The following is a 209,407-nucleotide window of genomic DNA, read 5'->3' as shown; positions in this document are numbered from 1 at the left end:
GGTCCCATTCCGAACCCGGAAGCTAAGCCTGACAGCGCCGATGGTACTGCAACCGAAGGGTTGTGGGAGAGTAGGACACCGCCGGACTAACATTAAAAGAAGGACAAGGGTCCAGGATCTGGTCGAGAACCTCGAGTTCTCCCAGGACCTGGACCCTTTCCTCATACCCGGACCCCACCACACCCGTGATCAGATGGCGAACACGCGTGATTGACCGGAGAACACGCGTGATCAGACGGAGAACACGATGATCTCCAGCCCATCACGCGAGTTCTCCGGCCGATCACACGAGATACCGGGGTTGGTCAGGGAGTGAGGGCCGGGAGGGTTGTGCCGAGGGGGCCGCGGACGACGGCGGAGGCCATGGAGTCGTAGGGCGTCTCGGAGCCGTTGCAGATCACCACCGCGGCGCCAGTCCGCGAAGCGACACTCACCAGTGAGGCGGCCGGCTGCACGCTCAGCGAGGACCCGGCCACCAGCAGGAGATCGCTCTCGGAGACGGCGGCGCGCGCGGCTCGGAGCAGGTTCTGGTCCAGGTGCTGGCCGAACGAGATCGTGGCGGACTTCAGGATGCCACCGCACACCAGACAGGGCGGATCGGTCTCGCCCGCTCGCACACGTTCGAGCGTCGAGCGCATGTCCCGGAGGTCGTCACAGGACAGGCAGACGGACTCGAACATCGTCCCGTGCAGTTCCAGCACCCGCTCCGGTGCGGAGCCCGCCTTCTGGTGCAGCCGATCGATGTTCTGGGTGACGATATGCGTCAGGGTTCCGGCCTCCTCCAGCCGCACCAGAGCGCGATGCGCGGCATTCGGCTCGGCGTGCCAGCCCGGGTGGACCAGCCGCGCCTGCCAGGTGCGCTCGCGGACCTCTCTGCTGCCCTGATACGCCTGGAGGTTCGACATCTTCTCCGCGGCCGGATCGCGGGTCCACAGGCCCTGTGGGCCGCGGAAGTCGGGGATTCCCGAGTCCGTGGAGATCCCGGCGCCGGTGAGTGCGACGACCCGGCCGGCGCCGGCCACGAGTGAGCGGGCCCTGCTCAGCTCGGCATCGGGGTCGGTGGTGGTCACCGGCCCATCATGCCCTTATTTGACGGCGCTGCCCGCCTGCCAGTCCGCCCACGACTTCGACCAGTCGCCGTAGAGGTCCCAGACCGGCAGCTGCGGGCCACCGGAGTTGGTCACCTCGACGACGTCACCGAGGCCCATGTTCTGGTAGAACCACTGGGCGTTGGCGGCGTTGAGGTTGATGCAGCCGTGCGAAACGTTCGAGCTGCCCTGCGCGCCGACGCTGTTCGGGTTCTCGTGGACGAACTCGCCGTCATTGGAGATCCGCAGCGACCACTTCTCGTTCGACTTGTAATACCCCGGCTGGCCCTGGCAGACGCCGTAAGTGCACGAGTCCATCACGTAATTCTCGTGTTTGTCCGAAATGACGTGCGCGCCCAAATGTGTCGGCGTCGCGTCCTTGCCCATGGAAATGGGCATCGATTTCGCCAGCTGGCCGTTGTGGAAGATCTGCATCTGCTCGGTGTTGCCGTCGGCCTTGGCGACCCAGGAATCGTGCACCTTGTAGGTCTCGGTGCGGTCGGTCGCGCCGTAGACGCCATTGCCGAAATCGACGCCGTAGATCATCGCGGACACTTTCAGCGTCGTCCCCGGCTGCCAGTAGACCTTGGGCCGGTAATGGACGTTCTTGTCGTCGATCCAGTACCAGGAGCCCTCCTGTTTCGGCGTGGACTCCACCGACAGCTTCTTCTCCACCTCGGCCTTGTTCTTCACGGGCTGGCCGAAAGCGAACACGATCGGCTGTCCGACGCCGACGCCACCCGAGGTGACCGCGGCGGGTGCCGGGATGAGGTTCGGGTTCGCCTGCTGCTTCGGGCTCAGTGTGGAGACCCTGGTCTGCTGCTCGACCGGTTTTCCGTTGGTGCCTTGGGCGTGTGCCACGATCTTGTAGGTGCTGCCGTAGCCGAGCGGTTCGGTGGTCTTCCAGCTGAGCCCGTCGCCCGCCAGTTCCCCCTTCACCTGCTTGCCCTTGTCGGCATTGGTGACGGTGACGTCGGTCAGTTTGCCGTGCTCGGCCTTGACGACCACCGGCGTCGCCGGATTGACGTCCGTACCGCCCGCCGGCTCGATGGTCACCGAAACCGCGCTTTCGTCCGATTCGGCACTGGTGCCCGTCGAATTCGTGGTGCCCGTTTCGCCCGAAGACGAGCACGCGGAGATCAACAACACCGAGGCGAGTATTCCGGCCGTCGAAAGTAATGTCTTCTTGGGAAACATATGGGTCTCTCTTGAATGTATTCAGTACGTCGCTCGGTCAGCGGAAAGTTCTCTTTCAAAACTACGCGACGAAGAAGACGTGATCGATGCCGGATGGTTCTATCGAGTGGCGCTTGTCACGCCACGACGAGACCGGGTGCCCCATAAAGACCAGGGCCATCGACGCTTAATTCACCCAAATAGGTCTTCGCGGCTTCATAGGCCTCGGCGGTCAATGTGGTGGTGTGGCTGAAGTCCAGCGGACTGACGCGCACCGGTTTCGGCCCCGGCACGTACACCACGGGGACCTCGGCGGCGGCGATCGGCGCCTCCAGCACGGCCTGGTTCCGCATGCTGATCATCGCGGTGAACATCATCACCTCGGCGAAGGTCTGCGGGGTGCCGGGCATCTTCCCGGGGAAGGCGCAGTCGAGGACCACGAGTGACTTCGCGCCCATCGCGAGCGCTTGGCGCATCGGCACGTTCGCGACGAGGCCGCCGTCGTAGAGCATGCGGCCTTCGAACGACACCGGCGGATAGATCCCCGGGATCGCGCAGCTGGCGAGCAGCGGCGCCAGGACGGGGCCGGATCGGATCAGCAGCGGCTCGGCGGTGTCGACGTCCGTCGCGATCACGCCCAGCGGCAGCGCGAGATCCTCGAACCGGACGCCCTCGCCGATGTGCTCGTCGACGATCGCGGCCAATCCGGTGTTGGGGAAGAGGTTGGTCTTGCTGTGCCGCAGGGTCCGTACCTGACTGAGCACGCCGCCGGGGAAAGCCTCGTGCCGCGTCATCCGCGACCAGATCCGCCGCAGCCGGTCGCCCGACTCGTCCCCGAGCGCGAGGACGGCGGCGTTCAGCGAGCCCACCGAGGTGCCGACGACGAGGTCGGGAGCGACGCCGGCCTCCGAGAGCGCCTGGAGCATCCCGACCTGCATGGCACCCAGGCTCCCGCCGCCACCGAGGACGAAACCGATGGGCTGGGGCAGGTTCAGGGCGCTCATGCCCGGAATCTAGTCGCCCGCGCCGACCTTCGCCGGAGTGGCTTCTTCGGCTGTGACGCCGAGCGCCTTCTTTTTCTTGTAGCGAAGCAGGAAGAACACGGCGACGCCGACGAGTACGGCGACGATGATCAGGCCGCCGGTGTTGAGCGCGCCTTCGACCTTCTTCGCGGCTTCACCGAGGGCGGCGCCGATGCCGATGTGGATGGCCGACCAGCACGCCGCCCCGGCCGCGGCCGCGGGCAGGAACTTGCGGAACGGCAGACCCGAGGTTCCGGACGCCGCCGGGGTCAGCGTGCGGATCACCGGGAGGAACCGCGCGAAGAACACCGCCCACGCGCCGCGCCGTTCGAGCACGCCGGTCGCCTTGTCCCAGGCGTCGAGGCCGTATTTGCGGATCAGCTTGGTCTCACGCAGACGCGGCCCGAACCGCTTGCCGATCGCGTAGCCGAGCGAATCGCCGAGTGCGGCGCAGACCGTCACGATCGCCCACAAGGTCAGGAAGCGGGAGACGGACGTCGCTGTCGTGGCCGCGATCAGCAGCCCTGATTCGCCGGGCGCGATGAAGCCGAGCCCGATGGTGCATTCGGCGAACACCAGTCCGCCGGTCGCCGCGACCAGTCCCGGTTCGGGAAGTCCCTGCAGCCAGTTGAGAAGATCCGTTACCAACGCCACCAGGTCACTTTACTGATTCGTGACCTGGTGGGTGGCGATGTCGCGGATAGGTGACCGGGGTCACCGCGCCAGCAGCGAGCTGGCTTCCTGAGCGGCTGGTCCTTCGGCGGCGAGGTGCGCCAGGTTCTCCGACAGCGCTTCGCCGCGATGGGCCTTGGTCTGGGCGAACAAACGTCCGGCACGGTACGACGACCGCACCAGCGGCCCGGCCATGACACCGGCGAAGCCCATCGCTTCGGCGGCGTTGGAGTGCTCGACGAACTCCTCCGGCTTGACCCAGCGGTCCACCGGATGATGCCTGGGCGACGGACGCAGGTACTGGGTGATCGTGAGGATCTCGCAGCCCGCGTCGACCAGGTCCTGCATCGCGGGCGCGACCTCGTCGGGGGTCTCGCCCATGCCGAGGATCAGGTTCGACTTCGTCACCAGACCAGCCTCACGGGCCTTCGTGATGACTTCCAGCGATCGCGCGTACCGAAAGCCCGGGCGGATCCGCTTGAAGATGCGGGGCACCGTCTCGACGTTGTGCGCCAGCACCTCCGGCCGCGACCCGAACACCTCGGCCAGCTGCTCCGGATCCGCGTTGAAGTCCGGGATCAGCAGCTCAACACCCGTGCCGGGGTTCAGCGCGTGAATCTGACGCACCGTCTCCGCGTACAGCCACGCGCCACCGTCTTCGAGGTCGTCACGGGCGACACCGGTGACCGTCGAGTAGCGCAAACCCATGGCCTGCACCGACTCCGCCACCTTGCGCGGCTCAGTCCGATCCAGGGCAGCGGGCTTGCCCGTGTCGATCTGACAGAAGTCACAGCGCCGGGTGCATTGATCGCCACCGATCAGGAAGGTGGCCTCACGGTCTTCCCAGCACTCGTAGATGTTGGGACAGCCCGCTTCCTCGCAGACGGTGTGGAGGCCTTCGCGGCGCACCAGACCTTTCAGCTCGGTGAACTCCGGGCCCATCCGCGCGCGCGTCTTGATCCACGACGGCTTCTTCTCGATGGGAGTCTGGGAATTCCGGACCTCGAGCCGCAACAGCTTGCGGCCATCTGGGGCAGCACTCACACCGCCACCCTACGCCCGGCCCGGCAGTGGTCGCCGCTCACGCGGGGTCGGGGGTGACGCCCGTCAACTTGGTGGTCACGTCCCACAACGCGGCGCCGAGGGATTCGCTCCGGGCGGCGGGAAGAGGCCGCACCTTGACCGGGTTGCCACGCAAGCCACCGAGACCGCGCGGGCCGATGTAGTCGCCGCCGGTCACCTCGGGCGCGGTCGCCGCGTACAGCTGGGGGAGCGTGCCCATCCGGGCGTTCTGCGCGATGAGGACCTCGCCGATCCGGTTGCCCGCGCCGACGAGCGCGCGTACCACGGGGTTGCGGTAGGAACGGGCCATCCCCGAACCGAGGCCGGTCCAGGTGTAGCCGGGGTGGGCCGCCACGCTGACGACGCCTTCGCCCGCGGCACGCAGCCTGCGGTCGAGTTCGAGCGCGAACACCTGGTTCGACAGCTTGGACTGACCGTAGGCCGAACCCGGGTTGTACATGCGGCGTTCGAAGTTCGGGTCCGCGACGTCGATGCGCGCGCCGGTCGCCGCGATGCTCGACACGGTCACCACCCTGGCGCCGGAACCGTTGCGCAGCGACGGCATCAGCAACCAGGTCAGCACGGCGTGCCCGAGATGATTCGTGCCGAACTGGGTCTCGAAGCCGTCCTTGGTGTGGCCACGCGGGGTCGCCATCACGCCGGCGTTGTTGATCAGGAGATCGAGCTTGTTCTCCGACAGTTCCTCGACCCTCTTGACGGCTTCGCGCACCGACGCGAGGTCGGCGAGGTCCAGCCGGACGAGTTCCGGCGCGGCTCCGGTCGCGGCCGCGCGGACCTGCTCCAGTGCCTTGGCGCCGCGTTCCGGCGACCGGCAGCCGAGCAGCACGCGGGCCCCCTTCTCCGCGAGCACCTCGGCCGTTCGCAGGCCGAGTCCGGAGTTCGCCCCCGTGACGAACACGGTCCGGCCGGTCTGATCCGGGATGTCGGCCTCGGTCCAGCGCGTGTGAGCAGCCATGTCGGTCACCTAACTACATCGGCGGGGCCGCCGCCACGGGGGTCACGCGCTGGGCGCGAGCAACCGGAGCAGGTGGCCCATGGGGCTGCGGCGGCGGGCGGGCTTGGCCTGACGGCCGTGCCGGAGCAGGGTGGCGAACGCGCTGCCGACCTTGGTGATCTCCGCGGTCGGCTCGTTCCCGTCGGCCAGCCCCGCGGTGAGCGCGAGGGTGCGCAGTTCGGCTTCGTGCGACGGGAGCAGCGCGGGGCACCGCTCGAGCGCCGCGTCGAGAACCGCGCGGAGGGTTTCGTGCTCGGCCGTGGCACGGTTCCAGGCACGAGTGACGGCGTCGACCCTGTCGAGCGCGAGGTCGTGATCGGCGTAGTCGGGGTCGGCCATTTCGGCGCGAAGGTGTCCGCTGAACACCTGATTCCACTTGTACTGAAGCGCGACCAGAAGCTCGGCTTCGGTCGCGAAGTATTTGGTGGCCCCTGGGATTTCGTCGAGCGAAAGCGGGTCGGACGGGTGGTGACCCGCCTGGCGCAGTGCGGCTTCGAGGATGTCGCGCCGCTGGTAGAAGTCGTTCCAGCTCATGATGAAGGCTCCCCTCCGTGACCCGGTTCATACCGCAGGTTTGCGGCATACTCCCGGTACGGACCTGACAGCAGCCAACATACCATGGGTATGGAGCGGTACCGGCGGCGTAAAGTTGTGAAGGTGGCGACAATGAGGTCAAGGCGGCTGGACTATTCCGAGTCCACCCGATCGGCACTCGTCGAGAGTGCCGTGGAGCTGTTCACCAAACGCGGATACGCGGGCACGTCTCTCGACGAGATCGCCAAACGGGCCCGGGTGACGAAGGGTGCGCTCTACCACCATTTCAGCGGGAAGCAGGCGCTGTTCGAGGCCGCCTTCGACACGGTCGAGAGCCAGGTCTTCGACAGGCTCGAGAAGATCATGCACGGCCCGGAATCGCCTTGGGAACGAGCACTCGCCGGGCTGCGCGGGTTCCTGCAGAGCTGCCTCGACCCGGCGTATCAGCGCATCGCGATCCACGAGGCGCCGGTGGTGATGGGCTGGGAACGCTGGCGAGAGGCCGAGGAGAGGTGCAGTTTCGGCCTGGTCCGCACCGGGATCCAGTCGCTCATCGAGGTCGGCGAGGTCGACGACGTCCCGGTGGACGTCACGGCGCGGCTCCTCTTCGGCGCGCTGTCGAGCGCGGCCATCGAGATCGCTTCTTCGCCGGAGCCGAAGAAGGTCAGCGCCCAGGTCGAGGAGGTCCTGGTGCGGCTGCTCGTCGGGTTCCGCCGCGTTCCGCCCGCTGAGCACGGGAAAGCGAGCTGACGGCACCGTCGCTAGGGTGGCGTTCGTGGACCTCAGGATCTTTACCGAGCCCCAGCAGGGGGCCAGTTACGACGACCTGCTCCGAGTGGCCAAGGCCACCGAGGACGCGGGCTACGACGCCTTCTTCCGCAGCGATCACTACCTCAAGATGGGTTCGGCCTCGGGTCTGCCGGGGCCGACCGACGCGTGGATCACCCTCGCGGGTCTCGCCCGTGAGACCAGCCGTGTGCGACTGGGCACCCTGGTCACCGCCGCGACCTTCCGGCACCCGTCGGTGCTGGCGATCTCGGTCGCCCAGGTGGACCAGATGTCCGGCGGCCGCGTCGAACTCGGCCTCGGTTCGGGCTGGTACGACGACGAACACACCGCCTACGGCCTCGATCTGCCGCCGATCAAGGAGCGCTTCGACCGCTACGCCGAGCAGCTCGCGGTGGTCACCGGGCTGTGGGAGACGCCGGAAGGCGAGACGTTCTCGTTCGACGGCGAGCACTACAAGCTGGTCGACTCGCCGGGTCTGCCGAAGCCCGCCCAGCGGCCGCGGCCGCCGGTGATCATCGGCGGTGGCGGCAAGAAGCGCACCCCGGCGCTCGCCGCGCGCTACGCCGACGAGTTCAACCTGCCGTTCGTGGGACCGGACTTCGCCGCCGAGCAGTTCGGCCGCGTCGAGGACGCCGCCCGCGAGATCGGCAGGGACCCCAAGGAGATCATCCGCTCGGCCGCGCTCGTCGTCGCCGTGGGCCGGAACGACGCCGAGGTCGCGAAGCGCGCCGGCGTGATCGGCCGCGAGGTCGAAGAGCTGCGCGAGAACGGTCTCGCGGGCACTCCGGCGGAGGTCGCCGAGAAGATCGGGCACTGGCGGGAGAAGACCGGGATCACCCGGCTGTACCTGCAGCTGCTGGATCTGTCGGACGTGGACCAGATCGAGCTGATCGCCTCCGAAGTCGCTCCTCAGCTGGACTGACGCTTTGCGCGTGAAGGCCCCCTTCCCTCGGCTCAACCGAGGGAAGGGGGCCTTCACGCGCTGGGGATCACTGGATTTCGACGCCGATGTCCAGGATCTTCGCCGGCCAGCTGATGGTGAGGTGGGACTCCGCCCCGTTGGCGGCCCATTCGCCGAGGGCGTTGCCGCAGACCGGGCTGCAGTTGTACGCGGTGACCCGGTACATGCGGGTGCCGTAAGCCGTACAACTCGCCCAGGCGTACTTCGCCCCGTCGTGCCCGCCGGTGCAGCCAGGCGGCGGAGTGGCCGACGCCGCCGCGGGCAGGCTCACCGACGCGGCGACCGCGATACCGGCCGCCGCCAGAACGCGCGAAAACTTGCGCATGATTCCTCCCAGTACGACCACCGGCCTTTCCAGCGGTCGTACTGGTGATCTTCGCAGACGTCAGTTCTGCAGCGCGAAGGTGACGCCGGGCGCGGACGGCGCTTCGGGGCGCGGCAGCCAGCGTTCGTCGCTCACCGGGAGGTCACCCTCCAGCGCCGCGAGCACCGCTTCGCGCGCCATCGGCAGCACCGACGCCACGGTGACCTCGCGGTCGAGTTCGTAGGAGAGCGACGTCACGCCGGCGTCCCGGATGCCGCACGGGACGATCTTGTCGAAGGCGCCCAGGTCGGGGTTGCAGTTCAGCTCGAAGCCGTGCATGGTCACGCCGCGCTGCACGCGGATGCCGATCGCGGCGATCTTCCGCTCGACGCCGCGGTCGTCGGCCGGGATCCAGACGCCGCTGCGGCCCTCGACCCGGCCGGTGTGCACGCCGAGCTGGTCGCAGACGGTGATCAAGGCCTCTTCGAGACGCCGCACGTAGTGCACGACGTCGATCGGGTCGGCGAGTTTGACGATCGGGTAGCCGACCAGCTGGCCGGGACCGTGCCAGGTGATCTTGCCGCCGCGGTCGACGTCGATCACCGGGGTGCCGTCGGTCGGCCTGTCCTCGGCTTCGGTGCGCTTGCCCGCGGTGTACACCGACGGGTGCTCCAGCAGCAGCATGGTGTCGGGGCCTTCGCCGTCGGCACGGGCGGTCACGTGTCGGCGCTGGAGTTCCCAGGCCTCGGTGTAGTTGATCGTCCCGATCTCACGGACGTCGACGGGCTCGGTGGCGGCACGGCATGACGTGGTCGAAGAGCTCACGTCAGCGACACTACGCCGGGTCCCGTGGCAGCGGCAGCAGGCCCAGCCCGGCCGCCGAAATCAGGCCCACACCGCCCACCGCCAGTACGGATCCCGCGGTATCGGTCAGCCAGTGCACGCCCAGTACGACGCGGCAGAGCGCGCCCACGACCGTGGCCACGACGGCGATCGTGATCGCGAGGCGCGCCAAATGCGGGCGGGTCCACGCACACAGCAGTACCGCGACGAATCCGGTGCAGGCGACGGCGACGACATGCCCGCTCGGGTAACTCAGATCGGGGAACTCGCGCGGCCGCTCCCGGTAGAACACCGGTTTGGCGATCAGGCTGGTCATGCGGCACAGGAGCAGGACGACGGCGAGTTTGACGCACAACACCGTCAGGTCCCGTCGCTGCCAGGCGAGTACCACCAGCACCGCGCCCAGCGCGAACGGCAGGACCGGGCCGAGGACGTTCGTGACCAGGCCCGCCACCTGTCCCGCCGGCCGGGCGTACTGCCCGTGGAACGCGTCGGCGAGTGCGACGTCCACCGGCGGCGGGCGGTCGTCGACCACCAGCCCGAGCACGATGAAGCCGATCAGCAGAAGGGCTCCGGCGAGGGTGTACAGGCCGCGCTGCAAGGTCATGTCGCGGCGGCCAGCGCGTCCTCGAGGGTGGGGTGGCGGAACTGGTAGCCCGCCTCTTCCAGCGCTCTGGGCATGGCGCGCTGTCCGAACAGCGCCATCTCCTCGGCCGCCTGCCCGAGCGCGATCTTCATGGCGAACCCCGGGACCTGCCAGAACGCCGGGCGGTGCACGGCGCGGCCCAGCGCCTTCGTGAACGCGGCGTTCGTGGCGGGCTGCGGTCCGCTGAGATTCACCGGACCGGAGAGCGCTTCGTGCTCCAGCGCGAAAACGATCGCGCCGACCTCGTCGTCGAGCGAGATCCATGGCATGTACTGCTTGCCGTCACCGAGTTTCCCGCCGAGTCCGAGGCGGAACAGCGGCCGCAGGACGTCGAGAAGGCCACCCTTGCGGGCGAGCACCAGGCCGGTGCGGATCCGCACGACGCGGGCGCCCGCGGTGGCCGCGGTCTCGGTCGCGTCTTCCCACGCGGTGCAGAGCCCGGCGAGGAAACCACGCCCCGCCGGACTCGATTCGTCCACAACGGACGGTCCGGGGTCGCCGTAGTAGCCGACGGCGGAGGCGTTGACCAGAACGGGGATCCCGTGTTCGGCGACCGCTTCCGCGAGCACCTCCGTCGGTTCGACCCGGCTGTCGAGCAGTACCTGTTTGCGGGCCGCGCTCCAGCGTCCCGGCAGCAGCGGAGCGCCCGCCAGGTTCACCACGGCGTCGACTCCGTCGAGCGCGCCGTCGGCGATCTCCCCGGCAGGGGGATCCCAGCGGCGTTCGTCGTCGGCCCGCTCCTCCCGGCGTACGAGCCGGACCACTTCGTGCCCGGACCCGCGCAGCCGCGCCGTCAGTGAGGTGCCGATCAGTCCGCTCGCGCCCGCGATCAGAACTCGCATGATTCGATCGTGTCGTATCGCCGATCCGGCCGCACGCTCAGGTCTTCAGTTGACCCGCGACGTCGGACGCGGCGGTGAGCAGCACCAGCACCGGGATCGTCGCGGCCGGGCGCAGGCGGTAGCTGCCGCGTTTGTCCTGCTCGACGATCCCGGCTCCGGTCAACGCCTTGAGGTGGTGGTAGAGCTGGCCGGGGGAGCCGAGTTCGGCGGCCTCCTGCAGCGCGGGCGCGGTCTGCGCGCCCTGCTCGGCCAGGGTCCGCACGATCGCCACCCGCGCGGTACTGGACAGGGCCGCGAGCACTTCCACCCGCGGCCCGTCCTCTTTCGCCAGCACCACACCCGGCGGCACCTGGATGGTCCAGGTCAGCTCGACGGGTTCGGTCAGCTCGCCGTGGTAGGCCACCACGCCGCCGGGCAACGCCGATGGCGTGGTCTCGTGCTGTCCTTCGAGCGCGGCGACCCGTTCTTCGAGTGCGGCTATCCGGTCGGCGAGCTCAGCGTTCATACCGGTTTATCTACACTGTCGGTCAGCCAAGTGCGCGCTGCAGGGCGGCGAACCGCTCAGGGACGGACAGTGCCGAGATCAGGATGTCGATGAGTGGCGAAGCGTTCGTCTGGTCCTGATCACTCACGTCGGTGAGGAGTACGGCCGCGGTGCCGGCACGGCCGCCGGGCCAGCGCACGGACAGTCCGACGGTGAGAGTGCGCGGCAGGCTTCCGGCCTTGAAGAGCACTTCGCTCGCTCCGGGCGGCACGCGATCGGAGAGCGGCAGCGCGAGGATTTCGCGGGCCAGCGTTCCGCCGGGGTGGTACCTGCCGAGTGCGAGACTCCGGTGGAGCGAGAACAGGTCCGAAGCCGACCCTTGGCCGTGTCCCTTGACCCACGGCCACTGTCCGTCGGTGGTCTGGGGCATGCTCGGCCAGCGCCCGAACGCCTCGGCGCGGAAGGCGGGATCGCGGACGAACCGGCGCGCTACCGCGTCGCCCATCGCCCGCCGGACCACGACCGGGCTGCCGGGCGGGGGCGCGTATTCGGGCATCATCAGCATCAGGATCTCGCCGCCGAGTGAGCGGGTGTCCGGCCTCGTCCAGCCGCCGCGCGCCGCCGCGAACCGGAGAGCGGGGTCGCCGAGCCGGGTGCGGAGGTAGTCCGCGGCGGCGTTGTCGCTGAACAAGATCATCGCTTCTGGGATTCTCGCCAGCGGGACAAGCTGCTCGGGGTCCTTCGCGATCCCGTACTCGTCGCAGGGGACACCCAGCCAGTTGAGCGCCTGGAAATGCGCGCGGCCGTCGGCGACGAAGGGGTGGTGGGCGTCCCAGTCGCCGACCCTGATCTGTTCTCGCGGAGCGAGCCTGCCCTCGGCGACCGCGACCGCGTAAGCACTGAGGTGCACGACCTTGATCGACGAAGCCAGCAGCCGCCGGACATCGGCGTTGAGCGCGGCCCGGCGGCCCGCGCCGTCGTCGATCAGGACCGAGACCGCGCCTCGGTGGGTGGCGATCCAGTCGAGCCAGCCTTGTTCCGTCGTCGTGTCCGGTCCGGCGGCGCTCGCGGTTCCCGGCAGCAGCAGCGCCGCCGATCCCGCCGCGGCTCCGGCCAGCAGATGGCGTCTGGTCAGCATGAGCGATCCTCCCTCTTGTTTTCCGTAATTCCGGAATACTAGAGTCGGAGGTGGCTGTCAAACCCGCGCGTTTAGTCCTTTGGATGCGGGTTCGGGGTGGTCGAGTCGGCGGCTGGGTGGCCGATTGGTGTCCTTGTGTGTGGTTCGGATCGGGGTCGTGAGTGTTGAGTGGGGTTATTGAGGGGTAACTCAAATGTGGCGTGTCCTGAAGGACCCCTTTGAGACGTTGAAGGTCTCAAAGGGGTCCTTCGGGACATCACGCTTCGACGCCGGGGCGGCGGTGTTCGTGCCTGTTGCGAAAGCCCCTTTCGCGACACCACATGTCCCGAAAGGGGCTTTCGCGACACGGGCAGCGGGCGCCGACCGCGCCATATTTGCCTTACCCCTCAACAGAAGGCTACTTGGCACTCACGACCCCTTGGGAAACCGCGCAAAGCAGCCAAAGTGGTCACGTTGCCGTGGGGACTGTCCTGTGTGGATGGTCGTGAGAGCGTCTGGTCGCTGTGGCGAGTTTACTTCCGGCTCCAGCTGCCGCACGCCGTGCGCCACCCCTCAAACCCGTGCGTTTAGTCCTCCAGATGTGGGTTCGGGTTGGCCGAGGGGCGGGCGAGTCGGCGGCTGGGTGGCCGATTGGTGTCCTTGTGTGTGGTTCGGATCGGGGTCGTGAGTGTCCTGAAGGACCCCTTTGAGACGTTGAAGGTCTCAAAGGGGTCCTTCAGGACATCACGCTTCGACGCTGGGACAGCGGTGTTCGCGACACGGACAGCGGGCGCCGACCGCGCCATATTTGCCTTACCCCTCAACGGAAGGCTGCTTAGCACTCACGACCCCCCTGTGAAGCCGCGCAAAGCAGTCAAAGTGGTCGCGTGTGCCGTGGAGACTGTCCTGTGTGGATGGTCGCGAGAGCGTCAGGTCGCTGTGGAGGGGCAAATCCCCGCGGTTAGAGGACGAAACGCGGGAATGGAGAAGGCCCCCGCCCCGCCGAAGCGGGACGAGGGCCTTCACGGACTACCGGAGGATCAGAGACCGAGCTCGTCCTCGAAGTTGCCCTCTTCCAGACGCTGCTTGATCGTCGTGACGAAGCGGCCCGCGTCGGCCCCGTCCACCAGGCGGTGGTCGTAGGTCAGCGGCAGGAACGCCATCGACCGGACGGCGATGGTGTCGTTGCCGTCGGCGTCCGCGATCACGACCGGACGCTTCACGACCGCGCCGGTGCCGAGCATGCCGGACTGCGGCTGCACGATGATCGGCGTGTCGAACAGGGCGCCGTTGGAGCCGATGTTCGTGATCGTGAAGGTGCCGCCCGACAGCTCGTCCGGCTTGATCTGGCCCGAACGCGCGCGGCCCGCCAGGTCGGCGATGCGGTGCGCGAGACCGGCGAGGCTGAGCTCACCCGCGTCGTGGATGACCACCGACAGCAGACCCTTTTCGGTGTCCACCGCGATCCCCAGGTGCACCGCACCGTGGTAGGTGATCTCCTTCGTGTCCTCGTTGTAGGACGCGTTGACGTTCGGGTGCTGCTTGAGCGCCTCGACGGTGGCCTTCGCGAAGAACGGCAGGAACGTCAGGTTGACGCCCTCGCGCTCCTTGAAGGCCGCCTTCGCCCGCTGACGGAGCTTGGCGATCTTCGTGACGTCCACCTCGTGGACCTGCGTGAGCTGCGCGGAAACCTGCAGCGACTCGCGGGTCTTCGTGGCGGTGATCTGCCGGATCCGGCTCGCCTTCTGCACGGTGCCGCGCAGAGCGGCGAGCTCCGGCGAGACCGCGGCCTTGCGCGGAGCCGACGGCGCCGCGGCGGCCGGGGCAGCGGCGGCGGGCTGGGCGGCGGGAGCCGGGGCTTCCTTCTGCTTGGCCTCCGCCGCCGCGAGCACGTCCTGCTTGCGGATGCGGCCACCGACACCGCTGCCGGTCAGCGACGACAGGTCGATTCCATGCTCCGAAGCGAGCTTGCGGACCAGCGGCGTCACGTACGGTCCGCTGTCGGAACCGTTGCCACTGCTCGCCTCGGCCTTGGGAGCCGGGGCGGCCTGCGGGGCGGGGGCGGGCTTCGGCGCGGGAGCGGCTTCGGCCTTGGGCTCGGGCTTCGGTTCCGGCTTGGGTTCCGGCTTCGGCTCGGGCTTGGGCTCCGGCTTGGGTTCGGGCTTGGGCTCCTCGGCCTTCGGCGCCGGGGCGGAACCGGCCGCGCCGATCACCGCGAGCACGCCGCCGACCTCGACGGTCTCGTCCTCACCGGCGCGGATCTCCAGCACGGTGCCGGCGACCGGGGACGGGACCTCGGTGTCGACCTTGTCCGTGGAGATCTCGAGCAGCGGCTCGTCGACCTCGACGCTCTCACCGACCTGCTTGAGCCACCGGGTGACGGTGCCCTCGGTGACGCTCTCGCCCAGCTCGGGCAGCTTCACCTCGGTGCCTTCGCCGCCGGAAGCCGGCGCGGTGTCCGGCTGGGACGGCGCGGAGGCCTGCTCCTGCGCGGGCTCCGGCTCGGGTTCGGGTTCCGGCTGCGCTTCGGAGGTGTCCTCCGAGGAACCGGACGACTCCGGCACCCCGCCGGTCCCGTCGTCGATGACGGCGAGCTCGCCGCCGACCTCGACGGTTTCGTCCTCCTGAGCGCTGATCTTCACGACCTTGCCGGCGACCGGGGACGGGACCTCGGTGTCGACCTTGTCCGTGGAGATCTCGAGCAACGGCTCGTCGACCTCGACGGTGTCGCCCTCCTGCTTCAACCACCGGGTGACGGTGCCCTCGGTGACGCTCTCACCGAGCTCCGGCAACGTGACGGAGTAGGCCATCGTTCGCTGACTCCCTTGATATGTCTTGCTTGGTCTGGTTCTTCGACGGTGAGACGTCAGCTGTGTACGTGCAGCGGCTTGCCCGCCAGGGCGAGGAACGCTTCACCGAGGGCCTCGGTCTGGGTGGGGTGCGCGTGGATGAGCGGGGCGACGTCCTCGGGGAACGCCTCCCAGCTGTAGATCAGCTGCGCTTCGCCGATCAGCTCGCCGACACGGTCGCCCACCATGTGCACGCCCACGACCGGCCCTTCCGGGGCCTTGATCAGCTTGACGCCGCCGGAGGTCTTGAGGATCTGGCTCTTGCCGTTGCCACCGAGGTCATAGGTGAAGGTGGTGACGTCGGAGCCGTACTTCTCCTTCGCCTGCGACTCGGTGAGACCGACCGAAGCGACCTCGGGGTGCGAGTAGGTGACGCGCGGGATCCCGCTCTCGTCGATCACGCGCGGCTCCTGGCCCGCGATCTCCTCGGCGACGAAGATGCCCTGCTGGAACCCGCGGTGCGCGAGCTGCAGGCCGGGGACGATGTCGCCGACGGCGTAGACGTTCGGCAGGTTGGTGCGGAGACGGTCGTCGGTGAGGACGAAACCGCGGTCCATCTTGACCCCGGCCTCCTCGTACCCGTGCCCGGCCGAGTTCGGGCCGCGGCCGACGGCGACCAGCAGAAGGTCGCCTTCGAGCGTCTCGCCGGACTCCAGCGACACGCTGACGCCGTTGTCGTCCTGCTTGGCGCCGGTGAACCGCACGCCGGTCTTGAAGGCGATCTTGCGGCGGCGGAATGCGCGCTCGAGCTGCTTGGACGCGTACTCGTCCTCGTTCGGGACCAGGCGGGGCAGCGCCTCCACGATGGTGACGTCGACGCCGAAGGACGCCCACACGGACGCGAATTCGACACCGATGACACCACCGCCGAGGACGATGACCTTCTTCGGGATGTAGTCCAGCGAAAGCGCCTGCTCGCTCGCGATGATGCGGCCGCCCAGCTCCAGGCCCGGCAGCGTCTTCGAGTAGGAACCGGTGGCGAGGATGACGTTCTTGCCCGTGTAACGGGTGCCGTCGACCTCGACGGTCGTGCCGCCGACGAACGTCCCGGTGCCCTCGACGAGGTTCACCTTGTGCGCTTTGGCCAGGCCCTGGAGGCCCTTGTACAGGCGGGCGACGATGCCGTCCTTGTACTTGTTGACCCCGGCGATGTCGATGCCTTCCAGCACGGCCTTGACACCGAAGGTCTCGGCGTCGCGGGTCTCGTCGGCGACCTCCGCCGCGTGCAGGAGGGCCTTGGTCGGGATGCAGCCTCGGTGGAGGCACGTCCCGCCAAGCTTGTCCTTTTCGATCAGGGTGACGGAAAGGCCCAGCTCGGCCGCGCGGAACGCGGCGGCGTAGCCGCCCGATCCGCCACCCAGGATCACAAGGTCGGCGGAGGTGTCGGTCACTTCAATAACTCCTCGGCAAGCGGTAGGGGTGGTGCTCTGGCGCCGCTTCACGCGGTATACGCGCGCGCGGACACTTGCCATCTTGTCACTACGCGCGGCGGCCCTGCGACCTAGGCCGCGTCCTGTGACCCACGGGACACGGCGGGCCGGGGTCACCACGGTGACCACACGTCCGAGTCGGGATAATGGACATCGGACGCGAGTGGGAAGTGAGGTGGTCGGAGTGGGTCTGTTCGACTCGCTGCGCCGGCGCTCTAAAGGCGGGCAAAAGCCCGGTACGCTGCGGAAAGCCTCTTCAAACGACTTCAAGCACCTCGAAGAGTGGTCCGCTTCCCGGACCGGTGTCGAGGCGTATGTGGAGCCCAAGACCAACGTCACCGAGACCACGGTCGTCCTCATCGCGCACGACGGTGAGTGGACGCGGCGCCGGATCGACAGCCTGGACGCGGCGCAGCAGTTCGGCCGCAAACGATCGATCCCCGTGTACGAGGTGGCTCGGGTCGGCTACCCGAAGCGGATGCGGGAGTACACCGAGCGGAAGAAGCGCGGCGAAGTCTAAGCGGGGCTCAAGCCGACTGTGCCAGCAGGAGCAGGTGCCGCTCCATCAGTGCCTGGAACGTCGGATGCACCGTCGTGCCCAGCGCCGGGTCGATCTCGACCGTGCGCCACTGCTCGCCGGCGGCGGTGAGCAGCACCAGCGCCGGGTCGGAGATCACCACGACCTTGCCCTCCGCGCGCAGTTCGGCCGTACCGAGCAGGCGCGGGAAGACGACGTCGGCGGGGAGGCCGTCGCAGGTCAGCAGGAACTCCCGGTAGTCGGCGGGCAGCCGGAGCCCGAGGCGTGCTTCGGCCGCGTCGACGTTCCTGGCCGACGCCGCCGGGGGCGCGGTGCCGACGCCGCGCAACCGGAGGATGCCCGCGACCATCTCGCGCCAGCCGCCGGTATCCGGCGGATAGCGCTGATACAGCGCCGCGACCAGGGACCCGGCGCACACTTCCGGCCAGTCGCCGAGCCCGAGCGGGTCGGCGCGCGCGACGAGACGCGGCGCGAGCCGACGTGACGCGGCGAGTATGGCGACGTCCGGACGCGCCTGACGTGCGGCGATCTCCGCCCAGGTGTCGAGGTCACCCCGCGCGACGGCCTCGCGCAAGCGGTCCGGCCGGGACGGCCCGAGGTGCGACACCGCCTCGCCGATCGGGGAGCCGCTGAAGAGACCGTCCAAATCGGACACACGCCGGACGAGGTGCGCTTCGTGCGCGCGCTCCTCGGCGTCGAGGTCGAGCGGGGTCAGCGCCGCCGCCCACTCCGGCCGCCCGCCGTTCGCTTCGAACAGCATCGCCCACGCGCGTGCCTGAACGGCGCCGGGGACGAGCGCGGTGACGGGACGTTCGGTGAGCGCGTGCCAATGCGTGATCAGCCTGTCGGCCTCCGCCATCGCCCCGGACGCGGCGAACAACAACGCGGCGTGTCCGATCCGGTCGTCGAGCGTCGCCTCGTCACCGCCGAGCACATCCCTGATCGCGCCTTCGAGATACGCGTCCCTGTCCACGGAACCGACCCTGCCATGCGCGTGAAGGCCCCCTTCCCTCGGCTCAGCCGAGGGAAGGGGGCCTTCACGCGCGTTCGGGGCGGTGGAGATCAGCCGTTGGCGGCGATGTCCGCGAGGACCGCGGCGATGGTGCGGACCGGGACACCGGTGCCGCCCTTGCCGGTGTAGCCCCACGGTCCGGCGGTGTTGAACGACGGGCCCGCGATGTCGATGTGCGCCCAGGGCAGGCCGTCGGCGACGAACTCGCGCAGGAAGATGCCCGCGGCGAGCATGCCGCCCCAGCGGTGCCCGGTGACGTTGGCCAGGTCCGCGAGGCGCGAGTCGAGGTCGGCGCGCAGCTCCTCCGGCAGCGGCATCGCCCAGCCGCCCTCACCGGTCGCCTGCGCGATCGACGCGACCCGGTCGCGGAACTCGTCCGAGCCCATGACGCCCGCGGTGCGGTTGCCGAGCGCGACGACCTGCGCGCCGGTCAGCGTCGAGGTCTCGATCAGGTAGTCGGGGTTCTCCTCGCCCGCGCGCACGATCGCGTCGGCCAGCACGAGACGGCCTTCGGCGTCGGTGTTGAGCACCTCGACGGTCTTGCCGCCGTACATGCTGAGCACGTCACCCGGCCGGTACGAGGTGGCCGAGGGCAGGTTCTCCGCCAGCGGGATGTGCGCGACGACCTCGAGCGGGTACTTCAGCTTCGCGGCCAGCACCACGGAGGCGAGCACGGCGGCCGCGCCCGACATGTCCGAGGTCATGTGGTCCATGTTCGCGGCGGGCTTGATCGAGATGCCGCCCGAGTCGAAGGTGATGCCCTTGCCGACGAGCGCGACCTTCTTCGCCGCCTTCGACGGCTTGTAGGCGAGACGCAGCAGGCGCGGCTGGCGAGAGGAACCACCGCCGACGCCGAGGATGCCGCCGAAGCCCTTGCGCTTGAGCGCCTTCTCGTCGAGGACCTCGAACTCGAGGTTGTTCGCCTCGGCCAGCGTCTTCGCGCGGTCGGCGAAAGAGGCCGGGAACAGGTCGTTCGGCGGGGTGTTGATCAGGTCGCGGGCGATGATCACCGACTCCGCGATGAAGGTGGCGGCCTTCAGCGTCGCCTTGTGGTCCTTGGCGGTGCCCTCTTCGGGGCTCACGAAGTCGACCTTGGCGACCGGGCCGTCGCCCTTCTCGGAGCGGTACTCGGTGAAGGAGTACGCGCCGAGCGCGGTGCCCTCGACCGCGGCCTGCAGGTCGATCGCCGACAGCGTGACGAACGCGCGCTCGGTGCCGCTCAGCGCCCGCGCGGCGGCACCGGCGCCCCGGCGGACCTGCTCGGCGGTGACGCCGTCCGCGCCCGCCTTGCCGAGCCCGACGGCCAGCACGACACCGGCGGACAGCTTGCCCAGCGTCGGCACCTTGACGACCTCGTCGGCCTTCCCGGACGCGCCCAGCGTGCCGAGGACGTCGGCGAGCTTGCCGTCGAACGCGGCATCGGCGACGGAGGAGCCGGCGGCGAGCGCCAGACCGTCCTCGCCCTGGAGGGTGCCGATGACGACGACGTCGGCTCGCGTCTTGGCAAGCGCCGCTTCGGCGTTCTCGGTCAGGGCAAGCTTCGGCACGGTCACTTCTGGCTCCTCGCGCGTTCGCGGTGGGTACCGGGCGGCCGCCCGGTCGGATCGTGAGCCATGCTAATGACAGTCGGACCTGGGGTAACAGCGGGGCCGACCGGATAACTGGATGTTCTGGAAGGGAGACGGCGTGCGACTGGCTGGCGGTCTGCTCATCGCGCTCGCGGTGGGCACCTCCGGAGCGGGCTACTGGGTACTTCTCGCCGCCGTCGTCGCGGCCGTGCTCACCGTCGCGGCGGAGGCGTTGCTACCGCCGCTGGGAGACGCCCGGCCCGACCGGATCGCGGGCGCCGTTTCGCGGCTGGGCCTGGTGCTGGTTTTCGCCACGACGTTCGGCCACTACCTCTTTCCCGCGGCACCGGGAGCCGCCGCCGCGGCGTTTGCCCTGGTGGTCGCCGTCGCCGATCTCGCCGGGGTCCGCCTCGGCGACTACGCCGCCCGCTGGGTCATCGGCCTGCTGCTGGCCGCGGCCGCCGCCCTGATCGCGATCTGCCTCGGGATCCCGCCCTTGGCCCAGTTCATCGCGCCGGACCCGCCGTCGGTGCCGGGACTCGGCCTCGCCGTGCTGGTGCTGCTGCCGTTCCTGCCGCCCCGCCGTCCCGGCGCGGGCCGGGCGGCCGCGGTGGGCGCCGTGGCCGTGGCGATCGTCGCCGTCGCGCTCTACCAGCTGGGACCGATCCGGCTCGGGCTCTCGGCGACGTCGTTCCGCGAACTCCTCGCCGCGGCCGACGCGGTCTCGCTGCTGCCGGTGCTGACCGTGGTGGTCGCCGTGGCGACCGTGCCCGTCGCGGTGGACGCCTTCACCGACGGCCGGGAACGGCTTTCCCCGGAACGTCCTAAGGCGACACTCGCTTGTGGACTGATCGTGGCCGTCGCCTCGGCCTTCGCTGGGCCGGTCGTGGCCCTCGGGCTCGCGGGAGTGGGAACGCTCACCGAACTGGTTCTGCGGGTCCGCGCCCGTGGGTACCGTTCAAGGCGTGCGTGATCCCCACTGGACCCCGGGTGACACGGTCGTCGAACGGTTCCTGCGACCGGACGGTTCGATCGGCCAGCATCATCCGCTGCGCGTCGTCGCCGACGATGGCACCGTGCTGCTCGGCTGGCTGCCGGCGGACACCCCGATCATCGGCAGCAGGCTCGCCGACGGGCGGTTCTTCCGGGACGCGCCGCTCGAGGAGCGGTTCCGGGTGCCGAGGGTGCGCGTGGCCGACTTCTGGCGCGACACCTCGACGCTGCGCCGGATCGCCGACGACGAATGGTCGTCGGTCTGGTGGTTCTTCGACGCGGACGGGCACTTCCTGAACTGGTACGTCAACCTCGAGGTCCCGCTGGGACGCACGCCGTCCGGGCCGGACCGGATCGACGGCATCCTCGACGTCGCCGTCGAGCCCGGCGGACGCTGGCGGTGGAAGGACGAGGACGAGGCCGAGGAGGCCGTCCTCGCCGGCCGGATCACCGCCGGGCAGCTCGAGCGGCTGCGGGCCGAGGGCGAACGGATCGGGGCGCTCGCGGACGCCGGCCGGTTCCCCTTCGACGGGACGTGGACCGACTTCCGGCCGGAGCCGGACTGGCCCGCGCCCGCTCTCCCCGAGGGGTTGCTTTAGCTCACCTGCAGGAGGAGCAGCAGGATCAGCACGACGTTGAGCACCGTGAGGATGACCACCGACTTGGTGGGCAGCTCGCGCGGGAACACCTTGCCGTGGATGCTCTTCCACCAGAAGATGCCGAAACCGGCGGCGACCAGGCCGAGGAACGCGCCGAAGCCGCTGTCCAGCAGGGCCCAGCCGTCCATCATGAGCACGCCGGTGCCGAAGGTCAGCAGTAGCGCCGTCGCGAACGTCTTGATGTCGGCCCCCGTGCCGGCGGAGGCGGGCTTGGCCGGGTGAGCGGGCTGCATGGGGTTTAACGTCACGCCGCCATCCTAGGGGCGGGAGGCCTCTCGTGTTCGTCGCGACGGACAGATAGCGGGAGGTAAAGATATGCGGACGTCCGACTAACGTGGGTCCGACCAAGCGTTATCGTCATAGTCATGACGACCTCGACGCAGTTCACCCACCTCCCGCACCCGAGCCCCGCGAGCCCGGAACGCGTCGCGGACGTATTGGCCGCACCCGGCTTCGGTCTGCACTTCACCGACCACATGGTGACCGTGAAGTGGAGCGCCGAGCAGGGCTGGCACGACGCGACCGTCGGTCCGTACGCGCCCTTCACGCTGGACCCGGCGACCTCCGTGCTGCACTACGGCCAGGCGATCTTCGAAGGTCTCAAAGCGTACCGCCAGCCGGACGGGACGATCGCCGCGTTCCGGCCAGACGCGAACGCGATCCGCTTCCGCAATTCGGCCGAGCGCCTCGCCATGCCGCAGCTGCCGGTGGAGGTCTTCCTCGACTCGATCCGCGAACTCATCGCGGTCGACTCACGCTGGGTCCCGACGAAGCCGGGCGAGTCGCTGTACCTGCGGCCCTTCATGATCTCCACCGAAGCCGGGCTCGGCGTCAACCGGCCGGCGAACGAGTACCTCTACGCGCTGATCGGCTCGCCGGCGGGCTCGTACTTCTCCGGCGGCGTCAAGCCGGTGAGCGTGTGGCTCTCGACCGAGTACGTGCGCGCGGTCCCGGGCGGCACCGGCGAGGCCAAATGCGCCGGTAACTACGCGGCGTCGTTCGTGGCGCAGGCGCAGGCCGTGGAAAAGGGCTGCGACCAGGTCGTGTGGCTCGACGCGGTCGAACGGCGCTGGGTCGAGGAGATGGGCGGGATGAACCTGTTCTTCGTCTTCGGCTCCGGCGACGAGGCCCGTGTCGTGACCCCCGAACTGACCGGTTCGCTGCTGCCGGGGGTGACCCGGAAGTCACTGCTGGAGCTGGCGAAGTCGTTCGGTCACCAGGTCGAGGAGCGGCGGATCTCCACCGACGAGTGGGAGAAGGCCGCCGCTTCGGGTGAGCTGACCGAGGTGTTCGCCTGCGGGACCGCGGCGGTCATCACGCCGGTCGGGCACGTGAAGCACGCGGGCGGCGAGTTCTCCGTGGCGGGCGGGCAGCCCGGTGAGCTGACGATGAAGCTGCGCGGCGCGCTGACCGGAATCCAGGAGGGCACCCGGCCCGCTCCGGAAGGCTGGATGTACCCGCTGGGCTGACCTGCCGCCTTCGAGCCCCCGCGCGCGCCATGAAAGGTCCTTTCCTTGCAAATTTTGCAAGGAAAGGACCTTTCATGGCACTTGAGGGGGTGGGGCCAACCGCATTTAGAGGACTAAACGCGGACGACGTGCCGAAGAGCGTCAGGAAGCGGGCGCCTCGATCAGCGGTCCGCTCACCCCGGCCTGCTCGTGCGTGGCCATCTCCGCGAGCACCCGCGTCGCCATGAACAGCAGCGGCAGCGCCGCGACCGCGCCCGTCCCCTCACCGAGCCGGACGTCCAGATCCAGGATCGGGTCCAGGTCGAGGTGCTCCAGCGCCAGCGCGTGCGCGGGTTCGCCGCCGCGCTGGCCGGCGGTCCACCATTGCCGCGCCCCGGGGACGAGCTCCTCCGCGACCAGCGCGGCCGCGGCGGCGACCAGGCCGTCCAGGATCACCGGTGTCTTCCGGAGCGAGGCCTGCGCCAGGAAGCCCGCCATCGCGGCGATGTCGGCGCCGGCGGCGGTGCGCAGCAGCGCGACCGGGTCGGCCAGTACCGTCCTGGCCCGCCGCAGCGCGTCACGGACCGCGGCGGCCTTGCGCATCCAGGCGTTGTCGTCGATCCCCGAACCGCGGCCCACGACGGCCACCGGCTCGCTGCCGGTCAGCGCCGCGACCAGTACCGAGGCCGGGGTGCTGTTCCCGATCCCGAGGTCGCCCGCGATGAGCAGATCGGCCCCGCCGTCGACCTCGGCGTCGGCGATCGCCCGGCCCGCGCGGACTGCGGCGCGCGCTTCGGCGTCGGTCAGCGCGTCCTCGACGTCGATCGAGCCGGATCCGCGCCGGACCTTGAACTCGCCGATCGACCGCGTCGCGGGGGCGTCGCTGTCGACGGCCATGTCGACGACGCGGACGCTCGCTCCCGCCGAGGCGGCCAGCACGTTGATGGCCGCGCCGCCGGTCAGCATGCTGCCGACGAGTTGCGCGGTCACCTCTCCCGGATAGGCCGAGACACCTTTCGCGGCGATGCCGTGGTCTCCGGCGAACACCACGACCCGCGGCCGGGTGAAGGGGCGCGGTGGCGACTGGCCCTGGCAGGCCGCGACCCACACGCCCAGCTCTTCCAGTCTCCCCAGCGACCCCGCCGGCTTGATCAGTTTCGAGTGCAGGGCGATCGCCGCCGAGCGCGCGTGTTCATCAGGCTGCTCGACTTCGGCGAATTCGAGGATATCGTCGTCCAACGCCCTGCCCCTTCGGATCGCTTCGGTGGCCGCGCCCAACCTACCGACCCGCCTGTGCCAGAGTTGCCTGTGGCTCAAACGAAGGCCGCCGGAGTGGTGCTCGCGAGCGGAGCGGGCACCCGGGTCGGCGCCAAGCTCAACAAGGTCTACCTGCCCGTGGCCGGCAGGCGTGTCGTTTCGTGGTCTCTCGACGCCTTCGCCGGCGTGCCCGGTATCGACGTGCTCGTGCTGGTCATCCGGCCGCAGGACACGGAACTCGCGCGGGAGGTGCTGGCCGCGCATCCGGGCGAGGTCGAACTCGTCCACGGCGGCGCCACGCGTCAGGGTTCGGAGCTGAACGCCTTGCGCCACTTGGCTTCCCGGATCGAGAGCGGCGAGATCGACGCGGTACTGCTGCACGACGCCGCCCGCCCGCTCGTCACCGCGGAGCTGATCGCGGACGTCCTCGCCGACACGCGGCGGTACGGGGGAGCGGTGCCGGGGGTCGCGGCCGACGACATCGTGCGCGTGGACGGCGACAACGTTTCCGGTGCGCTGCCCGGCGCGATCCGGGTGCAGACGCCGCAGGGTTTCCGTGCCGCGCCGTTGCTCGAGGCCTACGAAACGGCCGAGCGTGAGGGTTTCGTCGGCACGGACACGTCTTCGTGCATGGAAAGGTTCTCCGCGCTGCCGGTGCGGTGGGTTCCCGGCAGCGCGGAGAACCTCAAGATCACCTACCCGCACGACCTCGTTGTCGCCGAGCAGGTGATCGGCCGAGGTCAGGGATCGCCCTGATCGGCGGTGGCTCCGTTCGCGGGCAGGATGGTGACCGGATGGCGCGCGTCCTTCGGGATCACGCAGTCCGGATGTGGTTGCAGCAACTGGATCGGTGCGCCGGGATCACCGGGCGGCGGGATGGTGAGCACCGCGCGCAGCGTCCAATCGGCCGTCGAGTGGTATTGCCAAGAAACGAGCGCGGGCTGGAAGACGTCGGTGTCCGGGAGGGTCGTGACCCGGAAGGCGCTCGCGCGTTCCTCGCCGCGCAGGATGAGGACGTCGGCGCAGGTGTCCCACTGGAAGACCGCGGCACAGACCTCCGGTTCCTCCCGGGGGCCGAAGATGTAGACGACCCACCGGCGTCTTCGAAGCTCTTCGAGCAGTTCGTCGATGCTCAGGTGGTTCATCGAGCCCCCTAACGGGTTTCGGGAACTCTGCGGAGAGTAACAGGTGTACTAGAGCACCGTCCAGAATGTGTACTAGTACGTAATAATGGGGTGTGAGCAGGATCCTTGGTGCTCGCCCATTGGTGTGCTAGAACGCTTGTGCGCACCGCGCGACCTTGTGAGGAGTCACCTTGCCCGCCGTCGACCGACCTGAACCGCCGTATCTCCAGATCGCGGGAAACATTCGCGACGACATCGTTTCGGGCAGGCTCAAGGAAGGCGACGCGGTCCCATCCGCGCGTGAGATCGCCAGAAACTGGAACGTCGCCATGGCGACGGCGATGAAGGTCCTCTCGACGCTCCGCGCCGAAGGTCTGGTCCGCGCGGTCCGCGGCGTCGGGACAGTGGTGCAGACCAGAGCGTTGCACCGGTCCGCGCAAGACAGGACGATCTCGATCGCGAGAACCGGCAAGGTCTATCCACCGGGCCACTACGCGAAAATCCGTGAGGCCGGGCTGCTCCCGGCGCCGGAGCGGGTGGCGGACGCGCTCGGGATCGAAGAGGGCGCACCCGCGATCCGGCGGCGCAGGACGACTTACACCGGCAACGAGTCGCCGGTGTCGACGTCGGTCTCCTGGTTCGACGGCGCGCTCGCGCCCAAGACCCCGTTGCTGTTCGAGACCGAACGGATCGTCGAAGGCACGGTGAAATACGTCGCGGACCGGACGGGCCGGATCCTCTCCGCCACCCGCACCCAGCACGCCGCGGGACTCGCGGGTGCCGAAGAGGCGGCGGAGCTCGGCGTGGCCGAAGGTTCGGCGATCTTGTTGAGCCGCAACAGTTTTCTCTCCGCGGAAGGCGACGTACTCGAGTACGGCGAATCGGCGGCCTTGCCGGACCACTGGGTTTTCTACGAATACAACATCGAGGACGGGGCATGAAGCACATTCACGCGGGTAAGGTCCGGGACCTTTACGAAATCGACGGCGACATTCTGCTCGTCGCGTCGGATCGCGTTTCGGTCTACGACGTCTCGCTGCCGACCCCGATCCCGGACAAGGGCTCGCTGCTGAACCAGCTTTCCGCATGGTGGTTCGAAAAGATGGCCGACGTGGTGCCGAACCACGTCATCTCCACGACCGACGTCCCCGCCGAATTCGCCGGCCGCGCCATGCGCTGCAAGCCGCTGAAGATGATCCAGGTCGAATGCATCGCGCGCGGCTACCTCACCGGTCTCGGCATGCGCGAATACCGGCGTGACGGCAAGGTTTCCGGCGTCGAACTGCCGGCGGGGCTCGTCGAGGCGGACAAGCTGCCCGAGCCGATCTTCACGCCGACCACGAAGATCTCCGACACCGGCCACGACGAGTTCATGACCTTCGCCGAGGTCGTCAACGCGATCGGCAAGGAGACCGCGGACCGCATCCGCGATCTCACGCTCGAGGTCTACACCAAGGGCGCGGAACACGCGGCGAAGAGGGGCATCATCATCGCCGACACCAAGCTCGAATTCGGGTTCGACGCCGACGGTGTGCTGACGCTCGGAGACGAGGTCCTCACCTCGGACTCGTCGCGTTTCTGGCCTGCCGACGAATACGAGCCGGGCCGGACGCAGCACGCCTTCGACAAGCAGTTCGTCCGCGACTGGTCCGCGAGCACCGGCTGGGACAAGACACCGCCGGGGCCCGCCATCCCGGACGAGATCGTCAAGGCCACCCGCGAGCGCTACACCGAGGTCTACGAGAGGATCACCGGGAAGACCTGGGTCCCCGGCGGTGGCCATGCCTGACCCGCAGGTCTACGACCCGTACCGGCTGATCGACGACGTCGAGGGACTGCTGATCCAGCGGGGTCACCGGCCGGAGCGGGTCGAGGGCCGGGCGGGCGACCGGGTTGCCGGTGCGAGCAGGTTGTTGCGGGGCTTGGGAATCGAGCCGCTCCGCGCCCCCGGTGACGCGCTCGACCTCGACGGTCAGATGGCGTACCAGGCGCGCGTCCACGGCGACTGAGGCTGAAGGACGCTTTCCCCGCATGGCAAGCGGTGAAGGGCGCTTTCCCCGCGTCGCATGCGGGGAAAGCGTCCTTCAGCTACGTCAGGGGGAGCGGGTCAGCGTCGGGTCGGTCTCGACGACGCCGTCGAGGGCCTCGTCGATCGCGGCGAGCAGATCCGCGTCCAGCTTCACGCCGGCCGCCTTCACGTTCTCGTGCACCTGCTCCGGTCGCGAAGCGCCGATGATCGCCGAAGCGACGTTCGGGTTCTGCAGCACCCACGCCACGGACAGCTGGGCCAGCGTGAGCCCCGCCTTGTCCGCGATCGGCTGCAGCCGCTGCACGCGCTCGAGGACGTCGTCGTTGAGGAAGCGGGCGACCATGTTGGCGCCGCCCTTCTCGTCGGTCGCGCGAGAGCCCTCGGGCAGCGGCTGACCGGGCTTGTACTTGCCGGTGAGCACGCCCTGCGCGATCGGCGACCAGACGATCTGGCTGAGGCCCTCACGCTCGGACGCCGGGACGACCTGCGCCTCGATGACCCGCCACAGCGCGTTGTACTGCGGCTGGTTCGAGATGAACGGCACCTTCAGTTCCCGCGCGATCGCGGCGCCCTGCGTGATCTGCTCGGCTGTCCACTCCGAGACGCCGACGTAGAGCACCTTGCCCTGGCGGACGAGGTCGGCGAAGGCGAGGAACGTCTCCTCGAGCGGGACGGTCCGGTCGAACCGGTGCGCCTGGTAGAGGTCGACGTAGTCGGTGCCGAGCCGCTTCAGCGAAGCGTTCGCCGACTCCATGATGTGCTTGCGGCCCAGCCCCTGGTCGTTGGGGCCCTTGGGGCCGGTCGGCCAGTAGACCTTGGTGAAGATCTCCAGGCTTTCCCGGCGCAGGCCCTTCAGACCGCGGCCGAGCACCGATTCGGCGGCCGTGTTGGCGTAAACATCGGCGGTGTCGAAGGTGGTGATGCCGGCGTCGAGCGCCGCCTTGATACAGGCCTGGGCCTGGTCCTCTTCGACCTGGGACCCGTGGGTGAGCCAGTTGCCGTACGAGATCTCGCTGACATTGAGGCCGCTGCGGCCGAGGCGTCGGAACTCCATGGGCGCGACTCTACCCCAAGCCGTTAGTCACGCTAACGACCTGGGATTCGCCTGCTCAGACCTTGTCGCCGGGCTTGACCCGCGGCTTCGGGACGCGCAGCTTGCGGATCTGGCTCGCCCGGATGAAGGCGTACCAGCCGACCGAAACGCCCTTGACCGTCTCGTCCGGGAACTTCAGGCGGACCATCTTCGCGATCCGGCGGCCGCTGAGCACGCCCTCGACGATCATGCCGAGCAGCATCACGGTGCACAACAGCGTCGCGTAGTACTGCACGTCCGGGTACGGGAGGATCAGCGCGACGAACACCAGGATCGCGAGCGGCATGAAGAGGCCGAGCAGGTTGCGCCGGGAGTCGACGAGGTCACGGATGTAGGCCTTGACCGGGCCGCGGTCGCGGGGGAGCAGGTACTTGTCCTCGCCCGCCATCATCCGCTCGCGACGTTCCTTGGCGGCGTTGCGCTGCTTCGCCTTGTACTGCGGATCGGCCTTCGCAGCCTTGCGGAGTTCCTTGTTGCGCTTCATCGCCTCCCGCATGCTGGTGGGCGGGGGCGCCACCGGACCACGGCGCTTGGCCTCGGCCTCACGTCGTTTGGGAGTGGCCTTGCCCTTTCCGGGCGTGTAGGCCTTCGCCTGGACCTCGACGACCTGGGTGTCGGGCGTCTCGGCGTCGGTCGTGGCGGAGTCTGTGGTGCTACGGCGCAGGAACCTCACCTCACCAGGGTAGTTGCAGGCGTCACGGTGCCACGCACCAGGCCGAGCGATATGTCACCATGGAGGGGAACAGATCGGGACTCCGACGTGTTGGACCATGTGCAAGACGAGTACCCGCAGCGAGTTCGACCAGAGGGAGAACCATGACGACCGCTGAGCAGGCAGCAGCAGCTCAGGCCGAAACCGCCGAGGAGACCCACGGCGTCACGTTGACCGATGCCGCCGCCGCCAAGGCGAAGGCCCTGCTCGAGCAGGAGGGCCGTGACGACATGCATCTGCGCATCGCCGTCCAGCCCGGCGGGTGCGCGGGCTTGCGCTACCAGCTGTTCTTCGACGAGCGCACGCTCGACGGCGACCTCTTCCGTGACTTCGACGGCCTCCGCGTCGCCGTCGACCGGATGAGCGCGCCGTACGTGTCGAGCGCCGTGATCGACTTCGTCGACTCGATCGAGAAGCAGGGCTTCACGATCGACAACCCGAACGCGACCGGCAGCTGCGCCTGCGGCGACAGCTTCCACTGACCGGCGTCGGGCATGAAGAAGGGCCGCGAACCTCACCCAGGTCGCGGCCCTTCTTCATGCCCGCGGCGGGGTCAGACGTAGGCGTCCAGATCGTCGACCTGGGCGAGACACCGCTCGTCGACGGTCCAGGGCGGAGCGATCTGCCGGGGCAGTGGCAGGTTCTCGGCCTGGAGGGACGAAGGGATGCCGGCACAGTCGGCGATGAGTTCGCCGATGGATTCCGGTTCGAGGTGATACGCGGAAGTGGTCACGAACGACAAGTTAATGACTCTCGTTCGAGTAGGACACCAATACCAACCGGTAGTGTTCATGGCCGTGCCTGAAGCAACCCGTATGGGGCATGACCTGCGGGTAACTTAGCCGTCCTCGTCTCGCGGGGCCGACAGAACAAGGAGAACCGGTGGCAGACAGCGCCAGGATCGCAGTATCCGGCAGTATCGCAACCGACCATCTCATGCACTTCCCGGGCAGGTTCGCCGAGCAGCTCGTCGCCGAACAGTTGCACCGCGTGTCCCTGAGCTTCCTGGCCGACGACCTCGTCGTCCGGCGAGGCGGGATCGGCGCGAACATCGCCTTCGGCCTCGGTGTGCTGGGTCAGCGTCCCATCCTGGTCGGCGCCGTGGGCTCCGACTTCGCCGATTACCGGTCGTGGCTCGAGCGGCACGGCGTCGACACCGCCGGTGTGCTGGTGTCCGAGGTCGCGCACACTGCCCGCTTCGTCTGCACCACCGACGAGGACCTCTGCCAGATCGCCACCTTCTACGCCGGTGCGATGGCCGAATCCCGCAACATCGAACTGGAGCCGGTCGCCGCGCACGCCGGTGCGCTGTCGCTCGTGCTGATCAGCCCGGACGACCCCGAAGGCATGGTCCGGCACGCCGAGGAATGCCGCCAGCGCGGCTACACCTTCGCCGTCGACCCTTCGCAGCAGCTGGCCCGGATGGACGGCGAGCAGGTGCGCGCCTTCGTCGAGGGGGCGAAGTACCTGTTCAGCAACGACTACGAATGGGAACTCCTGCTCCAGAAGACCGGCTGGGCCGAGGCCGACGTCCTCGACCGCGTCGGCATGCGGATCACGACGCTCGGGGAGAAGGGCGTCGAAATCATCGGCAAGGACGGTCTCGCGCTGCAGATCGGCGCCGTCCCGGAGCGCGGCAAGGTCGACCCGACCGGGGTCGGCGACGGCTTCCGCGCCGGGTTCATCGCCGGTATCGAGGGCGGCCTGAGCCTGGAGCGTTCGGCGCAGCTGGGCTCGCTGATCGCCGTTCTGGTGCTGGAGACCGTCGGCACGCAGGAGTGGACCTTCCAGCGCGACGACGCGCTGGGCCGCCTCAAGGAGGCCTTCGGACCGGAATCCGCCGAGGAGATCGCCGCCGTCCTGCCCGCGTGAGCTGAAGGGGACTTTCCCCTCATGTGATGCGACGAAAGGGCCCTTCACCGCGTGAGACGCGGTGAAGGGCCCTTTCAGCCGCGTCCGGTCAGGATCCCGCAGATCTCGGCGGGCCGGGACATATGCGGGCAGTGCCCGGCGTCGACCTCGACGGCGGTGACGCCGAGCCGTTCCCGTGCCGCTCGCCGCATCCACCCGGGCTTGAGGGTGCGATCCCGGGTGGGGACGATCACCGTCGAGGGGATCTCCGGCGCGGGCCCGGCCGGGTGCACGGCGAGAACGGCGGGGCTGAACAGCCGCAAACTGTCCAACGCCAGGTGTTCGGTCTCGGCATCGCAGTCGTGGAAGAGGAACTCGGACGCCTTAGCGGGATCGGCCGTCGGATCCACGCCGATCCAGTCCGGTTCGAGCACGGTCCTCGCCTCGTCGCGCAGGCTCTTCCCGCCCGTGAAATCGGGGATGTAGGCGGCGAGCCACACCAGCGCCCGCGCGCCGAGCGCCTCGGCGATCGCGGGAAGCAGGACCCCGGAACCCGAATGGGCGACCACGACCGGCCGCTCACCGACGTACTGCTCGCGCACGTGCTGCGCGTATCCCTCGACCGGCAGATCTTCCGGTGTCAGCAGGTCCACCGCGATCGCGCGGTGCCCGGCCGCGGTGAGCAGCTTGGCCACCCGGTCCCAGCTCGCCGGGCTCTGCGTCGTGCCGTGCACGAGGACGAAGTCCATGACTCCATGCTGGCCTCCACCGCGCGAACGGTGAAGGCCAGCACGTCGAGTCGTGACTAGAGCTTCACCGGGTAGACCGGCTCCGGCACCTCGGGCTTGATGCGGTTCTCGACGAAGATGCCGTGCCACAGCATGAACACCAGCAGCGCCCACAGCTGGCGGCTGCGGTCGAGCTGCCCGGCCTTGTGCTCGTCGAGGAGCGCCAGTACGGCCTTCTTGTCGAGCAGTTCGTCGGTCTGGGAGTCCGAGATGATGCCCTTGGCCCAGTCGTACATCTCGTTGCGCAGCCACAGCCGGATCGGCACCGGGAAGCCGAGCTTGCGCCGGTTCAGCACATGTGCCGGGATGATCTTCGCCAGCGCCTGGCGCAGCGCGTACTTCGTGGTGCCGTGCGCGAGCTTCTGGTCGAGCGGGATGCTCGCGGCGACCTTGAACACCTCGGCGTCGAGGAACGGCACCCGCAGTTCCAGCGAGTTCGCCATGGTCACCTTGTCGGCCTTGACCAGGATGTCGCCACGCAGCCAGGTGTAGAGGTCGACGTGCTGCATCCGCGCGACCGGGTCCCAGCCCTCGGAGATCTTGTACCAAGGAGCGGTGACGTCCTTGAACCCGACGCCTTCCTCATAAGTGCGCAGCACGTTGCGGAGCTGGTCGTCGCGGAAGTTGCGGGCGTTGCCGTAGTAGCGGTCTTCCAGCGGCAGCGCGCCGCGCCGCAGCAGGTCTTTGCCCCGGGTGCCCTCGGGGATCTTCGTGGAGACCTTGCCGATGATCTTCCGCATGCCGCCGGGGATCTTTTCGAACGGCGCCAGCGAGATCGGCTCGTTGTAGATCGTGTAGCCGCAGAAGAGCTCGTCGGCGCCTTCGCCGGACAGCACGGCCTTGACGTGCTTGCGCGCTTCGCGGGCGATGAACCACAGCGGCACGAGCGCCGGGTCGGCGACCGGGTCGTCGAGGTACCAGACGATGAGCGGCAGCGCCTCCATCATCTCGTCCGCCGACACCGTGCGGACCACGTGCTTCACACCGATCGCGGCTGCCGTTTCGGCGGCGACGTCGACCTCGGAGTAGCCCTCGCGCTCGAATCCGGTGGTGAACGCGATCAGGTTCGGGTTGTGCTCCTTGGCCAGCGTCGCGGTCGCGGTCGAGTCGATGCCGCCGGAGAGGAACGCGCCGACCGTGACGTCCGGGTCGGAGATCATGTGCTTGCCGACCGAGTCACGCATCACATCGGCGATGCGCTCGTACAGCGCCTCCGCCTCGGCCTCGCTGTTGACCGGCTTCGCGGCGAACTGCGGGTGGAAGTAGCGGGTGAACTCGACCTCGCCGCCCGGGACGACCCGGAACGACGTACCTGACTCGACGCGGCGGACGCCGGTGTGCAGCGACTCGGGCTCCGGCACGTACTGCAGCACCAGGTAGTGCTGCAGGGCCGTGCGGTCCAGCTTCTCCTCGACACCGAGGACGCTCGAAAGCTCCAGCAGGCTCTTCTTCTCACTCGAGAAGGCGATCTTGCCGGGACCGGCGGAGTAGAACAGCGGTTTGATACCGAACGGGTCGCGCGCGCCGAAGACGACCTTCTCCTGGGAATCCCAGATCATGAAGGCGAACATGCCGCGCAGCTTCTTCACCGCGTCGTCGCCGAGGTAGTGGTACGCCGCGACGATCGCTTCGCCGTCGCCCTCTGTGGCGAACTTCGCACCGTGCTCGGCGGCCAGTTCGTCACGCAGCTCTTTGTAGTTGTAGATCTCGCCGTTGAAGTTCAGCGTGTAGCGCTCGGGGGCCTCCGGCGGGCCCCAGATCAGCGGCTGGTGAGCGTGGTCGACGTCGATGAAGGCCAGCCGGTTGAAGCCGTAGACGACCTCGGCGTCGGCCCAGGTGTCGTGCTCGTCGGGACCGCGGTGGCGCTGGCAGCGCATGGCGGCGTCGACCGCCTCGCGGGCGCCCGCGGCGTCGGCTTCGGTCGAACAGATCAGTCCAAGCAGGCCGCACACGTCTAGTTCACACACCTCTTGTTGGCCGAGCGGGGAGAAGGGCCCAGTATGCCCGGGTGGACGTACACCCGGATGTGGTGGGGGATACGCGTGTTGTGGTCACCCCTTAGTCAGCGCGGTGCCACAACTCGGCTAGGCTCCGCCATGTCACGAAGATCGGTCGAGGAGGCTCTGGGTGAAAGGGCAAGGCGCAGTGGGAAATCCAGAGCGCATCCCGGTTAAGCGGGCTGGTCGCGTCGCAGCGCTCGCCGCGCTGGTGATGCTGACCGCGACGGGCTGTTCCGGGGACGAGATCCTTCGCTTCGGCTGGCCTGTCGGGGTGACCCCGCAGGCGCACGACATGCGCACCCTGTGGACGTGGACGGTCGTCGCCGCGCTGGTCGTCGGTGTCATCGTCTGGGCGCTGATCTTCTGGACCGCGATCTTCCACCGCAAGAAGAAGACCGCCGACGGCGCGGAGGAGGAACTGCCCCGCCAGTTCCAGTACAACATCCCGCTGGAGATCTTCACGGTCGTCGTCCCGACGATCATGGTCTGCGTGCTGTTCTTCTTCACCGCGACCACCGAGAACCGCGTGCTCGCCGAGACGGAGAACCCGGACGTCACGGTCGACATCGTCGCGTTCCAGTGGAACTGGGAGTTCAAGTACAAGAGCGACTCCAAGAACCACGACGACCCCGAGATCACCACGGTCGGCAGCTCGACCGAGATCCCGCTGCTCGTCCTGCCGACGAACAAGACGATCCAGTACAACCTGCGGTCGGCCGACGTCATCCACTCGTTCTGGGTGCCGGAGTTCCACTTCAAGCGGGACGTCATGCCGGACCCGGAGAAGAACAACCAGGACTTCACCTTCCAGAACTCGATCGACCGGGAAGGTTCGTTCGTCGGCCGCTGCGCCGAGCTGTGCGGCACCTACCACTCGGGAATGAACTTCGAGGTCAGGGCCCTGTCGCCGGACAAGTACGCGCAGTACATCCAGCTGCGCGGCACGGTGAACCCGAAGAGCGGCAAGCCGAACACCGCGTCCGAGGCGCTGACGGCGATGAACTGCGGCGACCTGTGCGCGCCCTACGCCGTCACCACCACCCCGTTCAACACCGACCGCACCGCGCGGGTCGCGTCCAACTGACCCGGCTGTTCGAGCCCGAAACAGGAGTGAGGCAACGTCCATGAAGGTCGAAGGACGGATTTTCTTCCTCGTCGCGGTCTTCTCCGTCGTCGTGGCGGGTATCTACGCGTACATGACCGGAACGATGACCCGGGACGGCGTCGAGCCGGTCGGTGTGGTGGCCCTGATCCTCACCGGTGGCCTGGCCTTCCTGGCCGGCAGCTACCTGCAGTTCGTGGCGCGGCGCATCGAGCCGCGGCCGGAGGACCGGGAAGACGCCGAGATCAGCGACGGCGCCGGCGAGCTGGGCTTCTTCAGCCCCGGCAGCTACTGGCCGATCGGTCTCGCGGCGGCCGCCGCGCTGACCGGCGTCGCGCTCGCGTTCTTCCACGTCTGGCTGCTGATCATCGCGCTGGGCCTGGTGATCGTCGCCATCGGCGGGCTGGTCTTCGAGTACCACACCGGTCCCAACCACGAGTGACGTTCTCGTGCCGAAGCGGCGCCTTGATCCGGTGACGGATCGGGGCGCCGCTTTTGCATTCAGAGGACTAAATGCGGGCGGGCTGGGGCGCTTCGGGCGTGGACTTGGGCGCGGAGTCGGCCGTGGACTTGGGAGTGCGCTTCGGTGCGAGCGCCGCGGCCAGCACCGCCAGCATTCCCAAGATCTCCGGCCAGGTCGGCCGGTGGCCGTAGGCGAGGACGTCGACCACCACCGCGACCACGGGGTAGACGTAGGACAGCAGCGCCACGGTCGTGGTCGGCAGCTTGCCGATGCTCGCGTACATCAGGACGTACATCAGCGCGGTGTGCACGGTTCCCAGCAGCACCAGCCACAGCAGCCCTGAGGTGTCCGTGGGCAGCGGCGTGACGAGCAGTGCGGGTGCCAGCACGATCGTCCCGGTCACCAGCTGGATGGCCGCCAGGACGTGCGGACGCAGGTGCTTCAGCTGCTTCGCGACGAACGAGGCGCCGGCGTAGAGCGCGGCCGCTCCGAGCGCGAGGGCGATTCCCGCCGGCTCCACGGGTTTGCCGTCGGCACCGTGCGCGGACAGCGAGATGAGCGCCACCCCGCCGAACGCGATCAGCGCCCGGACCAGCTGGCTCTTCGCCATCTTCTCGCCGAGGAACGCCGCGGCGAGACCGACCAGCATCAGCGGCTGGGTGTGGTAGACGACGGTGCTCACCGAGATCGACGAAAGCGTGTAGGAGGCGAAGAGCAGCACCCAGTTCCCGACCAGGAACAGGCCGCCGAGGACGGCGAGCCCCAGCTCGCGGCGGGTGAGCGTCCAGGGGCGGAGCCAGCCTCGCGCGGCGCTCCACACCAGGAGCAGCAGGCCGCCGACGAAACTCCTCGCGAACGCCACGGCGGGCGCGTCGGCGCCGCTTTCGAGGACGACGGCGCCGATCGTGCCGGACAGCGCCATCGCGGCCGTCCACTGGAGCAGGGGGTTGTTCTTGTTCATGGCGACCACTTTCGACCTCGGGCGCCCGGCCGACCAGTGTCAGAGATGACATCGACCGCAAAACTTATGACACACTGCCGGAATGGATGTGCAGAAGGTCGCGGTGGTGCTCGCCGACCAGGTCTCGCCGTTCGAACTCGGCGTCGCTTGCGAGGTCTTCGGCACCGATCGCAGCGCCGACGGCATCGAGGGCTGGGACTTCGCCGTCTGCTCGCCCGGGGGCGAGAACGTCCTGAGCTGGTCCGGCTTCGGGTTGAACAGCCTGGAGACCCTGGACTTCGCGGCGTCCGCCGATCTGCTGATCGTCCCGACCTGCGCGCCGCGCAGCGCGAGCCCGCCGGAGCCGGTGCTGGAAGTCCTGCGCGACGCGGCGTCCCGGGGAGCATGGGTCGCGGGCTTCTGCGCGGGCGTCTTCTCGCTCGGGTACGCGGGGCTTCTCGACGGGCGAAACTGCACCGTGCACTGGGTTTACGAGCAGGAGTTCCGGTCGCGTTTCCCGACGGCGAAGGTCGATCCGAAGGCGCTGTACGTCGACGACGGTGGCGTCCTCACCAGTGCCGGGACCGTCGCAGCCGTCGATCTCTGCCTGCATCTGGTGCGTGAACTGCGAGGCGTCGCCGCGGCCACCACGCTGGCCAGGCGGATGGTCGCGGCTCCGCATCGCGCCGGTGGGCAGGCGCAGTTCGTGCAGGCGCCGGTTCCCGAGACCGCCGCGCCGGACGACACCGTGCTCGCCGAAGCGCTCGAATGGATCGAGCGACGGCTGGACCGGCCGTTCACCGTCGCGGAACTCGCCCGCCGCAGTGGTTTGGGGGAGCGCACGTTCCTGCGCCGGTTCTCGGCGGCCACCGGCACGACACCGCACCGGTGGCTCACCGAACGCCGTCTCGATCGCGCGCAGGCGCTGCTCGAAGAAGGCCGTCTGTCCATTGAGGACATAGCGGTCGCCTGCGGGTACGCCTCCGCCGCGGCACTGCGGCATCAGTTCGGCAAGCTCCGCGGTACCAGTCCGAGTGCTTACCGCAAGACGTTTTCCGTTGGCTGAGCGGAAATGTCGTGCCCGACGGTGACGTCGACGTACTCGGGGACCTCTTCGTGCGCGTCGCCGACGGTGAGCGTCCCGGTCGGCTCGAACAGCAGCAACGACGCACCGTCCACTGAGGACGGTTTGTGATAGGTGCCGCGCGGGACGACGAACACCGAGCCACGCGGCAACGTGACGACGCGCTCGCCCGCCTCCTCGCGTAACGCGATGTCCAAGGTGCCGTCGAGGACGAGGAAGAACTCGTCGGTGTTCTCGTGGACGTGCCAGACATGCACGCCCGCGACCTTGGCGAGTCGGACGTCGTAGTCGTTGACGTGGGCGACGATCCGCGGGCTCCAGATCTCGTCGAATCCGGCCAGTGCGGTCGCCAGGTCGATCGGCTGCTTGCTCATGACCTCGATCCTGGCCGCTGGACCGGCGCGGCGGTGAGTGCTAGGAATCGCATATGTCGCATGATTTCTCGCACCGGGTCTTTTCGCACCGGGTCGCCGTCCTTGTCGACGAGGGCTCCAACCCCTTCGAGATGGGCGTCGCGACCGAGCTCTTCGGCCTGCGGCGGCCGGAACTGGACCGGCCCTGGTACGACTTCACACTGTGCGCCGCCGAGCCGTCCGTGCGCATGCACCTGGGGATGTTCACCCTCTCCGGGATCGCCGGACTCGAAGCGCTGGAATCCGCCGACACGGTGATCGTGCCCAACCGGCCCGATCCGGAGCTCCCGGCCGGGGAACCGGTACTGGCGGCCATCCGCGACGCGGCCGCGCGGGGCGCCCGGCTGGTGAGCTTCTGCACCGGCGCGTTCACCCTCGCGCGGGCGGGTGTCCTGGACGGACGGCGCGCGACGACACACTGGAAATGGGCCGGGCTGTTCCGCACCCTGTTCCCCGAGGTCCGGCTGGAGCCGGACGTCCTGTTCGTCGACGACGGTGACGTCCTGACCGCGGCGGGCAGCGCGGCCGCGCTGGACCTCGGCCTGCACCTGATCAGCCGCGACCACGGCGCCGAGATCGCCAACGCGGTGAGCCGCCGTCTGGTGTTCGCCGGGCACCGCGACGGTGGCCAGCGGCAGTTCGTCGAACGTCCGGTGCCGTCGGTGCCGGACACCTCGCTGGCGCCGGTGCTCGAATGGGCCCGCGAACGGCTGGACCGGCCGCTCACCGTCGCCGACCTGGCCGCGCGGGCGGCGGCCAGCCAAGCGACGCTGCACCGGCGGTTCCGGGCCGAACTGGGGACGACGCCGCTGGCGTGGCTCACGACGGAACGGATCGCGCTGGCGTGCCGGCTGATCGAGCGCGGGGAGCAGCGGCTGGACCGGGTGGCGCGGGCGTCGGGCTTCGGTACCGCGGCGAACCTGCGTACCCAGCTTCGGCGGGCTACGGGGCTGACGCCTACGGCTTACCGGGCGCGGTTCAGCACCGCTTCTTAGCGGTCGCCTCCGTGCCATGAAGCGGTCGCCTCGTGCCATGAAAGGTCCTTTCCTTGCAAATTTTGCAAGGAAAGGACCTTTCATGGCACGCCAGGAGAGAGTCCGCGGAGGCCTCCTTGCCTCCCGGCGCACCTCGAGTGGGGAAGATTCCGGACGTTCAACGTCCGGAATCTTCCCCACTCGAACCCGGCGGACATCGGCGACGGCACAGCCGGACCACCCGTCCCGCCACCGCAGCCAGGAGTTCGCCGTGGCCGGCGGCGCGTAAGGGGTACCGCTCACGCCGGTCGCCACCCCCTGGGGCGTACCTCGCAAGTAGCCGACTGACTTCAGCAGGCCGTGAGGATCAGGCGAAGGCGATCCACCGGTTGAGCAGATCGGCCGCCGCACCCGAGTCGATCGCCGAGGCCGCCCGCGCGAGCCCGGCCGCCAGGTCGTCTTCCAGCGATCCCGAGAAACCGGTGAAAGCCGCCAGCGCGGCCGCCGAGTTGAGCAGCACCGCGTCCCGCACCGGCCCCGTCTTCCCCGCCATCACCTGACGGAAGACCTCGGCGTTGTGCGCCGCGTCACCGCCGCGGAGGTCGTCCGCGGTCGCCCGCGCGATGCCCAGCGCCGAAGGGTCGAAGCTGCGTTCGGTGATCTCGCCGCCGGAGACCACCCACACCGAACTGGTGGTCGTGGTGGTGATCTCGTCGAGCCCGTCGTCGCCGCGGACGAGCAGCACGGTCATCCCGCGGCGTGCGAACACCTCGGCCAGTACGCGGGTCTTGTCCTCGTACGCGCAGCCGATCAGCGAACTGCGCGGTTGCGCCGGGTTGGTCAGCGGGCCCAGCAGGTTGAACGTCGTCGGCACGCCGAGTTCACCGCGGGTCGGGCCGGCGTGTCGCAGCGCGGGGTGGAACTTCGGCGCGAAACAGAAGCCGATGCCCAGTTCGTTCACGCTCCGCTGGACCGTCTCCGGTGGCAGGTCGATGGTGACGCCCAGCTCTTCCAGCACATCGGCCGCGCCGGACTTCGACGACGCGCTCCGGTTGCCGTGTTTCGCCACCGGCGCGCCCGCCGCGGCCGTCACCACGGTGGCCATGGTGGAGATGTTGACCGAGTTGGACCGGTCGCCACCGGTGCCGACGATGTCCACCGAAGGCCGGTCGATCGTCACCCGTTTGGCGTGCGCCAGCATGGCGTCGGCCATACCGGAGATCTCCGCCGGTGTCTCACCCTTCGCCCGCAGCGCGACGGCGAACCCGGCGATCTGGGAGGGCGTCGCCGTCCCGCTCATGATCTGGTCCATCGCCCACGCGGTGTCCTCTTCGGACAGGTCCGTCCGCGCGATGAGCTGGTTGAGCAGGGACGGCCAGGTCTTGGCTGCCGCGCTCATCGGGTCAGCCGTGCACGACCGGCACCCGCCGGGCGCGCAGTACGTCGGCGACCGTCTCCGCGGCCGTCAGCGGGTCGAGCGGGTGGACCAGCACCGCGTCGGCCTGCGACCAGGTCGCGAGCCAGCGGTCGTCCTTGCGCCGGACCGACACCACGATCGGCGGGCAGTCCTCGATCTCGTTCTTGAGCTGGCGGGTCAGCCCGATGCCGCCGGTCGGCTGCGCCTCGCCGTCGAGGATGGCCAGGTCCACGTTGCCCGCGTCCATCTCGACGAGCACCTCGGAGATACCGGACGCCTCGGTGTAGTCCACCCGGCCGAGGTCGGCGGCGGGCCGGCGGCCGATGGCGTTGATGATCGCCTCGCGCACCTCCGCCTTGTGGCTGAACACCAGGATCCGCATCGCCTGCTCGCCCATGAGCGCGCCTCCGCCTCGTCTAGTCATCTCGACACCGGCGATGTTATCCGCCATGACCGACATCACGTGGACGCACCCGACGGCTGGAGCGCGTCCCAGCCCAGCGAATCGCCGCCGAGCCGCTGCGCGAGTCCCGCCATCCGCGACCGTTCCTGCGCGCAGTGCAGCGCGTCGAGGGTCTGGACGCGCAACGCGTGCGCCAGCGTGAAGCCGTCGTCCGGCCCCTGTTCCCGCAGCTCCCAGCCGTCCTGGGCGAGGATCGACGTCGCCTCCGCCACCTTTTCGGGCGGCAGTTTCAAGTGGTGGCGCAGGATCGCCGGTGCTTCGGCGACCCAAGCGGGTGATCTCGCCAGCACCGCGGAGTCCGCCTCGGCGGGGTCGAAAGCCGTCACGACGATCTCCACGCCGGGCGTGTCGACGGTCAGATCCGGGAGCTTCGGCTTCTTGACCAGGTCACGAAGCCGATCTAGTAAACCCATGAGTAGCCCTGTTCCCGCTTTCGTTCAGATGTGACCCGACACGCACGCGACTTGCCGTGGACCCACCCGGCGGGCCCCGTGCGTGAGAGGACATAATGCGACGCGTGACAACGGCAGCTCCCACCATCAGCCAGCGGGTCCACTCGCTGAACCGGCCGAACATGGTCAGTGTCGGCACCATCGTGTGGCTGTCCAGCGAACTGATGTTCTTCGCCGGACTGTTCGCCATGTTCTTCACCGTGAAGGCGCAGAACGCCTCCGGTCAGTGGCCGCCGCCGCTGCACGGTGAGCCCTTCCATCTGAACGTCGCGCTGGCGATCCCGTTCACGGTGATCCTCGTGGCCTCGTCGTTCACCTGTCAGTTCGGCGTGTTCGCCGCCGAAAAGGGTGACGTCTTCGGCCTGCGCCGCTGGTACATCATCACGTTGATCATGGGCGCGATCTTCGTCGGCGGCCAGGGTTACGAGTACCTCCACCTGATCGACGAGGGGATGACCATCCCGTCCGGCCCGTTCGGCACGGTGTTCTTCCTCGCGACCGGGTTCCACGGCCTGCACGTCATCGGTGGGCTCATCGCGTTCGTGTACCTGCTCATCCGCACCAAGCTGAGCAAGTTCACCCCGGCTCAAGCCACCTCGGCGATCGTCGTGTCCTACTACTGGCACTTCGTCGACATCGTGTGGGTGGGCCTGTTCGCGGTGATCTACATCCTTCCGTGAACGAAGCCGCCACCACGACCTATCGGCCTGAACTGACAGCAAGGGTTGCCGCAAGATGACCTCCAGCAAGGACAAGACGGATCGCCGCCGCTTCCGCGCGCGGTCCAAGCTGCACCGGCGGTTCGCCGGTGCGCTGGCGCTCGGGATCGCGCTGCTGAGCGTGGGCGGGCTGTACGCCGTCTTCGCCCCGGAGCCGCAGACCGCGCAGGCGCAGGGCGAATCCGCCCTCCTGCGCGAGGGCGAGAAGCTCTACAACAACACGTGTATCGAATGTCACGGGCCGAAGCTCGAGGGCGTCCCCGACCGTGGCCCGAGCCTCATCGGCATCGGCGACGCGGCCGTGTACTTCCAGACTTCGACCGGCCGCATGCCCGCGGTGCGCCAGGAAGCACAGGCGCAGCGGAAGCCGCCGAAGCTGTCCGAGGCCGAGATCAACGCGCTGGGCGCCTACATCCAGGCCAACGGTGGCGGCGCGCAGCGTCCCGCCGAGAAGGGTGACGCGCTGCGTGGCGACGACGTCGCGCGCGGCAGCGAACTCTTCCGCCTCAACTGCGCCTCGTGCCACGGCTTCACCGGCCGCGGTGGCGCGCTCTCGTCGGGCAAGTTCGCCCCGAACCTGGACCCGGCCACGGAAGAGCAGATCTACACCGCGATGCTCACCGGGCCGCAGAACATGCCCAAGTTCTCCGACCGGCAGCTGTCGCCGGAGGAGAAGAAGGACATCATCGCGTTCGTGAAGTCCGTGAGTCACGGGAACAACTCACCCGGCGGTAGCTCGCTCGGCGGACTTGGCCCGGCTTCGGAGGGCGCGATCGCGTGGATCGTCGGGATCGCCGCGCTGATCGGCGTGACGTTGTGGATTGGATCGAAGGCATGAGCGCCGAAGGGCCGAAGCCGCCGACAGAGGCGGAGTTGGCGGACATGGATCGCGACCAGCTCGTCAAGCTGGGTACCGCGCTCGACGGGGTCGAGATCGTCGAATACCCGACGCCGTGGCCGGTCGAAGGGACCAAGGCGGAGAAGCGCGCCGAGCGCGCTGTCGCACTCTGGTTCGTGCTGGCCGCGCTGTCCGGCCTCGCGTTCGTGGTCCTCGTCGCCTGGCCGCACTGGTTCGAGTACAAGGAGCCGGGCACGACCGGCTACACCAAGTACACGCTGTACACGCCGCTGCTCGGGGTCTCCCTCGGGCTCGCCGTGCTCAGCCTCGGTATCGGCGTGATCCTCTACACCAAGAAGTTCGTCCCGGCCGAGGTCTCGGTGCAGGAGCGCGGTGACGGCGGGTCGAAAGAGGTCGACAAGGCCACGATCCTCGCCCAGCTGGCCGACTCGGGTAACCGTATGACCATCGCGCGCCGCTCGATGATCAAGCGGTCCGCGGGCGCCGGTGCCGGTGTGCTCGGCCTCGCCGTCGCGGCGCTGCCGATCGCGTCCTTCATCAAGGACCCGTGGAAGGACACCGAGAACCGCGACTCCCTGTGGCACTCGGGCTGGAAGAAGAACTTCCCGGAAGAGAAGGTCTACCTGCGCCGCAACACCGGCCGTCCGCACGAGGTCTCCCTGGTCAGGGTCGAGGACCTCGACGCGGGCGCCATGGAGACGGTCTTCCCGTTCCGCGAGTCCGAGCGTGAGGACGAGCACGCGCTTTCGGCCGCCTTCAAGCGGGTCGACAACCCGGTCATGTTGATCCGCCTCCGCCCGACCGACGCCGCCAAGGTCGTCAAGCGTCAGGGCCAGGAGGACTACAACTTCGGGGACTACTTCGCGTACACGAAGATCTGCAGCCACGTCGGCTGCCCGACCTCCCTGTACGAGCAGCGGACCAACCGCATCCTCTGCCCCTGTCACCAGTCGCAGTTCGACGCGCTCCACTACGCCAAGCCGATTTTCGGGCCTGCTACGCGGCCGTTGGCCCAGCTTCCGATTACAGTGGACGAAGAGGGCTACCTGATCGCGCGCGGAGACTTCAACGAGGCCGTCGGACCGGCCTTTTGGGAGCGTAAGTCATGAGTTCACTCACCACCCCGACGAAGGGGACGAACCCGGTCGAGAAGGCCGCGGGCGCTGGTGCGAAGTGGGCCGACGACCGGTATCACCTGGCCAAGGGCATGCGGCACCAGCTCAACAAGGTGTTCCCGACGCACTGGTCGTTCCTGCTCGGCGAGATCGCGCTCTACAGCTTCATCATCCTGTTGCTGTCCGGTGTCTATCTCACGCTGTTCTTCGACCCCTCCATGGAGGAGGTCGTCTACAACGGCAGCTACACCGGCCTGCAGGGCGTCGAGATGTCGCGGGCCTTCGCGACCACACTGGACATCTCGTTCGACGTCCGCGGCGGTCTGTTCGTCCGGCAGCTGCACCACTGGGCCGCGTTGATCTTCGTGGCCTCGATGATGGTGCACATGTTCCGGATCTTCTTCACCGGCGCGTTCCGGCGCCCGCGTGAGGCGAACTGGGTCATCGGTGCGCTGCTGCTGGTCCTGGGCATGTTCGAAGGCTTCTTCGGCTACTCGCTCCCGGACGACCTGCTCTCCGGTACCGGTATCCGCGCGACCCTGTCGGGCATCGTGCTCTCGGTGCCGGTCATGGGGACCTGGATCCACTGGGCGCTGTTCGGCGGGGAGTTCCCCGGCAACGAGATCATCCCGCGCCTGTACACGATCCACATCCTGCTGCTGCCGGGCATCATGCTCGGCCTGGTGGCCGCGCACCTCGCGCTGGTCTGGTACCAGAAGCACACGCAGTTCCCGGGCGTGCGCCGCAAGGAGACCAACGTCGTCGGCGTCCGCATCATGCCGGTCTTCGCGCTCAAGGGCGGTGCGTTCTTCGCGCTGGTCACCGGCGTCATCGCGCTGATGTCGGGTCTCTTCCAGATCAACCCGATCTGGAACATCGGCCCGTACAACGCGGCGCAGGTCTCGGCGGGTTCACAGCCGGACTGGTACATGGCCTGGGCCGACGGCATGCTGCGGATCTGGCCCGCGTGGGAGCTCTACCTCGGGAACTACACGGTCCCGGCGGTGTTCTTCCCCGGCGCGATCGGGATGCCGCTGCTGATCAGCCTGCTGGTGATGTATCCCTGGATCGAGCGAAAGCTGTCCAAGGACACCGCGCACCACAACCTGCTGCAGCGTCCGCGCGACGTCCCGGTCCGGACCTCGCTGGGCATCATGGCCCTGACCTTCTTCGCGGTCATCATGCTGTCGGGCTTCAACGACATCATCGCGTTCGCCTTCGACATCTCGCTGAACGCGACGACGTGGGCGGGCCGGATCGGTGTCCTGCTGCTGCCGCCGCTGGCGTACTACATCACCTACCGGATCTGCCTCGGCCTGCAGCGGGCCGACCGCGAGGTGCTGGAGCACGGTGTCGAAACCGGCATCATCAAGCGCCTGCCGCACGGTGAGTTCATCGAGATCCACCAGCCGCTCGGCCCGGTGGACGACCACGGCCACCCGCTGCCGCTCGAGTACCAGGGCGCGTCGGTGCCGAAGAAGATGAACAAGCTCGGCTCGGCCGGGCACGCCGTCGCGGGTTCGGTCTGGTCTCCGGACCCGGTCGAGGAGACGATCGCGCTGGAGCGCGCCCGGGCCAACGGGCACGGCAACGGCAAGGTCGACGACATCGGCGGCGAGCCCTCGCAGGAGCGCAAGGAAATCACCTCCGGGCACTAGTTCTGCCAAGAAGCGCGTGAAGGCCCCCTTCCCTCGGTTGAGCCGAGGGAAGGGGGCCTTCACGCGCTGCAGGGACAAGGGAAGCGATGAGCTACATCTTCGAAGCGTCCGGCAAGACCGTCTGGAGCCCGGCGTTGCGGGTCGGCAAGCTGTTCGTGGACATGGCGGACAGCCTGTCCGGCAGCCACGGGGTGCCGCACGGGCTGTCGTTCATGGCGAGTGACTTCGTCGTCCTCGACGTTCCGGTGTTCGCCGAGTTCACGCGGTCACTGGAGAACAGTTCGGTGCTGACCCATCAGGAGTACCGCGCGCTGGCGGGTGGGTTCGTGGAGATCTGCCGGACCATGCTGGCGGAGAGCACCTGAGGGGTTCAGGCGCCTTCGACGCCGATGTCGAAAGCGGACTCGCTGTCGGCCTTCGAGTACGAGCGGAACGCGATATGCGTGACGGTGCTCAGCACACCGGGGATCTTGCCGATCTTCGCCGGGATCAGATCCGCGAGGTCCTCGTGGGCCGAAACCCGGATCGAAGCGATCAGGTCGACGTCGCCCGCGCAGGAATAGACCTCGCGGACCCCGTCGATGTCCGCGATCGCCTGTGCCGCCTCGGGGATGGCATCGGCTTCGACCTGGATCAGCACGATCGCCGTGATCAAAGGGTCCTCCTGTGTTCATTGTCGCGCGCTGACGGAAACGCGCCGAAGGAGCGCAGTCAGCGGTCCGGCCAACTTGACCAGGCAGGCGCCCCTTCATCGCGTTCCCGTGGGCCTTCGGCCCAAAAGAGGTGGTCCCGCCAAGCGGAATCCTAGCCCGCCACGTGTTCCAGCGCCGTCGCGCTCGCCGCGAGGTCGAGCCACTCTCCCCAGCCGCCCGCTACGGCGGCCGGTTCCGCCCACGGGTGTGTGGTGCGCACGAGCCGGACACCGGGGCGGGCCAGCCAGCGCAACAGGATGCCGACCTCCTCGGGGAACGCGCCGAAGAGCGGCCCGGGGCCGGGGAGCACCGTTTCCGCCGAGGCCACCAGCATCTCGACCACCGGCATCGGCGGCACCCCGCGCCGCGCGACCCCCGCCGACGCGAGCCTGCCGTGCCGGATCACCGCGAGTTCCCAGCCGCCGTTGCCGTCCGGGCCCGCCGCGATCAGTTCCGGGATACCCGCCAGCGCCGACTGCCGGTGCGCCCGGCCGACCGCGCGGATCAGCCCGGCCAGCTGATCGCGGTGCTGGGCGGCCTGTTCGTAGTGCTCGGCCGCGGCGAGCCTGGCCAGCTGATCGGCGGCGGCCCGCAGCGGCCGCCCGTCCGTCCCGGCGATGAGCCCGGACACCGCCAGCACGCCGGGCCGGTACTCCTCGACCGTCTGGAGCCCCGCGCAGGGCGCGCCGCAGCGCCCTAGTTCGGCGAGAACGCAGGGTTTGCCGTTCGGGGCGGTCGCGGAGATGCGCTGGGTGCATGTCCGCAGCCCGGAGGCGCCGGCGAGGGTGTCCGCGGCCGACCGGGCGTCCGTCTGGCTGCGAAAGGGCCCCAGCATCCCGTCTCGCGGCATGCGGACCACCGACAGGCGGGGGAACGCCTCCTCGGTCAGCGCGACCCACCAGGCGTTGCGTGGGTTCTTGGAACGGCGGTTGTACATCGGGCGGTGGGCGGCGATCAGCCGGAGCTCCCGGACCGCGGCCTCCAGCGCGTGCGCGCATTCGACCGCGTCGACCCGTTCGGCCAGCGCGACCATCTCCCGGATCCGCCCCCGGCTCTCCGAGCCGGTGAAGTACTGCCGGACCCGGCGGCGCAGGTCGGACGACGTCCCGACGTAGAGGACCTCGTCGCTGGGGCCGCGGAACAGGTAGACGCCGGGCCGCGAAGGCAGGTGTTCGGCCAGCGAACGTTTGCGGCGCTGGGCCGGGGTCACCTCGGGCAGGTAGTCCAGCAGTTCTTCGAGCGTGTGGACGCCGAGGTTGCCGACGCGTTCGAGCAACGCGTGCAGGACGTCCACTGTGGCCCGTGCGTCCGCGAGGGCACGGTGGTTGGGCGTCGTCCGCGCGCCGAACAGCGCGGCCAGCGCGGAAAGCCGGTAGCTGGGCGTCTCGTCACGGGAGATGACCCGGCGGGCGAGCCGGACCGTGCAGACGACGGCCGTCTTCGGCCAGCGGTACCCGTGGCCTTCGCAGGCCGCGCGCATGAAGCCGGTGTCGAAGGGGGCGTTGTGCGCCACGAGCACGGCCCCTGAGATGAACTCGAGGAACGCCGGCAGCACGCGATCGATCCGGGGAGCGTCGTAGACCATCGCGCCGGTGATGCCGGTGAGCTCCACGATCTGCGGCGGGATCGGCATCCCCGGGTTGACGAAGGTGGCGAACTCGCCGAGGATCTCGCCGGCGCGGACCTTGACCGCGCCGATCTCGGTGATTCCGTCCGGACCGGGTTTCGTACCCGTGGTTTCCAGGTCGAAAACGACGAAAGTGGTGTCCCGCAAGGGGGTTCCCAGTTCGTCGAAGGCGAGTTGCGCCGCGCCGGGCCGCCGTCCGGTGTCCATGATCGGGCACAGTAGGGGCGGGCACCGACAATCCCGGGATCGTCGCACGCCGTCCCATCCAGCGCGCCCCGAGCCCATGGGGCCTACGCTGGAGCGATGCAGCCGCAGCCCGCAGTGCCCGAACTGCCCGAGGACGCCACCGGCGGACCCTCGGGTGTCGTGGCGTCGGTAGGTGGGCACGAGGAGTCCGAAGAGGTCCCGGCCGACGGCTGGACGGCCTTGCCGGAGCCCGTACGCGAGCGGATCGCCGAGCTCGCCGCGGCCGCCGTCGGCAAACTGCCGGTGGCCGACGTGCCGAGGCAGCTGCGCCCGGTCGCGAAGTTCGCCCCGGCGAAACGCGCGAAACTCGGCGGGACGGCGTTGCTCGCCGCGCTGGGGGAGTCGTCGCAGTTCCGGGTCGCGGTCACCGAATGGCTGCGCGACCACCGCAAGGACGCCCTCGACCCGAACGCCCCCGATTCCGTCGCCGCCGCGGCCGCCGCCGTGCTGCTCGGCGAGGCGGGCGCGGCCGGACGTGTCCGGCTGGTGGCGAAGAACGCCGACGAGACGGCGTTACGCGCCGAACGTGATGCCGCGCTGGCCCGCAACCAGCGGCTCGAGGCCGAACTCGCCCAGCTGCGGGAAGAGTTGCGTGAGGCCAAGGAGATCGCGAGCAACGCCAGGGGTGAACGCGAAGCCGAGGTCGAGAAACTGCTGAAACGCCTGCGAGAGCAAGGTGTCCAGTTACGTCAGGCCAAGGACGCGGTCGCCGAGGCCCGAGCCGAGCTGGAGAGCGGCGGCGCCGAGCGCGCCGAGGAGATCAAGGCGCTGAAGGCCCAGCTCGACCGTGAGAGGCAGCGAGTCGCGGCAGAGAAGGCGCGGGCGGAGAAGGCCGTCACGGACGCCGAGATCGCCCGCCAGTCCGCCCGCGAGGCGCGTCAGGCCGACGAGGTCAGGCTCGGGCTGCTGCTGGACACGATCGAAGGCGCCGTCGGCGGGTTGCGCCGGGAACTTTCGGTGAGCGCGAGGGGCCAGCGCCCGGCGGACATGGTCCGCGGTGCGACGTCGGGGCTGGGAGCGGGCGGCAAGATCCAGGACGTCACCGCGCTCGACCGGCATCTCGCGCTGCCCAACGTGCACCTCATCGTCGACGGCTACAACGTCACGAAGACCGGCTATCCCGAGTTGGCGCTGTCCGATCAGCGCGATCGGCTGATCCACCAGCTTTCCGCGCTGGCCGCGCGGACCAGCGCCGAGGTGACCGTGGTGTTCGACGGCGCCGGGGTGCTTTCCGTGCCCGCCGCGGTGCCGCGCGGGGTGCGGGTGCTGTTCTCCGAACGCGGCGTGCTCGCGGACGACGTCATCCGGTCCCTGGTCGCGGCCGAGCCGCCTGGCCGGCCGATGGTGGTCGCGAGCACCGACCGGGCGGTGGCGGACTCGGTGCGGCGGAAGGGCGCGCATCCGGTGCCGTCGGCGGTACTGGTGTCGAGGCTCAGCCGGGTTTAGAAGCGAGGCAGCACTCGGGTGTCACGGCTCTGAGCACGTGAGTGCGGTGTCACGTCACCTTTGCCTTGCCCCTTTACCACTCACGAGGCCCGAAACTGTCAGTGGTCGCTCTTATCGTGTGCGTCATGACCGAGATAGCGGATAGAGAGACGCTCGTCATCGATTGCGATCGCTGCGCGGTCCGGGGTGACGCATGTCATGACTGTGTCGTCAGTGTCCTCCTCGGCGCGCCGCCGTCGCTCGAATGGGACGCCGACGAGCGAAAAGCGGTCGACGTGCTCGCGGAAGCGGGGATGATCCCGCGCCTCCGGATGGTCCGGAGGGTCGAGCGAGAGCGGCGGATGACGGCCTGAGACACGCCGCGACCGGGGCATTCGACGAGTGGTCGATCCGATCAGGCGAACGGTAGGTAGTCGTAATGGTCCCCAGGATGTAACGCCCGTCACAACTTTCCGCTCATGCTGGTCCGAAGGTGTTTCGGCGCATCACGGAGAGTTTTTGCGGTGGGCGTGGTGGACGTGGTGCCTGTGGTTTCGTAACCTGTCCGAGATCTCGTGGCCGGAAGTCGTCGCCAGACGGCGACACGGGATCGCCACTGAAGCAGCTTTGTCGGGGAGTTGCACCAGAAACCAGCCGGGCGCCAAACCTGTTGCGATAGCAGTCGGCCAGGTGCCAGGTGGGAACGCGGGGAACCGCGCGGGCTTCACGGCCGGCGACGCGGCTCCGTGGAAGAGGGCCCCCGACCTCTTCGTCCCGGGTTTCGGAGTCAGTGGCCGACAGCAAAGGAGACACGCGCGACCGTGCAGTCGCATCCAGTCAAGCGCGTGGTGTCAGGAGCTTTGGCCGCGGCCGCGGTGATCACCGCGGTAACGGTCGCTCAGCCTTCCGCCACCGCTGCCCCAGCCCCCGCCCAACAACAGCCCCCGTCCGGTTCGGACGCGCTCGCCAAGTACCGCGACCTCGCGGCGCAGGCGGAGAAGGCGAACGAGGACCTCCTGAAGGCGAAAGACGATCTCGCCGCGAAGCAGGGTGAGCTCGACAAGGCCACCGCGGACGCCGCGGCGGCCAAGGACGCCGGTCTCAAGGCCGCCGGTGACGAAAAGACGTTCCAGGCCGAGGTCAACAAGTTCGCCGGCGCGTCGTTCACCAGCGGTGTGCAGCTGAACAAGCTGTCGTCGCTGCTGTCGGGCGCGTCGACCCAGGACTTCCTGGACCGTTCCTCAGCGCTCGAGGTCCTCGCCGCGAACAAGAACACCGCTCTGAACAACCTGAGCGGCGCCGTGGCCCAGGCCGCGGCCTCCGCGCAGAAGGCCGCCGACGCGCAGGCGGCGGCCACCGCCGCCCGTGACGCCGCCGCCAAGCTGACGACGGACATCGAGGCGCGGCAGAAGACGCTGAACGACCAGCTCAAGGAGATCGAGCGGGCCGGCGGCAACCTGAGCGCCGCGGACAAGGCCGCCCAGAAGGACAAGGGCGGCGCATTCCCCAACCTGCCCGCTCCCGGCCCCGCTGCCGCGGCGGCACTCGCCGCCGCGAAGAGCAAGCTCGGCAGCCCGTACGTGTGGGGTGCGACAGGTCCGTCGCAGTTCGACTGCTCGGGTCTCATGCAGTGGGCCTACAAGCAGGCCGGTCTTTCGCTGCCGCGGTCGAGCCGTCAGCAGTCCACCTTCGGCGCTCCGGTCGAGAAGTCGCAGCTTCAGCCGGGCGACCTGGTGTTCTACTACTCGCCCGTCTCGCACGTGGGCATGTACGTCGGCAACGGCATGATGGTGCACGCGCCGACCTCCGGTGACGTCGTCAAGGTGTCGCCGCTGCAGAACAACTACGTCGGAGCCCGTCGCCCGACGGCCTGACGAACACCCGGAAAGGGGCGGTACCGCGCAGGCGGTGCCGCCCCTTTCGCGTACCGGGGGCCAAGTAGCCTGCAGGGGTGCTGAGGACGCTGCTGGTGACCAACGACTTCCCGCCCCGGCCAGGCGGTATCCAGAACTACCTGAACTCGCTGGCCACCCGTCTGCCCGCGGACGATCTCGTCGTGTACGCGCCGTCCTGGGAATCGAGTACCGGCTCGCACACCGAGTTCGACGCCGCCGCCCCGTTCGAGGTGGTGCGTCATCCGACGTCCCTCATGCTGCCGACACCGGACGTGCTCAAGCGGGCCAAGGAGATCATGCGGGCCCGCGACTGCGAGGCCGTCTGGTTCGGCGCGGCCGCGCCGCTGGCGTTGCTGGGGCATCCGCTGCGCGCGGCGGGTGCCCGCCGCGTCCTGGCCTCGACGCACGGTCACGAGGTCGGCTGGTCGATGCTTCCGGGGTCACGGCAGGCGTTGCGGCGGATCGGCGACACCGTCGACGTGATCACCTACGTCAGCAAGTACACGCGGTCCCGGTTCTCGGCCGCTTTCGGCCCGATGGCGGGGCTGGAGATGCTCCCGTGCGGCGTCGACACCGCCCTGTACCGCCCGGATCCCGCCGCGGGCAAGGAGATCCGCGATCGGCACGGTCTCGGTGACCGGCCGACGATCGTCTGCGTTTCACGGCTCGTGCCGCGCAAGGGCCAGGACATGCTGATCAAGATCCTGCCCGAGCTCCGCAGGCGGGTCCCGGACGTGGCGCTGCTGCTCGTCGGCGGCGGCCCGTACCGCAAGACGCTCACCGGGCTGGTCGACGCGCTGGGTGTCGAAGACAACGTGGTCATCACCGGATCGGTGCCGTGGAAGGAGTTGCCGGCGCACTACAACGCCGGTGACGTCTTCGCGATGCCCGCCAGGACGCGAGGGAAGGGCCTCGACGTCGAAGGGCTCGGCATCGTCTACCTGGAGGCTTCGGCGACCGGGCTGCCGGTCGTCGCCGGGAATTCCGGCGGGGCACCGGAAACGGTGCTGGACGAGGTCACCGGGCACGTCGTTGACGGCCGTGACGAACAGCAGTTGCGGGAGACGCTGGCCGCGTTGCTGGCCGATCCGGTGCGGGCGCGGCGGATGGGGGCCGCCGGCCGCGAATGGGTCGGGCAGCACTGGCGGTGGGACACCATGGCGAGCAGGCTCTCCGGCCTGCTCGACGGCGACCCGGTCGCGGCGGTGCGGTGACGGCGAGCGCCGTCAGGGTTCGTAGCGTGCCGGGTGGTTCGGGTCGTCGACGCGGATCACCATGTCGGCCAACGCCACCGGGTCGACTTCGGCTTCGTAGCGCTCGTAGGCGGGCAGCGCCCATTCGTCGGGCACCCGCCGCTTGAGCGCGGCGGATGAAAGCCACAGGTGCACGCTCAGATCGAACGCGAGGCCCGCGCCGAACAGGAACTCGCCGTCCAGCAGGACGACACCGCCTTCGGGCAGTTCGACGCGCTCGGCACGGGTGGCGCGATCGCGGACCGGATCCCACAGCGACGGGAGGACCCGTCCGCTGCCGCCCTCGGCGAGGGGATCGAGCACCTCGCGGCGCAGGGCGCCGAGGTCCAGCCAGTCGGTGTAGCGCGCGTCCGGGTCTTCCTTGCCGCGTTCGAAGCGCAGGGACGCGGGGCGGAGGAAGTCGTTCGCCGAGACCCGCAACGCCGCGTGACCGGCGACCCGCAGGGGATCGACCAGGGCGTCGGCGAGTTCTGTGGTGTTGGTCGCACCGCCCGCGCCGTCGACGGCGACCGCGATCCGGCGGCGGCCCGTGATCGCCGTGATGCGTTCGGTCAGTTCGGAGACCAGCAGAGCGGGAGAAATCGGACGGTAGCGCACAGAAAGAGATCCTCCACCCGGACCGGTGAACCTCGCACGGTACACCCGATGCGAGGATGGGCCGGTGACGAGAGCAGTGGCCAAAACAGCCGGAAGTGGTTGGCAGGTAGGCGTTTCCCAAACCGTGCCGTACAGCGGCGCGCAGGTGTGGGACTTCCTGGTCGGACGCGAGGGTGTGGAGATCTGGCTCGGCCCTGGTGCCGACCTCGGCCGTGAACTGGGCGCGCCCTACGAGACGGCCAACGGGACGACCGGCGAGATCCGTAGCCGTTCCGAGGGTGACAAGCTCCGGCTGACCTGGCGGCCGAAGGACTGGGATCACGACTCCACCCTCCAGATCACGGTGAGTGGCACCGAGCAGAAGACCACGCTCCGCTTCCACCAGGAATGGCTCGCGGGCGCCGACGAGCGGGAAGAACAGCGGGCATACTGGACCGAGGTGACCGAGCGAGTGGTGGCCGCGCTGGCCGAACGCTGACCGGCGCGCCGGGGGAGGCGTACCGATGCAGTCATCCGAAGAGCCGAAGCAGCTGACCGAGGATCTTCTCCAGGACTCACACCGGATCTCCGCGTTGCTGCGGGAAGAAGGCCCGGCCCGTAAGGTCCGGATGCCACGCGGCCTGGAAGCCTGGATCGTCACCGGGCACGCCGAGGCCCGCGCCGTGCTCGCGGATCCCCGCGTGGGCAAGGACACCGCCCAGGTGAGGCGGCTCTTCGAACGCGACGGCTTCGCATCCGGCGGTGACGACGCCGTGCGCGCGCTGAACGGGCACATGCTCAACCTGGATCCGCCGGATCACACGCGGCTGCGCAAACTGGTCAACCAGGCCTTCACTTCGCGCACCGTCTCCCGGCTGCGGCCGAGGATCGAGCAGATCACCGCGGAACTGCTGGCCGGGATCGGCGACGCGGAGCGCGTCGACCTGCTGCCCGCTTTCGCCGTTCCGCTGCCGATCCGGGTGATCTGCGAACTGCTCGGCGTGCACGCGGACGACCAGCCGGCGTTCGCGACGTGGTCGAACACGATGCTCGCCTGGTCGACGCCGGAGGAACTCCAAGCCGCGGCGGCGAAGATGCACGCGTATCTCGTCGACCTCATCGACGAGAAGCGCGCGAAGCCCGCCGAAGATCTGCTTTCTGGCCTGATCCACGCCAGTGACGAGGGCGATTCGCTCTCCGGGGACGAATTGCTGGCCATGGCGTTCCTGCTGCTGGTGGCGGGCTTCGAGACGACGGTCAACCTGATCGCGAACAGCGTGTTCGCCCTGCTTCGGGAGCCGGAGCAGCTGGCAGCGCTCCGCGCCGATCCCACGCTGATGCCGGGCGCTGTCGAGGAGTTCCTCCGCTACGACGGCGCGATCCACCTGGCGACCCTCCGATTCACCACCGAGCCCGTCACGGTCGGCGGCGTCGAGATCCCGGCGGACGAGTTCGTGCTGGTCTCCCTGCTCGGTGCCAACCGGGACGCCGAGCGGTTCGAAGACCCGGACCGGCTGGACGTCACGCGGTCGGCGAACGGGCATCTCGCGTTCGGCCACGGCATCCACTACTGCGTCGGTGCCCCGCTGGCCCGGCTGGAGGCCGAGATCGCGTTGCGCGGTCTGCTGGAGAGGTTCCCGCGGCTGAGCCTGGACGCCGAGCCGGAAACCTTGCGGTGGCGGGAAAGCGCCCTGGTCCACGGTCTGAAGACCCTCCCTGTGCAGCTGCGCTGAACAGGGCGTGTCGTAGGGTCGCGGGATGGACGCCGCAGAACTCCTCGCGCTCGACGCGGAACACGTCTGGCACCCGTACGGGCCGATGCCGAGCCCGATCGAGTCCCTGCTGGTCCGCGAGGCGAGCGGGGTGCGGCTCACCCTCGACGACGGCCGCGAGCTGGTCGACGGCATGTCGTCCTGGTGGGCGGCCATCCACGGCTACCGGCACCCGGTGCTGGACGCGGCGCTGGCCGACCAGGCGGGCCGGATGAGTCACGTCATGTTCGGCGGGCTCACCCACGAACCGGCCATCACCCTGGCCAAGACCCTGGTGGACCTCGCCCCGGACGGATTGCGGCACGTCTTCCTGTGCGACTCCGGTTCGGTGTCGGTCGAGGTCGCCGTGAAGATGTGCCTGCAGTACTGGCAGTCGTTGGGGCGCAAGGAAAAGCGGCGCCTGATGACCTGGCGCGGCGGGTACCACGGTGACACGTTCACGCCGATGAGCGTGTGCGACCCCGACGGCGGGATGCATTCGCTGTGGCGCGGGATCCTGCCGGACCAGCTGTTCCTGCCCAAGCCGCCGGGCACGTTCGACGACGAACCGGATCCGGCGTACCTCGAGCTGCTCGCGGCCGAGGTCGAACGGCACGCGGGCGAACTGGCCGCGATCATCGTCGAGCCGGTCGTGCAGGGTGCCGGCGGAATGCGGTTCCACCCGCCCGCGTACCTGCGCGCGTTGCGGGAGATCACCGAGGCCAACGACGTCCTGCTGATCTTCGACGAGATCGCCACCGGATTCGGCCGCACCGGCCGGATGTTCGCCGCCGAACACGCCGGGGTGACCCCCGACGTCCTGTGTCTCGGCAAGGCGCTGACGGGCGGTTACCTGACGATGGCGGCGGCACTGTGCACGCCGCGGATCGCCGACGGCATCTCGCGCGGCGAACTGCCGGTGCTCGCGCACGGGCCGACGTTCATGGGGAACCCGCTGGCCTCGGCGGTGGCCAACGCCTCGCTGGGGATCCTGGCCGGAGGCGGGTGGAAATCCGACGTCCCGAGGATCGAGGCCGCGCTGAAAGCCGGGCTCGAACCCGCTCGCGAACTGTCTTCCGTCGCCGACGTCCGGGTGCTCGGCGCCATCGGCGTGGTGGAACTGGACCATCCGGTGGACATGGCGGTGGCGACCGAGGTCCTCACCGCGAACGGGGTCTGGCTGCGGCCGTTCCGGAACCTGATCTACGCGATGCCGCCCTACGTTTCCGACGCCGACGACCTCGCGGCGATCACTTCCGCAATGGTGTCGGCCGCACAAAAAGCGTAAAAACGGCAAATTCAGCCCAAAGAGTGTGACGGCAGCCACAGGAAACCGGGAAGGCCACGCTCAGTACAGTGCGTGATCATCGGGTGATCTTGGTCAGGCGAACGGGCGAGTCCGATCGGGAGCGTTGGTGGGTGGTTTGTCGCAAAAAGCCGCTATGCCCTAGTTCTTCGGTGCGCAAGCAAACCTGAGAATCCTTTGCGTAGCAGACTTTTGCGCGTCGATCCGGTTTCCTGCCCCCATGATCGACATCGTTGGTGACGAGCACGACACCGGGCCTCCGGGCCGCCGCAACCCCGCATCGACCCTCCTGAAGAACCTTCGCCACGACATCCCGGCTTCGGTCGTCGTCTTCCTCGTGGCCGTCCCTCTCTCGCTCGGCGTCGCACACGCCGCCGGAGCACCCTTGCTCGCCGGACTCGTCTCCGCCGTCGTCGGCGGACTCGTCGCGAGCCTCTTCGGTGGTTCCGCCCTTCAGGTCAGCGGCCCGTCCGCCGCGCTGACCGTCGTCCTCGCGGAGACCATCGCCACCTTCGGCTGGGCCGCCACCTGCGCCATCACCGCCGCGGCGGGCGTGGTCCAGATCCTCTTCGGCGTCAGCCGGGTCGCCAGGGCCGCGCTGGCGATCTCGCCGGCGATCGTGCACGGCCTGCTCGCCGGAATCGGCCTGATCATCGTCCTCGGCCAGCTGCACGTCGTACTCGGCGGAGCGGCGCAGGGTTCCGCGATCGCGAACGTCCTCGCGCTGCCCGGTCAGCTCGTCGGCCACCACGACCAGGCCGCGCTGATCGGCGTGGTCACCGTCGGTGTCCTACTGGCGTGGACCCGGATGCCGGATTCGGTGCGCCGCGTCCCCGGTCCGCTCGCCGCCGTCGCGGTGGCCACCGGCCTTTCCGTCGCGGCGGGGATGGACCTGCCGCGCGTCGACCTCCCGAACGGCCTGCCGGGGCTGGGTTTCGTCCCCGAAGCGCCGTCCGGTTCCTGGATGGCGATCGCCGCCGCCGTGCTCAGCATCGCGCTCATCGCCAGCCTGGAAAGCCTGCTGTCGGCCCTCGCCGTCGACAAACTGCGCGACGGGCCGCGCACCGACCTCAACCGCGAACTGATCGGACAGGGACTGGCGAACGTCGCGGCCGGCTCGTTCGGCGGCTTCCCGGTCACCGGCGTCGTCGTGCGCACCATGACCAACTTCGAAGCGGGCGCCCGCACCCGGATGTCGGCGATCCTCCACAGTGCCTGGATCCTCGGCTGCTGCCTGTTCCTGACCGACGCGCTGCGGCTGATCCCGCTCGCCGCCCTCGCCGGGCTCCTCGTCTACGTCGGCGCCAAACTCGTCAACCTCACCAGCCTCCGCGAAGTCCGCCGCCACGGCGACCTGCCGGTCTACCTCGCGACCCTGATCGGCGCGGTCGCCGTCAACCTGCTCACCGGCGTCGTGGCGGGGATCGCGGTGGGGCTCGCGCTCATGCTGCGCCGGATGCTGTTCTCCGGCATCCACGTCGAACCGGACGGCGCGCGGACCCGCGTCGTCATCGAAGGCGCGCTCACTTTCCTTTCCGTGCCAAGGCTCACGACCGTCCTCGCCGGAGTCCCCGAGCGGTCCGAAGTGACACTGGAACTCTTCGTCGACTACCTCGACCACGCCGCCTTCGACTGCCTGCGCGGCTGGCAGCGCGCGTACGAGCGCGCCGGGGGAGTCGTGATCGTCGACGAGATCGGGCATCCGTGGTTCGAACGGGGCAAGGCGGGCGTGCCGACCGTGCGGCGCGGCGTCGCGTCACGGGTGGTGCCGCGCTGGCTCGCGCCGTGGTCGGAATGGCAGGCGGAGCATCTCGAACTGCCGGGGCAGCGCGGCGGCAGTGTCCCGTTGTGCCGCGGTACTTCGGAGTTCCAGCGGCGGACGGCGCCGCTGTTGCGGCGGACCTGGGACGGACTGGCCGACGGGCAACGGCCGCATACGCTGTTCGTCACTTGCGGCGACGCGCGGATCGTGCCGAACCTGATCACCACCAGCGGGCCAGGGGATCTGTTCACCGTGCGGAACATCGGAAACCTCGTCCCGCACGCCAGTACCGAAGCGGATTTCTCGGTGGGGGCGGCGATCGAGTACGCCGTCGGGCTGCTGCGAGTGCGGGAAGTGGTGGTGTGCGGGCATTCCGGCTGCGGCGCGATGAAGGCGCTGCTCGGGGACGCGCCCACCGGATTGGCACGGCTGGGCGGCTGGCTGCGTCACGGCGAACAAACGTTGCGGCGCAGGGAAAGCGAAGGGCCGGTGCTGCTCGACGGCGCCCGTCCAGACCGCGAGGCCGATCAGCTGGCCCTGCACAACGTGGTGCAGCAACTGGAGAACCTGCGCTCGTACCCGGTCGTCGACGCCGCGCTGGCGCGCGGTGAGCTCCGGCTCACGGGGATGTACTTCGACGTCGGGAAGGCGAACGTGTACCTGCTCGACGCGGCGCACAGGTCGTTCACTTCGGCTGCTTCGCCGGTGAAGTCCTGACTGACTCCTTCGGATGCGCGTGAAGGCCCCCTTCCCTCGGCCATGGTTTGAGTGACCAGCCGGGGGAAGGGGGCCTTCACGCGCGACGCGCTTTGGGCGGGTGGCCGACCGATATTTCTCAGGATCCGGGACGCGGCAAGGCTTCTCGAAACGCCTGGGACATCTCGCGGTAACAATGCAGCTCGAAAGTGGGCCACACCACCCCTCTGCGGGACGATATTCACTCGATCAGGTGGTGCATAGCGGACAAATCACCAGTTTCCTGGTGATCATGCTGGCCACGTTAAAGAACTTCCAACCTCGCGCCGTCCTTCGGCACGACCTGCCCGCATCGCTGGTGGTGTTCCTTGTCGCCGTTCCGCTCTCGCTGGGGATCGCTCTCGCTTCGGGGGCGCCCATCGTCGCGGGGCTGATCGCGGCCGTCGTGGGCGGTGTGGTCGCCGGCGCGCTCGGCGGCTCCCCGCTCCAGGTCAGTGGTCCGGCCGCCGGACTGACGGTGATCATGGCCGAAACGATCGCGACCTTCGGGTGGGCGACCACCTGCGCCATCACCGTCGCCGCCGGCGCGTTGCAGATCCTGCTCGGGCTGAGCCGGATCGCCCGCGCGGCACTCGCGATCTCGCCCGCCATCGTGCACGGCATGCTCGCCGGTATCGGCGTCACCATCGTCCTCGGTCAGCTCCACGTAGTGCTGGGTGGATCGGCGCAGAGTTCCGCGCTCGCGAACATCGCCCAGCTGCCCGCGCAGATCATCGGCCACCACGACACCGCCGCCCTGATCGGTCTGCTCACCATCGGCATCCTGCTGCTGTGGCCGCGTTTGCCCGAGTCCGTCCGGAAGATCCCCGGACCGCTGGCCGCCATCGCGGTCGTGACCGTGCTGTCCGTGACCACCGGGATGACCCTGCCCCGCGTCGACCTGCCCGGTGACCTGCTCGCGATCCGCTTCGCTCCCGAGCTGCCCGACGGCGGCTGGGGCGCGTTCGCCGTCGCGATCATCACCATCGCGCTGATCGCCAGCGTGGAAAGCCTGCTCTCGGCCGTCGCGGTCGACAAGATGCACACCGGACCGCGTTCGAACCTCGACCGCGAACTGATCGGCCAGGGCGCCGCGAACATGACCTCGGGCGCGCTGGGCGGCCTTCCCGTCACCGGCGTGATCGTCCGCAGCTCGACCAACGTCGCCACCGGCGCCCGCACCCGCGCGTCCGCGATCCTGCACGGCGTCTGGATCCTGGTGTTCGTCGCCGCGTTCGCCGGGCTGATCCAGAACATCCCGCTCGCGGCACTGGCCGGGCTGCTCGTCCACGTCGGCGCGAAGCTGGTGAACCCCGGGCACATCAAGGTGGTCCTCAAACACGGGGACCTGGGCCTGTACCTGGTGACGCTCGCCGGTGTCGTCGTCTTCGACCTGCTCACCGGTGTGCTGCTCGGGATCGCGTTGTCGGTGCTGCTGATGCTGCGCCGCACGGTGTGGTCCGGGATCCACGCCGAACGCGACGGTGACGAGTGGCGCGTCGTCGTCGAAGGCGTCCTGACGTTCCTTTCGGTGCCGAGGCTCAGCCGGGTGCTCGCGACCGTGCCCAACGGCGCGAAGGTGACGTTGGAGCTTGTCGTCGACTACCTCGATCACGCCGCCTTCGAGAGCCTTTCGAACTGGCAGCACGGACACGAGCGCGCGGGCGGCGAGGTGATCGTCGACGAGGTCGGGCATCCGTGGTTCGCCAACGGCAAGTCCGGTGATCCCACGTTGTCCAGGACGGCCGCGGTGCGTTCGGTGCCCCGGTTCCTCGCGCCCTGGTCGGACTGGCAGGCCAAGGACGTCGAGGTGCCCGGCCAGCGCGGTGGTCCGACACTGCGCGGCGCGACCGAGTTCCAGCGGCGCACCGCCGCGCTCATGCAGCCCGCGCTCAGCAAGCTGGCGGGCGGCCAGTCGCCGCACACCCTGTTCATCACCTGCGGCGACGCCCGGATCGTGCCGAACATGATCACCACCAGTGGTCCCGGCGACCTGTTCACCGTCCGCAACATCGGGAACCTGGTGCCCGCCCGTCAGGCCGATCCGTCGATGGGCGCCACCGTCGAGTTCGCCGTCGGGGTGCTGAAGGTGCGCGAGATCGTGGTCTGCGGGCACTCCGGCTGCGGCGCGATGCAGGCGCTGGCCACCGGCGCCCCCGACGGCACGCCGATGCTGGCCTCCTGGCTGCGGCACGCCGAACCGAGCGCCCAGAGCAAGGTCTCGGTGACCCTCGACGGTGAGCGTCCGGAATCCGAGGTCAACCAGCTGGCCCTGCAGAACGTGCTGCAGCAGCTGGACCACCTGCGTGACTACCCGCTGATCGCCGAGGCGGAGGCACGGGGCGAACTGCACCTGACCGGCATGTACTTCGACGTCGGGGCCGCCCAGGTCTACCTGTCCGACGACGGGAGCCCGTCCTTCGTCCCGGTGGGTGCCGTGACCGCTTCCGGGAGCTGAAGGACGCCTTCCCCGCATGCCATGAGGTGAAAGGGCCCTTCACCCGATCACATGAGGCGAAAGGGCCCTTCACCCGATCGCATGAGGCGAAAGCGTCCTTCACCCGATCGCATGCGGGGAAGGTCCCCTTCAGCCTCCCTCCATCCCGACCCACTAAGTTCTCGGTACGTGAGCATGCTGGTCATGACCGGCACCGGTACAGGTGTCGGCAAGACGATCTCCACCGCCGCCATCGCCGCACTGGCCGCCGGTCAGGGCCGGCGTGTCGCCGTACTGAAACCGGCGCAGACCGGGGTGGGCCCGGACGAACCGGGTGACCTCGCCGACGTCCTCCGCCTCGCCGGTCCGGTCACCACCCGCGAGCTGCGGCGATATCCGGATCCGCTGTCGCCGGAAGCGGCCGCGCGGCTGTCCGGGCTGCCGACGCTTTCCCCGAGCGAGATCGCCGCCGCCGCGAGTGAGCTCGACGGCGACCACGACCTCACCCTCATCGAGGGCGCGGGCGGTCTGCTGGTCCGGTTCGACGCCGACGGCGCCTCGCTGGCCGACGTCGCCTGGTCGCTCGGCGCGCTGGTCATCATCGTGGCCGAGGCCGGGCTGGGCACACTCAACGCGACCGCGTTGACCGCCGAGGTCGCGACCAAACGCGGCCTCACCGTGGCCGGGGTGATCGTCGGTGCCTGGCCCGACGAGCCCGATCTGGCTGCGGTGTCGAATCTCGAGGACCTGCCGGTCGCCGCCGGTGCCCCGCTGCTGGGCGTGCTGCCCGCCGGGATGGGCACGGCCGAGCCCGCGGAGTTCACCGCCCTGGCCAGGGCGGGTCTCTCGCCGTGGTTCGGCGGGGAATTCGACCCCGAACGCTTCGTCGGCCGCGCGTCGGCCCAGAAGTGACCTGCGTCGCTGTGTGCGAGGCGTCCGGTCGTGCACGATGATGTGCCTTTGCTTTGCCGCCCCACCCCGAACAGGAGCCGCCTCGTGACCACAGCCCCGGAGACCGTCGACATTCTCGCCGTGGCGCGTGACCAGGTCCTCGAGCGTGGCGTCGGGCTCGGCGAGGAGCAGATCCTCGAAGTGCTGCGGCTCGACGACGACCACCTGACCGATCTGCTGGCGCTGGCCCACGAGGTCCGGATGCGCTGGTGCGGCCCCGAGGTCGAGGTCGAGGGCATCATCAGTCTCAAGACCGGCGGCTGCCCCGAGGACTGCCACTTCTGCTCGCAGTCCGGCCGGTTCCCGACGCCGGTCCGCTCGGCTTGGCTGGACATCCCCGGCCTGGTCAAGGCCGCCCGCCAGACCGCCGAGACCGGCGCGACCGAATTCTGCATCGTCGCCGCCGTCCGCGGCCCCGACAAGCGGCTGCTCTCGCAGGTCCGCGAAGGGATCAAGGCGATCCGCGAGGACGGCAACGACATCCAGATCGCCTGCTCGCTCGGCATGCTCACCCAGGAGCAGGTCGACGAACTCGTCGAGATGGGCGTGCACCGCTACAACCACAACCTGGAGACCGCGCGCTCGCATTTCGCGAACGTCGTCACCACGCACACGTGGGAAGAGCGCTGGGAGACCCTGCGCATGATCCGCGAGGCCGGCATGGAGGTCTGCTGCGGCGGCATCATCGGCATGGGGGAGAGCATCGAGCAGCGCGCCGAGTTCGCCGCGCAGCTGGCCGAGCTGAACCCCGACGAGTGCACGATGAACTTCCTCATCCCGCAGCCGGGTACGCCGTACGAGGGATACGAGGTCGTCGAGGGCAAGGACGCGCTGCGCACCGTGGCCGCGTTCCGGCTGGCGATGCCGCGGCCGCTGCTCCGGTTCTCCGGCGGCCGTGAGCTGACCTTCGGCGATCTGGGCACCAAACAGGGCATGCTCGGCGGGATCAACGCGATCATCGTCGGCAACTACCTGACCAACCTCGGCCGCCCGGCCACCGCGGATCTGGAGATGCTCGAAGAGCTGAAGATGCCGGTGAAGGCGATCAGTGACGTCCTCTGACCGACCGGCGTTCTGCGTCCACTGTGGACAGCCGTCCGAGGGCGGTGCCGAACATCCCGCCTGCCACAACCCGAGAACGGCACTCGAACCACCGCGCTACTGCACCTTCTGCGCGCGGCGGATGGTCGTCCAGATCACCCCGGTCGGCTGGACCGCGCGGTGCAGCCGTCACGGGGAACTCGCGGGCTGACTTCGCGGAAGACGCGCGCGACTCGGTGCCGGGTTGCGTGCGCTGGGGACGTCATTGGTTACGCTCTGCGCAAGCAGCGTGAGGGAGGGGTCCGGGTTGGGCGAGACGTCGGGCAAACCGGCACACCTGTCTTCCAGCGTGCCCGACCCCTGGTCGGTCCCCATGCTGCCGAGGCCGCGCCGTCCGTACCCCAAGGTCGTCGTCAAGGCCGATCTGCTGCCTGCGGTCAGCGTGCTGTCCACGGCCGGGCTGCTCGGTTTCCCGCTCGCGTGGCTGTGGGCGCGGCTCGCGCCGCCGCAGCGCATGCGGGTGATCAACGCCGAGGGTGGCCTCGCGTCACTGGAACTGGAGAGCTGGCACCGCTTCGACGACCTCGCCATCTACGGTTTCCTCGCGCTCGGCGCCGGGCTGCTGATCGGCGTGGTGACCTGGCTGCTGCGGGAGCGCCGCGGCCCGGTCGTGCTGATCGCCGCGACCGGGGGCGCGACCCTGGCGGGCTGGCTGGGCACGACGATGGGCGTCTCGTTCGCCAACGGCCGCTACGAGATCGCGGCGGCACCCGCCGTCGGCGACGTCATCATGAAGGCACCGCAGATCGAATCGCCCTGGATCATGCTCGCCGCCCCGTTGATGACCACGCTGGCCTACACGCTGCTGACCGCCTGGAACGGCAGGGAAGACCTGGGTCGTCGCCTCGGCTGACGATTTTCCTCTAGGGTGGGCTGGGACTTCTCTAGGGGGCTTTTCTTGACTGACGACATCGAGGTTTCCCGGCACAACGCCGTCCGCTTCCCCGGCATCAGCCCGCGCGCGTACGAACACCCCGTCGACCGGGGCGCGCTGGCCACCTTGCGCGCGGTACCCGGGTTCGCGCAGGTCGTGAAGGCGGTTTCGGGTTTCTACGCCGAACGCGGTGAGCGGCTCATGGCGCTGGCGTCCGCGATCCGGGTCGGCCCGAAGCAGTACCCGGAACTGGACAGGCTGCGCAACGAATGCGCCGAGACACTCGACCTCGAACGGGTGCCGAACCTGTTCGTCGCCCGCAGTCCCGAGGTCAACGCGCAGACGATCGGAATGGACGAGCCGTTCATCGTGCTCAACACCGCGGCCGTCGAGGCGATGGACCTCGCGTCGCTGCGGTTCGTGATCGGGCACGAGATGGGGCATGTGCTGTCCGGGCACGCGGTGTACCGCACGATCATGATCCGGCTGATCGGCCTGCAGATGTCGATGTCGTGGACGCCGGTCAGCGCGATCGGCATCCGCGTCGTCATCGCCGCGCTGCGCGAGTGGTACCGCAAGGCCGAACTGTCCTGCGACCGCGCCGGGCTGCTGTGCTCGCAGGACCCGACCGCGGCGCTGCGGTCGCAGATCCTGGTCGCGGGCGGCATCGACCCGGCGAAGATCGACATCCCGGCGTTCCTGCAGCAGGCGTCGGAGTACGAGTCGGTCGACGACATCCGCGACAGCTACCTGAAGCTGCGCTACGTCGAGACGATGTCGCATCCGCTGGCCGTCGTGCGCGCCGCGCAGCTGCAGAAGTGGGCCGCTTCGGAGGAGTACCGGGCGATCCTGGCAGGCGAGTACCCGCGCCGCGACGAGGACGCGCCGTCGTCGAACTGGACCGACGACCTGAAGTCGGCCGCTAAGTCGTACAAGGACTCCTGGAACAGCTCGGCAGACCCACTGACGAAGGTGTTCAGCGACGTCGGCGAGGCGGTCTCCGGGGCGGCGGGCAAGGTGTGGAGCAAGTTCGGTGGCGGCGGGAACGGATCCGAAGAGGGCTCTGAAGGGGCTTCGAAGACCGATAAGTAGCGGCTCGCGCGTGCCATGAAAGGTCCTTTCCTTGCAAAATTTGCAAGGAAAGGACCTTTCATAGCGCTTGAAGGGCCCTAGTTCAGGTTCGAAGGGCGCGTGAACTCGCCGAGTTCCCCCGGCGGCATCGGCACCGCGCCGAGGGTGTTCAGGAACCCGGCCTCGCGCGTCAGCAGGCGGCACGCGATCCGCAGCCGCCGCAGCGGATTGGTCTCCTCCAGCAGGCGCTGCCGGTCCTCCAGCGGGAGCAGGCAATCCGCGGTGAGCCGGTAGGCGAGCGCGGCGATGTCGCCGTCGTCGGGCGGGGTGGTCCAGTCGTCGGCGTGCCAGGCGGATTCGCAGTAGCGGCGGTGCGCGGCTTTGGCGACGTCGGCGAGCCTGGTCACGGTGTCGCCGTGCACGGCGGAGACCCGGTCGTCGGGCACCCATTCGACCGAGCCGATCAGGTACGGCGCGGAAACCCGGTCGATCTCCAGCAGCCGGAACCGGCGCCGCGCGGTGGTGACGACGTCGAATCTGCCGTCCGGCAGCCGTTTCGCCTCGCGCAAGACCGTGCTGCAGCCGACCTCGTGGACGTGTTCGGTTCCGCTGACTTCCCTGTTCAGCGCCGTGCGCAGGGCGATGACACCGAATTCGCGGTCCGGGATGACGTCGCCGACGAGATCCGTCATCAGCTGCCGGTACCGCGGTTCGAAGATGTGCAAGGGAAGGTGTGTTCCAGGCAGAAGCACGGTCTGTAGCGGGAACAGCGGCAAGATCGCCTTCCCGGTGGACTCCTCGCTCGGCTCGGTCACCCGTTCAAGGTACGGGGACCGGGAGGACTTCGCAGGACGGTCACTTCCGCGCGGGCGGGCGGAACACGGCGAACGGGTCGGTGATCTGCATCCCCTTGCCCGCGAAGGAGAACAGCGCCGCCGGACGACCACCGCTGCGGCCGGGCGGCGCGGTGTGCCCGGTGGGGACGAGCAGCCCGCGCCGGGACAGCACGCGCTGCAGATTCGTCGCGGACACCCGGTAACCCAGCGCAGCCGAGTACAGCCCCCGTAACGCCGAAACGGTGAACTCTTCCGGGGCGAGCGCGAACCCGAGGTTCGTGTAGCAGAGCTTCGAACGGAGCCGGTCCCGTGCGCGCAGCACGATGGACTCGTGGTCGAACGCCGTTCGCGGCAACTCGGAGACGTCGTGCCATTCGGTGTCTTCCGGGATCTCGGGGTCCACATCGGACGGTACGAGGCCGAGGAACGCCGTCGCCACGACGCGGGGGCCCGGCACCCGGTCCGGCGCGCTGAACACCGCCAGCTGCTCCACATGCTTCAACTGCCGCACGTCGACCTTCTCGGCGAGCTGCCGCCGGATGGACGCCTCGACGTCCTCGTCCGGCCGCAGCCTGCCGCCGGGAAGGGACCAGCGGCCCAGATGCGGATCGAGCGCGCGCCGCCACAGCAGGACCCGGAGTGTGTCCGAGCGCACTTGCAGGACCGCTCCCAAAACCTCGTGGGCGAGGGGGGTCTGGGTGTTAAGATGACTTCGCACGGTTTTCGATTGTAAGGCGAAAACCGGGAGTGGACAAATCGGTCCGGAGGGCCAGAACGATGACGAGCACGCTGCAGAACGACCTGACCCCGTACGGTGGCGTCGTCGCCGACGCCGCATGGGCGGAGGAGGTGCGGAGCCTCGCTCGGAAGCGCGACGCCGTCCTGCTCGCGCACAACTACCAGGTCCCCGAGATCCAGGACATCGCCGATTTCACCGGCGATTCGCTCGCGCTCAGCCGGATCGCGGCGAGCAGCGACGCGTCCACCATCGTCTTCTGCGGCGTGCACTTCATGGCCGAGACGGCGAAGATCCTGGCGCCCGAGAAGACGGTCCTGATCCCGGACGCGCGGGCCGGCTGCTCGCTCGCGGACTCGATCACCGGCGAGCAGCTGCGTGCCTGGAAGGCCGAGCACCCCGGTGCCGTCGTCGTGTCCTATGTGAACACCACGGCCGAGGTCAAGGCGGAGACCGACATCTGCTGCACGTCGTCGAACGCCGTCGACGTGGTCGCCTCGATCCCCGCTGACCAGGAGGTTCTGTTCCTGCCGGACCAGTTCCTCGGCGCGCACGTCAAGCGCGTGACCGGTCGCGAGAACATGCACATCTGGGCCGGGGAGTGCCACGTGCACGCCGGCATCAACGGGGCCGAACTGGCCGAGCGGGCCGCGGAAAACCCCGATGCCGACCTGTTCATCCACCCCGAATGCGGTTGCGCCACGTCGGCGCTGTACCTGGCGGGAGAGGGAGCTGTCGCCCCCGAGCGGGTCAAGATCCTCTCCACCGGCGACATGGTCCACGCCGCACGCGACACCAAGGCGAAGTCGGTCCTCGTGGCCACCGAGATCGGGATGATCCACCAGTTGCGCAAGGCCGCGCCGGAGATCGACTTCCGCGCGGTCAACGACCGGGCGTCCTGCCGGTACATGAAGATGATCACGCCCGCCGCCTTGCTGCGGTCGCTGCGCGAGGGTGCCGACGAGGTCCACGTCGACGCCGAGACCGCCGCCCGTGCCCGCGCTTCCGTGCGGCGCATGATCGAGATCGGGCAGCCTGGCGGCGGAGAATGACCGACCCGGTTACCGCCCTTCAGGCGAAAACTGCCCCGGTGTGGGAGGCCGCCGCCGATCTCGTGGTGATCGGCAGCGGGGTCGCCGGGCTCACCGCCGCGCTGCGCGCGCGGGAACTCGGGCTGCATGTCCTGGTGGTCACCAAGGCCGCGATTTCCGAAGGGAACACCCGCTGGGCGCAGGGCGGGATCGCCGTCGTGCTGGAGGGTGAGCACGAGCAGGGCGATTCGGTGGGCAAGCACGCCGCGGACACGCTCACCGCGGGTGCCGGGCTCTGCGACGAGGACGCCGTCCGCTCGATCATCGCCGGTGGTCCGGCCGCGGTGGCGAGGTTGCGGGCCGATGGCGCGCGTTTCGACCCGGCCGTCGAGGGTCGCGACGAACTGGCGCGCACGCGGGAAGGCGGGCACAGCGCGTTCCGCGTCATCCACGCCGGGGGCGACGCGACCGGGGCGGAGGTCGAACGGACCCTGGTCGCGAAGGCCGGTGGCCAGCGGATCCCGGTGCTGGAGCACCACATCGCCGTCGACGCGATCAGCACCCCCGCCGGCGAGGTGGTGGGCGTGACCGTCATGGACCGCAACGGTGTGCCCGGCGTCGTCCGGGCACCGGCGGTGTTGCTGGCCAGCGGCGGACTGGGGCAGCTCTACCAGGCGACGTCGAATCCGGAGATCGCCACGGGGGACGGGCTCGCGCTCGCGTTGCGCGCGGGAGCCCAGCTCGCGGACGTCGAGTTCGTCCAGTTCCACCCGACGGTCCTGTTCACTCCTGGCGCACGAGGCCGCCTGCCGCTGGTCACCGAGGCGGTGCGTGGTGAGGGCGCGACCCTGCACGACGCGACGGGCGCTTCGGTCATGCGCGGCGTGCATCCGCTCGGCGATCTCGCGCCGCGTGACGTCGTGTCGGCGGCCATCACCCGCCGGATGACGCAGGCGCCCGGCGGTATCGACGACCACGTTTTCCTTGACGCTACAGGGATCGCTGGCTTCGCGAAGCGGTTCCCGACCGTGCACGCGGCGTGTGCGGCGATCGGCCTCGATCCCGCGAAAGACCCGATCCCGGTCACGCCCGCGGCGCATTTCTCCTGCGGTGGTGTGGTGACCACTGTGGACGGACGATCCGGGGTGCGCGGCCTCTACGCGGCGGGCGAAGTCGCGAGGACCGGGCTGCACGGCGCGAACCGCCTGGCGTCCAACAGCTTGCTCGAAGGCCTCGTAGTCGGGCAGCGGGTGGCGGAGGCGGTGGCCATCGATCTCGCCGCCGGGTTGCTGGCCGACCCGCGCCGCGGTGTGCTCACGCCGCCGCGGACGGTCGCGGTGGCCGACCGCGACGCGTTGCAGCGGGCGATGAGCCGGTACGCGGCCATCGGCCGGGACGCCGACGGTCTCGCGGTCGTCGGTTCGGTGCTGGATCTCTCGGTGATCGAAAGTCCTTTGTGGACTCCGAGGATCGTCGAGGACGCGGCGCTCACCTTGGTGGCGGAGGCGTTGGTCGCGGCGGCGGCGCGGCGGACGGAGTCCCGCGGCTGCCACGTGCGGACCGATTTCCCCGAACGCGACGAGAGCAGCTGGCAACGCGGTCAGCTCATCCGGCTCAGCCCGTCGGGCCAGCCGGTGCTGGCCGATCCGATCGCTTTGGAGGGTGTGGCATGAGCGAATTCTCCCCGTGGGTGACCAAGGCGCTGGCCGAGCACGGCCTCGACGTCCCCGACGTGCACCGCGTCGTCACCACGGCTTTGGCCGAGGATCTGCGGTACGGGCCCGACGCGACGACGAACGCCACCGTGTCCGAGTCCGCCAACGCGCTGGCCGAACTCACGCCGAGGACGGCGGGCGTGGTCGCCGGGATCCCGGTGGCGCTGGCGGTGTTCGACCTGGTCCTCGGCTCCGGACTGGAGGTCATGGCCGCCCGTGACGACGGTGACCGGCTGACCGCCGGGGAACCGGCGCTGGTCGTGCGCGGTCCGGTGCGTGGCCTGCTCACCGCCGAACGCACCGCGCTGAACCTGTTGTGCCATCTGTCCGGCATCGCCACCGCGACCGCGGCCTGGGTGTCCGAAGTGGACGGTACCGGCTGCCGGATCCGGGATTCCCGCAAGACGCTGCCCGGACTGCGGTTGCTGGAGAAGTACGCCGTCCGCGCCGGCGGCGGGGTCAACCACCGGCTCGGCCTCGGTGACGCGGTACTGATCAAGGACAACCACGTCGTCGCCGCCGGTTCGGTGACCGCGGCGCTCGCCGCGGCCCGTGAGCACGCGCCGGAACTGCACTGCGAGGTCGAGGTCGACGACCTGGCCCAGCTGGACGAGGCGCTCGCCGCCGGTGCCGACGAGGTGCTGCTCGACAACTTCACGCCGGGGGAATGCGCGAAGGCCGTCGACAGGCGTGACGAGGTCTCCCCGAAGACCCGGCTGGAGTCCTCTGGCGGATTGCGGCTGGACGTCGCGCGGGCTTACGCGGAATCCGGTGTGGACTTCCTCGCGGTCGGGGCGCTCACCCATTCCTCGCCCGCGCTCGACCTCGGGATGGACCTGCGCTGACCCGGAGCACTAGAATTTCCTTGTGTGACAAGGAAATTCTGGAGGAATGGTGGGTTTTGCCGGTAAAAGTGCCGTCGCGGGGAGTGCTGCTTTCGTGGCACTGCTGGGCGCACCCGTCCCGGCGAGGGCGGTCGCCGACCAGTGCGCGAACCCGACGGGCACCTATACCGCCGCCGTTCCCTGGGGTCAGCGGCTGATCGATCCCGCGCGGATCTGGCCGCTTTCGCGTGGCACCGGCCAGCTGGTCGCGGTGATCGGCACCGGCGTGGACGGCGGCAACCGCCAGTTCGCCGACGGCCAGCTCGTGGGCGGACAAGGCACCGAGACCGACGATTGCGACGGCCGGGGCACGATCGCCGCCGGGATCGTCGGCGCGCAACCGGATCCGTCCACCACGTTCGCCGGGATCGCGCCCGGGGTGAAGCTCCTGCCGCTCCGCTACACGCAGGTGAACGGCGGTGGCGATCCCGGCCAGCTCGCGTCCGCCATCGAAACCGCGCTGAACCGCGGCGCCGGGATCATCCTGATCGCCGTCCCGGCCGCTTCGGACAGCCCCGCGCTGACCGGCGCGGTGTCGCGCGCCAGGGAGAAAGGCACGCTGATCGTGTCTCCCGCCGCGGGTACGCAGCAGGGGCAGACGTCCTACCCGACCGCCACGCCCGGCGTGCTCGCGGTGGGGTCGACCAACCAGGCAGGTGAGGCGGTGCAGCCGGAATCCGGCTCCTACCTGGGGATTTCCGCTCCCGGCGCCGAGCTGGTCAGCACGTCGGCAGGCGCGGGCGGGACGGTAGCGCACCGGTGGCCGGTGAGCGATCCCAGCCTGGCCGCCGCGCACGTCGCCGGCGTCGCCGCGCTCGTGCGCGCGTATCACCCGGAGTTGTCGCCGGAGCAGGTCGTCGCCCGGCTGACCCTGACCGCGCACCGCGGCCCGAGCGGCGGCCACGATCCGCGCCGGGGTTGGGGTTCGATCGACGCCTACGCCGCCGTTTCCGCCGTCATCCCGGCCGGTACGCCGGGGCCGGGCGGGCCGCCGAGTGTCGGTCCGGAGACCGTCGTCGTCCCCGCGGCCGCCCCGGCACGCGGAGGCACGGACAAGGTTTCCGGTGTCCTCGCCATCGCCGGGGTGGCCGCGGCCGTCGCGGCGGGTGTGGTGGTGGCGGCGGTGCGGCGCGGCAAGCGCCGGGGCTGGCGGCCTTCGCGGTTCGTGGAGCGGTGACGAGCTTTCTTTTGCGCGCGTGAAGGCCCCCTTCCCTCGGCTCAACCGAGGGAAGGGGGCCTTCACGTACTTCAAGGGTGCGCCGTTGAGGGTAGGCGAGGGGCTCCCTGATGAGGCAGTGCGCATCCCGACTGTCCACAAGGGACAGTTTTCGATCAATTGATGTCTACCTGTACGGTCCTGAACAGGGGTCGTGAGTGCTGATTAGAGTTATTGGCCTGTAAGGCGGACTTGGCGTGTTGCGTGCGCTATCGGCTCGCGCCGCGGTCTGATGTCTCCAATGCCACAGTGGAGACATGATCGGCAGCAGCGGCTTCGGGAGAACGCGCAGCTGGGGTGTCGGTCACGACAACTTTGCCTTATCCCTCAACAACCCTCAGTACCACTCGCGACCTCAGTGCCTCGTGAGCGGCAGCGATGTACTGGGGGACACCACTGCCGCTCACGAGGTCTTTCGCGACCCCCGGGGTTCTAGGGGACGGATACGCAGGCTGTCGAGCCCACGATGGTCACGCCGTCGCCGACGCGGGAGACGTGCACGTTGAAGTCGGCGCCGTCGCGGCTGAACTGGGCGATCAGCTCACGCGGATTGCTGCGGTCGCGCGTCCGCCAGCCCTGGCTTTCCAGCAAGGGCAGGACGACGTCGACGAGTTTGCGGACCGCGTCGGAGGCATCGTCCACGCGAAGGCCGTATTGACGGCAGAAAAGGCGGCCCGGTTGGGTCGGATCGCAGTCCAGTTCGCCTTCCACGGTGCGCTCCGCACTGGTGCCGAAAGTGCCCGCGACGCCGTCGATGACCGCTGTCAGGTCCTCGGCCAGCCGGTCGAGTTCGGTATTACTGGTGATCATGCTCCGCCCCTCACAGGCCTCGGCCGACGCCTTCGATGGCCATCTCGCGCAGCGAGCCACTCGTGAAGCCCTCGTGCGTGACCGGCCCGCCGGTGAGCACACCGTAGATGTTGTTCCACGAATCCGAACCGGGTTTGAGCACCCCGCTGTGGGAATCCAGGCCCCACTGCAGATCGCCGTCCGCGTCCCGGCCGGTTTCCAGTTCGACGACGCCGGGGAAGCGGTCGGGGTCCGCTCCGTGCCCGGCGCCGAGCCATTCGATCAGTCCCGCGTTGCCCTGCGCGACCACGATCGGATCGAGGGGAGCCGTCATGGAATACCGCTGGACCCCGGCCTGGCTCGCCGGAAGGTCGGCCGGGCTCCAGATCCCGTGGCCCATCCCCGCGGATTCGACGTGCAGCACCTGGTCGGCCCGGAGCCCGAGCTGCTCCGCGAGTCCCACGGTGGCGCCGCCGTAACTGTGCCCGATGGCGGTGACGACGACGCCGGGACCGGCGTGGCTGTCGATCTGCCCGCGCAGTTCGTCGCCGAACGCCTTGAGTTCGGGGGCCATGGTCTGGGCGTAATGCGCGGCCGGTCCTTCGGTGACGACGTTCTGGGGGAAGACGCCGTCGGCCCAGACCACCATCGCGGTCCGTCCGGTGGCGTCCGCGGCGACCAGGCTCTTGCCGAGGTCGGCGTAGCTCTGGAAGTTGCCGAACGAGGTGTTGACGCCGGGGACGAACAGGCCGACGTTGCGGGTACCCGGCTCGATCCTGCCGACCAGTTCGGCGATCCGCCCGTTGCTCGCCGGGTCGAATCGCAGGATCTGCCGGTCGTTGGCGAGGATGTCTTCGTACAACGCGATCCTGGTGCGCGCGTTCGCGATGTCGTCGGCTTTTCCGCCGTGCGCCAAGAGGTTCGCGAGCCTGTCGCGTTCCGCCGTCAGCGCGTCGGAGACCTTGACGCGGTTCTGGGCGATCGCCGTCGCCCACTGCCCGGTGTCGGCCGCGCCACCGATGCCCGCCGGATTCCCGGCCTTGGGCAAGGGGCTCTCCGGCATCAGCGCCCGGTAAGAGGCGGCGACCTGGACGTCGGCGCGCCGATAGCCGCCCGCCGCCGCGGTGAGTCCCTGGTGGATCACGGTCGCCTTGGTGAGCTGCCCGTCTAGTTTGCCAGCGACATCCTTGATCGTCTTGGTGAACGTCGCCGAAGCCGCGTTGGACGCCGAAACCTTGCCGAACGCGGCGGCAGGGACGCTTTCACCCGCCAGCGCGGCCTGCGCGGTCTTGAGCACGCCGGCGCGCTGTTCGAGTTCGGCCGCCGCCGCTTCGAGCCTGGCGGGGGCGACCCGGTAACCGCCCGCACTGGATGCCATCACCGAGCCGCCTCTCCTGCTTCAGGGAATCAGTACTGTTCGGGTTCTTCGCCGAGCACGGCCGGAGCGACCGGGGCCGACTGGCCCCAGACGTTCTCGGTCTCCACAAGCCACGGCGGGATCCGCCGTCCGGAGCCGAGATCGCCGCCCGCGCCCATGCCCATCGGCATCATGGGCATCATCGGCATCGCGCCCTTGGCCGCCGCCGCGCCCGCGGCACCGGCGGCTCCGCCTGCCAAACCGCTCATCGCGCTGCCCGTGCCGCCATCGCCTGCCAGCCCGGAGAACGCGGCCGGTGCCTCGCCGGGACCGGAGAACCCGCCGCCGGCACCGATCGCGCCACCGTCCAGCGATGGCGCGCCGCCGCCGCCGATCGGGATGCCGCCCCCGGCACCGCCCGCGGTCGCACCCGTGCCAGCGCCCGCACCGGCGCCTCCGCCGACGACCTCGCCGTTCTTCTTGTCCTCTTTGGGATTCTTGCCGGTCGCCCACCCGGGTACGCGCGGCATGATCGAGCCGAACCGGCCGAACGCCGCGGCAGAGGCCGCCGCGAGACCGGCGGTGAACATGTCGCCGAACAACGGGTTCGACTTGCCGGGCTGGCCAGGCTGTCCCGTGGTGGGCGGTGTCGCGCCGTCCGACGGCAGCGGGTGCGTGTTGTCGCCCGGCACGACACCGACACCGGGCGTTCCGCCGATGTCGTTGCCGACCGCACCGCCACCGGGGGCGGTGCCGCCACCGGTGACCGGGGGCGCGGACACGGCGTTCGGCGAGGCCGGAATGGACTCCTCCGCCGAGGAGTACTCGCCGGCGAGCTGGGTCATCACCACGATCGCCTTGCTGTGCGCCGCGCTGGCCGCCCCCGCGGCTTGCTGCTGGGCTTCGACGTTCGCGATCGCCTGCTGCCGCTGCTGCGCGGCGTTGATGATCGTCGCCGGTGACGCATCCGGGGGCAGCAGCGGCGGATTGACCGCGAGCGCGACGTCGGCCGGGGAAACGTCCGGCACCGCGACCGGCGGCGGCATCTCCTTCTTGGCCTTCACCAGCGCGTCCGCCGCGTCCTCGAGAAGGTTGTTCATCGCGAGCGCGGTCTGGGCGACCTTGCGGATCCCGCCGACCAGATCGGTGATCATCGTGTGGTACTTGTCGGCGGCGCCGCCGGTCCAGCTGCCGGAGAACTCCTTGAGCTCACCGGTGAGGTTCTCGGCCTGTTCGAACAGGCCGGAGCCGGTCGACTGCCATTTGTGCGCCGCGTGGCGCGCCGTGTTGGGGTCGCCGGCCTGCAGCATCGCGTAGAGCTGCTGATGGGAGTAGGCGGCGAAGTTCGTGTGCGCGGTGTCGGTCATCCCTTGTTCCCCCCACCTTGAGAGCCGCCGAGGACTCCGCCGAGCACGTTGAGCAGCGGATCCAGCAGCCCGGTCTGCTGGCCGGCGTGGTTCATCTCGCCCGCCACCGACTCGTCGGCGGCCGCGTAACCGTCGGCGACGGTCGTGGTGACCTCCTGAGCGAAGGTGATCGCGCCCTTGACCTGATCCAGCAGGCCCTGCATCTCGGCGACCGCCGCCTGATGCGCCTTGGTGAGGGAGCCCGCCTCCCCGAACTCGCCGAACAACAGCGGCTGTTCGCTCAGGGTCAGCAGGAAGTCGTTCGGCTTGGACATCGCGTGGATCTGGGTCTCCAGTTCCCGCACGAAGTCCTTCAGAGATTCCAAATGGACGTAGTACGACTGGTCTTGCATTGATCCCGGCTCTCTCGTGATCGGCCATGCCATCGAAGGACGACTACGCGCAAAGCCGGCCGGCCGGTGCCGAGGGGGGTGAAAGCACCGACCGGCCGACGGATGGGGATCAGCCGGCGAACAGACCCTGGTTGCGGTTCTCCAGGCTGTGCTGGAGATCGTGGGCGTCGCCGACCTTGCCGCCGAACTGCGCGATGATCGCCACGATGTCCGCGGTGGCCTGGCGCAGGCGGGTTTCGGACGCGCGGGCCGCCTCACCGGCGGAGCTGCCGGAGGCGTACCAGGTCTGGGTGATCGGCTGCAGGTTCGTGTGCAGCTGTTCGAGCTGTGAGGTGAGCGCCTTGGCCTTGGCGGCCAGCGAGGCCGAGCTGTGCTGCAGCGCGGCGAAGTTGATTTCGACGACGTCAGCCATGATTGGTGGTCCTCTCGCGGATCAGGGGTTCAGCCGGTGGATCACGGTCTGGTCGACGGTTCCGGCTACCCCGGTCAGGCTTTCCCGGACCTGCTCGTCACCCGAGTTGTAGTTCCGGTTGCTCTCGTGGACAAGGCGCGACATCGTGTTGAGCTCGTTCACGGCGATGGTCATCTTCTCCTGCAGACGGCGCTGCAGATCCCAGAACGCGACCGCCTGGTCACCCTTGTAGTTGTGCAGGGTCTGGGTCAGCTCGCTCTCCAAGCTGGCCATCGTGGTCTTGGCGTTCGACGCGGTTTCCTCGAACCCCTGGACGGCGCGCGCCATCGCAGCTGCGTCTGCCTGATATCCCGTACCGGTCATTGATGGGCCACCTCCTCTCATCTCGCTGGAAATCCCGGTGAGCACCAGGGCGCCCCTGTCTGCTCTTGTGAAGGACACGCTAGAAAAAGGGGGAGTGTGGTCAAACGGCACAACTGCCGGTCGGGGTGACGGCACTATTACCCACAGGTCGGCGGTAGGGCTCTCCCCACCCCCGATCCGGGGGAGTACGCCAGTGTCTGCGGAAGGGTGCACCGGCACCCTCGAATCCATGGTGGACAAGGGTTCCAGGACAGTACTGCATCGGCCGCTGATGATCTTGGCGGCGGGGATGGCGGTACTCGGGGTGATCGCGCTCGGCGGTCTCCTTTTCGACGATCGCAGCCTCGTCAACGCGCCCATCTGGCTCAAGCCGCTCAAGTTCACGATTTCCGTGGGCCTCTACGCGGTGACACTGGCCTGGCTGATCGGGCAGCTCACCCGCGGCCGCCGGATCGGCTGGTGGCTCGGCACGGTGTTCGCGGTCGGCCTAGGCATGGACATGGCGTTGCTGTTCTGGCAGATCATCGTCCGCGGCCGGACGCTGCACTTCAACCAGGCGACACCGGCCGACCAGTGGATCAACAACATGGTCGCGAACGGTGCCTTCACCGGGTGGGCGGCGACCGCGGCGATCGCGATTCTCCTGTTGTTCCAGCGTCTTCCCGACCGGGCGATGAACTCCGCGTTACGTGCGGGCGCCGCGTTGTCGGTGGTGGGCATCGGGATCGCGTTGCTGATGTTCGGCCCGAACGAGCAGCAGAAGGCTCAGTTCCGGGCAGGGGAGCGGCCGTCGATCGTCGGTGCCCACGCGGTCGGGGTACCCGATGGCGGGCCGGGGCTGCCGGTGGTCGGCTGGAGCACCGTGGGCGGGGACATGCGGATCCCGCATTTCTTCGGGATCCACGCGATCCAGGTGCTGCCTCTGGTCGCTTTCGGACTTCTCGCGCTCGCCAGGCGGCATCCGGTGCTCGAATCGGACTTCGTGCGGCGGAACCTGGTGCGGACCGCGTCCGTGGGGTTCGCCGGGCTGCTGGCGCTGCTCACCTGGCAGGCGCAGCGAGGGCAGTCCATCGTGCATCCCGACTTCTGGACGCTGGTCGCGGGCGCCGGGATCGTCGTCGTCGTGGCGGCCGGATCGGCGCTTGCGCTCCGGCAGCGGCGGCCGATGCATCAGCCGGCGTGATCTTCACCGTACCTCCACGAAATCCACTCGGGACTTCCACCGGGATCCGATAGCTTTCGGTGCGATGAAGGGGGTATGCGTGCACAAGACACGTACTTTTCGGCGGATTTCGGGCAGACGCGCGGGCGTCGTGCTCACCGCCGTGGCGGTGCTGACCGGTGGGGTGGCGTGCTCGTCGTCGCCTGGTTCTCCCGACGGAGCCAAGCCGGCGGCGCCCGAGGTGTTCGGCCCGGCGGGATACCGCGGTCTGACCCTGGGCATGGCCAAGGACGCCGCGTTGGCGGGCGGAAAGCTCGCTTCGGCGCCGACGTCTACTTTGGACGGTTGTACCGATTTCTCCTATACCGGTGGTCCGGCACCCGACCCGGCACGGATGAAGGCGGAGGCCGACGTCGAGGCCAAAGCCAAGGAGCTGAACAAGAAGGCCGACGAGCTGCAGGCGAATCCGGACTCCAAGCCGGGCTCGTCCGCGGCGGACAGCGCCAAGGCCGCGGAGAAGGACGCCGCGGACGCCAAGCTGTACGCCGACGCCGCTCTGGCGTCCGCCGATCTCGCGGGCAAGCGGGAGGAGCGGGACAAGGCGTTCGTCGCCGCCGGGGGTGCCTCCTTCGGCAAGGACGGCTTGCGTGAACTCGCGGCTCCTTCGGACGCCAAGACGGCCGAGGGGATCGGCGCCGGGTCTTCGTTGGCCGACCTCAAAGCGGCTTACGACGCCAAGGGGATGAAGGCGGGCAACAACGGCCGGTTCCAGGTTCCTGTCGACGGGAAGCCGGACTGGGTCTACGAGTTCACCGTCAACGGGGACAAGGTCGGCTCGGTATCGATGGTCGACCCGAAGTCGAAGTGCGCTTAGGGTTTTCGCGCGTGGCAAAGGGGGCCGTCCGGTTTCGGGCGGCCCCTTTCGCTCAGCTGATCAGACTCCCGCGACGGTACGGATCCAGCTGCGGCTGGCCGCGACGCTGGCGTAGTTCTGGGTGCCCTGCGGGTTCGAGCCGGAGTTGTTGCCGGTCGAGCAGACACCGACCTGGACGCCGCCCGAAAGCTGCGGTCCGCCCGAGTCACCGTGCCACGCCGAACCGTTGACGCCGACGCTCGCGATGGCCTGGCCGCCGTAGGCGTCGCTGCTGGTTCCGGTGATGCGGACGTTGGCCGTCTTCAGGACGCTCGACGGCGGGTTGCTGCCCTGCGTGCGACCCCAGCCGTAGATCTGGTTGGTGGTGCCGGTGGCCGGGTTGGCGCTGCCGAGCTTCATGTACGTCGTGCTGACCGACGTCGTGAGGTGCAGCAGCGCGATGTCGCCGCTCGGGGCGGCCTTCTGCTGGTCGACGTCGGCCTCGGTGCCCTGGCCGAGGTTGACGTTTCCGACCTTGACGTGCATGCCGGGCGCGTTGAGGCAGTGCTTCGCGGTGAGGACCCACTGCGGGGCGATGATGGTGCCGGAGCAGTTGAAACCGCCGAACGCGGTCGCGTCGTCCCAGTAGATCTGGGCGCCCCACGGCGCGGAACTCACGGTGCCGCCGCCGATGATGTCCTGGCCCGCGTTCGCGGCAGGAGTAGCGGCAAGGGTCAACGCCGCGGCGGCACCGGCCACCGCTGCGACAATCTTGGACATACGCATGAATACGCCCTTCGGCCTGCTTCGGGGAGCTCGTTTCGACTTGAAACGGTTTCACCAAGTTATGGGGCGGTAAGGGTTTTTGTAACCTACCGAAGTCGGTAACCGGTACGAGGAAAGTATTGGGCCGTCCGGGTGTGGCGGCGGCTTTGACGGCGGGATTCTGCAATGGACGGTTCCGGGGCCTTCGGTGTGGACGTCCGTTGTATCCGTTTCATCGTGACCTTCCCTACGCGCTTCGAGGATCAGAAGATCGGGGATCGGAAGTGGGGTTGTCGCTCTAGGGTGTCCAGGTGACGACTCGGGTGATCGTGCTTAACGGTGGGTCCAGTTCGGGTAAGTCCGGGATCGCCCGGTGCCTGCAGAAGGTGCTGCCGGATCCCTGGCTCACGCTCGGGGTGGACACGCTGATCGACGCGATGCCTCCTTTGTCCGACGGGATCTCTTTCGCCGCGGATGGTGGGGTGGGTGTCGGGGCTGGCTTCCGGCGGATGGAGGACGCGTGGATGACCGGTGTCGCGGCCATGGTGCGGGCGGGTGCGCGGGTCATCATCGATGACGTGTTCCTGGGCGGCGCGGAGTCGCAGCGCCGGTGGCGGCTGGCGTTGGACGGGCTCGAGGTGCTCTGGGTCGGTGTCCGGTGTGACGGCGCGGTGGCCGCCGGCCGGGAGATGGCGCGGGGAGATCGGGTCGAGGGGATGGCCGAGTCGCAGGCCGAGGTCGTGCACCGCGGTGTGGTTTATGACCTCGAAGTGGATACGGGGACGGCTGAGGCGTTGGTCTGCGCCCGGGAGATCGCCTCACGGGTGGGTGGGGACGACGACGGGAACCCGGCCACGACCACCGACGCCGGCGGTCGTCCTGTCGGATCGGTTGCCGAGGAAGGTTTCTGACGCGCGACGTGACCTACTCGATGACTGTCTCGCTTTGACGGTCGCATCGTCGGGCCGGACGGTCGCATCCATTGGACTGTTCACGACGATGAGGTCTTTCATTTCTCCATCGACGAGAGATGCGGTCAGTCTGGCTTCCGTCGCGGCCTGGGGAAGAGATCGAGTGTTTGCGAACCGAGTCCGGGGTTGAACAACGAGTACCAGGCCAGGGTCTGCGTCCGTCACCGTGTCGTGCGCTCAGTCCTTTTCGGACATTGTGGCCCCGCGGAAGGCGGAGTCAGTCCGACTCGTCGTCTTCGGGCGGCCGGCGCGGCTCGTGGAGCGGTTCCGGCGCCGCTTCGTAGGTGTGTCCACAGGGTGTGGTGATGGTCATGCCGCCGTTGCCGGTGGGGGTGATCGACCAGCCGGGTTCTTCTTTGAGCATGTTGTGGATCTTGCAGGCGCTGTGGCAGTTGTGGTGATCGGTCTTCCCATCGCGAGCCCAGTTGACGATGTGGTCGATTTCGGAGAACTCGGCGGGACGGTGACAGCCGGGGTGGGTGCATTCCCGGTCCCGTGCCTTGATCAACCGCGCTAGCGAGGCCGGTGGTGGGTACTTGTCGGCGCCGGCTTCGAGGAGTTGCCCGGTGGCGGGGTTGGTGATCAGCCGGGACCAGGTCGAGTCCGGGTCCGAGGCGATCTCCCGCACCAGCCAGTCCGGGACCGGCCCGTACCCGGCCAGGAACGCGGGGTCCTTGCGCGCGCCGATCAGGGTCAGGAAGTCCACGTAGACGTGGATGTGCGCACGGGGCTTTCCATGGCCGTTCTCGGCGAGCAGTCGCTCGGCGAAGACATCGGCACGATGCTGCTCCAGGGTGCGGGACTTGTCCTGCGCCCGGCGTGCTCGTGCGGTGCGGACCAACGAGGCGTAAATGGAACTGGCGACCTCGGCGGGAAGATGGCCGGACAGCGTGGACATGGTCTCGTCGTCGTGTTTCAGCGAGACATGTCGTAAGGCGCGTTTCTTCGCCGCTCGATCCCGATAGCCATCGGGGTCGAACTTCTGCACCGCGTAACTCACCGAACCGCGAATCGCCGTCGGATCACGATCGGCCAGACGCTTGACCAGCCATTCATCCACCTGCGCGGCGACCTCGTCCGACACTTCCCTGGTCAGCTGCGTGACCTTGGAGGCCTTGTACAGGTCGATATCGCCCTTCTCCAGTGCTGCCAACGTGTTCGGCAACCGCGCTACCAGGGCGCAGGAGGTTTCGACGAGCAGGAACGCTTGATTGCGGGAGACCGAGAAGCATAACGCCACCTCCTCGGTCACCGATCTTCGCGAACCGCCCGCGGCGGCGAACTCGGCTAACGCGCGCACTTGACGGCCCTGCGCCTGGCGAAGCAAAACCTCTTCGTCGAACGCGGTGTCAAGAAAGCGAGCGGCTTTCGGGTTATAGACAAGAGTTTGGGTCATGCCCATGACCATACTCGAACGTGAGTTCGATCACCATCGGGTTTGGTGACGAAATTTACGCGGAGAGTGAACGGTGGTCGACAACGTTGTCAGTCGCTTCGGAGGTAAAGGTTTCGTGGTCGATGGCGTGGTCGAGCTGACGCGGTGGTTCCGCCATCCGATGTTCTGTCATGCCGAATGGCGGGCGCGCTTATGTGGAGAAGGCGACGAGAGTCAGTCCACTGGTAGCGGCTTTTGACTTGGCCTCTACATGAGAGTAGGTACGAGGGTGATCGCATGACGACCTCGATGACCGGCACTCCGGCGCAGTGGGTCAAACAGCACGCTCACCCACTGGTCACCTCCGATACGGAAGGACCGCTCGACGACCTTGTACCAATGCGCGACATGGTGCGTGACGCGCGTCTTGTCGCGCTCGGTGCCTCGACCCGTGATACGCACGAGCTTTCCGTCATTTCCCATCGAATACTGAGGTTCCTCGTCGAGGAGCTTGAATTCCGTTCTCTGGTACTCGACGGTGACGACGCGACGAGCATCGCGCTCGACGAGTACGTGCGAACCGGAATCGGTGACCCACGAGCGTTGCCGGCCAACGCCAGGTCATTCTGGCGGACCACGGAACTCCTCGATGTCGTTGGCTGGATACGTCGCCACAACCAGCTGTATCCGGCCGATCCGGTCCGCATCGCCAACACGGCCGAGGAGCCCCGGCACATCGAACCTCGGCCTGCCGAGCTCGGCGACATCGAACGGCTGTGGGCGCGGAACGCGATCCGGTGGCACGAGCACACCGGCCACAAGATCGTCTACTGGGGTGGCATGGCGCATCTGGTCAACGGCGCGTCACGCACCATCCCCGGCGGGCCGCCCGCCGTCCATCGCAGTGCCGCTAGCCACCTCCGTGAGCACTTCGGCTCCGGCTACCTTTCTGTGGGGCTGACCTTCCATCATGGCTTGACGTCTCACACCATCCCCGCACCGCCGGCGGAGTTCGCTGATGCCGTACTCGGCAGTACCGACGTGCACGCCTATCTACTGGATCTGCGAGCCGCGAGTCCGGCGCCGGTCCGGGCGTGGCTGGACCAGTCGGCGAAGACCCGGTTGATCGGCCCCGTTTACGACCCCCGCGATGACGCCGCCCACCACCTGGCCGGCGGTTCACTCGGCGAGTGGTTCGATGTCATCGCCCACTGCCAGGAAGTGACGCCGGTCCGCTCGCTCAAGGCTTGAGACGTACTAGCTGACACCCACATGCGGCCAACCGTGCTGGACGGTGTTGCCGACAGTCGGCGACTGTATGTCTCAGCAGTACCTGTCGGCCCAGGCCACCGAAGCGGGTGTCGCTTCACCGGGTGGGGACGGCGATCGTGACCTCGCGGATCAGTTCTTCGACGCGGTCGCCCCAATGAGAGGCGATGACGAGGTCGCGGGCCGGGTCGATCCAGAGCAAGTGCCGTCCGCCGTTGCCGAGGGCGCACCGGCCGGTCGGTGGCGCGGTGGGGGAGACCGCCCTGTTGTCGTTGAGCCACCAGAGGTAGCCGTAGTCGGCGTTGTGGGGGCCAAGGCGTCCAGTTGAGGTCGATCCAGGTGGTGCTGAGCGGTCGCCGTTACGGAGGTAGAGCTCGCCGAGTGGGGCGAGGTCGTTGGCGGAGATCCAGCGGCCGCCTCCCCCGTGCGCGCCGCCGCTGACGACGGGAACGGCTTCCTCGCCGATGGTGGTGGAGTTTGTGATAGCCGTGCCAGGACCAGCTGCTGGAGGCGTCGAGGATGTACTCGTGCAGCACCGTGGGCAGCGATCGCCCGAAGAGCCGGGTGAGGGCGAGGCAGAGCAGAGTGACGCGGACGTCGTTATAGGCCCATCCGGGTCCCGGGAGCGGCATCCCGTGGTGCGCTTTCCGGGCGTCGGCTTCGGGTGTCCGCGGGGGTCGGTTCGCCCCAGAGTTCGCCGTCTCATTGGCTGGTCTGCTGCACTAGGTGATGCCAAGTGATCGTGCTCGCGCGTGCGGCCGCCAGTTCCGGGAGATCGGCCGCGTCGGCCACGGGCTGATGAGATCGGGGAGCGGGCCCAGATCGAAGGCTCCCGCGACAGTGGGGGCAGTAGTGGCCCGATCGCCTCACGACGCGAACCGTCCTTCACTTGACGCGCCAGGCAGGCGTCCATGTCTTCGATGCCCGGCGTGACGCGCCGACACCGCGCGGCCATGGCGGCGTGGACAGCGAGATTCCCGAAAGGGAGAGCGGAAGGCAAGCTGGGGAGGTGAACAGGGAAGAACTCAGCGCGAGGTTGGTGCGTCGCTTCGGTCCCGATGCCGAGGGCTGGCTCGCCGAAGCACCCGGTCTCGGCGCGAAACTGGCCTCCCGATGGGGTTTCGCGCTCGGTGAGATGTTCGACAGCGGAGCTTCCTCCGTCGTCCTGCGTTGTCGATGGCCGGACGGCACCCCGGCCGTCCTCAAGCTCAGTCTGGATCGGGAACTGGTGGCCAGGCAGGAAACGATGCTGCGGATCTTCGCGCCATCGCGACGAGTGCCCGCCGTCTTGGCCGCCGACGCGGACGCCGGGGCGATGGTGCTGGAGGAGGTCCTGCCCGGCACCATCGCCGAGGACCTGCCGCGGGAATCCTTGCCACCGCGCTGGGGCGAGTTGCTCACCGCACTGCACACCGTGCCCGCGCCCGAGGAATGGCCGTGGGATTTGCGCGGCCGGTTCGACGAGGCCTTCGCCCGGATCGGCGGAAGACTGTCCGAACCGGTCATCCGTGCGAGGATCGGACAAGCGGACTGGCAGCGGTCGATCCAACGCTGCGAAAGGTTGCTGGACACCCAAACGACACGAGTGTTGCTGCACGGCGATCTGCATCTCGGCAATGTCCTGGACGGCGGCCCGGAACGCGGACTGATCGCGATCGACCCGAAGGCATGCGTGGGTGACCCGTGCTTCGACGCCGTCGACTACGTGGTCGCCGCTGCCGGGCGCGAAGGAGTCGAGGCCCGGTGCCACCAGGTGGCGACAGCGTGCGGGCTCGACGGTGACCGGCTGTACGCCTGGAGTCGGGTGATCGCACCGATGTTCGCCATCGCGCACCTCACCTACGGCGGTCCGGAGCGGGCGCTCGACGAGCTGCTCGCGCTGACCCGGTGACCTCAGTCCTCCACGGGCTTCGTCCACGCCACCTGGACCAGCCCCGTCCCGTGCCGCCGTGAGACCAGCACCCCGCGCCCGGCTGGCTGCGGCTCCGGCTTCACGTCCCCGAGCAGCGCGCCCTCCTCACGCGACCCGGACATCACGATCCCCGGCGACCCCAGTTCGCGGATCCGTTGCAGCACAGGCTCGAACAGTGAACGCCCGGCACCACCGCTGCCGCGCGCGAGGACGAGGTGGAGCCCGATGTCCCGTGCCTGCGGCAGGAATTCCAGCAGCGGTTGCAACGGGTTCCGGCCCACCGTCGCGACCATTTCGTAGTCGTCGACGAGGACGAACAGCTCCGGTCCCCGCCACCAGGACCTGTTTCGCAACTGCTCCGGCGTGACGTCCGGGCCGGGAAGCCGGTTCCGCATGGCCTGCTGGCACTGGTCGATCAGCCCGGTCAACGCGGTCTCGGAACCCGCGTAGCCCAGCAGATGCGATTCCGCCACCGCGCCGAGCATCCCTCGCCGGTAGTCGGCGACCACGATCGCGGCTTCTTCCGGCGAATACTTCGCGGTGATGCCGTGCGCGATCGCGCGCAGGAGCGAACTCTTGCCGGATTCCACGTCACCGAACGCCACGAAATGCGGTTCGGTCGCGAAATCGAGGTACACCGGCCGCAGATTCGATTCCGCGATGCCGAGCGTGACCTGTTTGCGCGGCCCCGCCTCCAGGGAGTCGAGCGGGATCTCTGGCGGCAGCAGGCGCACGGATGGCGCGGGCTGTCCCTTCCACGCGGCGGAAATCCGCCGGTTCAGCTCGAGCCCGCCCGCGCCGACGGTTTCCGGCCGCTGGTCCGAGTCGATCCGCGGGAGTGCCGCGAGGAAGTGCAGTTTGTCCGCCGTCAGCCCGCGGCCCGGCTTGTCCGCCGGGACGTTCTGCGCGATCTTGCGGTCGATCAGCGAGTCCGCCGGCTCACCGAGCCGTAGTTCGAACTTGGTGCCGATGGCGTCACGTAGCGGCGCCCGCATACCCATCCATTGGTTGATCGAGACGACGACGTGGATCCCGAAACCGAGCCCCCGCGAGGCCAGGCTGGTGATCTGCTCCTCCAGCTGTTCGTATTCCTGCCGGATCGTGGTCCAGTTGTCCACGAAGAGGAAGACGTCGCCGAATTCCCTGCCTTCGATGCTTTCGCGGAATTCGGAGCGCCGCTGGCGGAACGCCGTGATCGACTCGATCCCGTTGGCGGAGAAGAACTCTTCCCGTTGTTCGAGCAAGGTCGTCAGTTCCGCGACGACCCGGCGGCAGCGCTGGGCGTCGCGCCGGGTCGCGTAGCCGGACACGTGCGGCAGCCCGGCGATCGGCGCCAGTGCGCCACCACCCATGTCCAGGACGAACAGCTGGACCTCTTCCGGTGTGTGGGTGAGCGCGAGCATCGCGGCGATGTCCCGCATCAGCGTGCTCTTGCCGCTCTGCGGCGCCCCGACGATCAGCGCGTGCCCGGCGGCACCGGAGAAATCGGCCCACAGCATGTCGCGCCGCTGTTCGAAAGGCTTGTCCACCAAGGCGACCGGGATCATCAGCTTGCCGTTGCCGCCCCAGCCCAGCGGGCACAGACCGCGTTCCGGATCCTCGCCGAGCGGCGGCAGCAACTGGTCCAGCGTGGGTGGCTCGGCCAGCGGCGGAAGCCAGATCTGGTGCGCTTCCGGGCCTTTGCCTTCGAGCCGCGAGAGCATCGCGCCGATGATCGTCTCACCGGTGCCCTTTTCGACCGGTTCTTCCGCTTCGACGGTCACGGGGATCTCCACCGGCGCCAGCGTGAACGGCGTCAAGCCCAGGCTTTGGCCGTCCTTGCGCACGATCTTGCTGCGTGGCGGCAGCTCACCCGAGACGTAGGCCGCCTTGAGCCGGATGAGGGTGTCGTTGTCGGACTTCAGATACGCCGACCCCGGCACGGGTGGAAGCTGGTAGGCGTCCGCGACACCGAGCACCGCGCGGCTCTCCGAAGCGGAGAACGTCCGCAGGCCGATCCGGTACGACAGGTGGGAATCCAACCCGCGCAGCCGTCCTTCCTCCAGCCGCTGCGACGCCAGCAGCAGATGGATCCCGAGACTCCGTCCCAGCCGCCCGATCGCGACGAAGAGATCGATGAACTCCGGCCGCGAGGACAGCAGTTCGCTGAATTCGTCGATGATCACCAGCAACGACGGCAGCGGCCGGAGGTTGACGCCGGATTCCCTGGCCTTTTCGTAGTCCCGCACCGACGCGTAGTTCCCCGCCGCGTGCAGAAGCTCCTGACGCCGCAACAGTTCGCCGTTCAGCGCGTCCGCCATGCGGTCGACCAGCGCGAGATCGTCGGACAGGTTCGTGATGACGGCACACGTGTGCGGCAGCCCGGTCATCCCCGCGAACGTCGCACCACCCTTGAAGTCGATCAGCGCGAGGTTGAGCTTCTCCGAGGAATGCGTGACGGCGAGCGCGGTGACCAGCGTCCGCAGCAGTTCGCTCTTCCCGGATCCGGTCGCGCCGATGACCAGCCCGTGCGGCCCCATCCCGCCTTCCGCCGACTCCTTGAGGTCCAGGTCGACGGGCCTGCCTTCGGGATTGACGCCGAGCGGGATCCGCAACCGGTCGCGCGCCGACCGCGGTGCCCAGGTGACCGCGGTGTCGGTGTCACGCGGATCGCCGATACCGAGCAGTCCGGCCAGCCCGAACGTCGCCGACATCGGAGCCTCGCTGACCACCGCCGCCCCTTGGAACAGCGGGGTGAGCATCCGGGCCAGCGCTTCGGCGGCCCCGCGGTCCAAAGTGTCCGGTGTGCCGAGGAAACCGAGCCGCTGCTCGGTGCCGTCGCCGACGACCATGCCCAGTTGCTCCGGGCTCATGTGCAGGCTGAGAAGCCGTTCGGACGACGCCGAGCGCGGCTGCTCCGTGCCGATCTCCACCACCGTGACGCCGAGCCTGCCCTCCTCGGCGACGAGCCTGGTGTCCCCGAGGGTGTGCCCGCCGTCCACGATCACGACGACTTGCGGCAGGTCGAGCCGGACTTCCGGCCGCCGGGTGAACGCGGGCCGGTCGCCGAGGTCGGGGCCGAGCAGATCGGCGAGCTTGCCCGAGTCGGCGTCGACGAGGCGTCGAGGACCGGCGGCGTCGGCGGCGGTGGAGGCGACGTGCGGCAGCCACTTCGCCCATTCCCAGTCGTGCAGCCGGTCATCCTTGACGCACAGCGCGATCCGCAGGTCGCCGGGTGAGTGGAAGGTCGCGAGCTGGGTCAGCAGCGCCCGCGCGGTGCCGAGCGTGTCCGGGCGGCGACCGGACAGCGTGACCTGCGCGAATGACCGCAACGAGACCGCGACCGGGAGTCCGTCGACCGTCGAATAGGTACGGATGAAGTGCTTGAGGTTCGTCGAGCACACCGGGTCGAGGTCTTCCAGCGGCACGGTCTGCGGCGCCTTCAACGGTGTCGCGAGCCGCTGCGGCCCCGTCCCGATCCGCACCTGCCCGAACTGCGAGTCCGACCGGCGGCGATCCCACAGCCTGCCTGTTTCGATATAGGCCCACAGATCGGCCGGATCGGGCTGCAGCGCCGTCATGGCCGCGCGCTGGTTGTCCGCGATGTCGCGGACCTGGCCGCGCAGACCGGTCAGATACCGCTGGTAGTCCCGGCGTTCCTCGTTGATCTGCGCCTTCTTCGCCGCGCCGCCGCGACCGAGCGACATCACGACCATGCCCGCCATCGCGGTGAGGAACAGCGCGCCGAAGATGTAGGTCATCACGCCGCCGTCGCGTCCGATGTAGACGAACGACATGGCACCCATGCCGAGCATCATCGGCATGAACATCAGCAGCTGCATGGCTCCGCCGCCACCGCCCTTCGGCAGCATCGGCGGTGATTGCAGGACGATCTCACCGGGCTGTTCGCCCAGGGCCGGCAGGCGGTCGCGAGTGGCGCTCATCAGGGTCTTTCTGGCCGCTTGTGGGTAATCCTGCCGATCATTCTGGCCACTCGTGCCGCCCTCGCGGTGGGTACTTTTGCCGTCCGCTCGCGTCTCGTGACGAACTTACGCTGCTGGCACAGGCGCAGACGTGGGGGAACGAGAGAAGGAGAACCATGGTCGGCACGGGCGAGTACCGGGCGGAGCCCGAGGCCATGCGCTCGGCGGTCGGGAACCTGGGCGGCATCATCATGCAGGGCATCAACGTCGTCGCCGACCTCGAGCGCACGGTACTGCAGCCGACCTCGTTCGCCACCTTCGGCAGCGCGGTGGCGGCGGCCAACGCGGCCATGCAGAGCCAGCAGGTGGTCGCCGTCCGCACCCTTCTGCAACTACTGCAGCAGATCAACGGCTTCATCAAGAGCAGCGCCGACGCCTACCAGGCCGCCGACGAGGCGGTCGCGGGCGGGTACGGCGGCCGTCCGGCCGGCGGGGCCGGGCCGGGGTCGTCGATCTGGGGGAATTCGCACGCGTCGGAACTGGCGACGCTGGCCATCAACGACAGCGCCGGCGCGAACGGCGAGCCGTCCTCGGTCGGCAACGTTTTGCGCTACTTGGGGGACGCGCGGCTCGGGCAGCTCGGCGACCACCCGATCACCGACGCGCGGTTCCAGGGTGTCTCGGACTTCAACGACTGGCTGGCCGGTGACGCCGACAACCAGGCGCGGGTCGGGGTTATCGAGGTCTACGCGGGTACGGCGCGCAACTTCGGCGACGTCCCCGGTGGGGTGCACAGCGGCGACGTCGTCGTGGTCGAACCGCTCCTGTTCTCCGACCGCAAGCCGATCATCGCCATCGCCGGAGAAGGCGGGCTGCTCTACAACCACGGAATCGTCGAAGCGGACATCAACGGCCTGGCGAAGGTCAGCGTGTACCGCCCGGCGTCCGTCTGACTTCCGGCCTGAGGAGCGAGGTTCCATGCTGACTTACCCGAATTCCAGCGCGATGGACGCCACGGCGTCCTCGGGCGGGCCGATCACCATCCTGCCGCAGATCCTCACCGGGCAGCCGGAGCAGATCGCGAAGCACGTGCTCGAGGTGCTCAAGAAGGCCAACGAGTTCCTCACCATGTACAACGAGGTGACGAAGGCCGCCGAGCAGCTGGGCAAGGTCTGGTCCGGTGGCGCGTCCGACTCGGCGCTGAAGAAGATCACCGACTCCCTGAACTCGCTCAACAAGATCATCCAGGTCGTGCAGAAGGGCGCCGAGCTGCTCGGTATCGCCGGGACGCTGATCAAGACCGCCCAGACGGCCTACAAAGCGGTGGTCTCGGCGGTGAACCCGACGGTCGCGGGCCTGATGTCGAATCCGTGGACCTACGGCGCGGCCGTCGCGCTTTCCACCGCCACCAGTGCCTCACTGCGCGCGTTCATCACCGCGATCGGCGCGTTGCTGAAGGCGCTCGGTGTCGTCGACCTCGCGAACCAGATCACCCAGATCGCCGCCATCATCGGCGAGGTCCAGAAACTGTTCGGGCACCACGACTCCGGTGGCGGCGCGGCGGGCAACGCGGCCGTCTCCGGCACACCGGTCACCAGCCCGCAGGCGCCGGGTTCGGTCGCCAGCGGTGCGGGGCAGGCCGCGATCGGCGGTACCGGTGGCGGCGCGGGCGGCGCTTCCGGCGGTGGTTCGACGCCGGGCGAGACGCCCCCGTTCACCCAGTACCGGCCGCCCGCGCTGGGCGGCAACGGCACCCAGGGCAACTGGCCAGGGGGCGCCGACGCGTGGATCCCGGTGGACAGACCCTCCGGCGGCGGTGCGGGTTCCGGTTCCACCGGCGGATCGCTGCCGGGCGCGGGCAACGGGAACACGGTCACCATCACCACCGACCTGAGCACCGGGAAGTCCACCGTGCAGGCGCCGGGCGGGCAGGACATCGATATCGACATCGACATGGACTACGGCGGCAAGCACTTCGAGCAGCACATCGACATCGATGCGGGAGCTGACTCACCGGCGAAGGGCAGGTAGCCGTGTGGGGGAGCGGTGTGGTCGACGCGTCCGGCGTCGTCGGCTCGATCTTGTCGAATTACCGGCGGCTCGTGGTCGAGTACCAGCAGCGGGTCACCGGTGACCCTGCGGCGCTGAACGCGTCGGCGCAGCGTTGCGGCGAGCGGGCCTCGACGGTTTCGGGCCGGGCGGAGGAGATCGGCAAGGCGGCCAAGGCGCTGAACGCGTCCTGGGAGGGCGACGCCTACCTCGCGTTCGCCACTTCGGCGGCGAAACTGAGCCAGGAATTCGCCGAACTCGGCGCCAAACTGAGTGACCAGTCGAGCAGGCTCCGTGCGGGTGCGCAGGCGCTGCAGGGCGCGCGGTCCTGTGTGGACTCGATCCTCGCGCAGTTCGACCAGTACGCCGCCCAGCTCGTCAGCCAGGCGCGGACGGCGAACGCGGGCGCGGTCAACGCGTTCATCTCCGCCGCCAGGCAGCTCGGTGAACGCGCCGCGCAGGCGGCGCGGGAGATCGCCGACGAACTGAGCGACGAACTCGCGCGGCTGTTCCCGCCGGAAGGCGTCGGCCGGATCGAGCACGAACTCGGCAAATGGGGCCGCGGCCCGTTGTACTGGCTCAACGGCGAAACCCTCGACGGGCGTAAGCGGCCGCGGTCGCATCCGTCCTGGTTCGGCAATTCGGGCTGGAAGAAACTCACCTGGGACGGTCTCGAAGGCACCCGCGCCCCGCGCGCCGCCGATACCCCGTTCGGCAGGCCGAAGCCGGAAGGCCTGCGGGACAAGGCCTGGAACAGCACCGAGATCACCTATCTCAAGTGGAAGCAGGAACAAGACGGCTTCACCCCGGGCTGGGACGCCAAGGTCTCCTCGCAGGGCTGGGACGTCAAAGCGTCCGGGCACGCCGAACTTGCGGCGTTCAAGGAAGAACTCGAAGGCAAGAAGGAATGGGGCGTCGCTTCGGCGGGTGCCAAGGGGACCGCGTTCGTCGGCGGTGAGGTGAACGGTTCGGTCCAGGCGGGCGCGCACGGTGTCGGCCTGCACGCCAACGCTTTCGTCGGCGGCAAGCTCGAAGGCGAACTCGCCGCCGATGTGGCCGGAGTCGGTGTCGGTGCGAGCGGCACCCTCCAATATGGACTCGGCGCGCAGCTCGACGGCCAGGCCGTCTACGACGCCGGGCATATCAAGGTCAACTTCAAGGCAGGCCTCGCGCTCGGTCTCGGTGCCGGGGTCGGCGCGAAGATCGACATTGATCTGCCGAAGATCGCGGACACCGTCGGTGAATACGGCGGCGCGGCCGTCGACGCGGTGAGCGACGCCGCAGGCCAGGCGGCGGACGCCGTCGGCGAGGCGTGGGACGACGCTGTCACCTACGTGGGCACGTGGTGAGCGGGATGGTCGCACAGGAACGGGTTTCCCTCCCGCTCGGCTTCGACATCCCCGAAGGCTGGGTGCCGGTCGAGCCCGCGTCGGTCGGCGCCGAGGGCGCGGTCTTCGTGGCCGTGCACTCCGCACCGGCCGGGGAGTTCACCCCGAACATCACGTTGAGCGTCGGGCAGCGGCCCGACCAGGCGGGGGTCACCGACATCGCCGACGAGGCCGTCGAACGCCTCGGCCGGACCATGGCCGCGCTCGAAGTGCTGCGGCGCAAGGTGATCGGCGCTCCGGACGCGCCCGGCGTGACGCAGGTGCTGCGCGTCCGCACCGGTGAGGGACAGGAACTCGTGCAGACCCAGGTCCTGCTGACCGTGCCCGGCACGACCCCGGCCGACCGGCTGGTCCTCGAAATCGCTTGCACCGCAACGCCCGAGACGGCCCGCCGGCTCGGCGACGACTTCCGCCGGTTCGTGGGCAGTGTCCACGTCCGGCGGGATTTCCCCGCAGATGAAGGAGAAGACTCGTGACCACCGACCCCTACGCCATGCCGGACATGGACGAGTTGCTGGACCAGGTCCGCAAGCAGACCGAACAGGTGCAGCGCATCCAGCGTTCGGTCGAGGCGATGGAGGTCAAGGCGCACTCACGGCAGAACGAGGTCACCGTCGTGCTGCGCGGTGACGGCCGGTTCACCTCGATCGACATCGACCCGCGCGCGTTGCGCCAGTACGACGCGCACAACCTTTCGGAGATCGTGCTGGAGGCGGTCAACAACGGGCTGCAGAAACTGGCCGAGGCCAGCAGCGCCAAATTCGCCCCGGTCATCGAGTCCGCCAAGTCGATCGAAGCATGACCGCCGCGATCGCGGGCTCCACCCGGCGCGTCACGGTGGTGACACCGCGGGCGCGCGTCGATGTGGCGCTGCCGCAGCAGAGCACGTTCGCCGAACTGGTACCGCAACTCGTCCGGCTCGCGGGCGCTTCGGGGCAGGCGTCGGCCGAGCATCCGGGCTGGGTGCTGTCGCGGCTCGGCGGCGCCCCGCTGGCACTCGGGCTCACGGTCGCCGCGGCGCAGGTGCGTGACGGTGAAGTGCTGCACCTGACCCCGCGGGAACGCCCGCGGGGTCCGCTGCTGTTCGACGACGTCGTCGACTCGATCGCCAGCGTCGCCGAATCGGGCACCGGCCGCTGGGGGCCGTCGGTGGCGCGCAAGGCGGGCATCGTCGCGTCGGTGGTGCTGCTGCTCGCCGGTGGCCTGCTCGTGCAGGCGGCCGCGTCCGGCAGTGTGCTGGCGCCGATCGGGACCGGGTTGCTCGCCCTGGTCCTGGTGCTCGGCGGTGGCGCGCTGAGCCGCGCGTACGGCGACGCGGAGGCCGGTGCCGCCGGGGCGCTCGCCGGGGTCGGCGCCGCGCTGCTGGCCGGGATGTCGATCCTGCCGCCGCATCCGCTGTTCTCGCTGTCGGCAGGGCCGCTGGCCGCCGGGCTCGCCGTCGTGACCGTGTACGGCGTGATCGCGGCCGTTTCGGTGGCGGACCGGCTGCCGTGGTTCGTCGCGGTGACGGTTTCCGCCGGGCTCGGCGCGATCACCACCGCCATCACCCTGCTTGCCGACGTCCGCGCGGTTTCGGCGGCCGCGGTGGTCGCCGTCGTGGCGACGGCGCTGGCCGCGGTGGCGCCGATGCTGGCGCTGCGGCTCGGCAGGCTGCCGCTGCCCCGGGTGCCTGACGACATGGACGCCTTCCGCGCCGACGAGAACCCCTCGCTCGGCGAGGACATGGTCGGCGGGACGACTTACGCGCAGGCGTTGCTGACCGGGCTGCTCGTCGCGCTCGGGCTCGTCGTGGTCTCGGCTTCGGTGGTTCTTTCGTCTTCCGGCGGGGCTTGGGAAGCGGGCCTGTGTGCGTTGCTGGGGCTGGCGCTGATGTTGCGTTCGCGCGCGTTCGCCGGTCGTTCGCAGCGCGTCGTGCTCATCGGTTTCGGCGCGGCGGCCCTGGCGGCCGCCGGTTTCTGGCTCGCCGCCGGCGGGCCGCGTTCGTTCGTGTTCGGCGCGGGCTGCGCCGTCGTCGTCGCGGCCGGCGTCTGCCTCACCTACGCGACCCGCGTCGCGAAGGGACGCCGTTCTCCTTACTGGGCAAGGACTCTCGACATCATCGAGTTCCTGGTGCTGCTCTCGTTGATCCCGTTCGTCGGCATGATCGCCGGGGTCTACGAGGCCGTGCGCGGCTGACCCACCCCTGCGTTTCGTCCTCTGAACGCGGACGAAAAGCGCCTCGAAAGCCACTTTCGGGACACCACGCGTCCCAAAGGAGAACCCGCATTTGTGTACCCACGCCTGACCTGGACGAGGGTGGTTCCGCGGACATCGTCGCCCGGTCTCGCCCCTTGATCACGACCGGTGGACCGGAGACCGAGCGGGGAAGATTCCGGACGCTCAACGACCGGAATCTTCCCCACCCTGACCGCCCCGGCAACCGCACAAGCCCCACACCAGTGGGTAAGCAAATGCGAGCCCCTCGAAGTGGCTTTCGCGACACGCTACTGCTGCTCCAGTACCGAAACCTTCAGGGCACGCCATGTTTGCCTCATCCCACAAGAGAACGCTCATCATCCACCCACGACCCCCTCGTGAAACCGGGCGAATCACCCCAACGGGCAAGCGGGTGGATTTACGTCCGTGGAGGGCTCCTTCCCTACCCTCAGAGAGGAAAGGAGCCCTCCACGAACCGTCCCCTCAGTCCTCCAGCGCCAGCGGCAGGGTCCGCCGGACCGCCGCCGCGTGCCGTCCGTGCAGCGGGACCACCGCGATCCCCTTCGGCCGCACCGGCTCCGCTCCCGGCCGTCCGCCGACCCGGATGGTCACCTCGGACTTCTCGCGCCCGCCAGGAGAACGGCGCAGCGTGTACGAAGTCGCGGTGAACGCCGAGCCGGGTACGTGAAGATCCAGTGTGCGCGCGAGATCCCGCTCCGACCGCGGCCGGTAGCAGACCTGCGAAGCGCCGCCCCAGTCCCAGGATCGCCAGCCGTGCACCGGCGCGTCCTGACCGCTGCCGAGCGCCACGCGCAGTTCCCGCGCCACCTCTCCGGCTTCGAGCACGGTGCTCTCGAATCCGGCTTCCGCCAGCGAACCCATCAGCGCCAGCGCCGCGCACGCGGTACTCCGCAACGCGCCGAGTTCGCCGCCGCCCCGGGCGAGCGCCGCGATCGGCGCGTCCTCGGGCCGGTACCGGACGGTGAGCCAGCGGATCCGGAGCAACGACTGTCCATTGGGGACGGTCCAGGTCAGCAGTTGCGCGCTGGACAACGGGATCCCGGTAGCCGCGTAAGCCTCGCGCAGGATGCCGACCAGCGCGTCCGGCCCGGGTGCCATCGCGCCTGGCGTGAGCCGCACGATGGCACTCCAGCCGTCGCCGACCTCGGCGACCCCGAACCGGTTGCCCGCGCGGTCGACGTGCTGGCGTACCCGGACGGGACCGGCGAGCCGGTGCAGCGGATCGGGGACCTCGCCCTTGTCACGACGCTTCAGCCGGTAACCGGCCCAGGTGAGCAGCCAGCCGGCGGCGTGGCGTCCGGCGAAGCGGACCGACGTCGTCAGCACGAGGATGCCCGCCGCGACGGTGATGCCGATCCGCGCCGGTTGCGCGATCCCGTCGACGGTGAAGGCCAGCAGGACGGCTATCCCGGCGATCTCCCACAGAGCCGCCTGCAGCGGACGGATCGGCAGCAGCCAGGGCAGCGGTGCCGTGCCCGCGATACCGCGAGCGGGCGCCTCTTCCAGGGCCGGGCGGGCCGGGGCTTCAACCGACAAGGAATTCCCCTCCTCCGTGCACGCGCCCCGACGGTAGTGCCCGCTCGCGCACGGGAGGGCGTAAAAATTACCCTCACCGCGAATCGCGGTCGGAACCTAACGTGAACACCCTCGATCGGGGCGGGTACGAACGGCGGGGGACGGGAGCGTGTGGACGCAGCGGGACCAGATCCAGGCCTACCAATTCCTCCGCAGGAGACTGGTTTCGGCATTGGTCTCGGCGGACGCCAACCATCCCGTCGCCCCGAGCCGCAGGCTCGTCATCGGGACGTTGTGCGGCCTCGGCGTCGCCCTGCTGATCACCGCCGTGTTCGGCGTGATCGGCCTGCTGAACCCTTCCGGCGGTAAGGACTGGCTGGCGGGCGGCAAGGTGATCGTCGAGGAGGAAACCGGCGCGCGGTACATCCTCGGCCAGGACGGCGCGCTGCATCCAGTGCTCAATTACGCCTCCGCGCGGCTGATGGCAGGCGGCAACGGCGATGCCACCGTGACCGTCCCCTCGGAAAAGCTCGCGAAGGCGCCGCGCGGCGCGCAGATCGGCATCCCCGGTGCCCCCGACTCGCTGCCCGCGGCCGCCGCGCTGGTGAACACGCCGTGGACGAGCTGTTCGCGTACGACGCAGGACGCGCCCGCGTCGGCCGAACCGGCGACGACGGTGCTCCTCGGCGCGCCCGCCGCCGGAATCGACCTTCCGAGGGACCAGGCCGTCGTGGTCCGTGTCCCCGAGGGCGAGCGCTATCTCGTGACGGCGGGGCGCCGCTACAAGCTCACCCCGGAGGCCGCCGCGGCGCTGCAGTTCGACACCTATCCGCCGATCGCGGTGTCCTCCCGGTGGATCGGCACCGTCGCCGCCGGACGCGATCTGGCCTACCGCGCGGTCGAGAACGCCGGGCGGACCGGTCCGCGGGTCGGGGACACCGCGACGAAGGTCGGTTCGGTGCTCGGCGTGATCGACGCGATGGCGTCGCCGGGCGACGCGACTTCGTACTACCTCGTCCACGCCGACGGCCTCGAACCGATCGGTCAGACCGAGGCGAGCCTGCTGATCAACACCCCGCAGAACGCGGACGCCTACCCCGGTGTCCCGGCGCCTGTCGCGGTGCGCGCGGCCGACGTCGCCGCGGTGCCGAAGGTGGGCACGGCGAGGGCGGGCGGTGCCGATCCCGCGGAGTATCCGGACCGGATCCCGCGAAAAGCGCCCGTTACCGGACAGTCCGTGACGTTATGCGCGCAGGGTTCTCGAATCGTTATCTCCGCACAGGTCCCGTTGCCGCAAGGTGCGAAGGCGATCGCGGTGACGGCGCGCACGGACGCGTTGGTCGCCGACGAGGTTTTCGTGCCTCCGTCGGGAGGTGCGGTGGTGACGGAATCCGGTTCCGGCACGGTGTACGTCGTGACCGACACGGGGTCGAAGTACCCGGTGGCGAGCACCGAGGCACTCGCTTCGCTCGGTTACGGCCAAGCCGAACGGCAACCGGTTCCGAATGGGTTGCTGGCATTGGTGCCGAGGGGACCCGCGCTGGATCCGGCGCGAGCGGGCCGCACGGTGTCCTCGGCAGGTGGGACGGGGTGAGCGGGAACGTGCAGATGACTGAAGACAGGCCGGAGACCGACCGGGTCGACGTCGCGGTGATCGAAGACCATCCGTTGTACCGGCATGCCGTGGTCCGGGTCCTCACCGAGGCCGAAGGGATCGAACTCGGCGCGGTGGTCGATTCGGTCGCCAAGTTCCACGTCCACCCGCAACCGCCCGGCAGTGTGGTGCTGCTCGACCTCGGCCTGCCGGGGATCGCCGGGGCGGCCGCCGTGCTGCAGGTGTGCGAACTGGGGCATCACGTGCTCGTGGTGTCCGCGCAGGCGGAGTCCGAACAGGTGCTCGGCGCGATCGCCGCCGGGGCCAAGGGATTCCTGTCCAAGGACGTCGACGTCGACGAACTGCTGATCGCGATCAGGACGGTCGCGCAGGGCCGTGCCTACGTTTCCGCGGTGGTGGCCGGAATGATCATCAAGGACAACGCCGACCGGCCCGTGTCGGCTCCCGACGTCGCGCTCTCCGCGCGGGAGAAGCAGGTGCTGCGGCTGGTCGCCGCGGGCGAACGCGACGTCGACATCGCCCGCATCCTCGGTATCGGAGTCCGGACGGTCCGGGGTTATCTGGACCGGATCCGTGACAAACTCGGAGAGAGAAGGCGGGCCGGACTGGTCCGCAAGGCCATCCAGCTCGGGCTCGCGTCTCCGTCGGAGGTGCCCGGCCCGTCTCGGCCGGTCGCGCCTCGCGACGACGCGGGCGGATTCGAAGGACGCCGGTGAACGCAGAAGAGCAGCAGCCGAAACGCACCACCCCGATCAACGTCGGGGTGATCGAAGACCATCCGCTGTACCGGGACGCCGTCGCCCGTGTCCTCACCGAGGCGCCCGACATCGCGCTGGGCGCCGTCGCCGACTCGGTCGCGCGGTTCGCCGTCCAGCAACAGCCTCCGGGCAGTGTCGTCGTCCTCGACCTGAAGCTGCGCGGTGTCCAGGACGCCGCGGCGGTTCTCGAAGTGGGGCAGATGGGGCACAAGGTGCTCGTGGTGTCCGCGCACGCAGAACAGCCCGAAGTCCTTGGCGCCATGCAGGCCGGGGCGAAGGGCTTCCTCTCCAAGGACGTCGACGGTGACGAACTCCTGCGCGCCATCCGCACCATCGCCGACGACAACGCGTACGTGTCGCCGACACTGGCCGGAATGATCATCCAGGACAGCGAAGACCGCCACGCCGGTCCGAAGATCGTGCTGTCCGAACGGGAGAAGCAGGTCCTGCGGCTGGTCGCGGCCGGTGAACGGGACGTCGACGTGGCGGAGATCCTCAACATCAGCGTGCGGACGGTGCGGTCCTATCTCGACCGGATCCGGGACAAGACCGGGGAACGGCGGCGGGCCGGGTTCGTGCGGGTGGCGATCCGGGAAGGCCTGCTGCGCTAACTCCCTCCAAAGCGCGTGAAGGCCCCCTTCCCTCGGCTCAGCCGAGGGAAGGGGGCCTTCACGCGCGAACCGGCCCCTAGAACCGTGGCCCGGAGAAGTTCACCCGCAGCGTGTAGACCGAACTGGACGCGGTGATGAACAGGTCGTTCCGCCGCGGCCCGCCGAAGGTCAGGTTCGAGCACACCTCCGGCACGAGCAGCTTCCCGATCCGCGTGCCGTCGGGCGCGAAGCAGTGCAGACCGTCATGCGCGGCGGCCCACACCCGGCCGGCGGCGTCCACGCGAACGCCGTCGAAGCCACCGGCGTCGCTGGTCGCGAAGATCGCGCCGCCGGAAAGCCGTCCCTTGTCCACTGAGAAAACCCTGATGTGACTGGGGTTCTGCCGGGTGTCGGCGATGTAGAGCAGCGATTCGTCGAGGGAGAAGGCGAGCCCGTTGGGGCGGCTGAAGTCGTCCGCGACGATGCGCACCGAGCCGTCCGCCGGGTCGGCGCGGTAGACGTGGCAGGCGCCGATCTCGCTTTCGGCCTGATGGCCTTCGTAGTCGCTGTCGATCCCGTAGCTGGGGTCGGTGAACCAGATAGCGCCGTCCGAGGCCTCGACGACATCGTTGGGGCTGTTGAACTTCTTGCCCTGATACGTCTCCGCGAGCACGGTGGTGCTCCCGTCGTGCTCGGTGCGCGTCACCCGGCGGCCGCCCTGTTCGCAGCTGACGAGCCTGCCCTGCCGGTCGACCGTGTGCCCGTTGTGGAACCCGGCCGGTTCACGGAACACGCCGACCGCGCCCGTCGTCTCGTCCCAGCGCAGCACGCGGTCGTTCGGGACGTCGCTGAAGACCAGGTACCGGCCGGCGGGGAAGTAGGCGGGCCCCTCGGCCCAGCGGCAGCCGGTGTGCAGACGTTGCATCCACTCGTCGCCGTTGACGCGGGCGAACCGCTCGTCGAGAACCTCGAAACGCGCCTTGAACTTGTCCATGAAAACCCCAGCTGTTCAGAACTTCATCTTGCTTTAAGCATGTATCGCCGAACTTGATATGGTCAAGCCATGGATGACGTAGATCGCATGCTGCTGACCGAACTGCAGCGGGACGCGACGCAGGCGTACGCCGCGCTCGGGAAGACGGTCGGATTGTCCGCGGGCGCCGCGCACGAACGGGTCCGCAAACTGCGGGAGCAGGGCGTCATCCGGCGCACGACCGTCGACGTCGACCCGGCCGCGGTCGGCCGAGGGGTGATGGCGTTCGTGCTGGTCGAGGCCAACTCGTGGATGGGCGATTCGCCGACCAAGGCCGCGCTGGAGGCGCTGCCGGAGGTGGTGGAGGCACACGTCATCGCGGGGCCGGCTTCGGTGCTGGTGAAGGTGCGCACGCCGACCACCGAAGAACTGCAGGCGTCACTACGCCGGCTGTACGCCATCGAAGGCGTCACCGGCACACAGACGATCGTGGTGCTCGAATCCTTCTTCGAGCGATCAGTCGACGCTAAAGGCGACGGTTCGCCAACGCCCCCGTCGCCGCCCGCGCCTTCCCGCTGACCGCCGGATCGATGTCGACGACCACCGTCTCCGGCCCGGCCCCCAGCCGCGCGTGGACGCGCCCGAAACCGTCGGACACCGTCGAGTAGCCGATCCCGGTCGGCGCCTTCGGGTTCACCCGGGTTCCGCTCGCGGCCGGATCGGCCTGCCCGCAGCCGAGGACCCAGCAGCCGGAGTCGAGCGCGCGGGCGCGCACCAGTACCTCCCACTGCTCGCGTTTGCCCTCGCCCGCGCCCCAGGACGTCGGCACGAGGACGATGTCGGCCCCGTCGTCGGCCAGCTTCCGGAACAGCTCGGGGAAGCGGATGTCGTAGCAGGTCGCGACACCGAACGTGACCCCGTCGACCTCGAACGTGACCGGCGCCGTCCCCGGCGCGACCGTCTCGGATTCGGCGAACCCGAACGCGTCGTACAGGTGGATCTTGTCGTACCCGAAGTGCTGTCCGCCGCCGGTGACGAGCAGCGTGTTGCTCACACGGCCATCGGGCGACGGCGTGAACATGCCTGCCACGATCACCACACCGTGTTCTTCGGCGATGGACGCCACAGTGGACGCCCACGGTCCGTCCAGTGGCTCCGCCAGTGGTTTCAACGGGACGCCGAAGCGCGCCATCGTCGCTTCGGGGAAGACCACGATCCGCGCGCCGTCGGCCGCCGTGGCCGCCACGCCTTCGCGAATCAGCTTCAGGTTCGTTTCGGGATCCTCGGCCGCGGTGAGCTGGCACAACGCGATCCGCGGCACGGCGGCCTCCCTCATCGTGGGATCACTGGTCACCACTCCAGTGTGCCTGCTCGGCGCGATCCGGCCACCTCGTACCCTTGAGCCATGTTGAACCGTACCGACCTGCGTGGACTCCTCCCGTCCGTTGCCGAGCTCAGGAGCACGCTTCCGCGTGCCGAGTACGACGTGGACGCGGCGCTGCATCACGTACGGCCGATCGTCGAGGCGGTCCGCGATCGCGGCGTCGAGGCGGTTCTCGAGTACACCGAGCGGTTCGACGGTGTCCGTTCCACCGGCGTCCGGGTGGCGGCGGCGGAGCTCACCAGCGCGCTGGAGAACCTGGATCCGGCCGTCCGCGAAGCGCTGGAAGAGTCCATCGTCCGCGCCAGGAAGGTCCACGGCGATCAGCGCCGCCAGGACGTCACGACCGAGGTCGTCGACGGCGGCACCGTCACCGAGCGCTGGATCCCGGTCGAGCGGGTCGGGCTGTACGCGCCGGGCGGGCTCGCGGTGTACCCCTCGACCGTGGTGATGAACGTCGTCCCGGCGCAGATCGCCGGTGTCGGCACCCTGGTGCTGTGCTCGCCGCCGCAGGCCGCGTTCGGTGGCCTCCCGCACCCGACGATCCTCGCGGCCGCGGAGCTGCTGGGTGTCGACGAGGTGTGGGCCGTCGGCGGGGCACAGGCCGTCGCGCTGCTGGCCTACGGCGGTACCGACACCGACGGAACGACGCTGGAGCCGGTCGACACCGTCACCGGGCCCGGCAACATCTACCTCACCGCGGCCAAGCGGCTGCTGCGCGGGATCATCGGCATCGACTCCGAGGCAGGCCCGACCGAGATCGCGATCCTCGCCGACGAGACCGCCGATCCGGTGCACGTCGCCGCCGACCTGATCAGCCAGGCCGAGCACGATCCGCTCGCCGCGAGCGTGCTGGTCACCACATCCGAAGAACTCGCGGACGCGGTCGACAAGGAACTGACCGGCCGCGTCGCCGCGACCAAGCACGCCGAGCGGGTGACCGAGGCGTTGAGCGGCAAGCAGTCCGGCATCATCCTGGTGGCGGGCGTGGACGACGGCATCCGTGTCGTGGACGCCTACGCGGCCGAGCACCTGGAGATCCAGACCGCGAACGCGCGGGAGGTCGCCGCCCGCGTGCGCAACGCCGGCGCGATCTTCGTCGGTGCCTACGCGCCGGTCTCGCTCGGCGACTACTGCGCCGGATCGAACCACGTCCTGCCCACCGGCGGGTTCGCGCGCCACTCGTCCGGCCTTTCGGTGCAGAGCTTCCTCAAGGGTGTGCACGTCGTCGACTACAGCCAGGACGCGCTGCGTGAGATCGCCGGCCGCGTCGTCGCGCTGGCCAACGCCGAGGACCTGCCCGCGCACGGCGAGGCCATCACGGCCCGGTTCGAGGGAGAGCGGGCATGACCATCGGCGAGGAGATCACGCTCGACTCGCTCCCGTTGCGGGAGGACCTGCGGGGCAAGACCCCGTACGGCGCGCCGCAGCTGGACGTGCCGATCCGGCTCAACACCAACGAAAACCCGTACCCGCCGCCGGACGCGCTGGTGGCCGACGTCGCCGAGGCCGTCCGCGCCGAGGCCGCGTCGCTGCACCGCTACCCCGATCGCGACGCCGTCGCGCTGCGGCAGGATCTCGCGGATTACCTCGCGGTCTCCACCCGTGTACTGCTCTCGGAGTCGAACGTGTGGGCCGCCAACGGGTCCAACGAGATCCTGCAGCAGATCCTGCAGGCCTTCGGCGGCCCCGGCCGGTCGGCGCTGGGTTTCGAGCCGTCGTACTCGATGCACCCGATCATCTCGGCTGGCACCCGCACCGACTGGCTGCCGGTGCCGCGCCGCGACGATTTCACCCTCGACACCGAGAAGGCGGCCGCGCTGGTGCGCGAACGCCGTCCGGACATCGTCTTCGTGACCAGCCCGAACAACCCGACGGGCGGATCGATCCCGTTCGGCGAGCTGCGCGGGCTGCTCGAAGCGGCGCCCGGCATCGTCGTGGTCGACGAGGCGTACGCGGAGTTCTCGTCGCAGCCGAGCGCCGTCGAGCTTCTCGAGGAGTACCCGGCGAAGCTGATCGTGTCGCGCACCATGAGCAAGGCGTTCGCCTTCGCGGGCGGACGGCTCGGCTATCTCGCGGCCGCGCCCGCGATCGTCGACGCTTTGCAGCTGGTGCGCCTGCCGTATCACCTTTCGAAGCTCACGCAGGCCGCGGCTCGCGCGGCGCTGCGGCACGCGGACGCGACACTGGCTTCGGTCGCCAAACTCGCGGCCGAACGCGACCGCGTGGTGGAATCGTTGCTGGGCTTGGGATTCACGCCGGTCCCGAGCGACGCGAACTTCGTCCTCTTCGGACGCTTCGCGGACGCGCCCGCGACCTGGAAGTCCTATTTGGACAACGGTGTGCTGATCAGGGACGTCGGCATCGAAGGGCATCTGCGGGTGACCATCGGGACGCCGGAAGAGAACGACGCCTTTCTCGAGGCCAGCAAGGAGGTGCCGCGATGAGTCGCGTCGGCAAGGTGGACCGCACCACCAAGGAATCGTCCATTTCGGTCCAGCTCGACCTGGACGGCACGGGACAGGTGGAGATCGACACCGGCGTCCCGTTCTACGACCACATGCTCACCGCGTTCGGCGTGCACGGCTCGCTCGACCTGAAGGTGCAGGCGACCGGTGACGTGCACATCGACGCGCACCACACCGTCGAGGACACCGCGATCGTGCTCGGCCAGGCGCTGCGGCAGGCGCTCGGCGACAAGAGCGGCATCCGCCGGTTCGGTGACGCCTGGATCCCGATGGACGAAACCCTCGCGCACGCCGCGATCGACGTCTCCGGGCGCCCGTACTGCGTGCACCTCGGCGAGCCGGAGCAGTTCAACAGCTTCACCATCGGCGGGAACTACCCGTTCGTGCTGACGCGGCACGTGTTCGACTCGCTGTCGTTCCACGCCCAGATCGCGCTGCACGTGCGCGTCCTGCACGGCCGGGACCCGCACCACATCGCCGAAGCCGAGTACAAGGCCGTCGCGCGCGCCCTGCGTGCCGCCACCGAGCCGGACCCGCGGGCGGGCGGCATCCCCTCCACGAAGGGCGTGCTCTAAGCGGGAACGGCCGTCGCGGGGCGACCCGGGTTCGTCCATGAAGGAATGGGGACACTCAACGCCCTGGTTCCTTCATGGGCGCGGGCATCACACCCCACGCTCGCCGACGTTGTCAGGTGACAACCGGCGCGCGGCATGAGAACGCTGTCCCCAATGTGGCATTGGGGACACCACATGTCCGAAGAAGAACCCGCATTTGGGTACCTACGCCTGACCGGGACGAGGGTGGTTCCGCAGGCCTCGTTGCCTGGTCTGATCCCTTGATCAACGGACGATTCGGGACACTCAACGTCCCGGATCTTCCGTTGATCAAGCTCGTGGTCGAGCACGACCGGTGGACCGGAGACCGAGCGGGGAAGATTCCGGACGCTCAACGTCCGGAATCTTCCCCACCCGGACCACCCCGGCAACCCGCACCAGCTCCACACCAGTAGGTAGACAAATACGACTCCCTCAAAGCGTCATTGGGCCCCAGAGGCATCGGGCCACCAGACACCCTTGCCTTACCCCTCAATAAGTGCGGTTCTTGCGTGCGCGACCACCGCATTGAGCGGACGAAACGCGGCGGTACCCGGAGGCTGGGCGTGCGCGGCCGTGTGGCAGGGTGACCGGCGTGAGTAACTCGACCATCGCCGTGCTGCTGCTCGCGCTCGGCGGCTTCCTGATCGGCGGCGTCTACGCGACCTGGAAGAGCGTCAAGTTCCTGGCCGTGATCCTGGGTATCGGCGCGCTGCTGGCGATCGGCGGCGCCATCGCCTGGCTGGCCTAGGGCCGCCGACCGGTAAATCGCGTGCGCGCCGGATCGTGGGCGAGCATGCTTTCCGGCATGTCCACGAACCCGCGCTCGGTCGACGATGTCGTGCGGCTCCAGCGAGCGGGGCGCCGCGTCAAGTTCCTCTTCTTCTGGGGTCACCGGCCTCGGCGTGATGGCACGATCGGTCCGGAGTGCTTCAGCCAGTGGTGGCCCGCCTGGTTCACCGCGGACGGTGAAACCTTCCCGACGGCCGAGCACTACATGATGTGGCGCAAGGCTGTCCTCTTCGACGACGCCGGGAGCGCGGCACGAATCCTGAAGGCCCGGCATCCACGCGAGGCGAAGGCGCTGGGACGCGAGGTACGCGGATTCGACCAGGCGGTGTGGGAAACGGAACGCCATCGAATAGTTCTCGACGCATCCATCGTCAAATTCGGCCAGCACCCGGAGCTTCGTGCGTTCTTGCTCGGTACCGCCCATCGCGTCTTGGTCGAAGCCAGCCCACTCGACGCGATCTGGGGGATCGGGCTCGCCGCCGACCATCCACGGGCCGGGAACGCCGAGCACTGGCGCGGCCTGAACCTGCTCGGCTTCGCCCTGGGTGAAGCGAGGACGAGGCTCGCACCGGAGACGGCCCCGTCTCCTGCCCTTTAGTACACCGCTCCGCCGCCCTCCCGCTGTCAGGATCCGGGCACGGATCCGCGGCGGAGGGGTGCAGGATGATCTTGGAGCAGGTGGTTTCACGCTACGACCCGGGTTTCGACGTCGTCGGCGCACAGCTGGGGCTCGGCCGTGACGGGCAGGCCTACCTCGTCTACGCGGGACGCGTGCTGAGGACCGGGCTGGACGGTTCGTCGCCGTATGCCGGGGAGGCGGGGTATTCCGCGCTCGCCGTCACGGCGAACGCGGCCGGGACGATCGCGACGGCGGAGGCGCATTTTCCGCACCGGGTCGCCTTCTGGGACGCGGAGTTCGGCCCGCTCGGCCATATCGACGACTTCACCACCAACGACGAGCAGGGCTGGAACGCGCCGTCCGCGGTCGAGGCGGGGGAGTCGGGCGACTTCTACGCGATCGACCAGTACGAGAACCGCGCCCTCCGGCTGAATCCCCGTGGCGTGGTCGCGGTGTACGACCTGCCACCGCTGGGCGCGACGGTGAAGCACGGCCTCGCGGGTATGCGCGTATCGGAGCGTCTCTCCAGGCTGTACACGTCTTGGCCGTCCGGCGTCTTCGTCACCGGCTTCGACGGTACGCAGCTGTGGAACGTTCCGGTCCGGGTGGCGGGCCCGCACCTCGGCGGGTTCGACCTCGCCGACGACGGCAAGCTCTACGTCCTCGCCGCCGGGAACGAGGTCCGGATCTTCGACGAGAACGGCGGCCCGGCCGGAACGCTCACCCTGCAGCTGCCCGACACCCGGTACCCCGTGTCGAATCTTCGCGTCCGGGGAGGCGAGATCTTCCTGAAGCGCGCCGATCCCACGACGTTGTTCGAGGTGTACGACCGCGCGACCGGCAAGCGGCTCCGGCGGGTCGCCGCCGACGTCGAACGGCTGACGGTCGGTTTCGCGGATCCCGTCTGGACGGCCGGGAAGCCGGTCCCGCTGAGCATCACCCACGACAGCGGCCGCTGGAAGGCGGCGCCGCGGTTCCGGGTCTGGACTCGTCCGCTCGGTGTCCCGGAGTTCACCGAACTCCGGGTCGACGGTGGCGCCGTGACCCCGCCCGCCACCGCTCGCGGTCTCTACCAGCTGAGGGTCTCGCCCGATGTGGCAGGCAGGTACTCGGAGTACACAGTGGACACTGTGGTCGAGGTCCGCGCTCCAGGGTCGACCGGAACGGTGTCCGTGATGACCCCGCTCAACCGGTTCTACTACGGCCGTGGCGAACCGGTCCCGGTCGCCGTGCTCGCGCGGGCGAAGCCCGGCACACCGCTCCCCACGACCGTCAAGCTCCGGATTCTGCGGGCGGGCAAGGAAATCGGCGTTCGTGACGTCACGCTCACGAACGGCGAGGGCGAGGTGAGCCTCGACGGCTCCTGGGAGCCGGACCGCTACACACTCGACGCGGACGTCCCCGGTTTCACCGTCGCGCCCCAGTATCTCGAGATCGGCGCCGGGCTCGCCGACCGGCCGGACTTCCACATCGTCCAGCACGGCGACTACGCCCAGAGCTTCCCGGAGGATCCTCGTGGGAAGGCGCAGATCCCGCGTTTCGCCGATGTCCCGGAGATCACCGCCGCGCATCTGGACCGGGCGGCCAAACTCGGCCTCAACCTGTTCGTCGACCGCGTCGGGCACGGTCCGGAAGGCCGGTTCCAGAGGATTCCCGCCGACGTCGAAACGGTCGCCAGGCTGGTGAAAGATCCCGAGGCCGTGTCGCCGGAGAAGGCCCATTTCGAGGACTGGAGCCGCCGCGCCATCGCCGGCTACGGGGCGCGGTCCATGGAGGAACAGGGAATCCTGCTCTACATGGACGCCGGGTTGCCGCTCGGTAAACCGTACGACACCCGCAGCCCGGAGAAAATGGTGGCGGACCTCAAGACCGTCACCGGCTTGCTGGCCACGTATCCGGCTTTCCGCGGCTGGAGCTGGGCGGCCAACTGGTGGCTGACGAAGCTCGGCGCGGACGCGGCCGCCGACGAGGCCGAGAAGGCCCAGTACCTCGCCGCGTGGAAGGTGGCGGACGAGACGGGGAAGTGGTCGCCGGTGCTCGACACGGTGTCGGATCGCGCGTTCGCCCACAAGGTCGACGCCGAGAAATTGTTCCGCGCCGCGATGGACTCCGTGGTCCCCGGCCGGATCAGCGCGATGACCGCGCCGTACCGGGCGGTGCAGAGCCCACCGCAGATCCTGTTCGAGGACGCCGACGAGGTCGACCTGCAGTACCAGTCAGAGCAGATCCAGCCGCCGCAGGTCACCGGGCACGCGGTCGACTTCTACCGGCGCCCGGGAAAGCCGGTGTGGGGTCACCCCGAGCTGTTCAACGACGACGGTACCGGCGGCATGTTCCTGCCGACCCTGCTGCAGCAGGTGATGCGCGGCGCCGATGGGACCGGCACGGTCGGCGACGCGGGACGTCAGCACGTGGGCCCGACCTCCGCCGACCCCCGGACCGGTGGGACCGGTACCCGGCTCGGCGATCCGAGGGCTTCAGGCGCGGGCAAGACCTCCGTCCTGCGGGCGGCGTTCGGCCTCGCCGCCGAAGTGGGGCCCGCGATCGCCGCGGCCCGCAGTGGTGACCGCGTCGCGATCGTGGTCTCCACCCGCATGCAGCGGGCCGAGGGCAGGGAAGGCGGTATCAGCGGCTGGAACGGGAAGATCGGCGGCAAATACTTCGACTCCCTTTACGAGGCCTACAACGCCTGCCTGTACGCGCACCGGCCCGCGTCGTTCGTGTTCACCGAGGACGTCAGCGCCGAGGTGCTGGGCGGGTACGACGCCGTGTTGCTCGTCGGGCAACGGATGGAGCTGGATCCGCCGCTGGCCGCGGCCTTGCGGGACAGCGGGGTGCCGGTCTACTTCGACGACACCTGCCGCCCGGAACTGGTCGTCGGGTTCACGCCACTGGGCATCGGATTCGACAAGGTCAGCCACGACCCCCTGGCGTACAACGACGACTCGGCATACCCGCGTTTCCGGCGCTACTTCCTGGAGCACGCCGAAACCATGCGCAAGGCGCTGGCGGACGTCCGGCCGGTCGCCGGCTGCGACAACCCCGAGGTGCTGTTGTCCGAGTGGGTCGACGGCGACGTCCGGTACGTCTGGGCGGTCAACAACACCCTCCTCGACTGGGACCCCGGGCAGATGTGGCGGGTGGGCCTGTCGATCGGGCATCGGGTGCCCGTGATGGCCGCGCTGGACGTCGACGTGCCACTGCTGCACCGCGTCGTCGATGTCCTGACCGGCCAGGACGTCTCGCTGGTCGGCGGCAGGTTCACCGCCGACCTGCGCAGCGAGCCCGCTCGGCTGTACGCGATCGTTCCCCTGCTGCACAAGGAACTTCCGAAGGTCACCCCGGACGCGTTCGGCCCGCACGTCCGCGACATCGCGGTGTCCGCTGACGGGAAGTCGGCGATGCTCGGCTGCTTCAACTGGGATCACAACCTGTACGGGCTGGATCTCGGCACCGGGAAGACCACCTGGCGGCGAAAGATCGGGCACCACTTCGGGTTCGCGCCGTCCGTCCACAAGGGAGGCTTCGCCGCGCGGGGCTTCGACCTCGACACGGCGGAGGGGCATCATCTCTACCTGCTGGACGGCACGGGGAAACCGAATCGCAGATTCGCCCTGTTCGGCCTGCCCAAACGCGCGACGGATTGGGCGCGCGGTGAGTGGCTCCACGACACGGGGCTGGACAATTTCGCGGTGGCCCCCGGCGGAGCGTGGGTCGCGACCTCGGGTGATCTCGGCCTGGTGGTGTGGGACAGCGCGGGAAAGCAGCTGTGGGCGCGGGAATGGTGGACGACGAGCCGGACACCGCACCGGCTGCTGGCGGTGGACGACACGACCCTGGTCGCGTTCGACGCCGGAAAGATCACCGGACTGTCCGCTGTGGACGGACGAGAGCTCTTCTCGGTTCAGGTGGCCCGCACGGGAGTGTTCCTCGGCGGCACCGTCAGCGCCGACGGCAAGACCATCGCGATCTGGGCCGGCACCGACGGCGGCCGGATCTTCGTGCTGCGGGGCGGCGCTCTGGTCAACACCCTCCCGGTCGCCGCGGAAGAGGTGTCGGTATCGGCCGACGGAGAGCTGATCGTGGTGACGGAGGGGGAGCGGCTCAACGCTTTCGCCGCGACCGGCGGTCTACTGTGGACGTTCACCGGCGACGATCTCATGCGCCGTCCCCGGATCTCTCTGGACGGCACCAGGATCGCCGCCGGGAGCGAACTCGGCACGCTGTACGTCCTGGATTCGACGGGAGCGGTGCTGACACGGCAGGATCTGCGCGCCTTGCCGGTGCCGTCGTGGCTGCCCGGCGGCGACCTGCTGGTCGCGACCTGGATGGGCACCGTCATCCGCTATGGAGCGAACCTCCGGCCGCGGTGGCGGAGCCGGATCGCGCCGGTCGAGACCGACGCGCGGTCGAAGCTGCGGGCACCCGATCCGACGCCGACGACCCGTAAAACCGGCTGGGGGAACGCTTCGGCCGAGCCACTGCCGTTGGTGCCCAACCTCATCGCGGACACGAAGGCGTTCGTGACCGCGGAGTCCGTACGGCCGAAGCAGGTACTCGAAGGTCAGTATTCCGCGGAGATCCTGCGTGACGGCAAGGCGGATCCGCCACCGGGGCCCTGGCTGCGCTGGCACGACATCGGGTTCGTCAACAGCGGCTGGCGTGACGAACTGGTGCTCAAGGTCGACACGTTCCGCACGCAGGTGCGGCTGACCGGCGTCACCTTCGCCGAGGATCCGGCGCATCCCGAGTCGTGGCTGCGTGACGTCCGGTTGCAGTGGTGGGACGGCGAGGGCGAGGTCTGGCACGACGGACCGCTGCTGTTGTCCGACAAGGCCGTCCACAGCCATGTGTTCGACCGGCCGATCGAGGCCTCGCGGTTCCGTTTCGTCAGCACCGGCGGCGGAAGCTGGCCGAACGGCAACATCCGGCTCGGTGAGCTGGTCTTCCACGGTGAGCAGCTGGGGAACTCCCACCGCGACGTCCTCGCGAAACGGCCGAGGGCCGTGCTCTTCGACGAGCGGGTCAAGGATCTCGACATGATGCTGTACCCGCCGACGTTCGGCTTCCGTCAGGGTGACGCGTTCTCCGGCGGGACCAGCCTGGAACTGACGGCGGCGGGGGAGGCGCATCCGGCGTACCGGGCGCCGTTCGGGCACGCGGTCCCCGATTGGGACTTCAAGATCGCCGAGAATCCGGAACCGGGTCAGTACCGGTACTTCCAGTTCGCGTGGAAGGCGACATCGCCGAATACGACCGGGATCGGGCTGCGGCTGGGCGGTCCTTGGCCTGGGCTCGCCGTCTGCGCGTCCGTCGGCGATTCGAACTGGCTCGACCACACGGTGCTCGCGGAACACCGGGTGCCGGGTCCGCCGCCCGCCGACTGGACGACCGTCCGGATCGACCTCTGGGCGATCACCGGGGGCAAACCGCCGGTGATCCAGGGGCTGGGGCTGCGGTCCAACGGCGGTGGCGCGCTGTTCGACCGGCTGGTCCTCGGCCGCACCGAAGCGGACCTGTGAGCTGAAGGGGACTTTCCCCGCATGTCATGCGAGGAAAGTCCCCTTCACCGCGTCTTATGCGGGGAAAGCGTCCTTCAGCTCCGGACCAGCTCCCGCTCGTCAGGAGCGTCGAGTTGCTTCGTGAGCTTCTCGCCTTCGACGTCGACGTCGGGCAGCACCCGGTCGAGCCACTTCGGCAGCCACCAGGCACCGCGTCCGAGCAGCGACATCAGGGCCGGCACGATGGTCATCCGGATCACGAACGCGTCCACCAGCACCCCGAAGGCCAGCGCGAACCCGATCGACTGGATCAGCGAGGACTCCGCGAGGACGAACCCGGCGAACACGCTGATCATGATCAGCGCGGCGGCGACCACGACCCGGGAGCCGTGCCGGAAACCGGTGACCATCGCCTGCTGCGGGTCGGCGCCGTGGACGTACTCCTCCCGCATCCGCGTCACCAGGAACACCTGGTAGTCCATCGCGAGCCCGAACAGCACGCCGATCAGCAGGATCGGCAGCATGCTCATGATCGGCCCGGTCGTCTTCACCCCGAGCAGGTCGGTGAGCCAGCCCCACTGGAAGACCGCGACCACGGCACCGAACGTCGCGACCACGGAGCCGAGGAAGCCCAGCGTCGCCTTCAGCGGGACCACGACCGACCGGAACACCAGCATCAGCAACAGGAACGCCAGCCCGACGATCAGCGCGAGGTAGGGCAGCATCGCGTCCGCGAGCTTCTCGGAGACGTCGATGTTGGCCGCGGTCTGCCCGGTCACCGCCAGCGAGGCGCCGGTGGCCGTGCCCAGCCCCGCGTTCAGGCCGCGGATGTCGCTGACGAGGTCCTCGGTCGCGGTGCTGCTCGGACCGCTCTTCGGGATGACGGTCAGCAGCGCGAGGTCGCCGCCGCGGTTGGTCTTCGGCGGCGTGACGATCGGACGCTCCGGCAACCCGCTGATCCCGGCGGCGGCCTGCTGGAGCGCGGCCTGCCGGTCCTTGCTGCCCGCGAGGTCGACGACGATCACCAGCGGTCCGTTGGCGCCCTCGCCGAAGCTACGGCTGACGGTTTCGTAGGCCTTGCGCTGGGTGGTGTCCGGTGCGGCCGTGCTGTCGTTCGGCAGGCCGAGCTGCATGCTCGCGGCCGGGATGGCGACGATCGCGAGTCCGGCGACAGCGGCGACCAGCACCGGGATCCGGTGGCGGGCCACGAACCGCGCCCAGCGCTCGCCGTGTGTCGTCGCACCTTCCTTGCGGCGCAGGCGGATCTTGCCGCCCCGCAGCCTGCCGCCCGCGAACCCGAGGATGGCGGGCAGCAGGGTGAGCGCGATGACGACGGCGATGGCGACGGTGATCGCCGCGGCGACGCCCATCTCGCCGAGGAACGGGATGCCGACGACGGTGAGTCCGGCCAGCGCGATGATCACGGTCAACCCGGCGAACACCACGGCGGAGCCCGCCGTGCCGGTGGCGCGTCCCGCCGCTTCTTCCGGATCGCGGCCGACCTCGAGTTCGTGCCGGTAGCGGGAAACGATGAAGAGCGCATAGTCGATGCCGACGGCGAGGCCGATCATCAGCGCCAGGACAGGCGTGTTCGTGTTCAGTTCGAGGAAGCCGGACGCCGTCGTGATGCCAGCCATGCCGATGCCGACGCCGATGAGCGCGGTCAGCAGCGGGATCCCGGCCGCGAGCAGCGAACCGAAGGTGATGATCAGGACGACGGCGGCGATGGCGACACCGATGCCTTCGGTGGCGTTCGTGGCGGGCATCGCCTGGACGGCGTCACCGCCGAATTCCACGGTGTACCCGGCGGCCTTGGCGGGGCTCGCGGCGGCCATCAGGCCTTCGCGGTCGGCGTCGGTGAGTTCGAAACCGGGCACGCGGTAGCTGACCTGGGCCAGCGCGACATGTTTGTCCGGCGAAATGGCCTGGGCCTGCAGGGGGTTGATCACCCCGGCGACCTTCGGCGCGTTTTCGAGGCCGGAGACCAAGCCCGCGATCGCCGCCTTGCCTTCCTCGCCGGTGATGTCACCGGGCGTCGAGATGACCACGCGCGCGGTCGCGCCGCCTGCCGCCGCCTCGGGGAAGCGGTCCGCGAGCTGGTCGATCGCCCGCTGCGATTCGGTCCCGGGGATGGTCACCGAGTTCGAAAGCTGGCCGGACAGGGTCAGCGCGCCCGCGCCGAGGGCGACCAGCACGGCGGCCCAGACCGCCGTCACCAGTACCCGGCGCCGGAACGAGAACCGGCCAAGGCGGTACAAGAAGCTGGCCACAAGAGTCTCCCGTTCACTCGATCAGGTTCATTCCAAGCTAGCCGACCGGCTAGGAGGCTACAAGCCGATCGGCAAGTATGTGACTAGCCGCACGGCTAGTACCGGTTTGGCCGGACGGCTAGGCTTGACGTAGCCTCCGACGGCTGAACGAGGAGGGATCATGGACGTCGTCCAGGCGGAGGACACCCGCACGCGACTGCTGAGCACGGCGTTGCGGCTGTTCAGCGAACACGGCGTGGAGGGCACCTCGCTGCAGATGATCGCCGACGCACTGGGGGTCACCAAGGCGGCCGTCTACTACCACTTCAAGACGAAGGCGGAGATCACCGAATCCGTCGCCGAGCCCGTGCTGCGCGAGCTGGAGGGCATCGTCGACGACGCCCGCGCCCAGCGCACCCGCGGCGCGCAGATCGACCATCTGCTGGACGGTTTCGTCGATCTCGTGGTGCGGCACCGGGCGCTGGTCGCGCTGTTCTCCAGCGACCCCGGCATCGCGCGGGCGATCGAAAAGTCCGTCCACCGCTCGGAAAGCTTCAAGAACCGGTTGCTGGAGATCCTGGTCGGCCCGGAGCCGGACGTGCTGGGGATGGTCACCGCGCAGGTGCTCCTCGCCGGTATCGCCCTCGCCGGCGGCTCGCCCGAAGTCGTGTCCCTCGACGACGAGACGCTGCGCGAAACGCTCCTCACCATCGGCCGCAAGCTCTACAACCGTCCGCGCCGGCGCACGTGACCGATGTGTTCAAGACAGGGGCCCCGATCCGCGCGATCCTGCCGGTATGAACATCGATCTCAACGCGGCGGCCGGTTTCATGGCCACCCAGGCCCGGCTGCTCGACCGGCGGCGGTTCGAAGTCCTCTTCCGTGACGGCGACCCGGCGGCCGCACTCGCCGCGCTTGAGGGGTACCGCAATCCCGACGGTGGTTACGGCCACGGCCTCGAACCGGACTGCCGCTCGGTCACCAGCCAGCCCGGGGGAGCACTGCACGCCTTCGAGGTCTTCGCCGACATCGGCCCGGTGACCAGCCCGCGAGCGGCCGAACTCTGTGATTGGCTCGACTCGATCTCCTTACCGGACGGCGGGGTCCCCTTCGCCTTGCCGATGCCGGATCCGTTCGGCAGCGCGCCGTTCTGGGCGAGCGCGGACCCGTCGGTCTCCTCGCTCCAGATCACCGCGATCGTCGCCGTCGCCGCGCACCGGGTCGCCGCGCACGATCCCGCCGTCGCCGCGCATCCCTGGCTGGCGAAGGCCACCCGCTATTGCCTCGGCGAGATCGAGAAGATCGACGAGGCACCGCACGCGCTCGTGCTCGCTTTCGCGATGAAACTGGTGGACGCGCTCGGCGACACCCGCCTGGTCGGGAGACTCGGCCGGTTCATCCCGGACGAGGGCGTGGTCGCGGTCGACGGCGGGATCGAGGGCGAGGCCATGCGCCCGCTCGACTTCGCCCCGGAACCCGGTGGCCCGGCACGGAAGCTTTTCGACCCCGAAGTCATCGAGGCCGAGCTGCGGCGGATCGCGGGCAGGCAGCACGAGGACGGCGGCTGGCGGGTCGACTACACCAGCTATTCGCCCGCGGCCGCCCTGGAGTGGAACGGGATGTTCACCGTGGGCACGCTGGGGCTCCTGCGGGCCAACGGCCTGATCACGGGAGACGGCGGAGGAACTCCGGCGCAACCGCGGCGGTGAGCCAGACACCGTTCGCGCTCACCTGGAACTCGTGCCCCGCCTCGGCCATGCCCCGCGCGTCGACGGTGAGCAGGACCGGGACACCGCGCCGGGCACCGACGGCCCGCGCGGTCTCCATGGTCGCCGAAAGGTGCACGGCGTGCCGCTTCATCGGCCGGAGGCCTTCACTCAGGATCGCGTCGAGGAACCGCGACACCGTCCCGTGGTAGAGCACGTCGGGTGGGACGGCGGTGGGCAGTTCGAGGTCGACGTCGACGCTGTGCCCTTGGCTGGCGCGGATCCGCAGCCCGCTTTCGTCGAAGGCGAAGCGCCGTTTGTCGTTGCCCTCCACCACTTCGTCGAGCTGGGCACGGCTGAGCCGCACTCCGTGCCGCGCCAAGGCGGCCAAAAGGGTCTCGACTTCGACCCAGCCGTCAGGGGTGAGGGTGATGCCGATGTCGCCGGGTGCGTGCCGCAGGTGCCGGGAGAGCCGTTTCGAGACTCGGATGAGGTGTTTCTTTTCCATTTCGCGTCCAGTGACGCATATCCGGTACCCGCGTGGCAACGGGAATTCAGATGCCGCCCTCGGAAGCCGGGCGCAGTTTGCCCGCGCCGGGGCCGAACCGGGACATCTGGTCGTCGGCGTTGTACAGCCCGCAGCTGCGCAGAGACAGGCAACCGCAGCCGATGCAGCCGGTCAGCCTGTCCCGCAGCCGCTGCAACGCGTCGATCCGCGCGTCCAGTTCGTCCTGCCAGCCGCGCGAAAGCCTCGCCCAGTCCGCCTTCGTGGGGGCATGATCCTTCGGTAAGGTGTCCAGTGCCGAGCTGATGTCGTCGAGGCTGAGCCCGACCCGTTGCGCGGCCCGGATGAAGGCGATCCGGCGCAGCACCGAACGCGGATACCGCCGCTGGTTGCCCGCCGAACGCTCCGAGCTGATCAGCCCTTTGTCCTCGTAGAAGCGCAAAGCGGTGTGGGGAACGCCGCTGCGGTCGGCGACCTGCCCGATGCTCAGGTGTTCAGCCAGTCTCGTCACGTCGCCAGGCTAGCCTTGACTTCGACTTAAGTCGAGGTTGCACGCTCGATGCCATGACCACCGACACGAAAACCGGCTACGAGGATCTGCCGAGGCTGATCTCGCTGATGACCGGGGACGAAAAACACCAGGCCGCGGCCGAGTCCACTGTGGACGTCCTGTGGGTGCTCTACGACCGCGTGCTCGACATCACGCCGGAGAACTTCCACGATCCGGGCCGCGACCGCTTCCTGCTGTCGAAGGGCCACGGCCCGATGGCCTACTACGCGGTGCTGACGAAGAAGGGCTTCATCCAGGAGGACGAACTCGCCGACTGGACGTCGGCGGAATCCCGGCTCGGGCACCATCCCGATCGCGCGCGGCTGCCGGGTGCCGAGATCTCCAGCGGCTCGCTCGGCCACGGCCTCCCGCTGGCCATCGGCACCGTGTTCGGTCTGCGCGCCAAGGGATTCCGCGACGCCAAGGTCGTCACGCTCATCGGTGACGCGGAACTCGACGAAGGTTCCAACTCCGAGGCCATCGCGGTGGCGGGCCGGATCGGCATGCCGCAGCTGACCGCCGTCGTCGTCGACAACTCCTCGGCCACCCACGGCTGGCCGGGCGGGATCGGACGCCGGTTCGAGGTCGAGGGCTGGGCGGTCCGCACCGTCGACGGCCGGGACCACGACGCGCTCTACGAAGCCTTCACCACCCCTCATCCGGACCGGCCGCTCGCCGTGGTCGCGACCGTCGAGCGAAAGGGCTGAACCCGTGAACATGCGTGAAACGTTCCTCGACGCCACCGCCGAGGTGCTCGACACCGATCCGAACGTCGCCGTCGTCCTCGCCGACATCTCCGCCGCACAGCTCGCCTTCGCCGCGCGAAAACATCCGGACCGCGTGCTCAACGTCGGTATCCGCGAGCAGCTGATGATGAGCACCGCCGGTGGGCTCGCCCTGGCCGGGATGCGGCCGATCGTCCACACCTTCTCGTCGTTCCTCGTGGAGCGGGCGTTCGAACAGGTCAAACTGGATCTCGGCCACCAGGACGTCGGCGCCGTGCTGGTGTCTTCGGGCGCGTCCTACGACATGCCGACCGCCGGGCGGACGCATCAGGCGCCCGGGGATGTCGCCCTCATCGACACGCTGCCGGGCTGGACCGTGCATGTGCCGGGTCACCCCGAGGAAGCACGTCGCCTGCTGCTGGAGTCCATTCCCGGCGACGGGCGTGTCTACCTCCGGCTCTCCGCGCAGGAGAACGCGAAACCGCATCTGGGCGTCGGCCTGCAAACGCTGCGGGAAGGCGGCCGGGGTGTCGTGGTGGCCGTCGGGCCGATGCTGGACCGGACGCTGGAGGCGACCGCCGATCTCGACGTGACCGTGCTGTACACGTCGACGATCAGGCCGTTCGACGCCGCCGGGCTGCGTTCGGCCGTCGATGCCACCGGCGCGGCCGACGTCGTGCTGATCGAGCCCTACCTCGCGGGAACGTCGGCGCATACGGTGTCCGCCGCGCTGTCCGAGACACCGCACCGGCTGCTCTCGCTCGGCGTCCGGCGCGCGGCCGAAGTACGGATCTACGGCGAACTGGCCGACCACGACCTCGCACACGGTCTCGACGCGGGCTCCATCGCCCTGTCGGTCAAGGAATTCCTCCGCTAGTTTCGGGGAATGCCTGCCATCCGCCCGCTCGCGCTCGCGGTCGTCCGCCGCGGTGACGACCTCCTGGTGTTCGAAGGCCGGGACGAAGCCAAGGGCGAGACCTACCATCGCCCGCTCGGGGGCGGGATCGAGTTCGGGGAGACCGCGGCGGAAGCGGTCCGCCGTGAGCTGCAGGAGGAACTCGCGGCGGAACTGACCTCGGTCGAGCAGATCGCGGTACTGGAGAACGTGTTCACCTACGAAGGCAGGGCGGGCCACGAAATCGTGTTCCTGTTCGCCGCCGAACTGGCCGACAAGGCGTTCTACGAGCGCGACGAGGTCGGCGTCGTCCTCGACGAGGGCGCACGCGTGCACTGGCTGCCGATGGCCGACGTGGCGAGCGGCAAGGCGATTCTTTATCCGGATGGGCTCGCGGAACTCCTTTCAGCGCAGGCGTGACCGCGGGGTCGGCGTGAGTTCCAGCCGCCGCCAAGGACGTTCGAGCCGGTCGGCGAGCCCGGCACCCGTCCGGTCGAGAAGTTCACGGTGTTCTTCGGTGGCCTTGGCGAACCAGACGAAGACCGTTTCGTTCTCTCGTACGGGGAGGCGGGGAAAGGTGTTCTCGGCGGGCTCGGTCTCGAAGTGGCCGAAGGTGACCACACCGGCTTCCCGCAGCGCCGGAGCCACGGTTCCCGCGAAATACTCCGAGAAGTCCTTCACCGGCCCGGTGGGATGGCAGATCGTCACCAGCACCCGGGAGCCGGGTGCGCCGTCCGGAGCGGGGAATCCCGGCCCGGACGGCCGCAGCAGCAGGACGTCGGAAGCGTCGATCATCGTCTCGTTCGCCGCCGGGCCGTGTTCGCGCCACACCGGCCCGAAGTAGAACGACTCCAGCGCGGCCCGCCTGGTCTCCATGTCCCGGAAACCACGCAGCCAGACGAACTTGTCCGGTTCACCCACCTCGCGGAACTGACCGAACAGGTGCGTCCCGCAGGCTTCCTGCGTTTCCACGAACTCGCGCTCGAAGAGTTCGATCAGCTCGTCCCGGCGGCCGGGGTGCAGGGTGTACCGGCGCAGCTCGACGACGGACTGGAACTCGGCGGAATCGGTCATGCGGCGGACCCTAGATGCCCGCACCGACAGTTTCGGAGCGGCTCAGCGGAAGGCGGCGAGCCCGGTGACCGACTGGCCCAGCGAGAGCGCGTGCATCTCCTCGGTGCCTTCGTAGGTCAGCACGGTTTCGAGGTTCGACATATGCCGCATCACCGGGTACTCCAGCGAAATCCCGTTGGCGCCGAGCATGGCGCGCGCCGTCCGCGCGACCTCCAGTGCCGACCGCACGTTGGCGAGCTTGCCGAAGCTGACGTGGTTGTGATGCAGCGTGCCCGCGTCCTTGAGCCGCCCGATCCGCAGCGCGACCAGCCCGGCCCGGTTGACCTCGACGACGAGGTCGGCGAGCTTGCGCTGGGTGAGCTGGAACCCGGCCAGCGGCTTGCCGAACTGCTCGCGGCTCAGCGTGTACTCCAGCGCGGATTCGTAGCAGGAACGCGCGGCGCCGACGACGCCGAACAGGATTCCGTAGCGTGCTTCGTTCAGGCACGACAGCGGTCCGCGCAGGCCGCGGACCTCGGGGAACGCCGCCGATTCCGGCAGGCGGACGCCGTCGAGCACCAGTTCCGCGGTCAGCGAGGCCCGCAACGACAGCTTGTGCTTGACCTCGTTCGCGGTGAAGCCCGGCGTGTCCGTGGGGACGACGAACCCGCGCACGCCTTCGTCGGTCTGCGCCCAGACGACCGCGACGTCGGCGACGGTGCCGTTGGTGATCCACATCTTCGTACCGCTCAGCACCCAGTCCGAGCCGTCGCGTACCGCGCGGGTCCGCATGCTGCCCGGATCGCTGCCGGCGTCCGGTTCGGTCAGGCCGAAGCAGCCGAGCGCCTCACCGGCGGCCATCCGCGGCAGCCACTCCTGCTTGTGCTCGTCGGTGCCCCATTTGTGGATCGCGTACATCGCCAGCGAACCCTGCACCGAGACGAAGCTGCGCAGCCCGGAGTCGACGGCCTCCAGCTCGCGGCAGGCGATGCCGTAGGCGACGGCGCTGGTCCCGGCGCAGCCGTAACCCTCCAGGTGCATGCCGAGCAGCCCGAGCTTGCCGAACCCCTTGGCGAGTTCGGCGGCGGGCAGCGCACCCGTTTCGTACCATTCGGCGATATTCGGCAGGAGCTGGTCGTGCGCGTACGAGCGCACGGCGTCACGGATGGCCCGGTCCTCGGCGGAGAGCTCGGCGTCGAGATCGAGGAAGTCGCGCGGATCCGGGCTGCTGCTCATGCGTTACTCCTGGTCGGCTCGGTGGGGTGTGGCTCCATGAAGAAAACCACACACACGACCGGAGTCGGGTGTCAGCGATCGCGCCATCCGGTGGTCTTCGTCACCTGAACCGATGCGGTCGCCGTCTGTCCGGGCGCCACGCGCTGTTTCTGCGCGGGGATCAGCAGCTCCGCGAAGGTGGGAAAGGGGACACTCTCGATGTCCTCGCGCCAGGCGTCGAGAAGGCAGGTCAGGTCGTCGGCGTCCCGCATCGTTCCTCCAGAAGTGCAGGCGGTCCTGCGCCGGCCTCTCACTCGGCGTGGTTACTACCCAAACGAGTGACGGTTGAAACAAGGAATCGCGAGAAAATCCAGTCCGCTAACCTGGGCGCGTGGCTACTCCTCGTGTGGTGATCCTGGACTACGGGTCCGGCAATCTCCGGTCCGCCGAACGCGCTGTTCAGCGCGCCGGCGCCGACGTCGAGGTCACGGCCGACCCCCATGCCGCGCTCGAGGCCGACGGCCTGGTCGTCCCCGGCGTCGGTGCCTTCTCCGCCTGCATGGAGGGGCTGCTCTCGGTGTCGGGGGAGAAGATCATCGGCAAACGCCTCGCCGGCGGCCGTCCGGTGCTGGGCATCTGCGTCGGCATGCAGATCCTGTTCGAACGCGGCGTCGAGCACGGCGAGGAGGCCGCGGGCACCGGTGAGTGGCCCGGCACGGTCGACAGGCTGGAGGCCGACGTCCTGCCCCACATGGGCTGGAACACCGTCCGCGCCCCGGAGGACTCGCGGCTGTTCGCCGGTCTCGACGCGGACACCCGGTTCTACTTCGTGCACTCCTACGCCGCGCGGACCTGGGAACTCGACTCCGGGCTCGCCGGGCAGCAACCCAAGGTGACCTGGGCGAACCACGGCCAGGACTTCGTCGCCGCCGTCGAGAACGGGCCGCTGTGGGCGACGCAGTTCCACCCGGAGAAGTCCGGCGACGCCGGGGCACACCTGCTGCGCAACTGGCTGGAGTCTCTGTCTTAGAGTGGGCGCGTGACTTTCACGCTCCTACCCGCCGTTGATGTGGCCGATGGCCAGGCCGTGCGACTCGTCCAGGGCGAGGCCGGCACTGAAACCTCCTATGGCAGCCCGCTGGAGGCGGCGCTCGCCTGGCAGCGTGACGGGGCGGAGTGGATCCATCTGGTCGACCTCGACGCCGCGTTCGGCAAGGGCTCCAACCGCGAGCTGCTCGCCGAGGTCGTGCGCCGGCTGGACGTCCAGGTGGAGCTGTCCGGCGGCATCCGCGACGACGCCTCGCTCGAGGCCGCGCTGGCCACCGGCGCCCGCCGGGTCAACCTCGGCACCGCCGCGCTGGAGGACCCGGAGTGGACCGCGAAGGTCGTCTCCACCTTCGGCGACCGTGTCGCCATCGGGCTCGACGTGCGGATCACCGAGGCCGGGCACCGGCTGTCCGCCCGCGGCTGGACACAGGACGGCGGTGACCTCTGGGAGGTCCTCGACCGGCTCGACCGCGACGGCGCGCAGCGCTACGTCGTCACCGACGTGAGCAAGGACGGCACCCTCCAGGGCCCGAACATCGACCTGCTCCGTGAGGTCGCAGCCCGCACCGACGCGCCGGTCATCGCCTCCGGCGGTGTGTCCAGTGTGGACGATCTCCGCGCGCTGGCCGCGCTGGCCCGCGACGGTGTCGAGGGCTCCATCGTCGGCAAGGCGCTCTACGCGGGGGCGTTCACCCTGCCCGAGGCGCTCGCGGCCGTCGCGGAGTTCTGAGCTTTACCTCCCGGGTAATCGACGCCACGCGGCAGGTCGGTCAGGATTCTTCCAGGACAGCGAAAACCTGGAGGGACACCATGACCGCCTACGGAATCGCCCACCTTCGCCCGCCCGCCGTGACGGCGGAAGAGGTCTTCGAGTACCTGGAGCGGATCCAGGACACGCTGGATCCCTTCGGCGGCAAGTTCCTCGTGCACGGGGCCGAGGTGCAGGTCGTCGAAGGCGAATGGCCCGGCGCGCTGGTGATGATCGAGTTCCCGGGTATCGAGACCGCTCGCGAGTGGTACGACTCGCCCGCGTACCAGGAGATCCTGCACCTGCGGGCGGACCACATCCCGGGTGACCTGATCCTGGTCGACGGCTGCGGACCGGACCACGATTCGGCCGCGATGGCGGCGGCCATGCGGGCGGCGCAGGCCGCTTGAACGTCTGGCGAGCCGGTGACGGTAGCGCGTGAAGGCCCCCTTCCCTCGGCTCAGCCGAGGGAAGGGGGCCTTCACGCGCAGCCGATGTGACCGGTGGTGCTGTTGAGGCTCGTGATGGCCGTCCGGGGCGTTGAGGGACTCTGAGTCCCTCAAGGAGTCCTTCACGGCCCGGTCGCTACCGGACTCACCCACCGGTACACCCTCGGCCAGAACCCGAATCGCCACTCACGACCCCGCACAGAGTGCCATCAGTCAGGCACCTGGTCGGCTGGGAGTGTCCCTTGTGGACACCCGGGACATTAGGACAGAGCCGGTTCTCTCGAGAGACAAGGCAACGGAAGATCCGGGACGCTCAACGGCCGGAATCTTCCCCACCCGGACCGCCCCGGCAACCCGCACAAAGCTCCACACCAGTGGGTAAGCAAAGGCGAGCCCCTCAAAGTGGCTTTCACGACCTAACCACTCACGAGGCTGGTGGCTCTACTCCGCCAGCTTGACCGCGATCCCCACCGTCCGGTCCTTCGGCCCTCGCAGTTTGCTGAAGAACATCGTGACCTGCCCGATGATCCCGTACTTGCGCGCGATCACCTTGCGCACGCGTTCGGTCTCGTCGAGGTCCAGCAGCCGGGCCTCGCCCGCGACGACGGCGCCATGGGTCTTGGTGCCGCGGAGGTCGCAGGCCTGGACCTCGACGCGGCCGCTGTTGCGGATGCGCTTGACCTTGCCCGCCTTCCGTTCGGACCAGAACACCAGCTCGCCGCCGTCACCCGCCAGCCAGATCGGCGTCGGCACCGGCGTGCCGTTCTTGCGGAAGGTGGTCAGGACGACGTACTTCTCGGCGGCGAGCCGCTCGAATTCCGATCCCATGTGGAGAGTTTAGGGTGTCCGGAGACTTAGGGTGTCCGGCGACGCAGCGTCGCCGCGCCGAGTACCAGTGCGACGAGGGCGCTCGCGCCGACGATGATCAGGTTCCGGATCAGCGTCGCGTCCACGGTGCCCGAAGTGGTGACGCGGGTGAGTGCCTCGACGGCGTACGAAAGCGGCATCACGTCCGAAAGCCGGTTCAGCAACCAGCCCATCTGGCCGCGCGGCACGAACAATCCGCACAGCAGGATCTGCGGCAGCACGAACAGCGGCATGAACTGCACCGCCTGGAACTCCGTCCGCGCGAACGCGCTCACGAACAGGCCGAGCGCCATCCCGAGCAGGGCGTCGAGGACGGCGATGAGCAGCAGCATCCCGATCGAGCCAGCGATGTCGAGGCCCAACCAGGCGAGCGAGATCCCGGCCGCGACGCCGACCTGCACGATCGCGATCGAGCCGAACGCGAGCGCGTAGCCGAAGAGCAGGTCCAGTCTGCCGATCGGCAGGGTCATCAGGCGTTCCAGCGTCGCCGTGGTGCGTTCGCGCAGGGTGGTGATCGAGGTGATCAGGAACATGATCGTGAACGGGAAGACGCCGAGCAGCGCCGGAGCGACGCGGCTGAAGACCGGTTCGGAGTTGAAGACGAAGCGCAGGAGCACCATCAACAGGGACGGGACGGCGATCAGCATCACGACGGTGCGGGGATCGTGCCGCAACTGCAGGAGGATGCGACGCGCCGTGGCCAGCGTCAGCGCGGGATTCACGACGGGGTCACCTCCGAATTCGACGCCGCGCGGACCAGCCGCAGGAACGCCTGCTCCAGATCGGTTGTGCCGGTGCGCTCGCGCAGCCGGGCAGGCGTGTCGTCGGCCAGGATCCGGCCCTCGCGCATGAGCAGCAGGCGGTCGCATCGCGCGGCCTCGTCCATGACGTGGCTGGACACGAGCAGCGTCGCCCCGCCGTCGGCGAGACGGCGGAACAGTGCCCAGAGCTCGTCGCGGAGAACGGGATCGAGACCCACGGTCGGTTCGTCGAGGACGAGCAGTTCGGGCTTCCCGAGCAGCGCGACGGCGAGGTTGGCACGGCTGTGCTGGCCGCCCGACAGTGAGCCGACCAGTTTGCCCGCGTGATCGGCGAGCCCGACCTCGCCGATCACCCTGTCCACATTGGACATCGGTGCGCGGAGGACGGAAGCGAAGTAGCGCAAGGCTTCCGTGATGGTGAGGTCGGCGTAGATGGCCGGGTTCTGGGTGGCGTAGCCGATCAGCCGCCGCAGCGGCGGGCTGCCTGCCGGATGGCCGAGCACGGTGACCTCGCCGCCCGCGACGATCTGCACGCCGACGAGCGCGCGCATCAGTGTCGTCTTGCCGCAGCCGCTCGGGCCGAGCAGGCCGGTGATCCGGCCGGGCGGCGTCTCGAATCCGATGTCCCTGACGACCTCGCGTCCGCCGCGGACGACCCGCAGGCCGGTCACGGAGATCGCGGAATTAGTCATGTGTTTAATTCTGCGCCCGTTGAGAACCCGAGTCAAGAGGGCGTGGTTCAGGGCAGCCGGACCGCGATACCCGGGTAGTCGGCCACCAGCGGATGCTCGTCGTGGCTCAGAACGCGGGAGAAAGCGAAAACCGGTGCCGTGTGTTCGTGCTGCCGCCAGCTCGCCGCCGGGAGGCTCACGGCACCAGGACGAGCTTGCCCCGGACGTGGCCCGCTTCGCTCTCGTCCTGAGCCGCGCCCGCTTCGGCGAGCGGGTAGACCCGGGCGATCGGCAGGTCGAGCTTGCCTTCGGCGGCGAGCGCCGCACCTTCGGCCAGCGCACCGGGGACCTGCTCGGCCGGGCCGCCTGAGGTGAAGTGGACGCCGTGGTCGGCCGCGTCCGGCGCGGCGATGGTGACGACGCGTTTCGGGCCACCGGTCAGCTCGACCAGGGCGCCCAGCGAGCCCCGGCCGGAGGTGTCGAAGGACGCGTCGATGCCCTGCGGTGCGACAGCGCGTACGCGCTCTTCGAGCCCTTCGCCGTACTTCACCGGGATGGCGCCCAGCGACCGCAAGTATTCGTGGTTCGCTTCGCTCGCGGTGCCGACGACGGTGAGCCCGCGCCCGACGGCGAGCTGGACGGCGACCGTGCCGACACCGCCCGCCGCGCCGTCGATGAGCAGCGTCTCGCCCTCGGTGAGGTTCAGCAGGTTGAGCGCGCGATAGGCGGTGGTGACCACGACGGGCAACGCGGCGGCAAGCTCCCAGGACAGCGACTCCGGCTTGCGGGTCAGGCCGGCCGGATCCGCGAGCACGAACTCCGCGTATCCGCCCATCCCCCTGCCGAGGACCTCGTCGCCGACAGCGAACCCGGACACGCCTTCGCCGACGGCGTCCACCACGCCGGCGACATCCCCGCCGGGGACCGCGGGGAAGGTGGCCGGGTACACCTCGGCCATCAGCCCGGCCCGGATCTTCCAGTCGATCGGGTTCACCCCCGCCGCGCGCACGGCGATCCTGACCTGGCCGGGGCCGGGCTCGGGAGGCTCCCGCTCGACGAGGCGAAGAACGCCGGAGTCGCCGTATTCGGTGAACGCGATGGAGCGGTAGGTGTCCGTCATGCCGTCGACAACCCCCGCCCGCCCGCGCCTATTCCGGTGGCTTCCCGAACCCGCTGTAGTCCCCGGGAACGATCTGCAGGCTCTCGGCGATGTCGAGCAGGATCGCGCGGTCCCGGTTGCCCGACACGGTCAGCCACCGGCCGTCTTCGAGCTGGACGGCGACCGTTTCGTCCTGATGGCCGAGCCGCCCCTCCCGAGCCGGGAGGTACAGGCCGTCGATGCCCCTGACCTTGACGGTGACCGGTTCCGCCCCGTCCGGTTCCGGCCGCCCGCCACCGAGTGACGCGGTGACGGCCGGGGTCGCGGCAGGCTGCCCGGCCTCGGTGGCTTCGAGTTCGGTCGCGCCCCCGCTGACCCGCATGGAGGTCTTCACCCCCGACAGCGCCAGATCGGCGGGCAGCCTGCCGAACCGCAGTTCGCCCGAGACCCGGGCGCGGCCGTCCTTGACCATCTCGTCGGCGATCCGCTGACCGACCTCGCGTGGCTCCTTCACCCCGGTCAGGGTCAGGTTCAGCACGTAGATGTCGTCGGGGGACCAGGTCAGCACCGTCGCGTCGCCGTTCACCTCGGTGACCATCCCGACCCTGCCCTGCACGATGATCTGGTTCGGCGCGGGCGCGATCGTCCACGGCCCGCCCTTGTCGTCGAGCGGGGTGGTGGTCAGCTGGACCTGGCCCTGTTCGCCGCCGCTCCATTCCCTCGTCTGCGGTGCGGGATAGGGCTTCGCGCTCCGGCGGATCTCGCGGTAACCGTCGGGCAGCCAGCCGGGTTTGTAGGGCAGCACCGCCCAATCGGCGTTGCGCGGCGAGGCCGGGGGGACAGCGGTGTAGGCCCGCAGGCCGAGCGGCACGCCGAGCGCGATGATCGCGACCGCCGCCGCGACCAGTGCCAAGGCCATTTTCGGACGGCTGCGCGATCGCTGGTTCAGCGCGTCGCGGATCTCGGACCCGTCGGGTGCCCGCGTCGCCAGGCGTTCGAGGCTCTCCCGGATGAGATCCTCGGTGTTCTCTTCACTCAGTCGGGTCATTTGCGCGCTCCCGTGGGCTGAACAGACGAAGACGGCCCGGTTTCCCGCAGCGTGGCGAGCGCGCGCGAGATCTGGCTGCGCACGGTCGACGTTGCGCAGCGGAGCACCGCGCCGATCTCCTCGTCGGAGTAGTTCTCGTAGTAGCGGAGCACGATCGCGGCACGTTGTTTGCGCGGGAGCTTCGCGAGCCTGTCCAGCATCGCGTCGCGTTCGTCGTACTCGATGGCGTGATCGGAGACCGGCGGGCTCACCAGATCGAGGACTTCCGGCGAAGACGACACCACGCGGCGGACCGCGAGGCGGCGTCGCCACGAGAGGTACTCGTTGGTCACCATCCGGCGGACGTACGTCGGCGGCGAGTCGATCTTCGGCCAGCGTTGCTGAGCCCGCAGCAGTACCTCCTGCACGATGTCCTGCGCCAGATACGGATCGTCGGTTAGGACGGTCGCGTAGCGCAGGAGCCCGTCCAGGCGATCCGCGACGAACTCGTCGAAGGTCGCAGGCACGTGTTCCCTCTCAGCCGGTGGTCTCGACCCTAACGACGCGCGAGACCACCTGGCTGATGCATCGGGAACGGAACTTTCTCGGTGAACGCGGTCACCGCAGGGCGGTCTCCAGCCGGACGAAGGCGAAACCGGTGGTCGCCAGTTCCTCGCCCGCCGGGCCGGTGGCCGCCGGACGACGTTCGCCGTCGTGCACGACCAGCAGGCCGTGCGGGAACAGCGGGCCCAGCGGCCGGGTGGTGATCGCGGCGCCGTCGGAGTGCTCGACCGAGTCGGTCCCGCGTCCGGCGACGATCCGGAAGTCGCGCCTCGGGGTGCCGGCGCGGTCATAGACCACGAAACGCGAGTCGCCCTGGCTCGACGCGAGCAGCTTTCCGCCGGCCAACGCCAGCCCTTCGGCGTCCGCGGTCAGCCACTTGCCGCCGAAGCCCGGGTCGGGGCCGTCGGCGACGCATTCCTCGGTCGCCTCGTCGAAACGCTGCGGCACCCCGAACGAACGGACCTTGTCGATCAGCTCAGGACGGCCGAAACCGGCACCGCTCACGGGGACGCGCCAGATCCCGACATCCTCCTGCGCGGTGTAGAGCACGCGGTGTTCGACGTCGAGGACCGAACCTTCCAGCTGCGGGCGCTCGTCCGGTTCGCCGCACGGCGACCAGGTCTTCCCGTTCGGCAGCCGGAACTCCGACGGCAGGTCGAGCGTGCCGATCGGCGCCGTGCCGACGGTGCCACCCGGTTTGTCGACAAGTCGCAAGAGCGCCACGCGGGTCTCGTGCCGCCTGGTCACCGCGACCCAGCGGGCGCCGGTGCGCGGATCACGTCCGGCGGTGAGCCCGTACGCCGTCCGCTGTTCGTCCACTTCGGACTCCGACGCGGAGAAGACCGGTGCGGCGGAAGGATCCGTGACGTCCCGGAGCACCCGCGATCCGGCCGCGGCGCCCGCCGGGTCGATCCGGTAGACGCGGACGCGATCCCGGCCGCGGTCGCTCACCACGGCGAGATCGCCGACGACATCGACGTTGTTGAACCGGCCGCCCGCGGGCACGGCGAGGTGCTGGAGCTGCCGCGCCTTCAGGTCGAACGCGGCCAGCCCGCCTTCCTTGAGCGTGCCGAGGACGACACTCCGCGCCGGATCGGTGGGATGGACCCAGATCGCCGGGTCGTCGGCGTCGGCGTTCGCCGGGGCCGCGCCCGCGTCGTCGACGAACGCCCTGGTCTGCGCCACCGGCGAAGGGTCGGGACTCGCTTCGGCCGGGGAACCGGCGAGGAGGGAGGCCACCAGCAGAGGCAAGGGGAGGAGAGCAGCGATGCGCACGCGGGGAAGTTAGCCGCGCCGGGTGTCCGGCCGGTGAACGCCGTCGGTCAGGTAGTACTGCGCGACCGGCGCCAGCATCGCGACGACCTCCTCCTCCGACGCGTCGACCAGCGGCGGGAGCCCGATGACGTACCGCAGCAGGGCGAACCCGATCATCTGCGCGGCGACTCCGGCCACCCGGACCTTCGGTATCCCGCGCGCCTCGGCGACCCGCGCCAGCACCGCCCGCTCCAGGAACTGCCGCATCATGGTCGCGACCTGGTCGTTGGTGGTCGCGGACCGGATCATCGCCAGGAACGGCGCGCGGCCGTCCGGGGCCTGCCAGAGCCCGAGGAACGCGCGGACGAGACGTTCGCCGATCTCGTCCTCGGGGCCGTCGAGGATGCGGGGGACCAGTTCGCCGGGGTCGACCGGCAGGTTCATCGACGCGGCGAAGAGCCGTTGCTTGGTGCCGAAGAAGTGGTGCAGCAGCGCGGCGTTGACCCCGGCGTCGGCCGCGATGGCCCGGACGGTCGCCCCGTCGTACCCCTGTTCGGCGAACCTGCGCCGCGCCGCTTCGAGGATCTCCTCCCGCGTCCCGGTCTGCCCCGGCCGCCGCCCCGCCTGTGCCATTCCGCGAGCTTAGAACGCCCTTGACTACGCTTGTCCCCATGTCTGTCGCAGTCAGGGTCATCCCGTGTCTCGACGTCGACGCGGGCCGAGTGGTGAAGGGCGTCAACTTCGCCGACCTGCGCGACGCCGGCGACCCCGTCGAGCTCGCCCGCCTGTACGACGCCGAGGGCGCCGACGAGCTCACGTTCCTCGATGTCACGGCCTCCTCCGGGGACCGCGAGACCACCTTCGACGTCGTCCGGCGGACCGCCGAGCAGGTGTTCATCCCGCTCACCGTCGGTGGCGGCGTGCGCACGAACGACGACGTCAACCGGCTGCTGCGCACGGGCGCGGACAAGGTGAGCATCAACACCGCGGCGATCGCGCGGCCGGAGTTCCTGCGTGAGGCGTCCCGCCGGTTCGGCGCGCAGTGTGTCGTCCTGTCGGTGGACGCCCGCCGTGTTCCCGAGGGGACCGAGCCGACGCCGTCCGGATTCGAGGTGACCACGCACGGCGGTCGCCGCGGCACCGGGATCGACGCCGTCGAATGGGCCGCGCGCGGCGAAGAGCTCGGCGTCGGCGAGATCCTGCTCAACTCGATGGACGCCGACGGCACCAAGAACGGCTTCGATCTCGAACTGCTGACCCAGGTGCGGAAGGCGGTCCGCGTCCCGGTGATCGCCAGCGGCGGCGCCGGCGCGCTCGAACACTTCCTCCCCGCCGTCGAGGCGGGCGCGGACGCGGTGCTCGCCGCCAGCGTGTTCCACTTCGGACAGTTGAAGATCGGCGAGGTCAAGGGCGCGTTGCGCGCCGGGGGAGTCGTGGTCCGGTGATCCCGAACAAGTGGAAGGTCGCCACCGAGGTCAAGGTCGTCTGCGCGCTGCTGCTCGGACTCGGCCTGGCGTATGTGGCGATGGCCGGGATCCTCATGTTCGCGCCGTACTCCTCCGCGCGGACGTTCCTGCTGCCGGGCACGGCGCTGCTCCTCGGCGGGCTCGTCGTGGCCGGACTGGTGCTGAGGATGGCGTCGGCGCGGTTCGCCGGTTTCGGCGTCAGTTTCCTGTTCGCGTTGCTGCACGCGCTTTCCATGCTGGCGGCGGAACTCTTCTGGGTGAAGATCGTCTCCGGGATCCTGTTCGCCGGGTACATCTACGCCGCGGTCCTGCTCAACTCGATGCCGGTGAAACGGTACCTGCTCGGAGCCACGAATGACGCTTGATCCCGCCCTCTCGGACCGCTTGAAACGCAACGCCGACGGGCTGATCGCCGCCGTGGTCGTCGAACACTCCACATCGGACGTCCTGATGATGGCGTGGATGAACGACGAGGCGCTGGAGCGCACCCTCACCACGCGGCGCGGGACCTACTATTCGCGCAGCCGTAAGGAACTGTGGGTCAAGGGCGAGACCTCCGGCCACGTCCAGCACGTGCGCGAGATGCGGATCGACTGCGATGGCGATACCGTCCTGCTGCGCGTCGACCAGACCGGCCCGGCCTGTCACACCGGCACGCACACCTGTTTCGACACCGACGAACGGCTGCTGCTGGCCGACGAGAGCGAGTAGAACCTGTGAACGTCGTCGCCAACGTGCTGGTCGGCATCGTCGCCCTGATCCACCTGTACATCGTCGTACTCGAGATGTTCCTGTGGACGTCCCCGCGCGCCCGCGCCTCGTTCGGCACCACCGAGGAGTTCGCGAAGGAGACCAAGACGCTGGCGGCGAATCAGGGGCTGTACAACGGTTTCCTGGCCGCCGCGCTGATCTGGGGACTGATCGCGACCGGGAGCACGGCGTGGCAGTTCAAGATCTTCGGTCTCGCCTGCGTGATCGTGGCCGGGCTCTACGGGACGGCGACGGCGAGCAAGAAGATCTTCTTCGTGCAGGTGGTCCCCGGCACGCTGGCGCTGATCGCGGTGCTGATCGCCGGCTGAGGCGCCTGCTCACTTGCACGCCCGCCGAGCGCACCCGGTTGCCCTGGAGCGAGATGGAACTCGTTGTCCGGAAAAGCCGCGATTCCCGATTAACCTCGGCGCATGAAACCGGGAAGAAGATCGGCCGATCGTGACCGGCCGAGACGGCGTCCGCGCGTCGCCGGTCGGCCTCGGCCCGATTCGGGAACCGAAGACTCCGACACGTCGGCGATACACGACGACGTGGCCCTCCCGCTGATCGGAAAACTGTCGCTCTTCGAACAACGGGCGACGGCTTTGGCGGTGTTCTGGATCGCTTACTTCGTTGTGTGTCAAATAGTCTCGGTAGATCGCCGATTCGAGGTGCTGGTCCCGCTGTCGTTGGCGGCCCTCTACGGTATTCCGGCGTGTCTGTACGCCGCCTGGCTCTGGAGGGGCCGCCGTCGGTCCGCCGAGAAGACCGGCCTGCGCGAGGCCATGGCGACGGTGCGGCCCGGCTGGTTGTATCCCCGGATCGACGTTTACCTCGAGCGCGGCTACAAGCTGCTCCAGACGCGGCGGTCGTTGCGGATCGCTCCCCGTTTCGAGGGACTCGAGAAAGTCCCCGTCTTCATCGGCGGCGAGGAAACGGACATGATCGTGATCTTCCCGCGGGGCCGGTTCTTCAAGGACAGGCTCCACACCGTTCCCGTCAAGGAGATCGAGCCGGACACGGATTGACCGCCCCACCGTGCTCGGGGCGTGACGTTTTCGCTGGTCAAGGCGGCTCCAGTGGACGTATTCTCCTCCCATGACACTGGGGGACGCTGCCTGGAAGAAGGCACGTACGCATCGGCGCAGGGAAGTCGGGTACCAGGTATTCGGCCTGTTCTTCGTACTGATCTTCCTGATTTGGACGGCAGGCACGATCTATTCGGTCGCGCTACCGGACTATCCGTGGGAGGACTACGAACTCGCGGCGGACATCGCGATCATCGTCGTGGCTTCGGCGTTGGTGGCGTTCGCCGCCTGGCGTGCCAGGGTGAACGGTGCCCGGTCCGTCATGCCGGTGGGATCCGGGAAGTGGCTGCCGCCCGAGGAGGACCTTCCGGCCGACGGCCGGGTCGACCTCGAACGAGAGATCTCGCGCTTGAAGACGTTGAGGTTGCGGGCTTTGCTCATCGCGCTCGGGTGGGCCGCGGTGCACGTGGGCGGCTTCCTCGGGATGTTCGGTGTGGCGCGCTCGTCCGAGGAACTGCTGGCGACGGGCGCGCAGGTGGCAGGCTGGGTGGTGAGTCACCATGATCCGGGCGAAGGCTGGGGCGCTCGGTCGATGGAGGTCGATTACGTCGTCGGTGGCGAGCGCTATACCGGTGAAGTGTCCATCGGAACTGATCGTCACTACGTGCCGGGAGAATCGGTGACGGTGGTGTACGACCGTTCGGCCCCGGATCGGATGCGGACCGTGGAGGAGCCCAACGAGAGTCAGTTCTTGATGGGGGTTTCGGTGATCTCGGCGGTCGTGGCCCTGATCGCCGTCCCGTTCTCCCTCGTCGCGGCCGGAGCGTGGCGGAGGCGCCACCGGTCGGTGGCGGCGACCGGATGGCGGGCGGCTTCGGTCACGGTTGTGCCGGACTACCCGGTCCGTCCGGGTCGCAAGACGCCGACGATCGAGGTCGAATACCGCGACGGCAGCAGGATCACCCTTCGCGCTTCGACCTCGACGCATGGCTCGACCCCGTTGCGGAACCGGCCGGGACGATGGGCCTGGGTCGGCGGCGAAGGCCGGGACATGGTCGTGCTGTTCCCGCACGGGCGTTGGCGTGAAGCGCCTTACGCGGTACCGGCGTGGGCGGTGACAGAACGTTTCCGGCCGCACGAACAAGCCACCTCGTGAGTGGTGATGACTGGCTGCAGGCGAGGAGCTCCCCGTTGAGGCGGGGGCGTCGCGCGACTGTCCACAAGGGACACCTTTCCGAAGAATCGGTGTTCGATTGATGTCGCCATGTGCGGTTCCGCGTGGGGTCGTGAGTGGCGAATAGGGTTAGAACCCTCCTTGCCACTCACGACCCCCACTCGAAAGCTGGGGTGCGGCCCGGCTTCCGTCGGTCAGCCCGGTACCACTCACGAGACCCAGCACTTACCGCCGCTCAGTCGATCTTGCCGGTCAGGTACCGCTGCACGGTCGGCGCGATCGCGGTCACCAGCGGCTCGATCTCACTCGAAGCCATGGGTTCGAATTTCGCGACGTACCGCACCAGCCCCATCCCGACGAGCTGGGAAGCGCACAGCGTGGTCCGCAATTCGGCGCGGTCCGAGCCCAGTCCGCCGATGACCTTCGTGAAGAAGTTCTGGAAGAACCCGCGCAGCACGGCCGCCGCCTGTTCGTGCCCGGCGACGCTGCGCACAAGGGCTTGGAACACGTCGCCGCCCGCGCCGTCCCATCGGGTGAGGAAGGTCCGCACGATCCGCTCGCCGAACTCGTCGTCGGGGCCGTCGGTCAGTTCGGCGAGGAGGTCGCGCGGGTCGAACGGCAGCTTCAGCACGGCTTGGGCGAACAGCCCTTCCTTGCTGCCGAACCAGTGGTTGACCATCGCCGCGTCGACCCCGGCGCGGGTCGCGATCGCCCGCACCGTCGCGCCGTCGAAGCCGCTCTCGCCGAACACGGCGCGCGCCGCCTCGATCAGCGCGGTGCGGGTGTCCTGCCCGCCCGGCCGCCGTCCCCGGCGCCGGACGGTAGTGTCTTCAGCAGCCATGGCGCCATCATGAACGGACCCGCCGCAAAATTCAACAATACTTGAATTTTGCCCCCGGTCCCGGCGCCACCCGCCGTTGCAGCACAATGGGCGACATGGTCAGCGCCGCACATGCCAGCCCATCGGGGCTCGGCTCGGTCAGCCCCTCGCGCGACGAGTTCCGCGCGCTCGCCGAGGGCCGTCGCGTCATCCCTGTCGTCCGTCGCGTGCTCGCCGACGGTGAGACCCCCATCGGGGTCTACCGCAAGCTCGCCGCCGACCGGCCGGGGACGTTCCTCTTCGAATCGGCGGAGAACGGCGCTTCCTGGAGCCGGTGGTCGTTCATCGGCGTCGACAGCCCCGCCGCGCTGACCGTGCGTGACGGTCAAGCCGTCTGGACGGGCACTCCGCCGGTCGGCCTGCCCACCGAGGGCGACCCGCTCACCGTGCTGCGCGAGACCGTCGCCGCGCTCCACACCGAACAGCTGCCCGGGATGCCGCCGCTCACCGGCGGGATGGTCGGCTACATCGGCTACGACGCCGTCCGCTGGCTCGAACGGCTCCCCGAACTCGCCGAGCGCGACCTCGACATCCCCGAGCTCACCATGCTCCTGGCGACCGACCTCGCCGCCTTCGATCACCACGAGGGCACGGTCACCCTGATCGCCAACGCGGTCAACTGGGACGACTCGCCCGAGCGGGTCGACGCGGCGTACGACGACGCCGTCGCGCGCCTCAACGCGATGACCAAGCAGCTGCACGTCGCCGCCCCGGCCACGGCGGCCGTCTTCGACCGCCCCGCGCCCGAATTCACGCGCCGCCGGTCCAAGCCGGACTTCCACGCGGCCGTCGAGAAGGCCGTCGAGGCGATCAAGGCGGGCGAAGCGTTCCAAATCGTGCCGTCGCAACGGTTCGAGATCGAGACCGAGGCCGACGCGCTCGACGTGTACCGAGTGCTGCGCACGTCCAACCCGAGCCCGTACATGTACCTGGTGCGGCTGGAGGGTTTCGACATCGTCGGCTCCAGCCCGGAGTCGCTGGTCACCGTCCGGGACGGGCGCGCGACCACCCATCCGATCGCGGGCACCCGCTGGCGCGGCGCCGACCCGGAAGAGGACGCGCAGCTGGCCAAGGACCTGCTCGCGGACGAGAAGGAACGCGCCGAGCACCTGATGCTCGTCGACCTCGGCCGCAACGACCTCGGCAAGGTCTGCAAGCCCGGCACCGTGCGTGTCGTCGACTTCTTCGACGTCGAGCGCTACAGCCACGTCATGCACATCGTCTCGACGGTCACCGGCGAACTCCTCGACGACAAGACGGCCTTCGACGCGGTCGCCGCCTGTTTCCCGGCCGGAACGCTCTCGGGCGCGCCGAAGGTCCGCGCGATGCAGTTGATCGAAGAGCTGGAACCGACCCGCAGGGCGCTCTACGGCGGCGTCGTGGGCTACCTCGACTTCGCCGGGGACGCCGACACCGCGATCGCGATCCGCACCGCCCTGATGAAGGACGGTGTCGCCTACGTCCAGGCGGGTGGCGGCGTGGTCGCCGACTCGGTGGCCGACTACGAGGACAACGAGTCGCTCAACAAGGCCCGCACCGTGCTGTCCGCCGTCGCGGCGGCGCAGACGATGATCGCGGCGGACGAACTCGACCCGGAGGGTGACCGCACTCGTGTCTGAGGCCCCGGAAGGCGCAGCACCTCGGGCGAAGCAGGTCAAACGTCCACTGTGGATCGCCGTGGTGGGCCTGCTGCTGGGCGCGGTCGCGCTGTGGGGATCCTCGCGGCTGGTGTGGTTCGCGGAGTTCCGCGACGGCGGCGTGCGCGGCACGGTGCTGTACACCGAAACCGGGTCACAGCGTGCGGTTGCGCTGATTCCGCTCGCCCTGCTCGCGCTGGCCGGCACGGCGGGGCTGATCGCCACCGGTGGCTGGCCACGCCGGGTGCTCGGCGTGGTACTCGCGGTCGCGGGCGTCGCGGCCGTATGGATCGGTGTGGTCGGTGGCGCGTTCACCGGGTTCGCCGACGGGCTGCCCGTCGCCCAGATGCTGGGCGCCAGGGGACTGGCGATCCTCGGGGGAATTCTCGTGACCGCCGGGGGGTTGACAGCCATCAAGGGCGCGGGCCGGATGCCGCGCCTCGGCGCGAAGTACTCGGCGCCAGGGGCGAAGAAGCGGGCCGCGAAGGATCCGGAGACCGAACTGTGGGAGGCGCTGTCCGAAGGCGAAGATCCCACGGCGACCCGGTGACGACAGCGGAATTCGCGGGTTTCGGAGATCTTTCCCGGCAAAGATGACACGGTGGGCATTCGGAGTAACGGACATACCCGGAACCAGGCCGTATTCGTGCGGGGGTTAGCATCGTTTCGGCGGGAAGGGGAAGGTTTTTGTGAGCGACCTTGCGAAGGAATCCGTGAGTACGACAGCCGGTGAGGTCCGCCGGTGAGCGTGCTCGAAGACATCGTCGCCGGCGTCCGCGCCGATCTCGCCGAGCGCGAGGCGGCTCTGCCGTTCGACGAACTGAAGAAGCGCGCGACCCAGGTCGCGCCCCCACGTGACGTGCTCGCGGCCCTGCGAGAGTCCGGCATCGGCGTCATCGCCGAGGTGAAGCGGCGCAGCCCCTCCAAGGGTGATCTGGCCGAGATCCCGGACCCGGCCGCGCTGGCGAAGGACTACGCCGACGGCGGAGCCCGGGTGATCAGCGTGCTGACCGAGCAGCGGCGGTTCGGCGGTTCGCTCGCCGACCTCGACGCGGTCCGCGCGGCGGTCGACATCCCGGTGCTGCGCAAGGACTTCATCGTCAGCCCGTACCAGGTCCACGAGGCCCGGCTGCACGGCGCGGACATGGTCCTGCTGATCGTGGCGGCACTGGAGCAGAACGCCCTGATCGCGTTGCTGGACCGGGTCGAATCCCTCGGGATGACGGCGCTGGTCGAGATCCACAACGCCGAAGAGGCCGACAAGGCTCTCGAAGCCGGCGCGAAGGTGATCGGCGTCAACGCCCGCAACCTGCACACCCTCGAGGTCGACAGGGACGTCTTCTCGCGGCTGGCCCCGGGCCTGCCGATGGACGTCTTCAAGATCGCCGAGTCCGGTGTCCGCGGCCCCGGCGACCTGATGTCCTACGCGGGTCACGGCGCCGACGCCGTCCTCGTGGGCGAAGGGCTCGTCGCGTCCGGCGACCCGAAGGGCGCGCTGGTCAAGCTCGTCACCGCCGGTTCGCACCCAGCCTGCCCGAGGCCTTCTCGATGACCACTGAGTACCACGAGGAACCGCACGGCAAGCACGACCCGGACGGCCGGGGCTACTACGGCCCGTACGGCGGCCGGTTCATGCCCGAGGCCCTGATCGGCGTCGTCGACGAGGTCGCGGCCGAGTACGACAAGGCCCGCACGGACCCGGATTTCGTCAACGAGTTCCGGCGTCTGCTGCGTGACTACGCCGGTCGCCCGTCGCTGCTCACCGAGGCCAAGCGCTTCGGCGAGCACGCGGGCGGCGCCCGGATCTTCCTCAAACGCGAGGATCTGAACCACACCGGTTCGCACAAGATCAACAACGTGCTGGGTCAGGCGCTGCTCACCAAACGGATGGGCAAGAAGCGGGTCATCGCCGAGACCGGGGCCGGGCAGCACGGCGTGGCCACCGCGACCGCCTGCGCGCTGCTGGACCTGGAATGCATCGTCTACATGGGCGAGGTCGACACCGAGCGGCAGGCGCTGAACGTCGCCCGCATGAAGCTGCTCGGCGCCGAGGTGATCCCGGTGAAGACCGGTTCGCGCACGCTCAAGGACGCGATCAACGAAGCGCTCCGTGACTGGGTCACCAACGCCGACACCACGCACTACCTGTTCGGCACGGCGGCGGGCCCGTACCCGTTCCCGATGATGGTGCGGAACTTCCACAAGATCATCGGCGAGGAGGCCCGCGCCCAGATCCTGGAGCAGGCCGGACGCCTGCCGGACGCCGTCGCGGCCTGCGTCGGCGGCGGATCGAACGCGATCGGCATCTTCCACGGTTTCATCGACGACCCGGACGTCCGCCTCGTCGGCCTCGAGCCGGGCGGCGAAGGCATCGAGGGCAACCGCCACGGCGCCACGCTGACCAAGGGCACCCCGGGCAACCTGCACGGCGCGATGACGTACCTCCTGCAGGACGAGGACGGCCAGACCGTCGAGTCGCACTCGATCTCCGCGGGCCTCGACTACCCGGGCGTCGGCCCGGAGCACTCGTGGCTCAAGGACACCGGCCGCGCCGAGTACCGGCCGGTGACCGACGCCGAGGCGATGGACGCGTTCAAGCTGCTTTCCCGCACCGAGGGCATCATCCCGGCGATCGAGTCGGCGCACGCGCTGGCCGGTGCGCTGGTGCTGGGGCGCGAACTCGGCCCGGAGGGGCTGATCATCGTGAACCTGTCCGGTCGTGGCGACAAGGACATGGACACCGCCGCGAAGTACTTCGGCCTGGTGGAGAACGCATGAGCGGCTTGAAAGAGCTCTTCGCGGCGACGCGCGCGGAGGGTCGCGGAGCGCTGATCGGGTACCTCCCGGCGGGCTTCCCGACTGTCGACGGGTCGAAGGACCTGCTCGCCGCGGTGATCGACGGCGGCGCCGACCTGGTCGAGGTGGGCGTGCCCTACTCCGACCCGGTGATGGACGGCCCGACCATCCAGGCCGCGTCGGTGAGCGCGCTCTCCAGCGGGTTCAAGCTCAAGCACCTGTTCGAGGTCGTCGAGTCGGTGTCGTCGCGCGGCGGCAAGGCCGTCGTGATGACGTACTGGAACCCGGTGCACCGCTACGGCGTCGACCGCTTCGCGCGGGATCTCGCCGCCGCGGGCGGGCTCGGGATGATCACCCCGGACCTGATCCCGGACGAGGCCGACGAGTGGATGTCCGCCTCCGAGCAGCACGGTCTGGACCGGATCTTCCTGGTCGCGCCGTCCTCCTCGGAGGAGCGGATCGCGAAGACCGTCGAGGCGGCTTCGGGTTTCGTGTACGCCACCGCGGTGATGGGCGTGACCGGTGCCCGTGACCAGGTCGGCGTGCACGCCGAGGATCTGGTCGCGCGGACCCGCGCGCATACGGACCTGCCGATCGGTGTCGGGCTCGGCGTCCGTTCCGGCGAGCAGGCGGCGCAGGTCGCCGGATTCGCCGACGGTGTCATCGTGGGCTCGGCCCTGGTGACAGCCGCGGCGAGCGGACTGGACGCCGTTCGGGAGCTTTCGGCCGAACTGGCCGCGGGTGTGCGGAAGACCGTCGCCCCCGCTTGATCTGATCGCGCGTGAAGGCCCCCTTCCCTCGGCTCAGCCGAGGGAAGGGGGCCTTCACGCGCGTCTCGCCTCGGGTAGAGATGCACCCACGTCTCGGCCTTGGCGCCGCCGGTCTTCGTGCCGACGTTCCCGCACCACTGCGTCGACTGCGTCGTCAGGTAGGACGGACACCGCACTCCTGTTCGTCCAAAGTGGACGGTGACCCTTGCGGTGCCGGATTCCATCCCTAGGGTGGGGCGCACTCGTCGATCACGAGAAGGGACGCGTCATGCCGGGACCTGGGATTCTGCCGTTCGTGGCCGAGACGCGGCTGGTGGACCACCACTGCCACGGCGTCGTCACCGGAGACCTCGGCCGGATCGAGTTCGAACAGCTGCTCACCGAGGCCGACACCGTCTCCTCACTGGGCACGACCCTGTTCGACTCGCTGATCGGGCTCGCGGTCCGCGCCCGCTGCGCGCCGGTGCTCGGCCTGCCGCCGCACGTCCCGGCCGATGCCTATCTGGCCCGCCGCGCCGAAGTGGGCGCCGCCGAGGTCAACGCGCGGTTCCTGCGCGCCACCGGCACGACGGAGTTCCTGCTCGACGGCGGTTTCCTGCCGGACACGCTGACCACGACCGAGCAGTTCGCGGCGCTGTCCGGCGCCCGCGCGCGCGACATCGTCCGGCTCGAACGGGTCGCCGAAGCGGTCATCGAGTCCACGACGGCGGCCGGATTCGCCGCGGCCTTCACCGGGGAACTGGCGAAACGCGCCACGACGGCGGTGGGGCTCAAGTCCATCGCCGCCTACCGGGTCGGCCTGGACCTGGCGGGGGACCGGCCGACGGACATCGAGGTCACCGACGCGGCGGGCCGCTGGCTCGCCCGGATCGAGGCCGGTGAACCGGTCCGGCTCGCGGACGAGGTGCTGCACCGGTTCCTCGTCTGGACCGGGATCGACCTGGCCCTGCCGGTGCAGTTCCACGTCGGTTTCGGCGACTCCGACGTGGACCTGCACCGCTGCGATCCGCTGCTGCTCACCGGGCTGTTGCGGGCGACGCGCTCACGCGGGGTACCGATCATGCTGCTGCACAATTACCCCTTCCACCGGAACGCCGCGTATCTGGCGCAGGTCTTCGAGCACGTGTTCATCGACGTGGGACTCGCGACGCACAACGCCGGTCACCGTGCGCCCGCGATCATCGCGGAGACAATGGAGATCGTGCCGTTCGGGAAACTGCTGTTCTCCACGGACGCGTTCGGGCTCGCCGAGCTGTACCACCTCGGCACCGCGCTGTTCCGGGCAGGACTGTCGGATTTCCTGTACGCGGGGCTCACCGCGGACGTACTGTCCGAAGTGGACGCACGACGGATCACCGCGCTCGTGTGCCACCGCAACGCGGAGCGGGTGTACGGGCTGGAGGGGACATGACGGAACTGGACGAACTGCAGGACCGGTGGGAGGCCGCCGTCGAGGCGGAGCTGCCGTCCGCGATCGAGCTGCGGCACCGGGTGCACGCCGATCCCCGCGCTTCGGGGGACGAAGAGGACACCACCAGGGTCCTCGTCGAGGCGCTGGGCGGGGACGAGGGGGTCCGGGTCGCCAAAACCGGCCGCGCCGTGCTGTTCCCCGGCACCGGTGCGGGACCGGCCGTGGCACTCCGCACCGAACTGGACGCGTTGCCCGTCGTCGAGCGCACCGGCGCCCCGTGGGCTTCGGAGACGTCGCTGATGCACGCGTGCGGGCACGACGTGCACATGGCCGCGCTCGTCGCAGCCTGCCGCGCCGCGGCGGTCGTGGGGGTGCCGCGGCCGCTCGTCGCGCTCCTGCAGCCGCGTGAGGAGACCTCGCCGTCCGGCGCGCTGGACATCGTCGAATCCGGCGTGCTCCACGAATACGGCGTCGACACGGTGATCGGCGCGCACGTCCAGCCCCGGCTCGCGGCGGGTGTGGTCTCGGCGGTGCCGGGGCCGGTCAACGCCTCCACCGACGAGTTCGAAGTGACCGTCCGCGGCCAGGGCGGGCACGCCGGCTACCCGCATCTGCTGCGGGATCCGATCCTCGCGCTCAGCCAGATCGTGGTGAGCCTGCAGCAGCTCGCGAGCCGCCGGGTCGACCCGGTGTTCGGCGCGGTCTGCTCGGTGGGCCGGATCGAAGCGGGGAGGACGGCGAACGTCGTGCCGAACGAGGCCCGCCTCTCGGGCTCGTTGCGGCTGATGCGCGCCGAGGACCGCGACCTCGCGCTCGAGGGCCTCGCCGAGGTCGTCCACGGCACCGCGAAGGCGCACGGCTGCCGCGCGGAACTGGAGATCAACCCGTGCGAACCCGTGCTGCACAACGACGCCGGGCTCACCCAGCGTGCGCACCGGCGGCTCGTCCGGGCCGGGTCGGGGGTCGACACCGACTTCCGGTCCTTCGGCGCCGACGATTTCGCGCACTACTGCGGGCTGACGCGCGGGCTGATGATGTTCGTCGGCCTCGGTGACACGGCCGGCGCGCCGAGCCTGCACGACGAGGTGTTCCTGCCGCCGGACACCGCCGTCGGGCAGGTCGCGTCCGCGCTGATCGCGGGCTATCTGGCCGCCGTCGAGGGCTGACGCCCCCAAGACGCGGCGGAGGCGCTACGGTGGCCGACGTGAATACCGCCTCGGCAGCGTTCCTCGCGACCATCCCCAGTCCCGACCAGGGCGTCTGGCATATCGGGCCGATCCCGATCCGGGCATACGCGCTGTGCATCATCGCCGGCATCATCGCGGCGATCTGGCTGGGCGAGCGGCGATGGATCGCCCGGGGCGGTACGAAGGGCACCGTCATCGACGTCGCCGTCTTCGCGGTGCCGTTCGGCCTGGTCGGTGGGCGGTTGTACCACGTCATCACCGACAACCAGCTGTACTTCGGCCCGGGCAAGAACCCGCTGAACGCGCTGAAGATCTGGGACGGCGGGCTCGGCATCTGGGGCGCCATCGCGCTGGGCGCGGTCGGCGCGCTGATCGCCTGCCGTCGCCGGGGCATCCCGCTGCCCGCGATGGCCGACGCGCTCGCGCCGGGGATCGTGCTGGCGCAGGCCGTCGGCCGGGTCGGCAACTACTTCAACCAGGAGCTCTACGGCGCGCACACGGACCTGCCGTGGGGCCTGGAGATCTACCAGCGCTACAACCCGACCAACCCGGACGACTTCCTGAACGGCGTCGCGATCGGGCACGTCCCACTGCCGGACAGCCCCGTGCACCCGACGTTCCTCTACGAGCTGCTCTGGAACGTCGGGGTGGCGCTGCTGGTCATCTGGGCGGACAAGAAGTTCCGCCTCGGCCACGGCCGCGCGTTCGCGCTCTACGTCGCCGGGTACACCGCGGGCCGGTTCTGGATCGAGCTGATGCGGACCGACAGCGCGAACCACATCCTCGGCCTGCGGGTCAACGTGTGGACCTCGATCCTGCTGTTCGCCGCCGCCATCGCGTACTTCGTGCTGGCGGCCAAGCGGGGGCCGCGGGAGGCTCCGGAAACGCTGTGGAGCAAGGACGTGCCGCGGGAGGGCGCCTCCGACGGCGAGGGCGCCTCCGACGGCGAGGGCGCTTCTGTGGCCGCTTCGGGGCCCGAGGGCGAGGCGCACGCGGACGTCGCGGCGGCCCCGGACACCGTGCGTGACTCCGCCGCCGACAAGGCGACCGAGGACCCGAAACCGGAGGCCGAGAAGTAGCCCGCTGCACCCTTCGCGCGTGCCATGAAAGGTCCTTTCCTTGCAAAATTTGCAAGGAAAGGACCTTTCATGGCACTGGTTCGTCCTGGGGTTTCGCAGGAGCGGGCGACTACGGGTCGCGGCCCGGCGGGCTGAAGGGCCCTTTCCCCTCATCTCACGCGGTGAAGGGCGCTTCCTCCGCATGCGATGCGGTGAAGGGCCCCTTCAGCCCCCCGGGCCGCGACCCGGCGCTACCTCGCAACCAGTCGACTAAACGCGTAACGCGCCAGACCGCCAAGCGCACCAGACCTCAGGGAGCGACCAGTCCCCGTCCCGTCACCAACGGCAGGTCCAGCGCGGTCAGCAGCCCCGGCGGAGCCGCCACCACCGCCGGGATCGCGTTGACCAGCCGCATCGCGGTCGCCTTCAGCCCGGCAGTGTTGTGGTCGCCGTCGGTGCCGAGCAGCCGCAGGTCCAGCACGTACTCGGGCTCACCGGTCACCTGCACCCGGTAGCAACCTTGCCCGGTCGGCTGCGGCCAGTCCGGGCCGAGGTCGGGTCGCAGCCGTGTGACGTGCTCCAGCACGCACACCGCCCGCCCGCCACGCATGCCGCGCACCTCGAACCGCAGCGCCGCCGCCGTGCCCTCCTTGATCGTCCCCGAGGCGATCTCGAACGTCTCAGGCGCGGGTAGCCGTTCGTAGACCTCCTCGACGGTGTCGAGCTCGACGTCCAGTCCCGCCGCGAGCTGCCGCACGACGCTTCCCCAGGCCAGCGACAGGACACCGGGCTGCAACAACAGCGGCAGGTCGTCCATCTCGCGGCCGAAGCCCATGATGTCGAACAGGACCTTGCCGTTGTCGTACGTGGAGTAGTCGAGGATCTCCAGGCAGCGGACCTCGTCGATCCGTTCGCACACGCTGGTGAGCACCAGCGGCAGCCAGTCGTTGGCGAAACCGGGGTCGACGCCGTTGACCCACAGCGACGCGCCGCCTTCGCGGGCCGCCTCGCGGATCGGTTCGATCATCTCCGGCGGGACGACACCTTCGGGGTACTGGAGGAAGACCGGGCTGCTCGACACCACGTTGATCCCGGCGCGCAGGAAGCGCTTCAGATCCTCGACGGCCTCCACGAGCCTGTCGTCCGCCATCGCCGTGTAGACGACACAGTCCGGCTTCAGCGCGATGAGCGCGTCCGCGTCGGTCGTCGCGGAGACCCCGAGCGGGCGCCCGAGCCCGGCCAGTTCCCCGGCGTCCACCCCCGCTTTGGCCTCGCTCGAAACCCAGACCCCGGCGAGTTCGAGATCGGGACGGGCGTCGATCCCGGCCAGCGCGTGGCGGCCGACGTTCCCGGTACTCCACTGGACCACGCGCATGCGTTGTCTCCTACAGATCGGGCAGGCCCAGTTCCAGGTTCGGGGCCTGCAGTCCACCGTCGACTTCGAGGATCTTGCCGGTGACGTACCGGCCCGCCCGCGACGCCAGGAACACGACCGTGGCCGCGATGTCCTCGGCCTCGCCGATCCGGCGCAGGGGAGTGGCGGCCTCCATCCGGCCGCGCAGTTCGTCGTTGCCCACCACCACTTCGAGCGCGGAGGTCGCCACGGAGCCGACCGAGATCGCGTTCACCCGCACCTTCGGCGCGAGGTCTGCCGCGGCGAGCCGGGTGTAGTGCGCCAGCGCGGCCTTCGCCGTCCCGTACGCGGCGAAGCCCCGGCCGCTCACGCGACCCATGACCGACGAGATGTTGACGACCGAACCGCCGGTCTCCAGTAGCGCGGGTGCCGCCGCCGTGGTCAGCGCGTGCGCGGTGGAAACGTTGAAGCGGAAGGCTTCTTCGAGAAAATCGGTGGTGGTTTCCAGCAGCGGGCGGGGATAGGTCCCGCCGACGTTGTTGACCACCAGGTCCAGCCGCCCGAATTCCGCGGTCGCGATCGCCGCCAGCTCGGCGGCGGCCGCCGGGTCGCTCAGGTCGGCGGGCACCACGCGGGCTCGCCTGCCGGTGGCGGCGACCAGGGCCGCGACGTCGTCGAGCTGGCTTTCGGTGCGGGACGAGATCACCACGTCGGCGCCGGCCTCGGCGAGCGCGACGGCCGTCGCCGCGCCGATCCCTCGGCCGGCGCCGGTGACGACGGCGACCTGGTCGGTGAGCCGGAAACGGTCCAGGATCATGCGCGGAACTGTAACACGTTCTAGTAATGCGGCCCCAGAGTGCGGAGAACGCCCGGAGTGACTAGGGTCGCCTCACCACGACTCTTGACATGCCGGAACAAGACATATACTTAGCGGTACGAACTACCGCGACCCCATCAGGAACTGTGTCGTTCCGGTCATCCAGATTGTTACCCATCGGGGAGATTTCGGGCCCGCTGAATTGGTGCCGACGTGTTTCCTAGGTGTTAAAGTCGCGTCAACGAACGGGCCATCGTCGTCCCGTGCGCATTCCCCCGGCCGGCCTGTCCGGTCGCTGAGCACAGACGACGAAGGAGGTCCCTTCATGATCTTCTCCGCCATTCCCGGCAAACAGGGTCTCTACGACCCCGAAACCGAACAGGATTCCTGCGGTGTGGCCATGGTGGCCGACGTCCGCGGGCGCCGCTCGCACGGCATCGTCACCGACGGCCTGTCCGCGCTGACGAACCTCGACCACCGGGGCGCCGCGGGCGCGGAACCGACCAGTGGTGACGGCGCGGGCATCCTGTTGCAGCTGCCTGACGAGCTGCTGCGCGCGGAAACGGGCTTCACCCTGCCCGAGGCGGACGCCGACGGTCACCAGACCTACGCGACCGGGATCGGTTTCCTGCCCTCGGATCTCGAGGAGCGCGGCAAGGCCGTCGCCCTGATCGAGCGGATCGCCACCGAAGAGGGCCTCGACGTCCTCGGCTGGCGTGAGGTCCCGGTCGACGCCGACCGCGCCGACATCGGCCCGACGGCGCGTTCGGTGATGCCGCATTTCGCGATGCTGTTCGTCGCGGCCCACGAGTCCGGCGGACGGCGTCCGAGCGGGCTCGAACTGGACCGGCTGGCCTTCTGCCTGCGCAAGCGCGTCGAGAATGAGAGCGTGACCGCGGGCTGCGGCACCTACTTCCCGTCGCTGTCCTCGCGCACGATCGTCTACAAGGGAATGCTGACCCCCGCGCAGCTCCCGCTCTTCTTCACCGATCTGACCGACACCCGGCTCACCAGCGCCATCGCGCTCGTGCACTCCCGGTTCTCCACCAACACCTTCCCGTCGTGGCCGCTGGCGCACCCGTTCCGGTTCGTCGCGCACAACGGCGAGATCAACACCATCCGCGGCAACCGCAACCGCATGCGCGCCCGTGAGGCGCTGCTCGAATCGGACCTCATCCCCGGCGACCTCACCCGGCTGTACCCGATTTGCTCGGCCGACGCGTCGGACTCCGCCTCCTTCGACGAGGTGCTGGAGCTGCTGCACCTCGGCGGGCGGTCGCTGCCGCACGCGGTGCTGATGATGATCCCCGAGGCGTGGGAGAACCACACCGGGATGAACGCACAGCGTCGTGCGTTCTACCAGTTCCACGCCAGCCTGATGGAGCCGTGGGACGGCCCGGCCTGTGTCACCTTCACCGACGGCACGCTCGTCGGCGCGGTGCTCGACCGCAACGGCCTGCGCCCGGCCCGCTGGTGGCGCACCGCCGACGACCGCGTCGTTTTGGCCAGTGAGGCGGGCGTCCTCGACGTCGCACCCGAGGACGTCGTCGCCAAGGGCCGCCTCAAGCCCGGCCGCATGTTCCTGGTGGACACCGAGGCGGGCCGGATCGTCGACGACGAAGAGGTCAAGTCGGAGCTGGCCAAAGAACTCCCGTACGAGGGCTGGCTGCACGCCGGTCTCCTGCAGATCGCCGACCTGCCGGACCGCGATCACATCGTGCAGAGCCACGATTCGGTGCTGCGGCGCCAGCTTTCCTTCGGCTACACCGAAGAAGAGCTGAAGATCCTGCTCGCGCCGATGGCGGTCAAGGCCGCTGAGCCGATCGGTTCGATGGGTTCCGACACCCCACCCGCGGTGCTGTCCCAGCGTTCCCGCCTGCTCTACGACTACTTCAAGCAGAACTTCGCCCAGGTCACCAACCCGCCGCTGGACGCGATCCGCGAAGAGCTCGTCACCTCGATGAGCCGGATCATGGGCCCGGAGCGGAACCTGCTCGCCCCCGGTCCGGCCTCCTGCCGTCACGTGCAGCTGCCGTATCCGGTGATCGACAACGACGAACTCGCCAAGCTGATCCACATCAACGACGACGGCGACCTGCCCGGCTTCGCCTGCAGTGTCCTTTCCGGACTGTACGAAGTGGACGGTGGGGCCGACGCGCTGGCGTCGGCGATCGAGCGGGTCCGGCGCGAGGCCTCCGAGGCGATCGCGGCGGGTGCGCGCACGCTCGTGCTGTCCGACCGCGACTCCGACCACCGCATGGCGCCGATCCCGTCGCTGCTGCTGGTGTCGTCGGTGCACCACCATCTGGTGCGGACCAAGGAAAGGCTCCGGGTCGCGCTGGTCGTCGAGACCGGGGACGCCCGCGAGGTCCACCACATCGCGCTGCTGCTCGGCTACGGCGCCGCCGCGGTGAACCCGTACCTGGCCTTCGAGACCATCGAGGACATGATCTCGACCGGTGCCATCACCGGGATCGAGCCCGCCAAGGCGATCCGCAACTACGTCAAGGCGCTCGTGAAGGGCGTCCTGAAGATCATGTCCAAGATGGGCATCTCGACCGTCGGCGCCTACACCGCGGCCCAGGTCTTCGAATCCTTCGGCCTCGCGCAGGACCTGCTCGACGAGTACTTCACCGGCACGTCGTCGAAGCTCGGCGGTGTCGGCCTGAGCGTGCTCGCCGAAGAGGTCGCCGTCCGCCATCGCCGCGCGTACCCGGACAACCCGACCGACCGGGTCCACCGTGGACTCGAGACCGGCGGCGAGTACGCGTACCGCCGTGAGGGCGAACTGCACCTGTTCACCCCGGAGACCGTCTTCCTGTTGCAGCACGCGACGAAGACCGGCCGGGAAGAGGTGTACAGGAAGTACTCCGACGAGGTGCACCGCCTCTACCGCGAGGGCGGCGCGCTGCGCGGGCTGTTCTCCTTCCGCGCGGGTACCCGCGAACCCGTCCCGCTGGACGAGGTCGAGCCCGTCGAGGCGATCTTCAAGCGCTTCAACACCGGCGCGATGTCCTACGGCTCGATTTCGGCCGAGGCACACGAAACCCTCGCCATCGCGATGAACCGCATCGGCGGCCGCTCCAACACCGGTGAGGGCGGGGAGGACCCCGAGCGCCTCTACGATCCGGAGCGGCGCAGCGCGATCAAACAGGTCGCGAGCGGCCGGTTCGGCGTCACCAGTGAGTACCTGGTCAACGCCGACGACATCCAGATCAAGATGGCTCAGGGCGCGAAGCCGGGCGAGGGCGGGCAGCTGCCGCCGAACAAGGTCTACCCGTGGATCGCCCGCACGCGGCACTCGACACCGGGCGTCGGGCTCATCTCCCCGCCGCCGCACCACGACATCTACTCGATCGAGGATCTCGCCCAGCTGATCCACGACCTCAAGAACGCCAACGAGAAGGCCCGCATCCACGTGAAGCTGGTGTCCTCGCTCGGTGTCGGCACGGTCGCGGCGGGCGTGTCCAAGGCACACGCCGACGTCGTGCTGATCTCCGGCCACGACGGCGGCACCGGCGCCTCCCCGATGAACTCGCTCAAGCACGCGGGCACGCCGTGGGAGATCGGCCTCGCCGAGACACAGCAGACGTTGCTGCTCAACGGTTTGCGTGACCGGATCACCGTGCAGGTCGACGGCGCGATGAAGACCGGCCGCGACGTCGTCATCGCCGCGCTGCTCGGTGCGGAGGAGTACGGCTTCGCGACGGCGCCGCTGATCGTCGAAGGCTGCGTCATGATGCGCGTCTGCCACCTCGACACCTGCCCGGTCGGCGTCGCGACGCAGAGCCCGGAGCTGCGCAAGCGGTACACCGGACAGGCCGACCACGTCGTCAACTACTTCCGGTTCGTCGCCGAAGAGGTCCGGGAAACGTTGGCGGCACTCGGTTTCCGCACCCTCGACGAGGCGATCGGTCATGCCGAGGTGCTCGACACCGACGAGGCGATCGAGCACTGGAAGGCCTCCGGGCTCGACCTCGCGCCGATCTTCGAGATGCCTGCCGAGACCCCGTACGGCGGCGCGAAGCGGCGCACGCGGACGCAGGACCACGGCCTGGACCACGCACTCGACCGGACACTGATCCAGCTCGCCGAGGCGGCGCTGGAGGACGCGCATCCGGTGCGGCTGGAGCTGCCGGTGCGGAACGTGAACCGGACCGTCGGCACACTGCTCGGTTCCGAGATCACCCGCCGCTACGGTGGTGAGGGCCTGCCCGAGGACACGATCCACGTGCTGCTGACCGGTTCCGCCGGGCAGTCGCTCGGCGCTTTCCTGCCGCGTGGCATCACGCTCGACATGGTCGGCGACGCGAACGACTACGTCGGCAAGGGTCTTTCGGGTGGCCGGATCATCGTGCGCCCGCATCCGGACGCGAAGTTCGCCGCCGAGGGGCAGACCATCGCCGGGAACACGCTCGCCTACGGGGCCACCAGCGGGGAGATGTTCCTGCGCGGCCAGGTCGGCGAACGGTTCTGCGTGCGCAACTCCGGCGCGGTGGTCGTCGCCGAGGGCGTCGGCGACCACGCCTTCGAATACATGACCGGCGGGCAGGCCGTCGTGCTCGGCCCGACCGGGCGCAACCTCGCGGCCGGTATGTCCGGCGGCGAGGCCTACGTGCTCGACCTCGACCGCGGCCGGGTCAACGAGGAGATGGTGAACCTCCTGACCCCGACGTCCGAGGACCTCGCCTGGCTCAAGAAGACCGTGCAGAAGCACTATGACCTCACACGTTCGGCCGTGGCCGCGTCGCTGCTCGGCGACTGGCCGCGTCGCTCGGCGGCGTTCACCAAGGTGATGCCCCGCGACTACCAGCGTGTCCTTGACGCGGCGAAGGCGGCGCGTGCCGCGGGCCGCGACGTCGACGAAGCGATCATGGAGGCCGCTCGTGGCTGATCCGACGGGTTTCCTGAAATACGAACGCGAAGAGCCGAAGAAGAAGTCCAAAGAGGAACGTCTCGCCACCTGGGGCGAGGTGTACGCCGACGTGGAACCCGGCGAGCGCAACGAAAACGTGCGCAAGCAGGCTTCGCGGTGCATGGACTGCGGCATCCCGTTCTGTCACTCCAGCGGTTCCGGCTGCCCGCTGGGCAACCTCATCCCGGAGTGGAACGACCTGGTGCGCCGCGGAGATTGGGCCGCGGCGAGCGATCGGCTCCACGCCACCAACAACTTCCCCGAGTTCACCGGGAAGCTGTGCCCCGCGCCGTGCGAGGCGGGCTGTGTCCTGTCGGTTTCGCCGCTGTCCGGCGGCCCGGTGGCGATCAAACGCGTCGAGCAGACGATCGCCGACCAGTCGTGGGAAGCGGGCTACGTGCAGCCGCAGATCTCGGAGGTCTCCTCGGGCCAGCGGGTCGCGGTCGTCGGTTCCGGTCCGGCCGGGCTCGCCGCCGCGCAGCAGCTGACCCGCGCCGGGCACGAGGTGACCGTCTACGAACGGGACGACCGGCTCGGCGGCCTGCTGCGGTACGGCATCCCCGAGTTCAAGATGGAGAAGAAGGTCCTCGACCGGCGGCTCGCACAGCTCCGCAAGGAGGGCACGAAGTTCGTCACCGGCTGCGAGGTCGGCGTCGACCTGACCGTCGAGGAACTCCGGGCGGGCTACGACGCCGTCGTGCTCGCGGTGGGCGCGCTGCGCGGCCGCGACGACACCACGACGCCGGGGCGCGAGCTGTCCGGGATCCACCTGGCGATGGAACATCTCGTCCCGGCCAACAAGTACGTCGAAGGCGACGGGCCGTCGGCGGTCGACGCGGCAGGCAAGCACGTCGTGATCATCGGCGGTGGCGACACCGGTGCCGACTCGTACGGCACCGCGACCCGGCAGGGCGCGCTTTCGGTGACCCAGCTGGACCAGTACCCGACACCACCGTCCACAAGGGACGACGAACGCTCGCCGTGGCCGACCTGGCCGTACATCCTGCGCACCTACCCGGCGCACGAGGAGGCGGGCGAGCGCAAGTTCGCCGTCGCGGTCACCCGGTTCATCGGCGACGACGACGGCAACGTGCGCGCGGTCGAGCTCCGGCAGGTCCGCGTGGTCAAGGACCCCGAGACCGGCAAACGCATGGTGACCCCGGTCAACGACGAGGTCGAGGAACTGCCTGCCGACCTGGTGCTGCTCGCGATCGGGTTCGAGGGTGTCGAGCACATGCCGCTGCTGGACGGGCTCGGGTTGTCGCTGACGAAGCGCGGCACGCTCTCGTGCGGCTCGGACTGGCAGACCTCCTCGCCGGGCGTGTTCGTCTGCGGGGACGCGCATCGCGGCGCTTCCCTGGTGGTGTGGGCGATCGCGGAGGGCCGGTCGGTGGCGAGCGCCGTCGACGCGTACCTCACCGGCGCGTCCAACCTGCCTGCCCCGGTGCACCCGACGGCGTTGCCGCTCGCGGTGGTCTGACGAACGGCGGTCCCGGCTCCCACCCAAGGTGGAGGGCCGGGACCAGCCTCGGGTACGACGCGGTAGGGCCGCCGCGCACGCGACCATCCCGGCATGAAGAAAACGCTGGCCTTACTGGCCTTCCTCCCGCTCGTGGCCGCGGTCCCGGCGACCGCCGAAGCGGCTCCGGCAGTGCACTGGACGTCTCCGTGCCCTGATTACGGGATGACGCCATCGCCCACCGCCGGGCTCGAATGCGCGAAACTCAAGGTGCCGTTGGATTACGCCGACCCCGGCGGGCGAACCATCGAACTCACCCTTTCCCGCAAGGCGAGCACCTCGCCGAAGCGACGAGGTGTGCTGCTGATGAATCCCGGCGGTCCCGGGAGCCCCGGGCTGGCGATGCCCGCGCAACTCGCGCAACGGCAGGGACACAGCGGCCTGCTCGACAGCTACGACGTCATCGGGTTCGACCCGCGCGGGACCACCTACAGCACACCGGTGACCTGCGACCTGACCGAGGAACAGCGCTTCATCCTCGTCGGCCCGTACGCGGACGGCCCGCGTGACATCGCCGAGAAGGCGGCGAAATCGCGTGTGGTGGCCAGGCAATGCGCCGAATCGGCGACCGCGGATCTCCTGCCGCAGATGACCACCGCCAACACCGCGCGCGACCTGGACCGGATCCGGGAGGCACTGGGGGAGCGGAAGATCTCGTACTACGGCGTCTCGTACGGGAGTTATCTCGGCGCCGCCTACGCGTCGATGTTCCCCGCGCGCACGGACCGGATCGTGCTGGACAGCCTCCTCGGGCCGAACGGACTGGATGTCCAAGCGCACCAACGGTTCGCGGACGGCTTCGACGATCGCTTCCCCGATTTCGCGGCCTGGGCGGCGGCGCGTGACGACGTCTACCACCTCGGGCGCACACCCGGCGAGGTGACCGCGAAATACTTCGAACTGGCCGGGAAACGTGGCTCCGGGTTTCGCGGCGGGACCTGGGGCGCCCTCTACGACGACGCGAATTTCCCGGCGCTGGCAAAGGATTGGGCCGGTGCCCCGGTGGCGGCCCGGAGTGGTCCGCTTGACGGCGACAACCACGCGGCACTGCAGCTCCAGGTGCTGTGCAACGACTCCGACTGGCCGGAAAGCGTGCGCTATTACCAAAAGGCTGTCGAACGGGCCCGCGTGACGCATCCGATGTTCGGCCCGGCCGCCGCGAACATCACGCCCTGCGCGTTCTGGCCGGTGGAGCGCCGCGAACCGCCGGTGCGGATCCACGACCGGGGTCCGTCGAACATCCTGCTGGTGCAGAACCTCCGTGACCCGGCTTCACCGCTTGTCGGCGCGCGCGAAATGCGGTCGGCGCTGGGCGCGCGGGCGAGGTTCGTCACCGTCGACGCGGGCGGGCACGGCGTCTTCACCAAGGAGAACGCCTGCGGTAACGACGCCGTCGTCCGGTACCTGCGGGACGGCGTCCTGCCCGGCGGGGACTCGCACTGCCCGGCTTGATCAGGAAAACAAGAAGACGATCAAACCGATCCAGCCGAGGCCGCCGACCAGCATCCCCGTCAGGACTCCGGCGGCGGCTCCGGCGAAGGTGTCTTCGCCCAGCCTGACACGCGCCCAGCACAGCCAGGCCACGAGCAGGCCGCCGACGAGCATCACCGGCCCGATGGTGAACGTCAGCACGGTGACCGCGGCGGATTCAGGCGACGTGTACGGCGAGATCCTGAAGCCGAATCCGTGCTCGAGCACCCAGCCCACGGCCAGAGTCACGAGGGCCGATCCGGCGAGCGTGAGAAGCAAAGGCCATTGCAGGCCACTGGTATCGCCGAGAAGGACCGCGATCGGTACCAGTAGTGCCCAGGCGGCCGGAGCCACGATGTACGCGCCAAGCCGGGCGAAGCCGTTCACGGATATCACCACAGGGAAGGCTAGCCGGTTGCTGGATCGGCATCGGGTCGAGTAGGCATTTTTCCGAACGCCGCGGCTGAGGATTCACGTTCTCACCGCGGCGTTCGTCCTGCTGGGCCGAATGTCGCACGGTGATCGCCCGGATGCGGCCGAACGGCCGCTTGTACGCACGGTAGCCGGGCAAATACGTTCAGAAAGTCGTGCAGGTCATACGGCAATTCACCGGTAGCGAAAGGTGGTATGCCATGAAGAGGACGGCTTCCCGGACCGGGGTCCTGGCGGCGCTCGTGGGGCTGGCGGTGACAGCGCTGACCGCGGTCGCGAACCCGGCGCAGGCCGCGCCGGTCCAGCATCGGAGCGCGGATACCGCGGCCGAGGCGCGGGCGGTGGCGGCCTATTGGACGCCCGAGCGAATGCGGTCAGCGGTCCCGATCGAACAGCTGGTCAAGGCTCCGGACCTTTCGCTCAAGGACGTCGCGAAGGGGGAGAGCACGATCATCCAGAGCATCCCCAACGGCGGCGGCGCGTGGACCGGGGCGGGCAAGGTCGTGCAGACGGTGGGCCGCGTGTTCTTCACCATGGGCGGGCGGAACGCGTCGTGCTCCGGTGACGCGGTCACCAGCGCGAACGGCAGCGTCGTCATCACCGCCGGGCACTGTGTGAAGTACCAGGGCGCGTGGCACACCAACTGGACCTTCGTCCCCGGCTACAACAACGGCAACACGCCCTACGGCACCTGGACCGCGAAGAGCACGCTGACCACTCCGCAGTGGGAAGCGAGCGAGGACATGAACTACGACGTCGGCGCGGCCGTGGTCAACCCGCTCAACGGGCAGAGGCTGACCGACGTGGTCGGCGCGCAGGGGATCGCCTTCAACCAGGCGCGCAACCAGTCGATGTACACCTTCGGGTACCCGGCGGCGGCGCCGTATGACGGCACGAAGCTGGTCTACTGCAGCGGGAGCACGTTCACCGACTTCCTGCTGACCAAGGACCACGGGATGAACTGCAATATGACCGGTGGTTCGAGCGGCGGTCCGTGGTTCCTCAACTTCAGTGAGGCGACCGGGGCGGGCGTCCAGGCGTCGGTGAACAGTTTCGGCTACACCTTCCTGCCGGGATACATGTTCGGTCCGTACTTCGGCACGGACGCGCAGAACCTCTACAACAAGGCACAGGCCGCCTGAGCGAGTGGGCCGCCCGTCCACCTTTTGGGACTTTCGTCCCGGTGGGCGGGCGGCTTCCGGCGCGGCATATCCTGGGCCGGTGAACTGGACAGTGGACGTTCCCGTCGACACGCTCCCCGAACTGCCTCCTCTGCCGCCCGAGCTGCGCAAGCGGCTCGACGACGCGCTTTCCCGGCCCGCCGCGCAGCAGCCGGAATGGCCGGACCCCGAGCTGACGAAGCGGGTACGGGGCGTGTTGGAGAGCGTGCCGCCGATCACCGTTCCCGCCGAGATCGACCGGCTCTCCGACCGGCTGGCCATGGTCGCCCGCGGTGAGGCGTTCCTGCTGCAGGGCGGTGACTGCGCGGAGACGTTCGAGTCGAACACCGAACCGCATATCCGCGCCAACCTGCGCACCTTGCTGCAGATGGCCGTCGTCCTCACCTACGGCGCGAGCCTGCCGGTGGTGAAGGTCGGCCGGATCGCCGGTCAGTACGCGAAGCCGCGTTCGGCCTCCACCGACGCGCTCGGCCTGCCGGTGTACCGCGGCGACATCATCAACTCGCTGGTCGCCAAGCCCGAGCTGCGGGTGCCGGACCCCGGCCGGATGATCCGCGCCTACGCCAACGCCGGCGCCGCGATGAACCTCGTCCGCGCGCTCACCGGCGCCGGTATGGCGGATCTGCACCAGGTGCACGACTGGAACAAGGACTTCGTGAAGTCCTCGCCCGCCAGCGAGCGGTACGAAGCGTTGGCCTCGGAAATCGACCGCGGCCTGCGGTTCATGTCGGCCTGTGGCGTCACCGACACCTCGCTGCAGTCGACCGAGATCTTCGCCAGCCACGAGGCGCTGCTGCTGGACTACGAGCGCTCCATGCTGCGGATGGACCGCGCCGACGCGACGAACCCCAAGCTCTACAACCTGTCCTCGCACTTCCTGTGGGTGGGCGAACGGACCCGGCAGCTCGACGGCGCGCACATCGCCTTCGCCGAACTCCTCGCCAACCCGATCGGTCTCAAGATCGGCCCGACGACCACGCCCGAGCAGGCCGTGGAGTACGTCCGGCGGCTCGACCCGCGCAACGAACCGGGCAGGCTGACGCTGATCGCCCGGATGGGTAACGGCAAGGTGCGCGAGGTGCTGCCCGCGATCGTCGAGAAGGTCGAGGCGTCCGGGCACAAGGTCATCTGGCAGTGCGACCCGATGCACGGCAACACCCACGAGTCGTCGACCGGGTACAAGACCCGGCACTTCGACCGCATCGTGGACGAGGTCCAGGGCTTCTTCGAGGTGCACCGCAAACTCGGCACCTACCCGGGCGGCATCCACGTCGAACTGACCGGCGAGGACGTCACCGAATGCCTTGGCGGCGCGCAGGACATCTCCGACCTCGACCTCTCGGGCCGGTACGAGACCGCTTGCGACCCCCGCCTGAACACGCAGCAGTCGCTAGAGCTGGCCTTCCTGGTCGCCGAGATGCTCCGCGGCTGACCTATCCGCCGTCCCCACACGCGCCATGAAAGGTCCTTTCCTTGCAAAATTTGCAAGGAAAGGACCTTTCATGGCGCGTGTTTGACCTGGTTGTGGCTCGGGGCTGAAGGGCCTTGATGCGAACCCTCTCTTAGGTACCTACTCGTCACCTGCGGGCCTGGCTCGTGGGGGAAGCGCGTGAAGGCCCCCTTCCCTCGGCTCAGCCGAGGGAAGGGGGCCTTCACGCGCAGCCGGTGTGACTGGTGAGGGACTCTGAGTCCCTCAAGGAGTCCTTCACGGCCCGGCCGATACCAGGCTCGCCCGCCGTAGGTACCTCAAACACCCTTGGCCAGAACGACACTCACCACTCACGACCAGCTCAAGCGGCGTCCAGCAACCGCGCGGCCGACTTGAGCACCCCGTCCCGGAGTGACCCCACGTCGGAGACCGCCGCCCCGTTCGCCTGCAATCCGATGTGGACGGAGTCGCGATAGGTCGCCACCGCGATCCCGATCGCCTGCCGCGGCGCCAGCGGCACGAACGGGTACACCCCTTCGAGCCGTGTCCCGTCGAGGGAGAGCCGGTTGGGCGGCACCGGCACCGTGGTCACCACGAGGTCGAACAGCATCGGCGCGGCGAGGCCGGCGGCCTTGCTGCCGAGGCGGTGCAGCATCGGCGGAACCCGGTCCGCGAGCAGCGGGAACGCCCCGGCGCCCCGGGCCGGGCCCGCGGCCTTGTTCCGGCTCATCTCGCGCTGGACGGCCAGCAGCCGTGCCACCGGGTCGTCGAGGCCCACCGGCAGGTCGCAGAGGTATCCGGACAGCTTGTTGCCACCCAGTTGCTCGGCGGACCGGCCGCGCACGCTGACCGGGATGAGCGCCCGCAGGGTCCGGTCGTCGGCCCGCTGGCCGCGGTTGATCATCCATTCGCGCAGCGCGCCGGTGAGCACGGCCAGCACGACGTCGTTGGCGGTACCGCCGTGGGATCGGCGGATCCGCCGGATGTCGCCGGTGTCGAGCCGGACCAGGCCGAGCCGTCGCTCGGTCGACGGTGGCGCGCTGATCGGCGACAGCGGCGAGCGGGTGGCGCGGACGACCGACGAGGCGATCCCGGCGGACTCCCCGGCCTGGGCCAGGGTGGAGCCGAGGGCTTCCTTGACCGCGTCCACAGGGGAGCGAGGCGTGGGCGGTTCGGCGCCGCTGTGCGCGCGCCTGGCAGGGCGGGGGAGTTCGTCCAGCAGGCCCGCGGCGACGGCGTACGCGCCGGCCCCGTCGGTGAGCGCGTGGTGCAGTTTCAGCAGCAACGCGAACTCGCCGTCCGGCAGGCCGGTGACGAGATGCAAGTCCCACAAGGGTTTTCCGGTGTCGAGAGGCTGTCCCATCCAGCGTGACGCGTAGGCGGACAACGGGTCCGGTTCGTACAGGGAGCTGAGGTGGTGATGTGAAATATGTTCACTGGCAACGAAATCCGGGTCCTCGGCCCAGACGGCGGCGCCCGGCGGGAACAATGCGGTGCGGGGGCGTTGGCGCAGCTTCGGGATGCGCGCGGCCCGCTCGGCGAGCAACGCGGTCAGCTTACGCGCGTGCACCTGCCCGTGCGGGCGGAAGGTGACCACCGCTCCCATGTGCATGGGCGTCGTTTCGCTTTCCAGGCAAAGGAAAGCGACATCGAGTGCGCTCAGCTGACGGCCAGCCATCAGTTACCTTTCCGTGGGTGCTCCGGCTATGGACACAACTGCACCAGCCTGACATGACGGGCGGGTGGTCGTCATGTTTCGTGGGCGCTAACTACCGCCGGTTTCACTCGAACGATGGGATCACGTTCGGACATGGACCACCGCTCTGCGACAGATGGTGGAGAGCGGTAACTCGTTAGCGGATCATCGGAGGAAACCGGCAGACTGCACCACCATGACCGACGAACCGAAGCGTCCCGAACCGCCGCTCACCGGGGACGAGCGCACCCAGCTGAACGGCTTCCTCGACTTCCTTCGCGCCACCGTGGTGTGGAAATGCTCCGGGCTCACCGACGAGCAGGCCCGGCGGCCGCTCGTGCCCAGCGAACTCACCACCATCGCGGGTCTGCTCGGGCATCTGACCCTGGTCGAGCAGTACTGGTTCACCGTCGTGCTCGACGGGCAGGAGGACGTCTGGAAGGAGGCGCTCGAAGTCGACCCCGACGCCGAGTTCCGCGTCGCCATGCAGACGCCGATCGAGCAGTTGATCGCCGCCTACGAGGCCGAGTGCGAGCGAAGCCGCAAGATCGTCGCCCGGATGGGGCTGGACGACGAGGTCTCGTTCCGCGGCGACCGCCAGGTCAACGTGCGGTTCGTGGTCACGCACATGATCGAGGAGACCGGCAGGCACGCCGGCCACCTCGACCTGCTTCGCGAACTGACCGACGGCCTCACCGGGGAGTGATGCGGCGCGGGGGCAGCGGGAAGAACCCGCTGGTCCGCTCGACGTAGGTCGCGTATCCCGGCCGGGAGCGCCGCAAGCCCTTCTCCAGCAAAGGTTTTCCGGTGCCCTTGGCCAGCGTGTACGTCATCGCGATCGGCGACAGCACGGTCGCCGCCCCCACCCAGCTCGAACACGCCAGCAGGTAGAGGCCCCACCACACGCACGCGTCCCCGAAGTAGTTGGGATGCCGGGTGTAGCGCCACAGCCCGCTGTCGAGCACCTTCCCCCGGTTGCCGGGATCGGCCTTGAACCGGCGCAACTGCTCGTCGCCGACGGTCTCGAACCCGAAACCGATCAGCCACACCGCGACGCCGAGCCACGCCGTCACCCCGAACCCGTCGCCGTACATCGCGAACTGGACCGGCAGCGAGACGAACCACAGCACCACCGCCTGGACCAGGTACACGCGGACGAACAGCTTCAGCGCCGGGTTCGGTCCCGCCCGCTCGGCCATGCGCACGTAGCGCGGGTCTTCGGGCAGCCGGTGATTGCGCAGGTGGAGGTGCACGCCGAGGCGGACACCCCAGATCACCGTCAGTGCCGCGGTGACGACGCGCAAGGCCACCGGCCCGTCCCCGAGCGGGGCCGCGACCAGCGCGACGAGCGCGAAGCCCGGCCCCCAGAACGTGTCGACCGTGTCGTACCGCCCGCGCCACCGGGCGACGCCGAAGGTGACGACGAAGGCCAGGAGGGTCACACCCGCCGTGACCGCGAGGGTTCCCCCGAGGGACATCAGGCCCACTCCCGGGTGGCGGGCAGCGCGCTCACGCCGTGTCCGGACGGCCGGACCGCGAGGATCTGGTCCACGCCCATGCGGTTCTCCTCGAACGCGAGCGCGCCGCCCACCAGGTAGAGCCGCCAGACCCGCGCGCCCGCTTCACCGATCAGCGTCACGACGTCGTCCCAGTTGCTTTCGAGCGTCTTCTCCCACGCCCGGACCGTACGCACATAGTGCTCGCGCAGCGCGTGGACGTCGCGGATCTCGAACCCGGCGGTCTCCAGATGAGCGAGCGTGCGGCTCAGCGGCCGCATCGTCATGTCGGGCGCGATGTAGCGCTCGATGAACGCGCCGCCGCCGGGAGCGACCGCGCCGCGGGACATCTGCTGCAGGACCAGCCGTCCGGTGGGCCGGAGCATCCGGAACAGCGTCCGCGTGTACTCGGGGTAGTTCTGCTCGCCGACGTGTTCACCCATCTCGATGGAGGCGACGGCGTCGAACGGCTCGTCGGTCAGCTCCCGATAGTCCTGACGGCGGACTTCGACGCGGTCCTCCAGGTCGTGCTGGGCGAGACGGCCGAGGATGTGCTGCCGCTGTTCCGCCGAAAGCGTGATGCCGACGGCTCGCACCCCGTGGTGTTTCGCCGCGTGCACCAGCAGCGAGCCCCAGCCACAGCCGACGTCGAGCAGCCGCATCCCCGGGCGCAGGCCGAGCTTGCGGCAGATCAGTTCGAGCTTGTCCGCTTGGGCCTGTCCGAGGTCGTAGCCGTCTTCGTCGGAGGTCCAGTACCCGGACGAATAAGCCATCGATTCGTCGAGCAACAGCTGGTAGAAGGCGTTGCCGAGGTCGTAGTGATGCGCGATCGCGGATTTGTCCCGGCGCGGGCTGTGCAGTCGCCCGGACAGGCGAGCCTCTTCGGCAGGCGGTTTGGGCGGCGGGCCGACGACGCCGACGCGGACCGCGATCCGCAGCGCTTCGGCCCATTCGCGAGGGCCGAGCCGGGCACCGCGGACGGCACCCGATCGGGTCAGCGCCCAGATCCGGCGGAATCCGTCGGCGAGATCGCCTTCGACGTCGAGATCGCCGGAGACGTAGGCCCTGGCGAGGCCCAATTCGCCGGGGGCGTACAGGAGACGGCGCAGCGCGCGCCGGTTGCGGAGCACCACGGTCGGGGCATCCGGCGGACCGGCGCGTACGCCGTCCCACGTACGGAGACCGACCGGGAGTGAGCCGCCGAGCAGTCGCTCGGCGAACGGGACCAGACGGGACGCGGGACTGTTCGGCATAGTCGTCATTCGGCCCCGGACACGAAAAGGATGGGTCGGCCGATGCCCCCGAAATCATCCGGTCCAATCCGGCCCGGCTCCGGTTCCGAATCCCTCTCGTGCACACCAACGGTCAACGCATCGGAGTCATCGGCAGCGGCGTCGCCGGACTCACGGCGGCCTATCTGCTGCAACGCCGCTACGAAGTGCTGCTGTTCGAAGCCGACGACAGGCTCGGCGGGCACGCGCACACCCACGACGTCCCGAGCGCGCACGGCGGCACCATCGGCGTCGACTCCGGGTTCATCGTGCACAACGAGCGCACCTATCCGAACCTGCTCCGCCTGTTCGCCGAACTGGGCGTCGCCACCCGCGACACCGAGATGTCGATGAGCATCCGCTGCGACGGCTGCGGCCTCCAGTACGCCGGCGCCAAAGGCCTCAAAGGCCTCTTCGCCCAGCCACGTAACGTCGCCAGCGGGCGCTACCTGCGGATGCTCGCCGACGTCAAACGCTTCCATGTGCACGCGAAACGCGTTCTCGAATCGCCCGAGGCCGGCGACGTCACCCTCGGCGCGTTCCTCGCGATCGGCGGGTACACGAAGTACTTCGTCGACCACTTCATGCTGCCCGTCGTCTCGACCGTCTGGTCGGCCGACCGGAACGACACGCTGTCCTACCCCGCGCGCTACCTGTTCGAATTCCTGCGCAACCACGGGATGCTGTCGGTCGGCGGGTCCCCGGCCTGGCGCACCGTCGAGGGGGGCTCGCGCGAGTACGTCCAACGGGCGGCCAAGCAGCTGACCGCCGTGCACCTGTCGACGCCGGTGCGCTCAGTCAAGCGCGTCGCGCGGGGGATCGAGGTCCGCGACGACGCCGACACCCGCCACCGGCTCGACAAGGTCGTCCTGGCCACGCACGCGGACCAGGCGCTGAAACTGCTCGCTTCGCCGACCGCCGCCGAGCGCGAGGTCCTCGGCTCGTTCCGGTACTCCAGCAACGAGGCGTGGCTGCACACCGACACCGGCGTGCTCCCGACCACCGAATCCGCGCGGGCGGGCTGGAACTACGCGATGCCCGCCTGCGGTGCCGACAACGGCGCGGTCCAGGTGTCCTACGACATGAACCGCCTGATGCGGCTCGACGAGCCGACCGGCTACGTCGTCACCCTCAATCCCGGCACCGCCCCGGACGACGGTTCGGTGCTGGCCAAGATGACCTATGAGCATCCGGTCTACACGCCGGAATCCGTCGCCGCCCAGCGCCGTCTGCCGGAACTCGACGACGACACCGTCGCCTACGCCGGCGCGTACCACGGCTGGGGCTTCCACGAGGACGGCTGCGCGTCCGGTGTCCGCGCGGCCGAGAACTTCGGGGTGCGCTGGTGACCGTCATGGCCGTGCTCTACGACTCCACGGTGGCGCATGTCCGGCGCGCCGACCCGCCGCTCTCGTTCGCCCACCGCGTCTATCTGTGGCTGGTCGACCTCGACGCGCCGCCGAAGCTGCCGTGGTGGCTGCGCCCGTTCGCCCGCTTCGACCCGCGAGACCATTTCGCGCCCGACGACACCTCCAGCATCCGGTCCAAAGTGGACCGCTGGCTCGCGGCACGCGACGTCGACCTGAAGGGCGGCCGGGTGCTGATGCTCGCGGGCGCGCGGACGCTCGGCCACAACTTCAACCCGATCAGCCTCTACTGGTGCCATCGGCCCGACGGCGAACTCGAATGCGTCGTCGCGGAGGTCCACAACACCTACGGCGGCAGGCACGCGTACCTCCTGCGCCCCGACGACTACGGGAACGCCCACGCGGACAAGGAGTTCTACGTCTCGCCGTTCCAGTCGATGGACGGCGAGTACCGGATGGCGGTGCCGCGTCCGGGGGCGCTGCTCTCGATCCAGATCGCCCTCCGGCAGGGCGGCCGGACCCCGCTGACGGCGTCCCTGCGCGGTGTGCGGCAGCCTGCCACCACCAGGCGGCTGGCGCGGCTGCTGCTCACCCGTCCGTTCATGCCGCACCGGGTCTCCGCGCTGATCCGGCGGCACGGGGTCAGACTGTGGCTGAAGAAGGCACCGCTGACCCCTCGTGCACCGCAGACCGCCGGAGGCAGGCTTGATGGATGAATCGGCACGTCCACGCCGGATGGCGCCCGTTCCCGGAACGGGCGACGAACCGGCCGGACCGACGGCCGAGGACCTGCTCGTCCGGGTCGCGAAGGGGGACGAGCGGGCCTTCGACGCGCTGTACGACCGGCTCGCCGGCCCGATCCTCGGCCTGGTGCGGCGAATCCTCCGCGACTCCGCCCAGTCCGAAGAGGTCACCCAAGAGGTCATGGTCGAGCTGTGGCGCACCGCCACGCGGTATTCGCCGGAGCGGGGGAGCGCCTTGAACTGGGCCATGACGCTCGCGCACCGCCGCGCCGTGGACCGCGTCCGTTCGGCACGGGCCAGTTCGGATCGCGAGGTCAAGGCGACCTTCGAGGCCGCCCGCGCACGGCCCTTCGACGAGGTCGCCGAGGCCGTCGCGGCCCGCTGGGAACGATCGCAGGTACGCCGCTGCCTCACCAGCCTGACCGAGCTGCAACGGGAATCGGTGTTGCTCGCCTATTACCAGGGGTACACCTATCGCGAGGTCGCAGAGGTGCTGCAGACCCCGCACGGGACCATCAAGACTCGACTCCGGGACGGCCTGATCAGGCTCCGGGACTGTTTGGGGGTGACGGCATGACGATGCCCGAAATGCACACGCTCACCGGGGCATACGCCGTCGACGCGTTGTCCGAAGTGGAGCGTGCCCAGTTCCAGCGGCACCTCGGCGAATGCGCTTCGTGCGCTCAAGAGGTCCTCGAACTGCAGATGACCGCGACCCGGCTCGGCGCCGCGCTGGCCGAAGACCCACCGCCGGAACTCAAGCGCCGCGTGCTCGCGCAGGCGATGGCGACCCGGCAGCAGCCGCCGAAGACGCGCTTCGAAACCGGAGAGCGCGTCAAGGGCCGGAGGCGGGCGCCGCGCTGGGCGATCGCCGCGGCCGCCGCGGCGATCGTCGGACTGGCGGGCACGGCCGTGTTCGGCGGTATCGCCTACGAGAACCACACCCAGCTGACCGCCGCGCGGGAACAAGCGGCGCGGTACGCCCAGCGCTACGAGCCCGTCGCCGAGGTGCTCTCGGCCGCCGATCTCAGGACCGGGCACGCCGAAGCGTCCGTCGGAGGCGGTGGGACCGTGATGATGTCGCGCTCGAAGGACCGGCTCGTCTTCATGGCGGCACAACTGGCGAAGAACGATCCGGGCCGGATCTACCAGGCCTGGTTCATGTACCCGGGGGCCGCGCCGAAGCCCGCCGGGCTCATTTCCGGTGGTCAGGACGGTGCGCTGCTGGTCGCCGACGGGATCGCCGGGGCCGAGAAGTTCGCGCTGAGCGTCGAACAGGCCGGTGGTTCGGCCACCGGTTCGCCGTCGAAGGACGTCGTCATGGTCATGTCCATGCCGACCTGATCCGCGGTCAATACCAGGCCGCCGTCCGGCGCTTCCACGGGGTCTCGGTCTTGCGTTCGCGAACATGTTGTGGCAAAACACTTTTGCGACACACGGCGTGGCTACTGGATTCGAGCCAGCCTGGTGCATACCGTCCTGCTTCAACGTCGGCAGTTGACATAACTCTCAATCTGAACTTCAGCTCGAGGGTTTCGGCTCCAGGCTCAGCGACCGGCGGGCAGCACGAGCACACACGATCAGGAAGGCGGCTCCGATGACGCCCCCGCACAACTACCTTGCGGTGATCAAGGTCGTCGGTATCGGCGGCGGCGGAGTTAACGCCGTGAACCGCATGATCGAGGTCGGCCTCAAAGGTGTCGAGTTCATCGCGGTGAACACCGACGCCCAGGCACTGCTCATGTCCGACGCCGACGTGAAACTCGACATCGGCCGGGAACTGACCCGCGGCCTCGGTGCCGGCGCCGCCCCCGAGGTGGGGCAGAAGGCCGCCGAGGATCACCGCGAAGAGATCGAAGAGGTCATCAAGGGCGCCGACATGGTGTTCGTGACCGCGGGTGAGGGCGGTGGCACCGGCACCGGTGGCGCACCGGTCGTCGCCCAGATCGCCCGCAAACTCGGCGCGCTGACCATCGGCGTCGTCACCCGCCCGTTCACCTTCGAGGGCAAGCGCCGCAGCAAGCAGGCCGAAGACGGCATCCAGCAGCTGCGCAACGAATGCGACACCCTGATCGTCATCCCGAACGACCGGCTGCTGCAGCTGGGCGACATCGGCGTCTCGCTGATGGACGCCTTCCGCTCGGCGGACGAGGTGCTGCTGTCCGGTGTCCAGGGCATCACCGACCTGATCACCACGCCGGGTCTGATCAACCTGGACTTCGCCGACGTCAAGAGCGTCATGTCCGGAGCGGGCTCCGCGCTGATGGGCATCGGCTCGGCGCGCGGTGAGGGCCGGGCGATCCAGGCGGCGGAGAAGGCGATCAACTCGCCGCTGCTGGAAGCGTCGATGGACGGGGCGCACGGCGCGCTGCTGTCGATCGCGGGCGGATCGGACCTCGGCCTGTTCGAGATCAACGAGGCCGCGTCGCTGGTGCAGGAATCCGCGCACCCCGACGCCAACATCATCTTCGGGACGATCATCGACGACTCGCTCGGCGACGAGGTCCGGGTCACCGTGATCGCGGCCGGTTTCGACGCGGGCACGCCGACCCACAAGAAGCTCGACCCGTCGACCTTCGGCTCCCGGTCGAACTCGACCGCGTCCGCGCAGGCGGGCCAGGTCAACGGCGGCGGGGCGACGCCGGTGCAGAGCCCGCCTTCGGGTGCCACGCCGGTTCCGTCGACCGGCTCCAACGGCTACCCGGTCCCGCCGACGCGCCCGCATTCGCCGATGCCGACCTCCCGGAGCGAGGGCAACGGCTCGATGACCGGTGGGCTCCCGCAGCCCGGCGGCGGTTCGCGCGGCTACTCGCCGATCGGCTCGAACTCGACCCACGGCAGCCTGCCCGGCCGCGCCACCCCGGTGCACGACGACCCGTCGGACGACGAGGTCGACGTGCCCCCGTTCATGCGGCGGTAAGCTTTCACGGTGAGCTGAAGGGGACTTTGCCCGCATGACATGCGGGCAAAGTCCCCTTCACTGCGTGAGATGAGGGGAAAGTCCCCTTCAGCTGCTTGAAGAGCGGAGTGTTGCGTGCGCGTACGGCGGGTTGTCACGACAAGGGCGGGCGGGGCTTCCCGGCCGCCTTACGACACCTTCAACCTCGGTGATCACGTCGGCGACGACGCCGGTGACGTCTACGCCAACCGCAAACGCCTCGCCACCGAACTCGGCCTCGCCGAGGACAGGCTGGCGTGGATGGAGCAGGTGCACGGCCGCACCGCCACCATCGTCGACGGCTCCGAGACCTCGGCGGCCGAAGCGACCGACGCGCTCGTGACGGCCGAGCCCGGTCTCGCGCTCGTGGTGCTGGTCGCGGACTGCGTCCCCATCATGCTGGCCGACGTCGACGCCGGTGTCGCCGCCGCCGTTCACGCCGGCCGCGTCGGTGCCAGGGTCGGTGTGGTCCCCGCCGCGATCGAAGCGATGCGCTCGCTCGGCGCGGAACCGGGCCGCACCGAAGCGCTGCTCGGCCCCGCGATCTGCGGTGACTGCTACGAAGTCCCCGCCGACATGGCCGCCGACGTGGAGAAACACGTACCGGGCAGCGCCTGCAAAACCCGCAAGGGCACACCCGGGCTCGACCTGCGTGCCGGGCTCTGGCGGCAGCTCGCCGACCTCGGTGTCGGCAAGATCGGCGTGGATCCGCGCTGTACCAACGAAGACAAGACCCTGTTCAGTTTCCGCCGCGACGGCACCACCGGCCGGATCGCGGGCATCACCTGGCTGGACGCGTCGTGAGCGACGCCCGCAAGGCGGAACTCGCCGCCTCCCTCGCCCAGGTGGAAGAGCGGATCGCCGCCGCGTGCAAGGCCGCGGGCCGGGCACGCGACGAGGTCCGGTTGCTCGCGGTCACCAAGACCTTCCCGGCGCTCGACGCCGCGCTGCTCGCCGACCTCGGCGCGCTCGACCTCGCCGAGAACCGCGACCAGGAGGCGGGTGCGAAAGCCGAAGAGGTCGCGGCCCTGCGTCCGGACGCCCGTGTCCGCTGGCACATGGTCGGCAGCCTCCAGCGGAACAAGGCCCGCTCGGTCGTGCGCTGGGCCGACGAGGTCCAGTCCGTCGACTCCGAACGGCTCGCCGACGCGCTCGCGAAGGCGACCAGGTCGGCACTCGATTCCGGGCAACGTGATCACCCGTTGGACGTCCTCATTCAAGTAAGTCTCGATGACGATCCGAAGCGCGGGGGCACTCGGCTGAACGAACTGGACCGGTTGGCGGAGCGGATAGTCCATGTGGGTGATCTTCGCCTCCGTGGGCTTATGGCGGTGGCCCCGCTGGGTATTGACCCCGCTGAGGCGTTCGAGAAGCTTGCTTTCGCCTCGGAGCGTCTTCGGGAAGATCACCCAAATGCCCGTGAACTCTCCGCCGGAATGAGCAATGATCTCGAGCAGGCGATCGCGCACGGCTCGACGTGTGTGCGTGTCGGAACCGCGCTGCTCGGTGGGCGCGGTTTAGCCTCGCCTTAGGGAATACCGTTTCGTCGCTACGGGGAGTGGCGGCGAAGGCGGGGGAGCACGGTGCGGGACGCGGCTAAGGCTAGGGAGAGGCATGAGCGCGCTGCAGAAGCTGAAGGCCTACTTCGGGATGGTGCCCGCGGACGAAGACGGCTACGACGACGAGGACGGCTACCGGCGAGGCTACGCCACAAAGGAATACGCCGACGACGAGTACGACTACGACGACGAGCCAGTCGCCCGGTCGCGGGGTGGACGCTACCGGGACGTCGACGACACTTACGACGAGCCCGTCACCCGGACTCGGTCACGCTCCGTGGTCAGTCCGGAGCCGGCGGTCCACGGGGCACTGGCGATCGATCGCCAGCCCGAACCGGTCGCCCGGCTGCGTCCGGTCACCGAACCGGTCCGTCCGGCCGTTCGTGACCCGTTGAGCCGGATCACCACGTTGCACCCGACGAGCTACGCCGAAGCGCGGGCGATCGGGGAGCACTACCGTGAAGGCATCCCGGTGATCATGAACCTCACCGAGATGGAGAACGCGGACGCGAAGCGCCTTGTCGACTTCGCGGCCGGTCTCGCGTTCGCGTTGCGCGGGTCGATGGACAAGGTCACCAACAAGGTGTTCCTTCTCTCACCGCCCGATGTGGACGTCACCGCGGAAGACCGTCGGCGGATTGCCGAAGGCGGATTATTCCTGCGCGGCTGATCACCCGGTGACCGCTGAGCGCAGCCGGATGTGATTTTGTCGACTCATCGGCATCTGCCGCCCGTCAGCTGCGTCTTTTGACGCGGGGCATGGCAGAGTGGTTACGTGAATGCTGTGTTGCTGGTCGTCTGGTACGTGCTGTTCGCTTTCTGGCTCCTGCTGACGGCACGGATCGTCGTCGAGCTCGTGCGTGCTTTCGCTCGCGAGTGGCATCCTGCCGGAGGGGTTGCGGTAACGCTCGAGACCATCTACACAGTGACCGACCCACCGGTTCGTCTGTTCAGACGAATCATCCCGACCGTACGAATCGGCGGCGTCGGACTGGACTTATCGATTATGGTGCTGCTGTTGGTTGTGTTCTTCGCGATGCAGCTGACAACGCCAGGGTGATTTTCGGGGAAGCCCGGGTGGACCTGCAGGCCATGGAGTGCGTGAGGTGATCTGATGTCGTTGACCCCCGCTGACGTGCATAACGTCGCGTTCAGCAAGCCGCCCATTGGCAAAAGGGGCTACAACGAGGACGAGGTGGACGCGTTCCTCGACCTGGTGGAGACCGAGCTTGCCCGGTTGATCGAGGACAACAACGAGCTGCGGCAGCAGGTCGAGCAGCTCGACAACGAGCTCGAGACCACCCGTGGTGAGCTCGAGAACGCCAAGGCCGGTGCCGTCGGGCCGCCGCCACAGGTGCGTGACGAACCGTCGCGTCGCCTGGCGCCGGTGCCGCCGCCGCAGTCGGCGATGGAGCAGACCCAGGCCCATTCGATGGTGCCGGACAATGGGGAACCCAACGTCCAGGCCGCGAAGGTGCTCGGGCTGGCCCAGGAAATGGCCGACCGGCTCACCGCCGAGGCCAAGACCGAGTCGGACGGCATGCTCGCCGAGGCTCGGACCAAGTCCGAGCAGCTGCTTTCGGACGCGCGATCCAAGTCGGACTCGATGGTGAACGAGGCGCGCACGCGTGCCGAGACCATGCTGAACGATGCGCGAACCCGTGCCGAGACCTTGGAGCGCCAGGCGCGCGACAAGGCGACGACCATGGAGCGCGAGGCTCAGCGCAAGTACACCGAGACCATGAACAACATGAACGCGGAGAAGGGCTCGCTGGGCAAGAAGATCGAAGAGCTGCGCACGATCGAGCGGGAGTACCGCACGAGGCTGCGCGGGTTCCTCGAGTCCCAGCTGCGTGAGCTCGACGACCGCGGTTCGGCCGCTCCTGCTTCGGCGTCTTCGTCGAACTCGGGACAGTCGGCATCGTCCTCGGGCGGTGGACAGGGCTACTCGTTCGGTCCCCGCGCCGAAGCGGGCTGACGGCTCTCGGTCAACGCATGGGAACGGCCTCGGCACTCTCCGGAGGGTCGGGGCCGTTCCGCTTGTCCGTCATGTTGTAATTCACCGTGCTCTACATCGTCCTGGTACTGGTACTGGCGGCTCTGGGGCTGCTCGTCGCGGCACTCATCACCGCGAACTCCCTGTGGGCCTGGATCTCCATCGGCCTCTCCGTGGTCGCTGGGCTGCTCCTGGTCTTCGACTGGCTGCGTCGCCGGAAGAAGCGTTCGGCCGAGGACGCCGCTCCCGTCGAAGAGACGGCGGACGACCCCGCCGACGAAGCGGACGAGCCCGAAGAGGGCGATGAAGAGGAGAAGCCCAAGGACGCCGAGCAGACGGTCTTGATGCCGACCACTGGTGAACTGGGCGACACGGAAGAGGCTTCTGCGCCTCAGCGCAACGGCGATCCCGGTGAAGAGGAGAGCGATCCCGCCGATGTGGCGGTCGTCTCCGAACTGGAGACCGAGATCGTCGTCGTCGACGAATACCCGCGCTATCACGTGACCACCTGCGCGTGGCTCGAAACCCGGGACACCATTCCGCTCGGTATCGGGGAGGCGCGCCAGCTCGGGTTCACCCCGTGCGCGCTGTGCACGCCCGACGCGGAGATCGCCGGGCAGCACCGTGACAAGACCAAGGCGGACGGCTAAGCGTCCCTGAACACCTGAGCCGCCTCGCCGACCGCGACGACGTCGGCGGCGATCATGTCGAGCACCAGGCGTTGTTCGTCGTCCGCGTCCGACGGCACCGGGATTTCCGCCGCCTCCTCGGTCCCGAGCGCGCGGGCGGCTTCGCTCACGGCGTCCGCGGCTCCTGCCGATCCGGCGCGCAACAAGAGTGACGAGGCCGTGACGGAGAGGCCGCGCAAGGCTTCGGCGGCGTTCTCTAGCGCGTCGCGCTGTCCGGGCGCGGGTTCCTTCGTGCCCGGTTCCGCGGCGAGCAGGCCGTGCTGTGCGACGGCGGCGGTGCGGAACTCGCGGCCGAGCGTCCGCGGGTCGACGTCGTCGCCGCGCAGTTTCCGCCCGACCGAGCCGAGCAGCCCGCGGGTGGCGTCGACCGCGGTGCCGAACCGTTCCGCGGGGCCGGGTTTCGGTACCCCGGGGATCGCGGCGAAACCGAACAGCAGCGCGATGGCGCCGGCGAGGACCATCAGAAGCAGGTACTCGACGAGCACGTAGCGGGGGTCGAGGTGTTTGGTCGTCGCGTTCATGCCGACGGACATCAGCACCATGCAGCCGTTGAAGATCGTCGGCCGCGTCCGCATGACGGAGAACCCGCCGAGCAGGGCCACGAGCCCGATCGGCAGCAGAAACCCCTGCGGCAGAAGCCAAAGGACGAGCGCGAGGACGACGGCGCCGCCGAGGGAACCGCCGATGCGCTGCCAGGCCTTGCTGAGGCTGTCGTGCCATTCCGGTTGCATGATGGCGAAAGTGGCGAGCAGGAAGGACACGGTGAGCGGGTCGCCTGGCCGGAAACTCGCGACGACGAGCGCCAGCGCCACCCCGAGCCCGCAGCGCAGCGCGTGCCGCAACTGCGGTGACTGCCAGGAAAACGCGCCGCTCAGCTCGATGCGACGCAGTTCGTTGCGGAGTCCTTTCGGAACGTCCACACGCGACTCGTCGCGTTCTGTCGCCGCCGCCCGGACGGTTTCGAGGGCGTCCCAGAGCGCGGTGACCAGCCTTGCGGTGGCACCGGGCAGTTCGACAGGCTCCGTACGCCGCACCGGTTCCACTTCGTTCGGTGCTCCCGGGTTTCGGACGACTTCGGCGAGCCTGGCGGTTTCTTCCCTTGCGGCGTCGAGTGTCCGGGCTATTTCGGGGTGGTCGAGGCGTTTTCCGCGGATCTCGAGCAACCCGGTGGCCGCGCGATACCGGAACGTCGCACCGAGGACCCTGCCGGTCCAGCGGCGGGGCCGGTCCGCTAGCCAGAGCCTCGCCGCGCGTTCCTGCGTTTCGGCCGTCCCCGTGGCGAGCGCGTCCGCCAGTGCCTCGCGGGTCGGCTTGGCCGGGTCCCTGGCGCCCATCAGCACCCGCAGCACCAGAATGACCCCCACCGCGAGCGCGGGCGCACCCAGGATCTGCCCGGCCGACGCCGATCCCGTCAACTGGAAGCCGTAACCGAACAACGACGCCATCCCGAGCCCCAGTCCGACCGTGACGAACCGGGCGCCGAGCACGGGCAGCAGACCGGCGACGACCACGATCACCGCCAGCAGCCCGATCGCGGCCCACTGCGAGACCTCACCCAGCAACCGCGGCACGCCGACCGCGAGGACCAGCGACGGCGCGAACCACGCCAGCAACCGCAAATCCGCCCAAAGCGGCCCGCCGACCGCCGCGATGAGGCAGAAGAGCGCCGTCAGCGCGGCGAGGATCGCGGCGTTGCCCAGCCCCAGCAGGAAACCGAGGCCGCTGACGCCGCCGAGGACCACCAGCAGGACGATGAGGAGTCCGGGCCCTTTCATCGGGCCTCGCAGTTCGGCATACCCGTCAACCTAGAGGCGGTGGCGGGGACGGCAACTCGGGGGTGGCCCCTTACGCAATTCAGCACTCGCGGCTTAGGTATTTCTTAGGCTTCTTCGTCGACCTCTGTCTTGGGATCAGATGGTCAGTGCACCGGATCGGATAAAGCTCGTTCTGGGTAGTGGAGGGGGTTCCGTTGCGGTCGGCGGAGTGTGAGTTGATCGGCTGTGGAAGTGTCCGAAGGGACGCAAGGTGCTGAAATCGCCGTTGCTTATTCGCGTGGTGATGGAGGAGTCGCGGTCGCCGATGCGGATCGCGTGCAGGGTGTGGCTCGATCGTCAGCGAGCGGACGGCAGAGGTCGAGGATCGTGCCGTGCCGGGCTTCTGGGAAGGCGATCTGACCGTCGGCGCGAACAATCAGTGACAGATCGCGACTTTGGTAGAGCGGCGCACTCGCTTTGTCATGCTGGTGTGTATTCCTTGTGATCGCACGGTGGGGAACGTGGCCCCTCGGCTGGTCGTCAAGATGAACAGATTGCCTGGCGTTGTCACCTGGGATCAGGGTGGCGAGATGGGCGACTGTCCGCGACAGACGCTGGAATGACTTAAGCCCACCGAAGCGTTCAGCAAAGTGTTGTCAGACCAGAGGTGGCGCACCCGCCGGGTGAAACCACTTGTAGTCTGAATATGTGATAGCACAGGTGTTCGAGTGCGGGTATTGTTGGGGTCGTGGCCAGCGAAAACAGTCCCCAGGTGGTGCGTTCCGAGTGGTGGCGTGCCGATACTGCGACGCTGCATGCCCGTAAGCAGGAAATCGAGGTGTTGAAGCGGCAGTTGGAGGCGGAGCAGTACGCGATCCTCGCGGAAATCAATTCCCGCGGTATCCGCGGCTGCTCGGGACATTCCACATTGGCGGCGATGATTTTCGAGGACTTCCAGGTGACGGACGCGGAAGCCGGGGCCCGGGCCGATCGGGTTCTGGCGTTGCATCCGGGGCCGTCTATCGGTGGAGACCCCCAGCCACCACTGGCGCCGTTGACCGCCGAAGCCGCGGCGGAGGGCGCGATCGGCGGTGCGCAGATCGACGCCATCATCCGAACCCTCGCCCGCATCCCCTCCACCGTCTCGGAGAAGGCCGTGCGGGGCGGGGAGAAAATCCTCGTCGACCTCGCCCGGTGTGCCGGGCCCCGGCAGATCGCCCGCGCCGGACGACGCCTGCTCGACACACTCGATCCCGACGGCAAAGAACCCCGCAACGAGGACCCCACAGACACCCGGCCAGAGTTACGGTTCGTCAAGCACCGCGACGGCACCCTCGGCCTCAAAGCCAGACTCGACCTCGAAACCTATGCGCGGTTGAAGTCGGACCTGGATCCGATGGCGAAACCCCACAAAGCCATCGACGGGGTCCGGGACTCCCGCACCCAGGACGAACGCTACGGGGACGCGTTCACCGACTATGTGCGGTTGAAGACCACGAGCCGGAATCTGCCTGGGCAGGCCGGGGAAGCCACCCACATTCTCGTGACCATGTCGTATGAGGACCTGATCAACGACCTTGGTGAGGCGCATCTGGATCTGGTCGGGCCGATCAGCGCCACCGACGCCCGCATCCTCGCCTGCGACGCCCGTGTCCGGCCCGGTGTTCTCGGGACCGCGGGCGAACCGCTGGATATCGGCCGGTCGAAACGGACGGTGTCACTGGCCCAGAAGTACGCGTTGACCCTCCGCGACGGTGGCTGCGCGTTTCCCGGCTGCGACATGCCGGTACCCCGCTGCACCGCACACCACATCGTTTTCTGGCGGCACCACGGCGAAACGAAGATCGATAATTTGGTGCTCCTGTGCACTCGACATCACCGGCTGATCCACCACAGCGAATGGAAAGTCACCATCGCCCAAGACGGGCTGCCGGAGTTCACCCCACCCGCTTATCTCGACCCCACCGGGGCTCCGAGACGCAACACCATGCACCTCAGGACATAGGCCGACATGCTGGCCGTATAACGACCTACACGCCCGCGCTTTCAGCAAGCCGAGCGGATTTGTCGCGCCGTGTTCCACGGGACACGGTCGACCGCGAAAGGATCAGTGAAGGCGAGGACCGATTCGTCGAGCCGTTGGAAGATCAGCACGCCCTCGGGCGTCTCCTCCAGTTCGCCCGCGACCAGTGCCAGCGGCCGTGCTCCGATCCGGAAGTGAACCTCGGCCAAGAAGTGCCGCTCGCGGAAGGCGGTCACGTGATCGACCGAACCGACCGGCAGCTCGGGAAAGGACCGCCGACGATAGATCCCGTCCCAACGCCCGGCGTCATACGATTTGCTCGACGTTTCGCCGCAGACGCCGAATCCATCGTCGTCCTGGTAGGTGCCGATCTCCATCGCCCTGCCGTCGTCCAGCCAGGCCCGAAGCCAGTACAACTGGAGACAAGGAACGTCGGGATCGGCGAATTGGGGGCCGGTTCCCGCAAAATCCTCCCGCAGAGCCAGCTCCACGCCGGTCCACATGTCGACTCGCCTGCCGCGCAACGATGCGAAGCTCCGTACTTGCCCAGTCAGCCAGTCGTCCCGCGCCATGTCCGCAGTATCGCCGAAACGCCGGGACCATCACGCGGACGTAAGGCCACGGCGACTGGCCTGGTCAGCGGAGCGGCCTGATCCAGCCGACCCGGAAGACCGGGTGACAACTCGGTTGCCCCCGCGCGCTACTCTTGAGACAACTGGCACCGATCCGGCCATCACCGGGGAGCCTCCGGAAGAACAGGGCCCACGCCCCCAGTAGAACCGGACGGGTACGGCCCGTCACAGCCGTCGAATGAGCGGCCCAGCCGGAACACCACCGGCCGGGCAAGCGGGGTGGTACCGCGGAACGCGCCGGAAACGGCCGTCTCGTCCCCGTGTGGGTGAGAGCCCGTACGAGAGAGACGAACCGCGAGGAGCACCGAAGATGTATCCCAAGGCCCAGATGGACGGCGAGGCTGGCGTCCCGTCCCAGCCTTCGTTCCCCGAATCGGAAAAGCGCGTCCTCGCGTATTGGGAATCCGATCGGACCTTCCAGGCCAGCATCGAAGCCCGCGAGGCCGGGCACAACGGCTCGAACGAGTACGTCTTCTACGACGGTCCGCCGTTCGCCAACGGTCTCCCGCACTACGGTCACCTCCTCACCGGGTACGTGAAGGATCTGGTGCCGCGTTACCAGACCATGAAGGGCAAACGTGTCGATCGCCGGTTCGGCTGGGACACGCACGGTCTGCCCGCCGAACTCGAGGCGATGCGCCAGCTCGGGATCACCGAGAAATCCGAGATCGACGCCATGGGCATCGACGTCTTCAACGACGCGTGCCGCGAGTCCGTGCTCCGCTACACCGGCGAATGGCAGGACTACGTCACCCGGCAGGCCCGCTGGGTCGACTTCGACAACGACTACAAGACGCTCGACATCACCTACATGGAGTCGGTGCTCTGGGCGTTCAAACAGCTGTGGGACAAGGGCCTCGTCTACGAGGGCTACCGCGTCCTCCCGTACTGCTGGCGCGACGAGACGCCGCTGTCCAACCACGAGCTGCGCATGGACGACGAGGTCTATGCGAGCCGCCAGGACCCGGCCGTCACGGTCGGGTTCCGCCTGGAGGGCAACGACAACGAGCTCGACGGCACGTATCTGCTGATCTGGACCACGACGCCGTGGACGCTGCCGTCCAACCTCGCGACCGCGGTGCACCCCGACGTCCGGTACGTCGTCGTGGAATCTGAGGCGCAGGAGGGCAAGCGGTTCCTGCTCGCCGAAGCGCGCGTCGCCGCGTACGCCCGCGAGCTCGGTGAAGAGCCGACGATCGTCGGGCACTACACCGGTACCGAACTGCTCGGAACCCGTTACGCCCCACCGTTCCCGTACTTCGCGGGGCACGAGCACGCGCACCGCGTGCTGTCGGCGGACTACGTCACCACCGAGGACGGCACCGGTGTCGTCCACATCGCGCCCGCCTATGGTGAAGAGGACAAGGCCGTCACCGACGCCGTCGGGATCGTGCCGGTCACGCCGGTCGACGCGCAGGGCAAGTTCGACGCCACCGTCCCGGATTACGCGGGACAGCAGGTGTTCGACGCGAACCCGAACATCATCAAGGATCTCAAGAACGGTACCGGTTCCGCCGGCCGCCAGGGCGCGGTGCTGCTGCGCCACGAGACCTACGAGCACCCGTACCCGCACTGCTGGCGGTGCCGGAACCCGTTGATCTACCGCGCCGTTTCGTCGTGGTTCGTCGCGGTGACCGAGTTCAAGGACCGGATGATCGAGCTGAACCAGCAGATCACCTGGTACCCGGACAACGTCAAGGACGGCCAGTTCGGCAAGTGGCTGGAGAACGCCCGCGACTGGTCGATCTCGCGCAACCGGTACTGGGGCACGCCGATCCCGGTGTGGCAGTCGGACGACCCGGCGTACCCGCGCACCGACGTCTACGGCTCCCTCGACGAACTCGAGCGTGACTTCGGCGTGCGGCTGGAGAACCTCCACCGGCCCTTCGTCGACGAGCTGACCCGGCCGAACCCGGACGACCCGACCGGGAAGTCCACCATGCGCCGGATCGAGGACGTGTTCGACGTCTGGTTCGACTCGGGTTCGATGCCCTACGCCCAGGTGCACTACCCGTTCGAGAACACCGACTGGTTCGAGCACCACTACCCGGGCGACTTCATCGTCGAGTACATCGGGCAGACCCGCGGCTGGTTCTACCTGCTGCACGTGCTGGCGACCGCGTTGTTCGACAGGCCGGCGTTCCGCACCTGTATCTCGCACGGCATCGTGCTCGGCTCGGACGGCCAGAAGATGTCCAAGTCGCTACGCAACTACCCGGACGTCAACGAGGTCTTCGACCGCGACGGCTCGGACGCCATGCGCTGGTACCTGATGGCGAGCCCGATCCTGCGCGGCGGGAACCTGATCGTCACCGACAAGGGCATCCGCGACGCCGTCCGCCAGGCCGTGCTGCCGCTGTGGAACTCGTACTACTTCCTCGCTCTCTACGCGAACGCCGAGGGCGTGGAAGGCAAGTGGCGCACGGATTCGAAGCACGTGCTCGACCGGTACGTGCTGGCGAAGACGCACGAGCTGGTGACCGACGTCGAGCACGCGCTCGACACCTACGACGTCGCCGGTGCCTGTTCGACCGTCCGTGACTTCCTCGAGGTGCTCACGAACTGGTACGTGCGCCGGTCGCGCGACCGGTTCTGGGCGGGCGAGCAGGACGCGATCGACACCCTGCACACCGTGCTGGAGGTGACGTCGCGGGTGGTGGCGCCGCTGCTGCCGCTGACCACCGAGGTCGTTTGGCGCGGGCTGACCGGCGGCCGTTCGGTCCACCTGACCGATTGGCCGAATTCGCTCGACCTGCCCGCCGACGCGGCGCTGGTGACGGCGATGGACAGGGTGCGGCAGGTGGCGTCTTCGGCGCTCTCGCTGCGGAAGTCGAACAAGCTGCGGGTCCGGCTGCCGCTGGCCAAGCTGGTCGTCGCCGCGGACGAGGCCGACTCGCTGCGCGAGTTCACCGACATCCTGCGCGACGAGGTCAACGTCAAATCCGTCGAACTGACCACGGACGTCGCCGCGCACGGCGGCTTCGAGGTCGCGGTCAACGCCCGTGCCGCCGGGCCGCGGCTGGGCAAGGACGTCCAGACGGTGATCAAGGCCGTCAAAGCGGGCGAGTGGACCACGTCCGAGAGCGGCGCCGTCGTGGCGGCCGGTATCGAGCTCGTCGAGGGCGAGTACGAGCGGCGCCTGGTCGCCAAGGGCGGCGGCGCGGCCGCGGAACTGCCCGGTGGGGCGGGGCTGGTGCTGATCGACACCGAGGTCACCGACGCACTGGCGGCCGAGGGGCTGGCCCGCGACCTGGTCCGGGTCGTGCAGCAGGCCCGCCGGGACGCCGGTCTCGACGTCGCCGACCGGATCTCGCTCACCGTCGACGCGCCGGAAGAGGTCGTCACGGCCGCGAAGACGCACGAGGAGTTCATCGCTTCGGAGACCTTGGCGACTTCGGTGGCTTACGACTCCCTCACTGACGGCTCGGCCGGAACGGTCGGCGAGGGCACCAAGGTGACCGTGGCGGTCGCCAAGGCCTGACCCCCCGCGAGTGCCATGAAAGGTCCTTTCCTTGCAAATTTCGCAAGGAAAGGACCTTTCATGGCATTCAGGGCAGGCGCCGCTCACTAAGGTCACGAAACGGATTCGGAAACGTCGCTTTCCCGCCTGAAGGCAGCCTTGCCCGTGGGAAATCGGCAGGCTGGCCCGAGGCGCGCGAGGGGTGCGCCGCTTTGGGGGAGAGCGAATCCATGAGTCCTGCCCGGAAAAGAGGGATCCTGATCGGCGCCGTGCTGGCGGTCGTCGCCGTCGTGGTGGCCGCGGTGGTGTTGCTGGTCAAGGAGGATCAGGCGCCCGCCGCCACCGGCGGTCCGGGGGCATCCACCGAGAGCGCACGGGAGAGCCCGGCGCAGGTCGCCACCCGCTTTCTGCGGCAGTTCGACACCGGTGACCTGACCGGGGCTCCGGTCGACGACCCGGCGGCGGGCACGGCCGCGCTGTCGGCTGCTCGCGGCGCGCTCGCCGGGGCGTCGGTCAAGACGGTTCTCGGCGAGGTTCCGACGACGCGGGGAGAGGCGACCACGACTTCGGCCACCTTCCACGCTTCGTGGACCTTCGCGGCCAACAGTGTCTGGAAGTACGAGGGCAAGCTGGAGCTGGTCCGCAACGCCGGAAAATGGGTGGTCCGCTGGGCGCCGTCGGTGATCCACCCGAAGCTGGAAGCCGGTCAGCAGCTGTCGCTCACCCCCGTTTCGGCCAAACCGGTCGTGGCCGACCGGGACGGCAAGGCCCTCGTCGGTGGTGACGCGGCGGGTGTCGCGCCGATCCTCCAGGGTGCGCTGTCCAAGGTGGCGTCCGAGCAGCACGGCGGTACCGGGTCCCCGGCCACCGTCACCGTGTCGCGTCTCGACGCCTCCGGCAAGCCGGTCGAGACACTCTTCGGGCAGGCCGAGGAGACCGGCCAACCGCTGGTTTCGACCCTGAGTGTGGCGTCCCAGAGCGCCGCGCAGAAAGCCGTCGACGGCTTCCACGGTCCGGCGATCATCGTCGCGATGAAGACCTCGGGCGACCTCCTGGCGGTCGCGCAGAACGGCGCGGCCGGGAACCAGCCGAAGGCGCTCAGCGGCCTGTACTCGCCGGGGTCGGCTTTCAAGATCGCCACGGCGGCAGCGGCGCTGCACCAAGGCGGGGTTTCCGCCGACTCGCCGGTGGCCTGTCCCGGCAGTGAGCAGATCGGGACCCGCACGCTCAAGAACGACAACGGGTTCGATCTGGGGACCGTCTCGCTGAAGGCGGCGTTCGCCGCGTCGTGCAACACGACCTTCGGGCGGCTCGCCGGTCAGCTGCCCGCGGACGGCCTCGCGAAGGCCGCGAACCAATTCGGCCTCAACGCCGACTTCGAGATCCCGGGTTTGGCCACCGAAACCGGGAAGGTCGAGCCGTCGAGCAGCGGTGACGAACAGGTCGAAGCCGGGATCGGACAGGGAAAGGTGCAGGTCAGCCCCTTGGGTGCGGCGCTCATGGCCGCCACCGTCGCGGCGGGGAAGCCGGTGGTGCCGAAACTCTGGCAGGGGCTGGAGACCAAGGTCAACACCGGTTACCAGGCCCCGCCGGCGGGGGTGCTGAATCAGCTTCGCGCGATGATGCGCGAGGTCTGCACGACGGGGACAGCCAAGTCGTTGAAGAGCAGCGGTGCCGTTTTCGGCAAGACCGGGACGGCGCAGTTCGGTTCCGGTGCCGCCGCCAACGGCTGGTTCGTCGGCTACCGCGGAGACGTCGCGTTCGCGGTCATGCTCGAAGGTTCCAACGACTCCAAGCCCGCCGTCCAGCTGGCGGCGAAGTTCCTGGCAGGCTGACGGTTCGGCCGTCACCGAAGCGCCGGTCTTCTACGGTGGGCGGATGGAAACGATCGCCTTGGCCGAGGTCGCGGCCGTGCTCGCCGATCCGAGCCGCGCGTCGATGTGCCTCGCGCTGCTGGACGGGCGTGCCTGGACGGTGACCGAACTGGCCGTCGCGGCCGGTGTCGCCGCGTCGACGGCCAGTGAGCACGTGACGAAGCTGGCCGAGGCCGGGTTCGTCGCGCGCGTCAAGCAGGGGCGGCACAGCTACGTCCGGATCGCCGATCCCCGGGTGGCGGAGCTGATCGAGCATCTGGCGCAGCACGCCGCCCACCGTCCGGTGAAGGGGTTGCGTTCGTCGGTCCGGGCGCGGCGGCTCGAATTCGCGCGGACCTGCTACGACCACCTCGCGGGGAAGGTCGGGGTCGCGATCCGGGACGGGATGCTCGCCACCGGCCTGATCGCCGAGGCGGACGGCCTGACGCTGACCGGACGCGGTCGTGAGGTGCTGGGCGAACTCGGCGTGGAGATCGCCGAGAGCCGCCGCCCGCTGCTGCGCGACTGTCTGGATTGGACGGTGCGTCGTGAACACCTGGCGGGCCGGGTACCGGCGGCGTTACTGTCTCACGGTGTGAGTGCCGGCTGGTTGACCCGTGAGGGCAACCGTGCGGTGAAGGTCCTCGCCGCGGCGGATGAGCCGTTCGCGGCGCTCGGGGTCGACCTGGTAGCCCTGCGGAGTCCTTAAAGGACAGTCTGTAACACAGGCAGGCCGACGCGCCGTCAAGCGGTACACGAAGGAGTGACGAGCACCGCCTCACTATTCTGAAGCCCTCACGGCGGCCGGACGGGAGGCGACTCATGGAGCAGCTCCCGCTCATCCTGGGTACCGGCGGTGCCGTCCTCCTCGTCGCCGTGATCGCCGTCCGGGTGTCGATCCGGGTCGGCCTTCCCTCGCTGCTGCTCTATCTGGGGATGGGGGTCCTGCTCGGCGAAGCCGGGTTCGGCATCCAGTTCGACAACTCCGAGCTCACCCAGTCGCTCGGCCTCGCCGCGCTGGTGATGATCCTGTCCGAAGGTGGCCTCACCACCCGGTGGTCGGCCGTGAAACCCTCGCTGGGCATCGGAATCGCACTGTCCACAGTGGCCGTCGCGGTGAGCATCGCGGTCACCGGTGCCGCACTGCACTGGTTGCTCGGTCTCGATTGGCGGATGGCGTTGCTGTGGGGCGCGGTGCTCGCCTCGACCGACGCCGCCGCGGTGTTCTCGGTGCTGAGATCGGCGGGGATCGGGAAGCGGCTCGTCGGCGCGCTGGAGATCGAGTCGGGGATCAACGACGCCCCGGCCTACATCGCCGTCGTCGTCCTGGCCGAGGGCGCGACCGTGGACTGGTCGCTGCCGTTGCTGGTGATCTACGAACTCGCCGCCGGACTGGTGATCGGCCTCGCTTTCGGCTGGGGCGGCGCGCAGGCGCTGCGCCGGGCCGCGCTCCCGGCCACCGGTCTGTACCCGCTGGCCACGGTCGCGGTATGCGTCGTGGCGTATTCGAGCGGGCAGCTCGCCCACGCGTCGGGCCTGCTCGCCACCTATGTCGCGGCGCTGGTGCTGGGGAATTCGAAGCTGCCGCACCGCTCGGACACGCTTTCCTTCGCCGAAGGGCTCGGCTGGCTAGCGCAGATCGGGCTGTTCGTCCTGCTGGGCCTGTTCGCCTCGCCGGGCAGGATCCTGGAGAGCCTGGTGCAAGGGCTGGTGGCGGGCGCGGTCGTGTTGCTGCTGGCCCGTCCGCTGTCGGTGGTGCTGTCGGCGCTGCCGTTCAAGATCCCGTGGCGAGAACAGGTGTTCCTGTCCTGGGCCGGATTGCGCGGGGCGGTTCCGATCGTGCTCGCGCTGATCCCGCTTTCGTCCGGGGTGCCCGGCGCGCAGGAACTCGTCGACGCGGTGTTCGTCCTGGTCATCGTGCTGACCCTGCTCCAGGGCGCGACCTTGACCCCGCTCGCCAGGGTGCTCGGGCTGGCACAGCGCGCCGAAGCGCACGAGATCGACGTCGACTCCGCGCCACTCGACGAGATGGGTGCCGAGCTGCTGCAGGTCCGCATCCATCCCGGATCCAAGATGCACGGCGTCTACCTGGCGGAACTGCGGCTTCCGGTGGGGGCGACGATCAGCCTGCTCGTCCGCGACGGCACCGGGTTCACGCCCAACAAGAACACCCGGCTCCAGGAACGGGATCAGTTACTCGTCGTGACCACCTCCGACGCGCGTGACGGTGCCGAACGACGACTCCGTGCCGTCGACCGGGCTGGTCGCCTCGCCAGGTGGAAGGGCGAATCCGGCCAGTAGGTCACGGACCCGCACCAGTCGTTCGTCGGTTGATCTCAGAAAATTCGTCACGGGTTATTCCCTTTTGTACTCCTTTTGGATTACTTTCCCGGCAATCCACTCCATCGAATGGGTGAGTGTCACGGGTTAAGGAGTACGCAAGGTGACGAAGCTTCGTGCGCAGTTCGCCGGTCTGGGGGCCGCGGCCGTTCTCGTCGGGGTGATCCTGTCGGCGCCCGCGTCGGCCGCGGCCGCGTTCCCGGCGTTCGGCTTGCCGTTCGACACCGGTCAGCGGGTCTACTCGGCGGGGATCCACTCGGACAACGGGGCCTCCGGCGTGAAGAACGCCATCGACTTCAGCCCGGCGGACAAGACCGTCCGCGTCCCGCTGGCCGGCACCGTCCGGATCCAGCACTGCGACGGCGGCGACTGGGTGACCGTCGACCACGACGGCGGCTGGCGGACCGGGTACTACCACCTGGAGGGCATTTCGGTCACCGACGGCCAGCGGGTCGTCCCGGGCGACGTCCTCGGCCGGACCGGCAACGCGCTGCCCTGCGGTGGCAGCAGCACCGGCGCGCACGTGCACTTCACCCTGTGGACCCTGCCCGCCGCCGCCGCACAGGGCGGCGACTCCCGCGACTTCGGCGTCGGCGCGGGCAACTGGAACGGGATGTCCTACGACGAGGTCTCGACCAAGGTCGCCGAGGCGTACGGCGAAGCGATCGACGGCAAGATCTTCGGCGGCTGGCAGTTCACGGCGGGCACCGAGCAGTACTCGGGTACCGCCACCGAGGTCGACTCCCGCTCCGTCGTTTCCCTGCCCGGCCGCTTCCGCGTCTGACGTCACGCGAGGTTCTTCTCGCTTGCGGAGTACGTGAGCGGCGTCTCAACATGCGGGCAAAGGGTGGCTCGATCGCCGGGGTATCCGCTAACTTCGTCCCTAGGTCACGAGTGTCAGCGTCAAGCCCCGGCTAGCTGACCGGCAACCCTCCTTCCGCGGTGGGGTGCCCCGGGTGAGGACCTGGCTCGTCGCGCGGTGCGACGGGCAAGCGCGGGATCCTCGTCGGGTCCCCTGGCCCGGAGGATGACGATGACTCTCGCTCTCGAACGCACCAGCACCCCCGCCACCGTCGCGGAAACCGTTGCGACGCACGAAATCCCGGCGGTCGCCTGCGCCGATCTGCGGGTTCCGCTCGTCACCGGCGGCGACATCGGGTACGCCAACCTCGACCACGCGGCGAGCGCGCCCTGTCTGGACAAGGTGCGTGCGGCGGTCGACGAGTTCCTGCCCTGGTACGCCAGCGTGCACCGCGGCGCGGGGTTCGCTTCGCAGATCTCCACCAAACTTTACGAGCGCACGCGCGGGATCCTGCGGAAGTTCGTCGACGCCCGTTCCACCGACACCGTCGTGTTCACCCGTAACACCACCGATTCCTTCAACCTGCTCGCCCGCAGCCTGCCGAAGCACACGTCGGTCGTCGTGTTCGACACCGAGCACCACGCCGCCTTGCTGCCGTGGAAGGGTCCGAACGTCCGGCGGATCAAGACGCCGCGCACCCGGCTCGCCGCGGTGTCCGCTGTGGACGAAGCACTCGCGGACTGCCCGCAGGGCCCGCGGCTGGTCGTCGTCACCGGCGCGTCCAACGTGACCGGGGAACTGTTGCCGGTCAAGGAGATCGCCGCCGTGGCGCGACGGCACGGCGCCCGGATCGCACTCGACGCCGCGCAGCTCGCGCCGCACCGCCGGATCTCCGTGCGCGAACTGGACGTCGACTACATCGCGCTGTCCGGCCACAAGCTGTACGCGCCTTTCGGTGCCGGTGCGCTGATCGGCCGCGCAGACTGGCTCCGCGCCGCCCAGCCGTACCTCGCCGGTGGCGGTGCGACGAAACTCGTCACCCGCGACTCCGAGGACATCGGTGTCGTCTGGAACGCGGGCGCCGAGCGGCACGAAGCCGGTTCCCCCAACACCGTCGGCGTCTACGCCCTCGGTGTCGCCTGCGAGACGCTGGCCGGGAATTGGGACGCGGTCGTCGCCCACGAGGACGAACTGCTGGCCCGGCTGCGGCGCGGTCTCGCCGGTATCCCCGGTTTCGCCGAGCTGCGGTTGTTCGACGCGCCGGTGGACAGGGTCGGCACGCTGAGCTTCGTCGTCGACGGCTTCGAGCCCGGCTGGCTCGCCGCCGTCCTGTCCGCGGAGTACGGCATCGGGGTGCGGGACGGCGCGTTCTGCGCGCATATCGCGACCAAGCGGCTGATCTCCGCCGCCGGTTCGGCCGGTCAGCAGGCCGTCCGGGTCAGTCTCGGCCTCGGCAGCACCGCCGAGCATGTGGACCGGCTCGTGCTGGCGCTGCGCCAGATCGTCGCCCGCGGCGCCCGCTGGCAGTACGGAAAGCCGGAAGGCCGCTGGGTGCCGGAGAACGATCCGCGGGAGCTTCCCCCGTTCTGCGCCTGACCCACTACCCTCACCCCGTATGGGGAACGAGCGACCGCGTTACTGGTTTCCGTTGGCACTGCTGGGGTTCGCCCAGCTGATCGTGGTGGCGCTGTCGTTCGGCCCGCCGTGGTCGGGGGGCTGGTTCGCCTACGCGCCCGCCACGGGCGGGCAGCAGTTCCTGACACAGAAGCTGTACGGCGTGGAAATGAGCCGCGAAAACGCGATCGCGTTGGACGCGTCGTTCTCCGGCGTCGGCCGCACTGACGGCTGGTTGTTCGCGGTGCTCGCGACCTACCTTGGCACAGTGCTCTTCTACGCCGTCAAGGCCAGGCGGGCGGGTAACGGACCGCGGTGGTGGAAGGTACTCGCGCTCGCCGTCGGCGGGCTGGTCGGCATCCTGCTGGCGGATCTGGTCGGCTACTGGGAATTCGACATGGACGGCGACGTGCGGAGCGCGGTCCTGCTGACGGTGGGGCTGCTCCTGCTCGCCTGGCTGGACCGCAGTGTGGTGATCCTGGTCGCGGCCGCGGCGTTCGTGCTCTGCGCGGTCGTGCTCGCCCAAGGACAGCTCGCGCTCCTGCTGTCGTCACTGGTCGTGCTCGCCGGGGCGTTCGCGGCGCTGCTGAGCAGGCCGAAGGCGGCCGCCGAGGGGGACTGAGCACGCTCCGTGGAGAATGGGGGAGTGAGTACAGAGCCCGAGACCGCGCCACCATCGCCGCCGTTGCCCAAGAAGCGCGTCGCCGTGGTGTTCGTCGTCGCCGCCGTGCTGTGGGGGATCGATCTCCTCACCAAGCAGATCGCCGTGTCCACGCTGGAGGGCAAGCAACCGGTCGAGTTCCTCGGCGGGCTGGTGTACTTCCAGCTGGTGCGCAACCCCGGCGCCGCCTTCTCGATGGCGACCGGGCTGACCTGGGTGCTCGCGCTGGTCGCGGCCGCGGTCGTGGTCGCCATCATCTGGCTGTCGCGGCGGCTGCGCTCGACCGGCTGGGCGATCGGCCTCGGGCTGGTGCTGGCCGGCGCGCTCGGCAACCTGACCGACCGGATCTTCCGCGCGCCGGGCCCGCTGCGGGGGCACGTGGTCGACATGATCTCCGCGTTCGCGCCGAACGGGCAGGGCTGGGCGATCTTCAACGTCGCCGACTCCGCCATCTGCGTCGGCGGCGTGCTCATCGTCATCCTTTCCCTGCTGGGCAAGGACTACGACGGAACATCTACAAAGGACAAGAAGAAGGCGGCAACAGAATGAGCGCGCGCATGCTGCCCGTTCCCGACGGGCTCGACGGAATGCGCGTCGACGCGGGACTGGCGAAACTGCTGGGACTTTCCCGCACCGTCGTGGCGGAGCTGGCCGAATCCGGGGAGATCCTGCTCGACGGCAGGCCCGCCGGGAAGTCGGACCGGCTGGCCGCGGGCGGACTCCTCGAAGTGACGCTGCCCGATCCGGCGTCGCCGATCGAGGTCGTCGCGGAGCCCGTCGAGGGCATGAAGATCCTGCACGACGATGACGACATCGTGGTGATCTCGAAGCCGGTCGGCGTCGCCGTGCACCCGAGCCCCGGCTGGACCGGCCCGACCGTGGTCGGCGGGCTCGCCGCCAGCGGGCTGCGGATCTCGACCTCCGGTGCGGCCGAACGCCAGGGTGTCGTGCACCGGCTGGACGCGGGCACCACCGGCGTGATGGTGGTGGCCAAGAGCGAGCACGCGTACACCGTGCTGAAGCGGGCGTTCAAGGAACGCACCGTCGACAAGGGCTACCACGCGATCGTCCAGGGCCATCCGGATCCGACGCGCGGCACCATCGACGCGCCGATCGACCGGCATCCCCGGCACGACTACAAGTTCGCCGTCGTCCAGGGTGGACGCCCCAGCGTCACGCACTACGAGGTCGTCGAGGCCTTCCGTGCCGCGTCGCTCGCCCAGATCAAGCTCGAGACCGGGCGAACCCACCAGATCCGGGTGCACTTCTCGGCGCTCAAGCACCCGTGTGTCGGTGACCTGACCTACGGCGCCGACCCGGTGCTGGCGCGCAAGCTCGGGCTGTCCCGGCAGTGGCTGCACGCGAAGACGCTCGGCTTCGCCCACCCCGCCGACGGGCGCTGGGTCGAGTTCGAGTCGGAGTACCCGGACGACCTCGCCAACGCGCTGCGCATCCTCCAGGACGAGAACTAGCCCGGCTGGCGCTAGTCGTCGATCGACCAGGTGATGGTGCGTTCGTCCGGTTCCGGGCGGGGTGACCACCGGACGGCGACCACGCGGGTGGCGTCCGGCAGCACGTAGACGGTGTGGCCGCCGAGGGTCTCGCCCGGCCGGACGCCGATCTTGTGCGGCGGACGCGAGGTCAGGGAGACCGGCGCCTTCGCGATCGGCTTGCCGTCCGCGGTGAGCAGTTCGAGGTAGTTGTCCGGAAGGGACACGAACGGGGTGTTCCCGCGGTTGGTGATCTCGGTGTGCACCACGACCGACCGTTCACCGGCCTCCAGCGAGTAGCCCGCCGCGCTGAACAGGTAATCCGCCGGATCCTGGACCTCGAGCAACTGGACGGCGAGCTGCTCGCCCTCCAGCCCCTGGGTCTCCATGACGTCGCCTGTCCGGCCCTTCTTGCCCTCCGGGGCCCGCGGCGGCGCGACCTGCGGCTCGTCGCCGCGGGCCCAGGACGCGGTCTGCGGGACACCCCAGGTGCTCATCACCGGATCGGGGGGCGGCATCGGAGGCGCGAACTGCTGCGGCGGCGCGGGCGGACGCTGTGGTGGCTGCTGAGGCGGTGCCATCGGCTGTCGCACCGGGGCCGAGGGCGGCCCGGGGTAACGGCCCGACGGCGTGCCGTGCACGTTGTACGGCCCCGACGGAGTTCCCTGGACGTTGTACGGGCCGGAAGGGGTGCCTTGCACGTTGTACGGACCGGACGGCGTGCCCTGGACGTTGTGCGGTCCGGAGTGGCCCGGCGGGCGCTGAGGCTGTTGAGGTTGTGGTGGCTGCTGCGCCCAGGAAGGCGGCGAGCTCGCGATGGCGGCCCGCAGCCCGTTCGGGTCGCTTTCCACGCCCACGAGCAGCGGCAACCCGCTGCCGGAGAGGGCGACCAGCCGGTACGCGACCTCGCGCGGGTCCATGCCGACCTTGGCCGCCAGTTCGTGCACGGCCGCCTTGCCCATGTCCGCGAGGGCGGCGAGCAGTCGGGTATCCACGGGATCGGTCACGGCCACGTCCGGGAACGCTACCGCCTCGCCTCCGGCGCCGTGCGAAGGCCGTCCGCGTGCCGCGAAACCCGGCTTCGGTAGGACGCGCTCTCCATTAGGGTCGGGGATACCGCCTCCACCGATCCTCTGGGGAAGAAACATGAGCGAAGTCTCCGCCCTCGCCGACGAGTTCGTCGAAGCCCTCTTCGACGCCGAGCCGGTCATGCCCGCCTTGCAGGGCTTCCGTCCGGAATCGACCGGCCTCACCGACCTCAGCGAGGCAGCGGGAGACGCCTTCCGCGCGAAGCTGGCCGATCTCGCCGAGCGGGCCGGGGCACTCGGGGCCGACGGCCTGAGCGCGGAGGAGAAGACCACCCGGGACGTCCTGATCGCGATGGCGCGGGCGAGGATCGCGCTGCTGGATTCGCGGTTCGTCGAGTTCACCGTCAGCGACCTGTTCGTCTCGCCCGCCGCCGAGGTGCTCACCGTGCTGCCGATGATGTCGGTCGGCACCGGCGCGCAGGCGGAAGCTCATCTCGGGCGGATCGCCGCCATCCCGGAGTACCTGCGGCAGGCCGCGCAGCGGCATCGCGACGGCGTGGCCCGCGGCCTGGTCCCGGTCGCCTACCTCGTCGACGCCGCCGTCGCCTATCTCGACCGTCACCTCGCCGAGCCGTCGGCCGATCCGCTGCTGCGCCAGCCCGCGCCCGACGACGACTTCGAGACCCGCCGCGCCGATCTGCTGCGCGACGTCGTCCGGCCGGCGATCGCCGAATACCGCGAGGTGCTCGCGAAGGAGATCGCTCCGCACGGCCGTCCCGAGGACAAGCCGGGCGTCTGCTGGCTGCCCGACGGCGAGCGCATCTACGCCCTGCTCGCCGAAATGCACACCACGACCGTCCGCACCCCGCGTGAGCTGCACCAGACCGGGCTCGACGTGATCGCGAACCTCGCCGGCGAGTACCGCGAGTACGGCTCCCGTGTCTTCGGCACCACCGACCTCGCCGAGATCTTCACCAAGCTCCGCACCGACCCGGCACTGCGCTGGTCCAGCGCCGACGAACTGCTCGACTCCGCCCGCGCGGCCATCACCAGGGCCGAGGCCGAGGCGCCGAAGTGGTTCGGCCGGATCCCGCCTCAGCCGTGGACGGTCGAGCCGGTCCCCGCCGAATCCGCGCCCGGCGCGCCCGCCGCGTACTACATGTGGCCCGCGGTCGACGGCTCCCGGCCGGGGATCTACTTCGCGAACACCCACAAGGCACAGGAGCGGTTCCGGCACGCCGCCGAGGCCACTGCGTTCCACGAGGCCATTCCCGGTCACCACTTCCAGCTGAGCCTCGCGCAGGGACTGACCGAACTCCCGCTGCTGCGCCGGATCGGCGACTTCACCGCGTACGCCGAGGGCTGGGGGCTCTACACCGAGCGCCTCGCCGACGAGATGGGGCTGTACTCCGACGACGTCGCCAAACTCGGCATGCTGACCATGGATTCGATGCGCGCCGGACGCCTGGTCGTCGACACCGGGCTGCACGCGCTGGGCTGGAGCCGCCGCCAGGCCATCGACTTCCTCACCGAGAACACGCCGATGGCACCGGTCGAGATCGAGTCCGAAGTGGACCGTTACATCGCCTTCCCGGGACAGGCGCTGTCGTACATGGTCGGACGGCTGGAGATCCAGCGCATCCGCGAGGAGGCCGAGCTCACGCTGGGCAGCCGATTCGACATCAAGGCGTTCCACGACGTCGTGCTCGGCGGGGGATCGCTGCCGCTTTCGGTGCTGGACGGTGTGGTCCGCGAGTGGGTCGCCGGTCACGGCGACACCCCCAACGGCCTCGCCGAAGAGCTGATGGAGCTCAAGTTCGAACAGCTCCCGCTGTGGAAGTCGCTGCTCGGCCTCCCTTGCGACCACGGCGCGCTGCCCGACCCGAGCGCGGCGGCCGCGGCCACGCGGCGCGAGTCGGCGGCCGCCATCGCCGAGCGAGCCGAAGCCCTCGCCGTGGACGGACTTTCCCCCGTCGAGGCGGTCACCCGGGAGGTCGTGATCCAGCAGGCGAGGGCGGTCGTCGACATGATCGACTCCCGTACCGACGACATCTCGGTCAGCGACGGACTGGCCTCGCCCGCGTTGCAAGTCCTCAACGAACTCGCGATGCTGGCACTGACCGACGAGGAGCGGGTCCGGGGCTACCTCAAGCGACTGGCGGGTATCGGGTCCTATTTGGACGCCTTGATCGTACGCCAGCGCGCCGCGGCCGCCGAAGGGCTGGTGCCACCCGGCTTCCTCGTGGAGAGCGGGATCGCTTACGTGGAAAGGTATCTCGGTGACGAGGCGGGCGACCCGCTGGCGCTCACCGCGTCCGTTTCCGTGGCGGGTTACGAAACCGAACGGGACCGGCTGCTCGCCGAGGTGGTCCGGCCCGCGTACCGGCGGTACCGCGACTTCCTCAACGGCGAACTGCGTCCCCTCGCGAAGCCCGAGGAGGAACCGGGGCTGTGCGGTCTGCCTGGCGGCCAGGAGAAGTACGCCGCGCTGATCCGGGCGCACACCTCGACCGAGCGCACCGCGCAGGACCTGCACGACACCGGACTCGACATGATCGCGAAACTGGCCGACCAGTACCGCGAGCTGGGCGAGAAGGTCTTCGGCACCAAGGACCTCGAAGAGATCTTCGAGCGGCTCCGCACCGACCCCGCCCTGCGCTGGCGCGACGGCGACGAACTGCTCGACGCCGCCCGCGCGGCCATCACCCGCGCCGAAGCCGTCGCCCCGCAGTGGTTCTCGACCATTCCCGAGGAAAAGTGCGAGGTCGAGCCGGTACCGCCCGCGGAGGCGCCCGGCGGCACCCTCGCCTACTACCTGGAGGCCGCGCTCGACGGCTCCCGGCCGGGCACGTACTACGCGAACACGTATGAAGCGGACCAGCGCCCCAAGCACACCAGCGAGGCGATCGCCTTCCACGAAGCCGTTCCGGGGCACCACTTCCAGATCTGCGTCGCGCATCACCTCAAGGGGCTGCCGATGCTGCGGAGCCACGCCGATGTCAACGCCTACGTCGAAGGCTGGGGGCTCTACTCCGAGCGGCTCGCCGACGAGATGGGCCTGTACTCCAGTGACCTGACCCGTTTCGGCATGCTCACGCAGGACTCGATGCGGGCCGGTCGCCTGGTCGTCGACACCGGGATGCACGCGCTCGGCTGGAGCCGTCAGCAGGCGGTGGACTACCTGGTCGAGCACACGCCGATGGCGCGTGTGGAGATCGAGGCCGAGATCGACCGGTACGCCGCGTACCCGGCGCAGGCGCTGTCCTACATGGTCGGGCGCCTGGAGATCGAGCGGATCCGGGCGGAGGCCGAGACCGCGCTCGGCGACCGGTTCGACATCAAGGCCTTCCACGAGGTCGTCCTCGGCAATGGGATCCTGCCGCTGCGGGTGCTGGACAACGTCGTGAAGGAGTGGGTGGCCGCTCAGGACCTCCCGGTCTAAGCTAAGCGAACGCTCAGTAACTTGTGAGGAGTTCGGATGAGGATCGGGACCGCGATCAACTACGCCGGCGGCTTCGCCGAGAGCGTGGCGGACATCGTCGAGCTGGAGAAGGCCGGACTGGACATCGTCTTCGTCCCCGAGGCCTATTCCTTCGACGCGGTCAGCCAGCTCGGCTACGTCGCGGCGAAGACGTCACGGGTCCAGATCGCCTCCGGCATCTTCCAGATCTACACGCGGACGCCGACGTTGACCGCGATGACCGCCGCCGGACTCGACTTCGTCTCCGACGGCCGGTTCACCCTCGGCATCGGCGCGTCGGGTCCGCAGGTCATCGAGGGTTTCCACGGCGTGAAGTACGACGCGCCGCTCGGTCGCACCCGCGAGATCATCGACATCTGCCGTCAGGTGTGGCGGCGGGAGAAGGTGGTGCACTCCGGCACGCACTACACGATCCCGCTGCCACCCGAGCAGGGCACGGGGCTCGGCAAACCGCTGAAGCTGATCAACCACCCGGTGCGGGAGCGGATCCCGATCCTGCTGGCCTCGATCGGTCCGAAGAACGTCGCGCTCACGGCCGAACTCGCCGAGGGCTGGGAGCCGATCTTCTTCCACCCCGAGAAGGCCGCCGAGGTCTGGGGCGCGTCGCTGGCCGAGGGCAAGGCGAAACGCGACCCGTCGCTGGGCGAGCTGGACACCTTCGTCGGGACGGCGCTGGCGATCGGTGACGACGTCGACGGGCTGCTGGACCACCTGCGCGGCATGCTGGCGCTCTACATCGGCGGGATGGGCGCGCGCGGCAAGAACTTCTACAACAGTCTCGCGCAGCGCTACGGCTACGAGGCCGAGGCGAAGCTCATCCAGGACCTGTACCTGGACGGCAAGAAGGACGAGGCCGCCGCGGCGGTGCCGAAGGAGCTGATCAGGGCGATCTCGCTGATCGGTCCCGAGGGTTACGTCAAGGAGCGGCTCGCCGCGTTCCGGGAGGCCGGCGCGACCACGCTGGTGGTCAACCCGCTGCTCCCCGGCCGCGAAGCCCGCGTCGCCCAGGTGTCGAAGTTGCGCGAACTCGTCGGCTAGTTAGTTCGAAGTTTTCCGACGCACTGAAGGAGTCGAAGCTCTCACCTGTATCGATACGGTATCCTCGACCTGCGCCGACGTATCCCCGCCGTGGTCAAAAAGCGGCGTCGCGGTGAGAAGAGAACGTAAAGCGCGCCTGAACGGCAGGAAAATCGGCCATTATCAGGAGTGAAAGCGAAAGCTCGGGGGAATACGTTCGCGACGAAGGTGAGGTGTCCTCGCGTGCGCAGAAAGATCGGGGAACCGGCCGCCGCCGTCCTGGACGTCGGGTCGTTCAGCGCTCGGCTGGTCGTGCTGGCCAGGGGCGGAACGCCGCTCGATCCGGTGCTGAGCCATCAGACGCGCCTTCGGCTCGACCGGGAATTGGACGACGACGGCAAGCTGACCCGGCGGGGCATCGACGCGGTTTCGTCCGCCGTCGAGGCAGGCATGACCATGGCGGCCAAGCACGGCGTCGAAAACGTGTATCCGCTCGCGACGTCGTCGATCCGTGACGCCACCAACGTGAAGCAGGTCGTCGCCGACGTCGCCAAGGCCACCGGCGTCAAACTGCAGTTCCTCACCGGTCGCCGCGAGGCGGAACTGGCCTACGTCGGCGCGCGCCGGTGGTACGGCGCTTCCGCCGGCGGGCTGCTGGTGCTCGACATCGGCGGCGGGACCGTCGAACTCGCCGCGGGCAACGCGGAGGAGGCCGGGTTCGCGCGTTCGCTGCCGCTCGGCGCCCGCTCGCTGACGCGCGACTGGATGTCGACCGAATGCCCGTCGCCCAAGGTCGTCCGCGCCATGCGCGACCACGTCCTCGACGAGGTCCGCGACGCGATGCGGGACGTACTGCCGGAGATCCGCGATCACCGCGCCGTCGGCTGCTCCAAGGTGCTGCGGCAACTCGCCAGGCTCGCGGGCGACCGGCCGTCCCGGTCACGGGAACTGCACCTCGACGACCTCCGCGCGTGGATCCCGAGGCTCGCGAAACTGCCGGCGAAACGCCGCGCCGAACTGCCGGGCATTTCGCGGCAGCGCTCCCACCAGGCGCTGGCGGGCGCGATCGTCGCGGAGGCGTTGCTGACGCTCGCCGGTGGCCAGGTCGCCATCTGCCCGTGGTCGACCAGGGACGGCCTGCTGCTCACCATGCTCGACGGCCTGGTCGGTCTCGACGGCAAACCGGCGAAAGCCGCCTGAAAACTGGCGTATCCGGTCGCGAGCGGGTACCCCGGACACATGAGGGAAACCAAGAAGAGCTTCGGGCAAGACGAAGAAGAAGACCTCGACGACCTTCGCAAGGTCCAGCCGAAGACCGACGTGCCGAGCGCGCCCAACCGCGACATCGGGCCGCACGGGACCGACGACGTCGACGGTGTTCCGGGCAGCGGAGAGGTTCCGATCGAACCCCCGGACTGAGCGATCACCCGTGCTTCGGCTGCCGCCGCACCGGGGCGCGGCCCGCGGGCTGCACCGGGGCCGGGCCGGGGTCGATCGCCGGGATCGGCAGCCGCACCGGTTCCGCGGTGACGGTGAACGTCTCGCCGTGATGCACCAGTTCCAGCGGCTCCCCGGTGATCACGTGATACGTCGCGGTTTCGCCGTCGATCTCGACCTGGAACCGGGTGCCACGGAAGGTCAGCCGGAACGCGATCCGCTGTAGCTGCGGCGGTAACCGCGGCGCGAAGGTCAGCCGCCCGCCGTGGTCGCGCAGCCCGCCGAACCCGGCGACGGTGCCTTGCCACGCGCCAGCCAGCGACGCCATGTGCAGGCCGTTGCGGACGTTGTTGTGCACGTCGTGCAGATCGGTGAGCGCGGCCTCGGCGAGGTAGTCGTAGGCCAGTTCGAGATGCCCGACCTCGGCCGCCACCACGGCCTGCGTCCCCGCCGACAGCGAGGAATCCCGCACCGTCCGCGCCTCGTAGTAGGCGAAGTCGCGCGCTTTCTCCTCCGGGGTGAAGGAATCCCCGCAGAGGTGCAGCGCGAGCACCAGATCCGCCTGTTTGACCACCTGCTTGCGGTAGAGGTCGAAGTACGGGAAGTTCAGCAGCAGCGGGTAGAAATCCGCGTCGGTGGCCTCGAAGTCCCACTCGTCGTGCTCGAGGAAGCCTTCCGATTGCGGGTGGACGCCGAGGTCCTCGTCGTAGGGGATCAGCATCGCCTCGGCCGCCTTGCGCCACAACGCGACCTCGTCCGCCTCGACCCCGAACGCTTCGGCCACGTCCTCGTGCTGTCCGCAGATTTCGGCGGCGTAGAACAGGTTCCGCCGCGCCATCAGGTTCGTGTAGACGTTGTTGTCCGCCACCGCGGAGTACTCGTCCGGTCCGGTGACGCCGTCGATGCGGAACCGGCCCTGGCGGTCGAAATGCCCCAGTGACAACCACATCCGCGCGGTTTCGAGGAGCAGTTCCGCACCCTCGGTCCGCATGAACTCGTCGTCACCGGTGGCGTTGAGGTAGCGGACGACGGCGTCGGAGATGTCCGCGCTGACGTGGAACGCCGCCGTACCCGCCGGCCAGTAGGCCGAACATTCCGCGCCGTTGATGGACCGCCAGGGGAACGCCGCGCCGCGCAAGCCCAGCTGTGCCGCCCTTTCCCTTGCTTTGTCCAAAGTGGAGTGACGCCAGCGCAGCGCGTCGCGGGCGGCGTCCGGAATGCTGTAGGTGAGGACGGGCAGGACGAAGGTTTCGGTGTCCCAGAACGCGTGGCCGTCGTAACCGGGTCCGGTCAACCCCTTGCCGGCCAAGGCCCTCGTCTCGCCCCGGGCACCGGCCTGCAAGAGATGGAAGAGCGCGAACCGTACCGCCTGCTGCAGTTCCGGGTCGCCCTCGATCTCGATGTCCGAGGTCTCCCAGAAGTCGTCGAGGAACTCCTTCTGCTCGGCGAGCAAGCCCTTCCAGCCGGTCTGCCGCGCACCCGCCAGCGCGGCCTCGACCTGTGCGCGCACGGCGGGCAGCGAACGCTGCGCGGACCAGCCGTAGGCCAGGAACTTGGTGATCCGCAGCCGTCCGCCCTTCGGCACGTCGACGGCGACGGTGAGCCGCGCGAGGTCCTCTTCGGCCTGGATGTGGGTCCGCACGCCGTCGGTGACGTCGATCTTGTGGTCCATCGCCGCGGCCATCCGCAGCCCGGACTGGCGGGTCTGGTGCACCAGCACCGCGTGATACGCCTCGGCGTGGTGGAACTCCGCGACCAGCGGGGACTCCAGTGCCGCGGCGACCCGCGGATCACGGGTGTCGGACTCGATCGGCTCGTTGGCCAGCAGATCCGACTGCACCACCAGCTGGAGCTCGTCGTCGAGCGGTTCGACCTCGTACCGGATCGCGGCGACGGCGCGCTGGGTGAAGGAGACCAGGCGCTCGGTCTTCACCCGCACCCGGCGCCCGGTCGGCGAGGACCACACCGTGTGGCGCGCGAGCGTGCCCTTGCGGAAGTCGAGCACGCGGTCGTGGTCGGTCGCCTGGCCGTACCGCATGTCGAGCGGTTCGTCCTCGACCAGCAACCGGATGATCTTGCCGTCGGTCACGTTGACGACGGTCTGTCCTTCTTCCGGGTAGCCGTAACCGGTTTCCGCGTAGGGGAGATCGTGCTGCTCGTAGAAACCGTTGAGATAGGTGCCCGGCAGACCGCGGGGCTCGGCTTCCTCCAGTGTCCCTCGCAGACCGATATGCCCGTTGGACACCGCGAACGCCGATTCGGTGCGCTGCAAGGCGTCGACGTCCATGCCGCGCCAGCGCAGCTCCCAGGGCGCCACCTCGTAGCCGCGGAAAAGCGGATCGGTCACTTCTCGTCCTCCAGCAGTTCGGCGAGGTCGTCCACCACGACGTCGGCACCGTGGGCGAGCAGTTCGCCCGCCTGATGCGCGCGATTCACCCCGACCACGTAACCGAATCGGCCTTCCTTACCGGCTTGTACCCCAGCGAGCGCGTCCTCGAACACGGCCGCGTGTTCCGGAGGGACACCGAAAGCCTCGGCACCGGCGAGGAAGGAATCGGGGGCGGGCTTGCCGCGAAGGCCCTTTTCGGTGATCACGATCCCGTCGATCCGCGCTTCGACGAACCTGGTCAGGTCGGCGGCGTCGAGCACCTTCGCGCCGTTGGCCGACGAGGTGACCACGCCGATGCGCAATCCGGCCGCCTTCGCCGCCTCCAGATACCGCACGGAACCCGGATACGGTGTGACGCCTTCTTCGTCGATGATCTTCAGTACCAGCTCGTTCTTGCGGTTCCCCACGCCGTTGACGGTCGCGGCGTCGATGTCGTCGTCGGGATTTCCCTCGGGCAGTTCGATTGCCCGCGAGGCGAGGAAGGTGCGGACGCCGTCGGCCCTCGGCCTTCCGTCGACGTAGGCCGCGTAGTCGGCGTCGGTGAAGGGGGAGAACGCGTCACCGTCGCGGGCGCGCAGGAACGCGTCGAACGTGCGTTTCCACGCTTCGCGGTGCTGGGCCGCGGTTCCGGTCAGCACGCCGTCGAGGTCGAAGAGACAGGCCGTGATGGTGTCGGGCAGACCGATCATGTCTCCGAACGCTACCCGCGCTCGCCGGTGCCCGCTTGACGCTCTCAGCCGGCGCGGACCATGAGTGCGACGTGCCGCGCGGCCCGGTCCAGCGGATCGGGCGAGCGGCGGACCCGGCTGACCAGCAAGGCGCCTTCGAGGTTGGTCACGATGGCCGTCGCGAGGTCTTCGGCCCGGTCGCCGTCGGCACCGTGGGCGCCGAGCAAGCCGACCAGCAGCGCGTGCCAGGCGGCGAACGCGTCCTCACACGCCTTGGTGATCGCGGGGGAGGCGTGTGCCATCTCCAGCGTGATCGTGGCGAGCGGGCACCCGCCGCGGTAGTCGTCGGCGGCCAGTGCCTCGCCTGCCTTGCGGTACCACCAGCTCACGGCGTCCTCGATGGTCTCGTTGCGCTCGAAAGCACGGCGGACCGTCTTCGCCACGACGGCGGTGCCGAGCTCGATCGCCGCGACCGCGAGTTGTTCCTTGCCGCCGGGGAAGTGGTGGTACGCCGAACCCCACGGCGTACCGGCCTGTTCGACCAGCCGCCGCCACGAGGTCGCCTGGTAGCCCTCGCGACGGAAGAGCGTCATCGCGGTCGAAATCATCCGCTCGCGGGTGGTGGCATCGGACACGTCTCCGAGCATAGTCCTTGACTAGGACGATCGTCTTAGGAAACGCTGGGACGATCGTCTCAGGAGGCATTCATGACCGTCGACGTCACCGGCCAGACCAGGCAGAAGACCGTGACCTGGCAGGATCCGTTACCCACCGCGCGGCTCGGCCGTGAACTGTCCGGGCTGGACTACCTGACCGGCATCGCCGAGGGACGCATCCCGCCGCCGCCGATCTCGGCGCATTTCGGGATGCGCTGGGTGAGCGTGACCCCGGGTGACGTCGTACTCGCCGCGACGCCGGACGAGTCGCTGTACAACCCGATCGGCACGGTGCACGGCGGCGTCGCGGCGACCCTCCTGGATTCGGCGGTGGCGTGCGCGGTGCATTCGACCCTGCCCGCCGGGGTCGGCTACACCTCGGTGGAGCTGAAGGTGAACTTCCTGCGCGCCATTTCCGGCTCGGTGGGGGAGATCCGCGCGCACGGCTGGATCGTGAAGGCCGGTTCGCGGGTGGCTTTCGCCGAGGGCGACATCCGGGACGCGGAGGGCAAGGTGCTCGCGACCGCGTCGAGCACCTGCCTGATCATCGCTCCCTGATGTCGCGAGGCCGAGCTCCGGTCCGGGAAGGCCTCAAAGCGGCGGACGGACCCGGCGGCCGCGGATCGCTTCCGGTTCGCCGTAACGATCGACGATCCGGGCCAGCAACCCCTTCGCGTCCGCGACCCGCTTCTCGCCGAATTCCGCGGTGAGTTCCTTTTCCAGCGCCGCCCGGTGTTTTCGTGCCCCTTCGACGGCGCGTTCGGCCGTTTCGGTCAGGTGCAACAGCCGGGTCCGCGCGTCGGCGGGATCGGGTACGCGCCGCAGCAGCCCCCGGCGTTCCAGATCGGCGACCACCTTCGAGGCCGCCTGCTGGGTCACCCCCATCCGCCCGGCCAGCGCCGAGATGGACAGCGGTCCGGCGAGTACGTGCTGGAACACCACACCGTCGTTGAACCGCGTTCCGCCGATCCCGTCGGCGGTCAGCCGTCGCTGGATCTCGCCGCTCATCGCCCAGCCCGCGAACAGCGAGACCAGTGACAGATCGAGGGCGGCGGGATTAGGATCCACAACCATGGTTGTGGAATCTAGCATCCCGCCGCGTGAACTGCTGGAGGAGTTCGTCCGGGTCGCCCATCGGATCGTCTGGTGCACGCTGGCGACGGTCGACCGGCGAGGACGGCCGAGGTCGAGGGTGGTGCACCCGATCTGGGAACAGCGGGAAGGCCAACTCGTCGGGCACCTGTTCACCCGGCCGACACCGCTGAAGAAGGCGCATCTCGCGCGGACGCCGTTCGTCTCGTGTTCGTACTGGGATCCGGCGCACGAGGTCGCCGTCGCCGAATGCGGCGCCGGTTACGCCGACGATGAGGAAACGCGGCGGCATCTGTGGCGGCTGGCCGAGGAAACACCGGAGCCGCTGGGCTTCGACCCGAGGATCATGGGCGGCGAAGATCCACTGGATCCGGACATCACCGTGCTGAGGCTGACGCCGTGGCGAGTCAGTACCGGCGGCAAGGCCTGGCGGCGGGCGGATCCGGCCGCTTAGGCCGCGCCGACCTTCCGTTCGAACACCAGGCCTTCGGCGGCCCGCAGGCCGACGCTGATCGCGCCGGTCAGTACGCCGTCGTCGCCCAGTTCGCCCTGGACGACCGCCGGGACGAGCGGGGTGAACGAACGCAGCGCGCGGTCGATCGGATCGAGCAGCAGATCGGCCGCGGTGCCGATACCGCCGCCGAGCACGATCAGTTCGGGGTCGATCACGGCGGCGACCGACGCGACCGTGTAGGCGAGCCTGTCCGCTTCGGCTTCGACGGCACGCAAGGCGAGTTCGTCGCCGTCGCGGGCGAGACGGAAGACCTCGCGGGCCGATTTCGCCGTGCCGAGGCCGAGTTCGCGGGCGCCGCGGACCACGGACTGCGCCGCCGTCGCCTCTTCGAGATGACCGCGGACCGGGGGCGCGTCCTCGCCGTCGCCTCCCGCGTGCGACTGGCCGTAGGGCAGGTAGCCGATTTCGCCCGCCGCGCCCGTCGCGCCGCGGAAGACCTCGCCGTTGACCATCACGCCCATGCCGACACCGGTGCCGATGGTGATGCAGCCGAACACGGACGCGCCGCGCGCGGCACCGCGTTCCCATTCGCCGACGGCGGTGAGGTTCGCGTCGTTCTCCACCATGAGGTCGGGGCCGAGAACGCCTTCGAGCTCGTCGAGCAGGCCCGCCTTGCCCCATCCCGGCAGGTTCGGCGCGTGCCGGAAGCAGCGTTTGGCCGGATCGGCGACACCGGGCGAGCCGAGGACGCGGACGACGATGTCCGCCTGACTGAGCCCGGCTTCGCGCACTGTCGCCGCCGCGAGCGCGCCCACGGCGCTGACGAGCGCGGTGCCGGAACGCGAGGTGTTCCGCTCGTCACGGCGGGCGACGACGGTGTGGCCGAGGTCCGAGACGGCGACACGGAGGTGTTCGCGTCCGATGTCGACACCGAGGACGTATCCGGCGGTGGGATCCGCCTCGTACAGCACAGCGGAGCGGCCGGTGCCGGTCGAGGTGTGCCCGGTCGCCCTGGCGAGACCGGCCGCTTCGAGGGCGAGTAACGCTTGGCTCACCGTGGGTTTCGAAAGACCGGTGTCCTTGGCCACCTGCGGCCGGGTGGCGGGGCCGCTGCGGCGCAGGAGGTCCAGCACGGCGCGCTGATTGATCTTCCGCATCCCGGCGGGGGTGCCGACGGGCGGATTTCCTGCGCCAACCACGAGCTTCGCCTCCTGTCGAACCAAAGTGTTCCACCAAAGTTATCCGGCTCCGGCCCGGAATGGGCAAGAAGGTTTACATTCGGTGGTTCACCGCGACGATAAACGGCTCCGGGTCGCGAATCGCGCACGCCGCGCGCGAAAACCGGTGATTCACCCGGCGTTCGGCCGCGTGCTCCCGATGATCGGTAATGGTCTAGACCAAATGGGGCAGGTTTCGGTCAGGCGACGTGACGGCTCGCCGGGCGCCGGAATCCCTTGTGCTGGCGAGGGCGTTCGGGGGCATCGCCGGTTTCGTGGCCGGTTTCCGCGGTGAGGGAGCCGGGGTTGTCGGCCGTCGTCGCCGGACTGGGGAGGTTGCGCAGGCGATGCTGACGGTTCACCACGAACAGCAGGAACAGACCGAGGACGACCAGCCCGTGGGTGAGCACCCGCCCGGCGGTGACCTGTCCCGAGACGAGGTCGCCCGCCGACAACGCCAGGAGCAGGGCGACGAACCCGGTCAGCGCCGGCAGCTGTCCGGCCGCCGCTTTCGTCCGGACCGCCGCCCAGCCGAGTCCGACGCCGACGGCGAGGTTCCACGCGCTGCTCTCGTGCGAAAGGTGCCCGACCAGGGATTCCGCGCTGTGGCCCGCGGCGTGGTCCTCGACGCCCAGCAGCTGGGCGAAGGCGAGTCCGAGCTGGGCGATCGCGACCAGGGCGAGCGCGATCCTGGCAGGCCAGCCATCGCTCGGCGGGGCGGGGGTGCGCTCCATGATGACGGCGGTGAGGTCCGGGACCGGCGGTGCCGGCCGCAGCAGGATCGTCCGGTGCAGCCGCTCCGCGCGGGCGAGCCACGACCGGCAGGCGGCGCAACCGGCCACATGCCGGTCGACCGCCTCGGGCGGGGCGGGTTCGGTTTCGCCGTCGAGCCGGGCCGACAGGGCCTCGCGGCAGGTCTCGCACTTCACGTCTCACTTGTCGGGCGCGGGCCTGCCCGGGTTCCCGGCGCGCTGCTACGTTTCTCGTATGGCCGGGCCGCGCAACCATGACGACGAGCGGGTGACCGCGCTCGCACTCGCCGCCGCCCGCGGTGACCGGCGGGCCCTCGAGGACTGGGTGCGGGCCACCCAGGCCGACGTCTGGCGCTTCGTCGCGCACCTCGCCGACGTCGGCGCCGCCGACGACCTCACCCAGGAGACGTACCTGCGCGCGTTCGGCAGCCTGCGCCGGTTCGCCGGCAGGTCCTCATCACGGACCTGGCTCCTGTCGATCGCCCGTCGAGTGGTCGTCGACCGCATCCGGGCGGCTTCGGCGCGCCCGAAGCTCGCCGACGTCGACTGGGAAACCACCGCCGAACGCCGGGGCGCGCGTCAGGCGGAGGGTGTCGCGGGGTTCGAGGATCTGGTGGAGCTGCGGATGCTGCTCGACGGACTCGACCCGGAACGGCGTGAGGTCCTCGTCCTCACCCAGGTCCTGGGGCTCTCGTACGCCGAAGCCGCCGAGATCTGCGGCTGCCCGGTCGGCACCGTGCGCTCGCGGATCGCCCGCGCCCGCGAAGACCTGCTCGAAGCCGGCCGGGAGCGCGACTCCATCTGAGCCACGCTGTGGCGCGCCACACATTCGGGGGCCTTCGCTGTCACCTCGTCACACAGATGGGCCGACACGACTACTCCGCGTTGACTAGGCCGAATGCCGCTGCCTAGCGTGTCGCCATCCAACCCCAGGCCGCGCGAGGGTCCCCGCCTTCTCCGCGCGCTCTCGAAGGGATCTTCCCGATGGCCAGTCCCACCACCACTGAGGGGCAGGACCCCGGCGGCCTCGGCCGTCGCCGGTTCCTGAGCTTCCTCGTCGCCGCCCCCACCCTCACGATCGCCACGAAGATCGGTATCGACGGCTTCGCGCCCGAAGAGGCCGAAGCCGTCATCCCGACCCCGCCCGGCCCGGCCGAGATCCTCGACCTCGGCGACGTCCTGATCCTCTCGAACGCGCCCACCGCCAACCTGCTCGTGCTCGAAGTCCGCGAAGACGGCCGCGTCCGGCTGGAACTGCCGCGGACCGAGGTAGGCCAGGGCATCACGACGGCGAACGCGATGCTGGTCGCCGAAGAGCTGGACCTGCCGCTCGACCGTGTCGACGTCGTGCTCTCCGACGCCCGTCCGGAACTGCTGTTCAACCAGCTGACCGGCGGCTCCAACACGATGCGTTCGCTGTACACGCCGGTGCGCACCGCCGCGGCCGCCGCCAGGGCCCGGCTGGTCGCGACCGCGGCGAGGCAGTGGGGCGTCAACGCCGATCGTCTGTCCACAAGGGACGGTTCGGTGCTCGCCGCGGACGGCCGCCGGATGACCTACGGCGCGCTGTCCAAACCCGCCGCCCGCGCCGACCTGGGGAAGCTCACCGCGACCCCGAAGGCGGAGTCCACGCACAAGCTGGTCGGCACCCCGCAGTCCCGCAAGGATGCCCGCGCGATGGTCACCGGGCAGCTCAAGTACACCCTCGACCTGGACATCCCCGGGGCGAAACCGGTGATGGTCCGCCGCCCGCCGACGATCAACGGCACGGTCAAGAAGGTCAACAACGAGGCAGCCGTGCGCGCGATGCCCGGCATCATCGACATCGCCGTGATCCAGACCGGGGTCGCGGTGATGGCGGAGACCTTCGGTCAGGCGCTCGACGGCAAGAACGCGCTCGACGTCACCTGGAACGGCGGCACCGTCGACGGCGAGAACAACGCGACGATCAAGAAGAAGCTGCAGGCCGCGGCCCTGCCGTTCGTCGTGCCGCCACTGCTGACCCAGTACGTCGACGGCGAATTCGACTTCGCCTTCGCCAGCCACGCGCCGCTGGAGACCAACTCCGCGGTCGCCGACGTCCGCGAGGACGGCGCGACCATCTGGTCCGGGATGAAGGTCCCGATCCTCGCGAAGCAGAACATCGCGCAGGAGCTGGGGCTGCCGGAGAACAAGGTCACCGTGCACGTCCAGCAGGCGGGCGGGTCGTTCGGGCGCAGGCTCTTCTCCGACGGCGCGATCGAGGCCGCGCGCGCCTCCAAGGCGTTCAAACGACCGGTGCGGCTGATGTGGAGCCGGATCGACGACATGCGCCACGGCCGCGCCCGCGCCGCGAGCCACCACAAGATCCGTGCCACCTTCGCACTCGGCCAGGTCCTCACCTTCGAGCACCGGGTCGCCAGCGTCGAGACCGACTGGGGACACGGGCTCGGCGAGGTCCTCACGGCCTTCGCCGCGAAGCTGCCGGTCGGCGGGAACCTGAGCTTCGCGCAGACGGTGTTCCTGCTGACGGTGAAGTCGCCGTACAACTTCGGCGTCACCACGCAGCTGCTCAACGAGGTTCCGGTGGACTTCCACACCGGCGCCTGGCGGTCGGTGTACTCGTCGAGCACGCGCGGCGCGGAAGAGATCATGGTCGACGAGATCGCCGCGAAACTCGGCAAGGATCCGGTGGAGTTCCGGCGCGAGTTCATCAAGAACGAACGGCAGCGCGCCGTGCTGGACAAGGTCGCCGAACTCGGTGAGTGGGGCAAGAAGATGCCCAAGGGTTTCGCGCAGGGCGTCGCCGTGCACGGCGAGTACAAGTCGTACACCGCCTGCCTCGTCGAACTCGACGGCCGCGACCCGAAGAAACCGCGCGTCACCAAGGCGACCATCGCGGTCGACGTCGGCAAGCCGATCAACCCCCGCGGGATCGAGGCGCAGATGCTCGGCGGTCTGACCGACGGCATCTCCACGACGCTGACCGCCGGGCTGCACATCGACAAGGGCTTGCCGCTGGAGGGCAGCTACTCGCAGTTCCACTACGCGCGGCAGAAGAACTCGCCGATGGACGTCAAGGTGTTCGTGATGCCCGAGACGGGTGAGATCGGCGGAGCGGGCGAACTCGGCGTACCCGCCCCGGTGGGCGCGATCGCGAACGCGTACGCACGGGCCACCGGCATCAAACCGCGCAGCTTCCCGATCAACTTCCCGGTCGACTTCGAACCCTTCCCCCGCTGACTTTCCTTCCCCGCCAAGGAGTTCCGATGCCCAACTACACCTTCACGGTGAACGGGAAGACCGTCACCGTCGACGCGCCCGCGGATCTGCCCATGCTGTGGGCGCTGCGTGACAAGCTCGGCGTCCGCGGCCCGAAGTACGGCTGCGGGATCAACGTCTGCAAGGCCTGCACCAGCCACCTCGACGGCGAGGCGTTCAACCCGTGCGTGACGCCGGTTTCCGAGTGCTCCGGCCGCGACGTCACCACCATCGAAGGCCTCGCCGATGGCGACGACCTGCATCCGGTGCAGGAGGCCTGGCTGGAGCAGGACGTCGCGCAGTGCGGCTACTGCCAGCCGGGGCAGATCATGGCCGCGGTGGCGTTGCTGAAGAAGACGAAGAACCCGACCGACGCCGAGATCGACGCGATCCAGAACGTCTGCCGGTGCGGTACCTATTTCCGGATCCGCGAGGCCATCAAGAGCGCGGCCGCGAAGATGTGAAAATCCGCTGGTGCGGCGAAAACTGCGTGTTTTCGCCGCACTGGCGGCGCCTTTCGCCTTCGGCAGGCCACGTCCGGGGAAGTCGTGTTAGATGGCGTGCCCAGGGGCTCGACGAGGAGCCCCTGCCCCGGAGGACGTCCATGCACTATCGAACTGTGCTCCGCGAAGGCTCGGCCGCCGTCGTCGCCGAACTCGCCGTCGAGGTCGAAAAGCAGCTTCCCGGGCTCATCGCCGACACCGTCGAACAGATCCGTGCCGAGATGCCGGTGTACCGCGACGCGCAGTTCGTCTCCCTCGCCGAGCTGCGGACGTCGGTGCGGAACAACCTCGAGTCCGTCATGCGGACCCTGCGCGGTACGGAGGAACCCGATCTCGCGCAGGCCAGGGCGACCGGACGCGCGCGGGCGCTGCAAGGCGCGCCGCTGCCGGAACTGCTGCGGGCGTACCGGATCGGGCTCACCGAGGTGTGGGACCGGTTCGTTGAACTGACCGCGTCGGAAGAGCAGCAGGACCTTCGCGGGCTCGTCGCCGCGACCTCGGCTATCTGGGCGCTGATCGACGACTACGCCGAGGCGTTGACGACGACCTACCGCGACACCACCGCCGAAGTCATGGTGGCGCACCAAAGCAGACGGTCGGCGTTGGTCGAAGCGCTTTTCGCCGGCGGCGCGGCCACCGAGGGCACGCTGTGGGACATCGCGCGCGTGCTGGAACTCTCGCTCGACGGGACCTACGTGGTCGTCGCCGCGGAAACCCCGCGCGTCGGGCACGAACCGTTGCCCCAAATCGAAAACCGGCTCCGCGAACGGCATCACGCGTCCGCGTGGCGGCTCACCCCGGATCTGCAGGTCGGCGTCGTGTCGATGCGGGATCCGTCGGCTTCACAGGTGATCATCGAGCTGCTGCGGGAGAACTCAAGCGGCCGGATCGGCGTGAGTCCGGTGTTCACCGGCCTCGGGAACACCTCCCGCGCGCTGCACCTGGCCCGGGTCGCGCTCTCCAGCATGCTGCCGGGGACGACGGGAATGGTGCAGTTCAACGAATCCCCGCTCGCCGGACTGGTCGCCAGCGCACCGGAGGCGTCGGTGCAGCTCGCGCATCACGTGCTGCGGCCGATCCTGGACCTGCCCGGCGATGACCGGAACGTGCTGCTGCTGACGTTGCGGGCGTGGTTCGAATGCCAGGGGTCCACGAAACTGACCTCGGAGCGGATGTTCTGTCACCCCAACACGATCCGGCACCGGCTGAAGCGGATCTCCGAGGAACTCGGCCGCTCGCTGACGGATCCGGCGGATATCGCCGAGCTCGGCGCGGCCCTGCGCGCGCTGCACATGTTCCCGGACACCTCGCATCTGCCTTCACCGAGGGATCCGCTGCGCTAGGTTTCCCGCATGAACGATTTCGCCATCGGCGGGGATTTGACCGTGCACCGGCTGGGTTTCGGCGCCATGCGCCTGCCGACCGAAGCAGGCCCCGCGCGTGAGGCGTCCATCGCCTTGGCGCGAAGGGCCGTGGAACTCGGTATCACCCTGATCGACACCGCGCACCTGTACGGCTGGGGAGCCAACGAAGGACTGCTCGCGGAAGCGCTGTACCCGTACCCGGACGAGCTGGTGATCACCACCAAGGTCGGCGTCGTGCGGGCCGGGGACGACTGGAAGTACGACGCACGGCCGGAGTCGCTGCGGGCGCAGGTCGACGAAGGGCTGCGACGGCTGCGCGTCGAACGGATCGAGTTGCTGCAGCTGCACCGCCTCGACCCGGAGACTCCGCTGGCCGATCAGCTCGGCGCGCTGCGGGACCTGCGTGACGAGGGCAAGATCGGCCGGATCGGGCTGTCCGAAGTCACCGTGGACGAACTCGCGCGGGCACGGGAGATCGTGGACATCGCGAGCGTGCAGAACCGCTACAGCCTCCTGGACCGCTCGTACGAGGCGGTGCTGGACGCGTGCGAGGCGGCCGGGATCGCTTTCCTGCCTTGGCGTCCGGTGCTCGGCGCCGCCGCCGAGGCGGGTTCCGAGCTCACGGCCGTCGCTGCGGAACTCGAGGTGACCACGGCGCAGGTCGGGCTCGCGTGGCTGCTCGCGCGGTCGCCGGTGATCCTGCCGATCCCGGGCACGGCGAACGTCGCGCACCTGGAGGAGAACTTCGCCGCGGCGGAGGTCAAGCTGACGGACGAGCATCTGCGGCGGCTGGGGACCTGAGCCGCGCCATGGCGACCACGCCCAGCAGCGGCCCGATCGCCAGGATCGGCGCCGCCGCCCGCCAGCCGACGGCGTCGGCGAGTACCGGCAGGCCCTGGATGGTCAACGCGCTGACCAGGAACCCGATCGCAGTCTGAGCGGTGAGCGCGGTGCCGACGTAGCGGGGATCCGCGGCTTCGCTCAACGCGGCGGAGAACTGGCCGGAGTCGGCGATCGCGGCGACACCCCAGACGAACAGCAAGGTGCCCAGCACCGCTGGATGAGCGTCGAACGCGAACACCGAGACCAGGCAGCACGCCCCGCTGACGGCCAGTGCCGCGAGCGCGACGTCGATCCTCCCGAACCGGTCCGAGAGCGCGCCGCCGAGCAGACAGCCGATCGCCCCGCCGACACCGATGACGGTGAACGCGAGCAGGCTCACCGAGCCTTGAGACGCGGCCGCGGCGTAGGCGGGGATCCAGGTCCAGAACGCGTAAAGCTCCCACATGTGTCCGAAGTAGCCGAGCGCGATCAGCCGTTGCCGCCGGTCGCGCGCCATCGTGACGAGGTACGCCGGTTCCCAGGGCGGTGAGCGCCGGACGGCGGGGCCGACGCGGACGAAGAACGCGGCCAGCACCGCCGCGCCGAGGGCGAGAAGAGCGGCGACGTCGAGCACCGTCCGCCAGTCCGGCAGGTTCCCGGCCAGCAGATGAGGTGACGCCGAGCCGAGCGCGAGCGCGGCCAGCAGCACACCGAGTGCGAGACCGCGGCTGCCGGGGAACCACGAGACGACGATCTTCATCCCGACCGGGTAGACCCCGGCCAGCGCCATCCCGGTGCCGAACCGCAGCAGCACCGCGAGCCAGAACTGCTTACCGCACAACGGAAAAATCAGTGTCAGCAGCGCACCCGTCGCGGCGCTCGCGGCGAGTAGCCGTTCGGGCCGCAGCCGGTCCGCGAGGTTGGCGACGGCCGAGACCAGCGCCCCCGCCGCGAAACCGACCTGCACCGAAGCGGTGAGGAGCACGGTGCCCTGCGTGGAGAGCGCCCATTCCGCACGCAGGGCGGGGACGACGCTCGACGCGGAGAACCACAGTCCCATGGCGAGGATCTGCGCGGCGGCGGTGAGCGCCAGCTGGCGCGGTGCGGAGCTGGGCACGACCGCAGGTATCGCACCTGCGGGCGGACCGGCTCAAGACAGGACGACGGCGATCACCCGAAGGTGTGGTCGGACTTGACGGCCTCCACGAGCACCCGCCGCGAAGCACTTCAGGCGGTCGGCCAGGTGAGCGTGGTGGTCGACGTGGGTATCTTGCTCGGATCGGAGCCGGCCAGCAGGATGTGGACGTCGGATTCGGCGGAGCCCGCCGGTTGCCGATAGCAGGCGTAGAGCACGGTGTGGACGGTCGCGCCGGAGGGTGCGTTCTCGCGTGCCCAGCGCAGTGCGTCATGGACGTCGCATTCGGTGAGTTCGTATTCGACGGCGTCCCACGTGTCATGCCCGGTGCGGTCGGCGATGGCGCGCCAGAATTCGACCAGGTAGCTGGGCGCCTCGGTGCTGACGACATTCCCGGATCCCGTGTATCCATCGGTCACCTTCATGGCGGGAGGATGTCATACCCCGCACGGAAGAGTTGCCGTCGGGCTGTCCACGACCGCGGCTTGGGGGATACCGCGCCAAATCGCGTTCACTGAAGCCCTGCCGAACCAGACCGTGTTCCCGGTGCCGTCGCAGTCGTATCCGATCTGCTTGTTCTCGACGGAAACCTGGCCGGTCAGGGAGATGGTGTCCATGATCTCGTCGCAGGTTATCTTCGGCTTGAAGCCGACGACTTTCTTGGCTCCTGAAGTGCGTAGGTAGGTGTTTCCAGTTTTGAGTTCGCAGTGTGGCGCGGGGATCGTGTTGCTGATGAGACCCGTGAAGGTGACAGCGTGAGTGACTTCTGTAGTGGCAGTGGAAACTCCCGGTGTGAGAAGGAGCGGGGCCAGAGCGAAAGCCGCGAGAATCATCGAGTGCGGTCGGATGATCACGCGAGCCGACGTTACCGGGTGGTTGGAGCCTGGCGAAGACATTCCGGTATAGATCGCGCGATGGCGTGACAACGACTTAACGACTTGCCACATCGAGCCGATGATCACCCGAACGTGCGGCCGGGCTTGACGGCCTCCACCAGCACTCGCCGCGAATGCGCGACGAACTTCCCGTCGGCTTCGATCATCCGATGGAGTTCCGCGAGCTTGTCGCGATGACCGGCCACGGTGAACCCCGGCACGATCCAGATCACCTTCCGCAGGAAGTGGACGACGGCGGCGAGGTCGAAGAACTCCATCCGCAGTTTCGCCGGTTCCAGCCGCTCCACCCGCAGCCCGACGGCCTCCGCCTCGACACGCAGCACGTCGGGCGTCCAATCGCCATAATCCTGTGGGCCGAGGAAGAACTCCTTCAGTTCTCGGACGGTCCCGGCGCCGATCTGTTGCGAGAGAAAGGTGCCTCCCGGCCTCAGGACGCGCGCGATCTCGCGCCACGGGTTCTCGATCGGATGGCGGCTGCTCACCACGTCGAAGGATTCGTCGGGAAACGGCAAAGGCGCGTCGTACTCGGCCTCGACCACCTCGCCACCCAGCGGGGCGAGGGTCCGCTGGGCGACCTCGACGTTCGGCGGCCAGCCTTCGGTCGCGGCGAGGACCGGCGGCGGTTTCGGGATGCCCGCGAGCACCTCGCCGCCGCCAGTCTGCAGGTCGAGCCCGGCCGATGCCGCCGCCATCCGCTCGCCGAGCAGCCGCGAGTAACCCCAGGGGGGCCGTTCCTCGGTGGCCCGGCCCTCGAACCACGAGAAGTCCCAGCCTTCGACCGGGACGGCCTCCCCTTCGGCGAGCAGATCTTCGAACGTCATGTCCGCAGTCTCGGTTCTCCGGCTGGGTGGGGCAACACGATTATTTTGAGGGGTAAGGCGAAGATGGCGTAGCCCGGCGCGGGTCCGGACTGGCTGACGGAAGCCGGCCGCGGTCGTGAGTGATAAGGAGCGTTCTAGCCCGGCGTGTTTAGGTACCTATGGCGGGCGAGGCCGGTAGTGGCCCCTCACCCGCCCCCGGACGACGGTCACGAGCCTCAACTGCACCACCAGTCACACCGGCTGCGCGTGAAGGCCCCCATACCACGGCTCAGCCGAGGGAAGGAGTCCTTCACGCGCGGCCGGTGTGACAGGTGGTGCTGCTGAGGCTCGTGACGGCCGTCCGCGACGAGAGGCGACTC

At 69.1% G+C, this 209,407-nt stretch carries 203 protein-coding genes, 1 rRNA gene, 1 pseudogene and 1 riboswitch; of the genes and pseudogenes, 123 read left to right on the top strand and 82 right to left on the bottom strand.

The window, feature by feature from the left end:
- Positions 1 to 87, top strand: a 5S ribosomal RNA gene (rrf, locus tag ACZ5ZX_RS31195); the annotation flags it as partial.
- A gap of 218 nt (positions 88 to 305) precedes the next feature.
- Here rrf and ACZ5ZX_RS31190 read toward each other — a convergent pair.
- From ACZ5ZX_RS31190 to ACZ5ZX_RS31160, 7 genes are all read right to left on the bottom strand, one after another.
- Complete coding sequence (locus ACZ5ZX_RS31190; protein ID WP_465505549.1) at positions 306 to 1,070, bottom strand: SIR2 family NAD-dependent protein deacylase; 765 nt, start codon at positions 1,068 to 1,070, stop codon at positions 306 to 308.
- Positions 1,071 to 1,085: 15 nt separating this feature from the next.
- A complete protein-coding gene (locus tag ACZ5ZX_RS31185) occupies positions 1,086 to 2,285 on the bottom strand; it encodes a L,D-transpeptidase (protein ID WP_465505548.1) in 1,200 nt (399 codons plus the stop codon).
- A gap of 116 nt (positions 2,286 to 2,401) precedes the next feature.
- Positions 2,402 to 3,268, bottom strand: a complete 867-nt coding sequence (locus ACZ5ZX_RS31180; RefSeq protein WP_465505547.1) for a patatin-like phospholipase family protein — start codon at positions 3,266 to 3,268, stop codon at positions 2,402 to 2,404.
- A gap of 9 nt (positions 3,269 to 3,277) precedes the next feature.
- Complete coding sequence (locus ACZ5ZX_RS31175) at positions 3,278 to 3,940, bottom strand: DedA family protein (protein ID WP_465505546.1); 663 nt, start codon at positions 3,938 to 3,940, stop codon at positions 3,278 to 3,280.
- 60 nt (positions 3,941 to 4,000) lie between these two features.
- On the bottom strand, positions 4,001 to 5,002 hold the full coding sequence (gene lipA, locus ACZ5ZX_RS31170; protein WP_465505545.1) for a lipoyl synthase: 1,002 nt from the start codon (positions 5,000 to 5,002) through the stop codon (positions 4,001 to 4,003).
- 37 nt (positions 5,003 to 5,039) lie between these two features.
- A complete protein-coding gene (locus tag ACZ5ZX_RS31165; RefSeq protein WP_465505544.1) occupies positions 5,040 to 5,996 on the bottom strand; it encodes an oxidoreductase in 957 nt (318 codons plus the stop codon).
- Positions 5,997 to 6,038: 42 nt separating this feature from the next.
- On the bottom strand, positions 6,039 to 6,569 hold the full coding sequence (locus tag ACZ5ZX_RS31160; protein ID WP_465505543.1) for a hypothetical protein: 531 nt from the start codon (positions 6,567 to 6,569) through the stop codon (positions 6,039 to 6,041).
- Positions 6,570 to 6,701: 132 nt separating this feature from the next.
- On the opposite strand from ACZ5ZX_RS31160, the gene ACZ5ZX_RS31155 reads away from it, so the two are divergent.
- Together ACZ5ZX_RS31155 and ACZ5ZX_RS31150 are read left to right on the top strand one after the other, a co-directional pair.
- On the top strand, positions 6,702 to 7,319 hold the full coding sequence (locus tag ACZ5ZX_RS31155; RefSeq protein ID WP_465505542.1) for a TetR/AcrR family transcriptional regulator: 618 nt from the start codon (positions 6,702 to 6,704) through the stop codon (positions 7,317 to 7,319).
- A gap of 25 nt (positions 7,320 to 7,344) precedes the next feature.
- Entirely contained in the window at positions 7,345 to 8,280 is a 936-nt protein-coding gene (locus ACZ5ZX_RS31150; RefSeq protein WP_465505541.1) for an LLM class F420-dependent oxidoreductase, read from the top strand.
- Between the two features lie 67 nt (positions 8,281 to 8,347).
- Here ACZ5ZX_RS31150 and ACZ5ZX_RS31145 read toward each other — a convergent pair whose 3' ends face one another.
- The 8 genes from ACZ5ZX_RS31145 to lpdA all read right to left on the bottom strand — a co-directional run bounded on the left by ACZ5ZX_RS31145 (position 8,348) and on the right by lpdA (position 16,795).
- Positions 8,348 to 8,644, bottom strand: coding sequence for a hypothetical protein (locus ACZ5ZX_RS31145; protein WP_400848934.1), 297 nt, complete (start codon positions 8,642 to 8,644; stop codon positions 8,348 to 8,350).
- Positions 8,645 to 8,704: 60 nt separating this feature from the next.
- Positions 8,705 to 9,448 carry a lipoyl(octanoyl) transferase LipB gene (gene lipB / locus ACZ5ZX_RS31140; protein WP_465505540.1) on the bottom strand — a complete coding sequence of 248 codons (744 nt, stop codon included), beginning with the start codon at positions 9,446 to 9,448 and terminating at the stop codon, positions 8,705 to 8,707.
- A 10-nt stretch (positions 9,449 to 9,458) separates the two neighbouring features.
- Positions 9,459 to 10,073 carry a phosphatase PAP2 family protein gene (locus tag ACZ5ZX_RS31135; RefSeq protein ID WP_465505539.1) on the bottom strand — a complete coding sequence of 205 codons (615 nt, stop codon included), beginning with the start codon at positions 10,071 to 10,073 and terminating at the stop codon, positions 9,459 to 9,461.
- Positions 10,070 to 10,954, bottom strand: coding sequence for a TIGR01777 family oxidoreductase (locus tag ACZ5ZX_RS31130; protein ID WP_465505538.1), 885 nt, complete (start codon positions 10,952 to 10,954; stop codon positions 10,070 to 10,072). The genes ACZ5ZX_RS31135 and ACZ5ZX_RS31130 overlap by 4 nt, the downstream gene beginning before the upstream one ends.
- Before the next feature lie 37 nt (positions 10,955 to 10,991).
- Positions 10,992 to 11,459, bottom strand: coding sequence for an ArsR/SmtB family transcription factor (locus ACZ5ZX_RS31125; RefSeq protein ID WP_465505537.1), 468 nt, complete (start codon positions 11,457 to 11,459; stop codon positions 10,992 to 10,994).
- A 22-nt stretch (positions 11,460 to 11,481) separates the two neighbouring features.
- A complete protein-coding gene (locus tag ACZ5ZX_RS31120; protein ID WP_465505536.1) occupies positions 11,482 to 12,576 on the bottom strand; it encodes a serine hydrolase in 1,095 nt (364 codons plus the stop codon).
- Positions 12,577 to 13,595: 1,019 nt separating this feature from the next.
- Positions 13,596 to 15,365 (bottom strand): 2-oxoglutarate dehydrogenase, E2 component, dihydrolipoamide succinyltransferase, encoded by a 1,770-nt coding sequence (sucB, locus tag ACZ5ZX_RS31115; RefSeq protein WP_465505535.1) that lies wholly within the window; start codon positions 15,363 to 15,365, stop codon positions 13,596 to 13,598.
- A gap of 56 nt (positions 15,366 to 15,421) precedes the next feature.
- Positions 15,422 to 16,795, bottom strand: coding sequence for a dihydrolipoyl dehydrogenase (lpdA, locus tag ACZ5ZX_RS31110; RefSeq protein WP_465505534.1), 1,374 nt, complete (start codon positions 16,793 to 16,795; stop codon positions 15,422 to 15,424).
- 214 nt (positions 16,796 to 17,009) lie between these two features.
- On the opposite strand from lpdA, the gene ACZ5ZX_RS31105 reads away from it, so the two are divergent.
- Entirely contained in the window at positions 17,010 to 17,354 is a 345-nt protein-coding gene (locus ACZ5ZX_RS31105; RefSeq protein WP_465462883.1) for an oxidoreductase, read from the top strand.
- Positions 17,355 to 17,361: 7 nt separating this feature from the next.
- Here the strand turns inward: ACZ5ZX_RS31105 and ACZ5ZX_RS31100 are convergent, their stop codons facing one another.
- Both ACZ5ZX_RS31100 and ACZ5ZX_RS31095 read right to left on the bottom strand, forming a co-directional pair.
- A complete protein-coding gene (locus ACZ5ZX_RS31100) occupies positions 17,362 to 18,345 on the bottom strand; it encodes an SMI1/KNR4 family protein (RefSeq protein ID WP_465505533.1) in 984 nt (327 codons plus the stop codon).
- 89 nt (positions 18,346 to 18,434) lie between these two features.
- Positions 18,435 to 19,937, bottom strand: coding sequence for a leucyl aminopeptidase (locus ACZ5ZX_RS31095; RefSeq protein ID WP_465505532.1), 1,503 nt, complete (start codon positions 19,935 to 19,937; stop codon positions 18,435 to 18,437).
- A gap of 133 nt (positions 19,938 to 20,070) precedes the next feature.
- Here ACZ5ZX_RS31095 and ACZ5ZX_RS31090 point away from each other — a divergent pair, with 133 nt between their 5' ends.
- Both ACZ5ZX_RS31090 and ACZ5ZX_RS31085 read left to right on the top strand, forming a co-directional pair.
- On the top strand, positions 20,071 to 20,925 hold the full coding sequence (locus ACZ5ZX_RS31090) for a hypothetical protein (protein WP_465505531.1): 855 nt from the start codon (positions 20,071 to 20,073) through the stop codon (positions 20,923 to 20,925).
- Entirely contained in the window at positions 20,918 to 21,544 is a 627-nt protein-coding gene (locus tag ACZ5ZX_RS31085) for a DUF402 domain-containing protein (RefSeq protein ID WP_465505530.1), read from the top strand. Before ACZ5ZX_RS31090 ends, ACZ5ZX_RS31085 begins: the two co-directional genes overlap by 8 nt.
- Here the strand turns inward: ACZ5ZX_RS31085 and ACZ5ZX_RS31080 are convergent.
- Positions 21,541 to 21,852, bottom strand: coding sequence for a hypothetical protein (locus tag ACZ5ZX_RS31080; protein ID WP_465505529.1), 312 nt, complete (start codon positions 21,850 to 21,852; stop codon positions 21,541 to 21,543). The two genes, ACZ5ZX_RS31085 and ACZ5ZX_RS31080, sit on opposite strands and share 4 nt — an antisense overlap.
- A 117-nt stretch (positions 21,853 to 21,969) precedes the next feature.
- On the opposite strand from ACZ5ZX_RS31080, the gene ACZ5ZX_RS31075 reads away from it, so the two are divergent.
- Entirely contained in the window at positions 21,970 to 23,073 is a 1,104-nt protein-coding gene (locus ACZ5ZX_RS31075) for a branched-chain amino acid aminotransferase (protein ID WP_465505528.1), read from the top strand.
- 141 nt (positions 23,074 to 23,214) lie between these two features.
- Here ACZ5ZX_RS31075 and cobT read toward each other — a convergent pair whose 3' ends face one another.
- Positions 23,215 to 24,291 (bottom strand): nicotinate-nucleotide--dimethylbenzimidazole phosphoribosyltransferase, encoded by a 1,077-nt coding sequence (cobT, locus tag ACZ5ZX_RS31070; protein ID WP_465505527.1) that lies wholly within the window; start codon positions 24,289 to 24,291, stop codon positions 23,215 to 23,217.
- 93 nt (positions 24,292 to 24,384) lie between these two features.
- On the opposite strand from cobT, the gene ACZ5ZX_RS31065 reads away from it, so the two are divergent.
- Positions 24,385 to 25,065 carry an IspD/TarI family cytidylyltransferase gene (locus ACZ5ZX_RS31065; RefSeq protein WP_465505559.1) on the top strand — a complete coding sequence of 227 codons (681 nt, stop codon included), beginning with the start codon at positions 24,385 to 24,387 and terminating at the stop codon, positions 25,063 to 25,065.
- On the opposite strand, the gene ACZ5ZX_RS31060 is transcribed toward ACZ5ZX_RS31065, so the two are convergent.
- On the bottom strand, positions 25,050 to 25,454 hold the full coding sequence (locus tag ACZ5ZX_RS31060) for a hypothetical protein (RefSeq protein ID WP_465505526.1): 405 nt from the start codon (positions 25,452 to 25,454) through the stop codon (positions 25,050 to 25,052). The two genes, ACZ5ZX_RS31065 and ACZ5ZX_RS31060, sit on opposite strands and share 16 nt — an antisense overlap.
- Positions 25,455 to 25,624: 170 nt before the next feature.
- Here ACZ5ZX_RS31060 and ACZ5ZX_RS31055 point away from each other — a divergent pair, with 170 nt between their 5' ends.
- Genes ACZ5ZX_RS31055 through ACZ5ZX_RS31045 form a run of 3 tightly spaced genes read left to right on the top strand, consistent with a single transcriptional unit; the run spans position 25,625 to position 27,442 of the window.
- Complete coding sequence (locus ACZ5ZX_RS31055; protein WP_465505525.1) at positions 25,625 to 26,374, top strand: GntR family transcriptional regulator; 750 nt, start codon at positions 25,625 to 25,627, stop codon at positions 26,372 to 26,374.
- Positions 26,371 to 27,222, top strand: coding sequence for a phosphoribosylaminoimidazolesuccinocarboxamide synthase (locus ACZ5ZX_RS31050; protein ID WP_465505524.1), 852 nt, complete (start codon positions 26,371 to 26,373; stop codon positions 27,220 to 27,222). The genes ACZ5ZX_RS31055 and ACZ5ZX_RS31050 overlap by 4 nt, the downstream gene beginning before the upstream one ends.
- On the top strand, positions 27,215 to 27,442 hold the full coding sequence (locus ACZ5ZX_RS31045; protein WP_465462872.1) for a hypothetical protein: 228 nt from the start codon (positions 27,215 to 27,217) through the stop codon (positions 27,440 to 27,442). Before ACZ5ZX_RS31050 ends, ACZ5ZX_RS31045 begins: the two co-directional genes overlap by 8 nt.
- Before the next feature lie 84 nt (positions 27,443 to 27,526).
- Here the strand turns inward: ACZ5ZX_RS31045 and ACZ5ZX_RS31040 are convergent, their stop codons facing one another.
- Positions 27,527 to 28,516 (bottom strand): aldo/keto reductase family protein, encoded by a 990-nt coding sequence (locus ACZ5ZX_RS31040; protein ID WP_465505523.1) that lies wholly within the window; start codon positions 28,514 to 28,516, stop codon positions 27,527 to 27,529.
- A gap of 55 nt (positions 28,517 to 28,571) precedes the next feature.
- Positions 28,572 to 29,228 (bottom strand): DUF3043 domain-containing protein, encoded by a 657-nt coding sequence (locus ACZ5ZX_RS31035; RefSeq protein ID WP_465505522.1) that lies wholly within the window; start codon positions 29,226 to 29,228, stop codon positions 28,572 to 28,574.
- A gap of 143 nt (positions 29,229 to 29,371) precedes the next feature.
- Between ACZ5ZX_RS31035 and ACZ5ZX_RS31030 the strand changes: the two genes are divergently transcribed.
- Positions 29,372 to 29,749, top strand: a complete 378-nt coding sequence (locus tag ACZ5ZX_RS31030; protein WP_007029861.1) for a HesB/IscA family protein — start codon at positions 29,372 to 29,374, stop codon at positions 29,747 to 29,749.
- Positions 29,750 to 29,820: 71 nt separating this feature from the next.
- Here ACZ5ZX_RS31030 and ACZ5ZX_RS31025 read toward each other — a convergent pair whose 3' ends face one another.
- Positions 29,821 to 30,000, bottom strand: a complete 180-nt coding sequence (locus tag ACZ5ZX_RS31025) for a hypothetical protein (RefSeq protein WP_418189789.1) — start codon at positions 29,998 to 30,000, stop codon at positions 29,821 to 29,823.
- 149 nt (positions 30,001 to 30,149) lie between these two features.
- On the opposite strand from ACZ5ZX_RS31025, the gene ACZ5ZX_RS31020 reads away from it, so the two are divergent.
- A complete protein-coding gene (locus tag ACZ5ZX_RS31020) occupies positions 30,150 to 31,139 on the top strand; it encodes a carbohydrate kinase family protein (protein ID WP_465505521.1) in 990 nt (329 codons plus the stop codon).
- A gap of 74 nt (positions 31,140 to 31,213) precedes the next feature.
- Here the strand turns inward: ACZ5ZX_RS31020 and ACZ5ZX_RS31015 are convergent, their stop codons facing one another.
- Both ACZ5ZX_RS31015 and asnB read right to left on the bottom strand, forming a co-directional pair.
- Positions 31,214 to 31,867 (bottom strand): alpha/beta fold hydrolase, encoded by a 654-nt coding sequence (locus ACZ5ZX_RS31015; protein WP_465505520.1) that lies wholly within the window; start codon positions 31,865 to 31,867, stop codon positions 31,214 to 31,216.
- 56 nt (positions 31,868 to 31,923) lie between these two features.
- Positions 31,924 to 33,858, bottom strand: coding sequence for an asparagine synthase (glutamine-hydrolyzing) (gene asnB / locus ACZ5ZX_RS31010; protein WP_465505519.1), 1,935 nt, complete (start codon positions 33,856 to 33,858; stop codon positions 31,924 to 31,926).
- 193 nt (positions 33,859 to 34,051) lie between these two features.
- Here asnB and ctaC point away from each other — a divergent pair, with 193 nt between their 5' ends.
- The gene (ctaC, locus tag ACZ5ZX_RS31005; protein ID WP_465505518.1) at positions 34,052 to 34,990 is read left to right on the top strand and encodes an aa3-type cytochrome oxidase subunit II; all 939 of its coding nucleotides are present in this window, start codon (positions 34,052 to 34,054) and stop codon (positions 34,988 to 34,990) included.
- 40 nt (positions 34,991 to 35,030) lie between these two features.
- A complete protein-coding gene (locus tag ACZ5ZX_RS31000) occupies positions 35,031 to 35,450 on the top strand; it encodes a cytochrome c oxidase subunit 4 (RefSeq protein WP_007029867.1) in 420 nt (139 codons plus the stop codon).
- A gap of 67 nt (positions 35,451 to 35,517) precedes the next feature.
- Here the strand turns inward: ACZ5ZX_RS31000 and ACZ5ZX_RS30995 are convergent, their stop codons facing one another.
- A complete protein-coding gene (locus ACZ5ZX_RS30995; protein ID WP_465505517.1) occupies positions 35,518 to 36,432 on the bottom strand; it encodes a DMT family transporter in 915 nt (304 codons plus the stop codon).
- Between the two features lie 82 nt (positions 36,433 to 36,514).
- On the opposite strand from ACZ5ZX_RS30995, the gene ACZ5ZX_RS30990 reads away from it, so the two are divergent.
- Positions 36,515 to 37,477, top strand: a complete 963-nt coding sequence (locus ACZ5ZX_RS30990) for a GlxA family transcriptional regulator (RefSeq protein WP_465505516.1) — start codon at positions 36,515 to 36,517, stop codon at positions 37,475 to 37,477.
- Here the strand turns inward: ACZ5ZX_RS30990 and ACZ5ZX_RS30985 are convergent.
- Positions 37,450 to 37,869 carry a cupin domain-containing protein gene (locus ACZ5ZX_RS30985; RefSeq protein ID WP_465505515.1) on the bottom strand — a complete coding sequence of 140 codons (420 nt, stop codon included), beginning with the start codon at positions 37,867 to 37,869 and terminating at the stop codon, positions 37,450 to 37,452. The genes ACZ5ZX_RS30990 and ACZ5ZX_RS30985 overlap by 28 nt on opposite strands.
- 53 nt (positions 37,870 to 37,922) lie before the next feature.
- On the opposite strand from ACZ5ZX_RS30985, the gene ACZ5ZX_RS30980 reads away from it, so the two are divergent.
- Positions 37,923 to 38,903, top strand: a complete 981-nt coding sequence (locus ACZ5ZX_RS30980; protein WP_465505514.1) for a helix-turn-helix domain-containing protein — start codon at positions 37,923 to 37,925, stop codon at positions 38,901 to 38,903.
- 346 nt (positions 38,904 to 39,249) lie between these two features.
- Here ACZ5ZX_RS30980 and trpD read toward each other — a convergent pair whose 3' ends face one another.
- The 3 genes from trpD to ACZ5ZX_RS30965 form a co-directional block, all read right to left on the bottom strand.
- On the bottom strand, positions 39,250 to 40,281 hold the full coding sequence (gene trpD / locus ACZ5ZX_RS30975; protein WP_465505513.1) for an anthranilate phosphoribosyltransferase: 1,032 nt from the start codon (positions 40,279 to 40,281) through the stop codon (positions 39,250 to 39,252).
- A gap of 4 nt (positions 40,282 to 40,285) precedes the next feature.
- Positions 40,286 to 40,696 (bottom strand): response regulator, encoded by a 411-nt coding sequence (locus tag ACZ5ZX_RS30970; protein ID WP_020630400.1) that lies wholly within the window; start codon positions 40,694 to 40,696, stop codon positions 40,286 to 40,288.
- Between the two features lie 62 nt (positions 40,697 to 40,758).
- Positions 40,759 to 41,175, bottom strand: coding sequence for a hypothetical protein (locus ACZ5ZX_RS30965; protein ID WP_465505512.1), 417 nt, complete (start codon positions 41,173 to 41,175; stop codon positions 40,759 to 40,761).
- 95 nt (positions 41,176 to 41,270) lie between these two features.
- Here ACZ5ZX_RS30965 and ctaE point away from each other — a divergent pair, with 95 nt between their 5' ends.
- The 5 genes from ctaE to ACZ5ZX_RS30940 all read left to right on the top strand — a co-directional run bounded on the left by ctaE (position 41,271) and on the right by ACZ5ZX_RS30940 (position 45,930).
- Positions 41,271 to 41,894 (top strand): aa3-type cytochrome oxidase subunit III, encoded by a 624-nt coding sequence (ctaE, locus tag ACZ5ZX_RS30960; RefSeq protein ID WP_061983144.1) that lies wholly within the window; start codon positions 41,271 to 41,273, stop codon positions 41,892 to 41,894.
- Positions 41,895 to 41,949: 55 nt separating this feature from the next.
- Entirely contained in the window at positions 41,950 to 42,771 is an 822-nt protein-coding gene (gene qcrC / locus ACZ5ZX_RS30955) for a cytochrome bc1 complex diheme cytochrome c subunit (RefSeq protein ID WP_465505511.1), read from the top strand.
- Positions 42,768 to 43,901 carry a cytochrome bc1 complex Rieske iron-sulfur subunit gene (qcrA, locus tag ACZ5ZX_RS30950; protein WP_465505510.1) on the top strand — a complete coding sequence of 378 codons (1,134 nt, stop codon included), beginning with the start codon at positions 42,768 to 42,770 and terminating at the stop codon, positions 43,899 to 43,901. Before qcrC ends, qcrA begins: the two co-directional genes overlap by 4 nt.
- Entirely contained in the window at positions 43,898 to 45,565 is a 1,668-nt protein-coding gene (gene qcrB, locus ACZ5ZX_RS30945; RefSeq protein WP_465330045.1) for a cytochrome bc1 complex cytochrome b subunit, read from the top strand. The genes qcrA and qcrB overlap by 4 nt, the downstream gene beginning before the upstream one ends.
- Before the next feature lie 86 nt (positions 45,566 to 45,651).
- On the top strand, positions 45,652 to 45,930 hold the full coding sequence (locus ACZ5ZX_RS30940; RefSeq protein ID WP_465505509.1) for a DUF6086 family protein: 279 nt from the start codon (positions 45,652 to 45,654) through the stop codon (positions 45,928 to 45,930).
- Positions 45,931 to 45,935: 5 nt separating this feature from the next.
- Here the strand turns inward: ACZ5ZX_RS30940 and ACZ5ZX_RS30935 are convergent, their stop codons facing one another.
- Together ACZ5ZX_RS30935 and ACZ5ZX_RS30930 are read right to left on the bottom strand one after the other, a co-directional pair.
- Positions 45,936 to 46,220, bottom strand: coding sequence for an Lrp/AsnC family transcriptional regulator (locus ACZ5ZX_RS30935; RefSeq protein WP_465505508.1), 285 nt, complete (start codon positions 46,218 to 46,220; stop codon positions 45,936 to 45,938).
- Positions 46,221 to 46,369: 149 nt separating this feature from the next.
- Positions 46,370 to 48,091: a DEDD exonuclease domain-containing protein gene (locus tag ACZ5ZX_RS30930; RefSeq protein WP_465505507.1), complete on the bottom strand. Its 1,722-nt coding sequence runs from the start codon at positions 48,089 to 48,091 to the stop codon at positions 46,370 to 46,372.
- Between the two features lie 96 nt (positions 48,092 to 48,187).
- Between ACZ5ZX_RS30930 and ACZ5ZX_RS30925 the strand changes: the two genes are divergently transcribed.
- From ACZ5ZX_RS30925 to ACZ5ZX_RS30910, 4 genes are all read left to right on the top strand, one after another.
- The gene (locus ACZ5ZX_RS30925; protein ID WP_465505506.1) at positions 48,188 to 49,576 is read left to right on the top strand and encodes an NYN domain-containing protein; all 1,389 of its coding nucleotides are present in this window, start codon (positions 48,188 to 48,190) and stop codon (positions 49,574 to 49,576) included.
- Between the two features lie 125 nt (positions 49,577 to 49,701).
- Positions 49,702 to 49,929 carry a hypothetical protein gene (locus tag ACZ5ZX_RS30920; protein WP_465505505.1) on the top strand — a complete coding sequence of 76 codons (228 nt, stop codon included), beginning with the start codon at positions 49,702 to 49,704 and terminating at the stop codon, positions 49,927 to 49,929.
- A gap of 447 nt (positions 49,930 to 50,376) precedes the next feature.
- A complete protein-coding gene (locus ACZ5ZX_RS30915; protein WP_465505504.1) occupies positions 50,377 to 51,429 on the top strand; it encodes a C40 family peptidase in 1,053 nt (350 codons plus the stop codon).
- Positions 51,430 to 51,506: 77 nt separating this feature from the next.
- On the top strand, positions 51,507 to 52,664 hold the full coding sequence (locus tag ACZ5ZX_RS30910) for a glycosyltransferase family 4 protein (protein WP_465505503.1): 1,158 nt from the start codon (positions 51,507 to 51,509) through the stop codon (positions 52,662 to 52,664).
- 12 nt (positions 52,665 to 52,676) lie between these two features.
- Here the strand turns inward: ACZ5ZX_RS30910 and ACZ5ZX_RS30905 are convergent, their stop codons facing one another.
- Positions 52,677 to 53,300 carry a nucleoside/nucleotide kinase family protein gene (locus ACZ5ZX_RS30905; RefSeq protein WP_465505502.1) on the bottom strand — a complete coding sequence of 208 codons (624 nt, stop codon included), beginning with the start codon at positions 53,298 to 53,300 and terminating at the stop codon, positions 52,677 to 52,679.
- Positions 53,301 to 53,424: 124 nt separating this feature from the next.
- Here ACZ5ZX_RS30905 and ACZ5ZX_RS30900 point away from each other — a divergent pair, with 124 nt between their 5' ends.
- From ACZ5ZX_RS30900 to ACZ5ZX_RS30855, 10 genes are all read left to right on the top strand, one after another.
- Positions 53,425 to 53,778, top strand: coding sequence for an SRPBCC domain-containing protein (locus ACZ5ZX_RS30900; RefSeq protein WP_465505558.1), 354 nt, complete (start codon positions 53,425 to 53,427; stop codon positions 53,776 to 53,778).
- 25 nt (positions 53,779 to 53,803) lie between these two features.
- On the top strand, positions 53,804 to 55,012 hold the full coding sequence (locus ACZ5ZX_RS30895; protein WP_465505501.1) for a cytochrome P450 family protein: 1,209 nt from the start codon (positions 53,804 to 53,806) through the stop codon (positions 55,010 to 55,012).
- 25 nt (positions 55,013 to 55,037) lie between these two features.
- Positions 55,038 to 56,318: an adenosylmethionine--8-amino-7-oxononanoate transaminase gene (locus tag ACZ5ZX_RS30890; RefSeq protein WP_465505500.1), complete on the top strand. Its 1,281-nt coding sequence runs from the start codon at positions 55,038 to 55,040 to the stop codon at positions 56,316 to 56,318.
- A gap of 238 nt (positions 56,319 to 56,556) precedes the next feature.
- On the top strand, positions 56,557 to 58,815 hold the full coding sequence (locus tag ACZ5ZX_RS30885; RefSeq protein WP_465505499.1) for a bifunctional SulP family inorganic anion transporter/carbonic anhydrase: 2,259 nt from the start codon (positions 56,557 to 56,559) through the stop codon (positions 58,813 to 58,815).
- A gap of 271 nt (positions 58,816 to 59,086) precedes the next feature.
- Complete coding sequence (locus tag ACZ5ZX_RS30880; protein WP_465505498.1) at positions 59,087 to 61,291, top strand: SulP family inorganic anion transporter; 2,205 nt, start codon at positions 59,087 to 59,089, stop codon at positions 61,289 to 61,291.
- A gap of 174 nt (positions 61,292 to 61,465) precedes the next feature.
- Positions 61,466 to 62,182, top strand: coding sequence for a dethiobiotin synthase (gene bioD, locus ACZ5ZX_RS30875; protein WP_465505557.1), 717 nt, complete (start codon positions 61,466 to 61,468; stop codon positions 62,180 to 62,182).
- 84 nt (positions 62,183 to 62,266) lie between these two features.
- A complete protein-coding gene (gene bioB / locus ACZ5ZX_RS30870; protein ID WP_465505497.1) occupies positions 62,267 to 63,283 on the top strand; it encodes a biotin synthase BioB in 1,017 nt (338 codons plus the stop codon).
- A complete protein-coding gene (gene bsaP / locus ACZ5ZX_RS30865) occupies positions 63,270 to 63,473 on the top strand; it encodes a biotin synthase auxiliary protein BsaP (protein ID WP_465505496.1) in 204 nt (67 codons plus the stop codon). The genes bioB and bsaP overlap by 14 nt, the downstream gene beginning before the upstream one ends.
- A 96-nt stretch (positions 63,474 to 63,569) precedes the next feature.
- Complete coding sequence (locus ACZ5ZX_RS30860) at positions 63,570 to 64,175, top strand: DUF2567 domain-containing protein (protein ID WP_465505495.1); 606 nt, start codon at positions 63,570 to 63,572, stop codon at positions 64,173 to 64,175.
- A 45-nt stretch (positions 64,176 to 64,220) separates the two neighbouring features.
- A complete protein-coding gene (locus ACZ5ZX_RS30855; RefSeq protein WP_465505494.1) occupies positions 64,221 to 65,288 on the top strand; it encodes a M48 family metallopeptidase in 1,068 nt (355 codons plus the stop codon).
- 77 nt (positions 65,289 to 65,365) lie between these two features.
- On the opposite strand, the gene ACZ5ZX_RS30850 is transcribed toward ACZ5ZX_RS30855, so the two are convergent.
- Positions 65,366 to 66,082, bottom strand: a complete 717-nt coding sequence (locus ACZ5ZX_RS30850) for an LON peptidase substrate-binding domain-containing protein (RefSeq protein WP_465505493.1) — start codon at positions 66,080 to 66,082, stop codon at positions 65,366 to 65,368.
- Positions 66,083 to 66,122: 40 nt separating this feature from the next.
- Positions 66,123 to 66,758, bottom strand: coding sequence for an NUDIX hydrolase (locus ACZ5ZX_RS30845; protein ID WP_465505492.1), 636 nt, complete (start codon positions 66,756 to 66,758; stop codon positions 66,123 to 66,125).
- 122 nt (positions 66,759 to 66,880) lie between these two features.
- Between ACZ5ZX_RS30845 and nadA the strand changes: the two genes are divergently transcribed.
- Genes nadA through ACZ5ZX_RS30825 form a run of 4 tightly spaced genes read left to right on the top strand, consistent with a single transcriptional unit; the run spans position 66,881 to position 71,646 of the window.
- Positions 66,881 to 67,891 carry a quinolinate synthase NadA gene (gene nadA, locus ACZ5ZX_RS30840; RefSeq protein ID WP_465505491.1) on the top strand — a complete coding sequence of 337 codons (1,011 nt, stop codon included), beginning with the start codon at positions 66,881 to 66,883 and terminating at the stop codon, positions 67,889 to 67,891.
- Complete coding sequence (locus ACZ5ZX_RS30835) at positions 67,888 to 69,543, top strand: L-aspartate oxidase (protein ID WP_465505490.1); 1,656 nt, start codon at positions 67,888 to 67,890, stop codon at positions 69,541 to 69,543. Before nadA ends, ACZ5ZX_RS30835 begins: the two co-directional genes overlap by 4 nt.
- Positions 69,540 to 70,430 (top strand): carboxylating nicotinate-nucleotide diphosphorylase, encoded by an 891-nt coding sequence (nadC, locus tag ACZ5ZX_RS30830; protein WP_465505489.1) that lies wholly within the window; start codon positions 69,540 to 69,542, stop codon positions 70,428 to 70,430. Before ACZ5ZX_RS30835 ends, nadC begins: the two co-directional genes overlap by 4 nt.
- Positions 70,431 to 70,476: 46 nt before the next feature.
- Positions 70,477 to 71,646 (top strand): S8 family serine peptidase, encoded by a 1,170-nt coding sequence (locus ACZ5ZX_RS30825; RefSeq protein WP_465505488.1) that lies wholly within the window; start codon positions 70,477 to 70,479, stop codon positions 71,644 to 71,646.
- A 471-nt stretch (positions 71,647 to 72,117) separates the two neighbouring features.
- Here ACZ5ZX_RS30825 and ACZ5ZX_RS30820 read toward each other — a convergent pair whose 3' ends face one another.
- From ACZ5ZX_RS30820 to ACZ5ZX_RS30795, 6 genes are all read right to left on the bottom strand, one after another.
- Positions 72,118 to 72,495 (bottom strand): hypothetical protein, encoded by a 378-nt coding sequence (locus tag ACZ5ZX_RS30820; protein WP_465505487.1) that lies wholly within the window; start codon positions 72,493 to 72,495, stop codon positions 72,118 to 72,120.
- A gap of 10 nt (positions 72,496 to 72,505) precedes the next feature.
- On the bottom strand, positions 72,506 to 73,852 hold the full coding sequence (locus tag ACZ5ZX_RS30815; protein WP_465505556.1) for an alpha/beta hydrolase: 1,347 nt from the start codon (positions 73,850 to 73,852) through the stop codon (positions 72,506 to 72,508).
- A gap of 29 nt (positions 73,853 to 73,881) precedes the next feature.
- A complete protein-coding gene (locus tag ACZ5ZX_RS30810; protein ID WP_465505486.1) occupies positions 73,882 to 75,198 on the bottom strand; it encodes a WXG100 family type VII secretion target in 1,317 nt (438 codons plus the stop codon).
- The gene (locus ACZ5ZX_RS30805) at positions 75,195 to 75,590 is read right to left on the bottom strand and encodes a hypothetical protein (RefSeq protein WP_465505485.1); all 396 of its coding nucleotides are present in this window, start codon (positions 75,588 to 75,590) and stop codon (positions 75,195 to 75,197) included. Before ACZ5ZX_RS30805 ends, ACZ5ZX_RS30810 begins: the two co-directional genes overlap by 4 nt.
- Before the next feature lie 109 nt (positions 75,591 to 75,699).
- A complete protein-coding gene (locus tag ACZ5ZX_RS30800) occupies positions 75,700 to 76,002 on the bottom strand; it encodes a hypothetical protein (RefSeq protein WP_005155348.1) in 303 nt (100 codons plus the stop codon).
- A 21-nt stretch (positions 76,003 to 76,023) separates the two neighbouring features.
- Positions 76,024 to 76,365 (bottom strand): WXG100 family type VII secretion target, encoded by a 342-nt coding sequence (locus ACZ5ZX_RS30795; protein ID WP_465505484.1) that lies wholly within the window; start codon positions 76,363 to 76,365, stop codon positions 76,024 to 76,026.
- A gap of 229 nt (positions 76,366 to 76,594) precedes the next feature.
- Between ACZ5ZX_RS30795 and ACZ5ZX_RS30790 the strand changes: the two genes are divergently transcribed.
- A complete protein-coding gene (locus ACZ5ZX_RS30790) occupies positions 76,595 to 77,548 on the top strand; it encodes a hypothetical protein (protein ID WP_465505555.1) in 954 nt (317 codons plus the stop codon).
- 79 nt (positions 77,549 to 77,627) lie between these two features.
- The gene (locus ACZ5ZX_RS30785; protein ID WP_465505483.1) at positions 77,628 to 78,401 is read left to right on the top strand and encodes a hypothetical protein; all 774 of its coding nucleotides are present in this window, start codon (positions 77,628 to 77,630) and stop codon (positions 78,399 to 78,401) included.
- Between the two features lie 60 nt (positions 78,402 to 78,461).
- Here the strand turns inward: ACZ5ZX_RS30785 and ACZ5ZX_RS30780 are convergent, their stop codons facing one another.
- Positions 78,462 to 79,160, bottom strand: a complete 699-nt coding sequence (locus tag ACZ5ZX_RS30780) for a S1 family peptidase (protein ID WP_465505482.1) — start codon at positions 79,158 to 79,160, stop codon at positions 78,462 to 78,464.
- A 296-nt stretch (positions 79,161 to 79,456) separates the two neighbouring features.
- Here ACZ5ZX_RS30780 and cpt point away from each other — a divergent pair, with 296 nt between their 5' ends.
- Positions 79,457 to 80,056 carry a chloramphenicol phosphotransferase CPT gene (cpt, locus tag ACZ5ZX_RS30775; RefSeq protein WP_465505481.1) on the top strand — a complete coding sequence of 200 codons (600 nt, stop codon included), beginning with the start codon at positions 79,457 to 79,459 and terminating at the stop codon, positions 80,054 to 80,056.
- A gap of 277 nt (positions 80,057 to 80,333) precedes the next feature.
- Here the strand turns inward: cpt and ACZ5ZX_RS30770 are convergent, their stop codons facing one another.
- On the bottom strand, positions 80,334 to 81,512 hold the full coding sequence (locus ACZ5ZX_RS30770) for an HNH endonuclease signature motif containing protein (RefSeq protein ID WP_465505480.1): 1,179 nt from the start codon (positions 81,510 to 81,512) through the stop codon (positions 80,334 to 80,336).
- A gap of 73 nt (positions 81,513 to 81,585) precedes the next feature.
- Here ACZ5ZX_RS30770 and ACZ5ZX_RS30765 point away from each other — a divergent pair, with 73 nt between their 5' ends.
- The 3 genes from ACZ5ZX_RS30765 to ACZ5ZX_RS30755 all read left to right on the top strand — a co-directional run bounded on the left by ACZ5ZX_RS30765 (position 81,586) and on the right by ACZ5ZX_RS30755 (position 84,651).
- Entirely contained in the window at positions 81,586 to 81,750 is a 165-nt protein-coding gene (locus tag ACZ5ZX_RS30765; RefSeq protein WP_465505479.1) for a hypothetical protein, read from the top strand.
- Between the two features lie 38 nt (positions 81,751 to 81,788).
- A complete protein-coding gene (locus ACZ5ZX_RS30760; protein WP_465505478.1) occupies positions 81,789 to 82,742 on the top strand; it encodes an erythromycin esterase family protein in 954 nt (317 codons plus the stop codon).
- Between the two features lie 1,027 nt (positions 82,743 to 83,769).
- The gene (locus ACZ5ZX_RS30755) at positions 83,770 to 84,651 is read left to right on the top strand and encodes an aminoglycoside phosphotransferase family protein (protein WP_465505477.1); all 882 of its coding nucleotides are present in this window, start codon (positions 83,770 to 83,772) and stop codon (positions 84,649 to 84,651) included.
- A gap of 2 nt (positions 84,652 to 84,653) precedes the next feature.
- On the opposite strand, the gene eccCa is transcribed toward ACZ5ZX_RS30755, so the two are convergent.
- On the bottom strand, positions 84,654 to 88,595 hold the full coding sequence (gene eccCa, locus ACZ5ZX_RS30750; protein ID WP_465505476.1) for a type VII secretion protein EccCa: 3,942 nt from the start codon (positions 88,593 to 88,595) through the stop codon (positions 84,654 to 84,656).
- Between the two features lie 155 nt (positions 88,596 to 88,750).
- On the opposite strand from eccCa, the gene ACZ5ZX_RS30745 reads away from it, so the two are divergent.
- Genes ACZ5ZX_RS30745 through eccD form a run of 6 tightly spaced genes read left to right on the top strand, consistent with a single transcriptional unit; the run spans position 88,751 to position 94,186 of the window.
- On the top strand, positions 88,751 to 89,527 hold the full coding sequence (locus tag ACZ5ZX_RS30745; RefSeq protein ID WP_465505475.1) for a WXG100 family type VII secretion target: 777 nt from the start codon (positions 88,751 to 88,753) through the stop codon (positions 89,525 to 89,527).
- A 25-nt stretch (positions 89,528 to 89,552) separates the two neighbouring features.
- Positions 89,553 to 90,605 carry a hypothetical protein gene (locus ACZ5ZX_RS30740; RefSeq protein ID WP_465505474.1) on the top strand — a complete coding sequence of 351 codons (1,053 nt, stop codon included), beginning with the start codon at positions 89,553 to 89,555 and terminating at the stop codon, positions 90,603 to 90,605.
- A 17-nt stretch (positions 90,606 to 90,622) separates the two neighbouring features.
- A complete protein-coding gene (locus ACZ5ZX_RS30735; protein WP_465505473.1) occupies positions 90,623 to 91,972 on the top strand; it encodes a WXG100 family type VII secretion target in 1,350 nt (449 codons plus the stop codon).
- 5 nt (positions 91,973 to 91,977) lie between these two features.
- On the top strand, positions 91,978 to 92,487 hold the full coding sequence (locus tag ACZ5ZX_RS30730) for a hypothetical protein (RefSeq protein ID WP_465505472.1): 510 nt from the start codon (positions 91,978 to 91,980) through the stop codon (positions 92,485 to 92,487).
- Positions 92,484 to 92,813 (top strand): YbaB/EbfC family nucleoid-associated protein, encoded by a 330-nt coding sequence (locus ACZ5ZX_RS30725; RefSeq protein WP_465505471.1) that lies wholly within the window; start codon positions 92,484 to 92,486, stop codon positions 92,811 to 92,813. Before ACZ5ZX_RS30730 ends, ACZ5ZX_RS30725 begins: the two co-directional genes overlap by 4 nt.
- Positions 92,810 to 94,186 (top strand): type VII secretion integral membrane protein EccD, encoded by a 1,377-nt coding sequence (gene eccD, locus ACZ5ZX_RS30720; protein WP_465505470.1) that lies wholly within the window; start codon positions 92,810 to 92,812, stop codon positions 94,184 to 94,186. The genes ACZ5ZX_RS30725 and eccD overlap by 4 nt, the downstream gene beginning before the upstream one ends.
- 504 nt (positions 94,187 to 94,690) lie before the next feature.
- On the opposite strand, the gene ACZ5ZX_RS30715 is transcribed toward eccD, so the two are convergent.
- Complete coding sequence (locus tag ACZ5ZX_RS30715) at positions 94,691 to 95,764, bottom strand: type VII secretion protein EccE (RefSeq protein WP_465505469.1); 1,074 nt, start codon at positions 95,762 to 95,764, stop codon at positions 94,691 to 94,693.
- Between the two features lie 148 nt (positions 95,765 to 95,912).
- Here ACZ5ZX_RS30715 and eccB point away from each other — a divergent pair, with 148 nt between their 5' ends.
- Genes eccB through ACZ5ZX_RS30700 form a run of 3 tightly spaced genes read left to right on the top strand, consistent with a single transcriptional unit; the run spans position 95,913 to position 98,727 of the window.
- Positions 95,913 to 97,337 carry a type VII secretion protein EccB gene (gene eccB, locus ACZ5ZX_RS30710; protein WP_465505468.1) on the top strand — a complete coding sequence of 475 codons (1,425 nt, stop codon included), beginning with the start codon at positions 95,913 to 95,915 and terminating at the stop codon, positions 97,335 to 97,337.
- Between the two features lie 14 nt (positions 97,338 to 97,351).
- Positions 97,352 to 98,074 carry a response regulator transcription factor gene (locus tag ACZ5ZX_RS30705; RefSeq protein ID WP_465505467.1) on the top strand — a complete coding sequence of 241 codons (723 nt, stop codon included), beginning with the start codon at positions 97,352 to 97,354 and terminating at the stop codon, positions 98,072 to 98,074.
- Positions 98,071 to 98,727, top strand: a complete 657-nt coding sequence (locus ACZ5ZX_RS30700) for a response regulator (RefSeq protein ID WP_465505466.1) — start codon at positions 98,071 to 98,073, stop codon at positions 98,725 to 98,727. Before ACZ5ZX_RS30705 ends, ACZ5ZX_RS30700 begins: the two co-directional genes overlap by 4 nt.
- A gap of 76 nt (positions 98,728 to 98,803) precedes the next feature.
- On the opposite strand, the gene ACZ5ZX_RS30695 is transcribed toward ACZ5ZX_RS30700, so the two are convergent.
- Positions 98,804 to 99,700, bottom strand: coding sequence for an SMP-30/gluconolactonase/LRE family protein (locus ACZ5ZX_RS30695; RefSeq protein WP_465505465.1), 897 nt, complete (start codon positions 99,698 to 99,700; stop codon positions 98,804 to 98,806).
- 69 nt (positions 99,701 to 99,769) lie between these two features.
- Between ACZ5ZX_RS30695 and ACZ5ZX_RS30690 the strand changes: the two genes are divergently transcribed.
- Positions 99,770 to 100,258 (top strand): Lrp/AsnC family transcriptional regulator, encoded by a 489-nt coding sequence (locus ACZ5ZX_RS30690; protein WP_465505464.1) that lies wholly within the window; start codon positions 99,770 to 99,772, stop codon positions 100,256 to 100,258.
- Here the strand turns inward: ACZ5ZX_RS30690 and ACZ5ZX_RS30685 are convergent.
- Entirely contained in the window at positions 100,206 to 101,000 is a 795-nt protein-coding gene (locus ACZ5ZX_RS30685; RefSeq protein WP_465505554.1) for a carbon-nitrogen hydrolase family protein, read from the bottom strand. The genes ACZ5ZX_RS30690 and ACZ5ZX_RS30685 overlap by 53 nt on opposite strands.
- An 84-nt stretch (positions 101,001 to 101,084) precedes the next feature.
- Between ACZ5ZX_RS30685 and hisD the strand changes: the two genes are divergently transcribed.
- The 6 genes from hisD to ACZ5ZX_RS30655 all read left to right on the top strand — a co-directional run bounded on the left by hisD (position 101,085) and on the right by ACZ5ZX_RS30655 (position 111,054).
- Entirely contained in the window at positions 101,085 to 102,410 is a 1,326-nt protein-coding gene (hisD, locus tag ACZ5ZX_RS30680) for a histidinol dehydrogenase (protein WP_465505463.1), read from the top strand.
- Complete coding sequence (locus ACZ5ZX_RS30675; RefSeq protein ID WP_465505462.1) at positions 102,407 to 103,507, top strand: histidinol-phosphate transaminase; 1,101 nt, start codon at positions 102,407 to 102,409, stop codon at positions 103,505 to 103,507. The genes hisD and ACZ5ZX_RS30675 overlap by 4 nt, the downstream gene beginning before the upstream one ends.
- On the top strand, positions 103,504 to 104,103 hold the full coding sequence (gene hisB / locus ACZ5ZX_RS30670) for an imidazoleglycerol-phosphate dehydratase HisB (protein WP_007029930.1): 600 nt from the start codon (positions 103,504 to 103,506) through the stop codon (positions 104,101 to 104,103). The genes ACZ5ZX_RS30675 and hisB overlap by 4 nt, the downstream gene beginning before the upstream one ends.
- Before the next feature lie 613 nt (positions 104,104 to 104,716).
- Positions 104,717 to 104,872 carry a hypothetical protein gene (locus ACZ5ZX_RS30665; protein WP_465505461.1) on the top strand — a complete coding sequence of 52 codons (156 nt, stop codon included), beginning with the start codon at positions 104,717 to 104,719 and terminating at the stop codon, positions 104,870 to 104,872.
- Between the two features lie 57 nt (positions 104,873 to 104,929).
- Positions 104,930 to 105,511, top strand: a complete 582-nt coding sequence (locus tag ACZ5ZX_RS30660) for an NADAR family protein (protein ID WP_465505460.1) — start codon at positions 104,930 to 104,932, stop codon at positions 105,509 to 105,511.
- A 65-nt stretch (positions 105,512 to 105,576) separates the two neighbouring features.
- Complete coding sequence (locus tag ACZ5ZX_RS30655; RefSeq protein WP_465505459.1) at positions 105,577 to 111,054, top strand: WD40 repeat domain-containing protein; 5,478 nt, start codon at positions 105,577 to 105,579, stop codon at positions 111,052 to 111,054.
- 74 nt (positions 111,055 to 111,128) lie between these two features.
- On the opposite strand, the gene ACZ5ZX_RS30650 is transcribed toward ACZ5ZX_RS30655, so the two are convergent.
- The gene (locus ACZ5ZX_RS30650; protein WP_465505458.1) at positions 111,129 to 113,303 is read right to left on the bottom strand and encodes an MMPL family transporter; all 2,175 of its coding nucleotides are present in this window, start codon (positions 113,301 to 113,303) and stop codon (positions 111,129 to 111,131) included.
- A 160-nt stretch (positions 113,304 to 113,463) separates the two neighbouring features.
- On the opposite strand from ACZ5ZX_RS30650, the gene ACZ5ZX_RS30645 reads away from it, so the two are divergent.
- The gene (locus ACZ5ZX_RS30645; RefSeq protein ID WP_465505457.1) at positions 113,464 to 114,033 is read left to right on the top strand and encodes a TetR/AcrR family transcriptional regulator; all 570 of its coding nucleotides are present in this window, start codon (positions 113,464 to 113,466) and stop codon (positions 114,031 to 114,033) included.
- Positions 114,034 to 114,079: 46 nt separating this feature from the next.
- A complete protein-coding gene (locus ACZ5ZX_RS30640) occupies positions 114,080 to 114,991 on the top strand; it encodes a hypothetical protein (RefSeq protein WP_465505456.1) in 912 nt (303 codons plus the stop codon).
- Here ACZ5ZX_RS30640 and ACZ5ZX_RS30635 read toward each other — a convergent pair.
- Both ACZ5ZX_RS30635 and soxR read right to left on the bottom strand, forming a co-directional pair.
- Positions 114,948 to 115,496: an RNA 2'-phosphotransferase gene (locus tag ACZ5ZX_RS30635; protein WP_465505455.1), complete on the bottom strand. Its 549-nt coding sequence runs from the start codon at positions 115,494 to 115,496 to the stop codon at positions 114,948 to 114,950. The two genes, ACZ5ZX_RS30640 and ACZ5ZX_RS30635, sit on opposite strands and share 44 nt — an antisense overlap.
- 46 nt (positions 115,497 to 115,542) lie before the next feature.
- On the bottom strand, positions 115,543 to 116,004 hold the full coding sequence (gene soxR / locus ACZ5ZX_RS30630) for a redox-sensitive transcriptional activator SoxR (RefSeq protein ID WP_465505454.1): 462 nt from the start codon (positions 116,002 to 116,004) through the stop codon (positions 115,543 to 115,545).
- Between the two features lie 53 nt (positions 116,005 to 116,057).
- Between soxR and ACZ5ZX_RS30625 the strand changes: the two genes are divergently transcribed.
- From ACZ5ZX_RS30625 to ACZ5ZX_RS30615, 3 genes are read left to right on the top strand one after another with little or no spacing between them, the layout of a single operon-like run.
- Complete coding sequence (locus ACZ5ZX_RS30625; RefSeq protein WP_465505453.1) at positions 116,058 to 116,750, top strand: transketolase; 693 nt, start codon at positions 116,058 to 116,060, stop codon at positions 116,748 to 116,750.
- 4 nt (positions 116,751 to 116,754) lie between these two features.
- On the top strand, positions 116,755 to 117,645 hold the full coding sequence (locus ACZ5ZX_RS30620; protein WP_465505452.1) for a transketolase family protein: 891 nt from the start codon (positions 116,755 to 116,757) through the stop codon (positions 117,643 to 117,645).
- Positions 117,646 to 117,654: 9 nt separating this feature from the next.
- A complete protein-coding gene (locus ACZ5ZX_RS30615) occupies positions 117,655 to 118,083 on the top strand; it encodes an NUDIX hydrolase (RefSeq protein WP_465505451.1) in 429 nt (142 codons plus the stop codon).
- Here the strand turns inward: ACZ5ZX_RS30615 and ACZ5ZX_RS30610 are convergent.
- The 3 genes from ACZ5ZX_RS30610 to ACZ5ZX_RS30600 all read right to left on the bottom strand — a co-directional run bounded on the left by ACZ5ZX_RS30610 (position 118,069) and on the right by ACZ5ZX_RS30600 (position 120,203).
- Positions 118,069 to 118,737 carry an NIPSNAP family protein gene (locus ACZ5ZX_RS30610; RefSeq protein ID WP_465505450.1) on the bottom strand — a complete coding sequence of 223 codons (669 nt, stop codon included), beginning with the start codon at positions 118,735 to 118,737 and terminating at the stop codon, positions 118,069 to 118,071. The two genes, ACZ5ZX_RS30615 and ACZ5ZX_RS30610, sit on opposite strands and share 15 nt — an antisense overlap.
- Positions 118,738 to 118,779: 42 nt before the next feature.
- On the bottom strand, positions 118,780 to 119,952 hold the full coding sequence (locus ACZ5ZX_RS30605) for an acyl-CoA dehydrogenase family protein (RefSeq protein WP_465505449.1): 1,173 nt from the start codon (positions 119,950 to 119,952) through the stop codon (positions 118,780 to 118,782).
- A gap of 71 nt (positions 119,953 to 120,023) precedes the next feature.
- Positions 120,024 to 120,203: a hypothetical protein gene (locus ACZ5ZX_RS30600; RefSeq protein WP_465505448.1), complete on the bottom strand. Its 180-nt coding sequence runs from the start codon at positions 120,201 to 120,203 to the stop codon at positions 120,024 to 120,026.
- A gap of 134 nt (positions 120,204 to 120,337) precedes the next feature.
- Between ACZ5ZX_RS30600 and hisH the strand changes: the two genes are divergently transcribed.
- From hisH to ACZ5ZX_RS30585, 3 genes are all read left to right on the top strand, one after another.
- On the top strand, positions 120,338 to 120,961 hold the full coding sequence (hisH, locus tag ACZ5ZX_RS30595; RefSeq protein ID WP_465505553.1) for an imidazole glycerol phosphate synthase subunit HisH: 624 nt from the start codon (positions 120,338 to 120,340) through the stop codon (positions 120,959 to 120,961).
- Between the two features lie 9 nt (positions 120,962 to 120,970).
- On the top strand, positions 120,971 to 121,708 hold the full coding sequence (priA, locus tag ACZ5ZX_RS30590) for a bifunctional 1-(5-phosphoribosyl)-5-((5-phosphoribosylamino)methylideneamino)imidazole-4-carboxamide isomerase/phosphoribosylanthranilate isomerase PriA (protein ID WP_465505447.1): 738 nt from the start codon (positions 120,971 to 120,973) through the stop codon (positions 121,706 to 121,708).
- An 80-nt stretch (positions 121,709 to 121,788) separates the two neighbouring features.
- Entirely contained in the window at positions 121,789 to 122,136 is a 348-nt protein-coding gene (locus ACZ5ZX_RS30585) for a DUF1330 domain-containing protein (RefSeq protein ID WP_465505446.1), read from the top strand.
- 480 nt (positions 122,137 to 122,616) lie between these two features.
- Here the strand turns inward: ACZ5ZX_RS30585 and ACZ5ZX_RS30580 are convergent, their stop codons facing one another.
- The 9 genes from ACZ5ZX_RS30580 to ACZ5ZX_RS30540 all read right to left on the bottom strand — a co-directional run bounded on the left by ACZ5ZX_RS30580 (position 122,617) and on the right by ACZ5ZX_RS30540 (position 129,051).
- Positions 122,617 to 123,003 (bottom strand): PPOX class F420-dependent oxidoreductase, encoded by a 387-nt coding sequence (locus ACZ5ZX_RS30580; RefSeq protein WP_465505445.1) that lies wholly within the window; start codon positions 123,001 to 123,003, stop codon positions 122,617 to 122,619.
- Positions 123,004 to 123,029: 26 nt separating this feature from the next.
- Positions 123,030 to 123,764, bottom strand: coding sequence for an ABC transporter permease (locus tag ACZ5ZX_RS30575; protein WP_465505444.1), 735 nt, complete (start codon positions 123,762 to 123,764; stop codon positions 123,030 to 123,032).
- Positions 123,761 to 124,495, bottom strand: coding sequence for an ABC transporter ATP-binding protein (locus ACZ5ZX_RS30570; RefSeq protein WP_465505443.1), 735 nt, complete (start codon positions 124,493 to 124,495; stop codon positions 123,761 to 123,763). Before ACZ5ZX_RS30570 ends, ACZ5ZX_RS30575 begins: the two co-directional genes overlap by 4 nt.
- Before the next feature lie 47 nt (positions 124,496 to 124,542).
- A complete protein-coding gene (locus ACZ5ZX_RS30565; RefSeq protein WP_465505442.1) occupies positions 124,543 to 124,674 on the bottom strand; it encodes a hypothetical protein in 132 nt (43 codons plus the stop codon).
- Complete coding sequence (locus ACZ5ZX_RS30560; protein WP_465505441.1) at positions 124,671 to 125,594, bottom strand: NADP-dependent oxidoreductase; 924 nt, start codon at positions 125,592 to 125,594, stop codon at positions 124,671 to 124,673. Before ACZ5ZX_RS30560 ends, ACZ5ZX_RS30565 begins: the two co-directional genes overlap by 4 nt.
- Before the next feature lie 28 nt (positions 125,595 to 125,622).
- A complete protein-coding gene (locus tag ACZ5ZX_RS30555) occupies positions 125,623 to 126,621 on the bottom strand; it encodes a hypothetical protein (RefSeq protein ID WP_465505440.1) in 999 nt (332 codons plus the stop codon).
- On the bottom strand, positions 126,618 to 127,127 hold the full coding sequence (locus ACZ5ZX_RS30550) for a SigE family RNA polymerase sigma factor (protein WP_465505439.1): 510 nt from the start codon (positions 127,125 to 127,127) through the stop codon (positions 126,618 to 126,620). Before ACZ5ZX_RS30550 ends, ACZ5ZX_RS30555 begins: the two co-directional genes overlap by 4 nt.
- Before the next feature lie 91 nt (positions 127,128 to 127,218).
- Positions 127,219 to 128,439: a phytase gene (locus ACZ5ZX_RS30545; RefSeq protein WP_465505438.1), complete on the bottom strand. Its 1,221-nt coding sequence runs from the start codon at positions 128,437 to 128,439 to the stop codon at positions 127,219 to 127,221.
- A 9-nt stretch (positions 128,440 to 128,448) separates the two neighbouring features.
- On the bottom strand, positions 128,449 to 129,051 hold the full coding sequence (locus ACZ5ZX_RS30540) for a TetR/AcrR family transcriptional regulator (RefSeq protein ID WP_465505437.1): 603 nt from the start codon (positions 129,049 to 129,051) through the stop codon (positions 128,449 to 128,451).
- 38 nt (positions 129,052 to 129,089) lie between these two features.
- Here ACZ5ZX_RS30540 and hisF point away from each other — a divergent pair, with 38 nt between their 5' ends.
- From hisF to ACZ5ZX_RS30510, 6 genes are all read left to right on the top strand, one after another.
- The gene (gene hisF / locus ACZ5ZX_RS30535) at positions 129,090 to 129,863 is read left to right on the top strand and encodes an imidazole glycerol phosphate synthase subunit HisF (protein WP_364023979.1); all 774 of its coding nucleotides are present in this window, start codon (positions 129,090 to 129,092) and stop codon (positions 129,861 to 129,863) included.
- Positions 129,860 to 130,249 (top strand): hypothetical protein, encoded by a 390-nt coding sequence (locus tag ACZ5ZX_RS30530; protein WP_465505436.1) that lies wholly within the window; start codon positions 129,860 to 129,862, stop codon positions 130,247 to 130,249. The genes hisF and ACZ5ZX_RS30530 overlap by 4 nt, the downstream gene beginning before the upstream one ends.
- A complete protein-coding gene (hisI, locus tag ACZ5ZX_RS30525; RefSeq protein WP_125689256.1) occupies positions 130,239 to 130,595 on the top strand; it encodes a phosphoribosyl-AMP cyclohydrolase in 357 nt (118 codons plus the stop codon). Before ACZ5ZX_RS30530 ends, hisI begins: the two co-directional genes overlap by 11 nt.
- 5 nt (positions 130,596 to 130,600) lie before the next feature.
- Positions 130,601 to 130,963: a DUF1304 domain-containing protein gene (locus ACZ5ZX_RS30520; protein ID WP_465505435.1), complete on the top strand. Its 363-nt coding sequence runs from the start codon at positions 130,601 to 130,603 to the stop codon at positions 130,961 to 130,963.
- A 222-nt stretch (positions 130,964 to 131,185) separates the two neighbouring features.
- Positions 131,186 to 131,662, top strand: coding sequence for a hypothetical protein (locus tag ACZ5ZX_RS30515; protein WP_465505434.1), 477 nt, complete (start codon positions 131,186 to 131,188; stop codon positions 131,660 to 131,662).
- 70 nt (positions 131,663 to 131,732) lie between these two features.
- A complete protein-coding gene (locus ACZ5ZX_RS30510) occupies positions 131,733 to 132,818 on the top strand; it encodes a DUF3592 domain-containing protein (RefSeq protein ID WP_465505433.1) in 1,086 nt (361 codons plus the stop codon).
- Positions 132,819 to 133,071: 253 nt separating this feature from the next.
- On the opposite strand, the gene ACZ5ZX_RS30505 is transcribed toward ACZ5ZX_RS30510, so the two are convergent.
- A complete protein-coding gene (locus ACZ5ZX_RS30505) occupies positions 133,072 to 133,677 on the bottom strand; it encodes a TetR/AcrR family transcriptional regulator (protein WP_465505432.1) in 606 nt (201 codons plus the stop codon).
- 95 nt (positions 133,678 to 133,772) lie between these two features.
- Between ACZ5ZX_RS30505 and ACZ5ZX_RS30500 the strand changes: the two genes are divergently transcribed.
- From ACZ5ZX_RS30500 to lgt, 8 genes are all read left to right on the top strand, one after another.
- Positions 133,773 to 135,335 (top strand): anthranilate synthase component I, encoded by a 1,563-nt coding sequence (locus ACZ5ZX_RS30500; RefSeq protein WP_465505431.1) that lies wholly within the window; start codon positions 133,773 to 133,775, stop codon positions 135,333 to 135,335.
- On the top strand, positions 135,328 to 135,903 hold the full coding sequence (locus ACZ5ZX_RS30495; protein ID WP_465505430.1) for a Trp biosynthesis-associated membrane protein: 576 nt from the start codon (positions 135,328 to 135,330) through the stop codon (positions 135,901 to 135,903). The genes ACZ5ZX_RS30500 and ACZ5ZX_RS30495 overlap by 8 nt, the downstream gene beginning before the upstream one ends.
- Positions 135,904 to 136,095: 192 nt before the next feature.
- Positions 136,096 to 136,905 (top strand): indole-3-glycerol phosphate synthase TrpC, encoded by an 810-nt coding sequence (gene trpC, locus ACZ5ZX_RS30490; RefSeq protein WP_005155232.1) that lies wholly within the window; start codon positions 136,096 to 136,098, stop codon positions 136,903 to 136,905.
- Positions 136,902 to 138,131, top strand: a complete 1,230-nt coding sequence (gene trpB / locus ACZ5ZX_RS30485; protein ID WP_465505429.1) for a tryptophan synthase subunit beta — start codon at positions 136,902 to 136,904, stop codon at positions 138,129 to 138,131. Before trpC ends, trpB begins: the two co-directional genes overlap by 4 nt.
- Positions 138,128 to 138,919, top strand: coding sequence for a tryptophan synthase subunit alpha (gene trpA / locus ACZ5ZX_RS30480; protein WP_465505428.1), 792 nt, complete (start codon positions 138,128 to 138,130; stop codon positions 138,917 to 138,919). The genes trpB and trpA overlap by 4 nt, the downstream gene beginning before the upstream one ends.
- A 268-nt stretch (positions 138,920 to 139,187) precedes the next feature.
- A complete protein-coding gene (locus tag ACZ5ZX_RS30475) occupies positions 139,188 to 140,330 on the top strand; it encodes an amidohydrolase family protein (RefSeq protein WP_465505427.1) in 1,143 nt (380 codons plus the stop codon).
- Positions 140,327 to 141,496: a M20 metallopeptidase family protein gene (locus ACZ5ZX_RS30470; protein ID WP_465505426.1), complete on the top strand. Its 1,170-nt coding sequence runs from the start codon at positions 140,327 to 140,329 to the stop codon at positions 141,494 to 141,496. The genes ACZ5ZX_RS30475 and ACZ5ZX_RS30470 overlap by 4 nt, the downstream gene beginning before the upstream one ends.
- Positions 141,497 to 141,525: 29 nt before the next feature.
- Positions 141,526 to 142,596, top strand: coding sequence for a prolipoprotein diacylglyceryl transferase (gene lgt, locus ACZ5ZX_RS30465; protein ID WP_465505425.1), 1,071 nt, complete (start codon positions 141,526 to 141,528; stop codon positions 142,594 to 142,596).
- Between the two features lie 289 nt (positions 142,597 to 142,885).
- On the opposite strand, the gene ACZ5ZX_RS30460 is transcribed toward lgt, so the two are convergent.
- Together ACZ5ZX_RS30460 and ACZ5ZX_RS30455 are read right to left on the bottom strand one after the other, a co-directional pair.
- Positions 142,886 to 143,950 (bottom strand): NAD(P)H-dependent amine dehydrogenase family protein, encoded by a 1,065-nt coding sequence (locus ACZ5ZX_RS30460; protein ID WP_465505424.1) that lies wholly within the window; start codon positions 143,948 to 143,950, stop codon positions 142,886 to 142,888.
- 10 nt (positions 143,951 to 143,960) lie between these two features.
- Complete coding sequence (locus tag ACZ5ZX_RS30455; protein WP_465505423.1) at positions 143,961 to 144,746, bottom strand: SDR family oxidoreductase; 786 nt, start codon at positions 144,744 to 144,746, stop codon at positions 143,961 to 143,963.
- 325 nt (positions 144,747 to 145,071) lie between these two features.
- Here ACZ5ZX_RS30455 and gltB point away from each other — a divergent pair, with 325 nt between their 5' ends.
- The 3 genes from gltB (at position 145,072) to ACZ5ZX_RS30440 (ending at position 152,632) form a co-directional block, all read left to right on the top strand.
- A complete protein-coding gene (gene gltB, locus ACZ5ZX_RS30450) occupies positions 145,072 to 149,640 on the top strand; it encodes a glutamate synthase large subunit (RefSeq protein ID WP_465505422.1) in 4,569 nt (1,522 codons plus the stop codon).
- Entirely contained in the window at positions 149,633 to 151,141 is a 1,509-nt protein-coding gene (locus tag ACZ5ZX_RS30445) for a glutamate synthase subunit beta (RefSeq protein ID WP_465505421.1), read from the top strand. Before gltB ends, ACZ5ZX_RS30445 begins: the two co-directional genes overlap by 8 nt.
- 93 nt (positions 151,142 to 151,234) lie before the next feature.
- A complete protein-coding gene (locus ACZ5ZX_RS30440; protein ID WP_465505420.1) occupies positions 151,235 to 152,632 on the top strand; it encodes an alpha/beta hydrolase in 1,398 nt (465 codons plus the stop codon).
- On the opposite strand, the gene ACZ5ZX_RS30435 is transcribed toward ACZ5ZX_RS30440, so the two are convergent.
- Positions 152,633 to 153,037 (bottom strand): hypothetical protein, encoded by a 405-nt coding sequence (locus tag ACZ5ZX_RS30435; RefSeq protein ID WP_465505419.1) that lies wholly within the window; start codon positions 153,035 to 153,037, stop codon positions 152,633 to 152,635. It abuts the gene before it with no gap.
- A 245-nt stretch (positions 153,038 to 153,282) separates the two neighbouring features.
- Here ACZ5ZX_RS30435 and ACZ5ZX_RS30430 point away from each other — a divergent pair, with 245 nt between their 5' ends.
- Positions 153,283 to 154,224 carry a trypsin-like serine peptidase gene (locus ACZ5ZX_RS30430; RefSeq protein ID WP_465505418.1) on the top strand — a complete coding sequence of 314 codons (942 nt, stop codon included), beginning with the start codon at positions 153,283 to 153,285 and terminating at the stop codon, positions 154,222 to 154,224.
- A 79-nt stretch (positions 154,225 to 154,303) separates the two neighbouring features.
- Complete coding sequence (locus ACZ5ZX_RS30425) at positions 154,304 to 155,695, top strand: class II 3-deoxy-7-phosphoheptulonate synthase (RefSeq protein ID WP_465505417.1); 1,392 nt, start codon at positions 154,304 to 154,306, stop codon at positions 155,693 to 155,695.
- A gap of 358 nt (positions 155,696 to 156,053) precedes the next feature.
- Here the strand turns inward: ACZ5ZX_RS30425 and ACZ5ZX_RS30420 are convergent, their stop codons facing one another.
- Positions 156,054 to 157,370, bottom strand: a complete 1,317-nt coding sequence (locus ACZ5ZX_RS30420; RefSeq protein ID WP_465505416.1) for a wax ester/triacylglycerol synthase family O-acyltransferase — start codon at positions 157,368 to 157,370, stop codon at positions 156,054 to 156,056.
- Between the two features lie 214 nt (positions 157,371 to 157,584).
- Between ACZ5ZX_RS30420 and ACZ5ZX_RS30415 the strand changes: the two genes are divergently transcribed.
- On the top strand, positions 157,585 to 158,094 hold the full coding sequence (locus ACZ5ZX_RS30415; RefSeq protein WP_465505415.1) for a DinB family protein: 510 nt from the start codon (positions 157,585 to 157,587) through the stop codon (positions 158,092 to 158,094).
- Here ACZ5ZX_RS30415 and ACZ5ZX_RS30410 read toward each other — a convergent pair.
- On the bottom strand, positions 158,081 to 158,866 hold the full coding sequence (locus ACZ5ZX_RS30410) for a DUF1295 domain-containing protein (protein WP_465505414.1): 786 nt from the start codon (positions 158,864 to 158,866) through the stop codon (positions 158,081 to 158,083). The two genes, ACZ5ZX_RS30415 and ACZ5ZX_RS30410, sit on opposite strands and share 14 nt — an antisense overlap.
- The gene (locus ACZ5ZX_RS30405) at positions 158,866 to 160,137 is read right to left on the bottom strand and encodes a class I SAM-dependent methyltransferase (RefSeq protein ID WP_465505413.1); all 1,272 of its coding nucleotides are present in this window, start codon (positions 160,135 to 160,137) and stop codon (positions 158,866 to 158,868) included. Before ACZ5ZX_RS30405 ends, ACZ5ZX_RS30410 begins: the two co-directional genes overlap by 1 nt.
- A gap of 98 nt (positions 160,138 to 160,235) precedes the next feature.
- On the opposite strand from ACZ5ZX_RS30405, the gene ACZ5ZX_RS30400 reads away from it, so the two are divergent.
- From ACZ5ZX_RS30400 to ACZ5ZX_RS30350, 11 genes are all read left to right on the top strand, one after another.
- A complete protein-coding gene (locus ACZ5ZX_RS30400; protein WP_465505412.1) occupies positions 160,236 to 161,504 on the top strand; it encodes an NAD(P)/FAD-dependent oxidoreductase in 1,269 nt (422 codons plus the stop codon).
- A 5-nt stretch (positions 161,505 to 161,509) separates the two neighbouring features.
- Positions 161,510 to 162,238 (top strand): DUF1365 domain-containing protein, encoded by a 729-nt coding sequence (locus ACZ5ZX_RS30395; protein ID WP_465505552.1) that lies wholly within the window; start codon positions 161,510 to 161,512, stop codon positions 162,236 to 162,238.
- Complete coding sequence (gene sigK, locus ACZ5ZX_RS30390) at positions 162,231 to 162,842, top strand: ECF RNA polymerase sigma factor SigK (RefSeq protein WP_465505411.1); 612 nt, start codon at positions 162,231 to 162,233, stop codon at positions 162,840 to 162,842. Before ACZ5ZX_RS30395 ends, sigK begins: the two co-directional genes overlap by 8 nt.
- Entirely contained in the window at positions 162,839 to 163,609 is a 771-nt protein-coding gene (locus ACZ5ZX_RS30385) for an anti-sigma factor (protein WP_465505410.1), read from the top strand. The genes sigK and ACZ5ZX_RS30385 overlap by 4 nt, the downstream gene beginning before the upstream one ends.
- Positions 163,610 to 163,862: 253 nt before the next feature.
- Complete coding sequence (gene ftsZ / locus ACZ5ZX_RS30380) at positions 163,863 to 165,185, top strand: cell division protein FtsZ (RefSeq protein WP_465505409.1); 1,323 nt, start codon at positions 163,863 to 163,865, stop codon at positions 165,183 to 165,185.
- A 114-nt stretch (positions 165,186 to 165,299) separates the two neighbouring features.
- On the top strand, positions 165,300 to 166,007 hold the full coding sequence (gene pgeF / locus ACZ5ZX_RS30375; protein ID WP_465505408.1) for a peptidoglycan editing factor PgeF: 708 nt from the start codon (positions 165,300 to 165,302) through the stop codon (positions 166,005 to 166,007).
- Positions 166,004 to 166,735, top strand: a complete 732-nt coding sequence (locus ACZ5ZX_RS30370) for a YggS family pyridoxal phosphate-dependent enzyme (RefSeq protein WP_465505407.1) — start codon at positions 166,004 to 166,006, stop codon at positions 166,733 to 166,735. Before pgeF ends, ACZ5ZX_RS30370 begins: the two co-directional genes overlap by 4 nt.
- Positions 166,736 to 166,817: 82 nt before the next feature.
- Positions 166,818 to 167,432 (top strand): cell division protein SepF, encoded by a 615-nt coding sequence (locus ACZ5ZX_RS30365; protein ID WP_465505406.1) that lies wholly within the window; start codon positions 166,818 to 166,820, stop codon positions 167,430 to 167,432.
- Between the two features lie 114 nt (positions 167,433 to 167,546).
- On the top strand, positions 167,547 to 167,822 hold the full coding sequence (locus tag ACZ5ZX_RS30360; protein ID WP_061983245.1) for a YggT family protein: 276 nt from the start codon (positions 167,547 to 167,549) through the stop codon (positions 167,820 to 167,822).
- Between the two features lie 54 nt (positions 167,823 to 167,876).
- Positions 167,877 to 168,740 carry a DivIVA-like cell division protein Wag31 gene (gene wag31 / locus ACZ5ZX_RS30355; RefSeq protein WP_037309673.1) on the top strand — a complete coding sequence of 288 codons (864 nt, stop codon included), beginning with the start codon at positions 167,877 to 167,879 and terminating at the stop codon, positions 168,738 to 168,740.
- Positions 168,741 to 168,826: 86 nt separating this feature from the next.
- Positions 168,827 to 169,408, top strand: a complete 582-nt coding sequence (locus tag ACZ5ZX_RS30350; RefSeq protein WP_465505405.1) for a hypothetical protein — start codon at positions 168,827 to 168,829, stop codon at positions 169,406 to 169,408.
- Here the strand turns inward: ACZ5ZX_RS30350 and ACZ5ZX_RS30345 are convergent.
- The gene (locus ACZ5ZX_RS30345; RefSeq protein WP_465505404.1) at positions 169,405 to 171,222 is read right to left on the bottom strand and encodes an FUSC family protein; all 1,818 of its coding nucleotides are present in this window, start codon (positions 171,220 to 171,222) and stop codon (positions 169,405 to 169,407) included. The genes ACZ5ZX_RS30350 and ACZ5ZX_RS30345 overlap by 4 nt on opposite strands.
- 332 nt (positions 171,223 to 171,554) lie before the next feature.
- Here ACZ5ZX_RS30345 and ACZ5ZX_RS30340 point away from each other — a divergent pair.
- Together ACZ5ZX_RS30340 and ACZ5ZX_RS30335 are read left to right on the top strand one after the other, a co-directional pair.
- Positions 171,555 to 171,702 (top strand): annotated as a pseudogene (locus tag ACZ5ZX_RS30340) (IS30 family transposase); the annotation flags it as partial.
- A 247-nt stretch (positions 171,703 to 171,949) separates the two neighbouring features.
- Positions 171,950 to 173,206, top strand: a complete 1,257-nt coding sequence (locus ACZ5ZX_RS30335; protein ID WP_465505403.1) for an HNH endonuclease signature motif containing protein — start codon at positions 171,950 to 171,952, stop codon at positions 173,204 to 173,206.
- 41 nt (positions 173,207 to 173,247) lie between these two features.
- Here the strand turns inward: ACZ5ZX_RS30335 and ACZ5ZX_RS30330 are convergent, their stop codons facing one another.
- Positions 173,248 to 173,796, bottom strand: coding sequence for a hypothetical protein (locus tag ACZ5ZX_RS30330; protein ID WP_465505402.1), 549 nt, complete (start codon positions 173,794 to 173,796; stop codon positions 173,248 to 173,250).
- 370 nt (positions 173,797 to 174,166) lie between these two features.
- Between ACZ5ZX_RS30330 and ileS the strand changes: the two genes are divergently transcribed.
- The 9 genes from ileS to ACZ5ZX_RS30285 all read left to right on the top strand — a co-directional run bounded on the left by ileS (position 174,167) and on the right by ACZ5ZX_RS30285 (position 186,058).
- Positions 174,167 to 177,337, top strand: a complete 3,171-nt coding sequence (ileS, locus tag ACZ5ZX_RS30325) for an isoleucine--tRNA ligase (protein WP_465505401.1) — start codon at positions 174,167 to 174,169, stop codon at positions 177,335 to 177,337.
- Between the two features lie 209 nt (positions 177,338 to 177,546).
- Positions 177,547 to 179,151, top strand: coding sequence for a penicillin-binding transpeptidase domain-containing protein (locus ACZ5ZX_RS30320; RefSeq protein WP_465505400.1), 1,605 nt, complete (start codon positions 177,547 to 177,549; stop codon positions 179,149 to 179,151).
- Between the two features lie 43 nt (positions 179,152 to 179,194).
- Positions 179,195 to 179,878 carry an ArsR/SmtB family transcription factor gene (locus tag ACZ5ZX_RS30315; protein WP_465505399.1) on the top strand — a complete coding sequence of 228 codons (684 nt, stop codon included), beginning with the start codon at positions 179,195 to 179,197 and terminating at the stop codon, positions 179,876 to 179,878.
- 113 nt (positions 179,879 to 179,991) lie between these two features.
- The gene (locus ACZ5ZX_RS30310; RefSeq protein WP_465505398.1) at positions 179,992 to 181,470 is read left to right on the top strand and encodes a potassium/proton antiporter; all 1,479 of its coding nucleotides are present in this window, start codon (positions 179,992 to 179,994) and stop codon (positions 181,468 to 181,470) included.
- Between the two features lie 142 nt (positions 181,471 to 181,612).
- The gene (locus ACZ5ZX_RS30305) at positions 181,613 to 182,293 is read left to right on the top strand and encodes a M23 family metallopeptidase (protein WP_465505397.1); all 681 of its coding nucleotides are present in this window, start codon (positions 181,613 to 181,615) and stop codon (positions 182,291 to 182,293) included.
- A 102-nt stretch (positions 182,294 to 182,395) separates the two neighbouring features.
- Positions 182,396 to 182,510, top strand: a riboswitch (SAM riboswitch).
- A 32-nt stretch (positions 182,511 to 182,542) separates the two neighbouring features.
- Positions 182,543 to 183,907, top strand: coding sequence for an aminotransferase class V-fold PLP-dependent enzyme (locus ACZ5ZX_RS30300; protein WP_465505396.1), 1,365 nt, complete (start codon positions 182,543 to 182,545; stop codon positions 183,905 to 183,907).
- Positions 183,908 to 183,926: 19 nt separating this feature from the next.
- A complete protein-coding gene (locus ACZ5ZX_RS30295; RefSeq protein ID WP_465505395.1) occupies positions 183,927 to 184,547 on the top strand; it encodes a hypothetical protein in 621 nt (206 codons plus the stop codon).
- Between the two features lie 24 nt (positions 184,548 to 184,571).
- Entirely contained in the window at positions 184,572 to 185,135 is a 564-nt protein-coding gene (lspA, locus tag ACZ5ZX_RS30290; RefSeq protein ID WP_465505394.1) for a signal peptidase II, read from the top strand.
- Positions 185,132 to 186,058 (top strand): RluA family pseudouridine synthase, encoded by a 927-nt coding sequence (locus tag ACZ5ZX_RS30285; protein WP_465505393.1) that lies wholly within the window; start codon positions 185,132 to 185,134, stop codon positions 186,056 to 186,058. The genes lspA and ACZ5ZX_RS30285 overlap by 4 nt, the downstream gene beginning before the upstream one ends.
- Positions 186,059 to 186,069: 11 nt before the next feature.
- Here the strand turns inward: ACZ5ZX_RS30285 and ACZ5ZX_RS30280 are convergent, their stop codons facing one another.
- Positions 186,070 to 187,089 (bottom strand): AsnC family protein, encoded by a 1,020-nt coding sequence (locus tag ACZ5ZX_RS30280; RefSeq protein ID WP_465505392.1) that lies wholly within the window; start codon positions 187,087 to 187,089, stop codon positions 186,070 to 186,072.
- Between the two features lie 133 nt (positions 187,090 to 187,222).
- Here ACZ5ZX_RS30280 and ACZ5ZX_RS30275 point away from each other — a divergent pair, with 133 nt between their 5' ends.
- The 4 genes from ACZ5ZX_RS30275 (at position 187,223) to ACZ5ZX_RS30260 (ending at position 193,021) form a co-directional block, all read left to right on the top strand.
- The gene (locus tag ACZ5ZX_RS30275; protein WP_465505391.1) at positions 187,223 to 190,546 is read left to right on the top strand and encodes a DUF885 domain-containing protein; all 3,324 of its coding nucleotides are present in this window, start codon (positions 187,223 to 187,225) and stop codon (positions 190,544 to 190,546) included.
- 36 nt (positions 190,547 to 190,582) lie between these two features.
- Positions 190,583 to 191,623: an LLM class F420-dependent oxidoreductase gene (locus tag ACZ5ZX_RS30270; RefSeq protein WP_465505390.1), complete on the top strand. Its 1,041-nt coding sequence runs from the start codon at positions 190,583 to 190,585 to the stop codon at positions 191,621 to 191,623.
- 222 nt (positions 191,624 to 191,845) lie between these two features.
- Positions 191,846 to 192,802: a Ppx/GppA phosphatase family protein gene (locus tag ACZ5ZX_RS30265; RefSeq protein WP_465505389.1), complete on the top strand. Its 957-nt coding sequence runs from the start codon at positions 191,846 to 191,848 to the stop codon at positions 192,800 to 192,802.
- 39 nt (positions 192,803 to 192,841) lie between these two features.
- Positions 192,842 to 193,021 carry a hypothetical protein gene (locus ACZ5ZX_RS30260; RefSeq protein WP_465505388.1) on the top strand — a complete coding sequence of 60 codons (180 nt, stop codon included), beginning with the start codon at positions 192,842 to 192,844 and terminating at the stop codon, positions 193,019 to 193,021.
- Positions 193,022 to 193,025: 4 nt separating this feature from the next.
- Here ACZ5ZX_RS30260 and ACZ5ZX_RS30255 read toward each other — a convergent pair whose 3' ends face one another.
- Genes ACZ5ZX_RS30255 through ACZ5ZX_RS30245 form a run of 3 tightly spaced genes read right to left on the bottom strand, consistent with a single transcriptional unit; the run spans position 193,026 to position 196,731 of the window.
- Positions 193,026 to 195,326 (bottom strand): glycoside hydrolase family 65 protein, encoded by a 2,301-nt coding sequence (locus tag ACZ5ZX_RS30255; protein WP_465505551.1) that lies wholly within the window; start codon positions 195,324 to 195,326, stop codon positions 193,026 to 193,028.
- A gap of 56 nt (positions 195,327 to 195,382) precedes the next feature.
- The gene (locus tag ACZ5ZX_RS30250; protein WP_465505387.1) at positions 195,383 to 196,117 is read right to left on the bottom strand and encodes an HAD family hydrolase; all 735 of its coding nucleotides are present in this window, start codon (positions 196,115 to 196,117) and stop codon (positions 195,383 to 195,385) included.
- 44 nt (positions 196,118 to 196,161) lie between these two features.
- Positions 196,162 to 196,731 carry a TetR/AcrR family transcriptional regulator gene (locus ACZ5ZX_RS30245; RefSeq protein ID WP_465505386.1) on the bottom strand — a complete coding sequence of 190 codons (570 nt, stop codon included), beginning with the start codon at positions 196,729 to 196,731 and terminating at the stop codon, positions 196,162 to 196,164.
- Positions 196,732 to 196,803: 72 nt separating this feature from the next.
- On the opposite strand from ACZ5ZX_RS30245, the gene ACZ5ZX_RS30240 reads away from it, so the two are divergent.
- The gene (locus ACZ5ZX_RS30240; protein WP_465505385.1) at positions 196,804 to 197,310 is read left to right on the top strand and encodes a PaaI family thioesterase; all 507 of its coding nucleotides are present in this window, start codon (positions 196,804 to 196,806) and stop codon (positions 197,308 to 197,310) included.
- Between the two features lie 33 nt (positions 197,311 to 197,343).
- Here the strand turns inward: ACZ5ZX_RS30240 and ACZ5ZX_RS30235 are convergent, their stop codons facing one another.
- Positions 197,344 to 197,826, bottom strand: a complete 483-nt coding sequence (locus ACZ5ZX_RS30235) for a MarR family winged helix-turn-helix transcriptional regulator (protein WP_465505384.1) — start codon at positions 197,824 to 197,826, stop codon at positions 197,344 to 197,346.
- Here ACZ5ZX_RS30235 and ACZ5ZX_RS30230 point away from each other — a divergent pair.
- Positions 197,825 to 198,298 (top strand): pyridoxamine 5'-phosphate oxidase family protein, encoded by a 474-nt coding sequence (locus ACZ5ZX_RS30230; RefSeq protein WP_465505383.1) that lies wholly within the window; start codon positions 197,825 to 197,827, stop codon positions 198,296 to 198,298. The genes ACZ5ZX_RS30235 and ACZ5ZX_RS30230 overlap by 2 nt on opposite strands.
- On the opposite strand, the gene ACZ5ZX_RS30225 is transcribed toward ACZ5ZX_RS30230, so the two are convergent.
- Both ACZ5ZX_RS30225 and ACZ5ZX_RS30220 read right to left on the bottom strand, forming a co-directional pair.
- A complete protein-coding gene (locus ACZ5ZX_RS30225; protein ID WP_465505550.1) occupies positions 198,295 to 199,455 on the bottom strand; it encodes an ROK family transcriptional regulator in 1,161 nt (386 codons plus the stop codon). The two genes, ACZ5ZX_RS30230 and ACZ5ZX_RS30225, sit on opposite strands and share 4 nt — an antisense overlap.
- Positions 199,456 to 199,715: 260 nt before the next feature.
- Complete coding sequence (locus tag ACZ5ZX_RS30220) at positions 199,716 to 200,444, bottom strand: zf-HC2 domain-containing protein (RefSeq protein WP_465505382.1); 729 nt, start codon at positions 200,442 to 200,444, stop codon at positions 199,716 to 199,718.
- Between the two features lie 58 nt (positions 200,445 to 200,502).
- On the opposite strand from ACZ5ZX_RS30220, the gene sigC reads away from it, so the two are divergent.
- From sigC to ACZ5ZX_RS30195, 5 genes are all read left to right on the top strand, one after another.
- Complete coding sequence (sigC, locus tag ACZ5ZX_RS30215; RefSeq protein WP_465505381.1) at positions 200,503 to 201,072, top strand: RNA polymerase sigma factor SigC; 570 nt, start codon at positions 200,503 to 200,505, stop codon at positions 201,070 to 201,072.
- A gap of 179 nt (positions 201,073 to 201,251) precedes the next feature.
- Complete coding sequence (locus tag ACZ5ZX_RS30210; RefSeq protein WP_465505380.1) at positions 201,252 to 203,489, top strand: xanthine dehydrogenase family protein molybdopterin-binding subunit; 2,238 nt, start codon at positions 201,252 to 201,254, stop codon at positions 203,487 to 203,489.
- A gap of 26 nt (positions 203,490 to 203,515) precedes the next feature.
- Positions 203,516 to 203,971 carry a (2Fe-2S)-binding protein gene (locus ACZ5ZX_RS30205; protein WP_465505379.1) on the top strand — a complete coding sequence of 152 codons (456 nt, stop codon included), beginning with the start codon at positions 203,516 to 203,518 and terminating at the stop codon, positions 203,969 to 203,971.
- 140 nt (positions 203,972 to 204,111) lie between these two features.
- A complete protein-coding gene (locus tag ACZ5ZX_RS30200) occupies positions 204,112 to 205,353 on the top strand; it encodes a PucR family transcriptional regulator (RefSeq protein ID WP_465505378.1) in 1,242 nt (413 codons plus the stop codon).
- Positions 205,354 to 205,362: 9 nt separating this feature from the next.
- A complete protein-coding gene (locus tag ACZ5ZX_RS30195; protein ID WP_465505377.1) occupies positions 205,363 to 206,175 on the top strand; it encodes an aldo/keto reductase in 813 nt (270 codons plus the stop codon).
- On the opposite strand, the gene ACZ5ZX_RS30190 is transcribed toward ACZ5ZX_RS30195, so the two are convergent.
- The 4 genes from ACZ5ZX_RS30190 to ACZ5ZX_RS30175 all read right to left on the bottom strand — a co-directional run bounded on the left by ACZ5ZX_RS30190 (position 206,135) and on the right by ACZ5ZX_RS30175 (position 209,048).
- On the bottom strand, positions 206,135 to 207,313 hold the full coding sequence (locus ACZ5ZX_RS30190; protein ID WP_465505376.1) for an MFS transporter: 1,179 nt from the start codon (positions 207,311 to 207,313) through the stop codon (positions 206,135 to 206,137). The genes ACZ5ZX_RS30195 and ACZ5ZX_RS30190 overlap by 41 nt on opposite strands.
- 110 nt (positions 207,314 to 207,423) lie before the next feature.
- A complete protein-coding gene (locus ACZ5ZX_RS30185) occupies positions 207,424 to 207,756 on the bottom strand; it encodes a hypothetical protein (protein WP_465505375.1) in 333 nt (110 codons plus the stop codon).
- Positions 207,757 to 207,768: 12 nt separating this feature from the next.
- A complete protein-coding gene (locus ACZ5ZX_RS30180; RefSeq protein ID WP_465505374.1) occupies positions 207,769 to 208,185 on the bottom strand; it encodes a hypothetical protein in 417 nt (138 codons plus the stop codon).
- Between the two features lie 104 nt (positions 208,186 to 208,289).
- Entirely contained in the window at positions 208,290 to 209,048 is a 759-nt protein-coding gene (locus tag ACZ5ZX_RS30175) for a class I SAM-dependent methyltransferase (protein ID WP_465505373.1), read from the bottom strand.
- Between the last annotated feature and the right edge of the window lie 359 nt (positions 209,049 to 209,407).

This window comes from Amycolatopsis sp. NPDC033938 (assembly GCF_055575975.1).
The sequence above is the reverse complement of the archived record's forward strand: the minus strand, read 5'-3'. Positions and strand labels throughout refer to the sequence as shown.

Bases quoted from the DNA above. Each gene is read 5' to 3' on its own strand.
- ACZ5ZX_RS30175 (WP_465505373.1), bottom strand. From the start codon at position 209,048: ATGACGTTCGAAGATCTGCTCGCCGAAGGGGAGGCCGTCCCGGTCGAA.
- ACZ5ZX_RS30540 (WP_465505437.1), bottom strand. From the start codon at position 129,051: ATGGCACAGGCGGGGCGGCGGCCGGGGCAGACCGGGACGCGGGAGGAG.
- ACZ5ZX_RS30635 (WP_465505455.1), bottom strand. From the start codon at position 115,496: ATGGAAAAGAAACACCTCATCCGAGTCTCGAAACGGCTCTCCCGGCAC.
- ACZ5ZX_RS30795 (WP_465505484.1), bottom strand. From the start codon at position 76,365: ATGACCGGTACGGGATATCAGGCAGACGCAGCTGCGATGGCGCGCGCC.
- sigC (WP_465505381.1), top strand. From the start codon at position 200,503: ATGGCCGGGCCGCGCAACCATGACGACGAGCGGGTGACCGCGCTCGCA.
- ACZ5ZX_RS30430 (WP_465505418.1), top strand. From the start codon at position 153,283: ATGAAGAGGACGGCTTCCCGGACCGGGGTCCTGGCGGCGCTCGTGGGG.
- ACZ5ZX_RS30780 (WP_465505482.1), bottom strand. From the start codon at position 79,160: ATGTCCAAGATTGTCGCAGCGGTGGCCGGTGCCGCCGCGGCGTTGACC.
- ACZ5ZX_RS30800 (WP_005155348.1), bottom strand. From the start codon at position 76,002: ATGGCTGACGTCGTCGAAATCAACTTCGCCGCGCTGCAGCACAGCTCG.
- ACZ5ZX_RS31060 (WP_465505526.1), bottom strand. From the start codon at position 25,454: ATGAACCACCTGAGCATCGACGAACTGCTCGAAGAGCTTCGAAGACGC.
- ACZ5ZX_RS30240 (WP_465505385.1), top strand. From the start codon at position 196,804: ATGACCGTCGACGTCACCGGCCAGACCAGGCAGAAGACCGTGACCTGG.
- trpA (WP_465505428.1), top strand. From the start codon at position 138,128: ATGAGCGGCTTGAAAGAGCTCTTCGCGGCGACGCGCGCGGAGGGTCGC.
- nadC (WP_465505489.1), top strand. From the start codon at position 69,540: ATGAGCGAATTCTCCCCGTGGGTGACCAAGGCGCTGGCCGAGCACGGC.
- ACZ5ZX_RS30470 (WP_465505426.1), top strand. From the start codon at position 140,327: ATGACGGAACTGGACGAACTGCAGGACCGGTGGGAGGCCGCCGTCGAG.
- ACZ5ZX_RS30275 (WP_465505391.1), top strand. From the start codon at position 187,223: ATGAGCGAAGTCTCCGCCCTCGCCGACGAGTTCGTCGAAGCCCTCTTC.
- ACZ5ZX_RS30925 (WP_465505506.1), top strand. From the start codon at position 48,188: ATGCAGCCGCAGCCCGCAGTGCCCGAACTGCCCGAGGACGCCACCGGC.
- ACZ5ZX_RS30560 (WP_465505441.1), bottom strand. From the start codon at position 125,594: ATGACGGACACCTACCGCTCCATCGCGTTCACCGAATACGGCGACTCC.
- ACZ5ZX_RS30770 (WP_465505480.1), bottom strand. From the start codon at position 81,512: ATGACCCAAACTCTTGTCTATAACCCGAAAGCCGCTCGCTTTCTTGAC.
- qcrB (WP_465330045.1), top strand. From the start codon at position 43,898: ATGAGTTCACTCACCACCCCGACGAAGGGGACGAACCCGGTCGAGAAG.
- ACZ5ZX_RS31130 (WP_465505538.1), bottom strand. From the start codon at position 10,954: ATGCGAGTTCTGATCGCGGGCGCGAGCGGACTGATCGGCACCTCACTG.
- hisD (WP_465505463.1), top strand. From the start codon at position 101,085: ATGTTGAACCGTACCGACCTGCGTGGACTCCTCCCGTCCGTTGCCGAG.
- ACZ5ZX_RS30825 (WP_465505488.1), top strand. From the start codon at position 70,477: ATGGTGGGTTTTGCCGGTAAAAGTGCCGTCGCGGGGAGTGCTGCTTTC.
- ACZ5ZX_RS30500 (WP_465505431.1), top strand. From the start codon at position 133,773: ATGGTCAGCGCCGCACATGCCAGCCCATCGGGGCTCGGCTCGGTCAGC.
- ACZ5ZX_RS30260 (WP_465505388.1), top strand. From the start codon at position 192,842: ATGAGGGAAACCAAGAAGAGCTTCGGGCAAGACGAAGAAGAAGACCTC.
- ACZ5ZX_RS30460 (WP_465505424.1), bottom strand. From the start codon at position 143,950: ATGCGCGTGGTCCAGTGGAGTACCGGGAACGTCGGCCGCCACGCGCTG.
- ACZ5ZX_RS30320 (WP_465505400.1), top strand. From the start codon at position 177,547: ATGAGTCCTGCCCGGAAAAGAGGGATCCTGATCGGCGCCGTGCTGGCG.
- wag31 (WP_037309673.1), top strand. From the start codon at position 167,877: ATGTCGTTGACCCCCGCTGACGTGCATAACGTCGCGTTCAGCAAGCCG.
- ACZ5ZX_RS30505 (WP_465505432.1), bottom strand. From the start codon at position 133,677: ATGGCTGCTGAAGACACTACCGTCCGGCGCCGGGGACGGCGGCCGGGC.
- ACZ5ZX_RS30195 (WP_465505377.1), top strand. From the start codon at position 205,363: ATGAACGATTTCGCCATCGGCGGGGATTTGACCGTGCACCGGCTGGGT.
- ACZ5ZX_RS30365 (WP_465505406.1), top strand. From the start codon at position 166,818: ATGAGCGCGCTGCAGAAGCTGAAGGCCTACTTCGGGATGGTGCCCGCG.
- ACZ5ZX_RS31075 (WP_465505528.1), top strand. From the start codon at position 21,970: ATGACGACCTCGACGCAGTTCACCCACCTCCCGCACCCGAGCCCCGCG.
- nadA (WP_465505491.1), top strand. From the start codon at position 66,881: ATGACGAGCACGCTGCAGAACGACCTGACCCCGTACGGTGGCGTCGTC.
- ACZ5ZX_RS30880 (WP_465505498.1), top strand. From the start codon at position 59,087: ATGCTGGCCACGTTAAAGAACTTCCAACCTCGCGCCGTCCTTCGGCAC.
- ileS (WP_465505401.1), top strand. From the start codon at position 174,167: ATGTATCCCAAGGCCCAGATGGACGGCGAGGCTGGCGTCCCGTCCCAG.
- ACZ5ZX_RS31045 (WP_465462872.1), top strand. From the start codon at position 27,215: ATGCCTGACCCGCAGGTCTACGACCCGTACCGGCTGATCGACGACGTC.
- ACZ5ZX_RS30210 (WP_465505380.1), top strand. From the start codon at position 201,252: ATGGCCAGTCCCACCACCACTGAGGGGCAGGACCCCGGCGGCCTCGGC.
- ACZ5ZX_RS30510 (WP_465505433.1), top strand. From the start codon at position 131,733: ATGACACTGGGGGACGCTGCCTGGAAGAAGGCACGTACGCATCGGCGC.
- ACZ5ZX_RS31180 (WP_465505547.1), bottom strand. From the start codon at position 3,268: ATGAGCGCCCTGAACCTGCCCCAGCCCATCGGTTTCGTCCTCGGTGGC.
- ACZ5ZX_RS30835 (WP_465505490.1), top strand. From the start codon at position 67,888: ATGACCGACCCGGTTACCGCCCTTCAGGCGAAAACTGCCCCGGTGTGG.
- ACZ5ZX_RS30895 (WP_465505501.1), top strand. From the start codon at position 53,804: ATGCAGTCATCCGAAGAGCCGAAGCAGCTGACCGAGGATCTTCTCCAG.
- ACZ5ZX_RS31040 (WP_465505523.1), bottom strand. From the start codon at position 28,516: ATGGAGTTCCGACGCCTCGGCCGCAGCGGCCTCAATGTCAGCGAGATC.
- ACZ5ZX_RS30555 (WP_465505440.1), bottom strand. From the start codon at position 126,621: ATGACCCGACTGAGTGAAGAGAACACCGAGGATCTCATCCGGGAGAGC.
- qcrA (WP_465505510.1), top strand. From the start codon at position 42,768: ATGAGCGCCGAAGGGCCGAAGCCGCCGACAGAGGCGGAGTTGGCGGAC.
- ACZ5ZX_RS30230 (WP_465505383.1), top strand. From the start codon at position 197,825: ATGGTTGTGGAATCTAGCATCCCGCCGCGTGAACTGCTGGAGGAGTTC.
- ACZ5ZX_RS30970 (WP_020630400.1), bottom strand. From the start codon at position 40,696: ATGGGCGAGCAGGCGATGCGGATCCTGGTGTTCAGCCACAAGGCGGAG.
- ACZ5ZX_RS31145 (WP_400848934.1), bottom strand. From the start codon at position 8,644: ATGCGCAAGTTTTCGCGCGTTCTGGCGGCGGCCGGTATCGCGGTCGCC.
- ctaE (WP_061983144.1), top strand. From the start codon at position 41,271: ATGCGACGCGTGACAACGGCAGCTCCCACCATCAGCCAGCGGGTCCAC.
- ACZ5ZX_RS31160 (WP_465505543.1), bottom strand. From the start codon at position 6,569: ATGAGCTGGAACGACTTCTACCAGCGGCGCGACATCCTCGAAGCCGCA.
- ACZ5ZX_RS31135 (WP_465505539.1), bottom strand. From the start codon at position 10,073: ATGACCTTGCAGCGCGGCCTGTACACCCTCGCCGGAGCCCTTCTGCTG.
- ACZ5ZX_RS30455 (WP_465505423.1), bottom strand. From the start codon at position 144,746: ATGATCCTGGACCGTTTCCGGCTCACCGACCAGGTCGCCGTCGTCACC.
- ACZ5ZX_RS31000 (WP_007029867.1), top strand. From the start codon at position 35,031: ATGAAGGTCGAAGGACGGATTTTCTTCCTCGTCGCGGTCTTCTCCGTC.
- ACZ5ZX_RS30745 (WP_465505475.1), top strand. From the start codon at position 88,751: ATGGTCGGCACGGGCGAGTACCGGGCGGAGCCCGAGGCCATGCGCTCG.
- ACZ5ZX_RS30965 (WP_465505512.1), bottom strand. From the start codon at position 41,175: ATGGGTTTACTAGATCGGCTTCGTGACCTGGTCAAGAAGCCGAAGCTC.
- eccD (WP_465505470.1), top strand. From the start codon at position 92,810: ATGACCGCCGCGATCGCGGGCTCCACCCGGCGCGTCACGGTGGTGACA.
- ACZ5ZX_RS31165 (WP_465505544.1), bottom strand. From the start codon at position 5,996: ATGGCTGCTCACACGCGCTGGACCGAGGCCGACATCCCGGATCAGACC.
- ACZ5ZX_RS30610 (WP_465505450.1), bottom strand. From the start codon at position 118,737: ATGACCGATTCCGCCGAGTTCCAGTCCGTCGTCGAGCTGCGCCGGTAC.
- ACZ5ZX_RS30410 (WP_465505414.1), bottom strand. From the start codon at position 158,866: ATGTCCCTCGGGGGAACCCTCGCGGTCACGGCGGGTGTGACCCTCCTG.
- eccCa (WP_465505476.1), bottom strand. From the start codon at position 88,595: ATGAGCGCCACTCGCGACCGCCTGCCGGCCCTGGGCGAACAGCCCGGT.
- hisB (WP_007029930.1), top strand. From the start codon at position 103,504: ATGAGTCGCGTCGGCAAGGTGGACCGCACCACCAAGGAATCGTCCATT.
- ACZ5ZX_RS31120 (WP_465505536.1), bottom strand. From the start codon at position 12,576: ATGCTGACCAGACGCCATCTGCTGGCCGGAGCCGCGGCGGGATCGGCG.
- ACZ5ZX_RS30330 (WP_465505402.1), bottom strand. From the start codon at position 173,796: ATGGCGCGGGACGACTGGCTGACTGGGCAAGTACGGAGCTTCGCATCG.
- ACZ5ZX_RS30790 (WP_465505555.1), top strand. From the start codon at position 76,595: ATGGTGGACAAGGGTTCCAGGACAGTACTGCATCGGCCGCTGATGATC.
- ACZ5ZX_RS30405 (WP_465505413.1), bottom strand. From the start codon at position 160,137: ATGCCGAACAGTCCCGCGTCCCGTCTGGTCCCGTTCGCCGAGCGACTG.
- ACZ5ZX_RS30820 (WP_465505487.1), bottom strand. From the start codon at position 72,495: ATGATCACCAGTAATACCGAACTCGACCGGCTGGCCGAGGACCTGACA.
- ACZ5ZX_RS30235 (WP_465505384.1), bottom strand. From the start codon at position 197,826: ATGGTTGTGGATCCTAATCCCGCCGCCCTCGATCTGTCACTGGTCTCG.
- ACZ5ZX_RS30475 (WP_465505427.1), top strand. From the start codon at position 139,188: ATGCCGGGACCTGGGATTCTGCCGTTCGTGGCCGAGACGCGGCTGGTG.
- ACZ5ZX_RS30885 (WP_465505499.1), top strand. From the start codon at position 56,557: ATGATCGACATCGTTGGTGACGAGCACGACACCGGGCCTCCGGGCCGC.
- ACZ5ZX_RS30985 (WP_465505515.1), bottom strand. From the start codon at position 37,869: ATGAGCAAGCAGCCGATCGACCTGGCGACCGCACTGGCCGGATTCGAC.
- ACZ5ZX_RS31155 (WP_465505542.1), top strand. From the start codon at position 6,702: ATGAGGTCAAGGCGGCTGGACTATTCCGAGTCCACCCGATCGGCACTC.
- ACZ5ZX_RS30440 (WP_465505420.1), top strand. From the start codon at position 151,235: ATGAAGAAAACGCTGGCCTTACTGGCCTTCCTCCCGCTCGTGGCCGCG.
- ACZ5ZX_RS30185 (WP_465505375.1), bottom strand. From the start codon at position 207,756: ATGAAGGTGACCGATGGATACACGGGATCCGGGAATGTCGTCAGCACC.
- hisI (WP_125689256.1), top strand. From the start codon at position 130,239: ATGACGCTTGATCCCGCCCTCTCGGACCGCTTGAAACGCAACGCCGAC.
- ACZ5ZX_RS30760 (WP_465505478.1), top strand. From the start codon at position 81,789: ATGACGACCTCGATGACCGGCACTCCGGCGCAGTGGGTCAAACAGCAC.
- ACZ5ZX_RS30805 (WP_465505485.1), bottom strand. From the start codon at position 75,590: ATGCAAGACCAGTCGTACTACGTCCATTTGGAATCTCTGAAGGACTTC.
- ACZ5ZX_RS30310 (WP_465505398.1), top strand. From the start codon at position 179,992: ATGGAGCAGCTCCCGCTCATCCTGGGTACCGGCGGTGCCGTCCTCCTC.
- trpB (WP_465505429.1), top strand. From the start codon at position 136,902: ATGACCACTGAGTACCACGAGGAACCGCACGGCAAGCACGACCCGGAC.
- ACZ5ZX_RS31050 (WP_465505524.1), top strand. From the start codon at position 26,371: ATGAAGCACATTCACGCGGGTAAGGTCCGGGACCTTTACGAAATCGAC.
- ACZ5ZX_RS31185 (WP_465505548.1), bottom strand. From the start codon at position 2,285: ATGTTTCCCAAGAAGACATTACTTTCGACGGCCGGAATACTCGCCTCG.
- ACZ5ZX_RS30675 (WP_465505462.1), top strand. From the start codon at position 102,407: ATGACCATCGGCGAGGAGATCACGCTCGACTCGCTCCCGTTGCGGGAG.
- gltB (WP_465505422.1), top strand. From the start codon at position 145,072: ATGATCTTCTCCGCCATTCCCGGCAAACAGGGTCTCTACGACCCCGAA.
- ACZ5ZX_RS30940 (WP_465505509.1), top strand. From the start codon at position 45,652: ATGAGCTACATCTTCGAAGCGTCCGGCAAGACCGTCTGGAGCCCGGCG.
- ACZ5ZX_RS30995 (WP_465505517.1), bottom strand. From the start codon at position 36,432: ATGAACAAGAACAACCCCCTGCTCCAGTGGACGGCCGCGATGGCGCTG.
- ACZ5ZX_RS30600 (WP_465505448.1), bottom strand. From the start codon at position 120,203: ATGCGGGACGCCGACGACCTGACCTGCCTTCTCGACGCCTGGCGCGAG.
- ACZ5ZX_RS30250 (WP_465505387.1), bottom strand. From the start codon at position 196,117: ATGATCGGTCTGCCCGACACCATCACGGCCTGTCTCTTCGACCTCGAC.
- ACZ5ZX_RS31030 (WP_007029861.1), top strand. From the start codon at position 29,372: ATGACGACCGCTGAGCAGGCAGCAGCAGCTCAGGCCGAAACCGCCGAG.
- ACZ5ZX_RS30585 (WP_465505446.1), top strand. From the start codon at position 121,789: ATGACCGCCTACGGAATCGCCCACCTTCGCCCGCCCGCCGTGACGGCG.
- ACZ5ZX_RS30420 (WP_465505416.1), bottom strand. From the start codon at position 157,370: ATGGCTGGCCGTCAGCTGAGCGCACTCGATGTCGCTTTCCTTTGCCTG.
- ACZ5ZX_RS31125 (WP_465505537.1), bottom strand. From the start codon at position 11,459: ATGAACGCTGAGCTCGCCGACCGGATAGCCGCACTCGAAGAACGGGTC.
- ACZ5ZX_RS30920 (WP_465505505.1), top strand. From the start codon at position 49,702: ATGACCGAGATAGCGGATAGAGAGACGCTCGTCATCGATTGCGATCGC.
- bioD (WP_465505557.1), top strand. From the start codon at position 61,466: ATGCTGGTCATGACCGGCACCGGTACAGGTGTCGGCAAGACGATCTCC.
- ACZ5ZX_RS30730 (WP_465505472.1), top strand. From the start codon at position 91,978: ATGGTCGCACAGGAACGGGTTTCCCTCCCGCTCGGCTTCGACATCCCC.
- ACZ5ZX_RS30645 (WP_465505457.1), top strand. From the start codon at position 113,464: ATGGACGTCGTCCAGGCGGAGGACACCCGCACGCGACTGCTGAGCACG.
- ftsZ (WP_465505409.1), top strand. From the start codon at position 163,863: ATGACGCCCCCGCACAACTACCTTGCGGTGATCAAGGTCGTCGGTATC.
- ACZ5ZX_RS31015 (WP_465505520.1), bottom strand. From the start codon at position 31,867: ATGGACTTCGTCCTCGTGCACGGCACGACGCAGAGCCCGGCGAGCTGG.
- sigK (WP_465505411.1), top strand. From the start codon at position 162,231: ATGGATGAATCGGCACGTCCACGCCGGATGGCGCCCGTTCCCGGAACG.
- ACZ5ZX_RS30625 (WP_465505453.1), top strand. From the start codon at position 116,058: ATGACCACCGACACGAAAACCGGCTACGAGGATCTGCCGAGGCTGATC.
- qcrC (WP_465505511.1), top strand. From the start codon at position 41,950: ATGACCTCCAGCAAGGACAAGACGGATCGCCGCCGCTTCCGCGCGCGG.
- ACZ5ZX_RS30990 (WP_465505516.1), top strand. From the start codon at position 36,515: ATGGATGTGCAGAAGGTCGCGGTGGTGCTCGCCGACCAGGTCTCGCCG.
- ACZ5ZX_RS30740 (WP_465505474.1), top strand. From the start codon at position 89,553: ATGCTGACTTACCCGAATTCCAGCGCGATGGACGCCACGGCGTCCTCG.
- ACZ5ZX_RS30295 (WP_465505395.1), top strand. From the start codon at position 183,927: ATGGGGAACGAGCGACCGCGTTACTGGTTTCCGTTGGCACTGCTGGGG.
- ACZ5ZX_RS30270 (WP_465505390.1), top strand. From the start codon at position 190,583: ATGAGGATCGGGACCGCGATCAACTACGCCGGCGGCTTCGCCGAGAGC.
- ACZ5ZX_RS30315 (WP_465505399.1), top strand. From the start codon at position 179,195: ATGGAAACGATCGCCTTGGCCGAGGTCGCGGCCGTGCTCGCCGATCCG.
- ACZ5ZX_RS30690 (WP_465505464.1), top strand. From the start codon at position 99,770: ATGGATGACGTAGATCGCATGCTGCTGACCGAACTGCAGCGGGACGCG.
- ACZ5ZX_RS30300 (WP_465505396.1), top strand. From the start codon at position 182,543: ATGACTCTCGCTCTCGAACGCACCAGCACCCCCGCCACCGTCGCGGAA.
- ACZ5ZX_RS30655 (WP_465505459.1), top strand. From the start codon at position 105,577: ATGATCTTGGAGCAGGTGGTTTCACGCTACGACCCGGGTTTCGACGTC.
- ACZ5ZX_RS30640 (WP_465505456.1), top strand. From the start codon at position 114,080: ATGAACATCGATCTCAACGCGGCGGCCGGTTTCATGGCCACCCAGGCC.
- hisF (WP_364023979.1), top strand. From the start codon at position 129,090: ATGTCTGTCGCAGTCAGGGTCATCCCGTGTCTCGACGTCGACGCGGGC.
- ACZ5ZX_RS30285 (WP_465505393.1), top strand. From the start codon at position 185,132: ATGAGCGCGCGCATGCTGCCCGTTCCCGACGGGCTCGACGGAATGCGC.
- ACZ5ZX_RS30580 (WP_465505445.1), bottom strand. From the start codon at position 123,003: ATGGGATCGGAATTCGAGCGGCTCGCCGCCGAGAAGTACGTCGTCCTG.
- ACZ5ZX_RS30200 (WP_465505378.1), top strand. From the start codon at position 204,112: ATGCACTATCGAACTGTGCTCCGCGAAGGCTCGGCCGCCGTCGTCGCC.
- ACZ5ZX_RS30395 (WP_465505552.1), top strand. From the start codon at position 161,510: ATGGCCGTGCTCTACGACTCCACGGTGGCGCATGTCCGGCGCGCCGAC.
- ACZ5ZX_RS30205 (WP_465505379.1), top strand. From the start codon at position 203,516: ATGCCCAACTACACCTTCACGGTGAACGGGAAGACCGTCACCGTCGAC.
- sucB (WP_465505535.1), bottom strand. From the start codon at position 15,365: ATGGCCTACTCCGTCACGTTGCCGGAGCTCGGTGAGAGCGTCACCGAG.
- ACZ5ZX_RS30225 (WP_465505550.1), bottom strand. From the start codon at position 199,455: ATGCGGAAGATCAATCAGCGCGCCGTGCTGGACCTCCTGCGCCGCAGC.
- ACZ5ZX_RS30605 (WP_465505449.1), bottom strand. From the start codon at position 119,952: ATGAGCAGCAGCCCGGATCCGCGCGACTTCCTCGATCTCGACGCCGAG.
- ACZ5ZX_RS30570 (WP_465505443.1), bottom strand. From the start codon at position 124,495: ATGACTAATTCCGCGATCTCCGTGACCGGCCTGCGGGTCGTCCGCGGC.
- ACZ5ZX_RS30695 (WP_465505465.1), bottom strand. From the start codon at position 99,700: ATGGACAAGTTCAAGGCGCGTTTCGAGGTTCTCGACGAGCGGTTCGCC.
- ACZ5ZX_RS30980 (WP_465505514.1), top strand. From the start codon at position 37,923: ATGTCGCATGATTTCTCGCACCGGGTCTTTTCGCACCGGGTCGCCGTC.
- ACZ5ZX_RS30930 (WP_465505507.1), bottom strand. From the start codon at position 48,091: ATGGACACCGGACGGCGGCCCGGCGCGGCGCAACTCGCCTTCGACGAA.
- ACZ5ZX_RS30660 (WP_465505460.1), top strand. From the start codon at position 104,930: ATGTCCACGAACCCGCGCTCGGTCGACGATGTCGTGCGGCTCCAGCGA.
- ACZ5ZX_RS30255 (WP_465505551.1), bottom strand. From the start codon at position 195,326: ATGGACGTCGACGCCTTGCAGCGCACCGAATCGGCGTTCGCGGTGTCC.
- ACZ5ZX_RS30385 (WP_465505410.1), top strand. From the start codon at position 162,839: ATGACGATGCCCGAAATGCACACGCTCACCGGGGCATACGCCGTCGAC.
- ACZ5ZX_RS30815 (WP_465505556.1), bottom strand. From the start codon at position 73,852: ATGGCATCCAGTGCGGGCGGTTACCGGGTCGCCCCCGCCAGGCTCGAA.
- ACZ5ZX_RS30615 (WP_465505451.1), top strand. From the start codon at position 117,655: ATGCCTGCCATCCGCCCGCTCGCGCTCGCGGTCGTCCGCCGCGGTGAC.
- ACZ5ZX_RS30810 (WP_465505486.1), bottom strand. From the start codon at position 75,198: ATGACCGACACCGCGCACACGAACTTCGCCGCCTACTCCCATCAGCAG.
- ACZ5ZX_RS30345 (WP_465505404.1), bottom strand. From the start codon at position 171,222: ATGAAAGGGCCCGGACTCCTCATCGTCCTGCTGGTGGTCCTCGGCGGC.
- ACZ5ZX_RS30890 (WP_465505500.1), top strand. From the start codon at position 55,038: ATGGACGCCGCAGAACTCCTCGCGCTCGACGCGGAACACGTCTGGCAC.
- ACZ5ZX_RS30705 (WP_465505467.1), top strand. From the start codon at position 97,352: ATGACTGAAGACAGGCCGGAGACCGACCGGGTCGACGTCGCGGTGATC.
- trpD (WP_465505513.1), bottom strand. From the start codon at position 40,281: ATGAGCGCGGCAGCCAAGACCTGGCCGTCCCTGCTCAACCAGCTCATC.
- ACZ5ZX_RS30415 (WP_465505415.1), top strand. From the start codon at position 157,585: ATGACCGACGAACCGAAGCGTCCCGAACCGCCGCTCACCGGGGACGAG.